This is a genomic window from Jilunia laotingensis, assembly GCF_014385165.1.
Classification (GTDB): domain Bacteria; phylum Bacteroidota; class Bacteroidia; order Bacteroidales; family Bacteroidaceae; genus Bacteroides; species Bacteroides laotingensis.
In genome coordinates this window covers 3,344,942-3,575,627 of sequence record NZ_JACRTF010000001.1, presented here as the reverse complement: position 1 = coordinate 3,575,627, position 230,686 = coordinate 3,344,942, and the positions used below count along the sequence as shown (strand labels likewise).

At 42.0% G+C, this 230,686-nt stretch carries 180 protein-coding genes, 2 tRNA genes, 3 rRNA genes, 1 other RNA gene, 8 pseudogenes and 1 CRISPR repeat array (2 of these 195 cut by a window edge); of the genes and pseudogenes, 83 read left to right on the top strand and 111 right to left on the bottom strand.

Annotation, left to right across the window (positions count from 1 at the left end; all coding sequences use genetic code 11):
- The 3 genes from thiH to H8744_RS13735 all read left to right on the top strand — a co-directional run.
- Nucleotides 1–537 carry the 3' portion of a 2-iminoacetate synthase ThiH gene (thiH, locus tag H8744_RS13745; protein ID WP_262435379.1) on the top strand. The gene continues 582 nt to the left of window position 1, outside the view, so the window shows 537 of its 1,119 coding nt (coding positions 583–1,119); its start codon lies beyond the left edge, outside the window; it ends in the stop codon at nucleotides 535–537.
- 19 nt (nucleotides 538–556) lie between these two features.
- The gene (locus tag H8744_RS13740) at nucleotides 557–1,249 is read left to right on the top strand and encodes a HesA/MoeB/ThiF family protein (RefSeq protein ID WP_262435378.1); all 693 of its coding nucleotides are present in this window, start codon (nucleotides 557–559) and stop codon (nucleotides 1,247–1,249) included.
- Between the two features lie 61 nt (nucleotides 1,250–1,310).
- Nucleotides 1,311–1,919: a thiamine phosphate synthase gene (locus H8744_RS13735; protein ID WP_262435377.1), complete on the top strand. Its 609-nt coding sequence runs from the start codon at nucleotides 1,311–1,313 to the stop codon at nucleotides 1,917–1,919.
- A gap of 164 nt (nucleotides 1,920–2,083) precedes the next feature.
- Here the strand turns inward: H8744_RS13735 and H8744_RS13730 are convergent, their stop codons facing one another.
- Entirely contained in the window at nucleotides 2,084–2,602 is a 519-nt protein-coding gene (locus H8744_RS13730) for an outer membrane beta-barrel protein (protein ID WP_262435376.1), read from the bottom strand.
- Between the two features lie 217 nt (nucleotides 2,603–2,819).
- Nucleotides 2,820–5,540, bottom strand: coding sequence for a pyruvate, phosphate dikinase (ppdK, locus tag H8744_RS13725; protein WP_262435375.1), 2,721 nt, complete (start codon nucleotides 5,538–5,540; stop codon nucleotides 2,820–2,822).
- Between the two features lie 200 nt (nucleotides 5,541–5,740).
- Here ppdK and rlmD point away from each other — a divergent pair, with 200 nt between their 5' ends.
- Both rlmD and H8744_RS13715 read left to right on the top strand, forming a co-directional pair.
- On the top strand, nucleotides 5,741–7,159 hold the full coding sequence (gene rlmD, locus H8744_RS13720; protein ID WP_262435374.1) for a 23S rRNA (uracil(1939)-C(5))-methyltransferase RlmD: 1,419 nt from the start codon (nucleotides 5,741–5,743) through the stop codon (nucleotides 7,157–7,159).
- Nucleotides 7,160–7,172: 13 nt separating this feature from the next.
- Entirely contained in the window at nucleotides 7,173–8,099 is a 927-nt protein-coding gene (locus H8744_RS13715) for an RluA family pseudouridine synthase (protein ID WP_262435373.1), read from the top strand.
- Between the two features lie 95 nt (nucleotides 8,100–8,194).
- On the opposite strand, the gene H8744_RS13710 is transcribed toward H8744_RS13715, so the two are convergent.
- Complete coding sequence (locus H8744_RS13710) at nucleotides 8,195–8,626, bottom strand: hypothetical protein (RefSeq protein ID WP_262435372.1); 432 nt, start codon at nucleotides 8,624–8,626, stop codon at nucleotides 8,195–8,197.
- 4 nt (nucleotides 8,627–8,630) lie between these two features.
- The gene (locus H8744_RS13705; protein WP_262435371.1) at nucleotides 8,631–9,056 is read right to left on the bottom strand and encodes a hypothetical protein; all 426 of its coding nucleotides are present in this window, start codon (nucleotides 9,054–9,056) and stop codon (nucleotides 8,631–8,633) included.
- A 265-nt stretch (nucleotides 9,057–9,321) separates the two neighbouring features.
- Here H8744_RS13705 and H8744_RS13700 point away from each other — a divergent pair, with 265 nt between their 5' ends.
- From H8744_RS13700 to H8744_RS13670, 7 genes are all read left to right on the top strand, one after another.
- Nucleotides 9,322–10,617 carry a TolC family protein gene (locus tag H8744_RS13700; RefSeq protein ID WP_262435370.1) on the top strand — a complete coding sequence of 432 codons (1,296 nt, stop codon included), beginning with the start codon at nucleotides 9,322–9,324 and terminating at the stop codon, nucleotides 10,615–10,617.
- Nucleotides 10,618–10,635: 18 nt separating this feature from the next.
- Complete coding sequence (locus H8744_RS13695; RefSeq protein WP_262435369.1) at nucleotides 10,636–11,541, top strand: efflux RND transporter periplasmic adaptor subunit; 906 nt, start codon at nucleotides 10,636–10,638, stop codon at nucleotides 11,539–11,541.
- Nucleotides 11,538–14,660, top strand: a complete 3,123-nt coding sequence (locus tag H8744_RS13690) for an efflux RND transporter permease subunit (protein ID WP_262435368.1) — start codon at nucleotides 11,538–11,540, stop codon at nucleotides 14,658–14,660. The genes H8744_RS13695 and H8744_RS13690 overlap by 4 nt, the downstream gene beginning before the upstream one ends.
- Before the next feature lie 40 nt (nucleotides 14,661–14,700).
- Nucleotides 14,701–14,991 (top strand): EamA family transporter, encoded by a 291-nt coding sequence (locus H8744_RS13685; protein WP_262435367.1) that lies wholly within the window; start codon nucleotides 14,701–14,703, stop codon nucleotides 14,989–14,991.
- 6 nt (nucleotides 14,992–14,997) lie between these two features.
- A complete protein-coding gene (locus H8744_RS13680; RefSeq protein ID WP_262435366.1) occupies nucleotides 14,998–15,675 on the top strand; it encodes a response regulator transcription factor in 678 nt (225 codons plus the stop codon).
- Nucleotides 15,672–16,733, top strand: a complete 1,062-nt coding sequence (locus tag H8744_RS13675) for a sensor histidine kinase (RefSeq protein ID WP_262435365.1) — start codon at nucleotides 15,672–15,674, stop codon at nucleotides 16,731–16,733. Before H8744_RS13680 ends, H8744_RS13675 begins: the two co-directional genes overlap by 4 nt.
- Before the next feature lie 65 nt (nucleotides 16,734–16,798).
- On the top strand, nucleotides 16,799–18,058 hold the full coding sequence (locus tag H8744_RS13670) for a phosphatase PAP2 family protein (RefSeq protein ID WP_262435364.1): 1,260 nt from the start codon (nucleotides 16,799–16,801) through the stop codon (nucleotides 18,056–18,058).
- A 29-nt stretch (nucleotides 18,059–18,087) separates the two neighbouring features.
- On the opposite strand, the gene H8744_RS13665 is transcribed toward H8744_RS13670, so the two are convergent.
- Both H8744_RS13665 and H8744_RS13660 read right to left on the bottom strand, forming a co-directional pair.
- Nucleotides 18,088–18,918 (bottom strand): helix-turn-helix domain-containing protein, encoded by an 831-nt coding sequence (locus tag H8744_RS13665; RefSeq protein ID WP_262435363.1) that lies wholly within the window; start codon nucleotides 18,916–18,918, stop codon nucleotides 18,088–18,090.
- A 17-nt stretch (nucleotides 18,919–18,935) separates the two neighbouring features.
- Entirely contained in the window at nucleotides 18,936–19,832 is an 897-nt protein-coding gene (locus H8744_RS13660) for a helix-turn-helix domain-containing protein (RefSeq protein WP_262435362.1), read from the bottom strand.
- A 174-nt stretch (nucleotides 19,833–20,006) separates the two neighbouring features.
- Here H8744_RS13660 and H8744_RS13655 point away from each other — a divergent pair, with 174 nt between their 5' ends.
- The 19 genes and pseudogenes from H8744_RS13655 to H8744_RS13570 all read left to right on the top strand — a co-directional run bounded on the left by H8744_RS13655 (nucleotide 20,007) and on the right by H8744_RS13570 (nucleotide 33,901).
- Entirely contained in the window at nucleotides 20,007–21,140 is a 1,134-nt protein-coding gene (locus H8744_RS13655) for an aldo/keto reductase (protein WP_262435361.1), read from the top strand.
- An 11-nt stretch (nucleotides 21,141–21,151) separates the two neighbouring features.
- On the top strand, nucleotides 21,152–22,147 hold the full coding sequence (locus H8744_RS18925; RefSeq protein WP_305067378.1) for a flavin reductase: 996 nt from the start codon (nucleotides 21,152–21,154) through the stop codon (nucleotides 22,145–22,147).
- A gap of 11 nt (nucleotides 22,148–22,158) precedes the next feature.
- The gene (locus H8744_RS13640; RefSeq protein WP_305067377.1) at nucleotides 22,159–22,983 is read left to right on the top strand and encodes a carboxymuconolactone decarboxylase family protein; all 825 of its coding nucleotides are present in this window, start codon (nucleotides 22,159–22,161) and stop codon (nucleotides 22,981–22,983) included.
- A 79-nt stretch (nucleotides 22,984–23,062) separates the two neighbouring features.
- Nucleotides 23,063–23,458 carry a hypothetical protein gene (locus H8744_RS13635; RefSeq protein WP_262435360.1) on the top strand — a complete coding sequence of 132 codons (396 nt, stop codon included), beginning with the start codon at nucleotides 23,063–23,065 and terminating at the stop codon, nucleotides 23,456–23,458.
- Nucleotides 23,448–24,299: an aldo/keto reductase gene (locus H8744_RS13630; RefSeq protein WP_262435359.1), complete on the top strand. Its 852-nt coding sequence runs from the start codon at nucleotides 23,448–23,450 to the stop codon at nucleotides 24,297–24,299. Before H8744_RS13635 ends, H8744_RS13630 begins: the two co-directional genes overlap by 11 nt.
- 198 nt (nucleotides 24,300–24,497) lie before the next feature.
- Nucleotides 24,498–24,710 carry a tautomerase family protein gene (locus tag H8744_RS13625; RefSeq protein ID WP_262435358.1) on the top strand — a complete coding sequence of 71 codons (213 nt, stop codon included), beginning with the start codon at nucleotides 24,498–24,500 and terminating at the stop codon, nucleotides 24,708–24,710.
- A pseudogene (locus tag H8744_RS19070) lies at nucleotides 24,707–25,336 on the top strand (flavodoxin); the annotation flags it as partial. The gene H8744_RS13625 and the pseudogene H8744_RS19070, both read left to right, overlap by 4 nt.
- 36 nt (nucleotides 25,337–25,372) lie before the next feature.
- Nucleotides 25,373–25,753 (top strand): annotated as a pseudogene (locus H8744_RS19065) (cyclophilin-like fold protein); the annotation flags it as partial.
- Between the two features lie 3 nt (nucleotides 25,754–25,756).
- Complete coding sequence (locus H8744_RS13615) at nucleotides 25,757–26,320, top strand: sugar O-acetyltransferase (protein ID WP_262435356.1); 564 nt, start codon at nucleotides 25,757–25,759, stop codon at nucleotides 26,318–26,320.
- Between the two features lie 218 nt (nucleotides 26,321–26,538).
- Nucleotides 26,539–27,351 carry a helix-turn-helix transcriptional regulator gene (locus H8744_RS13610; RefSeq protein WP_262435355.1) on the top strand — a complete coding sequence of 271 codons (813 nt, stop codon included), beginning with the start codon at nucleotides 26,539–26,541 and terminating at the stop codon, nucleotides 27,349–27,351.
- 130 nt (nucleotides 27,352–27,481) lie between these two features.
- Nucleotides 27,482–28,315, top strand: coding sequence for a carboxymuconolactone decarboxylase family protein (locus tag H8744_RS13605; RefSeq protein WP_305067376.1), 834 nt, complete (start codon nucleotides 27,482–27,484; stop codon nucleotides 28,313–28,315).
- Nucleotide 28,316: 1 nt separating this feature from the next.
- On the top strand, nucleotides 28,317–28,889 hold the full coding sequence (locus H8744_RS13600; protein WP_262435354.1) for a flavodoxin: 573 nt from the start codon (nucleotides 28,317–28,319) through the stop codon (nucleotides 28,887–28,889).
- A gap of 11 nt (nucleotides 28,890–28,900) precedes the next feature.
- A pseudogene (locus tag H8744_RS19060) lies at nucleotides 28,901–29,056 on the top strand (iron-containing alcohol dehydrogenase); the annotation flags it as partial.
- Between the two features lie 120 nt (nucleotides 29,057–29,176).
- Nucleotides 29,177–29,406, top strand: a pseudogene (locus H8744_RS19055) (LbetaH domain-containing protein); the annotation flags it as partial.
- Nucleotides 29,407–29,410: 4 nt separating this feature from the next.
- Nucleotides 29,411–30,475: an MBL fold metallo-hydrolase gene (locus tag H8744_RS13585; RefSeq protein WP_262435353.1), complete on the top strand. Its 1,065-nt coding sequence runs from the start codon at nucleotides 29,411–29,413 to the stop codon at nucleotides 30,473–30,475.
- Nucleotides 30,476–30,608: 133 nt separating this feature from the next.
- On the top strand, nucleotides 30,609–31,361 hold the full coding sequence (locus tag H8744_RS13580) for an SDR family NAD(P)-dependent oxidoreductase (RefSeq protein WP_262435352.1): 753 nt from the start codon (nucleotides 30,609–30,611) through the stop codon (nucleotides 31,359–31,361).
- 25 nt (nucleotides 31,362–31,386) lie between these two features.
- Nucleotides 31,387–32,547, top strand: coding sequence for an aldo/keto reductase (locus H8744_RS13575; RefSeq protein WP_262435351.1), 1,161 nt, complete (start codon nucleotides 31,387–31,389; stop codon nucleotides 32,545–32,547).
- A 183-nt stretch (nucleotides 32,548–32,730) separates the two neighbouring features.
- Nucleotides 32,731–32,847 (top strand): annotated as a pseudogene (locus H8744_RS18920) (DUF418 domain-containing protein); the annotation flags it as partial.
- 37 nt (nucleotides 32,848–32,884) lie between these two features.
- Nucleotides 32,885–33,901, top strand: coding sequence for an aldo/keto reductase (locus H8744_RS13570; protein ID WP_262435350.1), 1,017 nt, complete (start codon nucleotides 32,885–32,887; stop codon nucleotides 33,899–33,901).
- A gap of 175 nt (nucleotides 33,902–34,076) precedes the next feature.
- Here H8744_RS13570 and H8744_RS13565 read toward each other — a convergent pair whose 3' ends face one another.
- Nucleotides 34,077–34,349, bottom strand: a complete 273-nt coding sequence (locus tag H8744_RS13565; protein ID WP_262435349.1) for a hypothetical protein — start codon at nucleotides 34,347–34,349, stop codon at nucleotides 34,077–34,079.
- Between the two features lie 95 nt (nucleotides 34,350–34,444).
- On the opposite strand from H8744_RS13565, the gene H8744_RS13560 reads away from it, so the two are divergent.
- Nucleotides 34,445–36,082 carry a B12-binding domain-containing radical SAM protein gene (locus H8744_RS13560; RefSeq protein WP_262435348.1) on the top strand — a complete coding sequence of 546 codons (1,638 nt, stop codon included), beginning with the start codon at nucleotides 34,445–34,447 and terminating at the stop codon, nucleotides 36,080–36,082.
- 35 nt (nucleotides 36,083–36,117) lie between these two features.
- On the opposite strand, the gene H8744_RS13555 is transcribed toward H8744_RS13560, so the two are convergent.
- The 9 genes from H8744_RS13555 to cas6 form a co-directional block, all read right to left on the bottom strand.
- Nucleotides 36,118–37,476 (bottom strand): MATE family efflux transporter, encoded by a 1,359-nt coding sequence (locus H8744_RS13555; RefSeq protein ID WP_262435347.1) that lies wholly within the window; start codon nucleotides 37,474–37,476, stop codon nucleotides 36,118–36,120.
- A gap of 264 nt (nucleotides 37,477–37,740) precedes the next feature.
- A CRISPR array of direct repeats spans nucleotides 37,741–38,283; the repeat unit is 29 nt; unit sequence ATTTCAATTCCAAACGGTACAATTAACAC.
- Nucleotides 38,284–38,497: 214 nt separating this feature from the next.
- Nucleotides 38,498–38,761: a CRISPR-associated endonuclease Cas2 gene (gene cas2 / locus H8744_RS13550; RefSeq protein WP_262435346.1), complete on the bottom strand. Its 264-nt coding sequence runs from the start codon at nucleotides 38,759–38,761 to the stop codon at nucleotides 38,498–38,500.
- The gene (gene cas1b, locus H8744_RS13545; protein ID WP_262435345.1) at nucleotides 38,761–39,777 is read right to left on the bottom strand and encodes a type I-B CRISPR-associated endonuclease Cas1b; all 1,017 of its coding nucleotides are present in this window, start codon (nucleotides 39,775–39,777) and stop codon (nucleotides 38,761–38,763) included. The genes cas2 and cas1b overlap by 1 nt, the downstream gene beginning before the upstream one ends.
- Complete coding sequence (gene cas4, locus H8744_RS13540) at nucleotides 39,774–40,286, bottom strand: CRISPR-associated protein Cas4 (RefSeq protein WP_262435344.1); 513 nt, start codon at nucleotides 40,284–40,286, stop codon at nucleotides 39,774–39,776. The genes cas1b and cas4 overlap by 4 nt, the downstream gene beginning before the upstream one ends.
- A 59-nt stretch (nucleotides 40,287–40,345) precedes the next feature.
- Nucleotides 40,346–41,407 (bottom strand): hypothetical protein, encoded by a 1,062-nt coding sequence (locus H8744_RS13535; RefSeq protein ID WP_262435343.1) that lies wholly within the window; start codon nucleotides 41,405–41,407, stop codon nucleotides 40,346–40,348.
- Nucleotides 41,408–41,418: 11 nt separating this feature from the next.
- A complete protein-coding gene (locus tag H8744_RS13530) occupies nucleotides 41,419–42,744 on the bottom strand; it encodes a hypothetical protein (RefSeq protein WP_262435342.1) in 1,326 nt (441 codons plus the stop codon).
- Between the two features lie 3 nt (nucleotides 42,745–42,747).
- Nucleotides 42,748–44,895, bottom strand: a complete 2,148-nt coding sequence (gene cas3 / locus H8744_RS13525) for a CRISPR-associated helicase Cas3' (RefSeq protein ID WP_262435341.1) — start codon at nucleotides 44,893–44,895, stop codon at nucleotides 42,748–42,750.
- Nucleotides 44,888–45,448 (bottom strand): hypothetical protein, encoded by a 561-nt coding sequence (locus H8744_RS13520; RefSeq protein WP_262435340.1) that lies wholly within the window; start codon nucleotides 45,446–45,448, stop codon nucleotides 44,888–44,890. Before H8744_RS13520 ends, cas3 begins: the two co-directional genes overlap by 8 nt.
- Before the next feature lie 12 nt (nucleotides 45,449–45,460).
- On the bottom strand, nucleotides 45,461–46,063 hold the full coding sequence (cas6, locus tag H8744_RS13515) for a CRISPR-associated endoribonuclease Cas6 (RefSeq protein WP_262435339.1): 603 nt from the start codon (nucleotides 46,061–46,063) through the stop codon (nucleotides 45,461–45,463).
- A 947-nt stretch (nucleotides 46,064–47,010) separates the two neighbouring features.
- On the opposite strand from cas6, the gene map reads away from it, so the two are divergent.
- Nucleotides 47,011–47,865, top strand: a complete 855-nt coding sequence (gene map, locus H8744_RS13510) for a type I methionyl aminopeptidase (RefSeq protein ID WP_262435338.1) — start codon at nucleotides 47,011–47,013, stop codon at nucleotides 47,863–47,865.
- A gap of 78 nt (nucleotides 47,866–47,943) precedes the next feature.
- Entirely contained in the window at nucleotides 47,944–49,179 is a 1,236-nt protein-coding gene (locus H8744_RS13505; RefSeq protein ID WP_262435337.1) for a DNA recombination protein RmuC, read from the top strand.
- 95 nt (nucleotides 49,180–49,274) lie between these two features.
- Here the strand turns inward: H8744_RS13505 and nhaA are convergent, their stop codons facing one another.
- The 5 genes from nhaA to H8744_RS13480 form a co-directional block, all read right to left on the bottom strand.
- Nucleotides 49,275–50,588, bottom strand: a complete 1,314-nt coding sequence (nhaA, locus tag H8744_RS13500; RefSeq protein WP_262435336.1) for a Na+/H+ antiporter NhaA — start codon at nucleotides 50,586–50,588, stop codon at nucleotides 49,275–49,277.
- 41 nt (nucleotides 50,589–50,629) lie between these two features.
- Complete coding sequence (locus tag H8744_RS13495) at nucleotides 50,630–51,808, bottom strand: cation:proton antiporter (RefSeq protein WP_262435335.1); 1,179 nt, start codon at nucleotides 51,806–51,808, stop codon at nucleotides 50,630–50,632.
- Nucleotides 51,809–51,946: 138 nt separating this feature from the next.
- Nucleotides 51,947–53,728 (bottom strand): translation elongation factor 4, encoded by a 1,782-nt coding sequence (gene lepA, locus H8744_RS13490; protein WP_262435334.1) that lies wholly within the window; start codon nucleotides 53,726–53,728, stop codon nucleotides 51,947–51,949.
- A gap of 346 nt (nucleotides 53,729–54,074) precedes the next feature.
- Nucleotides 54,075–54,275 carry a winged helix-turn-helix domain-containing protein gene (locus H8744_RS13485; protein ID WP_262435333.1) on the bottom strand — a complete coding sequence of 67 codons (201 nt, stop codon included), beginning with the start codon at nucleotides 54,273–54,275 and terminating at the stop codon, nucleotides 54,075–54,077.
- Nucleotides 54,276–54,425: 150 nt separating this feature from the next.
- Nucleotides 54,426–54,890, bottom strand: a complete 465-nt coding sequence (locus tag H8744_RS13480) for a C-GCAxxG-C-C family protein (protein WP_262435332.1) — start codon at nucleotides 54,888–54,890, stop codon at nucleotides 54,426–54,428.
- Nucleotides 54,891–54,964: 74 nt separating this feature from the next.
- Here H8744_RS13480 and H8744_RS13475 point away from each other — a divergent pair, with 74 nt between their 5' ends.
- Nucleotides 54,965–55,372, top strand: coding sequence for a secondary thiamine-phosphate synthase enzyme YjbQ (locus H8744_RS13475; RefSeq protein ID WP_262435331.1), 408 nt, complete (start codon nucleotides 54,965–54,967; stop codon nucleotides 55,370–55,372).
- A gap of 4 nt (nucleotides 55,373–55,376) precedes the next feature.
- Here the strand turns inward: H8744_RS13475 and H8744_RS13470 are convergent, their stop codons facing one another.
- From H8744_RS13470 to H8744_RS13460, 3 genes are all read right to left on the bottom strand, one after another.
- Nucleotides 55,377–56,141, bottom strand: coding sequence for an exodeoxyribonuclease III (locus H8744_RS13470; protein WP_262435330.1), 765 nt, complete (start codon nucleotides 56,139–56,141; stop codon nucleotides 55,377–55,379).
- 88 nt (nucleotides 56,142–56,229) lie between these two features.
- On the bottom strand, nucleotides 56,230–56,835 hold the full coding sequence (locus H8744_RS13465) for a methylated-DNA--[protein]-cysteine S-methyltransferase (RefSeq protein WP_262435329.1): 606 nt from the start codon (nucleotides 56,833–56,835) through the stop codon (nucleotides 56,230–56,232).
- A gap of 10 nt (nucleotides 56,836–56,845) precedes the next feature.
- The gene (locus tag H8744_RS13460; protein ID WP_262435328.1) at nucleotides 56,846–58,099 is read right to left on the bottom strand and encodes an Nramp family divalent metal transporter; all 1,254 of its coding nucleotides are present in this window, start codon (nucleotides 58,097–58,099) and stop codon (nucleotides 56,846–56,848) included.
- A 185-nt stretch (nucleotides 58,100–58,284) separates the two neighbouring features.
- On the opposite strand from H8744_RS13460, the gene H8744_RS13455 reads away from it, so the two are divergent.
- On the top strand, nucleotides 58,285–58,677 hold the full coding sequence (locus tag H8744_RS13455; RefSeq protein ID WP_262435327.1) for a DUF8479 domain-containing protein: 393 nt from the start codon (nucleotides 58,285–58,287) through the stop codon (nucleotides 58,675–58,677).
- Between the two features lie 69 nt (nucleotides 58,678–58,746).
- Here H8744_RS13455 and H8744_RS13450 read toward each other — a convergent pair whose 3' ends face one another.
- From H8744_RS13450 to dnaB, 4 genes are all read right to left on the bottom strand, one after another.
- On the bottom strand, nucleotides 58,747–58,992 hold the full coding sequence (locus H8744_RS13450) for a TIGR03905 family TSCPD domain-containing protein (protein WP_262435326.1): 246 nt from the start codon (nucleotides 58,990–58,992) through the stop codon (nucleotides 58,747–58,749).
- A complete protein-coding gene (locus H8744_RS13445; protein ID WP_262435325.1) occupies nucleotides 58,992–59,723 on the bottom strand; it encodes a YebC/PmpR family DNA-binding transcriptional regulator in 732 nt (243 codons plus the stop codon). Before H8744_RS13445 ends, H8744_RS13450 begins: the two co-directional genes overlap by 1 nt.
- Before the next feature lie 51 nt (nucleotides 59,724–59,774).
- Nucleotides 59,775–62,237 (bottom strand): phenylalanine--tRNA ligase subunit beta, encoded by a 2,463-nt coding sequence (gene pheT / locus H8744_RS13440; protein ID WP_262435324.1) that lies wholly within the window; start codon nucleotides 62,235–62,237, stop codon nucleotides 59,775–59,777.
- A gap of 182 nt (nucleotides 62,238–62,419) precedes the next feature.
- Nucleotides 62,420–63,973: a replicative DNA helicase gene (gene dnaB / locus H8744_RS13435; RefSeq protein ID WP_262435323.1), complete on the bottom strand. Its 1,554-nt coding sequence runs from the start codon at nucleotides 63,971–63,973 to the stop codon at nucleotides 62,420–62,422.
- A gap of 212 nt (nucleotides 63,974–64,185) precedes the next feature.
- Between dnaB and ispE the strand changes: the two genes are divergently transcribed.
- Complete coding sequence (gene ispE / locus H8744_RS13430) at nucleotides 64,186–65,010, top strand: 4-(cytidine 5'-diphospho)-2-C-methyl-D-erythritol kinase (protein ID WP_262435322.1); 825 nt, start codon at nucleotides 64,186–64,188, stop codon at nucleotides 65,008–65,010.
- 225 nt (nucleotides 65,011–65,235) lie between these two features.
- Here the strand turns inward: ispE and galE are convergent, their stop codons facing one another.
- From galE to H8744_RS19050, 10 genes are all read right to left on the bottom strand, one after another.
- Nucleotides 65,236–66,270, bottom strand: a complete 1,035-nt coding sequence (gene galE, locus H8744_RS13425) for a UDP-glucose 4-epimerase GalE (RefSeq protein ID WP_262435321.1) — start codon at nucleotides 66,268–66,270, stop codon at nucleotides 65,236–65,238.
- 194 nt (nucleotides 66,271–66,464) lie between these two features.
- Nucleotides 66,465–67,037, bottom strand: coding sequence for an electron transport complex subunit RsxA (gene rsxA, locus H8744_RS13420; protein ID WP_262435320.1), 573 nt, complete (start codon nucleotides 67,035–67,037; stop codon nucleotides 66,465–66,467).
- A gap of 11 nt (nucleotides 67,038–67,048) precedes the next feature.
- Complete coding sequence (gene rsxE, locus H8744_RS13415; RefSeq protein WP_262435319.1) at nucleotides 67,049–67,633, bottom strand: electron transport complex subunit RsxE; 585 nt, start codon at nucleotides 67,631–67,633, stop codon at nucleotides 67,049–67,051.
- A 17-nt stretch (nucleotides 67,634–67,650) separates the two neighbouring features.
- Entirely contained in the window at nucleotides 67,651–68,301 is a 651-nt protein-coding gene (locus tag H8744_RS13410) for an RnfABCDGE type electron transport complex subunit G (protein ID WP_262435318.1), read from the bottom strand.
- Nucleotides 68,298–69,290 carry an RnfABCDGE type electron transport complex subunit D gene (locus tag H8744_RS13405; RefSeq protein WP_262435317.1) on the bottom strand — a complete coding sequence of 331 codons (993 nt, stop codon included), beginning with the start codon at nucleotides 69,288–69,290 and terminating at the stop codon, nucleotides 68,298–68,300. The genes H8744_RS13410 and H8744_RS13405 overlap by 4 nt, the downstream gene beginning before the upstream one ends.
- Nucleotides 69,291–69,296: 6 nt before the next feature.
- Nucleotides 69,297–70,634 (bottom strand): electron transport complex subunit RsxC, encoded by a 1,338-nt coding sequence (gene rsxC / locus H8744_RS13400; protein WP_262435316.1) that lies wholly within the window; start codon nucleotides 70,632–70,634, stop codon nucleotides 69,297–69,299.
- 35 nt (nucleotides 70,635–70,669) lie between these two features.
- Entirely contained in the window at nucleotides 70,670–71,584 is a 915-nt protein-coding gene (locus H8744_RS13395; RefSeq protein WP_262435315.1) for a Fe-S cluster domain-containing protein, read from the bottom strand.
- A 7-nt stretch (nucleotides 71,585–71,591) separates the two neighbouring features.
- Complete coding sequence (locus H8744_RS13390; RefSeq protein WP_305067375.1) at nucleotides 71,592–72,011, bottom strand: SoxR reducing system RseC family protein; 420 nt, start codon at nucleotides 72,009–72,011, stop codon at nucleotides 71,592–71,594.
- A 180-nt stretch (nucleotides 72,012–72,191) separates the two neighbouring features.
- Entirely contained in the window at nucleotides 72,192–73,637 is a 1,446-nt protein-coding gene (locus H8744_RS13385; protein WP_262435313.1) for a DUF3078 domain-containing protein, read from the bottom strand.
- Between the two features lie 195 nt (nucleotides 73,638–73,832).
- A complete protein-coding gene (locus tag H8744_RS19050) occupies nucleotides 73,833–73,931 on the bottom strand; it encodes a hypothetical protein (RefSeq protein ID WP_369411071.1) in 99 nt (32 codons plus the stop codon).
- A 477-nt stretch (nucleotides 73,932–74,408) separates the two neighbouring features.
- Here H8744_RS19050 and pyrG point away from each other — a divergent pair, with 477 nt between their 5' ends.
- The 4 genes from pyrG to dpp5 all read left to right on the top strand — a co-directional run bounded on the left by pyrG (nucleotide 74,409) and on the right by dpp5 (nucleotide 81,911).
- Nucleotides 74,409–76,013 (top strand): CTP synthase, encoded by a 1,605-nt coding sequence (pyrG, locus tag H8744_RS13375; protein ID WP_262435311.1) that lies wholly within the window; start codon nucleotides 74,409–74,411, stop codon nucleotides 76,011–76,013.
- A 24-nt stretch (nucleotides 76,014–76,037) separates the two neighbouring features.
- Nucleotides 76,038–77,894 (top strand): membrane protein insertase YidC, encoded by a 1,857-nt coding sequence (yidC, locus tag H8744_RS13370; protein WP_262435310.1) that lies wholly within the window; start codon nucleotides 76,038–76,040, stop codon nucleotides 77,892–77,894.
- Nucleotides 77,895–78,012: 118 nt separating this feature from the next.
- Complete coding sequence (locus tag H8744_RS13365) at nucleotides 78,013–79,344, top strand: MATE family efflux transporter (protein ID WP_262435309.1); 1,332 nt, start codon at nucleotides 78,013–78,015, stop codon at nucleotides 79,342–79,344.
- Between the two features lie 470 nt (nucleotides 79,345–79,814).
- Entirely contained in the window at nucleotides 79,815–81,911 is a 2,097-nt protein-coding gene (dpp5, locus tag H8744_RS13360) for a dipeptidyl-peptidase Dpp5 (RefSeq protein WP_262435308.1), read from the top strand.
- Between the two features lie 205 nt (nucleotides 81,912–82,116).
- Here dpp5 and H8744_RS13355 read toward each other — a convergent pair whose 3' ends face one another.
- Nucleotides 82,117–83,946 carry a tetratricopeptide repeat protein gene (locus tag H8744_RS13355; RefSeq protein WP_262435307.1) on the bottom strand — a complete coding sequence of 610 codons (1,830 nt, stop codon included), beginning with the start codon at nucleotides 83,944–83,946 and terminating at the stop codon, nucleotides 82,117–82,119.
- Nucleotides 83,947–84,243: 297 nt separating this feature from the next.
- Here H8744_RS13355 and H8744_RS13350 point away from each other — a divergent pair, with 297 nt between their 5' ends.
- Genes H8744_RS13350 through H8744_RS13340 form a run of 3 tightly spaced genes read left to right on the top strand, consistent with a single transcriptional unit; the run spans nucleotide 84,244 to nucleotide 91,824 of the window.
- On the top strand, nucleotides 84,244–85,932 hold the full coding sequence (locus H8744_RS13350; protein ID WP_262435306.1) for an Omp28-related outer membrane protein: 1,689 nt from the start codon (nucleotides 84,244–84,246) through the stop codon (nucleotides 85,930–85,932).
- Nucleotides 85,933–85,969: 37 nt separating this feature from the next.
- Complete coding sequence (locus H8744_RS13345; protein ID WP_262435305.1) at nucleotides 85,970–87,721, top strand: T9SS type A sorting domain-containing protein; 1,752 nt, start codon at nucleotides 85,970–85,972, stop codon at nucleotides 87,719–87,721.
- Nucleotides 87,722–87,732: 11 nt separating this feature from the next.
- Complete coding sequence (locus H8744_RS13340; protein WP_262435304.1) at nucleotides 87,733–91,824, top strand: fibronectin type III domain-containing protein; 4,092 nt, start codon at nucleotides 87,733–87,735, stop codon at nucleotides 91,822–91,824.
- Between the two features lie 107 nt (nucleotides 91,825–91,931).
- Here H8744_RS13340 and H8744_RS13335 read toward each other — a convergent pair whose 3' ends face one another.
- The 4 genes from H8744_RS13335 to H8744_RS13320 all read right to left on the bottom strand — a co-directional run bounded on the left by H8744_RS13335 (nucleotide 91,932) and on the right by H8744_RS13320 (nucleotide 95,057).
- A complete protein-coding gene (locus H8744_RS13335) occupies nucleotides 91,932–92,438 on the bottom strand; it encodes a flavin reductase family protein (protein ID WP_262435303.1) in 507 nt (168 codons plus the stop codon).
- Nucleotides 92,439–92,459: 21 nt separating this feature from the next.
- A complete protein-coding gene (locus H8744_RS13330; protein WP_262435302.1) occupies nucleotides 92,460–93,455 on the bottom strand; it encodes an MBL fold metallo-hydrolase in 996 nt (331 codons plus the stop codon).
- A 155-nt stretch (nucleotides 93,456–93,610) separates the two neighbouring features.
- Nucleotides 93,611–94,708, bottom strand: coding sequence for a PspC domain-containing protein (locus H8744_RS13325; RefSeq protein ID WP_262435301.1), 1,098 nt, complete (start codon nucleotides 94,706–94,708; stop codon nucleotides 93,611–93,613).
- Nucleotides 94,709–94,730: 22 nt separating this feature from the next.
- On the bottom strand, nucleotides 94,731–95,057 hold the full coding sequence (locus H8744_RS13320) for a PadR family transcriptional regulator (protein WP_262435300.1): 327 nt from the start codon (nucleotides 95,055–95,057) through the stop codon (nucleotides 94,731–94,733).
- A gap of 237 nt (nucleotides 95,058–95,294) precedes the next feature.
- On the opposite strand from H8744_RS13320, the gene H8744_RS13315 reads away from it, so the two are divergent.
- Nucleotides 95,295–95,792: a GNAT family N-acetyltransferase gene (locus tag H8744_RS13315; protein ID WP_262435299.1), complete on the top strand. Its 498-nt coding sequence runs from the start codon at nucleotides 95,295–95,297 to the stop codon at nucleotides 95,790–95,792.
- A gap of 97 nt (nucleotides 95,793–95,889) precedes the next feature.
- On the opposite strand, the gene H8744_RS13310 is transcribed toward H8744_RS13315, so the two are convergent.
- The 4 genes from H8744_RS13310 to H8744_RS13295 all read right to left on the bottom strand — a co-directional run bounded on the left by H8744_RS13310 (nucleotide 95,890) and on the right by H8744_RS13295 (nucleotide 101,506).
- Nucleotides 95,890–97,422, bottom strand: a complete 1,533-nt coding sequence (locus H8744_RS13310) for a peptide MFS transporter (protein ID WP_262435298.1) — start codon at nucleotides 97,420–97,422, stop codon at nucleotides 95,890–95,892.
- Between the two features lie 66 nt (nucleotides 97,423–97,488).
- Complete coding sequence (gene ybaK, locus H8744_RS13305; protein WP_305067374.1) at nucleotides 97,489–97,968, bottom strand: Cys-tRNA(Pro) deacylase; 480 nt, start codon at nucleotides 97,966–97,968, stop codon at nucleotides 97,489–97,491.
- A gap of 3 nt (nucleotides 97,969–97,971) precedes the next feature.
- Complete coding sequence (gene uvrA / locus H8744_RS13300; RefSeq protein ID WP_262435297.1) at nucleotides 97,972–100,809, bottom strand: excinuclease ABC subunit UvrA; 2,838 nt, start codon at nucleotides 100,807–100,809, stop codon at nucleotides 97,972–97,974.
- A 7-nt stretch (nucleotides 100,810–100,816) separates the two neighbouring features.
- Nucleotides 100,817–101,506 (bottom strand): T9SS type B sorting domain-containing protein, encoded by a 690-nt coding sequence (locus tag H8744_RS13295; protein ID WP_262435296.1) that lies wholly within the window; start codon nucleotides 101,504–101,506, stop codon nucleotides 100,817–100,819.
- A gap of 143 nt (nucleotides 101,507–101,649) precedes the next feature.
- Here H8744_RS13295 and H8744_RS13290 point away from each other — a divergent pair, with 143 nt between their 5' ends.
- Nucleotides 101,650–103,425, top strand: a complete 1,776-nt coding sequence (locus H8744_RS13290; RefSeq protein ID WP_262435295.1) for a PBP1 and LysM peptidoglycan-binding domain-containing protein — start codon at nucleotides 101,650–101,652, stop codon at nucleotides 103,423–103,425.
- Between the two features lies 1 nt (nucleotide 103,426).
- Nucleotides 103,427–104,155 (top strand): porin family protein, encoded by a 729-nt coding sequence (locus H8744_RS13285; protein WP_262435294.1) that lies wholly within the window; start codon nucleotides 103,427–103,429, stop codon nucleotides 104,153–104,155.
- Nucleotides 104,156–104,372: 217 nt separating this feature from the next.
- Here H8744_RS13285 and H8744_RS13280 read toward each other — a convergent pair.
- From H8744_RS13280 to H8744_RS13205, 16 genes and pseudogenes are all read right to left on the bottom strand, one after another.
- Nucleotides 104,373–105,726, bottom strand: a pseudogene (locus tag H8744_RS13280) (transposase).
- A gap of 230 nt (nucleotides 105,727–105,956) precedes the next feature.
- Nucleotides 105,957–106,403, bottom strand: a complete 447-nt coding sequence (locus tag H8744_RS13275) for a DUF4293 domain-containing protein (RefSeq protein ID WP_262435293.1) — start codon at nucleotides 106,401–106,403, stop codon at nucleotides 105,957–105,959.
- Between the two features lie 128 nt (nucleotides 106,404–106,531).
- On the bottom strand, nucleotides 106,532–106,867 hold the full coding sequence (locus tag H8744_RS13270) for a DNA-directed RNA polymerase subunit omega (RefSeq protein ID WP_262435292.1): 336 nt from the start codon (nucleotides 106,865–106,867) through the stop codon (nucleotides 106,532–106,534).
- Nucleotides 106,868–106,882: 15 nt separating this feature from the next.
- Nucleotides 106,883–107,686, bottom strand: a complete 804-nt coding sequence (locus H8744_RS13265; RefSeq protein ID WP_262435291.1) for an outer membrane protein assembly factor BamD — start codon at nucleotides 107,684–107,686, stop codon at nucleotides 106,883–106,885.
- 92 nt (nucleotides 107,687–107,778) lie between these two features.
- On the bottom strand, nucleotides 107,779–108,204 hold the full coding sequence (locus H8744_RS13260) for an ACT domain-containing protein (RefSeq protein WP_262435290.1): 426 nt from the start codon (nucleotides 108,202–108,204) through the stop codon (nucleotides 107,779–107,781).
- A gap of 15 nt (nucleotides 108,205–108,219) precedes the next feature.
- Nucleotides 108,220–109,518, bottom strand: coding sequence for a phenylacetate--CoA ligase family protein (locus tag H8744_RS13255; RefSeq protein WP_262435289.1), 1,299 nt, complete (start codon nucleotides 109,516–109,518; stop codon nucleotides 108,220–108,222).
- A 182-nt stretch (nucleotides 109,519–109,700) separates the two neighbouring features.
- On the bottom strand, nucleotides 109,701–111,599 hold the full coding sequence (locus tag H8744_RS13250) for a GxGYxYP domain-containing protein (RefSeq protein ID WP_262435288.1): 1,899 nt from the start codon (nucleotides 111,597–111,599) through the stop codon (nucleotides 109,701–109,703).
- Between the two features lie 373 nt (nucleotides 111,600–111,972).
- Nucleotides 111,973–112,845: a carbohydrate-binding protein gene (locus H8744_RS13245; RefSeq protein ID WP_262435287.1), complete on the bottom strand. Its 873-nt coding sequence runs from the start codon at nucleotides 112,843–112,845 to the stop codon at nucleotides 111,973–111,975.
- Nucleotides 112,838–114,814, bottom strand: coding sequence for a GxGYxYP domain-containing protein (locus H8744_RS13240; RefSeq protein WP_262435286.1), 1,977 nt, complete (start codon nucleotides 114,812–114,814; stop codon nucleotides 112,838–112,840). Before H8744_RS13240 ends, H8744_RS13245 begins: the two co-directional genes overlap by 8 nt.
- An 11-nt stretch (nucleotides 114,815–114,825) precedes the next feature.
- Nucleotides 114,826–115,608: a DUF3823 domain-containing protein gene (locus tag H8744_RS13235; protein WP_262435285.1), complete on the bottom strand. Its 783-nt coding sequence runs from the start codon at nucleotides 115,606–115,608 to the stop codon at nucleotides 114,826–114,828.
- Nucleotides 115,609–115,622: 14 nt separating this feature from the next.
- On the bottom strand, nucleotides 115,623–117,419 hold the full coding sequence (locus H8744_RS13230; RefSeq protein WP_262435284.1) for a RagB/SusD family nutrient uptake outer membrane protein: 1,797 nt from the start codon (nucleotides 117,417–117,419) through the stop codon (nucleotides 115,623–115,625).
- A gap of 11 nt (nucleotides 117,420–117,430) precedes the next feature.
- Entirely contained in the window at nucleotides 117,431–120,526 is a 3,096-nt protein-coding gene (locus tag H8744_RS13225; protein WP_262435283.1) for a SusC/RagA family TonB-linked outer membrane protein, read from the bottom strand.
- A gap of 135 nt (nucleotides 120,527–120,661) precedes the next feature.
- Nucleotides 120,662–121,966 carry a hypothetical protein gene (locus H8744_RS13220; protein WP_262435282.1) on the bottom strand — a complete coding sequence of 435 codons (1,305 nt, stop codon included), beginning with the start codon at nucleotides 121,964–121,966 and terminating at the stop codon, nucleotides 120,662–120,664.
- A gap of 31 nt (nucleotides 121,967–121,997) precedes the next feature.
- Nucleotides 121,998–124,256 (bottom strand): GH92 family glycosyl hydrolase, encoded by a 2,259-nt coding sequence (locus H8744_RS13215; protein WP_262435281.1) that lies wholly within the window; start codon nucleotides 124,254–124,256, stop codon nucleotides 121,998–122,000.
- Nucleotides 124,257–124,478: 222 nt separating this feature from the next.
- Entirely contained in the window at nucleotides 124,479–126,992 is a 2,514-nt protein-coding gene (locus H8744_RS13210; protein WP_262435280.1) for a GxGYxYP domain-containing protein, read from the bottom strand.
- 19 nt (nucleotides 126,993–127,011) lie between these two features.
- Nucleotides 127,012–128,046 carry a glycoside hydrolase family 43 protein gene (locus H8744_RS13205; protein WP_262435279.1) on the bottom strand — a complete coding sequence of 345 codons (1,035 nt, stop codon included), beginning with the start codon at nucleotides 128,044–128,046 and terminating at the stop codon, nucleotides 127,012–127,014.
- Nucleotides 128,047–128,349: 303 nt separating this feature from the next.
- On the opposite strand from H8744_RS13205, the gene H8744_RS13200 reads away from it, so the two are divergent.
- From H8744_RS13200 to H8744_RS13180, 5 genes and pseudogenes are all read left to right on the top strand, one after another.
- Nucleotides 128,350–130,812: a hypothetical protein gene (locus H8744_RS13200; protein WP_262435278.1), complete on the top strand. Its 2,463-nt coding sequence runs from the start codon at nucleotides 128,350–128,352 to the stop codon at nucleotides 130,810–130,812.
- Between the two features lie 93 nt (nucleotides 130,813–130,905).
- Nucleotides 130,906–132,942, top strand: coding sequence for an excinuclease ABC subunit UvrB (gene uvrB, locus H8744_RS13195; RefSeq protein ID WP_262435277.1), 2,037 nt, complete (start codon nucleotides 130,906–130,908; stop codon nucleotides 132,940–132,942).
- 406 nt (nucleotides 132,943–133,348) lie between these two features.
- Nucleotides 133,349–134,046 (top strand): annotated as a pseudogene (locus tag H8744_RS13190) (KilA-N domain-containing protein).
- 3 nt (nucleotides 134,047–134,049) lie between these two features.
- Entirely contained in the window at nucleotides 134,050–134,520 is a 471-nt protein-coding gene (locus H8744_RS13185) for an alanyl-tRNA editing protein (protein ID WP_262435276.1), read from the top strand.
- A gap of 227 nt (nucleotides 134,521–134,747) precedes the next feature.
- The gene (locus H8744_RS13180) at nucleotides 134,748–135,176 is read left to right on the top strand and encodes an Hsp20/alpha crystallin family protein (protein ID WP_262435275.1); all 429 of its coding nucleotides are present in this window, start codon (nucleotides 134,748–134,750) and stop codon (nucleotides 135,174–135,176) included.
- An 838-nt stretch (nucleotides 135,177–136,014) separates the two neighbouring features.
- On the opposite strand, the gene H8744_RS13175 is transcribed toward H8744_RS13180, so the two are convergent.
- Genes H8744_RS13175 through H8744_RS13155 form a run of 5 tightly spaced genes read right to left on the bottom strand, consistent with a single transcriptional unit; the run spans nucleotide 136,015 to nucleotide 141,944 of the window.
- Nucleotides 136,015–137,139 (bottom strand): ABC transporter permease, encoded by a 1,125-nt coding sequence (locus H8744_RS13175; protein WP_262435274.1) that lies wholly within the window; start codon nucleotides 137,137–137,139, stop codon nucleotides 136,015–136,017.
- Nucleotides 137,136–138,290 carry an ABC transporter permease gene (locus H8744_RS13170; RefSeq protein WP_262435273.1) on the bottom strand — a complete coding sequence of 385 codons (1,155 nt, stop codon included), beginning with the start codon at nucleotides 138,288–138,290 and terminating at the stop codon, nucleotides 137,136–137,138. The genes H8744_RS13175 and H8744_RS13170 overlap by 4 nt, the downstream gene beginning before the upstream one ends.
- A gap of 5 nt (nucleotides 138,291–138,295) precedes the next feature.
- Nucleotides 138,296–139,756 (bottom strand): ATP-binding cassette domain-containing protein, encoded by a 1,461-nt coding sequence (locus tag H8744_RS13165; protein ID WP_262435272.1) that lies wholly within the window; start codon nucleotides 139,754–139,756, stop codon nucleotides 138,296–138,298.
- 19 nt (nucleotides 139,757–139,775) lie between these two features.
- Complete coding sequence (locus tag H8744_RS13160; RefSeq protein ID WP_262435271.1) at nucleotides 139,776–140,675, bottom strand: HlyD family secretion protein; 900 nt, start codon at nucleotides 140,673–140,675, stop codon at nucleotides 139,776–139,778.
- Nucleotides 140,676–140,687: 12 nt separating this feature from the next.
- Nucleotides 140,688–141,944, bottom strand: a complete 1,257-nt coding sequence (locus H8744_RS13155) for a TolC family protein (RefSeq protein WP_262435270.1) — start codon at nucleotides 141,942–141,944, stop codon at nucleotides 140,688–140,690.
- 162 nt (nucleotides 141,945–142,106) lie between these two features.
- Between H8744_RS13155 and H8744_RS13150 the strand changes: the two genes are divergently transcribed.
- The 4 genes from H8744_RS13150 (at nucleotide 142,107) to H8744_RS13135 (ending at nucleotide 146,441) form a co-directional block, all read left to right on the top strand.
- The gene (locus H8744_RS13150; protein ID WP_262435269.1) at nucleotides 142,107–142,997 is read left to right on the top strand and encodes an AraC family transcriptional regulator; all 891 of its coding nucleotides are present in this window, start codon (nucleotides 142,107–142,109) and stop codon (nucleotides 142,995–142,997) included.
- 107 nt (nucleotides 142,998–143,104) lie between these two features.
- Complete coding sequence (locus H8744_RS13145) at nucleotides 143,105–143,647, top strand: 30S ribosomal protein S16 (protein WP_262435268.1); 543 nt, start codon at nucleotides 143,105–143,107, stop codon at nucleotides 143,645–143,647.
- 114 nt (nucleotides 143,648–143,761) lie between these two features.
- Nucleotides 143,762–145,429: a family 43 glycosylhydrolase gene (locus H8744_RS13140; protein WP_262435267.1), complete on the top strand. Its 1,668-nt coding sequence runs from the start codon at nucleotides 143,762–143,764 to the stop codon at nucleotides 145,427–145,429.
- Nucleotides 145,430–145,490: 61 nt separating this feature from the next.
- Entirely contained in the window at nucleotides 145,491–146,441 is a 951-nt protein-coding gene (locus H8744_RS13135) for a Dyp-type peroxidase (RefSeq protein ID WP_262435266.1), read from the top strand.
- A gap of 95 nt (nucleotides 146,442–146,536) precedes the next feature.
- On the opposite strand, the gene H8744_RS13130 is transcribed toward H8744_RS13135, so the two are convergent.
- The 5 genes from H8744_RS13130 to H8744_RS13110 form a co-directional block, all read right to left on the bottom strand.
- A complete protein-coding gene (locus H8744_RS13130; protein ID WP_262435265.1) occupies nucleotides 146,537–148,039 on the bottom strand; it encodes a putative Ig domain-containing protein in 1,503 nt (500 codons plus the stop codon).
- 26 nt (nucleotides 148,040–148,065) lie between these two features.
- Nucleotides 148,066–148,776, bottom strand: a complete 711-nt coding sequence (locus H8744_RS13125; protein ID WP_262435264.1) for a DUF3784 domain-containing protein — start codon at nucleotides 148,774–148,776, stop codon at nucleotides 148,066–148,068.
- 130 nt (nucleotides 148,777–148,906) lie between these two features.
- The gene (bla, locus tag H8744_RS13120; protein ID WP_262435263.1) at nucleotides 148,907–149,815 is read right to left on the bottom strand and encodes a class A beta-lactamase, subclass A2; all 909 of its coding nucleotides are present in this window, start codon (nucleotides 149,813–149,815) and stop codon (nucleotides 148,907–148,909) included.
- Nucleotides 149,816–149,882: 67 nt separating this feature from the next.
- Entirely contained in the window at nucleotides 149,883–150,575 is a 693-nt protein-coding gene (locus H8744_RS13115; protein WP_262435262.1) for an HAD family hydrolase, read from the bottom strand.
- An 83-nt stretch (nucleotides 150,576–150,658) separates the two neighbouring features.
- On the bottom strand, nucleotides 150,659–150,859 hold the full coding sequence (locus tag H8744_RS13110; RefSeq protein ID WP_262435261.1) for a hypothetical protein: 201 nt from the start codon (nucleotides 150,857–150,859) through the stop codon (nucleotides 150,659–150,661).
- Nucleotides 150,860–151,135: 276 nt separating this feature from the next.
- Between H8744_RS13110 and H8744_RS13105 the strand changes: the two genes are divergently transcribed.
- From H8744_RS13105 to H8744_RS13085, 5 genes are all read left to right on the top strand, one after another.
- Nucleotides 151,136–152,401, top strand: a complete 1,266-nt coding sequence (locus H8744_RS13105) for a TolC family protein (protein ID WP_262435260.1) — start codon at nucleotides 151,136–151,138, stop codon at nucleotides 152,399–152,401.
- A gap of 1 nt (nucleotide 152,402) precedes the next feature.
- Nucleotides 152,403–153,500: an efflux RND transporter periplasmic adaptor subunit gene (locus tag H8744_RS13100; protein WP_305067373.1), complete on the top strand. Its 1,098-nt coding sequence runs from the start codon at nucleotides 152,403–152,405 to the stop codon at nucleotides 153,498–153,500.
- 17 nt (nucleotides 153,501–153,517) lie between these two features.
- On the top strand, nucleotides 153,518–156,643 hold the full coding sequence (locus H8744_RS13095; protein ID WP_262435258.1) for an efflux RND transporter permease subunit: 3,126 nt from the start codon (nucleotides 153,518–153,520) through the stop codon (nucleotides 156,641–156,643).
- Nucleotides 156,644–156,766: 123 nt separating this feature from the next.
- Nucleotides 156,767–157,444, top strand: a complete 678-nt coding sequence (locus tag H8744_RS13090; RefSeq protein WP_262435257.1) for a response regulator transcription factor — start codon at nucleotides 156,767–156,769, stop codon at nucleotides 157,442–157,444.
- Between the two features lie 16 nt (nucleotides 157,445–157,460).
- Nucleotides 157,461–158,789 (top strand): sensor histidine kinase, encoded by a 1,329-nt coding sequence (locus H8744_RS13085; protein ID WP_262435256.1) that lies wholly within the window; start codon nucleotides 157,461–157,463, stop codon nucleotides 158,787–158,789.
- A 79-nt stretch (nucleotides 158,790–158,868) separates the two neighbouring features.
- On the opposite strand, the gene rbp is transcribed toward H8744_RS13085, so the two are convergent.
- From rbp to H8744_RS13055, 6 genes are all read right to left on the bottom strand, one after another.
- Nucleotides 158,869–159,219, bottom strand: a complete 351-nt coding sequence (gene rbp, locus H8744_RS13080) for an RNA-binding regulator (RefSeq protein ID WP_262435255.1) — start codon at nucleotides 159,217–159,219, stop codon at nucleotides 158,869–158,871.
- A 219-nt stretch (nucleotides 159,220–159,438) separates the two neighbouring features.
- Nucleotides 159,439–159,921 (bottom strand): OmpA family protein, encoded by a 483-nt coding sequence (locus H8744_RS13075; RefSeq protein ID WP_262435254.1) that lies wholly within the window; start codon nucleotides 159,919–159,921, stop codon nucleotides 159,439–159,441.
- 79 nt (nucleotides 159,922–160,000) lie between these two features.
- On the bottom strand, nucleotides 160,001–161,323 hold the full coding sequence (locus H8744_RS13070) for an ABC transporter substrate-binding protein (RefSeq protein ID WP_262435253.1): 1,323 nt from the start codon (nucleotides 161,321–161,323) through the stop codon (nucleotides 160,001–160,003).
- Between the two features lie 30 nt (nucleotides 161,324–161,353).
- A complete protein-coding gene (locus H8744_RS13065) occupies nucleotides 161,354–162,160 on the bottom strand; it encodes an ABC transporter permease (RefSeq protein ID WP_262435252.1) in 807 nt (268 codons plus the stop codon).
- Nucleotides 162,154–162,951 (bottom strand): ABC transporter permease, encoded by a 798-nt coding sequence (locus tag H8744_RS13060; RefSeq protein WP_262435251.1) that lies wholly within the window; start codon nucleotides 162,949–162,951, stop codon nucleotides 162,154–162,156. Before H8744_RS13060 ends, H8744_RS13065 begins: the two co-directional genes overlap by 7 nt.
- A 97-nt stretch (nucleotides 162,952–163,048) precedes the next feature.
- Nucleotides 163,049–164,437 (bottom strand): polyamine ABC transporter ATP-binding protein, encoded by a 1,389-nt coding sequence (locus H8744_RS13055; protein ID WP_305067372.1) that lies wholly within the window; start codon nucleotides 164,435–164,437, stop codon nucleotides 163,049–163,051.
- Nucleotides 164,438–164,573: 136 nt separating this feature from the next.
- Here H8744_RS13055 and H8744_RS13050 point away from each other — a divergent pair, with 136 nt between their 5' ends.
- From H8744_RS13050 to H8744_RS13040, 3 genes are all read left to right on the top strand, one after another.
- The gene (locus tag H8744_RS13050; protein ID WP_262435249.1) at nucleotides 164,574–165,674 is read left to right on the top strand and encodes a redoxin domain-containing protein; all 1,101 of its coding nucleotides are present in this window, start codon (nucleotides 164,574–164,576) and stop codon (nucleotides 165,672–165,674) included.
- 219 nt (nucleotides 165,675–165,893) lie between these two features.
- On the top strand, nucleotides 165,894–168,269 hold the full coding sequence (locus H8744_RS13045; protein WP_262435248.1) for a T9SS type A sorting domain-containing protein: 2,376 nt from the start codon (nucleotides 165,894–165,896) through the stop codon (nucleotides 168,267–168,269).
- Nucleotides 168,270–168,492: 223 nt separating this feature from the next.
- On the top strand, nucleotides 168,493–170,238 hold the full coding sequence (locus H8744_RS13040) for a helix-turn-helix domain-containing protein (RefSeq protein WP_262435247.1): 1,746 nt from the start codon (nucleotides 168,493–168,495) through the stop codon (nucleotides 170,236–170,238).
- A gap of 46 nt (nucleotides 170,239–170,284) precedes the next feature.
- On the opposite strand, the gene H8744_RS13035 is transcribed toward H8744_RS13040, so the two are convergent.
- The 14 genes from H8744_RS13035 to H8744_RS12970 all read right to left on the bottom strand — a co-directional run bounded on the left by H8744_RS13035 (nucleotide 170,285) and on the right by H8744_RS12970 (nucleotide 187,678).
- Nucleotides 170,285–172,849: a glycosyltransferase family 1 protein gene (locus tag H8744_RS13035; RefSeq protein WP_262435246.1), complete on the bottom strand. Its 2,565-nt coding sequence runs from the start codon at nucleotides 172,847–172,849 to the stop codon at nucleotides 170,285–170,287.
- A 34-nt stretch (nucleotides 172,850–172,883) separates the two neighbouring features.
- Nucleotides 172,884–174,545 carry a glycogen/starch synthase gene (locus tag H8744_RS13030; protein WP_262435245.1) on the bottom strand — a complete coding sequence of 554 codons (1,662 nt, stop codon included), beginning with the start codon at nucleotides 174,543–174,545 and terminating at the stop codon, nucleotides 172,884–172,886.
- 208 nt (nucleotides 174,546–174,753) lie between these two features.
- Nucleotides 174,754–175,215, bottom strand: a complete 462-nt coding sequence (locus H8744_RS13025) for an ATP synthase subunit C-like protein (RefSeq protein ID WP_262435244.1) — start codon at nucleotides 175,213–175,215, stop codon at nucleotides 174,754–174,756.
- Nucleotides 175,216–175,257: 42 nt separating this feature from the next.
- Nucleotides 175,258–177,075: a V-type ATP synthase subunit I gene (locus tag H8744_RS13020; protein WP_305067371.1), complete on the bottom strand. Its 1,818-nt coding sequence runs from the start codon at nucleotides 177,073–177,075 to the stop codon at nucleotides 175,258–175,260.
- Nucleotides 177,072–177,677, bottom strand: coding sequence for a V-type ATP synthase subunit D (locus H8744_RS13015; RefSeq protein ID WP_262435242.1), 606 nt, complete (start codon nucleotides 177,675–177,677; stop codon nucleotides 177,072–177,074). The genes H8744_RS13020 and H8744_RS13015 overlap by 4 nt, the downstream gene beginning before the upstream one ends.
- Before the next feature lie 32 nt (nucleotides 177,678–177,709).
- A complete protein-coding gene (locus H8744_RS13010; protein WP_262435241.1) occupies nucleotides 177,710–179,038 on the bottom strand; it encodes a V-type ATP synthase subunit B in 1,329 nt (442 codons plus the stop codon).
- Between the two features lie 34 nt (nucleotides 179,039–179,072).
- Nucleotides 179,073–180,830: a V-type ATP synthase subunit A gene (locus tag H8744_RS13005; protein ID WP_262435240.1), complete on the bottom strand. Its 1,758-nt coding sequence runs from the start codon at nucleotides 180,828–180,830 to the stop codon at nucleotides 179,073–179,075.
- 17 nt (nucleotides 180,831–180,847) lie between these two features.
- Complete coding sequence (locus H8744_RS13000) at nucleotides 180,848–181,687, bottom strand: DUF2764 domain-containing protein (RefSeq protein WP_262435239.1); 840 nt, start codon at nucleotides 181,685–181,687, stop codon at nucleotides 180,848–180,850.
- 11 nt (nucleotides 181,688–181,698) lie between these two features.
- Complete coding sequence (locus H8744_RS12995) at nucleotides 181,699–182,289, bottom strand: hypothetical protein (protein WP_262435238.1); 591 nt, start codon at nucleotides 182,287–182,289, stop codon at nucleotides 181,699–181,701.
- A gap of 299 nt (nucleotides 182,290–182,588) precedes the next feature.
- Nucleotides 182,589–182,699: ribosomal RNA gene (rrf, locus tag H8744_RS12990) — 5S ribosomal RNA — on the bottom strand.
- 67 nt (nucleotides 182,700–182,766) lie between these two features.
- Nucleotides 182,767–185,651: ribosomal RNA gene (locus tag H8744_RS12985) — 23S ribosomal RNA — on the bottom strand.
- A gap of 127 nt (nucleotides 185,652–185,778) precedes the next feature.
- A tRNA-Ala gene (locus H8744_RS12980) sits at nucleotides 185,779–185,852 on the bottom strand.
- A gap of 77 nt (nucleotides 185,853–185,929) precedes the next feature.
- Nucleotides 185,930–186,003, bottom strand: a tRNA-Ile gene (locus H8744_RS12975).
- A 152-nt stretch (nucleotides 186,004–186,155) separates the two neighbouring features.
- Nucleotides 186,156–187,678, bottom strand: a 16S ribosomal RNA gene (locus H8744_RS12970).
- The 16S, 23S and 5S rRNA genes sit together here with 2 tRNA genes alongside, the layout of an rRNA operon.
- Nucleotides 187,679–188,217: 539 nt before the next feature.
- Here H8744_RS12970 and H8744_RS12965 point away from each other — a divergent pair.
- Nucleotides 188,218–188,397 (top strand): hypothetical protein, encoded by a 180-nt coding sequence (locus H8744_RS12965; RefSeq protein ID WP_262435237.1) that lies wholly within the window; start codon nucleotides 188,218–188,220, stop codon nucleotides 188,395–188,397.
- A gap of 233 nt (nucleotides 188,398–188,630) precedes the next feature.
- Here the strand turns inward: H8744_RS12965 and H8744_RS12960 are convergent, their stop codons facing one another.
- The 8 genes from H8744_RS12960 to H8744_RS12925 all read right to left on the bottom strand — a co-directional run bounded on the left by H8744_RS12960 (nucleotide 188,631) and on the right by H8744_RS12925 (nucleotide 197,338).
- Nucleotides 188,631–189,152 carry a methylated-DNA--[protein]-cysteine S-methyltransferase gene (locus H8744_RS12960; RefSeq protein WP_262435236.1) on the bottom strand — a complete coding sequence of 174 codons (522 nt, stop codon included), beginning with the start codon at nucleotides 189,150–189,152 and terminating at the stop codon, nucleotides 188,631–188,633.
- Nucleotides 189,153–189,312: 160 nt separating this feature from the next.
- Entirely contained in the window at nucleotides 189,313–190,488 is a 1,176-nt protein-coding gene (locus tag H8744_RS12955) for a DUF418 domain-containing protein (RefSeq protein WP_262435235.1), read from the bottom strand.
- Between the two features lie 9 nt (nucleotides 190,489–190,497).
- A complete protein-coding gene (locus tag H8744_RS12950) occupies nucleotides 190,498–191,679 on the bottom strand; it encodes a clostripain-related cysteine peptidase (RefSeq protein WP_262435234.1) in 1,182 nt (393 codons plus the stop codon).
- A gap of 100 nt (nucleotides 191,680–191,779) precedes the next feature.
- Nucleotides 191,780–192,181, bottom strand: coding sequence for a hypothetical protein (locus tag H8744_RS12945; RefSeq protein WP_262435233.1), 402 nt, complete (start codon nucleotides 192,179–192,181; stop codon nucleotides 191,780–191,782).
- A 191-nt stretch (nucleotides 192,182–192,372) separates the two neighbouring features.
- Complete coding sequence (locus tag H8744_RS12940) at nucleotides 192,373–193,233, bottom strand: sigma-70 family RNA polymerase sigma factor (protein WP_002561589.1); 861 nt, start codon at nucleotides 193,231–193,233, stop codon at nucleotides 192,373–192,375.
- A gap of 187 nt (nucleotides 193,234–193,420) precedes the next feature.
- Nucleotides 193,421–194,959 carry a trypsin-like peptidase domain-containing protein gene (locus H8744_RS12935; RefSeq protein WP_262435232.1) on the bottom strand — a complete coding sequence of 513 codons (1,539 nt, stop codon included), beginning with the start codon at nucleotides 194,957–194,959 and terminating at the stop codon, nucleotides 193,421–193,423.
- 235 nt (nucleotides 194,960–195,194) lie between these two features.
- Nucleotides 195,195–196,352: a dipeptide epimerase gene (locus tag H8744_RS12930; protein ID WP_262435231.1), complete on the bottom strand. Its 1,158-nt coding sequence runs from the start codon at nucleotides 196,350–196,352 to the stop codon at nucleotides 195,195–195,197.
- Nucleotides 196,353–196,360: 8 nt separating this feature from the next.
- Nucleotides 196,361–197,338: a C40 family peptidase gene (locus tag H8744_RS12925; RefSeq protein WP_262435230.1), complete on the bottom strand. Its 978-nt coding sequence runs from the start codon at nucleotides 197,336–197,338 to the stop codon at nucleotides 196,361–196,363.
- A 112-nt stretch (nucleotides 197,339–197,450) separates the two neighbouring features.
- Here H8744_RS12925 and rnpB point away from each other — a divergent pair.
- Nucleotides 197,451–197,824: RNase P RNA component class A (gene rnpB / locus H8744_RS12920), an RNA gene on the top strand.
- 32 nt (nucleotides 197,825–197,856) lie between these two features.
- On the top strand, nucleotides 197,857–199,176 hold the full coding sequence (locus tag H8744_RS12915) for a YihY/virulence factor BrkB family protein (RefSeq protein ID WP_262435229.1): 1,320 nt from the start codon (nucleotides 197,857–197,859) through the stop codon (nucleotides 199,174–199,176).
- A gap of 81 nt (nucleotides 199,177–199,257) precedes the next feature.
- Here the strand turns inward: H8744_RS12915 and H8744_RS12910 are convergent, their stop codons facing one another.
- Nucleotides 199,258–199,794 carry a nitroreductase family protein gene (locus H8744_RS12910; protein ID WP_262435228.1) on the bottom strand — a complete coding sequence of 179 codons (537 nt, stop codon included), beginning with the start codon at nucleotides 199,792–199,794 and terminating at the stop codon, nucleotides 199,258–199,260.
- A gap of 5 nt (nucleotides 199,795–199,799) precedes the next feature.
- Nucleotides 199,800–200,405, bottom strand: coding sequence for a riboflavin synthase (locus H8744_RS12905; RefSeq protein WP_262435227.1), 606 nt, complete (start codon nucleotides 200,403–200,405; stop codon nucleotides 199,800–199,802).
- A 207-nt stretch (nucleotides 200,406–200,612) separates the two neighbouring features.
- Between H8744_RS12905 and H8744_RS12900 the strand changes: the two genes are divergently transcribed.
- The 11 genes and pseudogenes from H8744_RS12900 to H8744_RS12855 all read left to right on the top strand — a co-directional run bounded on the left by H8744_RS12900 (nucleotide 200,613) and on the right by H8744_RS12855 (nucleotide 216,746).
- Entirely contained in the window at nucleotides 200,613–200,930 is a 318-nt protein-coding gene (locus H8744_RS12900; protein WP_262435226.1) for a hypothetical protein, read from the top strand.
- A gap of 154 nt (nucleotides 200,931–201,084) precedes the next feature.
- Nucleotides 201,085–201,290 (top strand): annotated as a pseudogene (locus H8744_RS18915) (helix-turn-helix transcriptional regulator).
- 15 nt (nucleotides 201,291–201,305) lie between these two features.
- Nucleotides 201,306–201,467 (top strand): hypothetical protein, encoded by a 162-nt coding sequence (locus H8744_RS12895; protein ID WP_262435225.1) that lies wholly within the window; start codon nucleotides 201,306–201,308, stop codon nucleotides 201,465–201,467.
- Between the two features lie 74 nt (nucleotides 201,468–201,541).
- Nucleotides 201,542–202,525, top strand: coding sequence for a virulence RhuM family protein (locus H8744_RS12890; protein WP_262435224.1), 984 nt, complete (start codon nucleotides 201,542–201,544; stop codon nucleotides 202,523–202,525).
- An 854-nt stretch (nucleotides 202,526–203,379) separates the two neighbouring features.
- Entirely contained in the window at nucleotides 203,380–205,458 is a 2,079-nt protein-coding gene (locus tag H8744_RS12885; RefSeq protein WP_262435223.1) for a glycoside hydrolase family protein, read from the top strand.
- A gap of 505 nt (nucleotides 205,459–205,963) precedes the next feature.
- Nucleotides 205,964–209,143 (top strand): SusC/RagA family TonB-linked outer membrane protein, encoded by a 3,180-nt coding sequence (locus H8744_RS12880; protein WP_262435222.1) that lies wholly within the window; start codon nucleotides 205,964–205,966, stop codon nucleotides 209,141–209,143.
- 27 nt (nucleotides 209,144–209,170) lie between these two features.
- Complete coding sequence (locus H8744_RS12875) at nucleotides 209,171–210,904, top strand: RagB/SusD family nutrient uptake outer membrane protein (protein WP_262435221.1); 1,734 nt, start codon at nucleotides 209,171–209,173, stop codon at nucleotides 210,902–210,904.
- A 45-nt stretch (nucleotides 210,905–210,949) separates the two neighbouring features.
- A complete protein-coding gene (locus tag H8744_RS12870) occupies nucleotides 210,950–212,476 on the top strand; it encodes a glycoside hydrolase family 32 protein (protein ID WP_262435220.1) in 1,527 nt (508 codons plus the stop codon).
- Nucleotides 212,477–212,496: 20 nt separating this feature from the next.
- On the top strand, nucleotides 212,497–213,972 hold the full coding sequence (locus tag H8744_RS12865) for a glycoside hydrolase family 32 protein (protein ID WP_262435219.1): 1,476 nt from the start codon (nucleotides 212,497–212,499) through the stop codon (nucleotides 213,970–213,972).
- A 201-nt stretch (nucleotides 213,973–214,173) separates the two neighbouring features.
- Nucleotides 214,174–215,334 carry an MFS transporter gene (locus H8744_RS12860; RefSeq protein ID WP_262435218.1) on the top strand — a complete coding sequence of 387 codons (1,161 nt, stop codon included), beginning with the start codon at nucleotides 214,174–214,176 and terminating at the stop codon, nucleotides 215,332–215,334.
- A 35-nt stretch (nucleotides 215,335–215,369) separates the two neighbouring features.
- Nucleotides 215,370–216,746, top strand: coding sequence for a sedoheptulokinase (locus H8744_RS12855; RefSeq protein ID WP_262435217.1), 1,377 nt, complete (start codon nucleotides 215,370–215,372; stop codon nucleotides 216,744–216,746).
- Nucleotides 216,747–216,820: 74 nt separating this feature from the next.
- On the opposite strand, the gene H8744_RS12850 is transcribed toward H8744_RS12855, so the two are convergent.
- The 6 genes from H8744_RS12850 to pstC form a co-directional block, all read right to left on the bottom strand.
- Nucleotides 216,821–217,912 (bottom strand): GntR family transcriptional regulator, encoded by a 1,092-nt coding sequence (locus H8744_RS12850; RefSeq protein WP_262435216.1) that lies wholly within the window; start codon nucleotides 217,910–217,912, stop codon nucleotides 216,821–216,823.
- 221 nt (nucleotides 217,913–218,133) lie between these two features.
- A complete protein-coding gene (locus H8744_RS12845; protein ID WP_262435215.1) occupies nucleotides 218,134–219,042 on the bottom strand; it encodes a PD-(D/E)XK nuclease family transposase in 909 nt (302 codons plus the stop codon).
- A gap of 712 nt (nucleotides 219,043–219,754) precedes the next feature.
- Nucleotides 219,755–220,444: a phosphate signaling complex protein PhoU gene (gene phoU / locus H8744_RS12840; protein ID WP_262435214.1), complete on the bottom strand. Its 690-nt coding sequence runs from the start codon at nucleotides 220,442–220,444 to the stop codon at nucleotides 219,755–219,757.
- A gap of 66 nt (nucleotides 220,445–220,510) precedes the next feature.
- Nucleotides 220,511–221,263 (bottom strand): phosphate ABC transporter ATP-binding protein PstB, encoded by a 753-nt coding sequence (gene pstB / locus H8744_RS12835; RefSeq protein ID WP_262435213.1) that lies wholly within the window; start codon nucleotides 221,261–221,263, stop codon nucleotides 220,511–220,513.
- Between the two features lie 3 nt (nucleotides 221,264–221,266).
- Complete coding sequence (gene pstA / locus H8744_RS12830) at nucleotides 221,267–222,142, bottom strand: phosphate ABC transporter permease PstA (RefSeq protein ID WP_262435212.1); 876 nt, start codon at nucleotides 222,140–222,142, stop codon at nucleotides 221,267–221,269.
- A 2-nt stretch (nucleotides 222,143–222,144) separates the two neighbouring features.
- Complete coding sequence (gene pstC / locus H8744_RS12825; RefSeq protein WP_262435211.1) at nucleotides 222,145–223,341, bottom strand: phosphate ABC transporter permease subunit PstC; 1,197 nt, start codon at nucleotides 223,339–223,341, stop codon at nucleotides 222,145–222,147.
- Between the two features lie 179 nt (nucleotides 223,342–223,520).
- Here pstC and H8744_RS12820 point away from each other — a divergent pair, with 179 nt between their 5' ends.
- The 4 genes from H8744_RS12820 (at nucleotide 223,521) to H8744_RS12805 (ending at nucleotide 228,353) form a co-directional block, all read left to right on the top strand.
- Complete coding sequence (locus H8744_RS12820; protein ID WP_262435210.1) at nucleotides 223,521–224,330, top strand: phosphate ABC transporter substrate-binding protein; 810 nt, start codon at nucleotides 223,521–223,523, stop codon at nucleotides 224,328–224,330.
- A gap of 60 nt (nucleotides 224,331–224,390) precedes the next feature.
- On the top strand, nucleotides 224,391–226,130 hold the full coding sequence (locus H8744_RS12815) for a glutamine--tRNA ligase/YqeY domain fusion protein (protein WP_262435209.1): 1,740 nt from the start codon (nucleotides 224,391–224,393) through the stop codon (nucleotides 226,128–226,130).
- A gap of 68 nt (nucleotides 226,131–226,198) precedes the next feature.
- The gene (locus H8744_RS12810) at nucleotides 226,199–227,665 is read left to right on the top strand and encodes a tetratricopeptide repeat protein (RefSeq protein WP_262435208.1); all 1,467 of its coding nucleotides are present in this window, start codon (nucleotides 226,199–226,201) and stop codon (nucleotides 227,663–227,665) included.
- 49 nt (nucleotides 227,666–227,714) lie between these two features.
- Nucleotides 227,715–228,353 (top strand): DedA family protein, encoded by a 639-nt coding sequence (locus tag H8744_RS12805; RefSeq protein ID WP_262435207.1) that lies wholly within the window; start codon nucleotides 227,715–227,717, stop codon nucleotides 228,351–228,353.
- 93 nt (nucleotides 228,354–228,446) lie between these two features.
- On the opposite strand, the gene H8744_RS12800 is transcribed toward H8744_RS12805, so the two are convergent.
- Both H8744_RS12800 and tpx read right to left on the bottom strand, forming a co-directional pair.
- Nucleotides 228,447–229,331 (bottom strand): DUF3078 domain-containing protein, encoded by an 885-nt coding sequence (locus H8744_RS12800; RefSeq protein WP_262435206.1) that lies wholly within the window; start codon nucleotides 229,329–229,331, stop codon nucleotides 228,447–228,449.
- A gap of 161 nt (nucleotides 229,332–229,492) precedes the next feature.
- Nucleotides 229,493–229,996 (bottom strand): thiol peroxidase, encoded by a 504-nt coding sequence (gene tpx / locus H8744_RS12795; RefSeq protein ID WP_262435205.1) that lies wholly within the window; start codon nucleotides 229,994–229,996, stop codon nucleotides 229,493–229,495.
- Nucleotides 229,997–230,211: 215 nt separating this feature from the next.
- Between tpx and H8744_RS12790 the strand changes: the two genes are divergently transcribed.
- A protein-coding gene (locus H8744_RS12790; RefSeq protein ID WP_262435204.1) for an HdeD family acid-resistance protein crosses the window boundary here: on the top strand, nucleotides 230,212–230,686 show its 5' portion. The gene runs 98 nt beyond the window's last position; the window shows 475 of its 573 coding nt (coding positions 1–475); its start codon is at nucleotides 230,212–230,214; its stop codon lies beyond the right edge, outside the window.

Sequence of the window (230,686 nt, the reverse complement as noted above, 5' to 3'; positions counted from 1 at the left end):
CGGGGAATGAAATCGAAATTCGAGTGGCGTGTCAACGGATTCGACCGTATGGGACAGGCAGGCGTTCATAGAATAGGAATGGGTGTACTGATCGGCTTGGAGGAATGGCGAACGGATGTGACGATGATGGCTTATCACCTCCGCTATCTGCAAAAGCACTACTGGAAGACAAAATACAGCGTCAACTTCCCACGTATGCGGCCTTCGGAAAACGGTGGGTTCCAGCCCAACGTAGTGGTAAACGACCGGGAACTGGCTCAATTGACATTTGCCATGCGCATCTTCGACCATGATGTAGACATCTCCTATTCCACCCGTGAGAGTGCAGAATTCCGCAATCACATGGCAACCCTGGGTGTGACTACCATGAGCGCAGAAAGCAAAACCGAACCGGGAGGTTACTACAGTTATCCGCAAACACTGGAACAATTTCATGTCAGCGATGAGCGCAAAGCTGTGGAGGTAGAACATGATTTGAGAAGGTTGGGACGCGAACCGGTATGGAAAGACTGGGATCAGTCTTTCGATTTTAATTGACATATCAATAGCTGTTTTTATGAGATATGACAGACAAATCCTTCTTCCCGAAATAGGCGAAGAAGGACAGGAAAAGTTGAAAGCAGCGAAAGTGCTGATAGTGGGCGTGGGAGGATTAGGTTCTCCCATCGCCCTTTATCTGGCTGGTGCGGGGGTAGGAACAATCGGGCTGGTAGATGATGACGTGGTGAGCATCAGCAACCTTCAACGACAGGTACTCTACAGCGAGGAGGAGTTGGGAGACTTTAAAGCCGTGTGTGCAGCCATGCGTCTGACGGCACTCAATAGCGAAATAAAAATTAACTCTTGCCCGGGGAGACTAAGTAAAGAAAATGCACAGGAACTTATAAATGCCTACGACATAATCGTTGACGGTTGTGATAACTTTGTAACGCGATACCTCATCAATGATAGTTGCATGGCACTGGGAAAGCCGTATGTATACGGAGCTATCAGCGGGTTTGAAGGACAAGTTTCGGTATTCAACTATGGAGACAATCCTAAGAATTACCGTGACCTCTATCCGGACGAAGAGGAAATGTTGCGGTTGCCCCCTCCTTCAAAAGGGGTAATGGGAGTAACGCCTGCCATCACCGGAAGTGTTCAGGCAACGGAAGTTTTAAAAATTATTTGTGGTTTCGGAGAGGTTTTAGCAGGCAAACTATGGACAATTGACCTTCGAACCTGGCAATCTAACATATTTTCACTATAAAGGTTGGTTTCTGATATAGTTAATTACTAACTTTGCTAAACATAACTGTTTAACAAAAGAAATGAAACTTATTGTAGTTACTACCCCCACCTTCTTCGTTGAAGAAGACAAAATAATAACTGCTCTGTTCGAGGAGGGATTGGACATTCTACATCTTAGAAAGCCGGAAACACCGGCTATGTATTCCGAACGTCTCCTAACCTTAATACCGGAAAAATTTCACCGGCGCATCGTAACGCACGAACACTTCTACCTGAAAGAGGAATTCAACCTGATGGGGATTCACCTGAACAGCCGAAACCCTAAAGAGCCGCATGATTACGCTGGTCATGTCAGTTGTTCGTGCCATTCGGCAGAAGAGGTAAAGAATAAAAAACACTTCTATGATTATGTCTTTATGAGTCCCATCTATGACAGCATTTCGAAAGTAAACTATTATTCCACCTATACAGCCGAAGAACTTCGCCAAGCGCAGAAAGATAAGATTATCGACTGCAAAGTGATGGCACTCGGTGGTATAAACGAAGAGAACATCATAGAAATCAAAGATTTCGGTTTTGGCGGGGCGGTAGTCCTTGGAGATGTCTGGAATAAGTTCGATGCTTGTGCAGACCGGGATTATCTGGCGGTAATCGAGCATTTCAAGAAATTAAAGAAACTGGCAGACTGACAAGATTCAAACAATTTGCAAATAAAGGATAGAACGGATAACCGATAGAATGCAACAACGCCCTTGCTCCGATTACTGTGTAGCAAGGGCGTTGTTCGTTGAAAGGGGTTTATAATATCATAGCTTTATGGGAGCATACCCTCCAAAGTTCTCGGAAATTATAATCAAAATTCATAATGAAAGCCAAAACTCAGATCTTCACTACGTAAGTTGATACCGAGTCCGTCTCCGCCTACTACATAATCATCTCTGAAACCGATAAAGCCACATTTTGCAATAAGAGAAAAATGTGTGTTTAATTTCAAAGCAATACCCGGCTTGAACCCGATTTCATAACCATTCACCGAATCGTCTACTTCCTTGATGCGTGTGGTAGCAAAGCCCAAACCTCCGTCAATAAACAATCTGACAATTTTATTCTCATAAAATGAATAGCGAGCGTAAGGCGCAATAGCTACACTATTTGCTTTAAGTCCCTTATTGTACTCATGAGCATACGTAAAATTCAAACCCAAAGCCCACTGTTTATTCAAATTATATCCAATTTCAGGTTCTACTCTGAAACTTGTCCTATTGGCATCATAATCCCGCCACAAATTAAATGTACCGCCCATATAAAGGTCCTGTGCATTAACAGATAAAGATGCAAAAATAACAAATAAAGCTACTAAAATCTTCTTCATTTTTCTTTTGATTTTTAAGTTAAACAAAACTTAGGCTTACCTAATATTTTATCTTTTATTTCGGGGCGCAAAGGTAAAACAGAACTTTTAACTATACAATTTTTTAGTTAGTTTTTTATAAAACGAACCAGTCGCACACAAAAGAAAAAAAGTAGGCGACATTCCCTTAATAAAGGGTCCATCGCCTACATCTCTCACATTCAAAACTTAGCGTCTTTTATTCTTCTATCGCAGCTTGAGCGGCAGCCAAACGTGCAATGGGCACACGGAACGGAGAACAGCTCACATAATTCAAACCTACGCGGTGACAGAATTTCACTGAAGACGGTTCACCACCATGTTCACCACAGATACCGCATTTCAGGTCCGGACGAACTTTACGTCCTTTTTCCGTTGCCATACGAACCAACTGTCCTACACCATTCTGGTCGAGAACCTGGAACGGGTCTACTTTCAGAATCTTCTTTTCCAAGTATACAGGAAGGAAGGAAGCAATGTCATCACGAGAATAACCGAACGTCATCTGGGTCAAGTCATTGGTTCCGAATGAGAAGAACTCTGCAGAAGAAGCAATGCGGTCGGCTGTCAACGCAGCGCGAGGTATTTCAATCATTGTACCTACTTTGAAATCAATACGATCGCCTACCTCTTCAAACAATTTTTCTGCTTCGGCACGGATTACGTCTTCTTGCTGCTTGAACTCATAAAGAATACCTGTCAGTGGTACCATTATCTCCGGATGAGTTTCAATGCCCTCTTTCTTCAACTCAAGAGCTGCACCGAGGATGGCACGAGTCTGCATCTGTGTGATTTCGGGATAGGTATTTCCCAAACGGCAGCCACGATGGCCCAACATCGGATTATGTTCGCAAAGTGATTCTACACGTTGTTTGATGTATTGCAAGCTAACGCCCATGGCATCCGCCATTTCCTGCTGACCTTTCTGATCGTGAGGAACGAACTCATGCAAAGGAGGATCGAGCAGACGAACCGTCACGGGGCAGCCTTCCATAGCCTTGAATATACCTTTGAAGTCGGCTTGCTGATAAGGCAAGATCTTAGCCAAAGCTTTGCGACGGCCTTCGGCATCTTCTGCCAAGATCATTTCACGCATTGCCTTGATCTTTTCGCCTTCAAAGAACATATGTTCCGTACGGCAAAGACCGATCCCAACGGCTCCGAAATCACGGGCTACTTTAGCATCATGCGGGGTATCAGCATTGGTGCGCACCTGCAATCTTGTATATTTGTCGGCAATTTGCATCAGTTCGGCAAAGTCACCGGACAATTCGGCAGCTTTCGTCTCTACTTTTCCCTGATACACCACACCTGTACTACCATTCAATGAAATATAATCTCCTTCATGCAAAAGAACACCGTCCACTTCGACTGTACGAGCCTTATAATCGATATTCAACGCACCAGCACCGGACACACAGCACTTACCCATACCACGGGCAACAACGGCAGCGTGAGAGGTCATACCGCCACGAGCGGTAAGAATACCTTGTGCCACAGCCATACCTGCCAAGTCTTCCGGTGAAGTTTCAATACGTACCATTACTACTTTTTTACCGGCAGCTGCCCAAGTAGCGGCATCATCGGCAAAGAAAACGATCTGACCGGTAGCGGCACCCGGAGATGCAGGAAGACCACGTGTCAGAACTTTGGCTTGTGCCAAAGCGGTCTTATCAAATACAGGATGAAGAAGTTCGTCCAATTTATTAGGTTCAACACGTGAAAGAGCGGTCTTCTCATCGATCATTCCCTGATGAAGCAAGTCCATGGCGATCTTCACCATTGCTGCACCAGTACGTTTTCCGTTACGTGTCTGGAGGAACCAAAGCTTACCTTCCTGTACGGTGAATTCCATGTCCTGCATATCGCGGTAATGATCTTCCAGTTTTGTCTGGAGAGCATCCAATTGTTTGTAAATCTCAGGCATAGCCTCTTCCATGGAAGGATATTGAGATGCACGGACCTCTTCAGTGATATTTGCCAATTTAGCCCATCTCTGAGAACCGATTTTGGTAATCTGCTGCGGAGTACGGATACCTGCTACAACGTCTTCTCCTTGTGCATTGATCAGATATTCGCCATTGAAAAGGTCTTCACCGGTAGCTGCATCGCGAGAAAAGCAAACACCAGTTGCTGATGTCTCTCCCATATTACCGAACACCATCGCTTGTACGCTCACGGCCGTTCCCCATTCGTCGGGAATTCCTTCCATCTTACGATAAAGGATGGCACGTTCGTTCATCCATGAATTGAATACGGCACAGATGGCACCCCAAAGCTGTTCGTAAGCACAAGTCGGGAAATCTTTGCCTGTTTGTTCTTTAACGGCAGCTTTGAAACGTTTCACCAGTTCCTTGAGATCTTCTACTTCAAGTTCATTATCCAGCTTCACGCCTTTGGCATGTTTAACATCTTCGATGATAGCTTCAAACGGATCTACATCTTCTTTGTTGACCGGTTTCATGCCTAACACAACATCACCGTACATCTGTACAAAACGACGGTAGGAATCCCATGCAAAACGTGCATTTCCAGTCTTACGGGTCAAGCCTTCTACAACTTCGTCATTCAAGCCCAGATTGAGGATCGTATCCATCATACCAGGCATAGAAGCACGCGCACCTGAACGAACCGAAACAAGCAACGGATTTTCTACGTCGCCGAATTTCGATTTCATAAGCACTTCAATATTTGCAATGGCTTTTTCTACTTCATCTTTTAAGAGAGCAACTACTTTATCTTGTCCTAATTCGTAATATTCAGTACAAACTTCTGTTGTAATTGTAAATCCGGGAGGAACCGGAACCCCGATCAGGTTCATTTCGGCAAGGTTGGCACCTTTACCACCTAACAAGTTTCTCATATCGGCCTTGCCTTCTGCCTGGCCGTTACCAAAGGTATAAACTCTTTTTTTGTCCATAATATGAATTTAAAGTTGTCTATTGTGATTCTTTTCTGTGCGCAAATCTAAGTATATTTAGATAAACTGAAAACTTTTATTGAAAAAACTTTCTATTAAAATGCAATTTCGACATTGCAATCTTTATTATTTCACGGGATAGGGAGAATTTACGAAAAAATGCCTACTTTTGCAAAATAATTTATTAGACTGGTGTAAAAGTGGCAAGAAAGAGAAAAGAGCTTCCCCTACTGGAGAAGGTAACAATTACGGATGTGGCTGCCGAGGGAAAAGCCATCGCAAAAGTAAACGACCTGGTAGTTTTTGTTCCTTATGTTGTACCGGGGGATGTCGTAGACCTGCAAATCAAGCGTAAAAAAAACAAGTATGCCGAGGCTGAAGCGGTGAAGTTTCATGAACTATCTCCGCTGCGTGCCGTTCCTTTCTGCCAACATTACGGTGTATGCGGGGGATGCAAATGGCAGGTATTACCCTATGCCGAACAAATCAGGCATAAACAGAAACAAGTGGAAGACAATCTGAAACGTATCGGTAAAATAGAACTTCCTGAAACCTCCCCTATCCTGGGTTCGGCTAAAACAGAGTTCTACCGGAACAAACTTGAGTTTACTTTTTCCAATAAGCGTTGGCTGACAGCCGAAGAGGTGAAACAGGATGTGAAATACGACCAGATGAACGCAGTAGGGTTTCATATCCCCGGTGCTTTCGACAAAGTGCTGGCAATTGAGAAATGCTGGTTGCAGGATGACATATCCAACCGGATCAGGAATGCGATACGCGACTATGCTTACGAACATAATTATTCGTTCATCAACCTGCGCACACAGGAGGGAATGCTCCGTAACATGATTGTCCGCACGTCTTCTACGGGCGAATTGATGGTCATACTCATCTGCAAAATCGTAGAGGAACAAGAAATGGTTCTCTTTAAGCAATTACTGCAATATGTGGCGGACACTTTCCCGGAGATAACTTCTCTCTTATACATTATAAATAATAAGTGCAACGATACGATCAATGACCTGGACGTACAAGTGTTTAAAGGCACCGACCACATCTTCGAGAAGATGGAAGGACTGAAATTTAAGATAGGCCCTAAATCATTCTATCAGACAAACTCTGAGCAAGCATACAATCTATATAAAATTGCCCGACAATTTGCAGGACTGACGGGGAACGAACTCGTGTACGATCTTTATACCGGTACGGGAACCATCGCAAACTTCGTAGCCGCACAGGCACGTCAGGTCATAGGTATCGAATATGTACCGGAAGCCATTGAAGATGCCAAAGTAAACGCTGAGATCAATGGTATCGATAATACTTTGTTCTTTGCAGGAGACATGAAGGATATATTAACTCAGGATTTTATCAACCAATACGGTCGTCCGGATGTTATCATTACCGATCCACCACGCGCTGGGATGCATCAGGATGTAGTAGACGTAATCTTGTTTGCAGAACCGAAACGTATCGTTTATGTAAGTTGCAACCCCGCCACACAGGCACGCGACTTGCAGCTACTCGATACGAAATACAGGGTAAAAGCCGTACAACCGGTAGATATGTTTCCCCATACGCACCACGTGGAGAATGTAGTATTGCTTGAACTGAGATAAAAAGAATATAGATATGGCTAAAGAAAAGAAACCCAGGAGGACTGTGGCTGAGAAAGCCAAAGCGCAATATACAGGATATCAGGTAAAGGAACCGATGGAACTAATGGAGTTCCTTGCGGCCAAAATGCCTGATGCCAGCCGGACAAAGTTGAAATCATTGCTGAGTAAGCGGGTCGTTTACGTAGACAAGGTGATTACCACCCAATTCAATTTCCCTTTAAAACCGGGAATGAAGGTTGAAATCAGTAAGGACAAAGGACGGAAAGAGTTCAGCAACCGTTTACTGAAAATCGTTTATGAAGATCCCTATATCATTGTCGTAGAGAAAAAAGAAGGATTACTTTCCGTAAATACGGATCGGCAGAAGGAACGCACTGCCTATTCCATCCTGAATGAATATGTGCAACGCTCGGCAAAACAAAAACGGGTGCATATTGTACACCGCCTCGACAGAGATACTTCAGGCTTGATGATGTTTGCCAAGGACGAAAAGACGCAAAAAACACTGCGCGACAAATGGCATGACATCGTTACCGACCGGCGTTATGTGGCAGTGGTAACAGGGGAAATGGAAAAAGACAATGGCACGATGGTGTCATGGCTGACGGATCGTACACTCTATGTAAGTTCCAGTAAATTTGATGACGGCGGATCGAAATCCATCACCCACTACCATACGATCAAACGGGCTAACGGCTATTCATTGATGGAACTCGACCTGGAAACAGGACGTAAGAACCAGATTCGCGTACATATGCAGGACTTAGGTCATCCGATAATCGGTGACGGACGTTATGGCGGAGAGGATACGCCTAACCCTATCGGGCGTCTGGCTCTACACGCCTTCAAACTATGTTTCTATCATCCCATCACGAATGAATTGATGGAGTTTGAAACACCTTATCCAGCAAATTTCAAAAAGCTCTTTCTGAAGCAATAGATATATTTGTAAAAGAAATGCCAATATATGAAATGCCCCATGACAATATATGTCACGGGGCATTTCATATATCATAAAGTAGTATCCGGTATATCCTACTGCATTTCCAGACTAAACTCAAAACCTTCCGACTGACTATCAAAATAGAAAATTCCCGTCATATAAAAGCCGCTGATATATACGTTATCCATATACGAGATACCGAAATTTCCATAATCCAATACAAGATTACGATCATACCCACTCTCCCAATACCACTGAAAACGAAATTGTTTATAAGGGAAATCATTCGATTGATAATATTGTGATTCAGTCCCAAACCCATCAGCACCAAATTCAAACACACTATATAAAGGTGCCATATTGTCTGCATTCAGCCCCACATCTCCCGCCCATACACGGCCTATCATAGCATTTTCAACCGAGTCTTCATCCTCACACGATGAAAAAGCAAGAGCCGATACAACCAAAAGCAACAAAAGCTTTACGGGAGTCTTGACCATGAACTTTGGATCTAAAACTTTCATATCTTTATTTCTCTTTTACAAACGTTACCTGCACTCCGTCCAGACTACCCGAAAGATAATTCTCACGTACCCAAACGTTATCAAAATAAAGTATTTCACCTGCGCCACGGTCTAGTCTCAATCCTTCCATTGTTTGATCTATCCACTCCCAGCTGAAATTGAACGTTTCGACACGGGCTGGACGCGATTCACCGGTACGATAGTAATTAAACACCTCTTGTCCGCTCTTATCGATAGTAAATTTCAATTGATGGACACATTTCATATTTTCATCCGTAATATAACTTTCCGACCATGCTCTTGCGCTGCATAGCTTCTCATCGCTATTACGTAAAAAATCATCAGTATAGTATACATCGTCTCCACAAGCTCCCAAACCAAGCGTTAGCACCAATAACAATATAAAATTCACATGGTTTAATCTTCTCATATTTTCTAAGTGTTTAGTTAATACATGGTGGCAAATATAAGCTTTTTAATCTACTCTTTGTAAAAAGAGAGTACTTTTTTCTACCTTTGATGAGTATTCAAGATATTTGTTCGATTACAAAAAGATTCATATTACTTCATTATAAAGCATTGGTTATCGAACTATGAATCAATCCTTATTTGGCATATATTACTAATAGGATATTGATATCCCCAAAATTTCCCCAAAGTTGCCTTTTACTTTTGCCAGAAAAATGAGATTGGATATGAATAAGTTATTATTGTTACTTTCATTTGGCATTATCAACCTGCATTTGTATGGGCAGGAAGAAGAAAACAGGTCTTTACGCTATTATATAGAGACCGCTAAAAAAAATAGTCCGTTGATAAAGGATTACCGGAATCAGACGGAAATAGAGCGGGCAGAACTCGAACGGCTAAAAGCCATGTACACACACTCCCGGGTCGAACTGAACGGTGATTACCTATTTGTGCCGATTATCTCGAAAGACGGTGGTCGAACTACTTTCAAATGGAATGAACGGTCTGCCACGGATTACTATGGTTACGATCTGGGAGAAAGCAGCGGCTCGTTCCATGCCGGAGCGACTTGGACGCAACCCCTTTTAGGCGGAAGTTCATACAAGACAGCGCAAAAGCAGGCACAGATTAATGCGGACAGGACGAATAACCGTATCCGTATGGAAGAACACCAGCTAGAGCGTTCCGTCACAGAACAATATCTGCTCTGCCTGCTCGACAAGGCACAGATAGACTTTACGGATTCTATCGGAACGGTCATCGCCCACCGAATGGAGATCATTCAAAAGTTAGTCAAAAACGGCTTGTCCAAACAGTCGGATTTGAACTTGCTGATGATTGAAAGGGAGGCTAATGTCGAATTGCATGCCGCTGCCCGTCAGTCTTACCATACTCATCTGATGGATTTGAATCTGCTTTGTGGTATCGGTGATACAACCGATGTGACATTGTCGGATATAAACCTTCCCGTTCGGTTACGTAATGACGGGGAACCGAGCCTCTTCACCGAACAATACCGGCTGGACAGCCTGAATACGGCAGCCTCCCTGCGCTCCTTCAACCTTCAATACAAGCCCAAGCTCAACCTGTTCGTAAACGGTGGTCTTCAGGTCGGAGACTTCGCCGGATGGTATCGCCACTTCGGGTGGAGTGCAGGACTTACATTCTCGTGGACGATATTCGATGGCAGGCAGAAGCGTTGGAAAGAACATCAGGCCAGCTGGCAACAGAACACCATACGGACTTACAAAGAAAACTCCGAATATCAACGGAACATGAGAATCAAGCAATGTCTCTCCGAGTTGGGCAGATATAATGAGAGAGAGAGGGCTTTGGAAAATCAGCTTGCGGAATACGAATCCGTATTGTTCGATTATGGCAGGGAGATGGATGCCGGACAGGCATCCGTATTGGATTATATCACTGTATTACGCAACAAGATTCAGACGGAGAAAGACCGCTTGTTGCTACGGACGAACAAACAGCTGGTCATAGCCGCCTATAACTATTGGAATTGGTAATATCAAATCATCACAGTCATGAAATATCAGATAGTCTTATTGTCGCTTATAGTAAGCCTTAGCGGATGCGGACAAAGAAACGCATCGAACGGAAATATACAGGAAGAAAAGCCCGGAACAGCAGTCACACTGACTCATGTGGCTTTTGGCAAAATCGAGAAGGAAATCATATTGTCTGCCACTACGGTGTATCAGAATAAGTCAGTGGTCGGTTCACCGATTCCGGCATTCATCACGGAGGTTCTCATACAACCCGGTTCAAGGGTGAAAGCCGGAGATATACTTTACCGGATAGAGAGCAAAGAACAACACGCTTTGGGAAATGGCAACCATGCTGTCATTCCCATAAAGGCGGAACGTGACGGTATTGTCCTCGACGTGCAGCAGCAATCGGGAAGTTATGTAACCGAAGGCACCGTGCTTTGCTCCGTTGCCGAAGTCGAAAGCCTCGTGTTCGAGATTAATGTTCCTTATGAACAGCAACGGTATGCGTACAGCGGAAGCAAATGTATGCTGGAACTGCCCGACGGAACCCGGCTGGCGGCAACTGTCCATGCTCCGCTGGCAACAATGAATACGGTATCGCAATCGGAACGGGTAATTGCACGGGCAAAGGCGCCTTTCCTGCCAGAGGGTATGAATCTCAAGGCTATATTTGCAGAAAACAATGCATCGTCTAAAGGTATGATACTTTCTAAAAGTGCCGTACAAAGTGACGAAACGCTCACGGAACATTGGGTGATGAAACTTGCTGACGACAGTACAGCTGTCAGAGTACCTGTAGAGATTGGCAACAGCAACGTTTCGGAAATCGAGATTAAATCGACTACCTTGTCACCGCAGGACCTCATTATCCTTACAGGAGGGTACGGTTTGGAAGAGGGAGCAAAAGTTGTTGTTACACAAGAGAAGGCTGCCTTATGAACACGATACAGAAAAGAAGTCTCCATCAGCTATACAACCGCCCTATCCTGTTCGTAGGACTACTTTTGCTGCTTGCAGGAGCGTGGTGTTATACACAAATGCAGACCAACCTGTTTCCCGAAGTGTTGTTCCCCCGCATCACCGTGATAGCCGATGCCGGACAACAGCCCGTAGACCGCATGATGATTACCGTTACCAAGCCGTTGGAAAGCGCGGTGAAGAAAGTGCAGGGCACGACGGTTGTCAAGAGCAGTACCAGCCGGGGCAGTTGTGTGATAGATGTTTACTTCAAATGGGGACTGGATATCTATGCCTTGAAAACCCAGTTGGAGAGCCGTATCAATGAGATAAAAGGTTTTCTGCCTGACGGTACGGTCATCTCCACCGAGGCAATGAACCAGTCGTTGTTTCCGGTCTATGGATTCACGTTGGAGAGCAAGACGCACAGCCGCATTGCCTTGCGCGATGTAGGCAACCTTGTGGTACGCCCCATGTTCTCGCAAGTGGACGGTATCAGCAATGTAGTGGTACGCGGTGGCAAGGCGAAGGAGTTCGTCGTGAAGCCCGACGCTACAAAGATGACAGCGCTCGGTATTACTCCCGCACAGATAAAGACCGCTTTCGCACAGACGAATTATGTATTGGGAAACGGCAATGTGGCGGACTATAACCGCCTGTATCTGACGCTGACCGATACACGTATCAACGACATGGAAGAACTGCGGAATGTGATTATCCGCAACGACGGCAAGCGGATTGTCCGTCTGGACGATATAGCGGCAGTCGATATACAGGAACAGCAAGAGTTTCTGAAAATCAATGCCGACGGTAACGATGCCGTACTTGTTGACTTGGTGAAGCAGCCGGGAGTGAATCTGATTGATTTTGCGAAGCAGGTGGAAAACAAGGTGGACGAGATAAGGCAGCAGCTTCCGGCAGGCTATGAACTGAAACCTTATTACAATCAGAGTGCTTTCGTAGGCGAAAGCATCCACAGCGTACTGAAAACCATCTACGAAGGATTGTTTCTCGCCATCATCGTGATGGTGTTATTTCTCCGTTCTTGGCGGTCGAGTCTGGTGGTCATGCTGACCATTCCCGTTACGGTAGCTTTCAGTATCTTGCTCTGTTATCTGGCAGGAATTACCATCAATGTCATGTCGCTCGGTGCGATGGCGGCTTCAGTTGGATTGATTATCGACGATGCCATTGTCGTTATCGAACAGATTTATCGGGAACATGAAGAAAGCCCCGGTATGGATCGCTTCACTGTCGTGCGCCATGCCATCCGTAATCTTTTCCCCGCTATGGTGGCTTCCTCTCTTGCAACGATCGTCATCCATTTCCCGTTCCGACTGATGAGTGGACTGGCAGGAAGTTTTTTCAAAGAGTTGTCCGATACGATGCAACTTACGCTTGTCGCCTCGTTTCTCGTCACATGGCTGCTGCTTCCCGTGCTGCACCTCGTCATCGGCTATAAGAAACAACTGCGCCCGAAAGACTTGGATGTGAAAACGCTTGAAGAGAACTCCATCCGGAAGGTTCATTTCCTGACCGTCATCTATCGCAAGCCGTTGTTTGCCGCTGGGTTCGTCCTGCTCTTAGGGCTGGGCGGCTGGTATGCTTCTTCCCGTCTCTCCTCGGGTTTTCTTCCCGATTTGGATGAGGGAACCATTGTTCTTGACTATCATTCTCCCGCAGGAACGGACATCGAGGAGACCGACCGTCTCTGCCGGCAGATAGAACGTATTATCATGGCACATCCCGATGTAGAGACTTACTCGCGCCGTACAGCGCTCGGCATGTCCTTCAAGACACGACCGAGTAATTTTGGCGACTATCTGATTCAACTGAAAACGGACCGGAAAACGAGTACCCCTGAAGTCATCAGCGACCTACGCCAACAAATATCGCAAGCCGTTCCGTTAATGACTATCGGATTCGGACAACGGATTGCCGACCTTTTGGGAGATTTGATGAGTACCGCACAGCCTATCGAAGTGAAGATATTCGGAAACGATTATGAAACATTACAGAAGGTAGCGGCACAGGCAGAGAAAATCATGGAAGTCGTACCGGGCATCGTGGATATTGATAACGGATTGATACCCGCTGGAGCCTCGCTGGTCTTCACCCCAAATCAGGAACGTCTTTCGCAATTCGGCATTTCGTTGACTGATTTCCAAGAACAGCTTACGGCACATACGGGTGGCGTTCCCCTTTGCCAGCCTGCCAATATGATAGAGCCGAACCCTGCACAGGCAGCCATGACAGGCGGACTGCAAATAGGTTCCGTTCAGGACGGTGAGCAGATGCGTCGCATCCTGCTCCGTTTCACGGACTTCGAGGACAACTCTCCCGAATGGCTGGAACAGCAGCCCATATTCCTGCCTGACGGCAGCACCCGTCCACTCGGGTTCTTCTGCAACGTCCGTGTCATTCCGGGAGAGATAGAGCAGCGTCGTGAGGACTTGAAGAGCAATATCACCCTTACCGCCCGATTGGATAACCGGGATTTGGGCAGTACGATAGCAGACTTACAAGCGTCTCTTGATACACAACTTCACTTGCCGGCAGGCTACAGCATCTCCTACGGAGGAGCCTATTCCGAACAGCAACAGTCGTTTCGTGAACTAATGATGATTCTTTCGCTTGCCGTGTTGATGGTGTTCACCGTGTTGATGTTCCTTTTCCGTGAATGGTGTATATCGCTCACCGTGCTAGGCATCTCCGTATTGGGCATTTGTGGATGTCTTTTTGCTTTGTGGCTGACAAGCGTTCCGCTTAACGTAAGTAGCTATACGGGTATCATCATGGTGGTGGGCATCATTGCGGAGAATGCCATCTTCACCGTATGGCAGTACCGGATGAATCGCTGCACGGGCGGCAATGTATCCGAAGCTGTGGACTACGCCATCGCCCTGCGTATCCGCCCCAAACTGATGACGGCTATCGGTGCCGTACTCGCCCTGATGCCATTGGCTCTCGGTATCGGCCTCGGCGCACAGATGCAGCAACCGTTGGCGGTAGCCGTCATTGGCGGATTTATCGTAGGCTTGCCCTTGCTTCTGTTAGTATTGCCAAGCATCATGCTATTAATTTATAAAAAGAGCAAATAAAATGGCTGTAAATCACTAATTTTGCAATAAATAGAAATTTATGTGGAAATATTATGCTTTACTTTCTGCCCTCTTTGCCGTACTGACGGCTGTGTTCGCCAAAATCGGGGTAAAAGATATCAATTCGGATTTAGCTACAGCCATCCGGACATCAGTCATCTTGTTTATCACTTGGGGAATCGGCTTTGCCGGAAACTATACGGCCGAGGTGAAAGGTATCAGCGGACATACATGGATATTCCTTAATTCGGTTCGATACTGCCACAGTCTGCGGATTATTATCGGAGCATTGCTGATTACAGGCGGTAGTATTGTAATGTTAATAAAGTAAGAGAGTATGAAGATATTGATTATAGAAGATGAACGAAGTCTTTCGGATAGCATCGTTGCCTACCTCAGTAGTGAAAAATATCTGTGCGAGCAGGCTTTCACCTATGCTGATGCCAAAATGAAAGTAAATATGTATGAGTACGATTGCGTGCTGCTCGACCTGATGTTGCCCGGTGGTAACGGCCTCGACATCTTGCGTGACATCCGGAAGCAACGCAACCCAGTAGGCGTGATTATCGTATCGGCCAAAGATTCGCTGGGCGATAAAGTGAAAGGATTGGAAATAGGTGCAGACGACTACCTTGCTAAGCCTTTTCACCTGCCCGAACTTAGTATGCGCATCTATGCCATTATCCGTCGCAAGGAGTTTGCAGCAAACAATATACTGGAAAGCAATGGTATTCGAATCGACTTGCTGAACAAGTCGGCCGTGGTGAATGACACACCGATAGAATTTACCAAATCGGAATACGAGTTGTTGTTGTTTTTTATCGGCAATAAAGACCGTGTCATATCGAAGAGTGCCATGGCCGAACATCTCAGTGGAGAGATGGCAGACATGATGGACAATCACGATTTTGTCTATACCCACATCAAGAACCTAAAGGCGAAACTTGCCGCTGCGGGATGTAAGGATTGCATTAAGAATGTATATGGAACGGGCTATAAATGGACAGAATTATGAAAAAGAAGAGTCTGATGTACAAATCGCTCACGCAGTTCATTGTCTGCGTGGCAATACTCCTGTTGCTGGCAACCCCTCTGTTTTATTGGCTGACCAAGAGCTTCTATGCCGAGGACATGATAGATATTATCGAAGCCGTACAGCAAGGGAAGCCGGTTCCGGCCCTCGACCTCGAAGAGGACATCCTGCACGGTATCATGATACAGTTTGCACTTATCGTTACCGTATTGGGCGTGGCTATCGTACTGACGATGCGTTTTATCTCCGGCCGGCTATGGCAACCGTTCGACAAAACACTGGAAGCGATCGAGCGCTTTAAGCTGGAAAACGACGTATGCCCGCCATTGGCAGAGAGTGACACCAAAGAATTTACAAGACTGAATGTCGCCTTGCAAAGGCTGATGACGGACAGTCTTCACAGTTACCGGTTACAGAAAGAGTTCACAGAAAACGCCTCACATGAGCTACAAACGCCATTGGCAGTATTCCAAAGCAAACTCGACCTGTTGCTCCAACAGCCGGAGATAACCGAACGGCAAGCCGCCATTATACAGGATTTATACCAAATGAATAGCCGTTTATCGCATCTGAACCGTAATCTGCTCTTACTGGCCAAGATGGAGAATAACCAGTTCAGCCGTACGGAGTCCGTCGATGTCATAACGGTGATAAAAGACCTTCAGCCCTATCTCGAAAGCCTCTCCGGAGGATTGGTCTTGAAGCAAAATTTTTCAGTAGCCTCTTTGCCGATAAAGGCCAACCGTTCCCTCTTGGAAAGCATGGTGAACAACCTCGTCGTGAATGCTGTACGCCACAATAAGACCGGTGGGGAAATAACCGTATCCTTGTTGAACGACCGGCTGACGGTATCCAATACGTCCAACGACGCGGCACTGGATGAGAATCAGATATTCAACCGTTTCTATCGCCCGTCAGAAAAAACGACGGGTAACGGTCTCGGACTTTCCATCGTCAAGGCCGTATGCGATTATCACGGCTGGAAGATTTCATATGTCTATACTGATGGAAAACATCAGTTTATGGTAATATTCCAGTAAATCTTCAAACTTTCCCCAAAATCGCCTGATATCTTTACTGCCGTAATTCAAAAGATTATGGTTGCATGAAAAAGATAGTACTGTGTATCGTTAGTATTTACAGCTTTGCCCTCTTGTCGGCTCAAAATCCGGCAAATAACCTAATTGCTGAAAAGAAAGATAGTTTATGTATCTCTGTAACAAACAATTTCAGTAGAAGACTTGACAGGTTCTCATCGTCCCGTTTCTATCAGATGACATACATTGGCGTTCCGCTGGTTGTCGGAGGTCTGATTGTAAAAAGTGAGGACGACCATTTCCGGAGCCTGCGTAATGATTATCTGCCCCGGTTCAGCCGCCATGCGGACGATTATATGCAGTATGCCCCTGCCGCAATAATGCTCGGCATGAAGGCCGCCGGTGTGCAAAGCCGCAGCTCATGGGGCAGGATGCTTGTCTCCGATGCTTTTTCTGCTATTCTTATGGGAAGTACGGTGAACACTTTGAAACGTACAACCCATGTCGAGCGTCCGGACGGCTCAAACAAGCACTCCTTTCCTTCCGGACATACCGCCACGGCATTTATGACCGCCACCATGTTCAATAAGGAATATGGACATAAAAGTCCGTGGGTTGGTGTCGGGGCATATGGCATGGCTACCGCAACCGGCCTTATGCGAATGGCAAACAACAAGCATTGGCTGAGTGACGTACTGACCGGTGCAGGCATAGGCATACTTTCAACAGAGATTGGTTATTACCTTGCAGACCTGATATTCAAAGAAAAGGGAATGAACCGGTTTACAAATGAGGATATGTTTGAACGGCTGGATAAACCTTCCTTTGTGAGTCTGTATCTCGGTTTGAATATCCCGTTGAGCGGTTATGACATCGATGAACAAACAGAGTTCAGTACGTCATCAGGCAGTGCGGCCGGTATGGAGGGTGCATATTTTTTCAATCCGTATATCGGTGCCGGAGGACGGTTTACCGTTTCCAATACCTCGATAATAGTCAATAAAGACCAAGCAGAGAGTAATACTTTCGATGCGATTTCGGTTTGCGGAGGAAGCTATTTTTCCTATCCGTTGTCTTCACGCTGGTTGGTAGGCAGTAAACTTTTGGGCGGCTATGTGTATTATCCCCAACTGAAACTGACAGACCGGACAAATTCCGCAAGAGGCGGTTTCTCTCTGGGAAGCGGGGTTTCATTGACATTCAAGGCAAAAGAACATTACGGTATCCGTTTTTTCCTCGACTATAATTTGCTTCCGTCACACAGTAGGAATAGTATCGAATATATGAATATGCTTACATTGGGGTCATCGTTTATGATTACGTTATAAATGTATAGAGAGAAAATATGATACTTTGTTTAATTAAAGCATCTATAATCATTTGGGTTTACCCCCGTTATTTTCTTGAAAAGAAAACAGAAATATTGCACTGAAGGAAATCCGAGTTCATGCACTATTTGAGAAAGAGATTCGTCGGAAAAGTGTAGTCTCTCCTTTGCTATTTCAATACGTTGAAGTTGGATATGGCAGTTGTGCGTATGTCCGAGTTGCTGTTCAAGCAGGTCTTTGAAATAGGCTTCTGATAAATGAAGTTTTCCGGCACAATAGGCGGATGTAAGTGCCTCTTGTGCAAGTTTTCCATCTCCAATATACTGTTTGACAATTTTTTCGTATTGTCGTATCAGCAGTTCATTGTTCAATTCACGGACAATGAACTGCCGCTCATAAAAACGAGTAGTATAGTCTAACAAACGAGTGATATGCCGTATCAGAATAATCTGTGTGTAGGAATCTGCACCATGATGAAGCTCCCTGCGAATATCATCGATACACGAAGTGAGTATATGTTTCTCTTTCAGGGATATATGCAACGCTTCTTTGGGTGCATACGAAAAGAACGTGTATTCTTCAATCTTTTTTTCAAGTATTCTTCTCTTGAATAGATCGGGATGAAATGCAACCGTCCATAGGCAAGAGGCAGGAATTTCCGTGCAAACGGTATCCGGATGATAACCGATGAGCGTTCCATCACAGTAGTCGTAATGCAGTCGGCCATACTTTGTACAGACTTCAGCAAGTGAGTCCGTCAATATCAGACAATAGTATCCCGACCGACACAAGTACGGAAGAATCGCATGAGGGTCGACAGTGTCATCAATATAAAGTCCGGGAAATTGCAACTCGTTCATCGTTCTTTATATAAAGCCTAATTCTGAGCGCGAAATTCATTGGGCGTATAACCCGTTACCCGTTTGAACATCCGGCTTAGATGCTGCGGATATTGGAATCCCAGCCCGTATGCAATCTCACTCGTTGTCTTGTCCGTGCCAAGCAGGGCTTCTTTAACCCGCTCGATCAGTTTATTTGTGATATATTCGGAGGCGGTCTGCCCCGTCTGTTTCCTGATCATATCTCCAAAATAATTCGCAGACAGAAACACCTTATCGGCAAAATACTTGACGGTCGGTAATCCTTCACGTATCGGGGCTTCGCTATCGAAATATTCGTCCAACAGTCGCTCGAAACGAACGACAATGTCTTTGTTTACCTCTTCTCGTGTGGTGAACTGTCGCTCGTAGAAGCGCATACAGTAGTCAAGCAACAGTCCGATATTGGCGCAAATCAACCGACGGCTGTGTTTGTCGATACTATGCTTTAACTCCGCCTCTATTTTATGCAGACAGTCCATTACGGTTTCACGTTCTTCTTCCGAAAGATGCAACGCCTCCCGGGTTTCATAAGAGAAAAACGAGTAGTTCTTAATCTCTTGACCGAGTGCCGTACCCCGAATCAGATCGGGATGGAATAAAATGCCATGGGCATTTGGCTGGACATTTTTCAGCATCTCTGTCTCCGTAACCTGACCGGGGGCGAAACTGACTATCGTACCGTCCTGATAGTCGTAACTCTGACGCCCGTACATGATATTCCCGCAGTAGGTATCCTTTAGATAAAGGGCATATACACCGTAGTTAATTTTAAAGTGTTCCGGCCACTGCGTTGCCTTCGACAAATCGACTACACTCACTAACGGATGTCGTGTTTCGAGTCCGAACAGTTTGTTGTATTTATCTACCTCATCGAGTCTTATAACTTCTTCCATAAGCCTTTATTTAATTTCTTTCAAGCAAAAGTAATTCATTTGATTGGAATTACATACAGCTCTATTGCAGAATCGAGGATTCGGGTATAAATATCCGTAAATCGTATACAAGCCGGCTTATTCAATCGCGGTAAATTTGCAATCAGAAAATGAACAATGAAAAAACAGAAGAATATGGATCGCAGAAATTTCTTAAGGACGGCATCGAGTTTTGCATTGCTCGCAGCCGGAGCTACAACGGGTGTTTCCCGTGTACTTGCCGAAACCTCTTCATCCTCCTTAACGGGAAATCTATCAGATGAAAATACACCGAATGCAAACGACACGATGGAGTATCGTAAGCTCGGAGGATTGGATGTATCGGCTATCGGTCTGGGCTGCCTGCCGATGGTGGGTTATTACGGTGGGAAGTACGACAAACGGGATATGATCGCTCTGATTCACCAGGCATACGATAAAGGCGTCACTTTTTTCGATACAGCAGAAGTTTATGGCCCTTACACCAGCGAAGAGTGGGTCGGTGAAGCAATCGCCCCATTCCGCAATAAAGTGAAAATCGGAACGAAGTTCGGCTTCGGTGTCGAGGAGAAACAACCGACCGCTATCAACAGCCGCCCCGACCATATCCGTCGGGCGGTGGAAGGTTCCTTGAAACGCCTACGTACCGACCATATCGACCTCTTGTATCAGCACCGTGTCGATCCGAAAGTACCGATGGAAGAGGTGGCCGAGACTGTCAAGGATTTAATGCAAGAAGGAAAAGTGTTACATTGGGGGTTGTCGGAAGCGAGTGCCCGTTCCATCCGTCGGGCGCACGCTGTTTGTCCGCTTTCGGCCGTGCAGAGCGAATACGCCATTTGGTGGCGAGAGCCTGAAACCAAAATCTTCCCGACATTGGAAGAACTCGGTATCGGCTTCGTGCCTTATTGTCCGTTAGGGCGTGCATACCTCACCGGTGTAATCAACGAGAACAGCCGTTTCTACGAAGGCGACCGTCGTTGGAACTTGCCGCAGTTCACACCCGAAGCCTTGAAACACAATATGCCGCTAGTCGCCTTGGTTCGCGAATGGGCCGAGCGCAAAGGAGTGACACCCGCGCAATTCGCTTTGATATGGATGTTATCTCGCAAATCGTGGATCGCTCCGATACCCGGAACGACCAATCCGGTACACTTGAACGATTTGCTCGGTGCAGGAACGGTTCGTCTCTCTACTTGGGAAATGGAGGAGTTCGATAAGGAGTATGCTAAAATCAACCTGATGGGGCATCGGGCAGATCCGTTCACCGAAAGTCAAATAGATAAATAAAGAAATCAATCATGGTAAAAACTATTTTAGGTATTCTGTCACTGCTTGTCATGTTGTCGTGCAGCACTGCCGTGAAAGAAAACACTACAAAACCCGATATTATGGAAACGAACAAGAAAAATCTCGGAAATCTGTTGGCACTCTATCCCAAACCGATGACGGTTGTCGGGGCGGAGGTCGGAGGAAAAGTAAACTGGCTCGTCGTAGGACACACGGGAGTTATCGGCCATGACCGGATACTGGTCAGCATGAGTAAAAGTCATTATACCAATCAAGGTATTAAGAAATCAAAACGACTTTCCGTCAATCTCGTGAGCCGTGAGATGTTACCGAAAGCTGATTATGTAGGAAGTGTTAGCGGAGCAACGGTCGATAAGTCAGAGGTATTTGCCTACCATATCGGAGAGAACGGTACTCCCGTCATAGACGCATCACCGCTGACGATGGAGTGTGAAGTGGTGGAGATTTATGAAACCGACGGTTTCGACAATTTCATTTGCACGATAGTCAATACATACGCTGCTTCCAACGTACTCGACAGTGATGGGAAGCTCGACTATACGAAACTGAAACCTGTCTTGTTCGAATTCCCGACCTACTCTTACCTTGCTACGGGCGAGATCATCGGCAAATGTCTGAATCTGGATAAGCAGCCGGGTATGTGCGCCAAAAAGCCGATGACGGCTGACGGTATCGTGCGGTTATCGAAAATAGAGGTTTATCCGCAATATCTCGATGAGTATATAAAATATGCGACCGAGGTGGGCGAAATTTCCCTACGTATCGAACCGGGCGTGCTGACGATGTATGCGGTCAGCGAAAAGGAGAATCCCTGCAAGGTAACGATTCTCGAAACGTATGTAAGCCGTAAGGCATACGAGGAGCATATTGCTTCGGAACACTTTCAGAAGTACAAGCAGGGAACACTGCACATGGTCAAATCCTTAACATTGTCCGACCAGACACCGCTCAATCCAGCTAACAGACTCAATAACTTCATGCAATAAATAAAACAACTATGAACAAGATTCTTTTAATTTCAATATTCAGCATTTTAACACTCAATGTTATGGCACAAGAAAAGATAGTACAAACGGCAGGACGCACCCAACTCGGTGAGTTCGCACCCAAATTTGCGGAACTCAATGACGATGTTCTCTTCGGCGAAGTATGGAGCCGCACTGATAAACTCGGTCTGCGTGACCGTAGTTTAGTAACGATTACCTCCCTTATCAGTCAGGGTATCACGGATAATTCGCTCGTGTTCCACCTCCAGACAGCAAAGAAGAACGGTATTAGCCGTACCGAGATCGCTGAAATCATTACTCATATCGGATTCTACGCGGGTTGGCCGAAGGCTTGGGCGGCATTCAACCTCGCCAAAGGCGTATGGGCGGAAGATACTGCCAGTGAAGATGCCAAAGCTGCTTTCCAGCGTGAGATGATTTTCCCTATCGGCGAAGCGAATGCAGCATACGCCCAATACTTCATCGGCAACAGTTACCTCGCACCCGTTTCGGGCGATCAAGTGTCGATAGCAAACGTCACATTCGAGCCTCGCTGCCGTAATAACTGGCATATCCACAAAGCAACAAAAGGCGGTGGACAGATGCTTATCGGTATAGCCGGACGAGGTTGGTATCAGGAAGAAGGCAAGCCAGCAGTAGAGATTCTGCCCGGTACGGTCATCCATATTCCAGCTAACGTGAAACACTGGCACGGAGCGGCAGCCGACAGTTGGTTTGCGCATCTGGCTTTCGAGGTTCCGGGAGAAAAAACATCCAACGAATGGTTCGAACCGGTCACGGACGAGGAGTACGACAAGCTCGAACAGAATAAATAATGACTTCTGTCAATCCAAACGACTTTCGTGTTTTTTATCACCGGATGTTCGTGCTGCTCTGATCGGATTCTTACATCTGATGTTTATTTGGAGCGGTGACATCCTGCTTTTGTATGCTCTTTTGGGAATGTTGCTGCCCTTATTCCTGAAACTCTCCGACAAAAAACTATTGTGGCTTTCTGCCGTATTTATCGTTTTTCCCGTAGTCGTAGATGTCTTGACTGTAATAGGTGGCATCAACCTGTCGGAAGCGGTAGTTCGGTGGCAACAATATTACTGCGGACTTTATGGAATAACGGATGATAATTTCGGAATCTGGCTAAGGGACGCGGATAGTTACGATGATGTTTTCCGATTTCTGATACAAGGTGTTTTTGTACGGTCAGTTCGGGTTATTGGAATAGATCTGGCGTATGCTGGTTTACAACAAAAGATTGAATCTATTAAAAAAGAATTTATAAAGTATGAATTTTAAAGTATTAAATAATGGAATCAAGATGCCGGTACAGGGATTCGGTGTTTTTCAGATACCCAATGCTTCCGAATGTGAAAGCGTTGTTACTGATGCACTTGCCATCGGATACCGACTTATCGACACTGCTTCGGTCTATGGTAACGAACGAGCGGTCGGTGCGGCTATTCGGAAAAGTGGTATTCTACGTGAGGAGCTGTTCATCACGACCAAAGCATGGATTTCGGAAATGAGTTACGAACGGACATTGCGGGCATTCGATGCTTCGCTCGCCCGTTTAGAGTTGAATTACCTCGACCTATATTTGATCCATATGCCCTTCGGTGACTATTACGGAGCATGGCGGGCTCTGGAAGAACTCTATATACAAGGTCGTGTACGGGCTATCGGGGTATGCAATTTCGAGCCGGACAGACTGCTGGATTTATACTATAACACGAATGTTATTCCAGCGGTCAATCAGATAGAGGGGCATCCTTATACTCCGCAAACCGAAGCGATACGGATCATGCAGGAACTGGGCGTACAAGCAGAAGCATGGGGGCCTTTGGCCGAAGGACGGAACGGATTGTTCACGGACGACATTCTGACCGGCATCGGTCGCAAATACGATAAATCGGTGGCACAGGTCGTACTGCGCTGGCACTTACAGCGAGGAGTTATCGCCATTCCCAAATCAGTACATCGGCAGCGGATGGAAGAGAATTTCAACATCAAGGATTTCATACTGACGTCGGAGGATATGGCCGCAATCGCTTCCATGAATACGGGATGCAACACGATTCTCGACCTACACACTCCGGAAGAGGTGCAGCGGCTCTATAGTATCAAGTGCCCGACATGATAAATATACTTATAAATTACTTTTATACTCCCATAATTCAAACGATTACGGGAGTTTTCGTTTTTTCGGGGATGATTCTGCCTTTAAAAAAGCATAATCCGTAATTCGGGTATAAATACCGAGGAATTATCTACAAAGCGTGTGACGGAGACTGTCTATTTTTGCATCAAAGAGATAAACAAATAAAAACAAAAGATTATGCCACACATTGCAGTAACCATGTTACCCGGCAGAGACTGGGAAACAAAACAAAAATTAGCCGAGAATTTGTGCAACACATTGATTGAAACCCTCGGAATCGACGCCAAATTCGTATCCGTATCCGTCGAAGATGTGGAGATGAAAGACTGGGAAAATTCAATGCAGCGCATTCCGGCAGGAACAATCATTATAGATCCAAATAAGAAATGAATATGAAAAAGTTATTATTGATTCTCTTGTTACTGTTGACCGTCCTGTCGATGGTAACCTGCAGCGGTTCCGATGATGAGCCGTTCAGCCCCGAACAACCGGAAATTCCCGAACAGCCGGGAGGCGATAACAATGAACCCAATACACCGACACCCGGTGGTAACGGCTGCTATTTGGTACTGTATGCTTCGCGCACGAACAACACCGAACGGGTGGCACGGCAGATTCAGACAACACTCGACTGCGATATATTGGAAGTCGAGCCGCAAACGCCTTACGAAGATGACTACAATGCCATGTTGGAACGCTCGCAGGAAGAGTTGGCCGCTATCCAGCAAGGTAATTATCCGGCTATTAAAACAACGCTGGAAAACTTTGATAATTATGACATAGTCTTCGTCGGCTATCCTATTTGGTACGGCAGTATGGCGACACCAATGCAGACGTTTCTGCATGAACACGCCTCGAAACTCACCGGCAAACGAATCGCCTTGTTCGCCACGAGCGGCAGTAGCGGAATATCGACTTCGGCCAGCGAAGCCCGTAGCCTTTGTCCAGATGCAACCGTAATCAACCAGACTTTATTACTAACCTCTTCAACCCTCTCTCAAATGGAAAATCGTGTTACAGAATGGCTCGACGGGATTGGAGCCGGACGGGAAGAACCCGAAACTCCCGATGTATCTTCATTGAACGTAAACATTACAGTCGGTGACCGCACCATCACCGCTACGATGGAAGACAATGCCACCGCACGGGATTTTCTCTCGCGCCTGCCTCTTGAGATAACACTGAACGATTATAACAACACGACAGAGAAGATTTTCTATCCAGATCCGGCTCTAACGACCGAAGGCGTCACTCGGGGCTGTACTCCTACGCCCGGTGATATAGCTATCTATGCACCGTGGGGCAATGTAGCGATTTTCTGTAAGAGCTGGTCACATAGTCGCGACCTGATTAAAATCGGTCGTATTGACGGAAACGGTATCGAAGTGTTAAGTGTAACTGGGGATATACCCGTGAAAATAGAAAGGAGATAAGAGATGGAAACGGATAAATTCAAAGAATATGTAAAAACGCGTAAAGCACTCAATACGGAGGAGATACACCGTTTCATGGACGATATGAGTAATGAGGCCAGACGTATCACTTTCCGGTTGAATACAGCATACCACACACCCGACGAAGTACGCGGATTGCTCTCAGAACTGTTCGGTTACAAGGTGCCGGAATCAATTCGGGTATTTCCACCGTTCTATACCGATTTCGGCAAGAACATTACCGTCGGTGAGGGAGTCTTCATCAATGCCTGTTGCCATTTTCAGGACCATGGCGGAATGATAATCGGTGACGGATGCCAGATCGGGCATAATGTGGTTTTTGCCACACTTAATCATGGCTTGGTTCCGAAAGACCGCCAGACGACTTATCCCGCACCTATCGTTCTTGGCAGGAATGTATGGATAGGTTCCAATGCAACAATCTTGCAAGGTGTAACAATCGGTGACAATGCTGTTGTCGGAGCCGGAGCGGTTGTAACAAGAGATGTGGAAGCAAATACAGTCGTAGGCGGTGTCCCAGCTAAATTTATAAAAAGGTTACGCTGATGTATTATTTCGGATTTTCTGATCAATGGTGGTGCCACGGCATCTTACTATTATGGTCCGTTGAAACCGTAATGTGTTGTACTGTAAACAGTAAGGCAACTGCTTCCATACAAGATTAGGTGTACAAAAATATTTTATCCGTTTTCCAAATTTGAGCCTTACAACAAAGATTCTGTGGTTGGAATGCATTATATTTGCGAAAATTAAAGACTGACAATATGGAACGATTAGATGTATTCGATTGCTCGAACATGCTTATAGCAAGTTATTTCTCCGATGACAGGGAATGTGCCCACGAAAACAGGGAGCATACACTTATTTATTTATGCTCCGGCAAACTGGAAATAGAAGAACGTGGAAAGAAAACCGTGTTGCATCCGGGGGATTGTGCTTTCATGCGGCGCGATAACCGAATGTGGTTACAGAAAAAGGTTGAGAACGGAAAGCCTTACCGTTCTATCGTATTGAAGTTCTCAAGACCGTTTCTAAGAGAATTTTACCAGACACTTAACCGGCAACAAATTCCGACTGATTCCGAACGCGAGAAGGTAAGCCTGCGGGTACTGCCAAGTAACCGACCGGATATCCGTTCGCTGTTCGAATCCGTCATTCCCTATTTCGATGCAGGCGAAAAACCGTCCGAAGACGTACTGAAGTTGAAAATGGTAGAAGGGATATATGTATTGCTCAATACCGACCGGAATCTCTATGCCTCGTTGTTTGACTTCGTGGAGCCGTGGAAAATCGACATTCTCGACTATCTGAACGAGAACTACATGTGTGATCTTTCTCTGGAGGAGATTGCCAGTTACACGGGACGCAGCCTGGCTACCTTCAAGCGGGACTTTGCCAAAGTAAGCAACCTGACACCGCAAAAGTGGATTATCAAACGTCGTTTGGAGGCTGCACACGGTCTGATAAAATCAGGCAAAAAGAAAGTGACAGAAGCCTGTTTCGATGTGGGCTTCAAGAATCTGTCACATTTCTCCAAGATATACAAGGAGGCTTATGGTGTCGCTCCTTCATGGTAAGATGAACTTCAGGACAAAACAGTTTGAGCCTTGCAGCAAAGCTGTTGTGAAATAATGCCTGTACTTTTGTATCGGAAACAGGAAAAACCTGTTGATTGTCTTGGAAATGTCGAACTAAAAATCATATCGTATGAAAACAAAAGTAGCATCATTAGCTTTATTATTGATTTTAATTTTTCCGATCATGGCAAAATCACAAGTAAAAATCCAACAGACTGCCGGACGCGACGCGCTCGGAGAATTTGCCCCCGAATTTGCACGTTTGAATGATGATATTCTTTTCGGGGAAGTGTGGAGCCGGAACAATCTGCTTTCGCTCCGCGACCGCTCCATTGTAACCGTGGTGGCCCTGATGTCGCAGGGACTGACCGATTCCTCGTTCAAGTACCATCTCGAATCAGCGAAAAAGAACGGAGTGACTCAAACCGAGATAGCCGAAATACTCACCCATGCCGCATTCTACGCGGGCTGGCCGAAAGCGTGGGCAGCTTTCCGTATGGCAAAAGAGGTTTGGACCGACGGTAATGCAGACAGCGTAGCGGCAGGTTCGCTCGAAGCGTACGCGCAAACCATCATTTTCCCCGTGGGGAAACCCAACGATGCCTATGTCAAGTATTTCATCGGTCAAAGTTACACGGCTCCCGTGGTAACGAACGGAGTCCCCGTGGTAAATGTGACCTTCGAGCCGGGCTGCCGCAACAACTGGCACGTACACAAGGCTACAAAAGGCGGTGGTCAGACACTCGTATGCGTGGGCGGTCGCGGCTACTACCAGGAATGGGGCAAAGAGCCGGTGGAATTGCGTCCCGGAGATACTATCAATATTCCGGCAGGCGTGAAACATTGGCACGGGGCAGCTCCCAACAGCTGGTTCTCGCATCTGGCCATCGAAGTGCCCGGTGAGAATAACAGTACCGAGTGGCTGGAACCTGTCGGTGATGAAGAATATTCTAAATTAAAATGACATGAAACAGATAGTATTGATACTTATGAGCCTACTTACTTTCAGTTGCTCGTCGAAAGCACAAAAACAGACAGCGGATACCGACAGGCAATCCGACAAGAAAATCCTTGTAGCCTATTTCTCCTGCACGGGGACCACAGAGAAAGTGGCAACCGCTATTGCAAAAGAGACTGGCGGTAAACTTTACCGGATTACTCCGGCTACGGCCTACACTTCGGCAGATCTTGACTGGAACGACAAGGCGAGTCGCAGTTCGGTGGAGATGGCAGACGAAAAATCACGTCCTGCGTTAGGTGGAGAAACGATTGACCTGAAAGATTACGACGTGGTGTTCCTCGGTTATCCGATATGGTGGGACTTGTGTCCGCGTCCGGTCAATACGTTCCTTGAGAAATATGATTTCGCGGGTAAAACCGTTATTCCGTTTGCCACTTCAGGTGGCAGTTCAATCACGGGTAGCGTGAAACAACTCAAGAGGCTCTACCCCAAAATCGAATGGGAAGAAGGCCGACTGTTCAACGGTGGTACGGCAAACGTCACCGGATGGTCGAAGCAGATTATTGAAAAACTCTAAAAACGACAGATATGGAAAATTCCAAATATCATACCCCGACCCGTTTGATTTTCGGGAAAGGTATTATCAACAGACTACCCGAAGTAATGCGCCCCATCGGAAATAAAGTCCTTCTTGCCTACGGTGGGAGAAGCATCAAACGCCTCGGACTTTATGACAAGGTGAAGGAACTACTCAAGGATTTTGAAATCCACGAATTGGGGGGCATCGAACCCAACCCAAATACAATCCGAGCGTACTCGACGGACAGAGAATATGCAAGGAGAAACAGATTGATGTTATCTTACGTCCAGCTTATCTCAAATAACCACGATCCAGAGAATCGTCATGTGATTACCTGCAAGCCGGTACATATCTGCCGGAAGGTATGGATTGGAGCCGGGGCACCATCCTGCCCGGAGTTACCATCAGTGAGAATGCTGTGGTCGGAGCCGGCAGTGTTATCACGCACGATGTGGAGCCAAATACCCTTGTCGCGGGCAATCCCGCCAAATTTATTCGTAAGATAAAACCATGATTGGATGAAACAGAAAATGATTATATGTATATCCATTTTTGTAGTATTGGTTCTTACCGTCATTATCGCTCTGAACCATCCGGCTTTCGGCCGTACTCCTCGTGGAGAACGATTGGTACGGATCAAACGTTCTCCGAACTACAAGGAGGGGCAATTCGTAAACCAGGAACCGACTCCGTTTATGACCACCAATAAAAGTCGGTGGCGGATCATGTGGGACAACTTGACGGAAAAGAAACCGGACAATCTTGTTCCGTCCGAAAGCATCCGTACGGTTAAGACCGACCTGAGACAGTTGGACCTGTCGAAAAATGCCGTCGTATGGTTCGGCCACTCGTCTTACCTGCTGATTAACAGCGGTAAGAAAATATTGGTCGATCCGGTTTTGACGACGGGTTTCCCGGCCTCTCTTATGATGAAGCCTTTCAAGGGGACGGACATTTACTCACCGGAAGACATCCCAGAGGTGGATTACCTTATCATCACGCACGACCATTACGACCACCTCGATTACGGGACTGTAAAAGCGATACGCGACAAGGTGGATAAAGTCATCTGTCCGCTCGGTGTGGGAGAACATCTCGAATACTGGGGATATTCCGCAGAGAAGATTGTCGAAATGGACTGGAATGAAGTCTATACCTCCGAACCCGGCTTTCGGATCACGTGTTTGCCTGCCCGCCATTTTTCAGGCCGGTTCCTTCGGCAGAATCCCTCGCTGTGGGCTTCATTCATGCTCGAAGGGCATTCTATGGTCTATATCGGTGGTGACAGCGGCTACGGTGCCCATTTCTCGGAAATCGGCAAACGGTTTCCGCATATCGACCTTGCCATCCTCGAAAACGGGCAATACAACGAAGACTGGCGGTATATCCATACGATGCCCGAACAGCTTCCGGTTGAGATTCACGAACTGGATGCGGCTAAAGTCCTGCCGGTACACAACAGCAAATATTCACTCTCCCGTCACGCATGGGACGAACCAGTCCGCACAATCGAACAGGCAGCAACAAAGGACAGCAGCCTGCATGTAATCTATGGTATCATCGGTAGTCCCATAACCTATTGAAATAATCCATAAAATACATCCCGTTCCTTTTTTAACAAAATGAACTTCCTGACAAAGAACGTTGAGCCTCGCAGCAAAGTTGTTGCGGGACTCTCTTCGTAACTTTGCATCAGAACATTAAAACAAAAGAATCATGGAAACAATAAAAGGAAAAGTAGTAATGGTAACGGGGGCAGCGGCAGGTATCGGGCTGGCCTCGGCCGAAGCATTTGCAAAAGCGGGGGCAACCGTAGTATTGGTGGACATCAATGAGCCGAAAGAACAAGTCGAGAAGTTGGTTTCAGAAGGGTATAGAGCCGTGGCATATCGCTGCGACGTGTCCGACACGCAGGCTGTAAAGGAGATGATCGACTGGATCGTTGCAACTTACGGCAGGCTGGACGCTGCATTGAACAATGCCGGGATACAGACCCCGCAACGACCAATGACCGAGATTACCGACGAGGAATTCGATCGCACGGTAGCTGTCGATCTGAAAGGTGTATGGAACTGTATGCGTTACGAGATTATCCAGATGCTGAAACAAGGTAGTGGCGCTATTGTCAATACCTCGTCGCAAGGTGGTGTTACGGGGTTCCCCGGACAAGCGGCCTATATCGCCTGTAAACATGCGGTGATCGGTCTGACCCGCACGGCTGCCATCGACTACTCGGCAAAAGGAATCCGTATCAATGCCGTCTGTCCGGGTGTGATCCGAACACCTATGGCTGAAGAACTGATACGGCGTAATCCTGATCTGGAAAAGGAACTGGTCCGCGATATTCCTGCCGGAAGGCTCGGTAAACCGGAAGAGATAGCCAATGCCGTATTGTGGCTTTGCTCACCGCAGGCAAGTTTCGTAGACGGGCACGCCCTTTTAGTGGACGGGGCATTTTCCATTCATTAAGTTATAATTCATAAAACATAAAATCATGGAAGAAAACAATAAAATGGATATCAGCCGTCGTGGATTTCTCAAAACGGCTGCATTGGCAGGAGCCGCAATGGCCATGCCTTCGGGATTGAGCAAAGCATTCGCTTCGGAAACAGGGCAAGCAGAAATATCAGGTATCAATACCGATACCCGTATTAAGGGACATCGTGTATTGGGTACGGGTAAGGCGGCCTTTGAGGTGTCGGCTCTCGGTTTCGGTGTGATGGGCATGACTTACAACCGCAGTCAACATCCCGATAAAAAACAATGTATCCGCCTGTTGCATGAAGCGGTAGAGCGTGGAGTAACGCTCTTCGACACAGCTATCATTTATGGACCGTTGACCAATGAGAACCTGGCAGGAGAAGCGCTGTCCGAGTTCAAAGGTCGGATCAACGTGACTACCAAATTCGGGCATGAAGTGATCAACGGCAAAGGAACCGGTCGTCAGGACAGCCGTCCGGCAACTATCCGTCGCTACTGCGAGGAGTCGCTTCACCGATTAAGACTCGATTCACTGCCGATGTTCTACCAGCACCGTGCCGACCCGAATACTCCGGCCGAGGAGGTAGCGGCTACCATTGCCGACTTGATCAAGGAAGGTAAAGTGCAACGCTGGGGTATGTGCGAGGTCAGTGCCGAAACAATCCGTAAAGCCCACGCTGTTTGCCCGTTGACAGCTATCCAAAGCGAGTACCATCTGATGCACCGTCTGGTGGAAGAGAATGGTGTTCTTGATGTATGTCAAGAGTTGGGTATCGGCTTTGTACCGTACAGTCCGATCAACCGTGGCTTTTTGGGAGGTTGTATCAACGAATATACGGTTTTCGATGTGAACAACGACAACCGCCAGACCTTGCCGCGCTTCCAGCCGGAAGCGATGCGTGCGAATACCCGCATTGTAAATGCACTGCAAGCTTTCGGGCGTACACGAGGTATGACCTCGGCACAGGTGGCTCTTGGCTGGCTACTCCAAAAGGCACCGTGGATCGTACCGATTCCGGGAACGACAAAATTGTCACATCTGGAGGAGAACCTGCACACACTCGACTTCAACATCGGCTCCGGGGAGTGGAAAGAACTGGAGGACGCTGTGGCTGCCATTCCCGTTGTGGGAGACCGGTACAATGCCGAACAGCAACGTCAGGTAGGCCGATAAAGAATCAGTAAATAAGGTAGTATAATCCGTAATTTGTCTACCGGCAGAACGGAGAAGCTACCTTACTTTTGTATTATAAATAAAAACCAAGAATACGAGACCATATACAATCAGTCACATGATGACTTCGGTCGATGGCCGCATCGACTGCCCGATGGTCGAACAACTGAGTACGGATGAATGATCTTTCTTGTCCAGATGGTATTCAGTGCCCTATGGCTTTCCTGTTTCCGCCTCGGACTTCTGGAATGGAGCTGGCGGATGCTGACTTATAGGAAGTGGTTAAAAATAAGGAAATAAAGTAATTCAATAATAATCTTACTCTAAAAACAACAATATGGATAAAAGGAAATTAGGACAATTGGAAGTATCTCCGATAGGAATGGGATGTATGGGATTCAGCCACGGTTATGGACAAGTACCGCCCGAAACGTATGCCATAGAAGCCATCCGCAAGGCATACGACTACGGCTGCACGCATTTTGATACAGCGGAAGCCTATGGCAAAGAACAATTCTACGCTGGACATAACGAGGAGTTGGTGGGTAAGGCTGTGGAACCGTTCCGTAAGGAGGTGGTACTCGCCACCAAATTTCATATTGGTGAACTTTCGAAACCGGACGAGACGAATCTCTACCGGGAAGTACACCGGCATCTTGAAGATTCCATGAACAGACTTCGCACGGATTATATCGATCTGTATTACCTGCATCGCATCAATGAGACGGTCCGGCTTGAGGATGTGGCAACCGTCATGGGACGTCTTGTTAAGGAGGGACTGATACGTGGTTGGGGACTGTCGCAAGTATCGGCCGACCAGATACGAGCTGCGCATGAGATTACTCCTTTGTCTGCCGTCCAGAACATCTATTCGATGGTGGAACGCGATTGCGAAACGGAGATTTTTCCGGTATGTCTTGAAAAAGGAATTGGAGTCGTACCGTTCTCACCGATTGCAAGCGGATTCCTTTCAGGCAAGGTAACGTCACAGGAGTGGTTCGGCTTCGATGACGTGCGGAAATTCGTTCCCCAATTATCAAAAGAGAATATCGAGGGCAACCAGCCCATACTCGATTTGCTGCATCGGTTCACCGTGGAGAAAAATGCTACCAACGCCCAGATATCACTTGCGTGGATGCTCCATAAATATCCCAATGTCGTACCTATTCCCGGTTCCAAGAATCAGGAAAGAATTCTGGAGAATCTAGGGGCTTGGAATGTCACTCTTTCCGATGATGAATTTCGACAGTTACAATCAGCGTTGGATGAATGTAAGGTGTACGGACATCGCGGATGTGTGGAAACGGAACAGACGAGTTTCGGTAAACAATGGAGTGAAGGAACAGATAAGTGAAGCAAGTCACATTCAGTCCGGTACTGAATAATCAAAAAAGGGAGTGAACTTCCTGACAAAACAAATTGAGCCTCGCAACAAAGACGTTGCGGGGCTTTACTTTTGCCTTTGCAGCAAAGGAATAACTTAAAAATAACAGATACGAAAACAAAACTTTCATTTCTCTTTGCATGGCTTATGTTAGCCGTGACGGACGGTTTTGCAGGTAAACCTCAAACGGATTTGCCGAGTACACCTCCAGTTGAGATACTCCGTTAGCCAACGAGATCCGGGTATAGGACAACTGACCATGCGGATTATTCCGATAGGAAAAAATTACTTCGGATTTAACGGCTTTCAATGAGATGCCTGATAACAGGAAAATATGCGCATCTTTGTTGACACACACAGAGTTCTTTGCGGTGATGGTTACGGTTTGGAGTGAAAAAATTAAAGCTATATCTGACATTTATCTGCCTAAAAAGGCAACGGATAAGTAGTGATTCCTGCCAAAATCTCGCAAATTCTTCATACCTTTGCCCCATTAAATGCAGAACTTCTTTTATGAAAATTCTTTGGCTCGATTTAAATAGCTCTTATGCACATTCTTCACTGGCACTCCCGGCTTTACATGCCCAGACAGCAACAAACGAATCTATCGAATGGGAAATCGTATCGGCTACGATCAATGAAAACATCGGAATGGTGACGAACAGCATTTATCACCATCAACCGAATATTATCGCTGCTACAAACTGGCTTTTCAATCATGAACAGTTATTACATATTCTATCAAGAGCCAAAACATTGCTTCCAGATTGCTGCATTGCATTGGGCGGACCGGAATTTCTTGGTGATAACGAAGCCTTTCTACGGAAAAACAGCTTTGTTAACTGCGTCTTTCGCGGAGAAGGCGAAGAAGTTTTTCCTAAATGGATAGAAATTTGGGACGATTCAAGAAAATGGAATACCATCACCGGGCTTTGTTATCTAGATCAATCTCATAATTATCAAGACAATGGCATTGCACGTGTCATGGATTTTGCCCATCTCAAGGCTCCGGAAAAGAGCTGTTTCTTCAACTGGAGCAAACCATTCGTGCAACTGGAAACAACGCGAGGTTGTTTTAATACCTGTGCATTTTGCGTGAGTGGTGGTGAAAAGCCGGTACGAACTTTATCTATAGATACTATCCGTGAACGTTTGATCCTAATTCACCGGAAAGGTATCAAAAATGTCCGTGTACTCGACCGGACTTTCAACTATAATAATAAACGAGCCAAAGAGTTACTCAATCTTTTCCTTGAATTTTCTCCCGACATCTGTTTTCATCTGGAGATACATCCGGCACTGCTCTCCGATGAATTGAAACAGGAATTGGCACGCCTGCCCAAAGGACTACTTCATCTGGAAGCTGGCATTCAGAGCTTAAAAGAAGCGGTACTGGAAAAAAGCCGAAGAATAGGACGGTTGGCTGACGCATTGAATGGCCTGAAATACCTATGCTCGTTGAACAATACAGTGACACATGCCGATCTCATAGCGGGATTACCACTGTATCATCTGCCTGAAATATTTGATGACGTACATACATTAGCCGAATATGGAGCTGGTGAAATACAGTTGGAATCATTAAAATTACTCCCCGGTACAGAGATGCGGAGAAGAGCGGAAGAGCTTGGTATCCGGTATTCTCCCCTTCCGCCTTACGAAGTATTGCAAACCAGAGAAATCACAGTAGATGGATTGCAAACAGCACGCTTTCTTTCAAGATTATTGGATGGTTATTACAACACTCCGGCCTGGCAATCGATCACAAGAACACTAATGCTGGAAAACAAGCACTTCTTGTCTGACTTCCTGAATCATCTAATAAATATAGGATTGATAGACCAGCCTTTAAGTCTGGAAAGAAGAGGGATGATATTATATGATTTCTGTAAGAAAAATTATCCGGACTATCAAACAAAGGTAAGTATTGCATGGATAGAAGCCGGAATGTCTTTAAAAAAGATCCCAGCAGAAAAAGTAAAAACAAAAAGACAACTTCCTCCCAAAAATTGGACTATCATCTATGGAGAATATAAGGAATCTTTAAGGTTATGTTATTTACCGATGCATCAAGATGAAGAACAAGGATTCTGGTTCGGGTATGAATCAGAAATACAAAAAGCAGAACCTGTCTTTAAGGCAAAAAGCTAATGAGATAGTGAAATGGTTTCTCTTGGATTGAACATTTAAGACCGTTGCATCCTTCGCAGTATTTTAGGGAATTGCCATAGAAACAGCAATGTGCAACAAATGGCTGCAGCCGCATCGGAAATAGCTTCGGCTGCATACACCCCAGCTACTCCCATAAAATAGGGCAATATAAACGCTAACGGAATTAATAGTATTACTTTTCTCAATAATGCGATAAAAATGGAGATCTTAGCCTGTCCCAAAGCCACAAACATATTTTGACAGGCTCGCTGCAAACCAAAGATAGTCATTCCACCTAAGAATACAGGCATTGCCCATCTGACTGTATCAATCAGTTGGGTATCGCTGGTAAAAGCCGAAGCGACCGTAGATGGAAATAGAATCATAAACAACATCAGTAATAAATTGAATGAGAACATGACTGTCACCACGATACGGAAACAATCTTTCACACGCTGTTTATCACCCTGCCCATAATTATAGCTTACTATCGGAACGAATCCTTGTGCAAATCCGACTAATGGTACACTTCCAAATTGCATAGCACTTTGTAAAATGGTCAATGCACTGACATAGATATCTCCAAACATTTTCAAGTTGCCATTCAAAACAAAACCCACCAGACTTTCCGTACTGGACATAATAAAAGGAGAAGCACCTAAAGCGAACATTGAAATCACCACTCTCCTGTCTAATTTCATATACTTCCTCTCCAATGGTAAAGAGGCGCGCCGGGAGAAAAGGAATGCCAATACCCACAAAGCACTGCAAGCTTGAGAAAGTATGGTTGCTAATGCTGCTCCTTTTACTCCCATATTCAACCCAAAAATAAAAATAGGGTCAAGAGCAATGTTCAATACTGCACCAATCAGAACGGAACACATCGCAATCGCTGGACGCCCTTGAGAATTGATGAAAGTATTTAGTCCGGTGGTTATTTCTACAAAAATTGTGCCGATCAGATAAATGGAAAGATAATCGACTGCATAGATTAATGTACGTTCAGAGGCACCCGTAAAGATCAGGATAGGTTCCATAAAGAGATACACCGTAAGTGAAGTGAAAATGGTGAATAAAATTAGTAAAATGAAACCATTCCCTAATATTTTACCTGCCCGTACCCGATCTCCCTGTCCCAAAGCTATGGCAGCCAAAGGTGCGCCACCACCACCTACAATAGCAGAAAAAGAAGAAATCAGAATTATAATTGAAGTAGTCACACCAACCCCTGCCAAAGCCTCCGTTCCAATACCAGGTATATGCCCGATATAAATACGATCCACCATATTATAAAGCAAGTTTACAAACTGGGCCGCTACTGCCGGAAGCGCCATTTTGAAAACAAGCGGTAGCATACGTTCTGTACTCAACCGTGCTTCATATTTATTTACCATAATCAATCGTCAATTAAAAATGCTTGCAAAGGTACAATAAAAACTGGTTATAAAATAAGGCTATTTTATTTATGTATATTCCAAAAATATAATTAATACTGTGATATTACACTGCTTTTCTCCCGTCTTAGGAAGTTTCAACTCCACAAATGATACAATTAAGAGGCTTAGTAAAACCGATATCGGACTGATCCCTTCAATTTAAATTACACAAGCGGTACAATTAACACAAAAGGGGAAGGTAAAGAGGTTACATCGTCTCACATTTCAATTCCAAACGGTACAATTAACACTATGTATGAGCCATATATGGAGTAGACCCCACATAATTTCAATTCCAAACGGTACAATTAACACTGGAACAAGATAACCTCCGACAAGCCCACCACCTATTTCAATTCCAAACGGTACAATTAACACAAACTCACCGTCGACGCGTACGGAAGGGCTACCTCATTTCAATTCCAAACGGTACAATTAACACTATCCTTGTACACTCTTAAAGAGTTGCCATTCCAATTTCAATTCCAAACGGTACAATTAACACGCTTCGAACGATGAACAAAAGGAGAACGAGGAACAAATTTCAATTCCAAACGGTACAATTAACACAAACGATTATGAAGAAAGTAAGAGTATTTATAGAGATTTCAATTCCAAACGGTACAATTAACACTTTCGCCTTCCTATTGCTATTCGCTTACTTTGGTCAATTTCAATTCCAAACGGTACAATTAACACAGGGTGATAACGGATTACAACTACACCACCTACACGGATTTCAATTCCAAACGGTACAATTAACACTCTTCTCAAATAAAATCATAAATTTCTAATATCAAACACATTAGCAACTCCTCAAATTCCACTTTATAACATAAAAATATGTCGATGGTCAATTATATAAAAAGTATCGGGCATCGACACAATAGCTATTTTATTAAATATCAGGATTTCAAAGAACAAAGTGCAGTATATGAATATCAGTAAAGGATACCCTTTATACTCAACGACAACTAAATTACAAAAAATTATCTATACGGCATCGCTCTTTTCCAACAATTTCTTTTTCAAAAGAATATTGTTTGGAACCTTTAAAAATTATAATGCTATCTTCATCTTCTTTCATAAACCCTTTGGCAAGTATAAGTAACTCTTTTAAGCGGACTTCGGATATTTCTCCTTCCAAAACGGAATTTTGTATCCAATTCAAATACTTACGACAAAGCTTCAACATCTTAGCAACCCGTTTTTCTCCAAAATCATAGACTAAAATAACATACATCACCAATACATTTTAAAAGGTTTGTATTCTTCAATTTCCAATACATGTTTTGCCAATTTATAGCATTCAAGTTTTACCAAATGACGAAAACTCACATTACGGTTCAAAGTACGATGTTTGATAGTTTCAGTAAGTTTATCTTCAATGGCTTTTACAAATATCTTCTTCCCATTTTGATTGAGCAAACAACGATTCAATTTTGTATCAAAATGTTTTTCTTGGATCTCTTTTCTATTCAAAACTTTAAAAATCACCCGGTCAATGATAACAGGCTTAAAAACTTCTGCAATATCAAGTGCTAACGAATAACGTCTCTCTCCGGGTGTATGCAAAAAGCTAATTGTAGGATTTAATTGTGTCTGATGAATAGCCCGTAGACACAAGGTATAACACATCATATTTCCAAAAGAAATCAAAGCATTCACTTCATTCTGAGGTAGTTGTTTCGTACGATTCCCCATCTCATAATCATTCAGTATTAAATTAAATGCATCATAATAAGTTTGGCGGATCATGCCTTCTCTACCCATTAATTCTTGTACAGATGTTGTTTCAGAAAGTTTGGAAGCATAATTTTTTATTAATTCCATCATATCTTCCATATCTTTCCCCCTACGGTTATAATACTGAAGATTCTTTAACATATTATATGCCGCTGCTTCTATAAATTTCTGAGCTATAAACAGCCTTTTCTTTTTATTTTGATAAGCGGATGTTTGAGCAAGCAACATCCGTCCAGAAAGTAAAGAATCTTTAGGCATAAATGAACCTGTATAATTCTCATAATAGTCAAAAAAATGTACTGCAATATCTTTTTGTCCAAGGAAATTAAACAAAGAACTATTAGCACGTAATGAACCAAATACATAAAATTCATTTACGTCCTCAACTGGTAAATAACGAGATTGACCGGCACATTCCTCACCACTGCCATCCTCAGCAACTGGTGTGAATTTTAAAGTATTGTCTTTACGTTCAAGTTGTCCCGGATTGAATAAATAATAAGTTTTCTTCATATTTCTTCCTCCCCACTAAAACAAAAATCAAAATAACTACAATTCTTGCATATTCGTTTTTTCTCTATTGGCGGACAAGTCATGGATTCAACGACCCGTTGTATATCGAATTCTATTTCCCGAATCATTTCCCGATCTATATCACTTAAAATCACGCTATCTTTTTTTCTCAACACAGGATATTCTAACACTCCCGAAATTCCTTCAATGCCATTCTTTTCAAAAACATACATATAATATTTCAACTGTAATTCGTGAGCAGCCTCCACCTTATCCGATTTCTTTATCTCATGAATTATTTTATGTAAAGTATCATAATAATCGACTTTGACTCCATCCAATTCCACTTCTTCATATTTTGAAGAGCGTTGCGGATAAGATTCTTCGTGAATCAGTTTTCCTTCATATACAAGATCAGATGTATATTCCATATTGATACCGTTTGCAAAAAGCCATAACTTACGCTTGCAAACTTGATAATAATTAAAATGAGTACCTGTGAGATTCATAATATTAAATTTAAAAAGAATCAGGCAGAATATACATAACTTATTCTGCCTGAACTGTTTTATTTTTGATTTTCGTAATCAAATGATAGCATCAACTCAATAAGTCTGTCTTCCGCTTCATGTAATGCATCAGCCGATTCTGTTTCAGTAATCATGTAGCCTGAACAGGGCAATGCTATAAACAAATCTGCACCGGCAGTCTCGTCAACCAAGGGTTTTGCTATCTTCTTATCAGAATCGACAGCTATCAGCTTTGCCCGAATTGCACCCGCCAAAGTATTGGCATTATCACTTATGGCAACTGCTAATGTTTCCATCAAACTGAAGGTTCGTGCCTGATTACTGGAAATTTTCCAATTGATCAATGCTTTCGCAATAGCAGGAATAACTTTCTCTCTATCAGACTTTGGCATAATGAGACATTCTCCAAATGCATTTTGAGAAGATATCCAACCTTTTTCTTTGAGTTCTTCAATTTTTTCTTTTGACAACTCCGGTTCCATCTGATTTACTGAAACTGCAAAAAGTGTACGCAAATCAATTGCCACGTCATATATGAACAATCCGGTTGCTCTTCCGTTTTCAGGAATCCATTTACGGTACAAGCTTCGATCCGTCCCGGCTAATAAGGCTCCGATTTGCTCTTCCGACATAGGTTTACCAGATGCATCACGAACAATAACTTTATGAACTTCAGGTTTATCACTACGGTCAAAAGTTACATTTTCATTAAATCGTCCACCCAGCAATGGATGTAATGGACGCATAGCAGAAATGGAAAGTGGGCTTCTCCGTTTAAGCGTGCGTTCGCTACCACCTTTAGCAGCTCTCATCCAACCACCCAAAAGCTGATCGAAATATTGCGGATCGCAAAGCGATAGCACTTCTCCTTCTCCCAAAGCTCCTTTATTATTCACATCAAATACAAAAGTTACAGAAGATGGCTCCGACTGCAATTCGCAACTTATGGCATCCAGAATGCTTCTTTTCACTTGCTGTCCACTTGAATAAGGCACTCTTGTATTAAAAACAGGGTCCCAATACGACTTTTGTCCACCGTCTACACAAAATACGGATAAATCTACATGACGCAGTCCTCTTAAATAAATGTATGGTTTCATTGTTATAATATTTATTTGTTTAATAATGCATATTGAAATCTAATCAAAGTATTGAAATATGGATAATTGTCGTCAGGCATTATATTTACTACCTTTGCCATATTTCCAAATCCTTCGGTGTCTTCCTCTTCTTTTACAAGAGGTATCAATTTTTCTATAAAATCTTTTTTACGACTGGAGCGAAGTAATTGATTTACATTATTTGTTCGATCCCTTCTGCCTTTTTCAGCACCTGCTTCATATTTCAAAAGTAATTTCGCAAATTCCTGGGACATATCCCATAACTTTTCATTATTCAACATAGCCATTATCCAAATTAAGTAAGTATTAAATGTTATTTCCTGTTCTTCATCTTGTTTATAAATAATCTTTTTCCCCTCCCCTTTCTGGGTATTAAAAAAAGGTCGGAGTCCTTTTGGTTCCATAGCCGGAATACCAATCGATCCCAATTGGCAGGCAGCTTTCAACCCGATAGCGGTACCATAAAGCTGAGACAATTTTTTTGAATTTTTCTTCAATGCCGATTCTCCAAATATTTTTACATATAACTGATTGGGACGAAGGATGTCTTTTAGTCTAAATGGTATAAATCCTATTGTTGTATTCGTTTGTCCGATACTATATAGGTATCCTACCATATCATCCATATCTATTCTACGAGCAATATTCAACAAAACGTCTACCCATGCAATTGTTTGCAGATTAAATATCTCATTATCTGATGGATTCAAAGGATTAAATTCAGAAGTAGGATCATCTTCGTCAAAGTTACTGCTATATCGGTGAGTGATCCATCTGCCATTCCATGTATTTATCTGATTACCTTTCATCATTGGATACTGTTCCAAATATCTCCGATAATACTGCCAACCTTCGAATATATCCAAAAGTAACTGTTCATGGTCAAACAAAATGATTAAGCCACCAGTAACTCCAATTCCCAAAGCATCTCCAATCCAAGATAAGTATATATTCTCTTTGTTATCAGGTAAATCAATATTCGTAATTTGTCCTGAAGTTGCAGCAGTTAAATTGGTTACTCCATATCCTCTAGCAATGCTCGCATCTGCTTCCTCTGAATCAATTTTGTGAATCGTCTTGGAGATTCGCTCTTGTCTACGTTCATCCGTTTCAAAAGGCTTCTTACCTTTAATCATGTCATCCCAACTCAGTTTGGGATTTTCAAGAGGAGAATTCCCTGCCGTCATCATATATTTGGGATGCCCAAAAAACAACGGGATAAATATCTCTTCAAAAAAAGATTTTGCTGTATGTTCCGTATGAAACTTAGTATTATAAGCCTTAAGGAATGTACGTCCTATCGTTGATGTATACATAAGCTATAAAAATTGATAATTTGTATCATAATATTCTGCTCCTACTTTCGAGATATCAAGTCCTCTTTCGATTGAATAAGCTACATCCGGAATTATAAAAGGATCTGATCTGAAATTTCTTAACTGTTTCAATTTTTTCCATTTTAAGGAACTATATCTTACCGGAATCTCCATTAAAATCTGTTCTTCGGGAGTAGCTTCCCTATAACGTTCTTCATCTTCCTGAGTGATACATACCGCGGAATCAATATCAATACTATCTATTAAAGCCGATTTAGAAAGATGTCTTAATTCTCCCAATCTCCACTTACCATTTACCAAAATTGCATCAAGGCCAATATTTATCATTTCAATCTCACGGTAAACTTGATTTATCAGAGATTGCAATTCTGCTTCTCTCAGCAAAGCACCATCCGGCAGTACGTCATAACTTCGTAATAAAACTTCGTGAGAATATGGCAAACTATCCCTTTCATTATCTGAAGGGGCAATCACATAGATAGGTTTACTGGTTGGATTCTCCTTCCTTATCCGGTTGACCCGACCAAAACGTTGAATCAGGGCATCAATTGGAGCTGTTTCAGTAATCATCATGTCAAAACTAATATCCAGACTCACTTCCACGACTTGTGTGGAAACAACTATACAAGCATGAGAACTCTTATTATAAACTTCCATCAATTCTTTTTCAAGACGATTTCTATCTCCCCGTTTAAAACGGCTATGAATCAACATTTTGTCAATATCCGGATACAATTCCTCTATTCGTTCAAAGACATCTTGAGCATGAGCCACACGATTACATACAATAAGTATCTTTTGTTCTTCCGCAACCGCCTGCTGCAATACAGGAAGTAATGCTGTAAATGAGGGTGCTTTATGAATGATATGGCGATTGAATGATTCCAATACAGGTACTGGCAATTCAACGTATTGCACCTGTTCAATTCCTAAAATATCAAGAATAGCTTTCTCTAAATCAGATGGCATCGTTGCCGTACCAATATGAATCCTGCAACCGACATGGTTCAAAACTCTGACCATCTCCAATACAATAGACTGGATCATATCTGAGTACGTGTGTATCTCGTCCAAAATAATATCACATCCTTGCAAATCAAATAAAATTGACTCATACCCTTTTGTCCCCATTGAAATAGATGCCAACTGATGAGGAGTCAGTATTTTTATAGCAGCACCGAATTTATCTTGTATAGCTTTCTCTATTACATTTCCGTCTTCAATAGCTAAACGTGAAGTGGAATGTAATGGACGAATATCCTTCACACTATTGCCCAAATCTCTTTTAATACGTTCATACATCGCATTGATAGAGGCTTGAAAAGGTAATGTATAAAAGATGCGACCCTGACAACGCTTTAATAAGAAATCAGTTTTTCCGGAACCCGTAGGAGCTTTTACAAATGTATGCCTCTTTTTAAGATCGGACACTATCAAAGATAAAGGATATAGTTTATTTTGCCTGTCTTTATAATAAGTCACATCTGGAATAGTAAACAGATCCGGAAGTTCTCCTTTTTGACCTTCGGTAGCCGAAACAAAATGATCAGCTCCCATCAATAATCCTCTCCAAACAGACCAGCCTCTCGTCTTTTTCCTACAATGTTCCAGTACAAATTCATAAGCTGCACGTGCATCTGCTTCGCTTATATGTGTATCCGGTGAGATATTTGGAAAATCTAATTCATTTAGAATTCCCAATGCATCTATACTCCATAAAGAAAAATCTGTTAGATGATAATCTAAAATATCTTCACCATTACCCTCATCCATGTCCAGAATACCGTTTCGAGCAGAATCATTATAGATAGATTTATGATGAGCAACCACCATATCAATTATCATCGGCCATAACTCCCTATCTACCAAATTCAAAAAGAATAAGGATGCTACTTCATGTCTAAAACTAAACCCATCCGGAGCCTTCACCCCTTTTCCAAATCGTTTCTGAAATAATGGACTTGCCTTACCTATATCATGCAATAAGGCTCCCAATTTGGCAACTTCAGGGTCAACCCCTGCATATCGTGCAGCAATAACGGCAAAAAAGGCTACAGATTCAAGATGAACTTTCAAAGTGGTTCCTCCCTTTTCAGGACTCTTTGCCAGAATATGATCATATTTACTCATAAGATTCTTTTTGAATAGGATTACCGGTCATTACAATTTGTCCATACATTTCTTCATTGTTACAGAAGCGGTTATAACCTACAAGAAAAGAGCCATTGCCTGTTCCAAAACGTAGTTCATACCCGTCAATTTGATTAAACTCTTCTTCACTCAATTCCATTACAGCAACATCGGGTAAAAGTATGTCTTCATTCCGGCATAAGCAGATATGTTGCAATGAAGCGTTTTCAGCTTCTGCCTCATTTTCAAAAGCCAAAAATAAAGTAGGGCGAAGTAACACGCCACGTTTAAGGATAGATCGTTCTCTTATATATTGCTTTCCCTTCTTAGCCCAAGCTTTTGCCTGGACTACTTCTTGCTGAACATCAATTCCCATATAAGTGAGCTTATGACGTAGAATGGAAGAAACTTCCAATTTTTGTCTGATACCTTCTATAATTGATGGAGTTAAAAACTGTTGTGAGTATGTCTCACCACCACTCGCATCGCGGACTGCGGTCCAAGGTTTGATAAACCCGAAAGGCCCAGAATATTTAACAATAAAATATTTCATAGTCAACATAAATTATATCAACCCCCCGAACCCGGCGCCGCTATTGTTCCCAGCGCCGACTGTCCAAGCAAACAATTTACTTTCTGGAGTTCCATGAATAATTACAGGACACATGCTTGCCTTATTTTTAATACCATGAATTGTTACCATCTTGACTTGTTTAACCGGATAAGATAGATCAAATTCAACTTTTAAAGTCTCATCGTCAGGCAAACCAGCAATCTGCATCTTATGCCTTAAAGTCTCTGTCATCAAAACGCTACTTTCTTCATCGGTATAAAAGAAAAACTTATTATTACCGTCAATATTTCTTTTGATGAAAACCGGAGAGGCCAATCTAAAGACCAGTGGTTCCTTTCTGAAAACCGGTTGTTTTTCTATTGTGATATCTTTCACTTCCAGTCCACAAAACATTTCCGAATCGGACAGAATCGTATCTATCAATATTTTCAAATATTTATTCTCGTAAAAGCTAATAAAGAATATAGCTCCTTCAGGAAAATCAAATCCTTTATCTTTCACAAGTTTTCCACCATGTAGCCATGAAAAAGAATACAATGATATTTTATCATGTATTTCATTGTTTCCAATCCATTTATGAATTGTACCGATCATTTTTTGCTGATAGTTGAAAGGGATGATCGAAGTGTTTGAAGTAGTTTTTAAAGTTATTCGCATATGTTATCTTTGTATTTATTCATAAAGGAAAGAATATAATCTGTAAATTCAACATTTAAATGTGTATTATTTCTTTATAATGCCATTAAACACAAAATAAGGCAATTGAAATAGCTCCAAAACACTAATTATAATGACCTCAATACATATCACCATAAAAAATTGTAATAGTAATTGAATTATTTTCTCCCTTTAATAAAAACAATTTTCATAGTTAATTTCGCATTTCCCTGACAAAATGCTCTCATTTTATATATATTGCTAACTGCACACTTCTACTAAACTGCTGAAATAGGATAAAACAGGGTTGTTTTTAAAGTCGAAAGAGGGAAAATATAGCGTTTGAGTGGATGAAATAGCCATAATTATCGGATAGAATACCTATTATCATCAGATGAAACATCAATTATCAACGGATGAAACATTAATTATCATCGGACTAAGTAACTATTTCTAGCAAATGATATAACCTTTTCCAATATTTTAAAGCTCAATTCTTCGAAAAAGCATCTATTTTTTGACTTATTTTCTCTAGTTACTCCAATTCGATGTAGCTCTTATTCCTGACGAATTACAATGAAAATTTTACAATATTAATCATTCGGAAAGCGAGAAAAGGGCTAAGCATTGTATTATGTAGCTTATTTCCTCATTTTATAGACAAAGCAGAAAACACAGATTTCTCTATAATGCGTTTTTTTGATTATGCTTATCATCGGCCCGAAATAACGCTCCTTATGATACATAAGAAAAGCTTTTTGTCAAATTGAAACAGCAAATGATTCCAACTTTCAATCGTGTTTTTAATTTAGTAAGATGAAAGCAACCGAATACCGAAGTTTATTCCCTACATTTGTACGTTGATTCGATAAAAATTCAGAGAAATGAAAAAGTTCATCAAGGGACTCCGGTTCACCCCTGCCAACTATCCGGACGAAATAGAAGATAAAATTCAGAAATACAGAAAACAAGGATATAAACTCCCTTTCCGGAAAGCACTCCGCACTCCTGAACAACTGGAGGGAATCCGGGAGAGTGCCAAAATCAATACAGCCCTTTTGGATTATATTTCAGAAAACATACGCGAAGGCATTTCAACGGAAGAGATAGACCGTATGGTATATGAATTTACTACTAGCCATGGAGCGATCCCCGCTCCTCTCAATTATGAAGGTTTTCCAAAAAGTGTGTGTACGAGTATTAATGACGTTGTTTGCCACGGTATACCAAGCAAAAATGAAATTCTTCGCAGTGGAGATATTGTTAATGTGGATGTTTCGACCATCTACAAAGGCTATTTCTCGGATGCCTCGCGCATGTTCATGATCGGGGATGTAGCACCGGAAACACAACGCTTAGTAAAGGTTACAAAGGAATGTTTGGAAATTGGTATTGCCGCTGCACAACCTTGGGCACGGCTGGGAGATGTTGGAGCCGCCATACAGGAACATGCTGAAAAAAACGGATATAGCGTAGTACGCGATCTTTGCGGTCATGGTGTAGGCATGCAATTTCATGAAGAACCGGATGTAGAACACTTCGGACGAAGAGGTACAGGCATGTTGATAGTCCCCGGAATGACATTCACAATCGAACCGATGATTAATATGGGTACTTATGAGGTATTTGTGGACGAAGCTGATGGATGGACTATATTTACTGATGACGGACTACCTTCAGCACAATGGGAAAACATGATACTGATAACTGAAAGTGGCAACGAAATATTGACATATTAACAGACTGATAGGATGTTTTTTGGGTTTACCTCCTATTAAAAAATCTTTCACACTAAATATAATTTGATATATCTTTAAATGGAACTGGTTTTACTCATCTTAACTGTACTGCTTTTGATTGCATTATTCGTACTTGTTCTTTTACGGAATAACGGACAGGCACAAAATGATATTCTACAAACCGCCTTGCGCCAACAGATGCAGGAAAATCGGGAAGAGCTGAACCGCAGCATCCGAGAACTCCGCATGGAAATAACACAGACTTTAAATCAGAATCTGCAACAATTACAAGACGTCTTACATAAGAATATGATGACTACCGGAGAACTCCAACGGCAGAAATTCGATGCAATGGCACGCCAACAGGAGATGCTGTTACAATCTACTGAAAAACGATTGGATGACATGCGATTGATGGTAGAAGAAAAATTACAAAAGACCCTGAACGAACGTATCGGTCAATCTTTTGAGTTAGTCCGTTCGCAATTAGAGAATGTACAAAAAGGACTGGGAGAAATGAAATCTTTAGCACAAGACGTAGGTGGTCTGAAAAAAGTATTGAGCAATGTAAAAATGCGTGGTACATTTGGAGAAGTGCAATTAGGTGCATTACTGGAACAGATGATGAGTCCCGAGCAATACGATGCGAATGTAAAAACCAAAAAGAGCGGAACAGAATTTGTGGAGTTTGCCATCAAACTCCCAGGCAAAGAGGACGTGAACAGTACTGTATACCTTCCAATAGATGCCAAATTCCCCAAAGATGTTTACGAACAGTATTATGATGCATTCGAATCCGGTGATACTACGCGCATAGAGATTTGCGGAAAACAATTGGAAAATACAATCAAGAAAATGGCAAAGGACATTCATGATAAATATGTAGATCCGCCTTTTACAACGGATTTCGCTATTTTATTCTTACCCTTTGAAAGCATATATGCCGAAGTGATCAGGCGTACTTCCTTGGTGGAAGCATTACAGAAAGACTTTAAAATTGTCGTGACCGGACCTACTACATTGGGAGCGATATTAAACAGTCTACAAATGGGATTCCGAACCCTTGCCATACAAAAGCGAACAGGAGAAGTATGGACTGTACTTGGAGCCGTAAAGACTGAATTCAGCAAATTCGGTGGTCTGCTTGAGAAAGTCCAGAAAAATCTGCAAACTGCTGGTGACCAATTAGAAGAAGTGATGGGAAAACGTACCCGGGCTATCGAACGAAGACTTCGCCAAGTGGAAGAATTGCCACATGAAGAAAGCAGAAAAATCTTGCCTATCGATGATGGAGAAGATGACTTGATAGATTAACTACACATCTAATTTATAGCACAAAAAGGCTCTTATTCATATCCTGTATTTGAATAAGAGCCTTCTTCTATCCATGACTATTGTTTTCTCGATAACTATTTCTTTTTAGGCAGAACAAAATATAAAACTATATATCCCAAAATACCTGATAACACTGTGCCAGAAAGCACTCCAAACTTAGCCTGGTTCAATAACACAGGATGGCTGTCTCCAAATGAAAGATTAGCTATGAATAAGGATACCGTGAATCCTATACCACCCAACAAAGCCACTCCTGCTATGTTCTTCCAATTCATTCCATGCGGCATAGGAGTAAATCCGCTTCTAATGGCCAACCATGTAAAAGAAAAAATCCCCAAAAATTTACCCAAAAGTAATGCCAAAGCAACAGCTACACTAACTTCACCAACAACATTACCACTACCACTAAATACTACTCCGGCATTCACAAATGCAAATAATGGCAAAATAAGATAGTTGACCGCCCCATGTAAATTATCCTCTAAAGATTGCAACGGACTGATTACACGGTCGGAAGCAGATTCCACCTGTTTCAGCATAGCAATCTGCTCATTTGTCAATACAATACTATTATTTTTCATCTCCGGAAAAGTCTTGATAATCCGTCGTATACGTTCAATATATTTTCCAACATTCAATTGCGGCTTAGCAGGAATAACAAAAGCAAGTATTACTCCGGAAATCGTACTATGAATGCCCGATTGCAAAAACAAGTACCAGATAACTACTCCGATGACCAGAAAGAATATCTTATTGGTGGTTCCATGTTTTCCCAAAAAATAAAGAACTACGTAAAGCAATGCAGCAACAAGAAGATATTCATACGCCACATGGGAACTATAAAACAACGCTATCACCAATATCCCCCCAATGTCATCCACTACAGCAAAAGCTGTAAGGAATATCTTAAGGCTCAATGGTACACGGCTTCCAAGTAAACTGAGTACCCCCAATGAAAAAGCAATATCCGTGGCCATAGGAATAGCAAGTCCTTGTCCTCCCTCAGTACCCGGAGTACAAATCATTGAATAAATAATTACCGGAAATACCATACCTCCACATGCAACGATAAACGGCAATGCCGCTTTGCGGAATGAAGAAAGCTCGCCAACTAATATCTCCCGTTTTATCTCAAGCCCAACCAAGAGAAAGAAAACAGTCATCAGGCCATCATTGATAAACTCGATCATCTTCAGATTATGTCCCCCATGCGAAAGCAAATTAAAGCTCCCAATACGAAGATGCAATTCATGGGATAAGAATTCCTGATAAGCCGGTGCAACAGGAGAATTAGCAATAACGGCAGCCGCAATAGCTGTCACAAATAGCAGAATACTCGCTGCAATATTCATGGACGAGAAATTCTTCATAGTACGTAACACGGTCATAGTAGTGTGTTTTTATAATAAAAAATTTAAGTCTTCCCAATCTAACCGGAATAACTCCTCAAAGCCAGCTTTTTAACCCAAAGAACAAATATACCAGTCAAAATAAGATTCAGAACCAAAGTAAGTACGGAAATGACCAAAGCGGGACCACCCAGATTATAACCAAGTGCTATAAAAATGACACCGGCACCTACTTCACCACGAGTAAACATGCCTATTGACAAAGCCAAACGTTCACTAAACTTCCGATCACGATAAAAGAAGACAGGGAATAGTTTTCCTACATTTGACAATAAAGAGACAATTAACACATGAAGAGCGATCATGCCCCAAGACATCATCTCCTGTGAACCAGTTACCGAATAAGTACCTTCCTGTGTTCCTGCAAAATCAACCCCAAGGAAGTGAGGCATACTCATACCTACCAAAAACATAAACAGAAAAGATATTCCGGTAGACACTTTATGTTCAAGCGGAGTATCAATCTCTTTATGTTTCATAATCATACCCAACACGAATGCCGGAAGCAATACTTCAATATGGATGCTCCCCTCCTCTCCATACATGCTTTTACTAATCATATAAACTGATTGAGTAACTACAAAAACAATCACGGAATAAAAAAGGATTGCCTTCCAGTCTTGTCGCCAATTGTACTTACCCAACTGTTTCCAACCGAGAGCCAAAAGTAAGAATACAACTAAAACAACAATTATCAACTGCCAACGCAGCCCAATCATCATGATTTGAAGAGGAATCATTAACAGGATAGTATCCAAATCATCGAATATCGCCAACACTTGGATTTTCTTATAAATCCAACTGGTTTTCAATCCAATGACCGCCAGCATGGTAAACAAAATTCCTGCTGAAGTAGGTGCTGCGAACCGGCTAAGCAACAAGTTCTCTTTCCATGCTTCCCAACTGTTCCAAAACTCGGGGGGAAGTAATACAAATACATAATATAATGCAATCAGGAACCAAGGCATGGCAGCGGTTGCCATGGCAATAAAGTAATCTTCAGCATAACTTTTCCATCGAGATTTATCGATTTCAAACTCTCGACCTACATTAATCATGATAAAACTCAAACAGACATACAGCAAAATATTAGCAATAGTTTTGACTGTACCGTAATCCTCCCCTGCCATTGCAGGCAGGAATTGGGATAGTAAGAGGCCCATCATCAAGAAGACCGAAAAAGACAGAACTTTTCTCATTGTATATATTCAATTCATTTTATTTTGGTAATTGCCAGGAAAGCTCTGCAGACAGACGACAACTACCTGGTGTATTTTAAAAACCTATAATAAAGCTATTTGTTCAGAATACACCTGTTGTTTTTTATTGTAAAATTCCTAATCTAACTTCAGAACAGCAAGGAATGCTTTTTGCGGTACTTCTACATTGCCAATCTGTTTCATTCTTTTCTTTCCTTTCTTTTGCTTCTCCAACAATTTACGCTTACGGCTGATATCGCCACCATAACATTTTGCAGTCACGTCTTTACGAACAGCTTTTATAGTTTCACGTGCAATAATTTTGGCACCGATAGCTGCTTGTATAGCAATCTCGAATTGCTGGCGCGGAATCAGTTCCTTCAACTTCTCACACATACGACGTCCCATATCATAAGCATTATCAATGTGTGTCAGAGTAGAAAGTGCATCCACAGATTCACCATTCAAAAGAATATCAAGTTTCACCAGTTTAGAAGGTCTAAAACCATTAGGATGATAATCAAAAGAAGCATATCCTTTAGAAATACTTTTCAACTTATCATAAAAGTCAATTACTATTTCTCCCAAAGGCATATTATAATATAATTCCACCCGGTTGCCCGAAATATATTCCTGTTTGATCAATTCACCACGTTTACCCAAACACAAAGTCATAATAGGACCGATATAATCGGTAGTTGTGATTATGGAAGATTTTATATATGGCTCTTCAATATGATCAATCAATGTAGGATCGGGCATACCTCCAGGATTATGAACCTCTGTAACATGTCCCTGTTTATCATAAATATTATAAGAGACATTCGGAACGGTAGTGATTACATTCATATCAAACTCACGATCCAAACGTTCCTGAACGATCTCCATGTGTAACAACCCAAGGAATCCACAACGGAAACCAAATCCTAAAGCTAAAGAAGACTCCGGTTGGAATGTTAATGACGCATCATTCAACTGCAATTTTTCAAGAGATGCCCGCAAATCTTCAAATTCTTCAGCCTCAATGGGGTAAACACCGGCAAACACCATAGGTTTTACTTCTTCAAAACCAGCAATCGCTTTGTCACATGGACGAGCTATATGTGTAATGGTATCACCTACTTTCACCTCTTTAGAGGTTTTAATTCCGGAAATAATATATCCCACATCACCCGTACGAAGTTCTTTACGAGGTACCATATCCATTTTCAGCACACCGATTTCATCCGCGTCATATTCCTTTCCTGTATTGAAAAATTTGACTTTATCACCGGTACGAATCACTCCGTTCACTATCTTAAAATATGCGATAATGCCACGGAAAGAATTGAATACGGAGTCGAAAATTAAAGCCTGCAACGGTGCTTCCTCATCTCCTTTCGGATGAGGAATACGTTCGATAACCGCGGTCAGGATTTCTTCAACCCCCATACCAGTTTTGCCGGAAGCACGAATAATCTCCTCACGCTTGCAACCTAGAAGCTCAACGATTTCATCTTCCACCTCTTCGGGCATGGCACTTGCCATATCACATTTGTTGATCACCGGAATGATCTCCAAATCATGTTCAATAGCCATATAAAGATTGGAAATAGTTTGTGCTTGAACACCTTGTGAAGCATCTACAATGAGCAACGCGCCTTCACAGGCAGCTATTGACCGGGATACTTCATATGAAAAGTCCACATGTCCCGGAGTATCGATCAGATTCAGAATATACTTTTCACCTTTATGAGCAAATTCCATTTGTATAGCATGACTCTTAATGGTAATCCCCCTCTCCTTTTCCAAATCCATATTATCAAGCATTTGTCCTTCGGTAACTTGGATAGTATTGGTGAATTCCAGCAAACGGTCTGCTAATGTCGACTTACCATGATCAATATGGGCAATAATACAAAAATTACGTATATTCTTCATTTTCAACAGTTATCTATTTATAAACAAGATAATTACATAAGATAGCCATTATTCAGTAAAACTATAGCAAAACAAATAATAGTATACTAGTGAAATAAGACCTCTTTTTATGGCCGCAAAGATAATGAAAATAATCCAATACTTTCATGTTGTTTATGACTATAAGTTGCTGAAGGGGAACATCAGAAATTGATCAATTTCAGTTGAGTAATCAGATTATAAAACGAAGACTGATAAATATCCATCACATCATACATCCAATTTCCATAAGATATTATAAAAAAATGCGTTGATTACATTTTATAATGTATCAACGCATTTTTTTATTGGTAAGTGAACCGTACTGTTAGTTCAATTTAATGAAAAGCTCACCTTCAACTTCCTGAGTGGAGATCTTGTCTTCTCTCAATAACCAGCCAAGTCCCAAGAACAGGTCTTTATCAACCAGTTTAGTTGCTTTTTTAATTTGCTTAGCTGTCAGTCCTTCTGTTCCATTCAGTGCAACCCAGATTTTACCTGCAATTTCACCTGCTTTTTCTTTCAACATTACTTTTGAAAATTTAGTTAGACATGATATAAAATTCCGCAGTCAATAACAACTTTCAGATTTTATTTCAGCCGCAAAGATAGTTATATTTATGTTATATAACAGTTTATTAGTTCTTTTTTTACAGTAAATGTAAGAAAAACGGCTTTTTCATTCCTCTTTAGAGTGCTTTTCCAGGTACTCAGACCATATTCTGGCGGCTTCCTCTACCATCTTTGCACAGGGACGTTTAGCATAGTAATGTTTAGTTCTTTCTTCAGGAATAGACGAAAGCTGAGTCTTTTTGTTCAGCCCTAATAATTCACCACAATTTATAGAGCCGTTCCTTCTTTTGAACTCTTCTGCCAATTCTTGTACCAAAGCATAATTAGCAGCCTTGCCTACTTTATCAGCACCGTCTGTTGCTCCGGTTTCCAACCCTGCTAATAAAAACATGCCACAAGCAGCACCACAAGTTTCCCTCATACGTCCGATACCTCCTCCAAAAGAGGCCGCCATCCGCAATGCCTGTTCTTGTGTAAATCCATACATATCGGCAAAAGCAGCTACCACAGATTGCGAACAATTATACCCACTTTTAAAAAGCTCTATAGCACGTTGAATTCTATCTTCCATTTTTATTTCTATAATTGATTTATGCAAAATTAGAAAAAAGTATCTTTGCGGAAGAATTTTAAAAACAGAAAATTATGGCGATGACATTCGATATACAATTAGCACACTATCCACGTGGTTTCCACCTGATCACCGAAGATATCGTTTCACATTTATCAGAACTACCAGAAAGCGGCTTACTCGTAATTTTTATTAAACACACTTCAGCAGCTATCACAATAAATGAAAATGCCGATCCGGATGTCCGGCAAGATTTTCAGACTTACTTTAACAAGGTTGTTCCGGACGGAGCAAATTATTTCATCCATACTTTGGAAGGTCCCGATGATATGAGTGCCCACATCAAAGCATCACTTATAGGCAGTTCAATCACAATCCCCATCAAGAATCACAGACTTAACTTGGGGACTTGGCAAGGAATCTATTTATGTGAATTCCGAAATGGTGGGGATCACCGTAAATTAAGTATTACTATAATCTAAGTATTCAATCAGCCACTTCCAACATCATCGGACAATGATCGGAGTGTACTGCCTGATTCAAAATACAGGCATTTTTAAGCAACGGACGCATAGGTTCACTGACCATACAGTAGTCAATACGCCATCCTTTATTTTTTGCCCGCGAATTGAAACGATAACTCCACCAGGTGTATTCTTGCTTTTCAGGATATAATGCCCGAAAAGAATCAATAAATCCGGTAGATAGAAAACGAGTCATCCATTCCCGTTCTTCCGGCAAAAAACCACTATTTGTCGCATTTCGTATAGGATCGTGAATATCTATCGCTTCATGGCAAATGTTATAATCTCCGCAAAGTATGAGCTTTCTGCGTGATTTCTGCAATTCGGTAACATACTTCTGAAAAGCCTCCAACCAAACCATTTTAAAAGCCTGACGTTCGTCTCCGCTGGTTCCGGACGGATGATAGACGCTTACTATCGACAAATCACCATAATCGGCACGGATAAAACGCCCTTCATTGTCATATTCATCAATCCCCATACCATATTCCACATAGTCAGGTTCACACCGGGTCAGTATGGCTACTCCGCTATATCCCTTTTTCTGGGCTGAATATAAATAAGCCTTATATCCTAACGCTTCAAACGGTTCTGCCGGATACTGTTCCGGTTGCAACTTCGTTTCCTGCAAACATAAAACATCGGGTAACTCCTGCGACAGCCACTCGGGTAAGCCCTTAGCTACAGCTGCACGCAGACCATTTACGTTATAAGTTATTATCCTCATAAAATTCTTTTATATGTTTTCAAATCAATATCTTTAATACGGGCAATCTTCATAAACTCCATAGTAGTATATAAAAAGCAAATACTAATCATTTACATTTCTTCGCTTCCCAGTCTATTATTGCAGTTTTACGAGTCAGTCCCCAATGATAGCCACCCAAGGTACCATCGGAACGAACAACACGATGACAAGGAATCAGAAACGCCACCGGGTTGTCTCCAACAGCAGTACCTACGGCACGGGACGCTTTCGGACTATGAAGGTACCGAGCTATATCACCATAAGTCGTTAATGCTCCCAATGGTATTTTCAGAAGTGTATTCCATACCTTCAACTGGAAATCTGAAGCCTTAACATATAATTTCACATTCTTAATATCCTCACACCCCGTATTCAAAATAGCTACCGCATGCTCTTGCAACTTATCAGAACGGCGTTCAAAAGCTGCCATCGGGAAAAGACTTGCCAACTCTTCCAAAGCTTTCTCACGTTCGTCAGCGAAAGCCATATAACAAACACCCTTAGTAGTAGAAGCTACTAAAACGTCCATGAAAGATGTACTTTCAAAATTATAACTTATCGATAAATTACGTCCGCCAACACCGCACTCCTCATTTGACATTCTTTCAATACTTATGAAATGCTCGTGTGAAGTACCTTCTCCATAACGAACAAAATTCAAACTTTCCCCCATACCTGTTTATTTATGAAAACAATAACATTATATTCAGAGCAGAAACTACAATTGCAATTGTATAAAGCACGAACGTACTCCAGCGACTGTTCACGTAATTGCCCATCACTTTCTTTGATGAAGTTAACCCCACTTGCAGAAATACCGTAAATGGCAACTGAATGCTCAAAATCATTTGTGAGATCAATAGCCCCTTGAATGGATCACCAATAAAAAAAATTAATAACAACGCAATCCCCAATGAAAGAATGACTCCCATTTGAGAATGGCTATCTTTAATATGATAAGATTCTCCAAAAATCCCCGCGAAAATAGATCCTGCAGCCATGCCACTCGTTATGGTGGAAGAGATTCCTGCCATAAGCAACGCCAAGGCAAAAACAATGGCAGCATTATTTCCCAACAAAGGTTCCAATAGTGATTTTGCCTGTTGCAATTCTTCTACTTGTATACCACTCTTAAAAAAAGTAGCTGCTGCCAAAAGTATCATAGCACTGTTAATAGCCCAACCTATTATCATTGAAAAAAGAGTATCAAACAGCTCGTATTTCAATACTTTACGAATAGACGAGTCATCTTGTTTGTTATATTCATGACTCTGTATCACCTCCGAATGAAGAAACAGATTGTGAGGCATGACTACCGCACCGAGTACACTCATGATAATCAGCATGCTTCCTTTTGGAAAAGTCGGAGTCACCCACCCCTCAACCGCCATCGGCCAATCAATGTCAACCAAAAACAGTTCATATATAAATGACAACCCGATAACAGAAACAAAAGCAATGATCGAACGTTCTATTTTTTTATAAGAATTGGTAAACAGCATAATAGAAACAAAAACAGTAGTTAATACTGCTCCCCATATTATGGGTATATCGAACAACATTTCTAAAGCGATCGCACCACCCAGAATCTCCGCTAAAGAAGTGGATATAGAAGCTACGACTGCTGTTGCAAGAATAGGCCGTGATACCCATTTCGGAGTATACTGTGTAGCTGCCTCAGATAAACACAAACCGGTAACAATGCCCAAATGCGCCACATTATGTTGAAGTATTATCAACATGATAGTCGACAATGTTACCACCCATAATAATGAATAACCAAATTCAGAGCCTGCTGCAAAGTTCGATGCCCAATTGCCAGGATCGATAAATCCTACAGTGACAAGTAATCCCGGACCGATATATTTGAATACGTCCAATCCACCCAGATAGCGTTTATGATCTTTACGCTTCAAATCTTTAAAAATATTCCGCATAATAAAGTTTTGTTCTTCTATAATGTTTGTACAAAAATACGACTAAATGTCATATAAAAACAAGTTTATATACATTTCTTGGCATTGATAATTGATAATTGATCATTAAATAAAAACAATCATTTCACTTGTTAGGTTCACAGTTAACCATTATCTTTGTATATTATCACTAAATTAAAACAATTATGAAGAAAATCCTTTCTGCGATATGTCTGGCATTGATCATTCTTACCTCTTGCCAGCAAGCGAAACAAAAGGTATTTGAGATTGCTTCTCAAGAAGTCAACAAACAGTGTCCTATGAAGATAGATGATGTAACAAGAATGGACAGTACGACTTATACAAGCAAAGACAATACCTTTACTTATTATTATACACTTAGCGGTGCTGCGGATGATCCAAGTGCAGTAGAAGCTACTCAGAAGCAAATGGAAGAAAAACTTCCTGGTATTATTAAATCGACCAATGAATTAAAAATATATAGAGAAGCAAAAGTGACTATGCTTTACATTTATTTCTCAGAGAAAACTCAACAAAAGCTCTTTAGTGTAAAAGTAACTCCTGATATGTATCAATAATAAAATTCTTATAAACAATAACAGAGACACTTTTAAAAATGTCTCCGTTATTGTTTATAAGATCGAATCTTAATACCCCATGTCGTGTAATGCCCGGCAAAGCTGATCTGGACAAGAAGTCGAGCGAGTACCACACTGAATACCTTCCAGTTTTGCAATTACCTCTTCCACTTTCATCCCCGTTACCAACCGAGAAATTCCTTGCAAATTACCATTGCATCCACCCCAGTAAGCTACCTCTTTCAGAATACCATCCTCTACATCGATTTCGATACATGAGCTACACGTGCCATGAGTTTTATAGATATTTTTCATTATTCTTCGTCTTGGGCCGGCTTCATGTTTGTATAAACATTCTGAACATCCTCGTCCTCTTCCAAACGTTCCACCATTTTATCGATGGTAGTGCGTTGTTCTTCCGTCACATCTTTCTCGTCATTTGGAATACGAGTAAATTCGGCACCTTTCACTTCAAAGCCATTATCTTCCAGATATTTCTGAATTTGGGCGAATGATTTAGGATCACCATAGATCGTTACTTCATCTTCATCCTCATCATACTCATCCTCTACTCCATAATCTATTAATTCAAGAATCAGATCATCCATCTCCAACCCCTCTTTCTTGGTGATGGTAAACATTGACTTCCAAGAGAACATGAAATCAAGACTGCCGGATGTACCTAACGAGCCCCCGAATTTATTGAATATGCTACGTACATTAGCCACCGTACGGGTCGTGTTGTCCGTTGCGGTTTCTACGAATACAGCAATTCCAAAAGGTCCGTATCCTTCATAATTCATCTCTTTATAGTCTTTCTGGTCTTTGCCCATTGCATTCTTGATAGCGCGTTCTACGTTATCCTTGGGCATGTTCTCGCGTTTTGCAGTGGCAACCACAGCACGCAAGTGCGGATTATTCTCAGGGTCCGGTCCTCCTGCTTTCACAGCAATAGCAATTTGCTTACCTATTCTCGTAAATGTACGAGCCATGTTACCCCATCTTTTCAGCTTGGTAGCTTTTCTATATTCGAATGCTCTTCCCATTGGTTTATAGTTTTATTGTTAAATTTTAATTTTCAAGTATGTCTTAAGATGCTATCTCAGTTTTGCACCCAGCTTATCTTCCAGGTTCTTCACTAATTTCGACATGATCTTATCAATCATCTTATCATTCAATGTCTGCGTTTCATCTTGCAACAAAAAGCTGACTGCATAAGATTTCTTACCTGCTTCAAGGTTCTTGCCTTCGTACACATCGAAAAGCTCGACTTCTTTCAGCAGCTTTTTCTCTGTCTCATAAGCTATCTTTTCAATTTCGGCAAACTGGATATTCTTATCAAGCAGTAGAGCCAAGTCACGTTTTACGGCAGGGAATTTAGATATTTCCTTGTAGCTTATTTTCACCGAACGGATCGCTTTCATTAATTCTTTCCAGTTCAGATCGGCATAATACACTTCATTATCGATATCAAATGCCTTTAATAACTTCTTGGATACCACTCCAAATGTAGCCAGACGTTTTCCACCTTTCGTATTCATATAAAGTGCTGTTGCAAAAATATCATCAGAAAGATTGCCTGTTACCAGATTATGCAAATCCAGCCCAAGGCGTTTCATTATGTTTTCAACATACGCCTTCAATTCATACACTGAACTATTTTCATCAGGATGTGCCCATGAATTAGAAACTTTCTTGCCGGTAACCCATAATCCGAGATGATAATCTTCCGAATATGCGGCAAGTACCTTTTCCGGATTCTTCTTATCCGCATCGAAATAATAGCAATTACCGAATTCGAAGAATTTCAAATCGGCATTCTTCCGATTTGTGTTATGTGCAATACTTCCAAGACCGCCAAACAACAAGGTTTGGCGCATACAATTCAAATCTGCACTTAATGGATTCATCAGCATTACCAAATGATTGGAGGGATACGATTCCAATCCGTCATAATACGCCGCACGAGTCAATGAGTTGTTCAAAATTTCATTAAAACCACAGCCTACCAATTGTTCGGCAATCAAATTCTGCAATTTATTAGATTTATCAGACTCCCCTTTCGTTGTCAAGCTTGATTTCAAAGTAGTCGGAATTTCTACATTATTATATCCGTAAATACGTAAGATATCTTCAATCACATCACAATCGCGCTGTACATCTACACGGTACGGAGGGATCGCAAGAGTGAGTCCTTCGGTTGTTTCATTCAGAATTTTCATTTCCAGACTGGTTACGATGCTTTTAATCGTCTCGACCGGAATCACTTTTCCAACCAATGAATGCACCTTTTCATAAGACAGTTCAACAACAAAATCCTGAGCAGGTGCCACACAAATATCCTTTATTTCACTCGAAATGGTTCCGCCTGCCAATTCTTTAACCATCATGGCTGCCAATTTCAGACAATAGATGGTTGCATTAGGATCTATGCCTCTCTCGAAACGGAAAGAAGCATCTGTATTGAGGCCATGACGACGAGCTGTCTTACGTACCCATGTCGGATGGAAATAAGCACTTTCTATAAATACATTCGTAGTAGTTTCCGTAGAACCTGAATCTAATCCGCCAAATACACCTGCGATACACATCGCTTCTTCTTTGTTGCAAATCATTAAGTCACGTTCATTCAATTTGCGTTCTACACCGTCCAAAGTGACAAACGGGCTACCCTCCGACATCGTTTTCACAACAACCTCGCCTCCTTTGATTTTATCAGCATCAAAACAATGCAACGGTTGACCAAAAGCATGTACTATATAATTAGTGATATCTACCACATTATTAATAGGACGCAAACCAATAATACGAAGTTTATTCTGCAACCATTCGGGACTTTCCTTTACTGTAACCCCTTTTACCGTCACACCGGCATAACGCGGACATGCTTCACTATTTTCTACCGTTACACTGATGTCAAGATCATGGTTTTCTACCGTAAAACGATCTACTGACGGACGATTTAATGTTGCCTGGTAACCATTTTGGATAAGATATGCGTATAAATCACGAGCTACTCCGTAATGTGAGCATGCATCTGCACGGTTCGGAGTAATATCCACCTCAAGGACATAATCACTCTTTACGTTATAATAATCTTTGGCTAAAGTGCCCGGGATGGCATTTTCCGGCAATACGATGATTCCATCATGAGAAGTTCCGATACCGATTTCATCTTCCGCACAAATCATTCCTATAGATTCAACACCGCGAATCTTCGACTTTTTAATCGTAAAACATTCATCCCCATCGTAAAGTTTCGTGCCCAATGTGGCAACAACTACTTTTTGTCCGGCAGCAACATTCGGTGCGCCACAAACGATTTGAGTAGGTTCGCCATTTCCCAAATTTACAGTTGTGATGTGCAAATGGTCTGAATTAGGATGTTCCACACAAGTCAGAACTTCACCGATCACCAGACCTTCCAGACCACCTTTAATGGTTTGAACTTCTTCCACGCCTCCCGTTTCCAGTCCGATGGAAGTAAGCGCAGCAGCCACTTCATCAGGTGTCAGATCGAAGTTAACATACTCTTTCAGCCAATTATAAGAGATATTCATATCATTAAGTTTTTATTGTTTCTCAAAAAAGACTCGCAAAGTTAATAAGATTTTTTGGTTGGCGGGGAATTAATAGGTAGAAAATTAACCAAATAGAAAAAGCCGACACGAATCCGCATAGGAATTAGCACCGGTCATTTTCATCAATATCACTTGTTACGAATCGTATAATCTATTTTCTATTAAAAAGGCAACGGCCCTTCACTGCTTCCTCCAAAAGGATTCCCTCCCTGAGGAATAAAATCGGGAGCCGGTGGAGGCACACTTGCGGGTGAAGAATTCATTCGCGAACCAAGGATGGCTCCTTCATCGGGAGTAGGAATCACCATATCGTCTTCCGGATTCTGGAAACGGGTATATTCTCCTTTGAACCGGAGAAGCACGTCTCCCACCGCACCATTACGGTGTTTTGCAATAATGATCTCAGCCATGCCCCGCAAGTCATTCCCATGATCATCCTGATAGATCTTGTAGTATTCCGGTCGATGAATAAAACAGACCATATCGGCATCCTGTTCGATAGCACCGGATTCACGAAGATCACTCAATTGGGGACGTTTTCCTTCTATGCCTTCACGATTCTCGACACCACGATTCAACTGGGACAAGGCAATAATAGGAATATTCAATTCTTTGGCAAGCCCTTTCAACGAACGCGAGATGGTACTAACCTCTTCCTGACGACTGCCAAAAGCCATCCCACTGGCATTCATCAACTGGAGGTAGTCAATAATTATGATCTTCACATTGTGTTCGCGAACCAAACGGCGTGCCTTCGTACGAAGTTCGAATACAGACAGAGAGGGTGTATCGTCTACATAGAGCGGAGCATCTATCAAGTCTTTCAGCTTATAGTCGAGTTGCTGCCACTCGTATGCCGCAAGCTGTCCACTCTTTATTTTCTCACTTGGAATCTCGCATACATTTGAAATCAGACGATTGACCAACTGCACGTTACTCATTTCAAGAGAGAACAACGCAACCGGATTACGAAAGTTAACAGCAATGTTCCTTGCCATAGAAAGCACGAAGGCCGTTTTACCCATCGCAGGCCGGGCAGCAATAATAATGAGGTCGGAATTCTGCCAACCGGCAGTCATCTTATCCAATTTGGTATAACCACTCTCCAAACCACTCAAACCATCCGTCCGTGCAGCAGCTTTCTGAATCAATTGATACGCTTCGCTAATCACAGGGTTGATCTGCGTATAATCTTTCTTCAGATTCCGCTGGGATATTTCAAAAAGCTTACCTTCCGCCTCCTGCATCAGATCATCGACATCGAGTGTCTCGTCAAATGCTTTACTCTGGATTCCACTGGTAAAGGTGATGAGTTCGCGTGCCAAATATTTCTGCGCGATAATGCGGGCATGATATTCGATATGGGCGGAAGAAGCTACTTTACTACTCAACTGAGTAATATAAAAAGGTCCGCCTACCTCCTTCAACTCCCCTCTTTTAGCAAGTTGCTCCTTTACAGTCAGGATATCCACCGGCTTCTGGTTAACTGCAAGATCGGTGATTGCAGCATAAATCAACTGATGACGATGCTCATAAAAAGATTCCGGACGAAGGATCTCACTCACTAATGAATAAGCATCTTTCTCAATCATCAAAGCACCCAATACCGCTTCTTCCAATTCGGTTGCCTGTGGCTGTATTCGGCCATAATCAGTGACAGGTTGAGTCGCCTTAGGTTTGGTATTACGCGGGGTTCTTTTTTGTTGTTCAGCCATCTTTATACTTACAATTTAACTATTTACGAATGGAAAAATATATATCAAATCTTACTAAATGCATTCCAAACACGCTATTAACGTGAAAGGGACAACAAAGATAGAATATATTAATGAAGAATGAAGAATGAGCAATGAAGATTTTGCTAACTTTGCATAGTTTAAAAAAACGAGTAACTTCAATCGCCTATAATTAAATCGTAAATTAAGAGATGATCACATTTCCAAATGCTAAAATAAACCTCGGGCTGAATATTACCGAGAAGCGTCCGGATGGATACCACAATCTTGAAACCATTTTTTACCCTGTCCCTCTCGAAGACGCGCTGGAGATTCATGTTGCAAGTCATACCAAAGAAAAAATCACTCTGCAACAGAAAGGTATTGTCTTAGACGGGAATCCGTATGACAACCTGGTTGTAAAAGCCTACCGATTATTGGATAAAGAATTCGACTTACCACCTGTAGACATCCATTTATATAAGCGCATTCCTTGTGGCGCAGGATTGGGAGGAGGTTCGTCGGATGCAGCTTCCATGCTAAAGCTACTTAATAAAAAGTTCTCATTAGAGCTAACGGACATTGAACTGGAGAAGTATGCCGCCATGTTAGGAGCTGATTGCGCTTTCTTTATTAAAAACATCCCTACATATGCGGAAGGGATCGGGAATATTTTCTCCCCCGTTACCCTTTCATTAAAAGGTTATAAAATCATATTGGTCAAACCGGATATTTTTGTTTCAACGCGTGAAGCATTTTCCCTGATAAAGCCCCATAAGCCGGAATACTCCCTCAAAGAGCTGGCCGGTACCTCCGTACACGAATGGAAAAACAAAATGGTAAATGATTTCGAAGACAGTGTATTTCCTCAATTCCCCATTATTAAAGAGATTAAAGATGAGTTATACCGGAATGGAGCGATCTATGCTTCCATGAGCGGTTCCGGTTCCTCGGTTTTCGGACTATTCGCTCCTGAAGCTATTTTACCGGATATAAACTTCGGATCAGAAAGTTTTGTGTTTAGAGGCAGCCTATAACCAAAAACGGTACCACGACTCCCGTCGTAGTACCGTCACAACACAAACACAAAATAAAACACGACAAAACTACTATGCAATTAAACCTGTCTATACCGGGGAGGTATAAGTACCAAACCTATCTGTTCACACAGACACAAGAGGCGTCAGGCAGAATTGCTATGTATAAACAAATGGTTACACCATTTGTTTATTTCTTATATGCTAATATAAACATAATTCAAATTACTGAATCCCTCTCTCACGGAGTTTCAATTGCCAGTTCCATGCAGAACGTAAAGTATCTTCAATACTTTCAACGGCTTTCCATCCAAACTCTTTATTTGCATGTTCAGGATTCGCCCATACTTTCTCAATATCACCGGCACGACGTCCTACAATCTTATAGTTCAGCTTAACACCGGTTGCTTTTTCAAAGGCATTGATCAATTCCAATACGGATAAACCACGACCCGTACCGATATTGAACACCTCTACTTTTTCTTTTTGCTTCTGTTCAATGATCCGTTTAATAGCTATCACATGAGCTTTTGCAAGATCCACGACATTGATATAATCACGGATACAAGAACCGTCAGGAGTGTTATAATCATCACCGAACACACTCAGCTGCTCGCGAATTCCTATAGCGGTCTGAGTCAGGAAAGGAATCAGGTTCTGAGGAACGCCATTAGGCAATTCGCCCAACAATGCAGACGGATGCGCACCTATCGGATTAAAATAACGCAATAAAATTGCATTAATCGGGGCACCGGATGCTATAGTATCACGAATAATTTCTTCATTAATCTGTTTTGTATTTCCGTAAGGAGATTCGGCTTTCTTAATAGGAGCTTGTTCTGTTACAGGAAGCTCATCCGGCTGACCGTATACAGTACAAGAGGACGAGAATACAATACCGCCAACATTATGTTTAGGCATTAATTCCAATAAATTGATCAAAGAGACGAGATTGTTACGGTAATAGAGCAATGGTTTCTTAACAGACTCCCCTACTGCCTTACTTGCCGCAAAATGGATAATAGCCTTAATTCCGGGGTATTTATTAAAAACAGCGTCAAGACCTGCAAAATCCAAGCAGTCCACTTTTTCAAAAGCAGGACGTATGCCAGACACTTTTTCTATATTGTCAACAACATCAGCATTTGAATTGGAGAGATTATCGATAATAATAACTTCATATCCGCTATTTTGGAGTTCCACTACAGTGTGAGAACCAATGTATCCGGTACCACCGGTAACTAAAATTCTATCTTTCATAATTAACTAATAGTTATTTCTTATGTGTTTTGTCCTTTGTTTCACCCTGCAAATTTAATAAAATTAAATTAGAACCATACCATTCTGGAAAAAAAATCACCACAGATGACGCAGATTAACATGAAAACAGCTGAATTGCCCATGAAAACTGAGTCACCTGTGGTGATGAACCCTATTTTTAACAATGAAATCTTCTATACGACTCCGGAAAATCCCATAAACGCCATAGCCAGCAAACCGGCAGTAATCAAAGCAATCGGTGTACCTTTCATGCCTTCGGGAATCTTTACCAAGCTCATTTGCTCACGCAAACCGGCAAACAGGACAAGTGCCAATCCGAAGCCCAACGCAGTAGAAAAAGCATACACGACTCCGGTCAACAGATTATAATCTTTCTGAATAACCAGAATGGCAACTCCCAGAATGCAACAGTTGGTTGTAATCAACGGAAGAAAAACGCCCAATGCCTGATAAAGGGCCGGTGACACCTTCTTCAATATAATTTCCACCATCTGAACCAAAGCCGCAATGACAAGAATGAAAGTGATCGTTTGCAAATACGCCAAGCCAAACGCATCGAGTACGAACTTCTGGATCAGAAACGTGACTATGGTAGCTATAGTAAGCACAAATGCTACCGCAGCACTCATGCCCATTGCGGTTTCTATCTTCTTGGAAACTCCCAGAAAAGGGCAGATTCCAAGGAATTGTGACAATACGATGTTATTTACAAAGATTGCCGATATAAATATCAATATATATTCCATACTTCCTTAAATTAATTCTTCTTCAGACTATTAATCAATGCAATGAGATAACCCAACGCGATGAAAGCTCCGGGAGCCAGAACAAATACAAGCATGCCATACTCTTCCGGAAGAATCGTCAGATCGAAAACCTTCCCGGTTCCAAGAAATTCACGAACTGCTCCCAGCAAGGTCAAGGCGATTGTAAAGCCAAGTCCCATGCCCAATCCGTCGAAGAAAGAAGCTATAGGATTATTCTTTGCAGCAAAAGCTTCGGCACGTCCCAAGACGATACAGTTAACGACTATCAACGGAATGAAAAGTCCCAATGTAGCGTATAAACCGGGCACGTAAGCCTGCATCACCATTTGCAAAAGTGTCACAAATGAAGCTATCACAACAATAAACGAAGGTATACGTACCATATCCGGAATCAGATTTTTTATCAATGAGATTACAACATTGGAACAGATAAGCACGAACATCGTAGCCAGCCCCATACCCATACCGTTGATGGCAGAGGAAGTTGTTCCAAGTGTAGGGCACATACCCAACAGGAGTACAAACGTAGGATTCTCTTTAATAATCCCGTTCATCAATACTTTAAAATTATTCATATCTTAAAACTCCTTTCTTAATTAGCACTGATTGCATCAGCCGGTTCGACAACAGCTCTTTGTGAAGCTCCGGTAGTAGCATCGCCACTACCATTATATGCGGAATAAGCTGCATTCACCGCTTTCAGGAATGCACGTGAAGTAATGGTAGAAGCAGTGATGGCATCTATCTGTCCCCCGTCTTTACTTACAGTCAGCGGAGTCTCGCCCGGATTCATCCCTTTGATGCTACCTTTATTACCTTCCTTAAACCAATCCGCGGCTTTAGACCCCAATCCGGGTGTTTCGGCATGGGAAAGCAATGAGTAATTGTAAATCTTCCCTTCGGAATCAAAACCTACCAGCAGTTTGAGTTCACCGCCAAATCCCATAGAAGTGGCTTGCACGGCACTCCCGACCCATTTATCTCCCTCCTTGGCAGGATAGATGATAAAATCGACTGTTTTCTTTCCTCCTTTTTCCGAGAAAATAGTATCACTTTCTGCCACCGGATTATTATTGAACGCTGGGAGGACTTGCTTTAAGGCCTCATTAAGAGTCTTGACATTTGCCTCAGCGATCGGACCTTTTGTCAATTCGTTCACGAATGCCAGTAGAGCTACCGAAATAGCAGTTACTCCGGTCAACACCAGCAACATATTCTTTAATGATGATTCTAACTTTTTCATTTCTTCTTCGCTACCTCCCCAAAGCGTTTAGGTTTAAAATATGTATTTATTAGCGGAGTAAATGCATTCATAATCAAAATAGCAAATGACATACCTTCAGGGTAAGCACCGAACAGACGGATAATAACGGTCAACAGACCGATACAAACACCATATACCAACATTCCACTTTTGCTCATTGGGGATGTGACATAATCAGTCGCCATAAAGATGGCACCTAACATCAAACCACCGGAAAGCAGCTGAAGAACCGGAGATACATATATTTCAGGATTCACCAAATGCATAATGCCGGAAAACACAAATACAGTAACAAGAATGGATACCGGAATGTGCCAGGAAATAATCTTTTTCCATAGCATATAGATCAGTCCCAATAATAAAGCTGCTGCACTCACCTCTCCCAAACATCCTCCATTCTGACCGATAAACAAGCTTAACGTGTCGGGAAGCTGGTCGAATGCGGTCATATCTCCGTGAATTGCCTGCTTCATTAATGCAAGTGGAGTGGCAGCCGTAGTAGCATCTGTATAGGATGTAAGTTGCCCTACCACCGGCCAAGTCGTCATCTGCACAGGGAAAGAAAGTAAGAGGAACACACGTCCGGCCAATGCCGGATTGAACGGGTTGTTACCCAATCCACCGAATGACATCTTACCGACACCAATAGCAAACAAGGCTCCAAGGATAATGATCCATATAGGAAGATTGGACGGCAAATTGAATGCCAACAGCACTCCGGTGATAATAGCCGAGCCATCACAAATGGTAGTGGTTTGTCTTTTCAACAGATACTTGCCGATAGCCCACTCAAAAAAGACACATGCTGCCACAGAAGTAGCCGTAACGATGAGGGCACCCAATCCGAAAAAAGCAAGCGACACGACAAAAGCGGGAAATAGTGCAATAAGTACACCATACATATTTTTCTGAACACTGTCTCCGCTATGTACGTGAGGTGATAATGATACTATTAATTTATTTTCCATACTTTGTTATTTTTTAGCTTGACGTGCGCGAATCATGGCACCGACTTTCCCCTTGCCCAAACGGCAATAGTCAAGCAACGGGCGGTTTGCAGGACAAGTGAACTGGCAAGAGCCGCACTCAATGCAATCCATAATTCTTTCTGTTTCCATTCTTTCAAAATCTCCATTTTCCGATAATGCAGAAAGCAAATACGGTTCAAGCCCCATCGGACAAGCTCCTACGCACTTAGCACAACGGATGCAATTCTGAACATCCCCGCGCTTGGCATCTTTCTGATTCATGATGAGTATGCCGGAACTACCTTTTGCGGTCGGCACATCGGTATTCACCAACGCCTTTCCCATCATCGGGCCACCACCGATCACCTTACCGGTATCTTCGGGCAGTCCGCCACAAGCATCGATCAACTGACGCATCGGCGTCCCGATACGTGCAAGGAAATTGGACGGTTTAGCCAAAGATTTTCCAGTCACGGTGATCACACGTTCGAACAACGGTTTATTTTTCTGCACCGCCTGGTAAACGGCAAAGGCAGTACCCACATTCTGTACCACGGCACCTGTAGAGATAGGGAGTGCCCCACTAGCTACCTGACGCTTGGTTATCGCATCGATCAACTGTTTTTCACCTCCTTGAGGATATTTCACTTTCAAAGCAACCACCTCAATGCCTGCATACCGAGAAGCAACTTTTGCCATCAATTCTATTGCATCGGGCTTGTTGTTTTCAATGCCTATAAACGCTTTGTTCACTTTTACCGCCTTCATCAGGATAGAAACGCCTACCATAATCTCTTCGGCATGTTCTAGCATCAACTGATGATCTGCCGTCAAATAAGGTTCACACTCCACAGCATTGATAATAACACATTCAGCTTTGAAAGAAGGCGGAGGACACAGTTTCACCTGAGTAGGGAAACAAGCGCCACCCAGACCTACAATCCCCGCATTGGCTATTTTTTTCACAATTTCTTCAGCAGTCAGCTCACACTCCCTTACAAGAGTTTCGCTACGGTCAATGCTTTCCTCCCATTCATCTCCTTCCACATCAATAAAGATGGCAGGTTTCGCATAACCGCTCGCATCGATGACAGTATCTATTTTGGCTACTTTTCCGCTGACAGAAGAGTGAATAGCTGCCGAAACAAAACCAGCGGCTTCGGCAATCTTAGTGCCTACCTTCACAACATCACCTTTAGCCACCACCGGCTTTGCAGGGGCACCGATATGCTGCCCTAACAGAATCACCGCTTTTGCAGGAACTTCCGCTGTAATGATAGGTTGATGCGCTGAAAGTTTATTTTCGTGTGGATGAACACCACCTATTGAAAATGTCTTCAACATACAATTCTGTATTTTTATCTGTTTATATTCTGTTATTATGCCTCAGCTGCCGGAGTCGCTTTTGTTTCCGCCACTTTCGGAGCTGTCATTTTCGGAGCGTCGGTTGCAGATGCTTCATCGGCTTTTGGCTTACGGGGAGGGAAGTTCAACTCTATGATGGATCCTTGCGGACAAACTTCCACACATTTACGGCATGATTTACATTTGTTAGGATCGATATAAGCCAGATTATTTTCCAATGTAATGGCTTCGAACGGACAAGTCTTCACACACTTACCGCAACCGATACAACTTACAGTACATGCCTTACGCGCTACGGCTCCCTTGTCTTTATTAACACAGGACACATACACACGACGCGACTTTTTGCCTTTAGGACGAACCTCGATAATTGATTTCGGACAAGCTTTCACACATGCACCGCAAGCAGTACACTTGTCTTCATCCACTTCCGGCAACCCGGTTTCGGGATTCATGTGAATGGCATCGAACTGACAGGCGGACACACAGTCTCCACAGCCCAAGCAACCATAACTGCATCCAGTCTCGCCTCCATAAAGAGAAGCTACAATCGCACAACTCTTCGCACCATCATACATGTTGGTACGCGGACGGTTCGCACAAGATCCATTACATCTTACTACCGCAACCATAGGTTCGGCTTCTCCCGCATCCAATCCAAGAATCGAAGCAACTTCAGCCATTACAGGCTGGCCACCTACCGGACAAAATTTACCTTCCAGCGAACCTGCTTTCACACAAGCGTCAGCAAATCCACTACATCCCGGATAACCACATCCACCGCAATTGGCTTGTGGCAACACTTCTGAAACCTGAGCAATACGCGGGTCTTCATACACGGCAAATTTCCTGGAAGCCCCATACAAGATGGCTGCTGAAATCAGCGCAATAGCTCCCAATGAAATCACTGCAATCAGAATCAAAATCATAAATTAGTTATTTTATTGGTTTTATTTTAAATGAGAATTTCTGTTTTAATCGTGTTTTATTGAGCCATAATATATAATAATAAGGTATAAGAAGACCCAATGATATGATAGATGCATAAAGTTCATCGTCCAACACAGCCATAAATATAAAGAGGGAAAGTATAAGAATAATAAACGGAACCACAAAGGCTAGAAAGACTGCCATCACCCCCATAGAAGTCTCACCGACAACTATCACGGGCTCCCCAACCTGATAGGATGAAGCCAACGGATCAACGATATCGATTAGTTTCTCTTTACTATCTGCCGAGGAGCAATGCCCTTTGACACTGCATGACGAACAAGCCGATGTCTGGATGATTCTCACCGAAAGATGAGAGCCAGATATGTTTTCCACAATACCTCGATGCTTTATTGTATTAGCCATTTTGCAAACTGAACATTACAAATTGCGGCAAATTTAAGCATTATTTGTGAACTATGAAGCTTTCGACTGTTTTTTTCTGTTTATAAGCATATTATTTTCTAATCATCTGCAGCCATATATGGCTAAAAAAAAGGGTGTCCGCCATCGGTCACCCCTATCATTTTGCTCGTAAAAATCAAATTACCATTGATAATTAATACCAAAGCTAAGCAATTCCTTTACCTGAAAATAGCTATCGCCAGTAGTTGGTTTCGCACTGTCATCGTAACGGGCATGTACATAAAGTTTAGTAGACAGATAGCGGTTCAGGACAAAGTTTACTGTATTTTCCCATTCGACGCGCACCCATTTATAGCTGGTCAGATAATTGAGACGTGAATCCAACACAATGGAAGGAATGATGGTCCATACCAACGTTGGTTGTATTTGCGAACCGATATCATGCTTAGTAGACCTGCCCTCATCCAATCCAAATTTAGTTTCATCTACATCTTTGTTACCTACATAACGCAGATTGTAGGTCAATGGAGCCAAGAACAGAGAGAAATTAAATTTCTTCTTTTTTAGTTTATAGTCCATACCGATGCTGACAGCAAAATCGGCAGGGGCTAAAAATGCGGAAACCAATTCTTCGCTATTGGCTTTGTAACCTTTGCAAAACTGAGTTTTAAATTCAGCAGACATCGTATAATACCAGTTTTTGGCAGCCTGCAATCCCAGTTTACTATACAGTCGGAATTGATCGGTGTTTACCAAATATTTATGAAATTCATCGGACGGGGATGAGTTAAATCCAAGCTTGGCTTCCATCAGGTTTTCGAACTGCAGCTTTTCACGGTCATTATAATTAGCGAACAGTTGTAAATTGGCCAATACGGCATTGTTACTTTCGCCACCTTTATACCAGTTATCAGAGATATAGTTCTGTGTAATCTGCAACGAACCGTTACCGCCCGTTACCCACCAGTTCGGTTTGCTGATTTTCATATCGGCCTCTCCTACTTCTACATTCATCGGTTCGGTCTGGAATAAGTGCAGCACCTGAGCTTTCGGAGTAATTTTAGGTTTCACGTCTTCCCTGAAAACCTGACGGCTCATGATGCGGTCTTCTGTTGTTTTAACCAACTGGGGTGCTTTCAAATACAGATCCATCAAAGTTTCGTCCACCAACTTATTTGAGCGTTTCAGATCTGTAAAAGGGAGCGTATCGTCAGCCAATAGTTTTCCATAATCAACGGTAACTGAATCCGGCTTCTGCAACTTCCAATTTAGCGTTGAATAGTTTGCTATCGGAGAGTAATAATATGCCAGCGGTACAAACAACCGATAATATTGCGGATAATCAGGGATATAACGTTGGGGTGCAGCCGGATCATTCAAATAGTCCAACTGTCCGATGTATTTTTCGTATAAGATTGAAACCGTATCCAGTTTGTTTGTACTCGGATTCAATTTCAACAACAAATAAGGTTTCAGAGTAGCTGATAGAGTATCCGGCCTAGATATGAACACCGAATCTCTTGTATTATTCTGGCTTTTCCGCACAGGTTTTACTCCATTTTCCGCCATTACAGACGTAGAAAAAATAAGCGCTAATGCGAATGATGAAATATAAATCTTCCTCATAATTTATCCAATTTGCCGCAAAAGTACATCAAATTGTTTATATAACATAAAAAAAACGGCCTGTTTTAAATCAATAGTCCTTTAAAGGTTTCGTCACTTACACGGATACCGCAATTGCCGCAAACTTAATCCCCTGCTCCATTCCGATAACGGTGGCACTTCGTCCGGATGACGGTAGCATTGCCATAAATACCATCAGCGCGCCAGTGCAGTGATCGATTTCATCTGGCAGCGATAGTCATCTCGTAGACGTATTTCGCATACCAATGCGATGTAAATACCATAACCCTCCATGCCACATTCTTCAATAAGCTGGAGGATGTTATCGTTCGCCATGTGGCAGACAGGGAGCGGGGTAAATTGATCATTTTCATGATGAATGGGTGATTTATGGTGAAATGCTTCGTTGCATCGACCAACCGCAAAGCTATGGATTCATTACGGAAACAGGTCACTTTGGCTTTACCGATTCGTGACAATCGCGTTGATGTCACGTATTTGTAAAATTGACCGTGCGTATATCCTCCATCTTCGTAAATGGCAGCTTCCCAGTTATCTTTGATCAGAATGACGAATAAAAAGCAAGCAAAGATACAATCACCTATATCATTATATATAAGGAGGAAAAAACGGGGAAAAAGCATTTTTTAATAAATTTGTATCATGCAAACCTTAGTAGTTCTTCATTTTTTTGTAATTTTGCGCTTTTTAAAAGCGTTAGATTCTTTTAAAATACGACTTAGTAAACAAATTATTAAAACAGTTATAGCTGTGGGAGAAACAAAGTATATTTTTGTCACCGGTGGTGTAGCTTCTTCTTTAGGAAAAGGCATCATCTCGTCATCCATCGGTAAATTGCTGCAAGCAAGAGGTTATAAAGTTACAATCCAGAAGTTCGACCCGTATATTAACATCGACCCGGGAACACTGAATCCTTATGAACATGGAGAGTGTTACGTAACTGTGGATGGTCATGAAGCCGACCTTGACCTGGGACATTACGAACGTTTCCTAGGTATTCAGACTACGAAAGCAAATAACATCACGACCGGACGTATCTATAAAAGTGTGATCGATAAAGAACGCCGCGGTGACTATTTGGGACGCACCATCCAGGTCATTCCTCACATTACGGACGAAATCAAACGTAACGTAAAACTGCTGGGAAACAAATATAAATTCGATTTCGTTATCACTGAAATCGGTGGTACGGTAGGCGACATCGAATCGCTCCCATACGTGGAAAGCATCCGCCAGCTCAAATGGGAACTGGGAAAAGACGCACTTTGTGTACATCTTACTTATGTACCCTATCTGGCAGCAGCCGGAGAGCTGAAAACGAAGCCGACCCAGCACTCTGTAAAAGAATTGCAAAGCGCAGGCATTCAACCGGACATTCTCGTATTACGTACCGAACATGAATTAAGCGCAGGACTGCGCAAGAAAGTAGCCTTGTTCTGCAACGTAGATGAAAACGCAGTCGTGCAAAGCATCGATGCTCCTACCATCTACGAAGTACCTTTGCTGATGCAAGCTCAGGGGCTGGACGAAACCATCTTGAAGAAAATGGGACTGCCGATAGGAGAAACTCCGGGACTCGGCCCATGGCGTGCTTTCCTCGAGCGCCGTCACAAAGCGGAACAGACGGAACCGATACATATCGCTCTGGTTGGAAAATACGATTTGCAAGATGCCTACAAATCCATACGCGAGGCATTGTCACAAGCAGGAACGTATAACGACTGTAAAATAGAAGTCGACTTTGTAAACAGCGAAAAACTTACTGACGATAATGTAGGAGAAGCCTTAAAAGGAATGGCCGGTGTCATGATCGGGCCGGGCTTCGGGCAGAGAGGTATAGAAGGCAAGTTTGTCGCAATCAAATACACCCGTACCCATGACATCCCGACTTTCGGTATCTGCCTCGGCATGCAATGCATGGCAATAGAATTCGCCCGCAACGTTCTTGGCCATGCCGATGCAAACTCCCGTGAAATGGACGAAAAGACTCCGTACAATGTGATCGATATCATGGAAGAGCAGAAAGCCATTACCAACATGGGTGGCACCATGCGTCTGGGTGCATATGAATGCACATTGGAAAAAGGCAGCCTGGCATACGAGGCCTACAAGACCGAACACATACAGGAACGCCACCGCCACCGTTATGAGTTCAACAATGATTTTAAGAATGAATATGAAGCAGCCGGCATGAAATGCACGGGCATCAACCCGGAATCCGGTTTGGTCGAAATAGTCGAAATACCGGCATTGAAATGGTTCGTAGGTACGCAGTTCCATCCGGAATACAGCAGTACGGTACTCCATCCTCATCCGTTGTTCTTATCATTCATAAAAGCAGCGATAGGAAAATAACAATCATAAATATAGAAACAGAAAATGGATAAAAACACCATAACAGGTCTTGTTTTAATAGCTCTACTATTAGTGGGGTTCAGCTTTCTGAGCCGTCCAAGTGAGGAACAGCTTGCAGCGCAGAAGAGATACTACGACTCTATTGCAGTGGTGCAAAAGCAGGAAGCAGCCCTCAAAGCAAAAGCCGAAGCAGCTTTGGCGAACGAGAAAGAAGAGGTCAAGAAAGATTCCACCAGTCTTTTTTTCAATGGCATAGAGGGGAAAGAGACCTTTACCACCATCCAGAACAATCTGGTCGAAATCACACTCGACAATAAAGGAGGAAGGGTTTACTCTGCATTGCTGAAAGATTACAAAGCGCAGGATAAGACGAGCCCTGTCGTCCTTTTCAACGGGGATGATGCGGAGATGAGTTTCAACTTCTATAACAAGAAAGAAGGGGCCATCCAGACAAAAGATTATTACTTCGATGTTGTAAACAAGACGGACAGCAGCGTCACGATGCGACTGGCATCGAACAGCGAGAGCTATATCGATTTTATTTACAAGCTTAAACCGGACAGTTACCTGCTAAGCTTCACCATTCAGGCGAACGGCATGGCAGGCAAGCTGGCTTCAACGGATTATGTAGACATCTCATGGTCGCAGCGCGCCCGCCAGTTGGAAAAAGGATTCACCTACGAGAATCGTTTTGCCGAACTGATGTACAAAACGATCAATGACGGAACGGATAATCTTTCGGCCGCCAAAGATGATGAGAAACAGCTGGAAGGACGGATTGACTGGATTGCTTTCAAGAACCAGTTCTTCTCTTCCGTATTCATTGCCGACCAAGACTTCGACAAGGTGACTGTAAAATCGAGAATGGAAAAGGAAGGAAGCGGATACATCAAGGATTATTCCGCTGAAATGAATACTTTCTTCGATCCGACCGGCAAGCAGCCTACCGACATGTATTTCTACTTCGGGCCGAATCATTATAAGACGCTGAAAGCATTGGATAAGGGACGTGATGACAAGTGGGAACTGGACAACCTCGTTTATCTGGGATGGCCGCTGATCCGTTTGATCAATAAATACGTTACCATCAATATATTTGACTGGCTCACAGGTTGGGGACTCAGCATGGGAGTGGTATTGCTGATCCTTACCATTCTGGTTAAAATTGCTGTTTACCCGGCAACGTGGAAAACGTATATGTCATCAGCCAAAATGCGTGTGCTGAAACCGAAGATCGATGAAATCAACAAAAAATATCCGAAACAGGAAGATGCGATGAAGAAGCAACAGGAAGTAATGAGCCTGTATAGCCAGTATGGTGTCAGCCCTATGGGTGGCTGTCTGCCGATGCTGTTGCAATTCCCGATCATTGTGTCTCTGTTCATGTTCGTGCCGACCGCCATCGAACTGCGCCAACAGAGTTTCTTGTGGGCAGATGACCTTTCAACGTACGATGCCTTCATCACTTTCCCGTTCACTATTCCGTTCCTGGGTAATCACCTCAGCTTATTCTGCGTATTGATGACAATAACCAACATCCTGAACACCAAGTTTACGATGCAGCAACAAGACACCGGTGCGCAACCTCAAATGGCAGCAATGAAATGGATGATGTACCTGATGCCCGTAATGTTCCTTTTCGTATTGAACGATTATCCTTCGGGATTGAATTATTACTATTTCATTTCGACCCTGATCAGTGTAGCGACTATGATCGTTTTGCGCAGAACGACTGACGAGGACAAGCTGCTTGCCTCACTCGAAGCGAGAAAGAAAGACCCGAAACAAATGAAGAAGACCGGCTTTGCCGCACGTCTTGAAGCAATGCAAAAGCAACAAGAGCAAATGGCAAAAATGAAACAGCAACAAAATAAGAAGTAAAACAGCTTCTTACTGATATTTGCAGTAAAGCCGGGCACACACTCCTACGTTGTCCGGCTTTATTTTTTATAAATGAAGAAGTTACCCAAGCGATAAAACCAATTAAACAAACTAACGCATGAAAACAAAATATACGTATAAAGAGATCTGGCTCATCTCCTACCCCATCCTCATCAGCCTTATAATGGAACAGTTGATCGGGATGACAGACACAGCCTTCCTGGGGCGGGTGGGCGAAGTTGAATTAGGGGCATCGGCCATCGCCGGGGTTTATTACCTTGCCATATTCATGATGGCCTTCGGTTTCAGCATCGGGGCACAAATACTGATCGCGCGCCGCAACGGAGAGCAACGCTACGGTGAAATAGGTTCCGTCTTCTATCAAGGGATTTACTTTCTGCTGCTATTGGGGGCCGTGATGTTCTTCCTGTCAATGACATTCTCCCCGCATATCCTTCAAAAGATAATATCATCCCCGCACATTTATGAAGCGGCAATAAGCTACATCAACTGGCGCATCTTCGGATTCTTCTTTTCGTTCATCATGGTCATGTTCCGTGCCTTCTTTGTCGGTACCACCCAAACAAAGACATTGACCTTGAACTCCATCGTAATGGTATTGTCGAATGTGGTATTCAACTACATATTGATATTCGGCAAATTAGGTTTCCCACCGCTGGGCATCGCTGGAGCCGCCATCGGTTCATCACTGGCCGAACTGGTATCCGTCCTCTTCTTTATCATCTATACTTGGAAACGGATCGATTGCCGGAAGTACGGTTTGAACAAGCTGCCACGCTTCCAACCGGAAACATTGAAACGGATACTGGGAGTATCGTTCTGGACGATGATTCAGAACCTGTTTTCCATGTCTACCTGGTTCCTGTTCTTTCTCTTCGTCGAACATCTCGGAGAACGCGCGCTGGCAGTAACGAACATCATCCGTAACGTTTCCGGCATACCGTTTATGGTAGCCATGGCCTTCGCATCGACTTGCGGCTCTTTGGTCAGCAACTTGATAGGTGCCGGTGAAACCTCTTGCGTACAAGGCACAATCAGGCAACATATCCGGATAGCATATGCTTTCGTCCTACCGCTACTCCTATTCTTCGTATTGTTTCCCAAACTGATATTGAGCATTTATACGGACATACCTGCGCTACAGGAAGCTTCCATCCCAGCCTTATGGGTACTCTGTTCGGCTTATCTTATCATGGTACCGTCCAACGTTTATTTTCAATCTGTTTCCGGAACAGGAAATACACGTACCGCATTGGTAATGGAACTTTGTGTATTAGGGGTTTATGTCATATATATCAGTTACATCATCCTTTACTTGAGGGTCGATGTCGCTGTATGTTGGACAACGGAACACCTCTATGCCATCCTCACTTTGATCCTCTGCCACTGGTACATAAAGAAGGGCAACTGGCAGAAGAAAAAGATATAACATCACTTCCTCCATCCCGAAAAGAGCAGCCCTGCCTATCGTTCATAATAGACCGGACTGTCTTTGGTCAGGATGAAACCATGTTTTACATCCCCATGTTTCACTGCTTTACACCCCCATGTTTGACAGTGAGACATGGGGATGTTTGACTGTCAAACATGGGGGTGTAAAACATAGCATCCTTTAAAGACAGCATGCCTTCAAAGCAATCTTGCCAGCACAAAGGAATAGAGAAGGCAGCACTTCGGGTAGGAGCAGCATTGCAAACCAAGCACAAGATAGGATTGCTTATCTTCCATGCATCCCGGTCAAAACACTTCATACGCATATTAAGAAAGGTGGAAACTTGCCGATACGATACTATAAAAACATATATATTAACCCATTCCAAAAACAAGTCTCACAAGTAGAGCAGGTTTTAAGATTTAATCACTATCTTCGCAAATCTTAAATTTAATTGAAAGTTTTATATGAGACAAGCCAAACTGTTAGTTATGTCAACAGCAATGATGTTAGCAGCCTGCGGAGGAACCAAAGACGCAGGACAGAACCAAAGTACAGAGGCACTTATCGGTAAATCGGACATCAAGATCGAAGGTAAGCGTATGACACCCGAGGCACTATGGGCCATGGGACGTATCGGTGAACTATCCGTCTCGCCCGATAACAAGCAAATCGTGTACAGCGTAGCCTATTACAGCGTACCGGAAAACAAGAGTAACCGCGAACTCTTCGTGATGAATGCGGATGGAAGTGATAACCAGCAGATCACCCACACCCCCTATCAGGAGAACGGAGCAACCTGGATAAAGGGTGGAACCAAAATAGCCTTCCTGAGCAATGACAGCGGCAGTAGCCAACTTTATGAAATGAATCCTGACGGCAGCGGGCGGAAGCAGATCACCAATTACGACGGTGACATTGAAGGCTACTCATTCTCACCCGACGGAAAGAAGCTACTTTTCATTGCACAGGTCAAGACAGTCAAAAGTACGGCAGACAAATACCCCGACCTCGACAAAGCATCGGGCATCATCATTACCGACCTGATGTACAAACACTGGGATGAATGGGTGACAACAGCTCCGCATCCCTTCATTGCAGATTTTGACGGCAACGGCATTTCCAACATCGTGGATATCCTGGACGGTGAACCTTATGAAAGTCCAATGAAGCCATGGGGCGGCATCGAACAACTGGCATGGAACACCACCTCGGACAAAGTAGCCTATACCTGCCGTAAAAAGACGGGGCTGGCTTATGCCATCTCTACCAATTCGGATATTTATGTATACGACCTGAATACCAAACAGACGGAAAACATCACCGAAGAGAACAAGGGATATGACACAAATCCCCAATACTCTCCCGATGGCAAATACATTGCCTGGCAAAGCATGGAACGTGACGGATATGAGGCTGATCAAAACCGCCTTTTCATCATGAACCTTGAAACAGGAGAAAAACGCTTTGTCAGCAAAGGGCTGGAATCGAACGTGGATGCCTTTGTTTGGAGCGCAGATTCGAAAAGCATTTTCTTCAATGGAGTATGGCATGGCGAAATCCAAATTTACGCGATTGATCTGGCCAATGATTCCGTAAGGGCCATTACGCAGGGAATGTATGATTACGATGCTCCTGCCCTCTTCGGAGACAAACTGATTGCTAAACGCCACTCCATGAGTATGGGAGACGAAATATATGCAATCGCTTTGGACGGCACTACGACCCAATTGACACAGGAAAACAAACTGATCTACGATCAGCTGGAAATGGGTAAAGTCGAAGGACGTTGGATGAAAACCACGGATGGCAAGGAGATGCTGACTTGGGTAATTTATCCTCCTCAATTCGACCCGAACAAGAAATATCCCACACTACTCTTCTGTGAGGGCGGCCCGCAAAGCCCGGTCAGCCAATTCTGGAGCTACCGCTGGAACATGCAGATTATGGCAGCAAACGATTATATCATTGTAGCACCGAACCGTCGTGGGCTTCCAGGCTTCGGAAATGAATGGAACGAAGCTATCAGCGGTGATTATGGCGGCCAGTGCATGAAAGATTACTTTACTGCCATTGATGAAATGTCCAAAGAACCATTCGTAAATAAAGACCGTTTAGGTTGTGTCGGTGCCAGCTTCGGTGGCTTCTCCGTCTACTGGTTGGCAGGACACCATGATAAACGTTTCAAAGCATTCATTGCTCATGACGGCATTTTCAACATTGAAATGCAATATCTGGAAACCGAAGAGAAATGGTTTGCCAACTGGGATATGGGAGGTGCTTACTGGGAAAAGCAAAATCCGGTTGCCCAACGTACCTTTGCAAATTCCCCCCATCAGTTTGTCGACAGATGGGATACCCCCATTCTTTGCATACATGGCGAAAAGGACTATCGCATTTTGGCCAATCAGGCTATGGCCGCTTTCGATGCTGCCGTAATGCGTGGCGTACCTGCCGAACTTCTGATCTATCCGGATGAAAACCATTGGGTGTTGAAACCACAGAACGGCATCTTGTGGCAACGTACCTATTTCGAATGGTTGGACAAATGGTTAAAACAATAATGCCTTAACAAAAGAACACGGGTGTCGAAACACTCATAAACCCCAAATGACCCTCACCGCAGATAGTTGTGGCGAGGGTCATTGCAATAAAGGGGAGCTTTGACACATCTCCATTTGTCCTAATATGCATTACTTTTTATATATAAAGCCTTCTTTATAGATAAAACAATCCAATGATTTTCTCCTTAGAATACCTTCGTACTCGCTAGATTTGAGATAAAAACTCTATCAATTTCTCATCATTATCTATACCCAATTTCTTGCGTAAACGATTACGTACCGTTTCCACGCTTCTCACCTCTTTAAAGGTTATATTGGCAATGTCTTTTGGAGAAAGCCCCAATCGTAGAAATGCACAAAGCCGCTTTTCTTTTATTGTCAGATTGGGATAGTTCTGCTCTAACTTTTGATAAAAAGAAGGGTGGACTTGCTCAAAATAGCAGCGGAATTCATCCCAATCATTCGTTGAACTTTGCCGTTGCAGTTTAACTTGTATTTTTTGCATATGAGCTTTCTGTTCTTGATCTCTCGGATTTAATTCATGAAGAACTTGTTTGAACTCTTCATTCACATCGGAAATAAACTCATTTGTCTTCATCATGGACAAAGTGTAAGAAGTCAATTCTTTATTTCGTTGGTCAAGTATACATTTCAAATCCTCTTCTTTCTGAACTTGCATCTTTTTCTCTTTCTCAAAAAGTTGCTTTTGATGTTCAACTAATTCCGCCTCGATTTTTCGTTGCCTTTCTTTATTTTTAAAATGATAAATTAATAGTAGGGCCACTACGACAAGACACAGGATACAGGTCAACATTATGATCCATAAACGATTTGCCATGAGCTTTTGCAAAGAAACATCTTTCACCAATAATTCATTCTCCCGTATTTTGTTCTCAGCGAGGTATAATCGCTCTATATTATCAGCCTTTTGATCATTATCTTCTTTGAATATTGAATGCGCTTGAATAAGCGAAAGGTTCAATGCTTCATAGGCTTTTTTAAAATTATTGTTTTTGCGGTAAAAGTCAGCCAGATTACGCCGGATATCACTTTCCATTCGCTTATTTTCGAGTGCTTGAGATGCTTTAAGTGCTTTCTGCAAATAGATGAATGACGAGTCTTTTTGCCCTATTTTATCACATATATCAGAATAAAGTTTATAAGTTTGTATGAGATCGGAGCCAAAGCCAAATGCTTCCTGATAAAACATTGCGTTTTTTGAATAACTTATTGCCAAAGAATAATCTTTTTTTATGTAATATAAATTAGCTATATTGGTTTGCATACAATAATATAAATCCGCATCTTTCTGCTTATCTAATAATTGTAAGGCTTGCAAAGCATAATCCAAAGCTTTGTTTTCATCTTTAGTTTGTAAATAGATGCCTGCCAAATTATTATAGTTATTGAAAAGCTCCTTTCTATTATTATTCCGCATATTCATATCTATCGCTTTCAACATATAATCCTTGGACTTCTCTAATTTATTTTGATTATAATAAACCACACCGATATTATTGTATATCATAGCTTTATACTCATCTATACCATATTTCTCGGATAAAGAAAGCGCTTTCAGGTAGTAAGGCATGGCATCTTTCCATAGTCCGAGTTCTTCATGTGAAGCCCCTAAAGGTATATAAAAATGTATTAGGGAATGTATTTCTTCTTGTGTGGGATTATTCTTTTGTTCATAGTATACCACTACTTTTTGATACAATTCTATAGCTTTGGTCAATTTACCCTCCTTATGGTATAACTCTCCAACAGCACTGATCACCCTGACAAAACCATCTTCATCATAATGTCCAGCTTTGATAATCGAATCTAATTTTAAACGTATATTTTGTGCAAAGGGGATATTAGTATATTCCTTTATTGATGATGAAACTTCGCTTAAGATTGCCAAACGATTATCATTCTTTGATGCTGAACAAATCTGGGCTAAACTGAAAAATAAGACAATTAAGAAATATTTGACACCATACGACTTATTTACAAGATTACAAGGTTTAGTATTAATACATAAATTCATTTCTTCTACACTCTTTATATTAGGTATATAACAAAAATAATAAAAGATATTTCATTGTACAAATATTAATGATTTTTATTTAGAGGTTAGTTATTATCCAGTTTTCGTCCGCACACATACTTCATTAATAATTAATGATTTGCACATAAATGCCGTAGTAAAATATCAAGCTTTAAAATTTTAAAGTAGCTGAGTAATACCAATTCACGTAGCCATTCTAAACCAATTTCGTATGTTTGGAAAAAAGAAAATAAAGAAAAGACTATCAATATTTATAAAACCAAAAAACATCTTATTATGAAGTTACAATTACTCACAGGTTTTTTACTTTTATCAGTACCAGCTTGTTTTATGTACGGATATGAAGTTCCTACTACTTTACAAAAGAAAAATATTTTATTAGAAGAATTTACAGGCATTAGTTGTGGAAACTGTCCTCAAGGACACAAAGTGGCAAATGCTTTAAATATGGCTCAACCGGAAAGCACTTTTGTAATAGCTGTACATGCCGGATCATTTTCAAAGCCGGTAGGTGACTTTCCTGATTTTAGAACTGATGAAGGAGAACAGTTGGTGGAGGAATTCGGTGTCGAAATGTTGGGATATCCCAGTGGGACTGTCAATAGGCATGCTTTTGAAGGTACATCGGTTGTGGCTCCTAAAAGTAAATGGATCAAGTATGGTAAACAAATTAATAGTGAGGATGCTCCTGTAAACCTATGGATTAAAAGTGAATTCGATGGGAATACGAATCAACTTAAAGTAAGGGTGGAAGGATATTATACGACTGATGAGCAAACAGAAAAACAATACTTAAATGTTGTGTGGACACAGGACAATATCATGGGACCACAATCAGGTGGCGGGGTCGGTGAAGAATATATTCATCGCCATATGCTTCGAGGGTATCTGACTCCTGTATGGGGGGACCTATTGGCATCACCCAAGAAAGGAGACTATTTTGAAAAAGAATATGTATATCAGTTGCCTGAAACAGTTAAAAAGACCACAGTAAAACCGGAAGATATCGAAGTCATTGCATTTGTCACTCAAGAAAAAAAAGAAGTGCTGAATGTCACAGGCAGTAAACCTTCATATTCAAACTTTGAACATCCGCTGGCAGCTTCATTATCAACCCCGAAAATGGAAATTGGATCGCGTTATGGTTATAATTACTTTGAAGCTACATTAACCAACGAATCCGATAAGGTAATCACTACAGCAGAATTTGAGATAGACATAAATAACGAAGAGCCCCAACAGGTCACGTGGAATGGCAATATATCCTCATTTGCAAGTATGCCAATTGTTCTGAATGTTTCATCCTATGTTATGAATGACAAAAATGATTATAAAATAACTCTCACATTTCTAAACGGGAAAGAAATCAAAAATAGTTCAATACAAGGAACATTCGCTGCACCATTACAAGCCACACCGACTGTTAATATAACCATTCAAACAGATCTTTTTGCAGATGAAAATACATTTACGATTAAAAACAGTGATGGTGAAATCGTCAAAGAGTTCGGACCTTACGTAACAGATACCAAAGCTGTCTATCAAGAAACAGCGGAATTGGAAGCGAATAAAACATATTGTTTTGAGATTCTGGACAAGTGGGGAGATGGCATACAACAACCTAAAGGGTACGTAAAAATACATACAGACAACAACGCATTGATAGAACAGAATTATGATATTCAACTATTTGGAAGCAGGAGTTTCTTCCGTACTTCATTAGAACCGTCAGGCATTACAAAATCAGTGGCAGACAGATTATATAAATATGATCCTGAAACCAAAACAATCTATTTAGTCGATATGACAACGCCTTGTGTCTTATCACTTTATTCAATGGAAGGGAAGCGTATCATGCAGAAAGAAGACACTAAGATGACCTGTTCAACGATAACAAATGGCATTTATTTGCTACAAATCACCAAAAACGGAATGCAGCATATTTTTAAAATTGCCATTAATTAAACCATTAACATTAATCCTTTATTAAAAAATAATATTTATGAGAAAGATTTTACTTACATTAATCGTACTGTTCATATGTATAACAGTTTCTGCTCAATGGAGCGATGACCCTGCAGTAAACAACAGAGTTTCTCCAACAGATCGAAACGCCTATTCACCCCAATTCAAAGTAAATAAGGATGGGATTACTTATATTTTTTTCATAGGAAATGTAAGTGGAGATATAGACGGAGTTATAGAAAACTCATTACAGATATTAGATAAAAACGGCAAGAAATTATTCCCTGACGAAGGTAAGATCATTTCTGACAAAAGAAACATATCTTATTCAATGGTGAATCAAAGATTGATGGTTGATACTGACGGAAATGCTATAATAGCCATAACGGACTGCCGTAATTCTCCTTCAGATGAATATGATTTAAGTTATTCGATTTATAAAGTTTCTCCCACAGGTGAAATGTTATGGGGAGAGGAAGGAGTAGATCTCCTTAAAGGACACGCCTATTCTAAACTAGTTAGCATGAGCATGATCCAATTGGAAGACGGTAGTTATTTATTTGCATGGTTCAAACCTTCAGGCGTAGTCGAAAGTGGAGAAATTTATAGCATTGAAGTAGAACGTTTGTCCAAAGATGGCGATTTTTTGTGGGATGCACCTCTTGTATTAAAAGATGATGAAACGACTTATATGTATCCGTATTTAGTCAATGCAGGAAATAATCAGGCTATCATGGTCTACTCTAAAGGAACAAACCAAGATATCATGGCTAAAAAAATAGATTTCGACGGTTCGTCAGTATGGGCTACCGACACCCGTATTTACAGGGGAGGCTTCACTACAGTTCCTTTACATACCATTTTACAAGTTCTTCCGGACACAAAAGGGGGAGTATATGTGTCTTGGTTCGATGATCGTTTCTTTACCAACACTGAGTCTGTGTACATATCCAATGTTAAACCTGACGGCACATTGGCTTTTCCGGAAGGAATGGACGGCGTAAAAGTAGGAATTTCCGATAACTTCAGATCCATGAATCCCAAATTCGTTTATAACGAAAAAGAAGATTGTTTATATTTTATGTGGAGAGACGTCGCAGCAGGAACTTCTTCAACTCAACGATTAATGATACAAAAAGTTGCCGCAAGCAGTGAATTATTGTGGAATCCCGAGGGCATGGAAGTCATACCCGTACAAACAGACTTCTATATCGGAGATTATTCGATCCAAAATGCAGAAGACGGGAACTTTGTAATTTTCTATATAACAACCGACATCTATTCTAACCCTTCCTGCTACGTGGAGAAATTTAATTCGGACGGAGAATCGCTCTGGAATCCCCGTAAAGTGGCTTTTACTACAAACGAAGCTAAGAAGAATCATTTATGGGCATCCCCTTTGATCGATGGCGATCATTGGATAACGATGTGGGAAGACTTACGTGACGACAACGAAAAGGCAGTTTTATACATGCAATATATCAAGACCGATGCAACAATCGGCACTGGTATCGAGGCTATGACAAAAGCAGATAACAAATCGGAAATAACTTATTCAATAAATGGTGAAAAAGCTACTTTTAATATCAACTCATTTGAAGATAATTCTCTCAGCCTGAACATTTATTCACTGACAGGACAAAAGCTCCACACTGTTTACGATGGACAAATGTCAACCGGAAATCATCAATTGGATTGGAACTTGTCCGGCATCCCAACAGGAGTGTACTTGGCTACAATGACTACACATAAAGGCGTAAAAACCATTCGTATTTTAGTTAACAAATAAAGATAACAGTTATGAAAAGGTACATTTTTCTATTATCCAGCTTTTTGGTTTGGATAATATCTTATGCCCAACCCATAATGGGGTATGAGTTTGAAAGTAAAAATGGAGTTTACGAAGAAATCACAGAGGGAACTGTGGTTAATTCCAGTATCCATGGGATAGACTTGAATGGCAAAGCATATACCAGTATCGACAAGGCATCCGATGTAAAAGTTACGGATGACGGTTTTCCGATAGGCTTCAACTTTTTATTCAATAATCAGGAAATGAATCGTTTCGCAATCGGTACTAATGGGTATATTATCTTAGGAAAAGACCAAGTAACTGTGGAATCTCCTACAGATGGCTTTTTTTCAATAGGTCAATCACCTAATACGAATGTGATCAGTACGGCAACGAATGGTAAGATTTCAGGATTGGATAATACCGAATTAAGCTATAAAGTTTCAGGGGTAACTCCATCGAGAGTTTTAATTGTACAATATAAGAATTTAGGAATTACCGATACATGGGGAAGCAATCTTATCGCTACGGTTCAATTTCAAATTCGTCTATATGAAAATTCAAATAATATAGAGATTATATATAAAGATTGGAAAATGACCTCTTCATCTTTTTCATCGGCAAAAGTCGGTATCAAAGGAGATGTCGACGACCGTCTATTGATAGAAAGCACCGGAGGCTCCTGGACAGAAAAAATATCCACCACGATAAATGCTGCTGCCGCTCTTTCCTATACTCAGGACAATTATCCTGCGGATGGCTTGACTTATCAGTTTACTCCTCCCGTTAACTGCGAATCACCTACGGAACAGCCACAAGATCTGATTATAAACGGCACGAGCAATTCTGCGACCGGACACTTCAAAAAGACTGCCGGAGCCGATCTGTATTTAGTACTATTAAACGAATCTGAAACTTTAACGGAAAACCCGGTTGATGGAAATTATTACAAGTCCGGAGATAAATTAGGCAATGCCACTGTAATTTCTTTAGATTCCTTGGATACATTTACCGCTAAAGATCTAGAAGGAAACAAAAAGTATCATATTTCCGTCTTAGCTGTCAATTCTTTCTGCATGTATGGGCCAAAGTATAACGTGGAAGCACCTTTAACTGCCACTATTATCACCAACCCTTCACAACCTGAAGGGTTGACTGTCACGGAAACGGAACTGAATACCATGACACTAAGTATCAAAGCTAATTCTACTGGTGATCAGGTAATAATTGCAATGACCACTGAACCTTCAGTCAATAATGGCAGAATAGAAGAAGGCGGATTATTTGGCCAGCCATCTGGTATTTTAAACGTTGGTGACGAACTTGAAGGTGGAGGAACCGTTCTATATAAAGGTAACTCAACAGAAAAAGTAACGGTCAGTGACTTACAAGCCAATACAATATATCACTTCAAAGCTTGGAGTTTCAAAGATAATGATATATATTCTACAACAAGTGCAACTGCGGATGATGTGACAATGGGACAAGTTCCTTATAAATTAGATTTAAATATAATGCCTATTTATGTAGCACCTACCGGATGGACAGTAAATGAAGGCGGAACTTTTCGAGTTGTCATGAACGGTACAAACATGGACGTTCATTTACTGGAATGTAATATTTCAGCTGCCAATCCGACAAATGGTACAGAGAATCACCTGACTTCCCCTTGGATTTACCTAAGTGAAGGCACGAACAGAGTTGTTATGAATTACAACATGTCCGAATATTCTCGATTTGGCACAAGTGCTTATAATACTTGGGATGAAAGGGATTATTTCGAAATACAGGCAAGTGCCAATGGTACCGATTTTGAAACCATCTATAAAGTAACAGGAGAGACTGCACCCAAATTTGCCACAGCAACCAGTTATGTAGACTTGTATGCACCATTCGACAAATTCGCAGGTCAGAAAGTAAAAGTACGTTTACTTTGGAAGTGCTATAAAGGTATAAAACTACTCGTCAAGGATTTTAAAATCGAAGAAAAGAAAGCATGTGATTATCCTATTAATCTGTCCGCAGATGACGATTCTTTAATCGGTGACCAAGCAAAAATTAGTTGGAGTAGCCAAGGAGAAGAAGATGCTTGGGAAATTAGATACAGAAAATCCGGTTCCGAAGAATGGGTTAATCCGATAGAAGTCCATGAAAATCCATATCTGCTAACGAAACTACCCACGCAAACCGATATCGAACTTCAGATACGTGCTAAATGTTCTTTAACCAACCAAAGTGATTGGTCGGAATCATTGAATTTTAAAACCGGATATGGAGTTCCCTTCACCGAACCCTTTAACGGCACTTCATTACCACTAAGCTGGGAACTTAAAGTAGGAGAACTTGGAGATCCTACCGAGTTCTGCGATGGAACCAATTGCACACCTCAATGGGCATGGTCGTCTTTCATGACTGTGGGATTAATATTGTCTCCTAAAAAAACAATAGCAGACGATTGGATTGTATCACCATTAATTGATCTGGGTGATGGTTCCGTAAACTATATTTTTAATTTCAATTTATTGATGATGTCTCCTCAAGAAAACGATGAAACTTATTCTATCGTAATTTCAACAGATGACGGCAAGACATTCTCTAGCTCCAATGTATTGAGCAAAATTGAAAAAGCTGATTTACCCGAACGAGGACAGCAAAAAACATTCTCCGCTCCATTGAAAGGATATAAAGGTAAAGTTCGCATAGGTATCTATGTAAAATCAACTACCGGAAGAGTTTCGGGAGTACAAATGAAAAGTATCTCAATCACCGAATCATGCCCATCGGATATATTGGTAAACCCTGTCAGTGAACTAACTTCCGAAAGTGCAAAAATCACTTGGGAAAGCATGGCAGATTCTTGGTTGGTATTTTCAAGAATAGCCGGTAATAAAACCAGAGATTTCAAAGTGTTAAACGAGAAAGTGCTTTCGTTGAACGACCTACAACCCAGAACCACATACGAAGTAGGCATCACTAAAATGTGTGAAGTGGGTGACACTGCAAAAGTCGCTATAGTTTCATTTACCACTGAAGCAATTGCACAATGTCCACAAGTCGAAGAAGTGAATGTCACACCGAAGCAGTATGATGCATTCATTACTTGGTCAGGTGATGCTATGGCTTATAATATAAAGTACAGGTCTAAAGGATCAGATGAGTTTATCACCAAACAGATAACAGAGACTTCTTTGACCATCGAAGGATTAGAACCTGAAAAAGAGTATGGTTATGCCATTCAATCCATGTGTAGTACAAATGACGGTGATGTCAGTGAATGGACAGAAGAAGCCTTCTTTAAAACATTGGCTGTTACTTGCTTCCAACCCGAAAATATTTTGGCAGTACCGACTTATAAATCTGTAACCGTTACTTGGGAAGGCGAAGCTGATAAGTATGAAGTGGCTTACTGCAAGGGAGCAGAAGCATGGCAGTCATTAACTGTTACAGCTCATATGACAACCATAGAACAATTGGAACCCGAAACAGCTTATAAAGTCCGTGTACGCAGTATCTGTTCTGACACTGATATGAGTAAATGGTCAGCAACCGTCGATTTCACAACCGAATCTATTCCAGATTGTGTCGCTCCGACAAACTTACAAGCTTCAGGCATTAGTGAAACAACTGTAGACCTTACCTGGGATGCCGACGAGAACCATCTGACTTGGGATGTACATTATCGTGAAGGTAGTGTCACTTCCTGGACAACAATAAAAGAGCTGGCAGAAAAGAAATGCAGTTTGAAAGATCTGAAAGAAAATACAGTATATCTATGGAGCGTAAAAGCTACATGCGATGAAGAACGTACCAGCGTCTGGGCCGCACAAGATCAATTTACAACTTTGCTTTCAAGTATAGAAACGAGCAATTACAATAGTTTAAAAGTATTTACTTCTAACAAGATTTTGAATGTAATCAACCCAGAACATATACTGATTCAACGATTGCAAATATTCAGCATGGATGGACAGCTATTGAATACTTACAAAGTGAATACCGATGACAATATATTGTTGCCAATGGGACATAGTGAAAAGCAACTCATTGTTAAGATTGATGGTGAGAACCTAACCCACAGTTTTGTAGTTATTTTTAATTAAAGAGCTATTAACCGATTATAAAAGAGGCCGTTTCATATTCATGTGTGAAGTGAAACGGCCTCTTTATTTATACGATATTTAAAATTATACCATATGATAGAAGTTACTCAATTTGCCCATATATTGACGATCTCTGCCACATACATTTTATGAAACCCTCCATGCGCTCCTCCGTACCATTTTTCTATCAATTTTTTGTCCAGAAAACAACTTTCCTTAATCGTATTCGCATAAAGCTTCTTACACTCCAGACTCAATCTAGCCTGTTCGAAAAGAACATTTCCTTGATCTGTAAACAAAGGTTTCAACCCGGTTTCTTTCACTTTATCCACTTCCCTACCCGATTTTGATCCGCAAACGGCATGAATCTTTTTATTTTCCTCCCCCAAAAAGGATAGTGTCAAAAAGTCACTCTTTTCGACAAATTCATATGTAAAACGTTCAGGCCGGATAAATATGAAAGCAACAGGTTTGTTCCAAAGCCACCCGATGCCTCCCCAACTGGCTGTCATGGTATTGAAGCCATCTTTTGTACCCGCTGTTACCAACATCCACTCCTTTCCGATTGCTTCAAAAAAATTCTCAGAAAGCTCTTTTATTTCCAATCTCTTCATACTATCTCTATTTTTTATATCTTATTGCCTGTTCAATTTCACAATTTCTCCTAAAGCCGGAATAGCTATATTTATCTTACGTTTCTTTGCTTCGGATTCAAATACTTTTGGAGGATCATGAAGCGGTTCATCCGATAAATCAAAAGTACCATAATGCATAGGTATTGTCAGTTTAGCTTGCATTTCCTCTGAAGCGGTCAAAGCCTCATAAGGAGAAATATGATTAGGACGCATGAACCACCTAGGTTTATAAGCACCTATTCCTAACAAAGCATAATCGGGTGTGCCAAAATAATCTTTTATTTCAGAAAAATGTTTTGAATAACCGGTGTCTCCACTATAATACAAAGTTATTCCATCACCTTGTATCATAAAAGCACCCCACAAGCGTTGTCCACCATCATTCACCGAACGTTTGCTCCAATGTTGAGCCGGTAGGAAAGTTATTTTCAAACCTTCATCTTCTATCTGTTGATACCATGCAGCCTCTATAGCTTCAATTTTCGGAAACCAGCTTTTAATCAATTCTCCTGTACCAAGACCGCAAAATAATTTCATTTGAGGATTATTTTTCAATAAACGGGCAATGCTTTGCCGATTCAGATGGTCAAAATGGTCATGACTGATTAATAAATAATCAATTCCAGTGAAAATATCAGGATTAGCAGGAAAGTCGCTTTTCCGTTTAACAAAAGGAATGTTACCAAACACCGGATCGAACATAATCCGCTTGCCGGCTAATTGCAGAAAAAAAGTATTATGCCCGAGCCATATCAATGAATTCCCCACTACTCCTTCCAACGAACAGAGATAATTTACTTTCGGATTCCATTTTACAGTCCGCTTTTCCTTCCGTTGTGGATTTGGAGAAAAACGCCATTTCAGCACACTACCCATACCAGGGCGAAAACGGTGCTGTCTATTAAAAAAACGTCCTTTTACTGTCGGATTCCCCCTCCAATAAGGATTTATTGTAGCCAGACGCTCGTTTCTCCTGAAACATATATGTTCACCCATACTTTTCTCTTATACCTTAATAAATATATCACACACAAATATAGAACAAAAAATGTGCCCCGGACACACAAACCGGAACACATTTCGTGAAAACAACTAAAAATAATATTTATAAATAAATCTACTCCCCGTTATGGCAGATTCCGATATAGATCTCACACCATCGTATGAATGCCATACAATGGTAACTGCCAGCCTAAAGCGGAAAGATTAATAAGAAACAAAGCCACTCCTAACAACCAAAGAATAAACAATGACCACTTCAATCCCGTAGCCATCGGTGACCAATGGAATATCTGCCGAAGAATCGTGTATATAATGGCTGCCAAAGGAATTCCTACCATGACTACACCGCCCAGACTGCCTACCACAGTCATCAATGGTGACACGGAAGCTAATGGTGTCCAATCGACTAAAGGTAACATCTCATAAAGCAACGCTCCCCCACCTATGGCAATCGCTATGGTTGCAATCACCAATGCAATAAACAGAATGGCAAATACGAACAACACAGGACTAAAAATAATCGCAAGTACCACCAAACAGGCTTTCAAGAAAAATCCTATCACAGAAACAAATGCGTCTCCCAATTTTTGGATAAAAGTACGAGGTTTATCTGAATTCATATAATTGTTGACTCCATTTGCCACTTTCTCAAATCCATCCGTTACAGTCTTTCCAATGTTCTCAATCGTAATATCTTCACCCCGCATATTTAATTTCTCTGCGGCAGTCCGTGCTTCAGGAATCACAAGCCAACATATGATGTATATGGGGATCAATGTTCCATATCCAAAAACTAACAAAAACACTGCAATCAGACGTAATACAGTCGTATCCCACCCCCAATATACAGCTAAACCACTTAGTACACCACCCAATATTTTATCATCCGGATTACGATATAAACGTCGGTGACTAGTATATGTATAAGAAGTTTTAGCGTTTCCTGAATTAGTGGAATCTACTTTCTCCTCTTCATCTTCGGTTTCAGTACCAAAATCTTCAGGTTTTCCAACACGGGTAATTATTTCTTCCACATCCGTAAGTGTAATTACCTGCGATCCTGCATTTATTTTCTCTAGAAACAATTCGGATATCCGGTTTTCAATATCATCTACAATTTCTTCTGCTCCTTTCTGGCTACGGAAATGGAGTTTGAGATTACACAAATAATTATCAAGTAACCGGTAAGCATCCTCATCAATGTGAAACACGGTTCCACCTAAATTTACTGTCAATGTTTTTTTCATTGTTATATCTTTTTTAATAGGATTATCTGTTAGCAATATGATTTACTGTTTCATTCAGTTCCTTCCAAGAGGATTCTAACTCTCCAAGAAATATCTCCCCCTTTTCAGTAAGCTTATAATACTTACGTGGCGGTCCTTGAGTAGATTCTATCCACTCATAACTTAGAAGCTCGTCATTCTTTAATCGGGTAAGCAAAGGATATAAAGTTCCTTCCACTACGATCAGCTGTGCCTCCTTTAATTTTAAAATAATGTCTGAAGCATAAGCCGGCTCTTTATGTAGTAGCAACATGATGCAGTACTCCAACATCCCTTTCCGCATCTGTGATTTTACATTATCTACATTCATAGGCTCTTTTATTAGTTTGATGCAACAAATATATGTATTGCTTTAGTACTATGCAATACATAGTACTATAAATTAACTACAATTAAGGGATAAGGGGCTATAAACTTCAAAATGCAAAGAAAGGTATTTAACACAAGATTAAAATATTATTTAACTATCACTTAAATACGTTCTTTTACCACTCTAATAATAATTCTTATATATTTGCAGTCTATATAATCTCAAAAGCAATACATAATGTTTACCGTTCGAAAAGCAACAATTAAAGATCGTGAATTGATCCATAATATGGCCGAAGTAGTTTTTACCGACACTTACAAAAATATTCTTAGCCCGGATCAATTAAACTACATGATGGACTGGATGTATTCTCATGAAAATTTGCGTAAACAAATGGAAGAGGAAGGCCATGTATACCTAATTGCTTACAAGGAATGTGAAGCGGCAGGATATGTATCCGTACAGCAGCAAGGTGAAGACTTGTTCCATCTGCAGAAAATATACGTACTCCCTCACTTTCAAGGAGCGCATTGTGGTAGCCTCCTGTTAGACGAAGCCATTAAATATATAAAGGAAGTCCACCCCGGTCCATGCATGTTGGAACTGAACGTGAACCGTAATAACAAGGCACTGCATTTCTACAAACACATGGGAATGAAGATACTTAGAGAAGGAAATTTTTCGATAGGAAACGGGTATTATATGAATGATTATATAATGGGAAAACAGATTTAACGATCAAACAGTAGAAAATAAAAATTAAAAGCTGCACGAATTTCATATTTAGATAATTCGCGCAGCCTTTTTCTTTATATCATTCTCGACAAGGAGTCTATGCCACTTTTTCCAAACGTTTCATTACGGAGAAAATGAACAGAGCAGACAACAAACAGAGACCTACCAGCACTCCCCATACCACATAAAGCGGTAGATCACCCCACAGAGCGGAAGCCACAGATGTTAGATAATTACCGATGGCCGTTGCCACAAACCAACCGCCCATCATCATACCCTTGTACTTAGGAGGTGCCACTTTGGATACAAAAGAAATACCCATAGGTGACAGTAGAAGCTCACCGAAAGTAAGAACAAGATAAGTAGATACTAGCCAGTTCGGTGATACAAACGAAGCAGTACCGGCCTCCATAGCCACTTCTTGCTGATCGGGCGAAAGTAATCCTATAGAAGCAAAAATCATCAGAATATAACCACAAGCTGCCACCAGCATACCGAGACCAATCTTACGAGGCGCACTTGGCTCTTTACCTTTAGAAGCCAACCAGCCGAAAATACCCATAGAGACGGGCGTAAGAGCTACTACGTAAAATGGATTGAATTGCTGGAAGATAGGAGCGTCAACCACCGTAGACTCGGGAAGTATCGTATATCTATATATCAAGAATGCCACAGCAGCCAAAATAACCACACCCGAAATCAACTTTGCACGTCCGGTCTTACTTTGGAACAATGAAAACAGAGCATAAACGATAAAAATGATCGCCACCAAATTCCATACCGTGAACATCATGCTTTCCAGCCCCGTAGAACTCTTAGCCGTGAACTCGTCAGCAAAGAAAGTTAATGTCAATCCATTCTGATGGAAAGCCATCCAGAAGAAAATAACTACGGCAAATACCAGACAAAGAGCTACAATACGTTCCTTTGTCTCAGCCGGAGAAAGTTCATCGGCTGTTGTAGTTTTGCCTGCACCTGCACTAACCTGTTGTTTGGTGTTGCCTTCCACATGTTTGAATGTGCTACGGAAAGAATAATAGATAATCATAGAAACAACCAGTGAGATGCAAGCCACACCGAAAGCGAAATGATAAGAGTCGTTTACGCTTACTCCCAAACTCTTCTGTGCATAATCCATGATACCTACAGCACATGATGGTGCAAACAAAGCACCGATATTGATGGCCATATAAAAGATACTAAAAGCAGAATCACGCCTTGAAGCATATTCCGGTGAATCATAAAGATTACCAACCATCACCTGCAAATTTCCTTTGAAAAGTCCCGTACCGGTACTAATGATCAACAATGCACCTATCATACACACCATACCCATTGTATCCGTACCTGCCGGAATAGCAAGCAACACATACCCCATGAACATAGCAACGATGCCGATAGTAACCATCTTGCCATAACCGAATTTATCGGCAAGAATACCACCGATGAACGGTAAGAAATAGACCATAGCAAGAAAGCCACCATAAATATTTCCTGCTACAGTCGGTGACAAGCCGAAATTAGCTTTGAGAAACAGCACAAACACTGCCAACATTGTGTAATAACCGAAACGCTCACCTGTGTTGGCAAGTGCCAGGGCATACAAACCTTTAGGTTGTCCTTCAAACATAAACTTAGAATATTAGATTAATAAATGAGATATTATAATTTCCGCAAATATATACATTTTTTTGATTTATTCAACAAATAAGACGGAAACTTCAGCCCGTACTTCTTTAATTAAATCATTCGGGGCTATTTTTATCTGTAATCCGCGCTGTCCGGCACTTACATAAATCATTGGAAAGTCAAGACATGTCTTATGAATATATGTCGGGAATTGTTTTTTCATGCCTATTGGAGAGCAAGCTCCCCGGATATAACCTGTGGTCGGAAGAAGCTCTTTCATAGGAATCAAATCACATTTTTTATTACCGGAAACTTTTGCCGCAAGCTTTAGATCTACTTCATGTTCTCCTGGAATGACACAAACAAAATATCCTGTTTTGTCACCGTGTAAAACAAGTGTTTTAAATACCTGATCGATATTTTCACCCAAACTGTCTGCTACGTGTACAGCACTCAAATCGCTTTCATCAACCTCGTATGGTATAAGTTCATATTTTACTTTTGCCTTATCGAGCAGTCGTGCCGCATTCGTTTTATTTATTTTCATCACTTATCTCACTTTTTGGGGGACTAATTCTTCACGAAGGAATTTCGGTGTATATCCTTTATTACTCTTCGCAACTTCTTCAGGCGTACCGAAACTAAGGAGTTCTCCACCACCTTTACCTCCTTCAGGCCCCATATCAATAATATAATCGGCCATTTTAATAACATCCAGATTATGTTCTATCACTATCACCGTATTACCCTTGTCTACCAGTTTATTGAGAACATTCATCAAAACACGGATATCTTCAAAATGCAGACCGGTCGTAGGTTCATCCAAAATATACAAAGTCTTACCGGTATCCCGTTTTGATAATTCGGTAGCCAACTTTACCCGCTGGCTTTCTCCACCGGAAAGCGTCGTTGAAGATTGCCCCAGCTTGATATAACCTAATCCGACATCCTGAATAACTTTTATCTTATTCAAGATTTGAGGCACATTTTCAAAGAACTCCACAGCTCTGTTGATAGTCATATCCAACACATCAGCAATTGATTTCCCTTTAAAACGCACTTCAAGAGTTTCACGATTGTATCGTTTCCCATGACATACTTCACAGGGCACATAAACATCAGGCAGGAAGTTCATCTCAATCGTCTTATACCCATTTCCGGAACAAGCTTCACAGCGGCCTCCAGCAACATTGAAGGAAAAACGCCCCGGTTTATACCCCCGTATCTTTGCTTCAGGCAATCCGACAAACAAACTACGGATATCCGAGAAAACGCCCGTATACGTAGCCGGATTGGAACGAGGAGTACGCCCCAGAGGAGATTGGTCCACATTCACCACCTTATCAATGTTCTCTAATCCTTCAATGGAATCATATTCTAACGGGTCCTGAAGCGAGCGATAGAACTTCTGGGAAAGAATGGGTTGCAGAGTTTCGTTGATCAATGTAGATTTACCACTACCAGAAACTCCGGTCACGCAAATCAATTTTCCTAAAGGAAATTCCACATCTACATTTTTCAGGTTGTTCCCTTTCGCTCCGCGAAGCCACAGTGATTTTCCGTTCCCTTTACGACGTTTTGCAGGAACTTCTATTTTTTGTTGCCCGTTCAGGTATTGTGAGGTTAGTGTATTAGTTTGCAACATCTCTTGGGGAGTACCCGCAAATACAACTTCACCTCCCAAACGTCCGGCTTTAGGTCCCATATCGATCACATAATCCGCAGCCAACATCATATCTTTGTCATGCTCCACAACAATAACGGAGTTATCCATGTCGCGTAACTCTTTCAATGAACGGATCAAACGCAAATTATCACGCTGATGCAGACCTATACTCGGTTCATCCAAAATATAAAGCACATTCACCAACTGCGATCCGATCTGTGTAGCTAAACGAATACGTTGGCTTTCACCACCCGACAAACTTGCAGAACTGCGATTCAGGGAAAGATAGTCCAAACCTACATCCAGCAAGAATTTCAGCCGGGTACGAATCTCTTTCAGGATTTCTACGGCTATTTTCTTTTGCTTATCAGATAGAAACTCATCCACATTCATCAACCAATCGTAAAGCTCATTGATATCCATGCTAGAGAGTTCGTAGATATTCTTATCATGAATACGAAAATGAAGTGCTTCTTTATTCAATTTTGCACCCTTACATTCCGGGCAAACCGTAGTTCGGGCAAATTGCTCCGCCCACTTTTGAGCAGTAGCGGAAGCATCCTTCTCCTGAAGCATCTGAATATACTTCACTACTCCCTCATAAGTTACAAAGTAGTCGGAAGAAGTACCGATCAGCGAACTTTTTATCTTGATCCGGTCATCCGATCCATATAAAATCTCGTCAATAGCATCATCCGGTAAATCCTTCACCGGAGTTTTCAGGGTAGCTTCATATTTCTCAAGCAATGCCGCAATCTGCCAGAAAATCATTGCGTTCTTAAATTTACCCAATGGAGCAACAGCCCCCTCATGGATAGACAAGTTACGGTCTGGTATAACTTTATCAACGTCGATCTGACTTACCACACCTAATCCCTTACATTTGGGACACGCCCCTTGCGGAGAATTGAAAGAAAAATTATGGGGAGCCGGTTCCCGGTAAGATAATCCGGTAACCGGACACATCAACCGTTTGCTATAATGACGGATGCTTTCTGTGTTCGCATCCAATATCAATAATAATCCGTCACCTTGACGCATTGCCGTAGCCACACTCTGCTTCAGCCGCTTATCATCCTTATCGGACACAATCAATTTATCGATGACCACTTCAATATCATGGTTCTTATAACGATCCAGTTTCATGCCATGCGTTACTTCACGCACTTCACCGTCAACACGCACATAAAGATAGCCTTTTTTCCGTACTTGTTCGAACAGTTCTTTATAATGTCCTTTACGTGAACGAACCAAAGGTGCCAACATGTATATCTTTTTCCCTTTGTAATCTTTCAGAATCAAATCCAGTATTTGCTCTTCGGTATACTTCACCATCTTTTCTCCGGAAAGATAAGAATAGGCAATTCCCGCACGAGCATAAAGCAAACGAAGATAATCATATATCTCCGTTGTAGTACCCACGGTGGAACGTGGATTTTTGTTAGTCGTCTTTTGTTCAATCGAGATAACCGGGCTCAAGCCTGTGATTTTATCTACGTCCGGTCGTTCCAAGTTACCCAGAAAATTTCGGGCATAGGCTGAAAAAGTTTCTATATATCGCCTCTGTCCCTCCGCAAAAATCGTATCGAAAGCCAAAGAAGATTTCCCACTTCCGCTCAATCCGGTTATAACCGTGAGACTGTTACGGGGAATCTCTGCATCGATATCTTTCAAATTATGTACACGCGCACCGTATACATTTATATATTCTGTTTCCTTCATAATCTTTTTACCTCAGTATATTTATGTCTCCTTTATGTTTATACACAACTCCGTCTGCTCCACGCGCTTCTATCACAATGAAATACACTCCGTTGGGAACCTGATGTCCATGCGCAGTTCCATCCCATCCGTCATCTATTTGATCCATCCCCCATTCGTACATTTTCTGTCCCCAACGATTGAAAACTACCGCATTAAAACTAACCAAAGACTTGTATTTCACTTTGAAAACATCGTTAATGCCATCTCCATTGGGAGAAAAAGCATTCGGAATATCCAATTCCGACTCCGTGATTTGAATGACAATCGTACCCGACACCTCTTCATTTTCCTCATCACTTCCAGTATCCGTCACCAACAGACGGATATAAGTACGACCTGCCTCCTCGAATGTCATTACAGTCTCTTGGTCAAATCGAGGAGAATGATTCGGAATATTGAACCCTGCATCTTCTGCAAATTGCCACTCATAACGAAGAGTCGCGGGAGGTGACTCTATCCCGGGAAAAAATCGAAGTTCCAAAGGAGCCGAACGGGGGTTACTGTCACCAGGATGTATCGTATCCGGTTTTTCCGGTTCAACGCCATTCTCCCGAAGTACCACAGCGTAAGGATTCAAATCGATTTGTGCCCAAACTTCTGTGAGTGGCAGGGCAACGCATAACAATACTATATAGAATAATTTACGTGATAACATATTATCTGCAAAAATAATGTTTCCGCCTGAATTATGATATTAAAGAAACACAATATTATTTTCTTAACTCAATTATTAGGCAGATATAGGTCAGAATTCGTACCTTTGTTGCTTGATTTCAAGAACCATTAGATTAGAATTTGATGAGACCAATAATAAGCCGGATACTTTTTCTTCTGTTTTTCATAAGTATCTCTGTCATGAGCATCCACGCTCAGGAGAATCAATCTTATTTTCTCCACACCATTGAGAAAGGACAAAGTTTATATTCCATCTCTAGCATGTACGGAGTAAGCCAGTCTGATATCATCCAGCTAAACCCGGGATGCGAAGAAAAAATATATGCCGGACAGACTATTAAAATACCTCAGAAGAAAACCGCTCAGAAAGACGAAACATTTCACACCATACAAGCCGGAGAAACTTTGTATAAGTTGACAACGATGTATCACATATCCGCCAAGGCTATTTGCGAAGCAAACCCAGGCTTAAGTGCCGAAAACTTCCGCATCGGACAAGTAATACGAATCCCATCCGAAGACGAAGGGGAGCAAGAAGAAGGAAGAAAGGGAAAGGTAGAGGAGAATAAAGCAACTTCTGCCATTCAAGCTCCGGTGAAACCCAGATGTAAAGATATGCATAAGGTAAAACGACGTGAAACGATTTTCAGTGTCAGTCGTGAATACGGTATTACCGAACAAGAATTGATCGATGCAAATCCGGAATTAAAACAAGGTATGAAAAAAGGACAATTCCTTTGTATCCCCTACCCTGTTGCAAAAACCGTTGTACCGGAAGAAAATAAAAATATCATTCCTCCGACCGACAAAGAACTATTTCAGGCCAATAAAGAAAAACCGGAACGGATCAGTACAATCAAAGCTGCAATCTTGTTACCATTCATACAGGATAAGCGTATGGTGGAATATTACGAAGGCTTTTTAATGGCTGTAGACAGCCTAAAACGCACCGGCATCTCTATCGACCTTTATGCATACAACTGCGGAGAAGATAAGGCTTCCCTAAATAGCATACTGGCAAAAGACGAAATGAAAAAGATGAATATCATTTTCGGCCCGTCACAATCACAACATACCAAGACATTGGCGGAGTTTGCCAAGAAGCATGACATACGCATGATAATACCCTTCTCTTCAAAGGAAGACGAGGTGTTCAACAATCCTTTCATATACCAAATAAACACTCCACAATCTTATCTATACTCGGAAGTATACGAACATTTTACACGCCAATTTCCCGATGCCAATGTCATTATTCTGGAAGCGGCCAATACGGATAAAGACAAAATTGAATTTATCAAAGGCCTGAAACAAGAATTAAAAAACAAGGGAATCCCGGTAAAAACATTGCAGGAGACAGCAACTGCCGAGATGTTGAAAAATGCTCTTCGTAACGATAAGGAAAATATATTCATTCCCACATCCGACAGTGATGTCACACTCATCAAAATCATACCGCAGTTGACTTTAGTAAAAAGGGAAAATCCGGAAATCCCCTTCCACCTCTTCGGTTATCCGAAATGGCAAACTTATACAAAGAATCATTTGGATAGTTTCTTTGAACTGGACACCTACTTTTATTCCTCATTCTATACGAACAATCTGCTTCCGGCAGCTATCAACTTTATCAAAGCATACCATAAATGGTATAGCAAAGATATGGTAATCAACTATCCGCAATATGGTATGTTAGGATTTGATACCGGATTCTTCTTTTTAAAAGGTTTATCCAAATATGGCTCAGAACTGGAAAAGAATTTGTCCAATATGGATCTCACTCCTATTCAAACCGGATTTAAGTTTCAACGTGTAAACAATTGGGGAGGGTTCATTAACAAAAAGGTATTCTTCGTCCACTTCACCAAAGATTACGAATTAGTAAAACTTGATTTCGAATAAGATGATAAAGAAAAAGTCAATTATACTTGCCACATTATTATTAATGGGTATTTCACTTCCATCGATAGCGCAAATTGGCGAACAACGCAATAATTTCGCCATAGGTATCAATGGTGGAGTCAATCTCAATACCGTAAGCTTCGAAATCAATAATGCCGCCAGCAGCCAATCTAAAATAAAACAGAATATGCTGATGGGAATCACAGGTGGGCTAACCGCTCGTTACATCTCGGAGAAATATTTTGCAATGATATGCGGACTTCAGGTAGAGCTAAATATTGCACAAAAGGGTTGGGACGAATTATACGAAACTGCCGATGGACAAAAAGACTTATCGAGAAGCTATGTACGCAATATGACTTATCTCGAAATTCCTTTTCTGGCTCATCTCGCTTTTGGGAAAGACAGAGGAGCCCAGGTGTTTTTGAATTTAGGTCCCCAAATCGGCTTTTTATTAAGCGATTCGGAAGATGCTGAAGGATGGACAAACGAACAAATGAATATCCAGAAGGAATATGGAAAAAAGATAGAGAATAAATTTGATTATGGAATTGCCGGAGGGCTCGGTCTTGAGATAAGGACTAAAAAGGCCGGTAATTTTTTGTTGGAAGGAAGATATTACTTTGGCTTGGCAGACTTCTTCGGCAACACAAAGAAAGACCCTTTTGCCCGTTCAGCCAACAGAACAATAACAATAAAACTAAGTTACTTATTCGACCTTAAGAAATAAGTGATCAAACGACGAACCCAAGGAATGAAAAGACAAAAGTGGGACATTCAGTAAATGTCTTTAAAAGTAATATGGCATATGAAGATGACTTACTAATATCATCTCATATGCCATTTTTATTATCTATTTTTTCTCTCTGACCTAAAATCTTCTCCTTTTGGGCATGATGTTCCGGAAGAAGCCTGAGACTTCTTCTAACAGATTCTTTATACTTATGCTATGCAGCTTTCTTCTGTCTGTTTTTGATTTTATCAATCATCAATATTGCGTTTGCCGTATGTATCCCAAAGAAAATCCACAGGATTTCTGTTTTCCTGTTCCGTGCTTTGATTTTCGATAGCGAATAATGCTGTTTTTGCGTACCGAAACTGCCTTCAAGCCTGGTGGCTCTTTCCCTCGAGAGTTCACTCCTGAGAGCCTTCCTCACCGCCTCGTCCTTTGCAGCTCTTCCCTTGCGTACAAAGGAGGTTGATATCCCATATTTTGTACAGAACTTCCTGTTGGCATTATTGGCGTATATGGAATCGGCGGCCACACATCTGACCCTCACATTCATCAGTTTCTGATGCATATGGATACAATCCTTCAGACGTATGCCCTCATTGAATGCCTTGAAAGAGACGTGCTCGATGAATGAGATTCCATCTATCTGTATGTTATTAGCCTTTGCATCGAACTCGACAGATTTTGTCTCCTTGCCCCTTACTATAGGGTGTACATAATGACGGTCAATACTGACAATACGGTCACTGACCTTCCTGCCTTCAAAGAGTTCCTTTTCCTGTACAAGGACCTTGCTGATTATGGAAAGCCGTTTCTGATAATCCTGTGTATATTTGAGTAAAGAGCCGTGTTCTCTGTGAATGTCATCCCGTTGCATGATGAGTTTTTCCAGGAGTCTGATCATGCGACGCTTCAGCATTCTTGTCCTCGAAGCCTTCCTCTTTCTTTTCTTACAATAGGACAGATAGGATGCTGCAACATCTGTGTATTTGTTACGGGGACACCTTATGCCGAGTTTCCCACAATGCATGCAGACATGCCGGTAGAGCCATGCTTTCCCAAAGGAGCTTCATGTCCGTAGGGAAACGCATATGACTTTCATAGCATGTGGCATCGGCCATACACACGTGAAGGTTCTCAAGATAAGGCTTCCAGTGTGAGGCAAGAATCTTCTGAAGGGAGTCGATGTCAAGACGGGATGCAACCTCATTACGGATAGCGCTGATTATCTTGTAGTTGGTTATAGGGCAGGACGGGTCTATCATGATACCGCAAAACAGCTGATAATGTATGTTTCCGTTAAGATGTTCTACCAGCAGCCTGTCAGAGAATCCGGTATAAGCCTTCAGTACCATAAGGGCTATCTTCGCGGAAGGACTGAAACTGTTCCTGCGACCCAAGCGGGATTGTGAAAGGCCTGTCTCTTTGGCTATACTCTCGAACGGAAACACGGAATGAAGACTGCCAAGTTCACTCGCATGAAAACTCTTACGATATTTTTCCAGAATATCGAATTCTGGAAACCCTAAAGTAGGGTGAATTTCTGAAATATTTTGTATCTTCGCCATATCTTAGTGTGGATATTTCCCCCGTTTTGGCCGGCAAACCGTATTTTAGGGGGAATACCTAAAGATACAAAAAAGCCAACTAATTCACAATACTTTTAGTATGAATTAGTTGGCTAATTTTATAGGATTTACTGAATATCCCAAAAGTGAAGAGTGAAAAACGATGAGTGTTTTCCTATAGAAATTCATCGTTTTTCACTCTTCACTTTTGTCTTTTCACTTATCTGCTTTTATCTAAGCCTATCCGCAGCATGAACCATAGCCTCATCACGACCGATGGCACGTATTGAAAGATAATTAAGTATAATCGCTATTAACGGGAAGCAGAGCGCCCAATGAACCTGAAACGAATTCTCCTCATTCTTCAAAACAAAAAAGAAAGCAAGGAAAGCCAAGTAATAGCCTACCAACAGAACACTGTTAAAGATTGCCATACGAATCTGCAAAATGCGATTCCTGAATAGAAAGATAGTGGCAAGTGCTACAATTACAGCCAGCATCAGAATGCCGAAAAGCCCCCAGGTAGATTGTAATTCTCCACTCACCATCAATCCAAGCGGTTTAAAAACGTTTGCTACCCCATCGGCATTTACAAAAGTACCTATAGGCAAACACATGCTTGCTGTCAGAAGCCCTGTAACAAGCAACAAATAAATGGTTTGAATACGTTGAATCATATTGTTATAGTAGTTAATTAATTAGTAGATACTCTTTCAAATAGTATATAACAGAAAAAAAATAGCCAAGTAATAATAAGAAGATATTCCTACTTACTACTTGACTACTTTATTCTTATAAATTCTTCTTACTGCAATTTTTCTTTTTCCTTAGCAGGATTTCTAAAGTAAATCTTACCTTCAATATACTCTTGAGTGGCGATCAATGTTGGCTTTGGCAATTTCTCATAATAACGGGAAATTTCAATCTGCTCACGATTCTCAAAAACTTCTTCCAGATTATCATTATAAGAAGCGAACTCAGCAAGTTTCTTGGAAAGATCATTCTTGATTTCCACACTGATCTGATTAGCACGCTTACCAATGATAGCCACAGTTTCGTAAACATTACCCGTATCGTCACACAATTCCATCATGTCGCGCGTCACGGTATTGACAGGGGCATTTGTTTTTTTGTAATCCATAAATCTATTTATAATTTAGTCTTTAATTACTTTTGTTGATTCATTAAATATCCTTTCAGCTTCTTTCAGGTGTTTGCTTTCAGGAAATTCATTCTTAAAAGCATAATATTCGTCAATCGTTTCACGATAACGATCTACCTTTTTCTCCTCAATACTATTTATAGCCATTTCATACTTAGCGCGTAGAATCAGAATAGACAAGTCTTCACGATAATCCGTATAAGGATAATCCTTCAATGCATTCTGGGCTGTAATAACACAGGATTCGTAATTATTTCCCATGTAATTGCCCAAATTATAATATAAACGGGCAGAAAGTAATTCTTTCATTACAAGCTTATCCTGAAGAGCAAAAATCATAGTTTGAGCTTCTTGCTTTTTAGTGCTTGACGGATAGTATTCAAGGAAAGTCTGTAACTGCTGAATAGCCGTATATGTACCCGACTGATCCAGACGTGGCTCCGGAGTATCCAAATACAAGGCTTTACCTGCATGATAGCTTGCCAATTCTGCAAACATACCACGTGGATAAGTGTTAGCGTAAGTAATAAAAGTCTGGGCTGCCGTAGAATAATCCTTCTGATTATAATAACTCATACCGAGCATATAAAGGGATTCTTCAGCTTTATCGGTTCCTTTCAGAATGGTTATCAACTCATTCAGCAACGTAGCCGCACGTCCATACTTTCCTTTTGCAAAGTAGTTTTTAGCTGCCTCGTACTTGTATTCGTAATCGGTACTTTTCAGCAACTTATTATACTCTCCACACGAGGAAAGCGCAGCAGCTGCAAGTAGAGCTATAATGATTTTCTTTTTCATTCTTTTTCGAAATAATGCGCAAAGGTAAAGAATCACACCGAATAAACCAATTAATCAATGTTTTTTAATATAAAAAAGCGACAAGTTACAAGTCACAATTTGTATAATTCACTTGCTGCCAACAGATCAATCTTTTTATCAGTCAACACCCGGATACAGTTTGCCATGTCATTAGGACGGATTACCACATTGGCAATATGATTCTTGGCAAATGAGTACATATACTCAATGAAAACCCCTTCATCGGATAAATAACGTAACACTTTTGCCAATGCACCGGGCACATTCGGGCAACTGATCCCCACTACATCCGTCACATTCACTGCAAAGTGATGCTCTTTTAGAACCTTATAGGCCTTGTCCGGATCGGATACTATCCCGCGCAAAATTCCAAAATCGGCATTTTCCGCAATGCATAAAGCGGATAAATTGATATTTTCCTTAGCCAACACTTCGGTAACTTCCGTCAATCGCCCAGACTTATTTTCCAAAAAAATAGAAAGTTGTTTTGCTACCATAATTATATGAATTACTTATAATTTCCTGTTATCAATTACTCTTTTAGCCTTGCCCACACTACGTTCGATACTACGGGGTTCAACCAGCTTCACGTCGACTCCCAATCCAAGAACACTTTGCAAACGGCCGGTAAGTTTCTTTTTCAATGTCAACATCTTATTGATCTGGTCCGAATAACAGCCTTCCCTCACTTCCACTTTCAACTCCATGGTGTCCGTGTTGTTTTTTCGATCGACCGTTAAAAGGTAATGAGGTTCAAACTCCGGTAATTCGAGGATCACGGATTCGATTTGTGTCGGGAACACATTGACACCGCGAATAATCAACATATCATCGCTGCGTCCCAATATGCGATCCATTCGTACTAATGTACGTCCGCAATCACATCTATCATAATGCAAAGCTGTCAAATCTTTCGTACGATAACGTAATAATGGCATTCCTTCCTTAGTCAGGTGAGTAAAAACGAGTTCGCCTGTATGACCCGGCAATACAGGTTGCAAAGTTTGCGGATCAACAATTTCGGGGAAATAATGATCTTCATTCAAATGTGTCCCATGCTGGCATTCGCATTCATAACCCACGCCCGGCCCTGCAATCTCACTTAATCCATAAATATCAAAAGCTTTAATACCCAATTTTTCTTCTATCTCACGACGCATGTTCTCCGTCCAAGGCTCAGCACCAAATGCTCCGGCTTTCAGTTTAAACTCCTCCCGGGGAAAACCGGAGTCTCTAATCACATCGGCTAAATAAAGTGCATAAGAAGGGGTGCAGCACAACATAGTAGAACCAAAATCATGCATCAGGGTGATCTGCTTTTCCGTGTTGCCACTTGACATCGGAATCACTGACGCTCCGATATTTTCAGCACCGGCATGAGCCCCTAAGCCACCGGTAAACAATCCATACCCATATGATATCTGAAACACATCCTTGCTACCTGCTCCAAAAGCTGTAAAAGCACGCGAAAGACATTCTGTCCAGGAAGCTAAATCTTTGCGGGTATACCCTACCACCGTAGGCTTACCGGTAGTTCCGGAAGAAGCGTGAATACGGACAATCTGACTCATTGGTACGGCACACAATCCAAATGGATAATTATCCCGCAAATCATACTTTGTCGTAAATGGCAGTTTTACAATATCGTCAATGCTGTTAATATCGTCAGGAGTAATATCCATCTCCTGCATCTTCTTCCGATAAAAAGGGGTGTTGTGATATACGTGTTCTACTATCTTTTTGAGCCGTATACCCTGGATTTTGCGAAGGCTATCGCGATCCATGCATTCAATGCTTTCGTTCCAAATCATCTCTTTATGTTGTATTTCTATTTGTATTATAACCTTTACTCCGGTTTATTATAGTAACTGCAAAGTAAAGGAAATATTTTAGAAATGACATAGATACGGATACAAAAGATACAAATTGCAACCTTTATCACAATTATTACCCCATTATTGCTCCAATTATACATTGAATTTACAACTTACTGTCATTCTACATAGGAATCATGATCTTTCAGGTAAATACGTAGTAATTCAAAAAAGCTCGGCGCATCCAACAAAACGATGTTTTCATTCAAAGATTTCACTTCATCCATCACTTCACAATACCAGGTTGGCTTCTTTAAAATATTACGAAACCAATGAAACGGCATGGCTGAACGTTGCTTTACACGTTCAACGATCCTTTGGGCAGCAACCTTCGGGTCACCCTCATTGATATCCCAATCAGCACGAATCACAGGCATATTTTTATGCAGCAGAGCCATAGGAACTTTTTGAGGCACAATGCCATTCGGACTGAAAGAAGCGTAGCAATCCAGCCCCTCCTGATCCAATCCGGGAGCAAGCCCGTCAATCACAAAACCTGTAATGGACAATCCCCATTTGTCATAATATTTACGACAATGTTTTGCCCATACCGGCAGACCGGAAGGTAATCCGGACAATTCACGCGGTTCCTGCAACATTCCCGGCATTATATAGCCTGCTCCGTTATCTGCTGCGGCAAAATAATCATTCCCGGTTGCCGTCACACGGAAGTTGTGTATTACATGCGGTACCCGTTCCGCCAACACAGGGCTAATGCACCACATCATCGGCAATTTACCCCGATTGGGATCATCCCAGATGGAAGGTGTACGCTGAGACACCCATGATGAAGCATCGTAATCACCAACGTAGAAGATGATAAAGTTCTTACCGTCCACATTTACCTTGCCATCCGCAGTCAACAGCCCCCTCTTTTGCAACTCATCGTGTGTAACCCATGCCTGCTGATATTTCTTCTTCGTAGGAAAATGTTGCCAGAAGGACGAATTAGCCAACGCTCCATATCCTATAGCATCTGCATCTTTAAATGCATTATAGGCACTGATGACACGGCTGAACTCCCATTCGGTAGGCACGTCATCATGAATGCCGGACGCATGCATGGTATATTTATATGCCCAAGACGGAAAACCGCCTATATAACACATCTTCTTATTTTTATTCTGCTGGTAGGCCAGCAATAACATTTCTTTCAGCGTATTCAAATCAGTTCCTACCGGTTGACCGGGTTCGTCCGTAGCGGGTTCGTCTCCCCATGGTGACAAATCGAAGAAGAACGCTTTCTTACTAACGAAAAAATCGTGATTGGTCAATGTATGATGGTTCCTTACCGTAGCGAAAGGATTTTGCTTCCAGTACTGATCAATATAATACGCAGCAAATTCCGTGTTACATTTACCAGTCTTCATATATTTCTCTATAAACCACACATAAGGATCATTTTTCAACGAACCGGTCGACCAACGGTCTGTTCCAATAATTTTAGTGCCTTTTTTCCCCGTAAACATAGATGTCCCGTCAGAATTTAATAACCACCTCTTAACGGGTAATTTCGGACCGTTCAGTATTAAGCGATCGTATAAACTTCCGGGAGTCGTATCATAACGAATGGCAACCAGATTCTCAATGCCCGCTACCGAAGAGGCTACGTTACTTGTAGAAGGCACATTGCCATCATACACTACCGCTCCATTGATTAAGGGCGCATAAGCCGTAAACAACTCCTCCATAGTAGCGAATTTTTGTACCGTCCGACCGTACAACCACTCGTCTTTTTGAGAATATTTGTTCCACCAATAAGTGTCGATATCATTTTCACCTTCCATCACAAAGAACACGTATAAGCAGGGTTTGTCCCGGTTAACTATTCCTTGGAGAGTAGAGACTGCATGAACATCATCCCAGGCAGTATTAATCCCAGTGTTAGTTTTCAAATCCGTCAAGAGTGTATATCGCAAATCGTACATACCTATTCTCTCTCCGGCAAAAGTTTTTTCTCCGGCAAAAGCAGCATTTGTAATCAATAAAAATGCAATCAATAACTTTAAGTATTTCATCGTATAAAACTTATATCTATCGTAATCACTTTTTGTACATTTCCAATTAAAAAAAATCGCTCCACTCATCATGGAGTTAATCTCAAACGGCATAGCAATAGCTAACCTGAAATATGCCCCAATAAAGTGGCAAATATAACATTTTCCGTCCATCCATTTGAAATAGAATTAAAGAATAATATTTTACATAAACCAATGCCTGAAATTGTCCACATTTCCCGGCTCCGGGGAACATCCTTGAATATCACCGATCAAAGGGCGCTTGATCACCGATGAAGGAGGTCTTCCTCACCGATGAACAAACCTTTCATCACCGGGGTAAAAATACATTTTTATATTTGTTGATTATCAAGCATTTAAAAATTACTCTTTTTCAATCCCTGACAAGGACTTTGCAAACGATCGTTTTACCGTTATCAGGAATTATTCTTAACAGATAAAACCCGGAAGGTAGTGCGATATATTCGGACGTACCCAATGAGACGAACTCCTTCATTCTTAAGCCGGTTAAAGAGGAAACCCAAATTTCACCGATCGTATTAGAAGATTCAATCTTAATCCCGCCCTTGACCCCATAGGCATGAACATCTTCTTCATACACTTTTTCCACCGAAGCGGGATTATTACTATCCAGATAAACATTCGCTACTGTAGCATTATTTTTTCTCCATACCATCTTTAACCGATGCTTCCCGGTTAAAGACTCCAAATCGCCTACATTGAATTTATATTTTGTCAACGATCCGGTACGAACCAAAGACACACTTGCAAAAGGAACCAATGCATTGGCTCCGAATGTTTTCAGATTGGCAGAATGATTTCTCCAACGTATGTAAACAGCATGAGAACCAATGATATTCAACTTCAACGAAGCTAAAGTTTCCTTATATTCACCTTCCTCTGTTTGTTCAACAGGAATAGAAGCTACCGGAACCGTAGTATCCTCAATATAAATATCAAAATATGCATCCGTACAATTTGACGGATTGGTATATTCAATCATAAATTGATTATACCAACCGTATCTTTCATTACCAAAGTCAATATCTCTCACAGCTATTTTGGTTCCGTGACTCGTATTGACAATGGCTCCGGTAACTCCATCATATTTTGCCCCTTTCGAGCCTCTATCCACAATGACTACCTGATACAGTCCCCCACCTTTGGCGGGGATACGGATATCGCCTCCATAAACAGATACAATGGAGAATAAAGACAAAACAAATAATAAAATGGATTTACTCATGTCCACCTCCATTTTTCTCAAGATAGCATTTCAATGTGGCACAAAGATCCATGGGCAATAAGAATTCGTAAGTATTTGGGAGATAACTTTCAACACGTTGTAATTCACGGATCAGCCTTTCGTATCCTTCGGTTCCGCCATAATTGGCTGCAATCAGATAAACGTTCCTGAAAACCGGTTTCGAGCTATTCGGCTTCACACTTACCAAATCTTTATACACATCCCCTTCAGCCCAACAATGTGTCCCTTGCAGAATACATACCACTCCTTCACCGTCCTTTCCCGTCTCGTAGCGTTCTTTATTATTGCTAAAACCATCAAAGACACCCTGTAAACCACATGTTCGCATGTATTTTCCAAAACGTTCCTTATCGGTAGTATTCCAGAGGCATCCTGTATGAAAGCCTGCTGTCTCCATCCATTGCCGATTGATTTCAAGCCATTTCTCATAATTCACCTCATTATACTTGTCCCCATAAATAAATTGAAACCCGGAAGGCCCGGCAATCAACTCATCATTCGGAGTCAGGTTCTTATAAAAGAACTCCAATAATACCGGATTCAATTCTTGTAACGAGGCAGCCATTGTCATTCCCACAGGAACTTCACCACGCCCTTTCGCATTCTTGAACATATTATACATCTGATTAGAATCAAACTGCACATTGTCTCCATCACTCCAAACCAAGCTAACATAAATTTTTCCCGGCTGCGCTTCTATAGGTTGTCCTTTACGTTGCTGAAAAGATTTGCGGGGAAATGAACACCAAAAGCTGCCATTGGCATAATAATCGCTCACCATAAAACCGACGTTATACGGGTTTGTGGCATTATTCAATGCATCTCCGTCATTGTCAGCACCATATCCCATGGTAGAAGAACCCGGCTGATAATTCATTTTCCGGCAGATTTTCTGAATCATGTTAAATTCATCCGGATTGGAATTGCTCAGGAAGAAAACAAAACCTTTAGAAGCTGCCGCATAGTCATATATTTTCCAGGGATTAGTAAGATAATCACTACGGAGGCCGGCTGAAAAGCTTAGAGTTTTATGACAATTCTCCGTTAAATGATCGACTGCCCATTGATAGGCTTCCAGTTTTGTAGACCATTTATCTGTTATATCTTCACATTCTATATTCCATTTCAACTCTTCATTGAAAAATTCCTTTATTTCCGAAGTGACAGGTATCCCCTGTTGTTGGGCACAGATCATCTGCGCCATACACCATGTCCATTCTTTAGAAGGGTCCCACAATATCATCTTCCTGAAACGATCTTTATATTTTTCGATAATCGTAGCCAGTCCTGCATATTTTTCTTTTGAGTACTCCCCTTTTTGTAGCTTCCAGTTCACTCCCTGTTTCCCATATACATCTTCAAACTGAGTCAGATGATGGTCTTCATACACCAGATACACCTCTGCTTTCTGCTGATTCAGCACTCCCTGAGCCACTGCTGCTGTAATCTTACCATAACTGTCGTCCCGACGTACATCAAAAACAGAAATCATGTCGATGGGAACATTTTCATTCTTAAAATACAGTCCGGATTGCGGTTCTTTATCCGAAGCATAAGAATCCAGGTGAGGAATTTCCTGACTGATCTTAAAATCAGTTTTAGGTTCCAATAACATATCGTCCAAATAAAAATCAAATCCTGTCTCTTCAGTCGGCTTCATGACATTTGCCATTTCCACCCATATCGCATTATAACTATCAGAGTCAAAATCTATTTCACCTAAGTCCAATGTCAATCCGTCACTTGTTGCCTTTATTCCATCCTCCGTAAAGGTAGCAGAGTTATTGGGATCATATACCACGGACACAGCCGACTCATTCATCGGGATCACCAAGGCATCCTGTGAAGGAGCTTCCACTTGCTCACCGGCAACGGTAGCCGGCTGTGACATTACTGTCACAGCGCTACTCATTCCCAATAAGAGACATATAAAACATTTTATATTCATACGTTGTCTTTTTAATTTTCCGTATCTACTTCCGGAACCACGATCTCCTGTACAGGACTAAAATTATATCTCTTCTGAGGGTTGCCGGTACGGATTCCAATACGAACCCAATACTTTCCGGGAGACAGTTTCTTGACATTTTTTTCTACAACCTGGAACGGTACACCCGGCTCATAATCTCCACGGGAAAATTCCTTTTTAGCTTTGATGGTATATTTTGTCTCGGAATTATTTACCCCTACATTCGGTGATTTACTGGAAATGAATACTTGCGCCTCACTCAGCGTATATAAGTCCTCATCGATGCCTTCCGTATCAATCTCCTTCTCCGTATCCTCAATCGTATACTTTATCTCCAGATTATTCTGTTTACTACCAGCAAGCGCTATCTCATTAATATTCACACGAGCATAAGGCGTCACAGAATAATGGAGTTTAGTCAGTTTATCCTTTTCAAGATATACAACCTCCGGTTCGGGAGCATAAAAAGCCCCCTCTTTTAAAGTGATACGATATTTTCCTGAGAAAATCTTCGTATTCTGAAAGGTCCCGTCTGCCTTTCCCCAAAAGAACTGAGATTGAGTGTTAGCATGGCCGGCTTCCTCCCAACTCAATTCATAATATTCGATTTTATAACTATTGGCGGCTTCTCCCTGCAAAGGTTCGTTTGTCTTTTTATCGACTACAGTTCCTTCCAAACCGGAATTCGGAGCTTCATAATTATCATATTCAAAATATCCACAAGAAGAAAGGAGCAATGCAGATAGACTAAAAATATAATATAACTTTTTCATATTCACTTACCTTTTCAATTATAATATGGATTTTGTATTAACTTCCCGTTTTTAGCAATTTCACCATCAGGAATTCTTTCATAATACATCTTGGCTGAGAACGTATAATAGTACTTGTTTGCAGCAGACTCCTCAAAAACATATTTCTGTTTATTGATATCAAAATAAGGACACAATCCTGTATACTGTTTTGTTTCTATTACTTTATCGGCAATTCGCCAACGTCTCAGATCCCAATACGTTTGATTTTCAAAAGCCAGTTCTATTCTTCTTTCATGACGGACTCTGTCAACGGTCAGTTCCGATGAAGAAAGTTGTTTGATATCAGCCCGCTTACGAATATCATTGATCCATACCAAAGCATCATCCAAATGCTGTCCCATTTCTACGGCTGCCTCGATTCCATTCAAGAGAACTTCGGCATATCTGAAATCAATCCAGTGCTGTTCGGAATAGCTTTCAAGTATTTCGGCAGTCGGCAGGTTTTCATTCAAATATTTACGCATAAAGAAGCCTGTCATGTTCCCGGAATAGTTTCCACATCCACTCTTACCTACAATGTGATAAACCTTTCCGTCTTTAGCCGTGTAAACAGCTTTTTCATAATCAACCGCATCTTCCTTTTTAGAACCATCTTCCAAAATCAGTCCTTTTTGGATAGAGCAAGCTTCTCCTTTGAATTTTGCATTCGGATATATAATCGAACCTCCAAAGCGTGCATCCATGTTTTCAAACAATTCCGACGGATCATCAAAATAGGCACCTCTAGCTCTTTCAGCAAAGTTAGCTGGTGTACCATCCTTACGCTCAAACATTTCTACAAATTCTAAAGTAGGATTCATATTCGAAGAGAATCCACTTCCGCGATATTGATAAGGGACGAAATATACATCCCATCCATGCGCATTAATATTGCGTTGGAAATACTTCACGAAAATATTTTCCGGACTATCTTCCGCCAAGAAAAGTTCTGCAAAGTTCTTCTCTTTATCCGCATTCTTTTCATATAAAGAGAATTTCCGGGACTTTTCAATCTCTTTTACCGCATCATAAGCTTGTTTAAAATAGCCATCGGATAGTGATTCTTCTATCCCGACCAAACCATTCAAATCCATCTTGCCATAACGGGCGATACTCCCTGCATAAAGCATTGCACGGGATTTTAATGCCAAAGCAGCGTATTTAGTAGCACGCCCTTTACCCAACAATGATTCGTTATCCGGTAATAATCGTGCCGCTTCATCCAAATCTTCCGCAATAAAATCATAACATTCTTTTTCCGTATTTCTCGGGACCTTTAAGACCTCAATATCACCGGTATACTCCTGAGGCTCTTTTAAAATAGGTACACCGCCATACCGCTTAACCATTGCGAAATAGTAATAAGCCCTGATAAAGTATGCTTCACCCAGCCAGGCATTACCAAGAACTCCTGAAAAGTTCTTTTGATAAGCCGGAAAGTTCTGAAGGAAATAATTGACACGGCGCACTTTTCCATAATCCCAACATCCCCACCAAGTTCCGTCACCAATGGTAGAAATATCATCCGAAGAATGACACATCGCTTCACCGGAAACATTGGGCAAACGTCCCTGACCTTTACCGGATACATTGAACCCCTGTTGGGTAAAACGAAAATCTTCTATCGGCAAATCATAGTATAGAGTAGTCATATATGATTTTATTCCGGATTCCGACTTAAAGATGGCATCATCTTGCATAATATTAATGGGTGGCACATCTAAATAATCGCAAGAACTGAAGGACATCACCATCGTCAGAAATGACACTAATATTTTATTTATTTTCATAGTCTTTCAAATTAGAATGCTAAGTTCAATCCAAAATTAAAGTTTCTCATAATCGGATACAAATACCCGTAATTACCTTCCGGATGTTCTGGATCTACAAAGTCCAAATTGGATAATGTAAACAAGTTGTACCCACTTGCAAATATTCTCAAACGATCGACCTTGAACTTTCGGGTGAGATTTTTAGGAATAGTGTAGCCGATTTCCATACTTTTCAAGCGTAGATAAGATGCATCATAAGTGGTCTGTTTGCATCGGGCATAATTTACACTATACGATCCGGCATCCCGAGTGGTAGGCCATTTTCCGGGTATCCAGTTTCCGCTTTCATCCTGACGGTATCTGTCATAAAAATGTGCCAAACCATTACCTCCAAAGCATAAAGGATATTGCAATTGTTCAAAATAGATTACATTAAATCCGCCACCGCCCTGAAACAATAGACTCACATCAAACCCTTTCCATTCAGCCGAAATAGCCGCACCGAATGTCATCTTAGGATTTCCGTTATCACCCATATGTTCATATGCATTCGGATAAACGTCATTACTGTCTATGATACCATCTCCATTCCAGTCTTCATATTTCCAGTCACCCGGCAATTGCGTAGCTCCGCCCTGTCCGTCCTGTATCGGAGAATGCCAGATATCATTCATTGAAGTGAACTGACCGTTGGAACCATAAGTCCATCCCATATCCGTATAACGGTTTGAGTATTTATTTCTCCATCTGTCATAAGAGTTGACCGCATCGCTCTCCACTATAAACCGATTCAGATGCCGGGTCAAGGCAAAATTCAAATTCACCGAATAGTTGAAATCGTTGATCTTATTTCGGTGTCCTATAACTATTTCAAAACCTTTATATAAATCCTCATTAATGTTTTCGGATGAAAGCTGAGCGCCCAAAGTGCCCGGTATTTCGCCCAATCTCGAACCTAACAGTTCGCTTCCATATTTCCAGAAAAAGTCCACTTGCGCGGATAACAGCCCATTCCATAGCTCAATATCAGTGCCGACATTCAACGACTTAATCAGATACCAAGTGATGTTTTCATTGGGGATAGCTCTGAATCCTAGCCCTTTATAGACCTCATCGCCATACACATAGCTTGCTCCCGGATAATCGTAACCTGCCAGAAATTGATAGGCCGAAGTTATATCACTTCCCATTACACCATAGGACGCTCTTAGTTTCCAGTTTGAAATAAACGACAGTTGCTCTATATTCTTCATGAAATTCTCTTCCGTAACACGGTATCCGGCAGATACGGAAGGAAAAAATCCCCAACGATGTCCCTTCGCAAATTTAGAAGAGCCATCATAACGGAAACTGGTTTCCAATAGATACTTGGCTTTATAGTCATAGTTGATACGTCCGATTAATCCCATATTGGTGGTTCTATAAACCTGATTGGCGTCAGATGTACCTATTTGCTTCTCTTCAGAACCGGCAAAAAGTTCATCTACGGCATCCATTTCAAAGTTTCTTTTAGCCCAAAGGTTATCCTCTTCTTTTGCACTCTGCTCGTATAAAAACAAGACTTTCAGGTTATGCGTATCATTAAAATTACGTTCATAGTTTAATGATGCCTGCAACAGATTTTGCATACCTTCCCAGGATTTCCCTTTTATAGAAGATGGAGAATTATAGGATTGAGGATTATAAACCTCGCTTTCCTTATCGAATTTATAAAGCGTAAATTGTTTTTGGAACTCTTTCAACCGGGTATTTCTATAATCAAAGCCATAAACAAACTTGGCACTTAATCCTTTTAAGAAAGGAGCATTATAAGTGAGTGAAAAAGTAGTATTCAAAGTCCGGTTCACATTTCTTTTATAGCCCGATTTATCAGCATTTGTTATCATTAAAGGATTCAACCCATACATTACATCATTGGGATAATCTTCATTGTTGTTTGCATAAGGAGTTTCCGTCGGCTTCAACATCCAAATAGCTTTAAACTGTTCCCAGGTATCTTTATAGGGTTGATTTTTCTCGTCTGTCATAGCACTTATCAAAACTTCCGCTTTCAGATGATCTGTAACATCAAATCCCAGATTGGTACGGATATTATAACGATGATAGTTCAGATCACCCGTTTTCCATATACCATCCTCTCCCAGATAACCAAAAGACAGAAAATATTGCGCGCGCTCTCCGCTTCCACTGGCGGATATATTGTGATGTGTTTGTGGTACAAAATTTCTCATAGCCAGGCTATACCAATCCGTAGCCCCTTCTTGCCTATAACGTTCTACATCTTCCTCGGTAAAAGTAGAATTGATCCCTCTACCCATATTTTTATCAGCTTCACGGACCAACTCGGCATATTGATACGCATTCAATACGTCCGGCATACCCGTAGGGTTCTGGAAACCTACACTACCCGTATATTCGACTTTTGTTCTGCCTTTTTCTCCTTTACGAGTCGTGACTAACAGCACTCCATCGGCAGCACGCATACCATATACGGTAGCTGATGCATCTTTCAAAACACTAATGCTCTCTATATCATTAGCCTCCAATCTTTGAAAGTCTGATACTTCCCTTACAATACCATCAATAACTATAAGTGGAGTTTTCATACCACGAATATCCATTTTAGCATCATAACTACCCGGCTCACCCGTGCGTTGTTGAATGCGCACTCCGGGCAGCTTACCTGCAAGCATATTCTGTACGTTGGAGGTCGGAGTGGCTGTCAATTCTTTAGTACTTACGGTACTGACAGCACCTGTCAAAGTTGCTTTCTTCTGTGTACCATAGCCAACAACCACGACTTCGTCCAAAGTCTGTGTATCTTCACTCAGAGTTACTTCTATCGTTGTTTTTCCTTTTACAGATACATCCTTTGTCGTAAATCCTATCAATGAAAATTGAAGAACCGATTTATCGGAAGGAATATTTAAACTAAAAGCACCGTCTATATCAGTAATGGTACCAAGAGAAGTTCCTACTATTACAATATTCACACCCGGCAAAGGTTCACCGGTCTGATCTCTCACAACACCAGATAACTTCTGTTGTTGATTGATGGCTGCCAATGCCATAGTACTATTTACTACAATCAACAGCAACAATAAAAAGAATTGTTTTTTTTTCATACATCCTATTAGAACAAGGAGGACTGGCTAAAGAGGTTAAAAGTCCCTTTTCATCCCATTTACAGGCATCTGCAAAAAGGGATTAAACAGAGTCTTAATTTAGAAACCATATCTTAGCCAGCCCCTGCTGAATACTTATTTTACAACCTTAAAAGCTTGAGCTTTCTCAGATGAAAGAATATTTATAATATATACTCCTTTATCTCTTAAAGAAATCATTTCTGTTACGTTGCTTGCAACACGTTTAGAAACCAATGTTCCATTCGTAGCATAAACACAGATTGTTTCATTTCCGTTTAATCCCTCTATTTGCACGCCTTCAGTAGTGATCGTAACATTGTAAGTAGCATTTTGGGTATATTCAAGTCCACTTTCCCCACTTGTCTGCCATTTAAATACCGGATATGGAGAAATGGTAGGATCAAGTTTCCAAACTTCATCAAAATCCCAACCTAAATCATCTTCATAGAAAGCTTCGGTTAATTCGTCAACAGTTTCACCATTATCCGAATTGGCACCAACTCCTTCTGTTACAACCTGTCCATTCACTAATACGCTAGAAAGTGCATAATTATCGGATACATCTCCCCCATTCCTTTTACCTACGATACGATGAGTTACTTCAGCTTCACCGATGATATTCTTATTTAAAGACAAGCAAGAAGTCACCGTAGCTCCATCATTAGCACCTATAATCCCACCAATATTCGTTTTACCTTCAATTGTAGAAGTTGAATAGCAATACATAACGGTTGCATTTCCCGAACTTACCAATCCGCCCACTGCGTCACCCGTCCATTCTGCTCCTTCTTCGTGAGGAGATTCCGCTTTTATGTCACAATCGATAGTATAGCAGTTAGTAATTGCAGTAGTGCCGGCACACGGGCCTGCAATCCCTCCTGCATTAGAACCCGTACCGATGTTGGAACAAGAGCTATTGATTACTCCGATTTGCTCATACACGGCATTTCGTGTGAGACCGGATAAAATGCCCAAACGTCCGCCACCAACTACATTAACATTCTCAATCAACAAATTTTTAATAGTTCCTCCATCCACAACTCCAAAGATGCTCATATCATGCGCACCCGTATCATCGCCATGCTTAGCCAATAAATTGGATATTTTATGGCCATTACCATCAAACGTTCCGCTAAAACGCTGTTCAGCTCCGTCACCGCTTCCCCATTCAGCCAATGGCCACCAGCCTCCTTCTTTTTCATAAGAAGCAAAATCCAAATCAGCCATCAATTTAAAATAAGCATTCCTGTTCTCACGAACGGCATCAAACTGTGCCGGTGTCTCAATCAGATAAGGATCAGATTTTGATCCGCTACCACCAGCATACAAATTTTCAGCCTCCTGTGCCAACGCACTCGAAGCAAACATCATACTGCAAAAACAGAATGTCGCAATTGTCTTGTAACCATTCTTTCCCATAATACTAAAGTTTTAATAGTTAATAATATAATTAGTTTTTTATAGATTTCGGACGGCAACTCATATCCCATCCAAATTTTTTATTCGGTTTGTCTCCCATTATAAATACCAATGTACCACCATTCATTATATCAGCATGCGTAATATAAGATTTCAAATATTCCTGCCCGTTCAATTCGGCAGACTGGATATATTTATTCTCCTTTGAATTATTGACTGTACATATCTCAAACGCCTTACCATCGGGCAAATCTAAAACAACTTTATCAAAAATCGGCCTGCCAAATACATACACACCATTGGAAGGATTGACCGGATAAAAGCCCAATGAAGAAAATACATACCAAGAAGACATTTGACCACAATCTTCATTTCCCTGTAATCCATCCGGCAATGCACTGTACATGTTCGAAAGTATATAATCTACTTTTTCTGCTGTTTTCCATTGCTCACCCACATACGCATATAGATAGGCCGTATGATGTCCGGGTTCGTTCCCATGAGCATATTGCCCTATTAAACCGGAAATATCCGGTGAAGCATCATTACCCAAGTCCTCATTGACCAAGAATAAACTATCCAATTTCTCCACAAAAGCATTTTCACTACCAAATAATGAAATAAGCCCTTCCACATCATGAGGTACTAACCATGTATATTGCCAAGCGTTACCTTCACAATAAGCATCATTCCGATGAGTCGAACGAACCGGATCAAAGGGGGTCAACCACGAACCGTCTGAGTTTCTCCCTCTAAAGAAATGAGTATCTTTATCCCAATATTTATGGTAAGCTAAAGCTCTTTCCGAGAAGTACCGATAATCTTCCGATTTATCCAACTTTTTTGCAACCTGAGCAACTCCCCAGTCAGCAATAGCATATTCCAAACCTTTAGCAACTGATTCATTCTCTAAATCAGCCGGAATGTACTCCTTTCCGGTCACATATGAGAGACCTTTATAATCGGACATCATTGAATTTTTGATAGCCAGATAAGCACGTTCATAATTGAAGCCTTTGATATCTTTAAGAATCGCATCCGCAATTACTGGAACCGACTGGATACCAATCATTTCATTAGTATCCGAACCATACAAATGCCATACTGGCAAACGCCCTTGCTGTTCGTTAATAGCCAACATAGAATTGATAAAATCGGGAACACGCTCGGGTTGTACCAATGTATATAATGGATGTGCCGCACGGTATGTATCCCACAACGAAAACACAGTATAATTGACAAAACCCGGATCACCATACACATTCTTATCAGTTCCCCGATATTCACCATTATAATCATTAAAAGTGATCGGTTGCATAAAAGCATGATATAAAGCTGTATAAAAAATACGTTTTGCGACAGTATCGGAAGTTTCAACCAATAACTTTGACAATTCTGCATTCCATTTGGCGGTTGCTTCATCTACCACTCTCTCAAAATTCCAATCTTTAATCTCGTATTGGATGTTAGCTGCGGCATTTTCCATGCTTACAGGTGAAATACCTACTTTGACAGAAAGCTCTTTAACAGACTCGGCAACGTTTACATTACCTTTCACATCTACTCCCTGTAAGGCATGTCCCGGTACAGCTATCGAATCATGATATAACGTCAAATGCACTGGTTGTGAAAAAACAGCCGCAAAATAAATCTGCTGTTTCTTTGACCATCCGCTAGAATAACGATAGCCTCTGACAACACTGTCATTTACTTGTTCCAAATAGGTATCCGTCGGGCGATCATCCCCATTTGCATCTTTCAGATTTATCATTACATGCTTTTCAACATTTTCAGGAAAAGTATACCGATGAAACGCAACTCTGTCCGAAGCAGTTAATTCAACTTTCACTTGATGGGATTTCAATATAACTTCATAATAACCTGGCAATGCTTTTTCAAGATCCTTAGTATAACGGGAAGCATAGCCGGACAAAGGATTTTCCTGTGTCCCTGGCTGTGTTTCCTCTTTTCCGGTATAGGGCATAAATAACAAATCGCCTGTGTCACTGCAACCGGTGCCATTGAGATGTAAATGAGAAAAACCTATTAAAATCGAATCGGAATAATGATATCCTGAACACCAATCCCAACCTTTATTTATATTATTCGGTCCAATCTGAACTGCACCAAACGGAGTAGTCACTCCTAAAAAAGTATGACCATGCCCTCCGGTGCCGATAAAGGGATCGACATAAGACACCGGCTTTTCAGTCATGAACGACTCATTCATACTATTGCATCCGAAAATCAATACGGAAGAGCTTATTAATATTAACTTTTGTAATCTCATCAGTGTTTTTTATTATTCGTCATTATTTATTCTGTCTCTTTACAGGGTGCTACCAAACAGACCTAGCTATTATTATAAAATCATTTTTCATCACGACTATTTTATTTTTGTTTGAGGCAAAAGTACATTTCAATGGTTAACAAAAGCATTAATAAAACATTAATAAATGGCCAAACAAAGACTTTTAAAGCACATTTACCGACTAAACATATTAATATTGTATTAATTTACTTTTCCAACGATTCCACCGACATTGGATGTTCCTTCTATATCACAATCTGAATAACTATTTATAATCTGACTATCTGAACTCATTGAACTGGATATACCTCCTACGCAATCTTTCGCAAAAACATATCCCCCTTTTACAAGACAATTTTCTATCACTGATTGATAGAGGGGACCGGTCAATCCTCCGGCATTAGAGCCATGATCGGACAATCTATTCTCGCATCGACTATTAATGATAGAAACATTTTCTATTTTAGAAGAAAATGTGGCTCCGCTTAAAACTCCCAAACGCCCTTCACCAATGATGACACAATTTTCAACCTTCAAATTCTTAATTTCAGCATTTTCAACTACTCCGAATATGCTAAGATCATGCGCTTTCATCTCTATATGCAAATTCGTAACCGAGTAACCATTCCCATCAAAAATTCCATTAAAGCGCTCTATCGCACGTTCACCATTCCCCCACTCTCCCAACGGCCACCATCCGCTTCCATCTTCACGAACATATCCCGAAAAATCAATATCATTCATTAAACGGAAACATTGGTTCCTGTAATTTCGTATACAATCAAATTGTTGAGGGGTCGAAATCAAAAAAGGATCTTCCTCAGTTCCCGTTCCACCGGCAAAAGGAATATTATTATCCAAATAAATACGCAAAAGTTCAAAAAAAGACGGAGCATCCAATAAGCAGATCTTTTCATCTAACTTTTTCAACTCCTCCACTACCTGCAAATACCATGTCGGATCTTTCAAAATATTTCTAAACCAGTGGAATGGAATTCCTTTTCTTTCCTTTATCCGGTTCACTATCGTTTTTGCTGCATCTTCCGGATTTATATCATTCACATCATAATCGGCACGTAATAAGGGCATATCTGCAAATAAGGTTGCATCAGAAGGCAAATGCTGGGGTACAACTCCATTGGAACTAAACGAATAATAACATTCCATACCTTCCCGGTTCAATGCCGGAGCATACCCGTCAACAATAAATCCCGTAATACTTAATCCCCATCGTTTATAATATGGTTTACAATGGTTTGACCATGCCTGCAATCCAGAAGATAAACCGGAAATACCACGAGGCTCCTGAAGCATTCCAGGACTTAAATAACCTGCTCCATTGTCAGCACTTACAAAATAATCATTCTTAGTAGCAGTCTTTCTAAAGTTATGTAACACATGAGGTACCCGTTCTTGCAATACTGGACTTATAGCCCACATCATTGGCACTTTCCCTCTATTAGGATTATCCCAAATAAAAGGGGTACATTGGCTCACCCATGATGAAGCATCATAATCACCGACATAAAACACTAAAAAGTTTCTCCCTTTTATATCCACTGTCCCATCATTTTTCAATAATCCTTTTTCTTTTAACTCCTGATGAGTCACCCATTTTTGAGGATATTCCTTCTCTAAAGGAAAATGTTGCCAGAACGATGCATTAGCCAACGCTCCGATTGAGATTGCATCCGCATCTTTAAATGCATTATATGCACTAATCAGGCGTAAAAACTCCCATTCCGTCGGAACATCGTCATGAATACCTCCTGCATGTTTCGTATATTTAAAAGCCCATGAAGGGAAACCACCTATATAACAGAATTTATCACCTTTATTCTGCTGATATGCCAATAACAACATCTCCTTGAGAGTTGCCAAATCTGTTCCTACAGACTGCTCGGGATCATCTGTTGCCGGTTCATCTCCCCATGGAGACAAGTCAAAGAAAAAAGCACGTTTACTAATAAAGAAATCATGATTATACAAGGTATGATGGTTGCGAACTGCTGCAAACGGATTCTTTTTCCAATACTGATCCAAATAATAAGCAGCATATTCTGTATTACACTTGCCCTTTTTCATATAATTTTCGATATACCAGATATAGGGATCATTTTTGATAGACCCTGTACTTTTCCGCTGAGTCCCCGGAATTATACCTTCACCCGTGAACATAGAAGTACCGTCCTTATTTATAAGCCAGCACTTTACATCCAACTTAGGACCATTTAAGACTAAACGTGTGTATAAACTTTGCTTATCTGTATCGTATCTTATAGGTAAAAGATTTTCCGCTCCTGCTACAGCTGAAGCTACATTGCTTGTAGAAGCTACATTTTCATCATACACTACTATTCCCTCTATATAGTTTGCATAGGCATCCACCAATTCTTCAATCGAATCATAAGTTATCGTCTCTTTCCTGTAAAGCCATTCTCCCTTTTTACGATATTTATTCCACCAATACTTATCAATATCCATTTGATCACGATCTACTCCAAATATATATAATTGTGGATTGTCCCTGTTAACAATTCCTTGCAAAGCTGCAATCAAATGTACATCATCCCATGTCACATTACGTCCTCCGATATCTTCCAAATCCGTTTGTAAAGTATAATGCAGATCGTATAGTCCAATTTTATCCTGAGCAAAAGCTTTATTACAGCAAAAACATAATATGCAGATTCCGCAGATAATTGTATTTCTCATATTTATAATTATATCCGAATTAGTCAATTTCAATTGCTTTCACTCCCTCAAATGTCATTTTTACAGGTTTTATATACCCATTTTCGTCAAAGTACATCTTATCTATGCAAACCTGCCTATGATTTTGGTCTGTATCTCCCAACGGACGGCGGTGGTAGACAATATACCATTCATCTTTTCCCGGAATTTGTATGACGGAATGATGTCCTGCACCTGTAGCAATTTTATCATCTTGCTGAAGAATCTTCCCGACCCGATCAAATGGGCCATATGGAGAATCGGCAATAGCATATGCCACACTATAATCCGCACCTCCCCAACTACCTTCCGACCACATGAAATAATATTTTCCATTGCGTTTTAACATAAACGGTCCTTCAACATAATTTTCCGGGGTAACGGATTTATAGTATGTACCGTCTTCAAAAGGAACAATTCTCAATAAATCAGGACTTAATTTCACCATATTGCAATGATGCCATCCTCCATAATACATATAATAACTACCGTCATCATCCCGAAAAACAAACTGATCGATGGGTTGGGCACCATTTATAATTTTATCAATCAACGGTTTTCCTAAAGCATCTTTAAAAGGTCCGGCAGGATTATCAGCGATCGCCACACCAATTCCTCCACATTGATTATCATTCTGTATATCATTACCTCCGAAAAACAAATAATATTTTCCATTCGCTTTGATAATCGCAGGTGCCCACAAAGCAAATTCAAGCCATTTTATGTTTTCGATAGATAAAACTTTAGGATGTTTAGTCCAGTGTACCAAATCTTTGGAAGAAAAAGCATCCAAATAAGTCTGAACATTATAAATTTGATGCACCGCCCTTGTTTTTTTCTTCAATTCGGGAGCATTTTCTTTTACTTCCGGAGATAAATCAGACAAAGTCGTGTAAATCCAGAATTCATTGTTAAATACAACTCCTTCGGGATCTGCATACCATCCTTCAATGGCAGGATTTCCACTACTCTCCTCTTTTATGTGTTCACAAGCCGTTAAAAGCGTAAAACTTAATAAAGCAATCAATAATTTCATGTTCTTCTTATTTATATGATTAATTCATAACAAAAATAGACATGAGACGTAAACAAAAGCATTAATAAATCATTAACAAAAAGCAATAGGAAAACATATCAAAGCCTAAATCATTAATAAAATATTAATTTTCGACACCTAATCACCTGTCACTTAAATTTATATTTTTTTTCTTTGCATATTTCATAAACCATATTACCTTTGCATGAAATAACCACGCCCAATATTATGCGAAAAAACATTTTTTTCCTATTCTTAATCTTACAATCGTGTTTTATAGGATCACAAAATATTTCATCTGGTTTGTATTTTGCATCTCATACAGCCATCAAAGAAAAGAGAACATCTCTGGAAGCATCGCCTCAATTTGATGCAGGCAATGGTTTCATATTAGATTTTGATATCAAATTAAGACCGGAATTACATAATTACGGATATATCTTCCGTATTATCATCAATAAAGAAAGAAGTTTTGACCTGATTGCCAATTTCTCTCCAATGAAACGCTCATTAAACCTTATTGAAGGAAATAATATATATCTGACCTTTCAAAATGAACAGCTTGAAGATTATCTCCTGAATACATGGGCACATATTCAATGTCACATACAACCGAACTGCGTACAAATTTCTTTTAATGATCAATCGCTCAAAGAGAACTTCACCCCTATTACTCTTAAAAATGTGAAGTTCAATTTCGGTTATTCCGTACAACCCGGATTCCATGCTTCGGATGTTCCACCGATGAGTATCCGTAATATAAAAATCACTAATGAAGAAGGAAAGACCGTAGCGTACTGGCCACTAAGCAAACACTCGGAATTTGCCAGCTTGGACAGTTTGCATAGTATTCCAGCCACAGTAACTAATCCTACATGGGAAATAAATAAACATATTAAATGGAATAAAATAGAATCATTCAAATTACCTATTTATACACAAATTTGCCAAGTACTGACCTCAGATAATAAGATATTTTTCTCTAACAGTTCATTTATTCTTTGGTACTCCACTACGGAAAACAAAGCGGATACGATCTATCCGATACAGGGAGTACCTTATATAGAAAAAAATAATCAGACCATATACAATCCATATTATCATGAACTATGGTCGTATGATTTCGATAAACATAAGAACTTATCTCTTTTCAATTTTGCCAATCAATCCTGGTCGAATAATGATCCGGAAATTAAAAATCCGGATTATTCCCAACATAATGCATTTATTTCCTCTTTCGATTCATGCCTGTATATTTTCGGAGGCTATGGTAATTATCAGTATAAAAATAAAATACTTAAAAAACAACGGTTGGATGACAATTGGCAACCAGTTTCTTATGAAGGAGAAATTTTTCCCCGCTATCTCAGCGGTGCCGGATTCAAAAACAAAAATACGATACTCCTCTTTGGAGGATGCGGAAACCCGCAAGGTAAACAAGAGCTAGGTATCATCAACTATTATGACTTATATTCAATAGATACACAAAACTTTAAAACACAGAAGTTGTGGAGTATCGAGAATGAAAACAATGATAATTACGTAGTTGGAAATAACATCATTGTAGATGAAAAGAATAATAAATTCTATGCATTATGTTTTCCGAACGACTGTTCGAACAGTTACATTCTCTTAAAGTCATTCGATCTAGATAATGGAAACTCAACCAATTATGCAGATACAATTCCTTTCACTTTTAACGATGTGAACTCATTCTGCACGCTCTTCTATGATTCCATACAATCTCAACTATACGCTGTTACCAATTACAATCATGAAAATGAGTCTGATATAAATATATATTCATTAGCCTATCCACCTCTAGACATAAAAGACACCTTGCAGGAAGAGGCTGATTCTTCTTATTTATTCTATCTATTCCTCATACTGATGGGATGTGGGGTGCTTGGAGGATATTTTTATTTTAGAAAGAAAAAGCAACCTAATAAACACTTAACAAAAAACGTAGAGAAAATGACTAGTCCAGTACTCATTCCGGACGAAACAACCCCTCCGACTCCACGTAAGAAATCGTCCATTCTCTTTTTAGACGGATTTCAGGTGTGGGATCGTGATGGAAAGGATATAACCAAATCGTTTACTCCCATACTGAAACAGTTGATTATCCTAATAATTTTGTACAGTGAAAGTAATCACAAAGGAATATCCAATGTAACCTTAAGAGAGCTTTTATGGTTTGACAAGGAAGATGAAAGTGCCCAAAACAACAGACGGGTAAATATCAGAAAGTTAAAACTGCTACTGGAACAACTGGATGGAATCGAATTAGTGAAAGAAAGCACTTATTGGTCTATCAAATTTACTCAGACATATTGTGATTATGTGGAAGTATGCAAATTCATAAATCAGATAAAAAACGGTCATTCGATCACGGCACAGGAGATTCACAATTTCCCGCTAAATCTATTAGCCGGACAATTATTACCCTATGTACAAACCGATTGGCTGGACCGATTCAAATCCGATTATTCCAATTCCATATTAGACATCTCCATAAAATTATCTAATCAGGAATTCATAAGAAAGAACAACGAACTATTGATACAAATAGCAAACATCATGTTCGCTCATGATAAAACTGATGAATATGCATTAATACTAAAATGTCAGGCACTGTATAAGAATGGAAGAACCGGATTGGCTAAAGCTGCCTTTGACGCATTCTGTAACGAATACAAAACCATATTAAACACCGATTACACTAAAACATTCAATGAAGTAATCAGCGGACAACAAGAAAAATAACTTCTTCAATGTATTATAGCAATTATTTAGAAAAACTATTTGTTTATATCGACTATTTTCCCGAATATTGCTAACTTTTTTAGAGGTAAAAATATGAATTTTGAACTGACATCCGCATATAAACCTACTGGTGACCAACCGGAGGCGATTGCCCAACTGACCGAAGGTGTAAAAGAAGGGCTTCCCGCACAAACTTTATTAGGAGTAACCGGCTCGGGAAAAACATTCACGATAGCCAACGTTATTGCCAATATCAATAAACCTACACTGATTCTGAGCCATAACAAAACATTGGCTGCTCAGTTATATAGTGAATTCAAAGGGTTCTTTCCTAATAATGCGGTTGAATATTACGTATCCTATTACGATTATTACCAACCGGAAGCTTATCTGCCCAGTTCGGACACTTACATTGAAAAGGATCTTGCCATAAACGATGAAATCGACAAATTACGACTTGCTGCTACCTCCGCACTTCTTTCAGGACGAAAGGATGTCGTAGTCGTTTCATCCGTTTCATGCATATATGGTATGGGAAATCCTTCTGACTTTTATAATAATGTCATAGATATCCAACGCGGACGTATGATGGATCGCAATGTTTTTTTACGCCGATTGGTTGACAGCCTGTATGTACGTAACGACATTGATCTGAACCGTGGAAACTTCCGCGTCAAAGGTGATACGGTCGACATATATCTTGCATATTCCGACAAACTTCTCCGGGTCACTTTCTGGGGAGATGAAATTGACGGCATTGAAGAAGTAGATCCGATTTCGGGAGCAACGATTGCCACATTCGAATCGTATAAGATTTATCCCGCCAATCTTTTTATGACCACCAAAGAAGCCACTTTACGCGCTATTCATGAAATAGAAGACGACCTGACCAAACAAGTAGCTTATTTCGAATCTATCGGAAAAGAATATGAAGCAAAACGGCTCTATGAACGTGTGACATACGACATGGAAATGATTCGTGAACTCGGTCACTGCTCCGGCATAGAAAATTATTCCCGTTATTTCGATGGACGTGCAGCCGGTACCCGCCCCTATTGCCTGCTTGACTTCTTCCCTGATGATTTTTTGATTGTAATTGACGAAAGCCATGTAAGCGTGCCCCAGATACGTGCAATGTACGGAGGCGACCGAGCTCGTAAAATAAATCTTGTGGAATATGGTTTCCGTTTGCCTGCTGCCATGGACAACCGTCCTTTAAAATTCGAAGAATTTGAAGCCATGGCCAAACAGGTAATTTACGTCAGTGCCACACCTGCCGATTATGAACTGGTACAGTCCGAAGGTATTATCGTGGAACAGGTTATCAGACCTACCGGTTTGCTTGATCCGGTCATCGAAGTACGTCCCAGCCTCAATCAGATAGACGACTTAATGGAAGAAATCCAAATACGAATAGAAAAAGAGGAACGTACCTTGGTCACCACTCTGACCAAACGCATGGCGGAAGAACTGACCGAATACCTTCTCAACAATAATGTTCGTTGCAACTACATCCACAGCGATGTCGACACACTGGAACGTGTGAAGATCATGGATGATCTTCGTCAAGGTGTTTATGATGTATTAATCGGTGTGAACCTGCTGCGCGAAGGACTCGATTTACCGGAAGTATCGCTTGTCGCTATTCTTGATGCTGATAAAGAAGGTTTTCTTCGTTCTCACCGTTCATTGACTCAGACTGCGGGACGTGCTGCCCGAAACGTGAATGGAAAAGTAATCATGTATGCAGATAAAATAACAGACAGCATGAAACTTACCATCGATGAGACCAATCGGCGCCGTGAAAAACAGCTTGCCTATAACGAAGTCAATGGTATTACCCCACAACAGATTAAAAAAGCACGCAATCTCTCGGTATTCGGTGGAAGCAATGCCGAAGCTAATGAAGTTTTGAAAGAAAGACATGCCTATGTAGAGCCATCAAATCCCAATATAGCTGCCGATCCTGTGGTACAATATATGACTAAGGCTCAGATGCAGAAGAGTATCGAACGTACCCGTAAACTTATGCACGAAGCGGCTAAAAAGTTGGAGTTCATCGAAGCAGCACAATATAGAGATGAACTCTTGAAACTGGAAAACCTTATGAAAGAGAAATGGAGCGATTAGACCCTAATGAATATAAGCCCGAATTGCTTCGAAGTCATAAGTAAAACACTTAATAAAGCTTCAATATTCGTTTTATTTTTAAATAAAAGTTATAAGCCATCTCTTTTTTAAGATAAGATTTGCTATTTTCATAAGAATACGTACCTTTGCATTGTGTTTTTCATAGTATTAGATTTAAGGTTAACAAAGGTTGGAGTACAGCGGTACTCCTTTTTTTATACCTATATATTAGGTGTTTCTAAAATATTGTAAAACTCAATACAACCCTACCATTTTACGCATAAATAGTAATAGGAACATACACACATAAAGATATTCCTTTTGAATTTAGCACAGCCTGAATAAAAAGTTATACACCATTTCTTTATTTCAAAATATAACTTTACCTTTACTAAAAAATTAGAGTATGGCAAAGATAACAGTTCAGAAGACAGACGTTACTATTTTAAAAATCAACGATACAGATTACATTTCCCTAACCGATATAGCTAAATACAAGACAACAGATTCCAATGCCGTTATTGCCAATTGGCTACGTAATAGAATGACTATTGAATATTTAGGATTATGGGAAACATTGTATAATCCCAATTTTAACCCCCTCGAATTCGAGGGGGTTAGAAAAGCAGCAGGTTTAAATGCATTTACTCTGTCACCACAAAAATGGATAGAAACAACCAGTGCTATTGAATTCCAACGACTCAAAGAACAAGAACAAGTTCAGATTAAATGGTCTGCCAAACGAGAACTGTCTAAAATAAATTATCATATCCATACAGATGCTATAAAGCAAAATCTGATTCCCAAAGAAGTAACCCCTCAACAAGCATCTAAAATCTACGCCAGCGAAGCAGACATACTTAATGTAGCTATGTTTGGCATGACAGCAGTAGAGTGGCGGGAACTACATCCCGATTTGAAAGGAAATATTCGTGATTATGCTTCTATCAATGAGCTAATCTGTTTATCAAACATGGAAAACCTAAATGCAGTATTTATTAATGAAGGTCTACCCCCAAAGACAGACTTATTAAATTAAATCAGATTGCTATTCAACAAATGAGTATTCTTGAAGATATTAATAATAAAAAGTTATTGAAATAATTTATGGAACAACAACCACAACTCAACGACCACAACAAGCAGGAGTATCCTCCTATGCATACAACAGAACATTTACTTAATGCCACTATGGTAAAAACCTTCGGATGCCCTCGCTCGAGGAATGCTCATATTGAGAAGAAGAAGAGTAAATGTGATTACGAACTCTCAACGTGCCCGAGCGATGAACAGATACAGGCCATAGAAGATAAGGTAAATGAAGTCATAAGACAAAATCTTCCTGTTACCATCGAGTTTATGCCACAGGAAGATGCTAAGAAGATTGTCGATCTTAGCAAGTTACCTGAAGATGCCAGCGAAACATTACGAATCGTCCGGATCGGAGATTACGATGCCTGCGCATGTATCGGCCAACATGTCGAAAACACATCAGAGATCGGGACATTCAAAATCATTAGTTATGATTATGATGAAGAACGGAAAGTTCTACGAATGAGATTCAAGCTCATCAAGTGATAAATAGCATCAAAAATCCACCTACTTATATAAAATAAACAAATATCAGTTACATAATGGCATAAAAAGTGAAATATTGGCACCTGATTAATGACAAATAGTCAAATACAGGAACAAAAATGCACTGGCATATGTTTTGCACTTAAATTATCGAACAAAGCTCCTGAAAGGAAGCAAGAGTTCTATAATTAACTGATTGTTTAATTTAAAAATAGGAGATTAAAATTATGATGCCTGTTAGAAGAACTCAAAACTGGTTACCAAGTATTTTCAATGATTTCTTTGATAATGAATGGATGGCTAAAGCCAACGCAACCGCACCAGCTATCAATGTAATCGAAACAGAAAATGGATACAAAGTAGAAGTTGCTGCTCCGGGAATGACTAAGGGAGATTTCAACATCCGTATCGATGAGGATAACAATCTTGTTATTTCTATGGAGAAAAAGATAGAAGACAAAGAGGATAAGAAGGACGGTCGCTATCTTCGTCGCGAATTCTCATACTCCAAATTCCAGCAAACCATGATTCTTCCGGAGAATGTCGATAAAGAAAAGATATCCGCCCAAGTAGAAAATGGTGTGTTGACAATTGAATTACCTAAACTCAGCGAAGAAGAAGTCAAGAAAGCTGAAAGAACCATCGAGATAAAATAATTAAAAGACAGAATCTACGATAACGTCACTTAGGGATTGACTAAAAAAAGAACTCTGATAAAGATTCTTCTATAAATATCTGTAGAGGAATTAGTTTAGAAGAGCTGTTTTAGTCAGTCCCTTTTATTTGTACCAGAGTAAACTGTTCACTTATTAGTTGTTCACTTTTCAATGTGACGATATGCTTTTATTTATATTCAGCCTGTATATTTCCCTCCTACGCACTTTGAGTTCAACATCTGCCACATTCAAAAAGACACAGAAAGACACTACTTTACAACAATATAGTCTTTTTCCCTGTATTTTACTAACCACACTGTTTTCTAAAAGAGACGAAATAGCACCAAACAAGGAGCTTTCCCCTAATAAATCACATGAAAAAAGGGTAAAAACAGTCATTTTTATCAGACAAAATAGCTATTTCCGATAGATGAAACTACCATTTCCAACAAATAAAATATTAATTTTCATCAGATGGAACTACTATCTCCTTCAGACAAAGTATCCTTTTCCAATAAATGAGGGCTTGAAATGTATAAAAAAGAAAATTCGCTTGCTCGTTTTCTTCTAACTACTTCCACAAACTGGTACAATCAAATATAACAATAAGAAATAGAAATGGCGACATCATTTTACTTTTAGAACAAGATGACATGACAATTCGCAAAAAGGGAGCCTGTATATGTCATTTCAATGACACATGGGAAAATTCTAACTGTCCTACAATCCATTCTTCTACAACAAGCCTACACCAGAACGTAATTTTCGCACTGACAGCACTTCTAAAAAACAAAATGACAATTCGTCAATTCTATATTTCGAGTTATCCTGCATCAGGCTACATCCTTTTCTTATAACTCATCACCGCCCAAAAATTCAAAACTGTTGCAAAGAGCAGTAAAGCGAATAGTTGAGGCAACAAATCCATGAGGCTACTTCCCTTCAGAAATACCATGCGCATGACCTCCATCAGATATTTCAACGGGTTCAGAACTGTAATTGCCTGCGCCCATCCGGGCATACTGCTAATGGGAGTGAATAAACCACTCATCAGAATCAAGATCAGCATACAAAACCACATGACGAACATCGCCTGCTGCATCGTTGCCGAATGATTGGAAATAACCAGCCCAAGCCCGGACATCGCCAATACAAATAGCACGGAAAAAAAGTAAATTAGCCCCAAGTTACCAACGGGCACAATCCCATAAAGCAACCAGGCTAGAAGAAAACAGATGGTAAGTACAACAAAACCGATAATCCAGTACGGCAATAATTTGGCAATAATGAAAGTAAAACGGGAAACCGGTGTTACATTAATCTGCTCGATAGTACCTGCCTCCTTTTCCCCAACCACATTGAGGGCAGGAAGAAAACCGCAAATAAGGGTAAGGAGCATCACCATTAACGCGGGAATCATAAACAGTTTATAATTCAGGTTCGGATTAAAAAGATTCAGAGTGGACAACTCTATCGGCAGTTTCCCATTTGTAACGAAAGTAGTCTGGACATTTTGCGGCATTTCTTCTTGCAGTTGCAGGGCATATTCATTAACAATCGTTGAAAGATATGCACCTCCGAGTCCGCCTTTCGTACCGTTAACCGCATTTGCGGCAACCAGTACATGAGCTGAATTGCCATTCATAAATTCACGTTCCATATCCCGGGGAATCTCAAGGATAAGATCGGCATTCCCCGCTTCTACATTCCGGAGAGCTTCGGAATAAGAATCCGGAAGCCCCGTCAAGCGGAAATAGCTGGAGGCAGCTATCTTCTCAACCAGCCTGCGGGAAGTCGTGGTATGATCATTATCAACGATATTCAAGGCTACGTTACGGATTTCCAGATTCATAGCCCAAGGCATGAGAATCATTATCATACAGGGAAAGAGCAGGATGAGCCGCGGCAAGAAAGAGTTACGGAACAACTGCTTAAATTCTTTTTCAATGAGAAACTTTATCATTCCAATCTGTTTTTAAACTTCTTAAAACTAATAGTGATCAGTACCACCGCCATCAATGCCAGGATTCCGATCTCTTGCATCACCAAAGTAACATCAACTCCCTCGATCATCAGTTTGCGCACTGCCTGAATATACCAACGTGCCGGAAGGATGGCAGAAATCCCTTGTAGCACCAAAGGCATACTTTCTATCGGGAAAATCATTCCGGAAAGGATCATTGTCGGCATCATCAGTATCAGCCCCGAAGCCAGCATAGCCGCCACCTGTGTCCGGGTCACAGACGAGATAAGCAATCCCAATGCCAATGAAACAAATATAAAAAGCAGCGATACGGCTATCAACCAGAACAGACTGCCCGCCACCGGAACTTCCAACACGTAAACGGACAGTAAAAGTATCGTCACAAGATTGACAAAAGACAAGACAAAATAGGGCACCGCTTTGGAAAGTATCACAAACAAAGGGCGCACAGGTGACACAAGCAATATTTCCATAGTCCCCGTTTCTTTCTCACGGACAATGGAGATAGAGGTCATCATGGCACAGATCAACATCAGAATAAGCCCCATCACCCCGGGAACAAAGTTATATGTACTCTTCATCTGCGGATTATACAATAATTTCAAATCAGGCACTAATGTACCACCCGAAGAGGAGACGGCAGAAACTCCGGATGACATCGAAGCGGCTTGGGACTTTGAAAGTATCTCCCGTAGCATCTCCTGTTGTACGGAGGCTATGACACCCGAAGCATAATTTGTCCGCGTAGTAGCCATATTGGGATCGGTCGCATCCGCCACAAGCTGGACTTGAGCATCCCCGCTGTACATATCATCCATGAACTGCGGGCTGAATACCACAGCCATGTCCGCATCGCCCTCCCTGAAGACGGTCTCCAATTCTTCCGGGGAATGCACCAACCGTTCTATTTTGAAATATTCACTCGCTTCCAACTGATCGATGATCCGGCGAGTCATCACGTCATTCGACGGATCGAGTACAGCCACGCGGACATTCCTTACTTCCGTAGAAATAGCAAAACCAAAGAGTATGATTTGCACAACAGGCATCCCCAGCAAGATAAGCATGGTACGCCGGTCACGGAAGATATGATAAAATTCTTTTCTTACAAAAGCTATAAACTGTTTCATAAGCGTCAATCGGCTTTACGAACGGCCTTACGGGCCAGTTGTTGAAATACGTCATCCATTGTTGCAGCATGAAACTGCTCTCTCAGTTTATTCGGTGTATCGAGTGCCTCGATGCGGCCATCCACCATGATAGAAACCCGGTTGCAATACTCAGCCTCATCCATGTAATGAGTCGTCACAAAAACAGTAATTCCACGGTCTGCCGCCTGATAGATCAATTCCCAGAATTGTCGCCTCGTAGCCGGGTCCACCCCGCCCGTAGGTTCATCAAGAAACACAATCCGGGGTTCGTGAAATATAGAAACGGAGAACGCAAGTTTCTGCTTCCATCCCAAAGGGAGGCTTTTTACCAACGTATCCCGTTCCGAGGCAAATCCGAGGCGATCGAGCAACTCATCGGTTTTTATTTCAATCTCTTTCTCTTTCATACCGTAAATGCCGGCAAAAAGTCGGATGTTCTCCCAGACTTTCAAATCCTCATAAAGTGAAAATTTCTGGCTCATATAACCTATGTTCTTTTTCACCTCTTCCGATTGGGTAGAGAGGTCGAATCCCGCCACACGCCCCGTTCCGGAAGTAGGCTTGCTCAATCCGCAAAGCATACGCATGGCAGTGGTCTTACCAGCTCCGTTGGCTCCCAAAAAGCCGAAGATCTCGCCACGCTTTACCTTAAATGAAATATGATCTACGGCAGTAAAACTGCCAAAGCACTTGCATAAACCATCCACTTCAATCACGTATTCATTCTGGTATCCTGTTTCTCCCCGTTCCAATCCGGGCGGACAAAGTATGGAGGCAAATCGTTGCAGGATTCTTTCCGGTGTATCTATCCCGTGTATCTGCCCTTCATTGATAAAAGCGATACGGTCGCACTGCCGGGCCTCATCCATTATCGGAGTTGAAGCGATAATGGTTATCCCCTGTTCTTTCAGCCGATGCAACATTTCCCAGAACTCTTTCCTTGAAACCGGATCTACTCCTGTAGTCGGTTCATCGAGGAACAAGATATCCGGTTTATGAATAAGGGCGCAACTCAATGCCAGCTTTTGTTTCATTCCCCCGGACAAAGCTCCGGCACGGCGTTTGCGAAAAGGCTCGATCTGCTGATATATATCTTTCACCAGATCGTAATTCTCCTCAATGGTAGTATTAAAAACAGTTGCAAAAAAATTCAGATTCTCCTCCACTGTCAGATCTTGATAGAGAGAGAACCGGCCGGGCATATAACCTACCCGCTGACGGATTTCTTTATATTCTTTCACCACATCACATCCACCGACTACAGCCGTACCCCTATCGGGCAACAACAAAGTGGTGAGTATACGAAAGAGTGTACTCTTCCCCGCCCCGTCCGGCCCGATTAGCCCGAATATTTCTCCCGGTCTGACAGATAACGAGACCTCTTTCAATGCCTCCACTTTGCCATACCGCTTGCTGATGTGATCAACTGTTATTGCAGCTTCCATTCCTTCGATCCATTTATTCTCATTCAAACTTGACCCCTCCGTACATTCCGATTTTGAGGAAACCGTCATTCTTGACCGCAATCTTAACGGCATAAACCAGATTGGCACGTTCGTCCTTGGTCAATATCGTCTTGGGGGTAAACTCCGAGCGATCGGATATCCATGTCACCACGCCCGGATACTCTTTCCGTTCATCATTCCCATAATCTGAATAAACGGTCACATTCTGCCCCAATTTCACCTTTGCCAACTGCTCTGACGTTATATAGGCGCGTATATACATCTGATCCATGTCCGCCACTTTAAACAAAGGCTTCCCCATTGCAGCCAACTCCCCGGCTTCGGCATATTTCGCCAATACCGTCCCGTTGATGGGAGAAATGATATGGCATTTCATCAATTGGTCTTCTATCTGCGCCACCTGTATTCCGACAGAGGAACTTTGCCATGTCAGACTTTCCCGGCTATTCAATAACGTCGATCCCTGAGCAATCAATTGCTTTCTCAACACTTCCAATTGAGCATCTGCATCATCCAGTTGCTTCTGATTGGCAGCACCTGCCTTTAACAGATTCTCCACCCGGTGTTTCTCTCTTTCTGCCGTGGCAATTTGTTCCTTGATGGCGGCAACTTGTTTCAGGACATCCGGTCTTTGTCCCTCCACTGACTTCACACTTGCTTCCAGTTGCCTTTTTTTCAGAAACAGTTGCACCGTATCCACCAATCCTACCTGCTCACCGGCTTGCAACACACTGCCCTCCTCGATATCAAAACGGAGTAATCTGCCAGCCGCTTCGGAAGAGACCAGGACTTCAGTCGTTTCAAACGTACCCGTAGCATCATAGGCGGGCAATCCTCCTCCACAAGCTGTCAAAAGTGATACCCCCAAAACATATCCTATCAGTTTTATTGTTTTCATAACAAGTCTATTTTATTCGTTTATTGTATATTTGAGTTTCCATATATTCATCAACAGTTGTACCTCGTGCAAAGCTTTCGTCTGCTTTGCCATGCTCTCCGATGTGATTTCACGCAACAAATCCGTTACCGTAAGTGTACCGTTTGCCACCTTCGCTTCGGCAGCTTTCCGTATATTCGTTCGCAGTCTGATAATTTCATCATCATCCTGCATCTGCTTACGCATCGACAAAATCGCACTGTTCTGCTGCGTAGCCTGCAATTTCGTATTGAACAGAAACACATCCCGATTGCTCTGCAACTGCTTCCGGCTGTTGGCTATCAGTCTCCGATCGTTTTTCAATGTATACAAGCTTCCGAAATTCCAAGATAAACGTAGTCCCGCCACATAAAAAGGAGTGAATTCATCTTTGAGCATGTTCAATCCCGGATTGCCGTAAGCACCTTGAACGAATAATCCCAAACGAGGCAGATAGCCAGCCTTCAAGGCATCTTCCTGTACTTTGAGGCGATTACTTTGTGCGTCCAGCCAGATCAGCTCCGGACGACGGACTTCTGCCAAAGGAGATACTTCACTCGTCAACGGTTTGCTCAATTCCGTATCATCAGTCAATTCATCACCGGTCAACAAAGAAAGCATACGAATATACGCTTGTCTGGAAGCTGCCAGCTCCACCCTCTTCTGCCGGGTATTCAGTTGCTCCACCTTTACGGCATCCAGATCCGACTGACTCGCTATCCCATTATCCATATAGGCACTGATCTGCCGGTAACTTCTCTCCAGTTCTTCCTGCAACAACCGGTTCTGCACCAACTGTTCATCAAGAAGCAAAATACCGAAATAGACCTGATCCACCCGTTCATTCAAGGCATACATGTCCACATTGAGCTTTTCCCTCTCCACATCGGAAGCAGCAAGTGCCATCTCTTTCCGGGAATGAATCTCGCCTCCGTCCCAAATGTTCTGCTTCAGTTCGATCATCACCTGATACTGGTCTTTCGGCAATCCTTTGACATCTATTCCCGGAATTTTCACCGGAAGCTCCGTAACATCACTCTGGTAACTCGCTTTTGCCGAAAGCGCAAATTGTGGCAGATATCCTTTAGAAGCATTGTTCAGGTTGTACTCCTTCGCTTTTTCTATCAACCCGTATTGGCTTACCATCGGATAATTCTCCTGCGTCTTCAACCGGCATTCTTCGAGTGTGACCTGTCCGGACATCCAAGTTGCAAATCCTAAGAAAGCCAGTGAGAAAATGATTCTTTTCATACTCCTTGTTTCATTGATTTTATTTTCTGCAAATATAGGCAATTCGCCAATGCAACCCGGTTCCAATAGTTGGTAATAATGTTCCGATAGTTCGATTCTACAATGAAAAAGTAGAAAAAGGGACACATTTCATTATCTTTGCAGGAAAATCCAATAAACATCATGGAGAAGAACAAACCACTCGACTTAAACCTGGAACATCTGAGAGACAGCCGTATTGCCGAACATAACGAATACCGCTTCATCAATTCTGATTTCGGAATAGCCATCAGTTTTGCCGGACTGCGCAGTGAGCTGGTCAAAGCCGGCCAACCCTACCGTACCAAAGAGGGACGAATCATCCGTGCGCTGAAAGGGGAAGCCCGGCTTTCCATCAACCTGATCGACTATGACATATGCCCGGGAACCTTGGTAGTTACCCCTCCGAACTCTATCATCCAGATCGTTCAATTCACACCCGACTATGATTTTCAAGCCATCGTCCCGGGAGTAAACATACTTCAAGAAACCATAAGAGAAGATTTACCCGAGTACATTTACCTTAAACAAGGTATCGTACTCAACCTAACCGAGCAGGAATGGCACACTACCGACCTATATTTTTCCCTTCTTTGGCAGACAGTACAAGAATCCCCTTTCCGCAGAGACGTAATACGGCATTTGACAACCGCTTTAATGCATGAAATAAGACATATGCAGAAAAGATATCAAGTAGCAAGCCATTCGGAACCTACGCATCATGAAGAAATCTTCCGCCGCTTTATCAGCCTTGTCAACGAAAACAGCAAAACCGAACGAAATGTGAGTTTTTATGCCGGCAAACTTTTCCTGACTCCACGCTATCTGAACACCGTCATCCGTCAGACAAGCCGCCAGACAGTGATGGATTGGATCAACCAGTCTGTCACCCTCGAAGCAAAAGTATTGCTGAAACATACCGACTTAATGGTTTACCAAATAGCTGACGAACTGAACTTTCCAAACCCCTCTTTCTTCTGCAAATTTTTCAAAAGAATGACCGGAATGACACCGCAGGAGTACCAAAAGAAATAATAATCAGCAGGATACTTGTCAGTTCCAAACAAAAGAACTATCTTTGCGCCCGCTATTACGAGATAATAGCATTAATTCAAATCATTTATTAAAAACAATTATTAAAAATGGCAACTAGAATCAGATTGCAAAGACACGGACGTAAAAGTTACGCGTTTTATTCAATTGTAATTGCAGACAGCAGAGCACCACGTGATGGTAAATTTATTGAGAAGATTGGTACTTTCAACCCGAACACCAATCCTGCTACAGTAGATTTGAATTTCGATGCTGCATTAGCATGGGTACTGAAAGGTGCGCAACCTTCAGACACCGTACGCAACATCCTTTCACGCGAAGGTGTTTACATGAAGAAGCATCTCCTTGGTGGTGTGGCTAAAGGCGCATTCGGTGAAGCAGAAGCTGAAACTAAATTCCAGGCTTGGAAGAATAACAAGCAGTCAGGTTTGGCTACATTGAAAGCCAAAGAAGACGAAGCCAAGAAAGCAGAAGCTAAAGTACGTTTAGAAGCTGAAAAGAAAATAAACGAAGAAAAAGCTAAAGCATTGGCTGAAAAGAAAGCCGCAGAAGCTGCCGCTAAGGCTGCTGCTGAAGCACCAGCGGAAGAAGCTGCTCCGGCAGAGGCTCCTGCTACAGAAGCTGCTGAATAACAGTAGGCACGTTTCAACAAATGGGATTAAAACTATAAGGGTCCTCTTTGGCACTGCCGAAGAGGATTTTTTTATAGTTACCCTGAATATACACACTTAGTAATACACAACACGATGAGAAAAAACAAGATTATCCCTGTAGCCATCGCTACGGCAGTACTCGTCCTTGCCAACCTCCCGGTGAACGGACAGAATTCCCTCCAACACTCTAAAACCACCCGTTCCGAAGCGAACGGTGATATCACCGATCTGCATGTCTTTTCCATGCAAACAGGAAATCCCACGGTTCCGGCTTATCTCGCGGATGCCTCTTTTTATTATGATCCTAAAACCGACATGTTCTATGCATACGGTACGAATGACGGTGCCGGAGGCGGAAATGTATATCCGGCTCAAGTCTGGTACTCAACAGACTGCAAGACATGGAAAAACGAAATCGTCACCTTTCCGAAATCATGGACAGACCAGGCAGGAACGGTGGCCGTCTGGGCACCGAGCATCGAATACCATCCGGATACAAAGAAATATTATCTGATGTACAGCATCGATTCAAAAGTATTTGTAGCGATGTCCGACCACCCTCTAGGTCCCTGGGAAGATGCGAACGGAGCAGCACCGGGCAAAATGATGTTCCAAGGTTATGACGGGCAGTTCTTTATAGACAATGACCATACGATGTACATCAGCATCGATGCCTGGCATTTCAAGATCATGAAACTGAAATTCGATACGTCCGGCAGGATATTCATAGACAATAGTGATCCCCGGTTCAACCACAGCAATACCAATGAATTTATCGGTACTTATCATTATGCACAGATAGATGAAATAAATAATGCCTTCGAAGCATCTTACATATATAAAAGGAACAACCTGTATTATCTGATGTGGTCATTTAACGGAAGCGAAAACTACAATGTAAGGTACGCTGTATCCGAAAATATCACCGGCCCTTACCGGGAAATCCACCGGTCGATGGAGGAGCCTATCCTGCAACGTGACGACAAGAATCATATTCTGGGACCGGGGCACCACTCCATGTTCGATTATGAAGGCCGTACATTCATCGCTTACCACAGACAGCACTACCCGTTTGTTGACAGTAAACGGCAAACGTGCATAGATGAAGTGTTCTTTAATCCCGACGGAAGCATACAAAAAATACGGCCTACCCACAAAGGAGTAATGGTGACAACGAAAGTGCCTGCGGATAAACGGATAAACATCGCATTAGGCAAACAGACACTTGTTTCATCGGCAAGAGAATATGACAGTTCGGTTTTTGAACCAAGATACCGCACTCACGATATCTCCTTCCGTTACAACGGTAACTATGCGGTGGATGAAAACTACGGAACACGCTGGGATGCCGGTGTCGGTGCAACAAATCCTTGGCTGATCGTGGATTTAGGCAGCAACTGCCGGGTAGATGAGATAGAAACCATCTTCGAGTTCACCAGCAGAACCTACCTGTACAAACTCGAATATCTGAGCCAGAAAGAAGCCTCGTCGCTCTCCGAGGCATCTCAAAGCGATGCTTGGAAAATATTTGCAGACCGCAGTAAAAGCGGAGTTGAAAAGTCTCCTGTGACCGATACCCCTGCGAAGAAATCTCCGGTAAAAGCCAGATTTATACGTCTGACCATTGCAGGAGCCGTAAACTTACCTCCCACTGCCGACGGTTTGGACAAGGTAAATGCAGAAAACTCACTCAGCATTTTCGAACTGAAAGTCTTCGGAAAAGATAGAAAGTCAAAGGCTGGAATTCATCGCTCCAAGTGAACCAAAAGGGGCGTTATTTGGTTATAATGTAAAACTACATCATAACCAAATAACAAATGATATGAACTCAAACCAAAATCCATTCAACGGAAAGTTTCCCCAAGACGTAACCAAAAAGCCAGGTGAAAATGCCATATTTATAGTCTACGGCCTGAAAGAATCATCCGAGACTCTTGATAAGGTAAAAGATGTCTGTGCAAACTTTTCAGCACTGATACGTAGCATGCGCAACCGTTACCCGGATATGAAGTTCAGTTGCACGATGGGATTCGGTGCCGATGCCTGGAAACGTCTGTTCCCGGAGCAAGGAACACCCAAAGAACTGGAAACTTTCAAAGAGATCAAGGGAAGTAAGTTTATCGCTGTATCCACACCCGGTGATATCTTATTCCACATCCGTTGCACAAAGATGGGATTATGCCATGAGTTTGCTTCTATCATTGACGAGAAACTTCGAGGAGTCGTATACTCGATCGATGAGACACATGGTTTCAGGTACAGAGACGGTAGAGCCATTATAGGATTCGTGGACGGTACCGAAAACCCGGGAGTAGATGCCAATCCCTATCATTTCGGTGTGATCAGCGATGACGCGCCCGAGTTTGTCGGGGGAAGCTATGTCTTTGTGCAGAAATACATCCATGACATGGTTGCATGGAATGCACTTCCCGTAGAAGAACAGGAGAAGGTGATAGGCCGCCATAAATATGATGATGTCGAATTATCGGATGAAGAAAAGCCCAAGAATGCGCATAATGCCGTAACCAACATTGGTGACGATTTAAAAATCATACGCGACAATATGCCTTGGGCTAATACTTCGAAAGGAGAATACGGTACGTACTTCATAGCCTATGCAAGTACATTCACTACCACCCGGCAAATGCTTGAAAACATGTTCATCGGCAATCCGGTCGGCAATACCGACCATTTACTGGACTTCAGCACGCCACTGACGGGGACACTTTTCTTTGTTCCCTCCTACGACCTCCTGAATAAACTGGGAGATTGATGCCAGCTAACGATGCTGCCGCCCAAAGTCGGACTGACTTTGGGCGGCAGCGTCGTTATATACAGAATCAGTTGAGTTAATCTCCAAGCCATCTTTTACCGGCCAACTTTACCGCAAACAAACACCTTACATTGATAAGGTGCCAGCCTTACAAACATCTTTCCCTCCGGTTGCAGCACGTTTTTTGTTTCTATATCATAGACTTGTTCCAAAGATAAATCTTTTGCCGTCTTGTCATTCAGTTCGACATCGACCGGAGAAGTAGCACGGTTGAAGCATGCCACCGCCTTACGACCGTCCGCAAGAGGTTTCACCCAAATATCATAATAATCGGATCTTATCACCCTTTCCGCCTGTTTCCCGAGTATATCCTGATTGATGGCAATCAAATCCGGATTGAGGAGAATTCCCGATATGGAATCATTCATCTGCCTCACATCATTTCCGCATAGCAACGGTGAAGCCATCATGCACCATAGACTAAAATGTGATTTATACTGTTCCAATGTACAGCCTCCCGAAGCTCCATGCCCGTTCGTCATACTCTTACCCCCAATACCTACCACCAACATATCGGGATCATTCCATCCCGAAGGAGATGCATAATCACTCAACGGGGCATTGATCTCAAGGATATTCATAATTCCACGTAATCCCCCCATCTCCGTAGCCTCCTTATTCCACATATCACTGATATCACCGGATACCCTCCAATAATGTCCGCCCACCTGCTTAGCCCATTTCCAAGGTTCACGCTGTCCCCATTCGCAAATAGAAAAAACGATAGAACGCCCTGTAGCTTTCAATGCCCGCCCCATCTTGGCATATCTTTCCATAGCCTCTGCCTGTCCTGCCGGTGCATTGCAATAATCATATTTTAATAAATCGACTCCCCAATCGGCAAAGTCTTTCGCATCTGTCTCTTCAAATCCATAACTACCGCATACTCCTCCACAAGTCTTATCGGCAGCATCCGAATAAATGCCCAGCTTGAAACCACGTTCATGCAAATAATCGGCTACATACTTTATTCCGCGCGGAAACTTCGTTTTGTCAATCTGTATATGACCGTCGGCACCCCTATCGGGCAATTGCCAGTAATCATCGATATTGATATATGAATACCCCAAATCACGCATACCGTTCTCCACCATTGCATCGGCAGTTTGCAATACCAATTCTTCAGTCAGATGATGTCCGAAAGTATTCCAACTGTTCCATCCCATCGGAGGAGTCAGTAATAGGTCATCACCGATTCGTATCGCCAACTTTTGCGTGGTGGTGCCCAATTCGTTCCTTGCCGTTAATGTCACGGTATATTCTCCTTTCCGAAAGACCGTCCCCGAAATGATTCCGGTATTGGCATCCAATGTCAAGCCTTCGGGTAATCCGTGGGCTTCCCATCGAATCGGACGTTTTCCAGTCGTAGGAATATAAAACAGGAACGGTGATGCCGGATAATTCCCGACTGCACAGGGAGCATTGATAACCGGAGTTCCTTGAAATGGTGAACCCGATGCTCGGGTACTTGCCGCAACAGTTGCAGAACAAATGAATAACAGTCCGCAGAGGAACCAGAATGATCGTAGATTTTTCATATGAGTATAAGTATATAAAGCCAACCTTATTTTATCAAAGTTTTCAGCTCTTGATATAACGCCTCCGTAAGGATACTGCTCTTCGAGTTGAAAAAGATTTCTTTACCGGACTTCTCAGTGAAGACGATGTAGGGTTTAGTATGCGATGCAAGGAACATCAGGCACAATCCTCCTTCCCTGAGTTTGAACCATCCCTTATTCGTGCCTCCCATAGAAAACCCGTTCAAACGGAGCGTCACATCCGGCAAAGTATCCGATAAGCGAATCTCCGAAATCTCTCTCAATGCCCGGGAAGTCCCGTACATACCTGTGAAAACAAGTTTATTCCCCTTCACCTTTATGTCGGCGGGCGCACTGCCATACACCATAAAAGAGGCAATTACCGCAACAATGACCATACTGAAGGCAACCACATACTTCCGGCTTTTCTTCGGTGGATTATGGTCGAACTTATTCGCTTTGAGAATAAGATACGGAATGTAAAGCACAGGCAGAAAATAACAGTAACTTGCCCAATCGGCATGCCCTACCCCCAGACAAGCGTAATAAAACAGTAAAACCGCTGTTCCCAAACCTACAAGACTGTAACACATGAATGTGGACAAGCCCTTTACATCCACATTGCGCTTCTCTTCTTTAGACATCGTGTTATATCCTGCTATGAGTATCGGAAAACGCTTTACCAGCACCCCAAGACCGATGAGGATAAAAGCTGTTGTTAGAATTGTAGTTTCCATCTTTGCCTTTGAATAATAAATGACTCCGAAATATAAGAATTATTCTTCAAAAAACACTTGCCACCTTGTCATTCATTCTAATTTGTTAAAGATAAATATGAGTTTGAAAACATTAATGGCTGATCCGGCTTCACCGTCTGCCGTACTCATAAACTTTGCGGGAAATTCCGGCTATAATGGCAGCATTTGTTTTATCATCTTCTTTGGAATCACTCACAAAGACGGCAATCGAATATTGCCTGCCATCAGGTAAACGCACAAATCCCATATCGTTGTCGCCCGCTTTTATTCCCTCTTTGTTTCGTCCGGAAGAACCGGTCTTGTGACCCAAGACGGCATCTTCGGGCAATCCGGCTTTCAATTTGTCATTGCCCGTGGAAGTCTCTATCAACGTTTCCTGCAAAAACTCTTTATACACAGGATTCTCGAACATGGGTTCACGGTGAAACTTTTCCATCAACTGAATGACAGAAAGCGGTGTTGCCCAATTGAGGTACTGACAATCAAAAGCTTCATTCAACTGCTCTTCCGTCGCCTTGATTTCAAAGTTTTCTATTCCCAATCCCCGCACATAGCTGTCGACTGCTCTCGTACCACCGACAAAGCGAAGCAGAATGTCGCAAGCATTGTTATCACTCTGTGAGATGCTGTATCTTAATAAGTCGGCAACCGATATCTTAAAATTTCCTTCCGGACGCGCATCTCTGAGAGGACTCCACGTATCGGGAAGTAAATCAGCCTTGCCCACAAATACTTCCGTGTCGAGTGGCAGATCATCCTTATCCAAATGATCGAGTACGGTTAATGCCAGATGAAATTTAAAAACGCTCATCAGAGGATAACGGTGATCATTGTTATAAGTGAACGGTGCTTGTCCGTCATAAACGACAGCCACTCCTACCGTTGCCTTTTTCCCTTGCAGCAATGAATCTATATCGTCCTTCAACGAACGTTGCGCCTGTACATACGATACTACCGACAAAAGGCACACCAACAAAATATAACGAACCGATTTCAAGACTATCTTATCATTTACCATACCATTCTAATATTATAATGTCACAAAAATTGCAGAAGTCAGAAAAGCATCAGCGCTTTCTTAAGTTTTATCTGTCCAAACATTCGTCCTTCAACAGAAGTTTCGCCAACCCTTCTACGTCATCAACGATATAACCGGCTCCTGCTTCGCTCAATTCTTCACGATCACCGTATCCGTAAAGCACACCGATGGAGTCTATTCCCACTTTCCCGGCTCCTATCATGTCATGTTTACGATCACCGATCATGACGACTTTACTCAGATCCGTGACTCCGTTCTCATGCAAGACGTAATCTATGACATCGGCTTTAGTATAACGCGAACCGTCCATGCCGCTCCCACCGATGAAAGAAAAACAGCTATCGAGATGGAAATGTTTCAAAATACGTTTTGCCAACACTTCCGGTTTGGAGGTAGCTACCATTAACTGATAACCTTGTTTACGGGCTTTCTCCAGAAACTCAGGAATGCCCGCATAGACTTCATTCTCATAAAGTCCCTTGTCGGCATAGCGTTCGTGATACTTGTCTATGGCCTTTGCTATCTGTTCGTCCGTAAACTGATAATACTCTCCGAAAGACTCCCGCAAAGGCGGTCCGACAAAGGGACGTAACTTATTAAGGTCGTCCACATGGATATCGAAATAGGAAAGTGCATAAGCTACGGAACGGGTGATGCCCGGTATCGAATCTGTTAAAGTGCCGTCAAGATCAAAAAGAAGATATTGATATTTAGATGACAAATCTGAAGTTTGTTTCATACTCTATAGTTTTTTGTGCGGCAAAGTTAGTTGAATTTTCCTAATTTGACGCAAAAGGGGGCATCCATATGTGCAATAAAAGCTTATCTGTTCAGCCGAGTGACGTATCGGTATTCCCCGGCTTTTGACACCGATTGCTCTTCTATCGCCTGAAGATGAGCCGTAAAGCCTTTTATCGACATGTCGAGTGCCGTCCTGCCTACCGGACAGTCCGAACAAAACAAGTGAAGACAGTTAAGGTACGATGTTTTACACCCCCATGTTTCACTGTTAAACATGTACATGTCTGACAGTCAAACACCCCCATGTTTCACTGCGAAACATGGGGGTGTAAAACATCATACCTTCAGAAGATAATGACCGTACCTTATAAACAAAGGAAGGCAACCTCTGCTATAAACAACCTGCTACTTAAAATATAGCAGGTGCTTATCTTCCTAAACTCCTAAGAAAAAATGCACTTTTCTAATCACTTTCTAATTTCATCTTAGTTTATTATAATCGCCTACGGGCGGTCTTACGAAAGGAGAGCCTTACTTTTGCGCCAAATTATAGAAAAGATGAAAAGGCTGATTATTATTTTATTCATTATCTCACTCTGCGGACAGGGCTTATATGCACAAGGAAATTGTTTAGAACTCTCACTAAAAGAGGCGGAAAAAATATTCCTTGAACGAAACCTGGCTTTGATTGCCGAACGATATAACATCGATAAGACAGAAGCACAAGTAGCCCAGGCAAAACTGTTCGACAACCCAGTAATATCACTTGAACAAAATATATATAACCGTCTGAACGGCAAATATTTTGATGTGGGAAAAGAAGGAGAATCCGGTGTAGAGATAGAACAAGTTATCAATCTTGCCGGACAAAGGAACAAACGAGTTCGTCTGGAAAAAGTTAATAAAGAGATTGCCGGCTATCAGTTTGAAGAAGTGTTACGTACACTGCGCAGCGAGTTGAACACGACCTTCGTAGAAGTTTACTACCTCACTCGTTCGTTAGAAATATATGACAAAGAAATAGAATCCGTCAGCCAACTGCTGCAAGCCACTAAAATGCAACAGAGCAAAGGGAATGTCTCTCTCATGGAAAGTTCCCGGCTGGAAGCCCTATTATTGTCGCTAAGGAAAGAGAGAAACGAGCAGGAGAACGATCTTATCGAACGAAAAGGAGAATTGAACTTATTATTAAACCTTCCTGTAGGACAAGAAGTAAACTTATTGTTGGACGACACAATGCTGAGACAAGCAGACCCCGCTGCCGTCTCCTTCACCGATCTGAGCCATATGCTCGCCCTCCGTCCCGACCTGAAGATGGCACGAGCCAATGTAAACGCAGCCAAAGCCAACCTGAAACTTCAACGTTCACTCGCTGCGCCCGAATTCTCCGTAAAAGGGATATACGACAGGGCGGGCAACTTTATCAATAATTATTTCGCTTTAGGAATCAGCCTTTCCATTCCTATCTTCAATCGCAACCAGGGAAATATCAAGTCCGCAAAACTAGATATACAACAGAACGGTAAAGAAGAAGAATATGCCATCGAGAAGGCGCACAAAGAACTTTATTCTGCTTACAGCCAATTGCAGAAAGCTGTAGAACTATGCCGTTCGTCCAATGACGAATTGGAACAAAATTTCGGACACCTCATCGAAGGGGTAAACGAAAATTTCCAAAAGCGTAACATCAGCATGTTGGAATTCATCGATTACTACCAAAGCTATAAAGAGACCTGTCTACAACTATACGAGTTGAAAAAGAACATACTGCTCGCGATGGAAAATCTAAACACAATTGTCGGACAAACTGTATTTAACTACTAATATGAATATGAACCGGATTTTATTACCCGCCTGTCTTTGTGCCGCCTTATTGGGCGCTTGCACAGACTCCTCCGTTACACCACAGCCAACATCTCAGGAACTTTTCCTGACCGACAGCCTAAGAAGCATAGTATCGGTCGATACTGTCCGCATCGATGAAGTGACCGATGAATTAACGCTCAACGGCAGAGTCACTTTCAATCAGGAACAGGTAGCCCGTGTATTTCCTATCTTCGGAGGAACTGTTACCGAGGTACGTGCCGAAATTGGCGATCATGTCCGCAAAGGTGACATACTTGCCACCATTCGTAGCGGAGAAGTAGCAGACTACGAAAAACAAAAAAAAGAAGCTGCCCAACAACTCATCATAGCCCGCCGCAACCTGCAATCGACAGAAGATATGTATGCTTCCGGCATGGCTTCAGAGCGCGATGTACTGCAAAGCCGCCAGGAAGTGAGCAATGCCGAAGCTGAAGAGAAAAGAATAGAAGAGATCTTCTCCATCTACCATCTGGCAGGAAAATCGGTTTACCTAGTGAAAGCTCCCGTGTCGGGATTCATTGTCGAGAAGAATATCAACAAAGAGATGCAGTTGCGTTCCGACCAAAACGATGAAATGTTTACCATCTCCGGCCTGGAAAATGTCTGGGTCATGGCAGACGTCTACGAAAGCGATATCAGCAAAGTACATGAGGAAGCCCCTGTACGAATCACTACCCTCGCTTATCCCGGGAAAGAGTTTGCCGGACACATCGATAAGGTATATAACATGCTGGATAACGAGAGCAAAACCATGAACATCCGCATAAAGCTCACCAACGAAAATTATCTGTTGAAGCCCGGCATGTTCACCAACGTATTTGTGATAAGCAAGTCTTCCGACCGTAAGCTTCCACGCATTGACTCTCACGCCATCGTTTTCGAAGGGGGAAAAAATTATGTAGTAACCGTGGCTGATAATGGCAAACTGGAAATAAAGGAAGTGGAAATCTACAAGCAATTGAGTAAGGACTGCTACCTTTCTTCGGGTTTAACCGAAGGAGAGCGGATACTGAACAAAAATACATTGCTGGTTTATAATGCATTGAATGCAGAGTAACAACGGAGGGACAAACGATGCACAAATTCATAGACAACATTGTAGCTTTCTCGTTGAAGAATAAATTCTTCATATTCTTCTGTACCACGATAGCTATTATTGCAGGAGTAGTTTCGTTCAAGCATACTCCTATCGATGCCTTCCCCGATGTGACCAACACCAAAGTCACCATCATCACCCAATGGCCGGGAAGAAGTGCCGAGGAGGTGGAAAAGTTCATAACCATTCCCATTGAAATAGCCATGAACCCGGTACAGAAAAAGACTGATATCCGGTCAACCACCCTTTTCGGACTTTCCGTAATCAATGTCATGTTCGAAGACCAGGTGGAAGATTTCACGGCTCGCCAACAAGTCTACAACCTGCTGAACGATGCTGACCTGCCGGACGGAGTGACACCGGAAGTACAACCGCTTTACGGCCCTACGGGTGAAATTTTCCGCTATACGCTCCGCAGTGACAAACGCAGTGTACGCGAACTGAAGACGTTGCAGGACTGGGTGATCGAACGCAATCTACGTTCTGTGTCGGGTATAGCGGACATTGTTAGTTTCGGAGGTGAGGTAAAAACATTCGAAGTCAGTGTCAACCCACACCAACTGATCAATTACGACATCACGGCCTTGGAACTTTACAACGCCATTGCCAACAGTAACATCAACGTTGGCGGAGATGTCATTACCAAAAGCTCGCAAGCTTATGTGGTACGAGGTATCGGTTTGATAAACGACTTGGAAGAATTGAGAAATATCGTAGTGAAGAATATTAACGGGACACCGGTACTAGTCCGTCATTTGGCAGATGTACACGAATCCAGCCTGCCCCGGTTGGGACAAGTAGGAAGAATGGAAGAGGACGACGTGGTACAAGGCATCGTTGTGATGCGTAAAGGAGAAAATCCGGGTGAAGTGATTGCCGCGTTGAAAACAAAGATTGAAGATATCAACAAGAACATCCTTCCCGAAGACGTGCAGATTGTACCGTTCTACGACCGTGAAGATCTGGTAAACCTGGCGGTAAACACCGTAACCCATAACCTGGTCGAAGGGATATTACTGGTAACTTTCATCGTACTTATTTTCATGGCGGACTGGCGCACAACGGTGGTCGTCGCCATAGTTATCCCGTTGGCTTTACTGTTTGCCTTTATCTGCCTGCGCGCCATGGGCATGTCCGCCAACCTCCTCTCAATGGGAGCCATCGACTTTGGCATCATCATCGATGGGGCAGTAGTAATGGTAGAAGGGGTATTTGTCGCTCTTGACAAGAAAGCCAAAGAAGTAGGTATGCCAGCTTTCAACTTAATGTCGAAAATGGGACTTATCCGTCATACAGCGAAAGACAAGGCAAAGGCAGTATTCTTTTCAAAACTGATCATAATCACCGCATTGATCCCTATTTTTTCTTTTCAGAAAGTAGAAGGAAAAATGTTCTCACCTCTTGCTTATACACTGGGGTTTGCTTTGTTAGGGGCTTTGTTGTTTACGCTAACTTTGGTTCCGGTGATGTCATCCATGTTACTAAAAAAGAATGTACGCGAGAAAAACAACTTTTTCGTGCGCTTCGTCAATGAGAAAGCAACATCCTTTTTCAATAAATGCTATGACCATCGAAAGCTGACAATCGGACTGGCAAGTATCGTTGCCGTCATCGGTCTGTGGATGTTTACATGGCTGGGAACAGAGTTTTTACCACAGTTGAACGAAGGCTCCATCTATATTCGTGCCACGCTGCCACAAAGTATTTCACTGGACGAATCCGTCAAACTTGCCAACCAGATGAGACGTAAACTGGTTGCCTACCCCGAAGTACGGCAAGTACTCTCACAAACCGGAAGACCTAACGATGGAACGGATGCCACCGGATTCTATAATATCGAGTTTCATGTAGACATCTATCCCGAAAAAGAATGGAAAAGCAAGCTGAGCAAGTTGCAACTGATCGACAAGATGCAAGAAGATCTCTCACTCTATCCGGGTATCGATTTCAACTTCTCACAACCCATCACAGACAATGTGGAAGAGGCGGCTTCGGGAGTAAAAGGCTCCATCGCTGTAAAGGTGTTCGGTAAAGACCTCTACAAGTCCGAGAAGATAGCGATGGAAATAGACAAGATTCTGAATACGGTTCAGGGGATTGAAGACCTTGGCGTTATCCGGAATATCGGACAGCCGGAACTCCGCATCGAGCTAAACGAGCAAAGCCTGGCACGTTACGGTGTGGCAAAAGAAGACGTGCAATCGATTATCGAAATGGCCATCGGGGGAAAATCCGCCTCATTGCTATATGAAGACGAACGGAAGTTCAACATCATGGTACGCTACAAACCGGAATTCCGCCAGAACGAGGAAGAGATAGGAAAAATATTGGTACCGACCATGAACGGTACAATGATCCCTATCAAGGAATTGGCGGAGATTAAGACTATCACCGGGCCACTGCTGATATTCAGAGACAATCATACACGTTTCTGTGCCGTGAAGTTCTCTGTCCGCGGACGGGACATGGGCACAGCCGTAGCCGAAGCACAGAAGAAAGTGAATGCATCCGTCCATTTGCCCGAAGGATATACATTGAAATGGACGGGAGACTTCGAGAACCAACAACGGGCAACTAAAAGGCTTTCACAAGTGGTTCCCGTTAGTATTGCCATCATCTTCATCATCCTGTTCGTCTTGTTTTCAAATGCACGTGATGCCGGCCTAGTGCTGTTGAATGTCCCGTTTGCCGCTGTGGGTGGAATCATCGCACTTCTTATCACTCATTTCAACTTTTCCATATCGGCAGGAATCGGTTTTATAGCCTTGTTTGGCATTTGCATTCAAAACGGAGTTATCATGATCTCTGACATCAAGCACAATATTCAGTCGAAACTGCCTCTACCGGAAGCGATTAAGACCAGTATGCGTTCCCGTGTACGTCCCGTAGTGATGACTGCTGCCATGGCTGCCATCGGATTAATGCCTGCCGCCATGAGCCACGGCATTGGTTCCGAATCACAACGTCCGCTTGCCATTGTCATCATAGGGGGATTGATAGGTGCTACATTCTTTGCTCTATTCATCTTTCCATTGATTGTAGAGATGGTTTACGAGAAAATGTTGTATGACAAAGAAGGAAATCTGAAACAAAGAAAGTTGTAAAGAATAAAAGCACTATATTTGTGAAAAGTGAAGAGTGAAAAAGGAAAAGTGGCAAATAGCTGCATGACAGGACGAGGAACACTCTTCACTTTCATTTTTCACTATTAACTCTAAACTCATTTTATGGCAAAGATACTATTGGCTGAAGATGAAATAAATATTGCCTCGTTTATTGAACGAGGCCTACAGGAATTCGGACATACGGTCGCCATCGCTCATGACGGTGCATCCGGTTGGGAATTATTGCAAAACGAAGCATTCGATCTACTCGTTTTAGATGTCATCATGCCACGGATGAACGGCTTGGAGCTTTGCCGTCAATATCGCCAAAGAGAAGGGTATCAAACTCCGGTCATCATGCTTACCGCACTGGGTACGACGGAGGATATAGTGAAAGGGTTGGATGCCGGTGCAGATGATTATCTTGTAAAACCATTTAGCTTTCAGGAACTGGAAGCACGCATCAAGGCACTCCTCCGCCGGGGAAAAGAGACTGCCGCCCTGCAACTCACTTGTAACGATCTGGTGCTGGATTGCAATACCCGGCGCGCCCAGCGAGGCGATATTTCCATCGAACTTACCGTAAAAGAATACCGGCTTTTGGAATACTTCATGACACATCAAGGCACGGTACTCTCCCGTCTAACATTATTGAAAGATGTGTGGGACAAGAATTTCGATACTAACACCAATGTGGTAGACGTTTATGTAAAATACCTCCGCAACAAGATTGATAAAAATTTTGAAACTAAACTCATTCATACTGTCGTAGGAATGGGATATATAATGGGCGTACAATAATCCGGAAAGTAAGAGCATGAAAATCGGTTCGAAGATTGCACTGTTTTATACCATTATCACTGTTGGGGCAACGGCAGTGGTAGTTATGATATTCTATTTTTTCACATCCCGCTACATCAATAATTTATTCGATTCGTATCTTATAGAAAAAGCCTATCTCACAGCGCAGAAGCATTGGGAAAAAGATGAAGTGGATGAATCCAGCTATCGTGAAATCCAACAGAAGTACAATGAACTTTTGCCACAGGCACAGGAGATTTTGCTCAACATCGACAGTATCCCCATTGCAGTGAGTGATACGCTTGACAAATACCTCGATGTCGGCCAACAAACACGTCTGTTCAAGAACATGCCTGTCACCTTTATACACGGCAATCTGAGAGGAGCCGCCTTGCACTATCCGGACAATGAAGGAAACTTTATCGTTCTAGTAATGTCCGGCAATCATTACGGTCGCGACATTCAGAAACACATCCTCATACTTGCTGTTATCCTGCTTCTGATCAGTTGCGGTTTCATCTATCTTATCGGAACCATCTACGCCAACAGAATTCTCCTACCCCTGAAACACCTATTGAAAGAATTGAAACGCATTCAAGGCAACAATCTTAATATCCGGATGAAAACCGTCAACAATAAAGACGAACTCGACGAACTGATCCGGTCACTAAACGATATGCTGGATAGAATAGATACTGCTTTCCAAGCGGAAAAGTCATTTATCAGTAATGCATCCCACGAATTGAATAACCCGCTTACAGCGATTCAAGGCGAATGTGAAATAGCTCTTCTCAAAGAACGCTCACCAAAGGAATATATAGAATCACTGCAACGTATTTCAACAGAAAGCAAACGAATCACCTTGTTAATAAAGCATTTGTTGTTTCTTTCCCGTCAGGACAAAGAAATCCTGGAAAGTACTCGGGAACAGATTGACCTTGCCAATCTTATGGACGACTTAAGCATACAATATCCGCAAGTAATATTCAGTCCGGACAAAAATGCTGGAGGCATCTTTGTCTCCGCCAATTATCAACTACTGCGCATTGCCCTGCAAAATTTCGTGGATAATGCCCGGAAATATTCTAAAGAGGCAGTGGAAATAGGGTTGTTTGTAAATAATGGTGTTCCTACAATCGAGATAAAAGACTATGGCATTGGTATCCCGGAAGAGGAATTGAAACATATTTTTCACTCTTTCTACCGGGCAAGCAATACACGGGAATATAAGGGGCAAGGCATCGGATTGAGTTTATCCAAAAAGATCCTATCCGTTTACGGGGGGAAAATCACAATTGATTCTAAAGTTAACACCTATACAAAAGTAACGGTAGCGTTCATGTAAAACGTAAAAAAGGCATCCGGAGATTTACTCCGGATGCCTCAACATTATGCGGTTAGCGTTCCCGCTCTTTTGTTACAGATTAATATCTATCGCCTCTGTCGCCGCGACCACCACCGTAACCACCGCCACGATTATAGCCACCACCGCGGTTTCCACCACCGTTATAGCTGCGACGCGGAGCAGATTCTGTTCTTGGACGAGCTACAGATACAGCCAGCTTTCTACCGTCTACTTCTGCTTCGTTCAATGCAGCAATAGCCTTGTTACCAGCTTCCTCATCAGCCATTTCTACGAAGCCATAACCTTTAGAACGGCCAGTGTCTTTGTCTGAAATTACTCTTGCTGAGGCTACTTCTCCATACTCTGCAAACAACTCTGTTAAATCGGAATCGCTAATGTTATAGCTCAATCCTGCAATAAAAATGTTCATTGAAAAAATAATTAAAACTTAAAATAATAAAATGATTTTGTTAGAGAAGTCTTGTTAAGGAGATAAATAACACTACAATTACATTGAGAGGAAACATATCTTTCTTACAGAAATCTTTAAAACGTGGTAAATATAGGCATTAACCTTAAATTGTGAAAAGAAATCGGCAAATACTTTCAGAATTACCCCAAAAAAGATGATAAATGTGACAAAAGGAGGTCAAAAACTGAAGGTAATGCCTGTCATACATGCCCACTCCCATCGGTGAAGGGCTATGTTGTATTGATAATGGACCCCCGCCTTTAACTGGAAATTCTTCGTTAGTCCGTAAGTTAGTCCTCCATAGACTCCGACAGTGTACAAATTGCGAAGAGAGCGATGACGATCTGAAACCGAATTTGTAGAAAGAGACAAAGACCATTTATCTGTCAATTTGAATTTGGGAGTTGCATTGGGATAAATCGTATATGGCTTTGAAAGGACGGAACTCTTTTGATGGGGCAGAAGAGACTTGTCAGGACGACATGTTTTTATGTCAGACAAAGAAAACGGAGTCAGAGGAAATTTGAAAGTCCCCGGTCTTGCTTCACCGGGGACTGAAATCAAATCATCCAGATGAAGACCCTCGAAAGGAACTTCCTGCGCCGCAAGGGGAACGGAACAGAACAGAATAAGAATAGTATAGCAACAAATCTCCCTCATGCGAGCGTCTGTTTTTTATACATTAGACGCTGGCATGAGGGAAATGCTGCAAAGGGAAAATGAAAAATAAGTTAACCTGTCATTTGCGACAGCGACGGCTACGACGGCTTTGGATCTGCCTGCGTTTGTAACGTTGGATTCGTTTATAAATCATCCAAATGCTCATCGCACCTATTACTACAAAAATAAGGATAGTGATCCCTACACCGAGATTGTCTCCTTTGATACGTGACCATATCTCAAGAACATCTTTTGTTTTATCACCAAAATCACGGATCATGGCACAACGTTCCACTACTTGACGATCGGGATACTGGATACGGTTAATCTGAATGCTGTCTGCATCGGGGCCAAAGAAATAACTAAGATCGGAATAATAGGCAAGTGTCGTGTCTATCTTCTCTTCCAAAATTTCAGGAGAAGCAATCGAACTGACATATCCACAAGCATCCATGTTACGGATAGCAATGTCGGGACGACACATGAAATTAATAAAATAGCTGGCAGCTTCGGGATTACGGGCGTATTTAGGAATCACCCAACCGTCATACCAGATATTGCTCCCCTCTTTCGGCACTATATAGTCAAGATCAACTCCTACGGCCGAGGCTTCGTCAATGGCCCACATAGCATCACCGCTCCAAGTCATATTGATCCACGCTTTGTTTTTCGTCATCATCTCTTTACCGAAATCAGCTTCCCAGCCGGCAATGTTAGGCTTCATGGCCTTGAGATATTTCTCGGCAAGTGCCATCGCTTCGGGCGAATAGTCGTTCATCAATTCTTCAACGGTAACTTTCCCTTCCTCCAAATCTTTGGCATGGGCATAGATAATGGCAGTGCCATAGGCATCCCGATAGCTATCTTTCATCAAAATCTTGCCTGCGTATTTTTTATCCCAAAGACAGCTCCAACTATCTGCATCCTCTTCCGTTAAAAAAGCTTTGTTATAAAGGATGCCTGCCGTACCCCACATATAACAGACTGCATATCTGTTGGCGGGTCGTCCCGGTTGGCTGAGCTTTGCAATCTGTTCACGAATGTAAGGGGAAACATTATCCATATAATCGGGCGAATGGGCAAAACTCGTGTCAATGGGTAGCAACAAATCTTTCTTCAGCATACGCTCGATAATGTATTCCGAAGGGCAAACGACATCAAAATCTTCATGCCCTTTCTCTATTTTGGTAAGCATGATTTCGTTGATATCAAAAGTCTGGTAGACAATGCGTATGTCTTCACCGGTCTGCTCCTTATAATAGGCTTGAAAATCTTCTAATACACCATCCCCGATATAATCCGCCCAATTATAGATCTTCAAAACGTTCTGCCTCGGTTCACCGCTATTATAGCATCCTGCAAGCAGTAACCCCAATAATCCTATATATAAAAACTTCTTCATAAAACGATTTATATAAATGCCCGTTTACACCTAACGCTTACCATTATTCCGGTTGCGGGATACGCCCGCCCTGTAATTAATAACGATCAACAATGCCAATACCACGACGAATATGATCGTAGACAACGGCCTGAGTTCAGGAGTCAACCCTCCCTTACGGGCATCGGCATAAATATAGGTAGACAATGTTTCCAATCCTTCATTTCCTATAGTAAACACGGTTACAGCGAAATCATCAATCGACAATGTCAATGCCAACATAAACCCGCTGATCATTCCCGGACGTATCTCCGGAATAATCACTTTACGCAACGCCTGCATCGGAGTAGCACCCAAGTCGAGCGCTGCCTCGTAAATATTAGGGTTCATCTGCTTCAGACGCGGCAAAACACTCAGTACGACATAAGGCGTACAAAAAGTGATATGCGCCAGCACTACCGTGGTATACCCCTGTGAAATGCCTAAAGAGACAAAAAGCAGGAAAAGCGATATACCGGTAATGATGTCTCCATTCAAGATCGGAATACTGTTTACAAAACTGATTGTCTTCCGGGCTCGACTCTTCAGATTGAATATGCCGATAGCAGTGACACTCCCCAATATCGTAGAGGCAGTGGCGGCAATCAAAGCGATAGTAACGGTGTTCACCAGCGCATTCATCAATGAATGATGCGTTCCCGATGTAAACAGTGAAGAATACAATTTGGTTGAGAAGCCTGTCCAGTTTCCCAATACTTTAGCTTCAGTAAACGAATAAATCACAATAATCACGATCGGTGAATAAAGCAACAACAACAGAAGCCATAAATAAGATTGCGCAAGAATTTTCTTTACCATAACCCTCCTCCTTCATTGGTATTGTCTTTGTCGTCCGTACTGAAAAGTGAAGTGGCGGCAATGAGCAGTAACATGATAAGCGAAAGAGCCGCACCGTAGTTCCACATACTGTTATTGATATTTTCCTGAATGGTCGTACCGAAAAGTTTAATATTGTTCATGGTCAATAATTCGGCAATGGCAAAAGTGGAAATGGTCGGCATGAACACCATCATTATTCCGCTCATCACTCCGGGCATAGACAAGGGAAGAACAGCCTTGAAAAAGACTTGTATCGGATTAGCACCCAAGTCCTGAGCCGCCTCTATATAACTATGATCCATCTTCTGCAATGTGTTATAGATCGGATAAATCATGAAAGGGATGAAATTATATACCATACCGAATATCAACGCCCCTTCACCCAACGGCATACTGAAGAAATCGAACAAGGCGACAGTGGCAAGCGTGCGTACCAGAATGTTGATCCACATCGGAAGAATAAACAATACCACCAATGTTTTAGAACGGTTAAGTTTGCTATTGCTCAATATCCAAGCGGCTGGATACCCTAATAAGAGACAGACAAGTGTCGTGATAATAGCTATCCCGATGGAATAAACAAATGTATTGATCGCTTCATGATGAGTAAAGAACTTTTCAAAGTTTTCTAATGTCAGATGCCCGTTATCATCGGTAAATGCATAGACCACAATAAGAAGCAAAGGAATAACGACGAATATCGCCGAAAAAATAATATAAGGCAGAGTCCAACTCTTGCGTGATGAGAAAAAGACCGATAATTTATTCATCAATTACAAATTACTCTAATTATAATCAGGAACTATATGAAACCATTTTTTTAATTTTTAGAAGAGGCATGTTGACTATGTTTCAGGTAATTCGTTATCAGTGATTCGCAATTATCCTGATTCCGTCGGGAGGAATGGTAATTCCCACCCGATCGCCGTCATCCCATACGTCGTTTGTATCCACAAACACATTTTCATCCCAGTCAGACCATACGGTCAGGTGATAATGATCTCCTTTATAAAGAATAAACTTTATTTCACCCGTCAACGTACCGTCTTCTTCGTTATCCTGAAGGATGATCTTATCAAAACCCACTTCGACATGTACGCTACTTCCCGGTTCAATACCGACCACGGGAAGACACTCGAAATTACATCCTAAAAATTCCACATGTGTCTCATCTACTAGTTTTCCTTCGAATGTATTGCAAACGCGTTCCTTTTTCATGATATGAATATCGAACGGTTTAACGAGCAATCCCACTTCAGCGCCCACTTCAAAATGATGATAATCCTGCACTAAGAATTCATACCCGTTACAAAGCACTGTCATCTCGTAGTGTACACCTTTAAAGACGGATGACTGGACTACTCCCACCAATTGTGCCATGTCGGATACGGGAAAAATATATAGGTCTTCGGGACGAATCACGACATCAACGGGCATATGTTCTCCAAAACCTTCGTCCACACATTCGAACTCAGTACCGCAAAAACGAACAAGCTTATCTTTTATCATCGTACCGTTCAATATGTTACTTTCCCCGATGAAATCGGCCACGAAAGAGTTGATCGGCTCATTATAAATATCGATCGGTGTACCGATCTGCTGGATTTTTCCTTCGCTCATTACCACGATCGTATCGCTCAGGGTTAAAGCTTCTTCCTGATCATGGGTGACATAAACAAATGTGATGCCCAATGTCTTGTGCATCTCCTTCAACTCCATCTGCATATCTTTACGCATCTTCAGATCGAGGGCGGCCAAAGGTTCGTCAAGCAACAAAACTTCCGGCTCATTAACAATAGCACGTGCAATGGCAACACGTTGTTGCTGACCACCGGAAAGGGAATCGACATCCCTGTATTCATAATCGGTCATGCCTACCATCTTGAGAGCAGCTTTCACTTTCTTTTCAATAATCTGTTTCGGTGTTTTTTTCAACTTCAAGCCGAAAGCGATATTATCATATACATTCAGATGCGGGAAAAGAGCGTACTTCTGAAAAACGGTATTCACTGGGCGTTTATGAGGTGGAGTTTGCGTAATTTCTTTCCCGGATATTTTGATTTCACCTTCCGAGGCAGTTTGAAAACCAGCGATAAGGCGCAACAAAGTGGTCTTGCCACATCCCGAAGGTCCCAGGATTGTGACAAACTCCCCCTTTTTCACGTTTAAGGTCACATTATCAAGGGCAGTCTTCTCTCCGAAAAACTTAGATACGTTATTTACCTCGATAATGGATTTGTTTTCTTGCATATTCATACTAATTTGGGGTGCAAAGGTACAAATTTCTACGATTTCATCCTACCTGTTAATCTAATATAACAATGAATTCACCCGGCTGTAGGAAAAATAATCTATCTTTGCATAAATATTTATTCACTAATTTTACGAAAGTATGAAAAAGTTAACTTATTTGTTCGTTGCTGCAGCTGCCATTGGACTGGTAGCTTGTAACGGAAACAAACCAGGCTACGTTATTACCGGTACCGTTGAAGGTGGTGCTGATGGTGATACTGTATACTTACAGGAAGTGGTGGGCAGACAGCTTAATAATCTGGACACCGCCGTCATCGCCAATGGAACATTTACCTTTGATGGCGTACAGGATTCTACCGTAACCCGCTACATCTCTACAGGAAAAGGCAATGAGGTCTTACGCATCGATTTCTTCCTTGAAAATGGAAAAATCAATGTAGCCATGAAGAAAGATAATAATTCGGCTACCGGAACTCCCAACAATGACGCTTATCAGGAAATCCGCAATAAGGTGAATGCCCTCAGTGCAAAAGCCAATAAAATACAGGAAGCTATGGCTGATACGGCCTTGACGGACGAACTCAGAGTAGCTAACATGGAGCAAATGAATCAACTGGAAGAGGAATATGGCGAAATCCAGAAAGAAGGTATTAAGAAAAACATCAATAACCTTGTGGGAGTAAACTTATTTAAACAGAACTTCTACAACATGACTACGGAAGAAAATGATGCTTTATTGCAACAAATGCCGGCTCAGTTCCTAAATGACGAAGTGATTATGAAGATCAAGGAGATCACTGATAAACAGAAAGCGACATCCATCGGAAAGAAATTCCTCGATTTCGAAATGCAGACTCCTGACGGGAAGCCAGTTAAACTTTCCGATTATGTAGGTAAAGGCAAGGTTGTACTGATTGATTTCTGGGCAAGCTGGTGTGGTCCTTGTCGTCGTGAAATGCCTAATCTGGTGGAAGCATATGCTAAATATAAAGGCAAGAACTTCGAAATCGTAGGCGTATCTCTTGATGAGGACGGTGCCGCATGGAAAGACGCCATCAAGAAATTGAATATTACTTGGCCTCAGATGTCCGACTTAAAAGGTTGGAACAATGCCGGAGCGCAGTTATATGCTGTAAACAGCATACCTCAGACTATTCTGGTGGACGGAGAAGGTACGATTATTGCTCGCGGTCTCCACGGAGAAGAATTACAGACAAAACTGGCAGAAGTATTGAAATAAATCTTCTACAAGGAGGTTAGGCTCTGTAGCTTAATCCATCGTAAAGCGCATATTAATGTTGTATTGTAGCACATTAATATGCGCTTTTTGCATAAAATTCGGAATTTTGGTGAGCATTTCCATGAAAGCTGAACAAATTCGTGAATCTACCGAAACTCCATTTTTATTTCTTATCATTTACGCATACATTTGGAGCATCAAACTAAAAACTATATGCGTATGAAAAAATTTAATGTTACTTTAGCAGGACTTTTTGCAGTAAACTGTCTATTTGCACAGGTTACTATATTAGAAGAGAGCTTTACACCAACCGGGGTATCCAATGACGGACTCGTAGTTGGCTATTATGATCAATCATCTCCTTATTCATTATGGAATCCAGAATCTGGTGAGATGACCGAAATCGGAGGTGTTTCCGCAGGAAATGGAATCGGTGGAAAAGCCAAATTTTCGGTAGATGGAAAATATATATCAGGTACAATGTGGACGGAATGGGCTTATTCTAAAGAATGGGAAAAAAATACTCTTACAGACTATCCTTATACATTCGATCATATCTGTAATGTTCCAAGAATGACTGATATGATGTTTGCTGTCGGGTATGATGCAAATGATGACAAGGGAGTCGTGTTGACATCAATGGATGGAAAGTTTTGGTCTCGTTCCGTTGAATCTCAAAAAGGACTGGAAGCCATCTGTTTCTTAACCGATGCAGTAGGTATAGTGGGTGGCAAAGACGGTATGTTTGCATATACAACAAACAGAGGAAATAGTTGGCAAAGCATAGATCCCCGCCCGGAAGGTTGTAATGATGTCATTGCATCCTACAAGACTATTGATTTCATACAGGAAGAACCTTATTATGGAGTAGTAGGTGCCGAACTGGCAGATGGAAAATTTACTGCTTATCAATCATCTGATGGTGCGGAAACTTGGACTCAAACTACAGGAATCACAGGTGTTCCATTATGTATCACTCATGTCAATGACATCTTCTATATGGGTACAAAAGAAGGCCATATTCTGAAGTCAACAGATCACGGTATCACGTGGGAGAAAATATTCACTTCAGGAGGATTTCTTCAACCGATTATGCCAATTCATAAAATAAAATTTGCCAATGCAAACATAGGGATAGCTACCACCAATACATTTATTTACCGCACTACGGATGGAGGAGCCACTTGGAAAGTAAACGTAGTAGATGATAATATTTCTCAAAAGGCTAGTTTATATGATGCTGTTTGGATAGATGAGAACAATGTCATTATAGTAGGATCGGAAGGCTACGCTTATTCATCAGTCGATGCAGGAGCAACTTGGACTAGATTGAATATTGAGCCCGATGGAATATCAGATTTGAAATCAATTGTCATGACTGAAAACACGTTAGCTATCGGTGGAATCAACGGCAATCTATACCATCAAAAACTTACGGATAAAACAACTGTAGGTAGCATGGGAAAATATGATATCACAACGAACGAATGGACTCCGTTAGGCAATTTGGGATGTATCAGTGATGGTATTTCAATAAGTAGCGGATATGCCATATCCGGAGATGGAAAAACCGTTGTCGGATTGGCAAGTACAGGACAACCTAACCAAGCTTCCATCGGTAGATACTCACACGCCATAGCATGGAATGAGGAAAAAGGTACTATTGATTTAGGTAGCCTCTTCGATAATAAGGGCAGAAGTACACGAGCCAATGTCGTGAACTATGACGGTAGTGTCATTGCCGGTTGGCAAGATGAACGCGGTCCTTGGCATTCAGCCATTTGGCGTAAAAATACAGAGGGCGGGTATACTCCGAACGAATATATATTAATCGACCCGGAGGCAGATCCCAAAAGCGATGATAACCATGCAATGCAGGCGGAAGCCATTTCATTAGATGGAAAATGGATAGGTGGAAGCGGAAGATCTATTCAAAGCGGACCTCTCTCTATCCTTTCGGATGACCAGTTAATAGCCAACCAAGCTTGGATTTGGAGTGAGGAAACCGGCTTCAAACGATTGGGAATGATCAGTGAGTTAGAAAATAATGAAGCTGCCGTAGCACATGTTTCAGGAATTAATAATGACGGAACAACTGTCGTGGGATTTATTGAAGTCGGTAATTTCATGTATGGCTTTATCTGGACTAAGGACGGAGGCATTATGAGTATAAATACCTATTTGGCGGATATTATGAAGTACAATATCGGTGAATATCATTATGCATCGATTCTTGATATGTCTCCCAACGGTCGTTACATTACCGGATGGGGAATCAACAATAATACCAGTTCATTATTCACCTGTCAAATAGATCTTTTGTACAATCCTGCAAGTATCCAAACTCCCGGCAAAGCAGAGAGCATAGCCACAATTTATCCTAATCCCGTATCGGATGTACTTCATATTGATTTACCTTTCGAAGGAGAAGCACAAATCAGATTGGTCGATGTACAAGGACGAATTGTTATAAATGAGGAAACCTATACCTCTCAAAATAGTTATCCCGTAAATACTATTGAATCGGGTCTCTATATCCTCGAAGTAGTCACTGAAGGAATGCACAGGACCTATAAAATAAAAATCAATCATTAATGGAATAAGGATATCCGTAAGGACCCATTTCTAAGAAAGGGTTCTTGCGGATTCCTCTTTTTCACAGAAATAATGAATGAAATATACTTGATGTTAGTATTTCAATATTGCATGACTCGATGCAAAAAGTCATTATAACAAAATAAAAACTACATTTCTATAATATTTTCTTGGAATTCTTCATATATTTGGAAGTTAAACTACGAAAACGACATTCAAAGATATGAAGAAGCTATCTACTACTATACTATTATTACTCTTCATTCCACTGCTGTTTATTCGAAGTGAAGAGGTTAAAAAAGACACGTTCTTCGAACGAGTAAACACACTTTCTACACAAGAAATTATTCAGTTAGGTGACCATTATCAAAAGGAATCGGACACAGCCATCGCACTATATTCCATATCCAACAGACGATATAATGAGAATATGAACGAAGAAGAGAAACAACTCTGCGTAACCAGTTTTCTTAAGACAGGTGACATTTACTATAATCAAGGAAATTACACCAACGCTTTCGATCATTATATCCAAGGATTGAAGATCTGTGAATCATGTCTCAATAAAGAGCGTTTACCGGACATTTATTTGAAATTAGGAAGTGTATATTGCACTTTCCTCGATTACGAGATGGGAATCAGTTATTATGAACGTGCTTATGATCTTTCCAAAACCTATCCGAACCCCAAAAGGGAGTATAGTTTACTTACTAACTTAGCGGGAGCCTATAACTATTTGAATAATATCGAGGAAGCCAAGAAATATTATTATCTGTCAGTACAATTGACACATCCCAAGGATACTTTAAAAAACTATATGAATTTGCTGAACTGGGGGCTAATACTTGTAAACGAAAAAAAATATGCGAGTGCCATTAAAACGTTCCATCAGTCTGTACTATTCGCCAATAAATGCCAAATGGAACCAAGGTATGAATGTTCATCTTATGAGGAATTGTACAAGACTTATCAATTAATGGGTAATAATGATTCTACACTTTATTATTTAAAAAAATGTAGCAATATGGCACAAGAAAATGGATTAGCCAATATATTAATCCAAAGCATGAAGGCATATTCTGATCTTTACGAAAAGATGGGTAACCCTCAGAGTTCTCTACTCTATAAGGGGAAATACTTATCATTGGCAGACTCCATTTTCAATGTCCGTGAATTCAATAGAGTTAAACATACACAATCCATCTACGAGATGGAAAAAACAAACAAAGAGATATCCTTTCTCAATGCAGAAAAAGAGCAAAAAGAGGCCAAAATAAAAATACAACGTAAAGTATTATGGGGGATATTATCCGGTTTTCTGATCATAAGCGGATTTCTTTTGTTCGTCTATTACCAAAAGAAAAGGTTGTCACAGGCTTACAAAAATTTATTTAATGTCAACCTTGAAATAATAGCATCCGATCATTACAATAAAACACTTCGGTTACAATACGAAGAGAAGCTACAGACCGCTCATAAAGCTTTAGAAAAATACCAGAATACAGAACAAAAGTCAATGGGAAAAATTACGGATGCCGATCCATCCCCTGCTCTTGAAAATCTTGAAAAATATCAGAGCAGTAACCTTGCCGATGAGCAAAAACGAACGATATTGGACGCAATCAATCAGGTCATGGAATCTACAGACGTATATTGCAAAGAAGATTTTTCACTGGAAAAGTTGGCTGTCCTCGTCAATTCAAACAGCAAATATGTTTCACAAGTCATCAATGAGACTTATCATCGGAATTTCAATATCTATATCAATGAATACCGTATACAAGAAGCCCGTATACGATTGGCAGATGTAGAAAAATATGGCAATTATACCATCAAAGCCATCGCTGAAAGTGTAGGATATAAATCGACCACAACTTTTACTAATGCTTTCAAGAGCATAACAGGTATAACACCTTCTATTTTCCAAAAGATGGCTAAAGAAGATACGGAGAAAAAAAGAGAACAGTAACCATCGCTACTGTTCTCCTTCTAAATTCATATTTTATCCTTTCGTATTATACGAACCAACGTACATAACAGAAATCCTGACGATGTGGAAGATCCGGATTCTTCGGGAACATACGGTAGGATACTTTAAAGCTTCCTGCATTAGACAAGCTGTGCTTAGCCTGGAACGTATACAAGCTACCTTCTTTCTTAATCACACTGAACGGTTCAACCGAATAAATATGCTGTTTACCGTCACCAGCCGTGTAAGTAGTTACCAATTCAAGTCCGACCGCATCATTCAAGCCTTTTTCATCGATTACAAAAGTGATGGTATATTCTTTTCCACTTTCAATATCACCATTGGCAATTTCTTCCGAAACTTCTCTAGAAACCACTTCAATGGAATCCCATTTTTCAACAACTTCTTCTTTCCATGCAGCCAATTCTTTCGCCTTGGCATTGTCATTTGCCGATAACATCTGGAAACGTTTTGCTTCCTTAGTATAGAACTTGCTATAGTAATCGTCCAACTGACGTTTCATTGTATAATGCGGAGCTATTTGTGCCACAGAATTCTTTATGGTCTTCACCCAACCTTCGGAATATCCTTTCTTGTTACGTGCATAAAAGAGAGGAAGAATCTCCGTTTCCAAAATACTGTAAATGGTAGCAGCATCCAGCTGATCCTGATGTTCCTGATTTTGATAAGTACGTTTTTCGGTCAATGCCCAACCAGCACCTTCACGGTAACCTTCCAACCACCATCCGTCAAGTACGGAGAAGTTAATAACCCCGTTCATCAAAGCTTTTTCACCAGATGTACCGGATGCCTCCAAAGGACGAGTCGGAGTATTCAACCAGATATCTACACCTGAAACTAATCGACGGGCTAACTGCATATCATAATTCTCAAGGAAAATGATCTTACCTAAGAATTCCGGACGACGGGAAATCTCGATGATTCTCTTAATCAATCCCTGCCCTGCACCATCGTGTGGATGAGCTTTACCTGTAAAGAGGAATTGTACCGGATAATCAAGATTGTTCACGATCTTAGCCAAACGATCCAAGTCGGTAAACAACAGATGCGCACGCTTGTAAGTGGCAAAACGACGACCGAAACCGATCAGCAATGCATTCGGATTGATTTTGTCCATTAAAGAAACGATACGTGAAGGATCACCTTGGTTCTTCAACCATGTTTCGCGGAACTGCTTGCGGATATAATCCACCAACTTGTTCTTCATTATCATACGAGTCTTCCAGATTTCCTCGTCTGGCACATTGTAGATTGCTTCCCAAATTTTCGGATTAGACTGATCATACAAGAAGTTCTCATTAAAGTATTTCGCGTACAACTGCTTCCATTCCGTAGCACTCCATGTCGGGAAGTGAACACCATTCGTCACATATCCTACATGGCTTTCTTCAGGAAAATAACCTTTCCAAATGGATGAGAACATCTCCTGAGAAACTTTTCCATGCAACCAGCTTACACCGTTTACTTCCTGTGAAGTATTACAAGCAAATACCGACATACAGAAACGTTCACCCTTATCCCCCGGATTGTTACGTCCAAGATCCATCAGATCGTCCCAAGTAATACCCATCAAGGCAGGATATCCGCCCATATACTTACCGAAAAGACCTTCGTCAAAATAATCATGACCTGCCGGAACCGGAGTATGAACAGTATAAAGAGAAGAAGCACGTACTAACTCGATAGCTTGGTCAAAAGTCAGACCTGTAGCAACATAATCACAGATACGTTGTACATTAATCAAAGCCGCATGCCCTTCGTTACAATGATAGACATCTTTCTTGATACCTAATGCCTTCAAAGTCAAGATACCGCCAATTCCCAACAGGATTTCCTGTTTCAGACGATTTTCCCAATCACCGCCATACAACTGATAAGTAATGGAACGGTCGAACTCACTGTTCATTTCATTATCAGTATCCAGTAAGTAGAGAGAAATACGACCTATATTAACACGCCATACATTAGCATGTACGAAGTAATTCATATAAGGAACTTGCACTACCAATGGTTTACCTTCAGCATCCAATACACGGTCAATAGGCAACTGACCGAAATTTTGTGCCTCATAATTGGCAATCTGCTGACCATCCATTGATAATGTCTGCGTAAAGTAACCGTAACGATACAAGAAACCTACTGCACACATATCCACATTACTGTCAGAAGCCTCTTTCAGATAGTCACCAGCCAAAACACCAAGACCACCGGAATATATTTTCAGAACATGTGTCAAACCATATTCCATACTGAAATATGCCACTGAAGGACGGGTTGAGTCCGGTTTGACATCCATATAATCTCTGAACTTTGAATATACATCATTCATGCGTTTCAAGATTACTTTATCTTTCGATAGAGCTTCCAGTTTCTCGTAACTCATGCGTTCAAGAAGAAGTACGGGATTCTGGCCAACCTCTTTCCACAGAGTCGGATCCAAATCTCTGAACAATTCAGTTGCCTCGTAATTCCAAGCCCACCAAATATTGCGTGCTATCTCAGACAACTTTTCCAATTCTGCCGGAACACGAGATTTTACAGTAATCTCTTTCCAGTTCGGAGTGTTCACATTACTAACTCTTACTTTCATAATGTTATTATTTACTTGTTGATGAATAATTTTTTTAGTTAAGCTGACGCTTCACCGCATTACGCAAAGCGATGTCGTAAGCCTCATAATAGTATTTTATAAAGTGTTTCCATAAAGCCTTCTCAGCTATCTGAGCAGCACGTTTGCGAATATCTTTTATTTCTTTTTCTTCTTTGCCTGAAAAATAAGAGATGGTATCTTTTATACTATCAGCTACTTCCGAATAGTTATAATCGGAACGATGTACCACTTCTACTCCCTCCTCAATACTATTCTGACCTTCCAAACTCTTTACCCAAAGTCCAAAACCGGCAAGATCAGTTGTTATAGTAGGAACCTTAAATGCAATACTCTCCAATGGCGTATATCCCCAAGGTTCATAATAAGATGCATATACGCTCAAGTCTTCGCCTAACAAGAGATCATAATACTCTTTATTCAATATGCCATCTTTCCCGTTCAGATAACAAGGTACAAAAATCACCTTTACTTTATCTTCAGGATTATTATTCATGCCAAGATATTTCAACATGTCAAGTACCTGGTCATGTGTCATGTTATGCAACCAATGCGTGATAAACGGAACTTCAAGCGGAGTATCAAAAGTATCCTTACTTTTTAATCTTGCCTGTAAATCTTCACGCGGATCTCCTACCCAACCCGGGACATTAACAAAAGCCAACACCTCTTTTTTAAGGTTTTTATCACGATTCAACCGGTTCAGGGATTCCAAAAAGACATCGATTCCTTTATTTTTAAATTCATAACGACCACTAGTACCGATAATTAACGTATCATCGCCCAATTTGGTTCCCAATAGTTTATTGGCAACGTTCAACATGGTCGAACGTGCGCGTTTCCGTTTGCTTGTGAAAGTAGCTCCTGTAGGTACAAAGTCATCTTCAAATCCATTCATCAGCACCACGTCGGCAGCCTTATCAAGCAACTCTTTACATTCATTATTAGTAATTTCACTTACTGTCGTAAAACAATCCACATGATGTGCAGTTTGCTTTTCAATGGAATGTTTAGATTCCATATTCAATTCCCGTGCCATCTGATCGCCATTGTAAGCAAAAAGATAGTCATAAAGCGGCTTATTATTACCTGCAATCGAACGCCCTATAGAAGTGGCATGCGTTGTGAAAATAGTAGCAATTTCAGGAACCGCGAGTTGCAAATATAGCGCTCCCAGTCCAGTCATCCATTCGTGTGCCTGATAAACGACTTTGTCGTTTTTCGTCAGATTATAACGATAAAAGCTTTCAACTACTTTACCGGCAGCAAACGAAAACATAGATGCTTCATCATAATCTCCGTAAGCATGCAGTGAATCAACCTGAAAATGATTCCACATTTCAGTATATATTTCATTCTTGCTTTCAAAGAATGATTGAAAATCAACTAAAATGACGATAGGTGTCCCGGGAATATTCCAACGTCCGACACGGACGGAAAGATTATCTTTTTTAAGTGCATGTTCTTTCCATGCAGTACATAGATTATCGGATTCGATAAACAAAGGATTATCCTTACCTTGCCATACATCCGGACCAATAAAGAACAATTTATCACGAAAAGCGGTTTGCAATGTGTTTGCCCTAGTAGACAAAACGGTGTAGATTCCTCCTACTTTATTGCATACTTCCCAACTGGCTTCGAAGATATAATCGGGGGTTAATAAATCTTTTACCATATAATTGTTTAGACCTCTTTTTTATTAAGCAGGTGCAAAAGTACGCATTATTTATTGAAAAATAATGCTTTATACGGAAAATATGAGTTAATAGGAAACAACAAACGTTTGCAAAGCCCTTTATGAAGGGAGTTACAAATAAAAAAAGCTCAGACATCCTTATGATGCCCGAGCTTTTTTATAGAAAAATTTAAGTTATTTAAATCGCTTATACCAATGCACTACCAATCAAGAAAGTAGCAGCCAAAGCAACGATTGCATAAAGTTCCGGGAATACAGCAAGAATCAAAGTATTACTAAATACGTTGTGTCCCTGACCGATTGCAGCAATACCATTTGCACAAACCTGTCCTTGACGGATAGCAGAGAACAAAGCAACCAATCCCAAAGCAATACCTGCACCCAAAACTGCACACCCCTGAATAGCTGTGATGTTCGGAGTCAAAATACCAAAAATAGTCTGGAACATAAAATAACCAGCAAATCCGTAAAGTCCTTGTGTACCAGGAAGTGCAGTCAATACAAGGAAGTTACCAAATGCACTATCATTCTTTTTCAATGCACCGATAGCAGCGTTACCTGCAATAGTAACTCCATAAGCACTACCAATGCCTGACAAACCAACCATTACTGCGATGCCGATGTAGGCAATAAACAAATTCATTTCCATAATTTCAATTTTATTTTTTAGTTTATTATTCTATTTAATTATTTATTTTTTAAATGGTTTGTACTCTTTACCACCGCCTTCGTAACCGGAATTCTTAAAGAATTCGACAAATGTCAGACGCATAGGGTGAACCATTGCACCAAGTACATTCATAAAGATATTGATGGCATGTCCGATCAGGAAAATCAAAACCATCACGATAGGCCCTAATATTACATTATCGGGGCTCATACCTTTTGCAAGGCTATTGAACACTCCTGCCAGAATACCTCCGGAAAGCCCGAGAGCAAACAAACGGACATAGGAAAGAACATCGCCCAACAAACCTGTAACCATGTTATATGTATCCCACAAGCCAAGACCAATATTCAGGAATATATTCTTTCCCGGACTATTAAATAAGAAGATCATTACACCGGAAATAGCAAGTATCACCAGATGTACAGTACCTCCCATAGGCATTACTTTGGGTAACAATGCAGAAATAGCCATGGATAACAGTAAAATGATCCATCCAATAGTAGCTATCGCATATTTGAAGCCAAACTGTATCGTTTGGTTGACAGCTTTAAGTACCATACCGAAAATAATCTGTATCGCACCTAGTATCAACGATAACTGGAACATATCGTTATTGTCCAAAAGCACTGCATGCTTCAAACGTTGTACTATCGGCCAGTCAAGGTCATAGATATTTGCTCCGAAGAAAGTTCCCGTAAGCAACCCACAGAAGAAAGTGGATGTAGCCAACACTTGAATCAACGAAATAATTGATTTAGTCGAAGGAGTCAACTTCTTTGCCATAAGTCGATAAGCAGTAGCACCTACAAACAAGAGCAATCCATAACCGGAATCTCCCAAACAGAGTCCGAAAAAGATCATAAAGAACGGAGCAAAGAACGGTGTCAAGTCCAGTTCATTATATTTCGGCAACATATACAACTTACAGATCGGTTCAAACCAAGAGAAAAATCCCTTATTGTTCAGTTCAATCGGTACATTATCGTCTGGTGCAGGATCAGATATCTCATAATAGACATGAGATGAATCAAGAAATGCTTCTATTTCAAGTTTATTACGGGCAGGTGCCCAACCTTCCAAAAGCATCAGCTTCTCTCCGGCAGCTTGTTCCGTACTTAATACGACCTTGGAGAATTCAATGTTGTTCTGCAATTCTTTCAAGGCCTCTTTCAATGAAGGAATATCCTTTTCGGCAAGTGCGGCAAGCTTTTGTTCATTTTCTAAAATAGCCTGCTTAGTTTCCGAATGTAATTGCTCTACACGTGTAAGTGAATACACCGGAAGTTTAGCCTGTTCGACATCAAGATCAACTTCCACATCTGCTTTCGTTACGGTAATAAAATATATCTTAGATGAGATATGGCTTATAATCATTGCATTATATTCCGTTTCCCATTCTTCTTTATAATTACCTTCCGAGCAAGTGTAAAAACCAATCACATATCCGGCATCTTTTAGGCGTTGTAAGCTATCCGGGTCAAAATCACCCCATGCCTGCAACGCTTCCCGTTCCTTTGTATAGATCTGAAGCTGCTGTGTCAACCTGTTTTTCTCAGCCTGCAATGCATCAACTTCATCCAATACTTTCATACCCCGGTCTGGAGTTCCACCGTCTTTCAACGCAACAGTCCCTTTTTCCAGCTTTACATTTTGCAGCAACTTCAATGTAGCTGCCAAACGTGATGACAACCGGACATTTTCCTGTAATTCGGCATTTTCGGCTGCTCCCTGCTGTTTCTCTACGATGTGTACCACACCCAGTTCACGGAGACTGTTCAGAAAATTTTCATATTCCTTATGATAAACAAGGAATGTGAGTTTCTTCATTTTTGTAATCATGCCTCTACCTCCTTCCTTTGTTCCTGATGAGACTTCATGATCTTTTGCGAAGATTTGGACAAGTTTTCTTCGTCCTCCATAAAACGTTTAATCTTTCGCAATGCATCCTGATAGCCTGGTATCTGTACCTTCTCAAAAAGATTTACTTTTTGAGTGGTCTTTTTCCTTGCATGTTCCAATAAGTTCAACTTAGCCAATGTAAACTCTCTTTCAATAGCCGTATGTGCAAGCTCTTTAAGCAGATGCAAGCCGTCGGCATACCATTTGGGAGCATTAAACAAGCTATAAGGCCGTATCTCAAAATCTATATTTTCGAGTAACGGAACTCGTACACCTGCAATCTTTTTCACACCAAGATGAACATCATTTACTTTTATCAATGAGGAATCAAACTCATTCCAAAGTGCGAACATGGCTTCATAAGCCTGGATTTGCTTTTCCAGCCTTTCCTCTAAATCGACTGCTTCTATTTTGCAGCGCTTCACTTCCATACGCAACGCACTCTCCTTATTTTTAATGATAGGAAGTGTACGCACACGCACTTTCAACTGTTTTTCAAGTTGTTGAAGCGAAGTTTTATTATATTGAAATTTTATAGCCACGTTGTTTCAATTACTAATTTATAAATTACTAATTATTTGCCTTCCTCGGGCCAATACTGATCAACAAGTTCTTTCTTGATATTGACCTCTTCAGGACGGAAATACTTGCCGAACAATCCCCAAGCTACATCCAACATTTCAGTAGTGTCGAGGTTAACATCAATAGCAAGCAATTGATTAGAATAATCCTTGGCAAAAGCCAAAGTACGTTCATCATAATTGGTCAAATCAAAACCATTTTCCAACTTGGTTTTAGCATTAGCAGCATCAGCGTATAGACGTACGGCCGCATTCATTACCTGAGGATGGTCTTTACGTGTTTTCTTACCAGTTACCAACTGTTTCAAACGAGAAAGTGAACGGAACGGGTCAACAATAACCTTACCAATATCACTATCACGACGCAAGAACAACTGACCTTCCGTAATATAACCGGTATTATCCGGCACAGCATGTGTAATATCACCTCCTGATAAAGTTGTCACAGCGATAATTGTAATAGAACCACCTGACGGGAACTGTACAGCCTTCTCATATATCTTTGCCAAATCTGAGTAAATAGAACCTGGCATGGAATCCTTTGAAGGAATCTGATCCATACGGTTGGACACGATTGCCAAAGCATCGGCATAAGATGTCATATCAGTAAGCAACACCAATACTTTTTCATTATGCTCTACTGCAAAATATTCCGCAGCAGTCAAAGCCATATCGGGAATCAGCAAACGTTCTACCGGAGGATTTTCCGTTGTATTCATAAAGCTGACGATACGGTCGAGTGCGCCTGCATTCGAGAATACGTTTTTAAAATACAAATAGTCATCATTGGTCATACCCATACCACCCAAGATAATCTTATCTGTTTCAGCACGCAAAGCTACATTTGCCATCACCTGGTTAAACGGCTGATCCGGGTCTGCAAAGAATGGAATTTTCTGTCCTGATACCAATGTGTTATTCAAGTCAATACCTGCAATTCCGGTCGCAATCAACTCCGAAGGTTGTTTACGGCGAACCGGATTTACTGACGGACCACCAATGGGAACTTCCTGTCCTTCAATTTCCGGTCCCCCATCGATCGGATCTCCAAAGGCATTGAAGAAGCGACCTGCAAGTTGCTCGCTAACTTTCAGCGTAGGAGATTTACCTAAAAATACGACTTCGGCATTGGTAGGAATACCTTCCGTACCCTCAAATACCTGCAACGTCACATCGTCACCGGCAATTTTTACCACCTGAGCCAGTTTGCCATTTACAGTGGCCAACTCATCATAACCCACTCCTGTTGCTTTCAGCGAACAGGTAGCTTTAGTTATCTGAGTTATTTTGGTATATATTTTTTGAAATGCTTTTGTTGCCATCTCTATTTAATTACAAATTACTATTTACTAATCATTATTTGACACTTCTCTCGGCAATCAGCTCTTTCAACTGCTTCTGGAAACCTTCATACTGCTCTGATTTAAATTTCGAGTAGTTCATCTGTTTGCAGACATTGATCATCTTTTTAAAGTAATCCATTACTTCGTTGAAGTTATCAAATTCAAACTCTGTATGACAAATATCGATTACCATATTCAGAATGTCTTCTTGACGCTCCATTGGAGTCACAGCATCAATTTCATCAAATGCATCTTGTTGCAGGATAACAAAGTCGATCAATTCCGATTTCCAGAAAGTCACGTGATATTCCACTGGTACACCATCGTCACCTAGAATATTAATCTGCTCGGCAATTTCCTTACCACGCTGCAAACGCGTCTTTATTTCGTTTACTTTACCAATCCATTCATCATTGATATGCTCGGAAATATAAGCTTCAAACTCAGGATATTCAATATATTTGGAATAGGAGTCAATCGGATTCACTGCCGGATAACGTTTCTTATCAGCACGATCTTGTTCCAAAGCATAGAAGCAACGTGCCACCTTTTTCGTGTTTTCCGTCACAGGTTCCTTCAAATTACCACCTGCCGGTGATACCGTACCTATAAATGTGATAGACCCGGTTTCTCCGTTGTCCAGTTTTACATACCCTGCACGACCGTAAAAATTGGAGATGATAGATGACAAATCCATAGGGAATGCATCAGGTCCAGGCAACTCTTCCATACGATTGGACATCTCACGCAAAGCCTGTGCCCAGCGAGAAGTAGAGTCAGCCATCAACAAGACTTTCAATCCCATTGAACGATAATACTCAGCCAATGACATTGCAGTATATACAGATGCTTCACGGGCAGCTACAGGCATATTAGATGTATTTGCAATAATGATTGTACGTTCCATCAATTTACGCCCAGTATGTGGGTCTACCAACTCAGGGAATTCAGTAAAGATTTCCACAACCTCATTCGCACGTTCACCGCAAGCAGCGATAATTACAATGTCAGCTTCAGCCTGTTTAGAGATAGCATGCTGAAGTACGGTCTTACCCGTACCGAACGGTCCAGGGATAAAACCGGTTCCACCTTCAACAATAGGATTAACAGTATCAATTACCCGTACACCAGTTTCCAGTAATTTGAAAGGACGAGGTTTTTCTTTATAATTTGTCATAGCCCGTTTAACCGGCCACTTCTGAATCATGTTTACCAGTACATCATTACCCTCTTCATCCGTCAGAACAGCAATAACATCCTCAATCCGATAATCTCCTTCAGGCACTATAGACTTTACGGTACATGTTCCCTTTTGTGTAAAAGGAGCCATAATTTTCAAAGGCTGGAAATTTTCATCTACTTGACCCAGCCACGCAGAGGCTTGTACTTTATCACCTTCTTTTACCAAAGGTACAAAATGCCATACTTTTTCTTTATCCAATGGATATGTATATTGTCCTCTTTTCAAGAAAACGCCATCCATCTTATCGAGGTCATTCTGAAGACCATCATAATTCTTCGATAACATGCCCGGTCCTAATGTCACCTCAAGCATGTGTCCAGTAAATTCGGCTTCAGCTCCTACTTTCAGTCCACGGGTACTTTCAAACACCTGAACATACACATGCGAACCTACTACCTTAATAACCTCCGCCATCAATCGGTCACCACCTGTCGAGATATAGCATATCTCATTCTGAGCTACCGGTCCGTCAACGACGAGGGTCACCATGTTGGCAATAACGCCACTAACAGTTCCTTTTGTTGCCATATAATTTTTTAGTTTATTTACTTGAATTCTGCGGGAATCTGTACTTCATTCTTCAGCGATTCAATAATGCTTCGGAACAATTGATTTCCCTTTTCTTTATCCAATGATATCCACCGTTCAATCATTTCCAGTTGTAACAAGAAAGCGAAAATACGTTCAATCGTAAAATAATCGAAAAAAGTAGCTTCGTCTATCCAATCCCAACGCAGTGAATCCAGTTTCTTTTCACGTTCGATAAGCTCTGTGATCTCACTGATTTTAAGTAATTGTTCAAAACATTCCACCTCACCCGATAATCCGAAATCACGGGCTCCCGAAGTACGCAATGCCTCACATACCTCCGTATCACCCACAACATTCTGAGCGATATCCCATTTATACTTACGAGCTGTGAAAGCAACCAGGATATTATTGACTGTCTGATTAAATTCAAACCAAGATGCTACAAATTTATTTTCGCATTTCATAGCATATGCATAATACAGTGCTGCCAGATGATCTTCCAACAATACTGCACTTTCAGCAGGCATACTAAAATAATCGGAAATAAAAGTAGAAAGATAAGAAGGGAATTCTTTAGCACTTACCTCACCCCCTTCTTTGATGGTAGCGATGTATTCATTCAGTTCTTCAGCAGAGAAATTCCCCCGCATATCAATAATAACATCCTTATCTTTCAATAATTTAAGAACATTTGTATTATCGAATTTCAGATAGAACAAATCCATCAACTTCTGATCCGAAGTAGAAAGTCCGGGATAAATTTCCGTCTTAAAATCGGCTACTGTATAATTCAGTTTGCTATCTTCTAGTGTAAGTTCAGGCAAACCGGCTACCAAGTAATAATATTTATTCATAACAGTTCTCTTTAGAATAGCATTTCTACCAACTGAGGACGCAAGAACTCTTTAAAATAGTTCATAAATTCCTCTTCTCCGAAGTTCACCTTATAAGAACCATCCGCCGGAGAGACAGAGAACAGTGTTTTAATACCATTTACTTGTTCGATTTTCACACCTTTATCAAGAAGAGCTTTGGCATTTGCAGCGAAATATTTTTTCAACGATTCAGCATCGGCTGTAGAAATAATAATCGGCTCGTTTACACTCCATTTTGAAGCAAGTGCAACAATGAATGCATTTAGAAAATCTTTATTCTGCGCAAAATCTTTCACTTGGGCAGTCACAATCTTATCGGTAATGATTGTTGCAATCTCCGATTTTAATGCATTTACAGCTTGACCAGCAAACAACTTTAATTCTGATTTGGTATTTTCTGCCAGTTCGTCGGCAGATTTGTGAGAGGAGGCAATAATTGATTCCGCTTGTTTATGAGCTTCCTCAATAATCTTCTTCGCTTCTTCCTGAGCATTTACGATAAGACGCTTGGCTTCTTCATTACCTTTTTCCACGCCTTCACGATAAATCTTATCGGTCAACTCTTGAATTTTGTTTTCCATATTTACGGACTATTTAGAAATTTATATTATGTATCTAAGTGTGTTTATCAGATTTTCGCCCAAATGTACAAAAATACATTTGATAACGAAAAAAAGCGGAAAAGAAAAAGAAGAAGTTTTTTAAAAATCGTGTTTTAGCCCTATTTTCCTATCATTTTTCCGCAAATTCAAGGGATATTCAGGAATAATATAGAAAAACACACAGAAGCCCTTAGCTTTTTACGTTGATTGAAAGCCGGGCGGCCCGCGGCAAAAAGAAAAGCCCCCCCGCGTCCCTTCAGGGGCGCGGGGGGGCGGCAAGACGGCGGCTACCTACTCTCCCACTGTTACGCAGTACCATCGGCGTGGCCGGGCTTAACTTCTCTGTTCGGGATGGGAAGAGGTGGAACCCCGGCGCTGTAGCCACCTGAATGAGGCGGACATGACGGAAAAGCAAACGAAGGGCGAACCCGCAGGGCGGGGCGGAAAGCGCCGGGCGGACGGAAGTGGACGGGCAATTAGTAGGGCTCGGCTGTGGTATTGCTACCTGTACACCTGCCCCCTATCGACGTCATCGTCTATGACGACCCTAAGAAATCTAATCTTGTGGCTGGCTTCGTACTTAGATGCTTTCAGCACTTATCCAGTCCCGACTTAGATACCCAGCGATGCACCTGGCGGCACAACTGGCAGACCAGAGGTCGGTCCAACACGGTCCTCTCGTACTAGTGTCAGAGCCACGCAAATTTCATGCGCCCACGATAGATAGAGACCGAACTGTCTCACGACGTTCTGAACCCAGCTCGCGTGCCACTTTAATGGGCGAACAGCCCAACCCTTGGGACCTTCTCCAGCCCCAGGATGTGACGAGCCGACATCGAGGTGCCAAACCCCTCCGTCGATATGAGCTCTTGGGAGGGATCAGCCTGTTATCCCCGGAGTACCTTTTATCCTTTGAGCGATGTCCCTTCCATGCGGAAACACCGGATCACTATGCTCTAGTTTCCTACCTGATCGACTTGTGAGTCTCCCAGTCGAGCGCCCTTATGCCATTACACTCTGCGGACGGTTACCAATCGTCCTGAGGGCACCTTTAGAAGCCTCCGTTACACTTTTGGAGGCGACCACCCCAGTCAAACTACCCGCCAAACAGTGTCCTCGCAGCGCGAGTTAGAACTCAAATAACCGAAGGGCCGTATTTCAACAGCGACTCCGCGGATACTGGCGTACCCGCTTCAATGTCTCCGGCCTATCCTACACATCAATTACCCAAATTCAATGTTAAGCTATAGTAAAGGTTCACGGGGTCTTTTCGTCCCATCGCGGGTAATCGGCATCTTCACCGATACTACAATTTCACTGAGCTCACGGTTGAGACAGCGTCCAGATCATTACACCATTCGTGCAGGTCGGAACTTACCCGACAAGGAATTTCGCTACCTTAGGACCGTTATAGTTACGGCCGCCGTTTACTGGGGCTTCAATTCAATGCTTCCCTTGCGGTGACATCTCCTCTTAACCTTCCAGCACCGGGCAGGTGTCAGGCTGTATACGTGATCTTTCGATTTTGCACAGCCCTGTGTTTTTGTTAAACAGTTGCCTGGACCTATTCTCTGCGCCCCGCCTCGACGGCGGGGACCCTTTATCCCGAAGTTACAGGGTCAATTTGCCTAGTTCCTTAACCGTGATTCACTCAAGCGCCTCAGTATATTCAACCCGACTACGTGTGTCCGTTTGCGGTACGGGTACCTCGAAGATTAAGTTTAGCGGATTTTCTTGGGAGTATGCTTACGCGCACTATTGGATTGTCCGTAAGGACGCTCCATACTATCAGGTTCGACTCAGACCCCGGATTTGCCTGGGATCATCGGCATCTACACCCTTCAACCAGCTATTCCGTCAGCTGGCGGCGCTGTCACTCCTCCGTCTCCACGTCACTCTTCAAGGTAGTACAGGAATATTAACCTGTTCTGCCATCGGCCTCACCCTTCGGCTGAGCCTTAGGACCCGACTGACCCTGATCCGATTAGCGTTGATCAGGAAACCTTAGTCTTTCGGCGAGGGGGTTTCCCACCCCCTTTATCGTTACTTATACCTACATTTGCTTTTCCACACGCTCCAGCATGGCTCGCGCCAAGCCTTCGACGCCGAGTGGAATGCTCCCCTACCGATACTTGCGTATCCCACGGCTTCGGTAAAACGCTTGATGCCCGATTATTATCCACGCCAAACTCCTCGACTAGTGAGCTGTTACGCACTCTTTAAATGAATGGCTGCTTCCAAGCCAACATCCTAGCTGTCTTAGCAATCTGACTTCGTTAGTTCAACTTAGCGTTTATTTGGGGACCTTAGCCGGTGGTCTGGATTCTTCTCCTTTAGGACACGGACCTTAGCACCCATGCCCTCACTCCCGGGGTAAAACTAATGCGCATTCGGAGTTTATCAAGACTTGATAGGCGGTGAAGCCCTCGCATCTTATCAGTCGCTCTACCTCACATTAGTAACCCCCGAGGCTGCACCTAAATGCATTTCGGGGAGTACGAGCTATCTCCAAGTTTGATTAGCCTTTCACCCCCACCCTCAGCTCATCCGGAAGCTTTTCAACGCTTATCGGTTCGGTCCTCCAGTTAGTGTTACCTAACCTTCAACCTGGCCAAGGGTAGATCACTTGGTTTCGCGTCTACTCCTTCCGACTTGACGCCCTGTTCAGACTCGCTTTCGCTTCGGCTGCGCGTCTCGAGACGCTTAACCTTGCCGGAAAAAGTAACTCGTAGGTTCATTATGCAAAAGGCACGCCGTCACGGCCAAAGGCCGCTCCGACCGCTTGTAGGCGCATGGTTTCAGGGACTATTTCACTCTTCTGTTCGAAGTGCTTTTCACCTTTCCTTCACAGTACTGGTTCGCTATCGGTCTCTCGGGAGTATTTAGCCTTGCCGGATGGTCCCGGCAGATTCACGCAGGATTCCTCGTGTCCCGCGCTACTCAGGATGCCACTAGGGTTCAGTTGGGGTCGTGTACCGGATTATCACCGTCTATGATCTCACTTTCCAGAGAGTTCCACTCGCCAACTTTCGTCCCACAACGTGGTCCTACAACCCCATGCATGCCGTGACATGCATGGTTTGGGCTCTTCCCCGTTCGCTCGCCACTACTAGGGGAATCATTGTTTATTTTCTTTTCCTGCGGGTACTAAGATGTTTCAGTTCCCCGCGTTAGCCTCCATCGCAGGATGGATAGTATCCCTTCAGGATACTGGGTTGTCCCATTCGGAAATCCGCGGATCAGGGGTCATTTGCACCTACCCGCGGCTTATCGCAGCTTATCACGTCCTTCGTCGCCTCCGAGAGCCAAGGCATCCGCCATGCGCCCTTTATTACTTCTGTCCGCCGCCGCGGGAGCGAGGACGCGTTCGCACACGTCAGCGCCACCCCGGACGGCTAATACTTTCAGCTTTTCGCTTTTCGTTTACTTTTGTACATCATGTCAAAGATCGTGTCCCCTCAGGGAATGTGGAGAATAACGGATTCGAACCGTTGACCCTCTGCGTGCAAGGCAGATGCTCTAGCCAGCTGAGCTAATCCCCCTTCTCAGAAGACGGCCGGGCGGGGTTCCGGACGGGGCCGGAGAGGACCCGAGGGGAAGGGCGTCGGCCTTCTGGAAGTAGTCCCAGGCAGAGTTGAACTGCCGACCTCTACATTATCAGTGTAGCGCTCTAACCAACTGAGCTATAGGACTAGTTCAACCCGGTCTGCGTAGACCCGGCTTCTGTTTTCTCTTGTTCATCTATGCCCGCAAAGAACACGGGCGGTCGATCATATCTATAAATAAACAAGTACAAGCAGGACAGGTAAAGAACCGGAAAGAGATAAAACGCGGCACCGCTCCAGAAAGGAGGTGTTCCAGCCGCACCTTCCGGTACGGCTACCTTGTTACGACTTAGCCCCAGTCACCAGTTTTACCCTAGGGCGCTCCTCGCGGTTACGCACTTCAGGTACCCCCGGCTCCCATGGCTTGACGGGCGGTGTGTACAAGGCCCGGGAACGTATTCACCGCGCCGTGGCTGATGCGCGATTACTAGCGAATCCAGCTTCACGAAGTCGGGTTGCAGACTTCGATCCGAACTGAGAGGGGCTTTGGAGATTGGCATCCCGTCACCGGGTAGCGACCTGCTGTACCCCCCATTGTAACACGTGTGTGGCCCCGGACGTAAGGGCCGTGCTGATTTGACGTCATCCCCACCTTCCTCGCATCTTACGACGGCAGTCCCCCCAGAGTCCTCGGCGTGACCCGTTAGTAACTGGGGATGAGGGTTGCGCTCGTTATGGCACTTAAGCCGACACCTCACGGCACGAGCTGACGACAACCATGCAGCACCTTCGCAGACGCCTTGCGGCCGTCCCGTTTCCGGGACGCTCGTCTGCAATTCAAGCCCGGGTAAGGTTCCTCGCGTATCATCGAATTAAACCACATGTTCCTCCGCTTGTGCGGGCCCCCGTCAATTCCTTTGAGTTTCACCGTTGCCGGCGTACTCCCCAGGTGGAATACTTAACGCTTTCGCTTGGCCGCTTGCAGTGTATCGCAAACAGCGAGTATTCATCGTTTACTGTGTGGACTACCAGGGTATCTAATCCTGTTTGATACCCACACTTTCGAGCATCAGTGTCAGTAACAGTCCAGCGAGCTGCCTTCGCAATCGGAGTTCCTCGTGATATCTAAGCATTTCACCGCTACACCACGAATTCCGCCCACCTCTGCTGCACTCAAGGCCCGCAGTATCAACTGCAATTCCGCGGTTGAGCCGCGAACTTTCACAACTGACTTACGAGCCCACCTACGCTCCCTTTAAACCCAATAAATCCGGATAACGCTCGGATCCTCCGTATTACCGCGGCTGCTGGCACGGAGTTAGCCGATCCTTATTCGTGCGGTACATGCAAAACGCCACACGTGGCGAACTTTATTCCCGCAAAAAAGGAGTTTACGACCCATAGAGCCTTCGTCCTCCACGCTACTTGGCTGGTTCAGGCTCCCGCCCATTGACCAATATTCCTCACTGCTGCCTCCCGTAGGAGTTTGGACCGTGTCTCAGTTCCAATGTGGGGGACCTTCCTCTCAGAACCCCTATCCATCGAAGGCTTGGTGGGCCGTGACCCCGCCAACAACCTAATGGAACGCATCCCCATCGGCGGCCGAAATTCTTTAGCCCGGGGGCCATGCGGCCCCCGGGCGCCATCGGGTATTAATCTTTCTTTCGAAAGGCTATCCCCGGGCCGCCGGCAGGTTGGATACGTGTTACTCACCCGTGCGCCGGTCGCCATCTTCCCATTGCTGGGAAATGCTGCCCCTCGACTTGCATGTGTTAAGCCTGTAGCTAGCGTTCATCCTGAGCCAGGATCAAACTCTTCATTGTAAAAGTATTGTCGAGACCCGGGGCATAAGCCCCGGGCCGTTCTTGCTCTGTCATGGATGCCGCGATTTATCAAGAAAACCACCGGAACCGGGCCGAAAAAAAACGGCCCGGGCCGGAAATGACGGTTCTTTATCTTGGACCCGGCCCACCGCCCAAAAGGGCGGGGGCCGGGATGTACTACTTGTATTGTTTATCAATATTTCAAAGAACTATTCGTCGCTCGGAAAAGCCTTGCTTTCAAAAGCGGGTGCAAAGGTAAGGGATCCGTTTCAAACCGCCAAACGTTTCCGCGGTTTTTTTTCGTTTTTTTCTTCCCGGGAGGGAAGACCCAGACTTGCGGGCCGGACGGGAAGGAAAAAAGGACATCCACACGGGAGCCGAAAAAATTCGGGCCGCATGCCTCCTCCATCACCCTGACCGGTGGAACGCGCTTCTCAGAATGTCAATCTCTCAGGCTAGGCTTCTCTTGCTAAGCGGATGCAAAAGTAGCCCTTTTGGGGACACGAGCAAAACTTTCGGGCACTTTTTTTGAATCTTTTTTGAATAAATATCGTAAAGAGCTGAACATGAGGAACCTCGAAATGAAAATGCCCGGAAGAAAAAAAACGGGGGAAGATGAACAGTACATTATTATATATGAAGGCGGAAAAAGAAAAACGAAGAAAGGGGGGAAAATGAGGAAAAAACAAAAGAAAAAGAGCGAGGAAGGAAGAAAATGAAGTATCAAAAACGACAAGAGGAAGAAAAATAAATGCAGATAATACGGATTACTACTACTAAAAAGGGAATTCAAATAAACGTTCTTTTCTATTGCAAAACATGTATTTTAAGGCATTGTTAAAATGCATATTTTAAATGCAAGAAATACATAGTTTATACCACGTAATATATACGCCTGATATTTAACAATTTAAATAGATATAAAATCTGACATGAAGCTTTAAACAGAACATTAGCCTACTAAAAATTGAGACTCCGCTTCCAACGCCAACAACCCCTTTTTAACTTCCAAACCACCTCCATAGCCGATCAGTTTACGGTTACTACCAATAACACGATGACAAGGAACAAATATAGATATTGGATTTGCTCCGTTAGCAGCAGCTACTGCACGAACCGCATTCGGATTTCCCAATCTTTGCGATAATTTACCATAAGATAAAGTTGCACCATAAGGGATTCCCAACAATTCCTGCCATACTGATTTTTGAAAATCAGTTCCTACAAAAAGTAATGGTATGTCAAAAACCTTTCTTTTACGAGCAAAATACTCATCCAATTGACTAATTGCCATTGCAATGACCTCCGTACTACCTATCACATATTTAGCATGCAGCTCATTCTGCATTCTTTTATCAATCTTGTATCGGCGTTTTTCTTCGACCCAATCACACATGCAGAGCTTACCCTCAAATGAACCAAGTATCAACTCACCGAAAAGTGATTGATAAAATTGAATTTGAATCTCTTTCATATATTCAACTCCCCATATTATATTAGCCCCTGTTCAAATTCTCTTCAAAAAGAAATCTCTAAAAAAGGCTGAGCAAAATTCAAACAAGCTCTAAAAAACGGCAACTACTATTTACAATTCACAAGAATACATCGAATAATCAAATCTATCAAAAGAGTGTTTATTTATTCGTTCCCAACCAAGTCCATTTATGCCAAATGCCTTCCAATGGACCTTGTTTATGCCGTGACAACCACCATTTGCAGAACTTTACTTGTAATAAAAATATAAGAATACCAATTAATAAACTAATTGTATATCCGCAATAAGGAGCAAGGGATAAACCGAAAGGAAAATAAATGAAAGCCCCTATAATTGACTGAGAAACATAGTTGGTAAGACTCATTTTGCCATAAAAGCGCAAATCGCTGACAGACTTGCTAAACGCTTTACGTTGGTAAAGCAAGACAAACGAAGCAACCAGAACCAAAGTAAAAGCTAACTTCTGCCACATATCAAATGCTGTACCCACCGACTGTTGCACGATTGTGTCACCTTCCATAACCAATTCTTTCAAAGTATATAAAGGGGCAAAAGTCAATGCAGAAATTATCAGAATCTTTATCCATAAACAAAAGTTCTTTTCAGATGCAACAAAAAGCTGTTTTCTACCGATATAAAAACCTAGAAGAAATAATCCGGCTGTTTGAAAGAATCGTCCGGCATTCACCGCCCAAAGCAAACTGGCTTTTTGACCTAAAGTAATATTACCTACAATAAAATCCCAAAAATTTCCGGCTTTTGTATAATCCGCCACTTCCGCATACATCTCACCTACTTTAAGATCCGGAAGCTGATGCAACGGATTTATCAAATTCGCAATATAATGATACCACTCTACAGGCTGCAACAGAAAGATGGCAGCGGTTAAAAATATCGCCTTGTCACTCCAGTTCCGAGTGAAAAATAAAATAATCCCTACCACAACAAACAATAATAACACATCCCCGGCAGGGAAGAAAGCAGCATTCACTGTAGCAAACCCTGCCAACAAGACCAAACGCCATAAGAAACGATACCCAAAGTCTTTCCCTTGTCTTCTCTGATTATTGCTCTGAATATAAAATGTAAATCCGAAAAGGAGTGCAAAAATCGCATATGCCTTTCCTGCAAATAAGGCAAAAACGATGCTAAACACCCCTTGATCGAGTACATTTAACCAATTCGGAAGGCTTGTTGGGTAAACCGGAAATATAAAATGCTCTAAGTTATGCACCAACAAAATAGCCATTACGGCAAAGCCCCTCAAGGCATCCACCACCTCAATTCGAGGATTTTTATTTGAAGATTGTTCCATGAATTATTTCTAAAATTGTGTATTAGCCCAGCCTGAAGCAGAATACCACTGCAAAGTCTTAAAATAGGCATTCCATTTTGTAAATGAACTATAAGGAATGTAACATCCAATACCTGAATATATTTCTTCATCAATATTCACCAATGGATAACCATCTACATATCCTTTAAAAACTACTGTTTTTCCTAACTGCTCTTCAAAAGAAGCAGGAATATTATCATCCGTAAGTTCTCTTATAAAAGCCCGAAAATCATAAGATGAACGATCCAACCCAGACCTCCCGAATCCATACTCATATTGAAAGGAGGTTAGCATAAATGGAGTAAATTTCTTCAAATTTTCTTGGTACTCAACGATAATGGAATGTGTCAAAGCAGCCAAAGCAGCTAACTCATCGGTTTTGACAACGGCAATCGTAGCCCATGGATAAGTCTGTTTCCGGTAATAGTCAATGTAGCCCTGAGCCGCCCGAATCAGATTTTGTTCTTTATCAGTAGGATTCAGAAGATATTTCACGATATCTTTATAAGGAAAGCCCTGACTCATCACTTCGGCAGGGGAAAGAATCAGATAATCTGCCACATCCCTCAGTTCATAAGCGACTTCTACTTGAGACATCAGACAAGCATCCATCAATATAAAATCGAAATGAATAGAAGTTTCGGATAATACACTTGCCAAGTCAGGAATATCAATTTCGTTACCATCATCATCACCAAATGAACGGGTACGGCTACGGTCAACGGGCAGCCATCCTGAAGCGTGTGAACCAAAAATCAATCCATAAGTCTCTGCCGGACATAATGTTTTCATATCCTTGAAGACCTTAAGCATCACTTCCGGAGAAACGGAATTCTGTTCATCATAAATCTGAACGACTTCCCTTTTACCTACCTCACCATCACTACCCACTTCATATTTAAACAATGTAGGTTGCGGAAATTCATTTTTGTAATGATCCCCACCGTCCCAATAAATAACAAATGTACCCGGTGAACCGACTTGCTTCAGCCCTTCCTCAACTGCTGCAATATTAGGATATATATCCTTGCTAATGCTATTATCGGCAACAAGATACATAAACACAGCTCTCGTAGCCTCTACTTTCTGCTCTTCCTCATCATCATGACAAGCTGTCAGAGACATAACAATTACACATAAAAACAGTGAAAACGCAATCAAATTCTTCATTGTCGGTTCTTTAGTTTGAGAGTGGCAAAGATAAAAAAATAAGAGACACAAACGAATGTATCTCTTAATATATTAATATCCGATATATATTAATTCCGAATTATTCTTCCGGCTTCGTAAACCTGAATTTATCCGAATCGATTTTCTGTAATCGGATCGACTTATTCCTTTTATATTTATCCAAGGTCTTAAGCATCTCTTTATCAATCTTTTTCTTATTGTTAGAAAAATAGATCATGCAAGTCTTATTAGGTTGATTCATATCATATTCCAGGAAATTCTTCAACTGGCTACTATATAATTCGCGTTTAGGAAGAAACCCATTCTTATCGAGATGAACGCTGTCCAATAATTGGATATCAGTATAATAGACTATCGTGTCGGTAAATGACGCTGCAATGCCAAAAGCATATACCGGCTTGTGAGAATTCTTTTTAAACGAAAAAGCGGAACACATGGTAAATACCAGTGTAATTGCAAATAGTATCTTTACGTATTTCATATTCTGTAACTTTTATGAGGGCAAAGGTAAGAAAAAAGTGCAAACATCCTCTATTTATCTTCAATAAATAGCATTTTCACACATATTATCCATGAGAAAGGTTTTATAAAAAAGCCGCATAAGTACATCCTTCACAGGAACAATGTAGCTTATACGACTTTTATTCTTTTTCAGAAATTGATATTTCTTACTTATCCCAAGTATGATTTGAGCAATTTACTACGATTACTTTGTCTTAATCTTCTGATTGCTTTTTCCTTAATCTGACGAACGCGCTCACGTGTGAGGCCAAACTTATCGCCGATTTCTTCTAATGTCATTTCCTGTTGTCCGATACCGAAAAACATCTGTATGATTTCTTTTTCCCTATCGGTTAACGTAGAAAGAGCTCTATCAATTTCCCTAGCAAGAGACTCATTAACCAGAGAACGGTCCGCCATAGGCGAATCATCATTTACCAGCACATCCAGCAAGCTGTTGTCTTCTCCTTCAACGAAAGGTGCGTCTACCGATATATGACGGCCGGACACTTTCAACGTATCGGAGATTTTATCAACCGGAATTTCCAACTCGTCAGCCAACTCTTCCGGAGAAGGACGGCGTTCGTTTTCCTGTTCGAACTTGGAGAAAGCTTTACTGATCTTATTCAGCGAGCCGACCTGATTCAAAGGAAGGCGAACGATACGTGACTGCTCTGCCAAAGCTTGCAGAATAGACTGACGAATCCACCATACAGCGTAACTGATAAATTTGAATCCACGTGTCTCATCAAACTTTTCGGCAGCCTTGATCAGTCCTAAATTGCCTTCGTTTATTAAATCTGGCAAACTCAAACCTTGGTTCTGGTACTGCTTGGCCACAGATACGACGAAACGTAGATTGGCACGTGTCAATTTTTCCAACGCCACACGGTCACCCTTACGAATACGCTGAGCGAGTTCTACCTCTTCTTCTACAGTGATGAGGTCTTCACGACCGATTTCCTGCAAATATTTATCAAGAGAAGCGCTCTCTCTGTTAGTGATACTTTTGGTAATCTTTAGTTGTCTCATTCTTATAAAACAGATTTGGAGTGCAAAGTTACAACAAATAATTTGTTAACTTACTATTTTAACGTAACTTTTTCACCATTATTATTAGTATACAAACAAAAAAGAATGCCGACTAGTTTGTTTGTCGGCATCCTTTTTCTTGTTCGTTAGCTAATATTACAATCTTCTTACCTATCTCTATGATCTATCATTCCTGAGTCAAATCGACAGCATAGTTTGCACGTTTACCGGAAGGGAACATACCACTGAGGAACAGCACCTGATCGGGAGATTTGGTTGCAGCTTTGAATACTTCTTCCAAATCACTCACTTTTTGAACTTGTTTGCCATTTGCTTTGAGGATAATGAACCCCTTACGGATACCGGCATCTTTCATCTTGCCGCCCGTTACACCCGTTACCTCTATACCATATCCAAGATTCAACTGTTTCTTAACATCAGCAGGCACTTCTCTGAAAGCCGCACCTAAAATTTCCATTCCGGCATTCTTTACAACTTTAGTCGTACCTTGTTCATTCTTCAACGTCACCTCTACACTCTTTTCTTTCTTATCACGAATCAGTTTAACCGATACTTTATCACCTGGACGATGTTTAGCAAGCGCTTCCTGTAAGTCAGCAAAATTCTGCACCTTCTTACCATCGATACCTATAATCACGTCATCCACTTTGATGTCCGCAGCGGAAGCAGAACCACCGTCTACGATTTCACGTACCCACACTCCATCGACTACACCAAACTCTTTGGCTTTATCACGAAGAGTCGTACCTGATTTATCAATCGGCTGTTGATCTTCCATGATATTTGTTCCGAGAGACGCTCCTGCAATACCTAACAACGCACGCTGCACCGTACCGTATTCTTTCAAATCTGCAATTACCTTGGTCATGATCGTAGTCGGAATAGCAAAGCCATATCCGGCATATGCTCCTGTCGGAGAAGAAAGTACGGAATTAATTCCGACAAGTTCTCCCTTTGCATTCACCAAAGCACCTCCACTGTTACCTTGATTGATAGCTGCATCCGTCTGAATAAAAGATTCGATACCACCGTTGTAAACGCCTAATGTACGTGCCTTTGCACTTACAATGCCTGCTGTCACAGTAGAATTGAGATTAAAAGGATTACCTACTGCCAAAACCCACTCACCTACTTTCAACGCATCGGAGTTTCCTACCGGAATAGTCGGCAAATCATCATCAGATTCTATTTTGATCAAAGCCAAGTCCGTACTAGGATCCGTACCGATGACACGGCCTTTAAATTCACGGTTATCATTCAATTTGACGGCAATTTCATCCGCTCCGTCGATCACGTGATTGTTGGTAACAATATATCCATCTTTTGAAATGATCACTCCTGAACCGAATCCGACACGTTCGGGTGTCTGCACTCTACGCTGGCCACCGCGTCCATCACCAAAAAAGAAATCAAATATATCAGGAGGCGACTGCACAGTCTGCGTCTTCGATGTTTGAGTTGATTTTATATGGACTACAGCATGAAGCGAGTTTTCTGCTGCCTGAGTCAAATCCACCGGTTGCGCATTGATTGCATCAAAAGCAGCCAATTTTACATTGGGGTTTTGTTGGAACATCTCATTGAACGAGGTCTGCTTATTGTCATCCCCCGATTGCATCATTTTGTAGGTAGTCAAACCTGCAACACCTGAACTCAGCAAAACGATAGCTCCCACTCCAAGAATGTTTTTTGTTGTCTGTTTCATACTATTCTTTATTATTCATTAAATTGTTAATATTCCGTTTTGTTTTAACTTTATGACGTTAAAATAACGACAAAAATCATTCACTTATTCCACTTGTCACTCTTTTTTGTCCACTTTTAACAGAGAATATTCACTGATTAACAGGGGTTAACGGCAGAACATGACAAATTTACATTCATTGCATGACATGGATATTAACATGTCAGAATCATATGCAAAATATATAGGTCGAATCTCAAGGCAGCAAACTGACACCTATTCCCGGCAGATCATTCAAAGTAATCTTTCCGTTCACAACTTCCATACCTTTAAACCGGTCATTGGAAATGAGCAGATTACCGTCCAAGTCCGCAAAATCAACCGCGGGTGAAAATTGAGCCGCTGCCGACACAGCACAAGAAGTCTCCGTCATGCAACCCACCATTACTTTCATTCCCAAGGCACGAGCCAATGTCACCATCTTCCAGGCTTCACGCATACCTGTACACTTCATCAGTTTGATATTAATGCCCGTAAAAGCACCGTGCAGATCAGCTACATCCCCCAAACGCTGCAATGACTCATCTGCAAATACCGGCAAAGGACTCTGCTGTGTCACCCAGGCGATATCATCCAATTGTTCTTTAGGCATCGGTTGCTCAATCATCACGATGTCTTTTTCTTTCAACCAATGAATCATATCGAGCGCATAATATTTATCCTTCCAACCCTGATTTGCATCAATGGCTATGGGAAGACTACTGACAGACCGGATCGTTTCAATCATTTCTTTGTCATTATCACGCCCCAGCTTGACCTTTAGTATATTAAACATGCCAGCCACCTCTTTTGTTTTCTCGCGCAACTTATCAGGAGTGTCTATCCCGATCGTGAAAGTGGTAGAAGGAGCATTCTCTTTATTCAAACCCCATAATTTACACCAAGGCGCTCCTAAAAGTTTGCCGGTCAAATCATGCAACGCAATATCAATCGCAGCTTTTGCAGCCGTATCCCCCTTGCTCAGACCATCTATATAGGAAAGGATATCCTCCAACCGGAAAGGATCATCAAATTGTTCCAGATCCACCTTCCGGAGAAAACTCATCACGGATTCCACCGTCTGCCCCAAATAAGGAGGCATGGAGGCTTCTCCGTAACCCGTCACTCCATCATATTCTATTTCTAACTGGACATCAGGAGTAGTGGTACGCGAATAAGTGGCCACAGTGAAAACATGCTTCAACTTCAGTTCATAGGGGAAAAATTTCAGCTTCATCTTTGGACTTTTACCGAGGCGATTGATTGAAAAACCAGTCGGGGGCGTTTTCCTGTCAGCCCATACGTTTCCTACGGTCAGCCCCGATCCGATGGCAGCCAATGTGGCAGTTTTGAGAAATTCTCTCCTGTTTTGCATGATTCTGATTAATTATAATACGGATTCGTGAGTGTAGTATTTAAATCTTTCTCTTTATTTATATAGGGCAAAAACCTTACGGCAAAAAGCAACCGGCCTGTATTAAAAGCATCGTACTCTTTATCTTCCGGATAAAAGCTGCTTATATGCACGTCGCCCAATGCATGAATGAATTTCTTGTTTCCGATGTATATCCCGACATGGGAAATACCCTCTTTTTTTTCCGCAGTAGCTTTACGTCCAAAGAATACAAGATCTCCCGGCTCTATATTACTGAAATCGGGGGCAATCTCGATATGCTCACCTATATACGCCTGTTGTGAAGCATCCCGTGGAATAATGATATCGTGCATGAAAAGAACCGTCCGTACCAATCCGCTGCAATCCACTCCTTTGGACGAGGTTCCTGCCCATAAATATGGGATTCCCATCATTGTAAAAGCCGTATGCACGATGCTTTCCGCATCTTGCTTGTTTTTCTCCCGCCATGCTTTTTCCGGCTTGGAAATGGATTTGGGGATATAAGCCTCTCTCCCATCAGGATAAGAGACTTTATAAAAATGCCCCTTGGTTCCCTCCCACTTCAAACGGTTGCCCGCCACTACATCCGAGACAACCTGGGAAGCCTCATCCGGTTTTTCATAAGTGAAACCATAATGTGATGTCACCACAATCTTCTCCGTGCGGTTCCATTCGTCATACCGGGCTTTTAGCATAGGGGTAATCACCATCCGGTGTACCCACCCCGTGTAATTATCCGGGGTTTGTATTTCGTACCAATCAGTGAACCGAAGTACTTTAACGGGCATCCCCAACAAAGCCTGCGTACTCATGCCGGAAGTAAATTTTCCCTCTTCGCGCATGTTACATACGGAAACATTGATTACTGCATAAGCCGAATCAGCAGAAATCGGCAGAATCTCCTGGGCTTTTAGCCCATACACTCCCAACCAGAGTAAAAAGATAAAAAAGATATTTTTTCTCATTAAATCACGTCTTTAGGATAGCAAAGATAAAGATTGCGCAAACAAAAAAGAAGAAGTTTGTGTTTAATTTTTAGCTTAAAAGAAATAAAAGACGTACTTTTGCGCACCTAAAGCAGTTGGCCGGCCTGTCGCGTGCGCTTCGGGTGCAGGAGGAAAGTCCGGGCAACACAGAGCATCCTACTTCCTAACAGAAAGCTGTCCGTGAGGGTAGAGTAACGTAGAAGAGAATAACCGCCGTTTTTTTTATTTGAAAACCGGTAAGGGTGAGAAGGTAGGGTAAGAGCCTACCAGCCACATGGCAACATGTCGGGCTGTACGTCTTAGGAGTTGTAAGGTCATGTATACCGGCGTTATGAGAGTTGCTCGCTCCATGTCGGAGGGTAGACCGCTAAAGTGGCATGGTGACATGTCGCTCAGATAAATGACAGGCACTTTATAGATTTGTCTATGAAGTAACAGAACCCGGCTTACAGGCCGACTGCTTTTTTTATAATTCATAATTTGTAATCGACCCCTATATGAAGCAGAAAATAACAAATATATGGAAATTCGTTACATATGACATTTGGCGCATCACGGAAGATGAAGTGACCCGCACGAAATTTTCCCTATATACCATCATCAAGACCATTTATCTCTGCGTCAACCGTTTCACCAAAGACCGTATTGTCAACAAAGCTTCCGCACTGACTTACAGCACCCTGCTTGCCATCGTCCCTATACTTGCCATCGTATTTGCCATCGCGCGGGGATTCGGTTTTTCCACATTGATGGAGAACCAGTTCCGAAGCGGATTCGGTGGGAATACGGCAACATCCGAGACAATCCTCCAATTCATAGACTCTTACCTATCGCAGACGAAAGGTGGTATTTTTATCGGTGTCGGTCTGGTCATGCTACTATGGACCGTGATTAACCTGATCAACAATATAGAGATCACTTTCAACCGGATCTGGCAAGTAAAGAAAGCCCGGAGCATGTATCGCAAAGTAACCGATTATTTTTCCATGCTTTTATTAATGCCGATATTGATCGTCATTTCAAGCGGTGTCTCCATTTTCATCAGCACCATGCTGAAACAGATGGCGGATTTTGTGCTTTTGGCTCCTATCATGAAATTCTTAATACGGATGATCCCGTATGTGCTTACGTGGATCATGTTTACCGGGCTATATATCTTTATGCCCAATACGAATGTGAAATTCAAGCACGCCCTCATTTCGGGAATTCTGGCGGGAACGGCTTACCAGGCTTTCCAATTCCTCTACATCAGCAGCCAGATGTGGGTATCGCGTTATAATGCCATCTATGGTAGTTTTGCCGCTCTACCGATGTTTTTGCTATGGTTACAGATTTCATGGACGATTTGCCTCTTCGGAGCAGAACTGACTTATGCCGGACAGAACTTGAGGAATTTCAGCTTTGACAAAGACACGCAAAATATAAGCCGTCGTTACCGGGACTTCATATCCATCCTCATCATGTCTCTTATCGCCAAACGCTTCGAGCATAATGAAGCACCTTATACTGCCGAACAACTATCCACGGAAAATCAAATACCGATCCGCCTGACTAACCAGGTGCTATACCAGCTTCAGGAAATTCACCTCATCCATGAGGTGGTTACCGATCAGAAAAGTGAAGATATAGCTTATCAACCGTCTATCGACATCAACCAACTGAATGTAGCACTGTTGCTCGAACGATTGGATACGTACGGTTCGGAGAATTTCAAGATCGACAAAGAAGAAGAGTTCAATGATGAATGGAGGATTCTGGTCGAATCAAGGGAAGAATATTACAAAAAAGCAAGCAAGGTATTGCTAAAGGACTTATAACAGGAAGCATCCTGTAGCAACACCTGTGCTTTTATCGATTCTTTTTTATTGAAAATTCAAACATGCTTTTAGCGTAGAACATCAGTATTGATTGTAGGAAATCACTTTGTTCTTTTCCTTACGGATCTTTTTCCGTTTCTCCTTAGCAGGATATCCTATGATGATGTCCAACAACAGACGTTTAGAATCGGGGATGCCCGTCAATCTTTTTATCTCTTTCTCATCGAGCCAACCCAGAATGCACGATCCTAGTCCTTCGCTTTCGGCAGCAAGCACAATATGCGCAGCCAGGATACCAATGTCAATCAACGGGAAATGTTTATTCTTCAGTTTGCCTCCCAACAAGGAAGTTATATTCGCTGATTCTTCTACTACTAAAATATGTACCGGTGCATCTTTGGCAAATTTATTCATGCCTAAGCCGGCAGCCGCCTTTCCTACTTTCTGCGCCAATTCTTGATCGGTAATTACGACCATTTTCCACGGTTGCGCGTTGCAGGCAGAGGGAGCTAAACGTCCGGTTTCCAATATCCGTTCCAGTTTTTCCGGTTCGACAGGACGCTCTTTGTCGTAAGTGCGATCACTCTGCCGCGACATTGCCAATTGCAAAAAGTCCATGGAAATTATGAATTATACGGTATCATCCGGCTAATATATTTGCCGATAATATCGAATTCGATGTTAACTACACTTCCCAACGCAAAGGTATGAAAGTTGGTATGTTCGTATGTATACGGAATGATGGCTACCTGGAAGGTATCATCCGTTGGGTTACAGACGGTCAAGCTGACACCATTTACGGTAACTGACCCTTTATCCACCGTTATGTATCCACGTTTCGCCATCTCTTTATCAAAAGCATATTTAAAAGTAAAATACCAGCTGCCATCCGCATCTTTGATATCGACGCAAGTGGCGGTCTGATCCACATGCCCTTGCACGATATGTCCGTCCAGACGGCCGTTCATCATCATGCTGCGTTCCACATTTACTTTGTCGCCCACTTTCAGCAAACCTAAGTTAGAACGTTCCAACGTCTCTTTCATGGCGGTCACCGTGTAAGTGTCATCGGTCAGGCTGACCACTGTCAGACAAACCCCATTATGCGAAATGCTTTGATCTATTTTCAGTTCACTGACAAATGAACACTTGAAAGTGAAATGAATATTCTCCTGATCTTTCACAAGTGCCACAAGGGTGGCATATTCTTCTACTATTCCGGAAAACATAAGTTTTACAATTTAATTATTTGCAACTTTTTATCGGGAGACAAACTTACGTAAAATCTCTGGAATAACCTCGAAAAACGGGAGAAATGAAGATAAATAACTTAATATCAATATTGTTACGATGCCAAAGATGACAAGCCGAAAAATGCTGAAAAAGCAAAGAAAAGTAGAATATAGCAGGAGGACGGTTTGCAAATCATGATAGTTATGTTGGCTATTGCACTGTATTTTGCAAAATATCCCGATTACAACCGTATCAACAACGACTTGAAGTACCGCTACATTAAGATGAAAGGTGAAGCTTCATCTGAACAGATTGAAGAACTTGAAGACATCTTAGAATTGAATCGTTATAACACCAAGATTAAACAAATGCTTCAAGATGTGGAAACCTATGAGAATGTAATCAAAAAACAAGCAGCTCTTGCAGAACAAGCCCGATTGAAAGAACAAGCTGCTAAAGAGTTGGGCAGCAAGGCAAAGTCCATTAAAGACAAGGCTATTACGGACAAACTTGAAAAGTGAATCTGTAAGAGCCAAAATGAGTTCAAATCAGATACAGATACATAATAGCCAAACTATGTGTAGTATTTATCTTGAATCAATACCTATCTTTTAAGAATTATCACTACCTTTGCATATACCATCAATTTATTGCCATTCTTTGAATTGTACAGATATGGAGCCAGAAAGAATAAATAGAATAAAAGTAGTATTGGTTGAACAAAACAGAACCGGGAATGGTTGGCAGAACAACTTCACAAGAATGAAGCGACCATTTCCCGTTGGTGTTCTAATACTTCTCAACCATCATTAGAAATGCTTGTAGAGATTGCGAGAGTATTGGATGTAGATGCGAGGAATTTAATTGTTACAACAAAATAATCATCTGTTGGAAATATGAAAGACTATATAAAAATTGGAATAGAGCAAAATCTCATATCTTTCAGTGAGGATATGTCTCGGATTATTTATGTATTTCAAAAGAAAGAACGCAATTATAATAATCCTGAAGAAGAAAGTACAGGCAGAAACATTTCTTCGACTAATATTGGATTATAATTATCCAGTAAAACGAATAAGGCAATTTGTTCCAGTGACAATGGGGCGAGAAATAAAAGAAGAAATATAGACTTATGAACGTAGAAAACAAAATAATACTCTACCAAGACGATAACGAAATAACTCGCATATCGGTACGCTTTGCTGATGAAGATTTGTGGCTGACACAAAATCAGTTGGCGGATATATATTGTACAACCAAACAGAATATCAGTCAGCATATAGATAATATATTAAACGATGGTGAGTTAGACCAAAATCGAACCGTAAAGGAATTCTTGACAGTTCGGCAAGAAGGAACACGACAGGTACAACGAAGTGTTATGCACTATAATCTTGATATGATTATTGCCTTAGGCTATCGTGTCCAATCGCAGATAGCGACTCGTTTCCGTCGCTGGGCTACACAACGGCTTCACGAATATATTCAGAAAGGATTTGCAATGGATGATGAACGGCTGAAGCAAGGAGGAAATCGTTATTTCCGGGAGCTATTACAGCGTATTAGAGATATTCGTAGCAGTGAACGCAACTTTTATCAACAGGTGACGGATATATATGCAACAGCGACAGACTATGATCCACGAGACGGGATGACAAAAATGTTTTTTGCCACCGTACAAAACAAGTTGCATTATGCCGTTCACGAAAATACTGCTGCCGAAATCATATACAATCGTGTGGATAATGAAAAGCCATTTGTAGGCATGACAAATTTTAAAGGCAACTATGTTACTAAAGACGATGTGAAAATAGCTAAGAACTATTTGTCTGAGATTGAACTCCAACGTTTGAATCTGCTTGTTTCTGGTTTCTTGGATTTTGCAGAGTTTCAAGCATTGGAAATGAATCCTATGACGATGAAAGACTGGATAGAGGCTTTAGATAATCAAATTATTGCTCATAAACGGAAAGTTTTGATTGGCAAGGGAAACATTTCGCACAAACAAGCGATTGAAAAAGCTGAAAAAGAGTTCGCTATCTATCGCAAACGTGAAATGGATTTATTGGAAAGTGATTTTGATAAGGAAATCAAGAAGTTGAAAGATAATAAATAACGTGTGTCGTATGGGGATGGACATAATTGTTTCATCAAAGTAACATTGGACAATCAGAATTTTTACTTACTTTTGTCATCAACTAATCATTCCACTTCAAATTGAAGCAAGATGAAGAAGATAGCACGTTACAAATCCATTACCTATTACCATAAAATGGATTGATAAATCTTTGAAAGATAGCGATATACTATTAAACAAAAGCATTATTTCTCAAATCGTTACCTCAAAATTGAGTTGTCTTCCCAATGTCCTTATTTTAAAGGAATAAAGGGATCATTCCAAACTTACGGAAAAATCTTCTATTTAGACGCCACTCTTAAAGAAATTATTGTTTTTGAACACGGATTTGCGATAAGAAATACCGTAGTTCCCATCCATTTTCCAATTCACAGGATGGACGAGCTTTATAACCTGTACCAAAAGTAGTGTTATAAACCTACTATAGCAATATGTGTTTGTGTAGTAATAGGTGGTGGTACCCCCTCCTCCTACTACTACACAAACACAATCTATATAGTAAGTTTAAAACACCATCCCCCAAAAACGGCAAAAGGAAGTATCAGTAAAAATAGGCCCCTACTCCCTAAGAATATATGTTATGACGCATAAGGTATATTCATACAGGACATTACATATATTGGTATTTTGTTTACAAAGTATTTATTTTAACCCCATGTCCGACTCGTATTATCTACATGAATAATCCACAGTACTATATTACATAAATGAATATTATTTTTCATTTTATGTAATATATTTATTTGCATAAAAGAAAATTTAAGTATATTTGCGCACCTATTTAATTCAGTAAAACAAGCATCAAAGTATAGACACATTAAAATAATAGAACAATGAGAAAAATGCGATTATTACTATCCATGTTAGCCTTCACTCTAGTAAGTTTAACCTCTTGCCAGAAGGAAGACGCACAATCCAACCCTGTCAAGGTCGAATTACTAAGCCCTTTTTGGAGTTTTCCAACTTCAAATGTTCCGCTTGGCACCCTATCCCAATCGGCTACAACGGATGACTTATCATTACCGGACGATTTGACCAAAGGATTTACCATCCGTTTTACCGCCCATCTGAAGCCTGTCGATCAGGAACAATGCATACTTGAGATTCCCCAAGTATTAAGCGTGCGCCTGCGGCAACAAGATCCGGAAGACCGGAGCATTCAAAATTATCCGGCTTACCCCATGCCGGACGGTTCCGTACCGGTTTTAGAAGCCAGCCTATCCTTACAATCGCCTCTGAACGCGGACGAGTTTCAAGACATGACGGTCGGTGTTCCACTCGCCCTATTGGATAATCCCGAAGGGGAACATAATATTACGCTGCAATTTTCGGGCATTCAATGGACACTCTATGTGGACAACCAACTGTTCGACAACGATTTCGCATTAGGCTATCCATTAGCCAGCCGAATGAAATCATGGAATATGAACCCCGACTACTTAAGTAGCGCAACGCTCTATTCACCGGCCATCGAGCCCGTAAGAATAGAAGCCCCTACCCCACAAACTTCTTCCAACATTCAATACTGGACACCTCCTTACCACAATGCTTGGGTAGGTGATGTAGTCACTTTCTTCCATGAAGGACGTTATCACATATTCTACTTATTCGACCGCAGAGGACATGCCAGCAAGTTCGGAAGAGGCGGTCACTACTTTGAACATCTTTCAACGACCGACTTTAAGACATGGACCGAACACGAAGCGGCAACTCCTCTGGAACACCAGTGGGAAACATTCGGAACGGGCACTCCTTTCCTTTTCAACGGCAAATTATGCATCAGCTATGGACTGCACACCACCCGCATCTACCCGAAAGAAAAAACAACCCTACCCATGCAATGGGATTATCTGGAAAAGAGCGGGCATACCGGTTCATTCAATTATGACACCATTCACAACTCCATACCGGCCGGCTCCACCTATTCTATAAGCGAGGACGGAGTTACTAATTTCAAAAAAACACATTTACTCTATCATCCTTGCGAAAACCCTTCCATCTATACTGACCCGAAGGGACACCTGAAAATGCTCGCGAATTATGGCGCACAGGGAACTTGGGCTTCCGACTCCGTAAGCGGTGGCTGGAAATGCCTGAATGAGAAATTCCCGCTGGGTGGCGATTGTACTTTCTTTTTCCGTTGGGGAGATTATGATTATATCATCGGTGGATTCACACGACTTTGGTCGAAACCAGCCGCCAAGCCGGAGTCTGCCTACCGGGACATAGTAGCCGAAGGAACGGATTTCTATAACGGCCTTTCCGTCCCTGCAATCACAGAGATTCCGGGAAACCGTTATCTGATGGCAGGATGGGTAAAGATGCAGAACTGGGGTGGTCCGTTAGTCATCCACGAATTGATACAATATCCGGACGGACGTATCGGAACGAAATGGATGGAAGAAATCACTCCGGCAACAGAACCGGCCACACAGCTGACTGCCGAACTATCGCAGACCAACACATTTGAAACTCCCGGAAATTCCTTCCTGTTGACGTTTGAAGTGTATCCGGAACAAGCCGAACAAGGAAGACTGGCTGTTTCCTTCTTACCGGAAAAGGGTGATAAGGAAGCATGTGAATGGCAGCTGCAACTGAATAAGGCACGTTCACAATTCGGAAATGCCTCGACCGATGGATACGCTCTTGATGAAAAGACGTTGAAAGAGGGAGGCGCTCCCCAGGCGGCAGGCAACTATGCCATAGAAGGCGGAATAGACACTAGCAAACATTTCATTGTCCGCATGTTGGTCAACGGATGCAATAAATTCGGTGGTTCTCTGATCGATGCCGAAATAGGCGGACAACGCACCCTTATAACGTACCGTCCGAACCTCACGGTCGACAAGTTACAATTCCGGATGAATGGTGTCACCATTAAAAACATTCAAATAGCTCCATTACGTAATTAATTCAAGTTTCACAAATACTCAACTTAAATAATTAAGTTTCCCTCAATCGGAATATCCGAAATCCCCATACGGTTCCTTTTGCCAATACTAAATGAACCCTATGGGGATTTCTATATCCTGATGATAAATCGAGTTTTGTACCGGATCGAACTGTTAAATGGAAAAAACGGAATTATTATTATCATATATGTCACATTACCTTCATACATGTAAAATATTAGAAGAAATTCACCCTTCAATGCACCTTTTATAGACTTAAATAAAGCGGATAAGACATAACACTCCTATTCCTTTTTTTCCTATTGAGAATATAAATTGACATAAGGAGCTAACGAAAGCATTTAAATATCATATATGTAAAATTATTCTTTTACTTATATTACAAATTCCATAACTTATTTATATAATATTTGTAATATTCATAGTACCTTCGCAGGCATACAACCACAGAATAAAGTGAAAGCATATTTATGTTTAACTTAGGTCTAATTTAATATCAATTTACATGAAAACAAAAAGAAAATCACTGTACAAGTATGTACTTGTCGCCGGCCTATGCAGTATATGGGTACCGGATGCATTGGCAACAATCCCCTCTGCGGCATCGCAAACAGTGCAGCAACAGGAACAACTCGTCAAAGGACAAGTAGTAGACAAATCCGGAGAACCCATCGTAGGGGCTACCGTTGTCGAGAAGCGTAACACAAGCAATGGAACCATCACCGACATGGATGGACATTTCTCAATCAAAGTCCCCGCCAACACGACATTAGTTTTCAGCTACATCGGATTCAAAAGTGCAGAGTACCCAACGGATGGCCTCAACGGAAAGACAATCGTACTGGAAGAAGACGCACTGAATCTGGACGAAGTAGTAGTGACAGGTTATACCTCGCAAAAGAAGGCAGACCTGACCGGTTCGGTTTCCGTAATAAAAGTCGACCAGCTCAAATCAGGCTCTTATGGCAACGCCATGAAGGCGGCACAGGGTAAAGTAGCCGGTATGTCGATTTCGGCAAACGGTTCACCGAACCCTAACGCGACCATCAGAATTCGCGGTGAGGGAACCCTGAACGTCAACGACCCACTCTACATCATCGATGGAGTGCCGACCACCCGTTCCATGTCCGAACTCGCCACCATGGATATCGAGTCCATACAGGTGTTGAAGGATGCCTCCTCAGCCTCTATTTATGGTTCACGCGCAGCCAATGGAGTTATCATCATTACCACCCGTAAAGGAAAGAAAGGAACCACTGTTGATTTCAACGCATCCTATACCCTCGTCAGCAGCAAGAAGCCTTATGAGCTGATGAACACCGAACAACGAGGTATCGCACAGTACTGGGCCATTAAGAACGACAATCCGGATGCCGATCCAAACGTAGTAGGTATCGGTGGACTGTACCAATACCAAGACCATAAGGACTCAAACGGCAACTATGTTCTGGACAAAGTGACCTGGAAAGAGTTTCTGGATGATGCCCACACCATGAGATCGGCCGATACGGACTGGCAGAAAGAGATTCTGAGAACCGGGCAGATTCAGCAATACGGATTGACATTGTCAACCGGAACAGATGCCGGCCGTGCCATTTTTTCAGTAGACTATTACGATAACAAAGGAACGATTGACGGCAGCTTCTACCAGCGTTTCAACGGACGTGTGAACTCAGACTTCAGTCTTCTGAACGGACGCTTGAAAATAGGCGAGAACTTCACAATCTCCAAATGGAGAGAGAGTGACAACATCGGTGACGGCAATCTCGCAGGATGTAAATCACTGATGTCTATCGTCCCCGTACACACCGTGGATGGTGAAGGTTGGGGCGGTCCCATCGGCGGCATGAGCGACCGTCAGAATCCGGCACGCCTGATTGCGGATAACAAACAGAATCACCACGACAACCTCCGCCTGTTCGGTAACGTATATGCAAGCATCGAATTCATGAAAGGACTTACTTTCCGCAGTTCTTTCGGTGTGGACGGTGTAGGTTCCTGGAAACGGACGATGGATTACAAATACAAATCCGGCTTCCTGAGTGAAGATAAGAATAAGGTGTATCAGGAATCCTATTTTGATTTGAGTTGCACCAACAGTAACGTGTTGCAATATGTATTTGATGCAAACAAGAGCAATTTCGACATCATGCTCGGTCAGGAAACCATCACGCATACTTATCAGCAGCATTGGGGCAGTCGTAGAAACATTGCTCTGGAAAACGATGACTACATGTGGCTCAGTGCCGGCGAGTCGGAAAAGGACAATGGAAGCGGAGCCGTAAAGAACGCAATGATTTCATGGTTCGGAAAAATCAACTACAACTATGACAGCCGCTACCTTGCTTCCGTGACTTTAAGAAGGGACGCTTCGTCCGTATTCGGTTCAAACAACCGGTGGGCTACCTTCCCTGCATTCTCTTTAGGATGGGTCATCAGCAACGAAAGTTTCTTTGAAAACCTGACTTCGGTGATCCCCCAGTTGAAATTGCGTTATGGTTGGGGACAGAACGGTAATTCAAGTATCGATGCTTACTCCTCCTATCAATTTTACGAATCCTTGTATGACAAAGGCAGCATTGACGACTGGAACTGGGGTACTGCGTATGACTTTACGGGACAAGGCGGTGCTTTGCCCTCCGGCTTCCGCCGCACACAGACCGGCAATCCCGACTTAAAATGGGAAACGACCTCACAGCACAATTTCGGTTTGGACTTCGCGCTGTTTAACAATAAGTTGAGCGGTTCGTTCGATTACTACCTGAAGTATACACGCGACATCCTGATGAAACCCGGTACGGTAGCCACCGTAGGTGAAGGAGGACAAAGATGGCTGAACGGTGCGGACATCGACAATAAAGGTTTTGAAATAACCCTGAACTATAACGACCAATTCGGTGACTTGGGATTGAACATCAGCGGTGTGTTCTCTCACAATGAACAAACGATTGTGAAGGTGCCGGACGATGTCATCAACAACTTTGCCGGAAACGGGAAAGACCAGAATATCATGGGCCGTCCCAAAAATTCCATGTTCGGATATGTAGCAACAGGATTGTTCCAATCCCAGGAAGAGGTAGATGCAGCCCCGACACAGACAGGTGCCGCTCCGGGACGTATCCGTTACAAAGACATCAATAAGGATGGCAAAATCAACGATGAAGACCGCACCTGGATCGGAGTAGAGAATCCGGCACTGGAATACGGTGTTACAGTGGGATTAACTTATAAAAATTTCGACTTCAGCATCTTCTTCAACGGAGTTGTGGGCAAGGACTTGAACGTAAGCGGCTGGAAGAGCTGGACAGATATCTATGCCCTGAGTACGAGCGGTGAGAATTATGGTGTACGCATGTTGGATGCTTGGACTCCCAACAATACAAGTTCTACCATTCCGGCACTCTCCATCAACAATTACAATGACGAAGGCCGTATGTCCACTTATTATGTAGAGAGCGGATCGTATATGAAGATCCGGAACATTGAGTTAGGTTACTCCCTGCCGGCAGCTTTCGCTAAGTCTATCAAGCTCCAGAAAGCTAGAATCGCTTTGAGAGCCGACAATGTAGCAACCTTCAAGAAAACGTGGGGCGATAATGCCTATACCGGACTCGACCCGGAAACACCCGGCAGCAGTTATCCGCTCCCCTTCTCCATGACCATGTCTTTAAACGTAACTTTTTAAATGAATCAACTGAAAAACAAGAAGTTTATGAAAGCACTAAACATTATAGGATGTAGCCTCTTTATGCTGTTAAGCGGCACATCTTGCACCTCATTACTGGATCAGAACCCGCAGGGTATCATTTCATCCGGAGACTTAAACTCTCCGGAAAGAGCAGAACAAATGGTGAATGCCGCCTACTCCTTTTGCGGTCAAAACCATTTCAACAAACAGTTCGGAATGCCTTATGAAGAAGGCTCCGTACGCGGTGGAGAAGCCTACAAGGGAGGTTCGGGAACAAACGACAATAGCGAACGGAACCTCTGGGAAACATTTACCTACATGCAACCTACGACAACGGGCGACCTAGACAACCTGTGGTGGGTACATTACGTCGGAGTAGGCCGGGTACACGATGCCATGAGAAGAATACAGGCACTGACCACCGATGAATATCCGCTGCGCGACCAGCGCCTTGCCGAGCTGCGTTTCCTGCGCGGACACATCTACATGTACATGAAGCTCTGTTTCAAGTTCTTCCCGTGGATTGACGAAAACACACCGACCGACATGTACGATAAAGTGAGCAATGATGAACTGACCGACCAAGAACTTTGGAACAAGCTGATCGATGACTTCCGTTGCGGTGTCAGCGATCTGCCCGAAAAACAGGATGAAGTGGGTCGTCCCACAAGATTCGCAGCCAAAGCTTATCTGGCAAAAGCCCTTTTGTTTGCAGCCTACGAACAGGACGAGAAGAACAACGTTGTCAATATCAACAAGGATAAGCTGACAGAAGTAGCCAGCCTGTGCAAGGACATCATCGATCATTCCGGCAAGCAACTGGTAACGGATTTTGCCGACAACTTCCTTTGCGAAACAGAGAACAACTCAGAATCCATCTGGGCCATCCAATACTCCGCCAACAATGACGAATCGCCCATCGGACGTAACAATTCCTGGTTGGTCTATCCGATCAACAACGAATACGGATGCTGCGGTTTCCTGCAACCGTCCGTAAATATGATGAACAGCTACAAAACAGTAAACGGTGTTCCCGACTTCGAGAATTTCAACAAAGGAGAAACACTCGATAACAAGGAAGCGTTCAGCAAGCTCCCTATGGACCCGCGCCTGATGCACACAGCTTGTGTGCCGGACATGCCATGGAAATACAACCCCGAATACATTATGGAAAAGAGCTGGGCACGTACTCCGGAAGTCTATGGCTACTCCATGAGCCAAAAACTATTGGTTCTGCCTACTTGCGACTGTTTCAGAAAGACCAATCCGTTCATGGGTAGCGGTTTGAACTGGGATGTCCTCCGCCTGGACGAGATCATGCTATGGCGTGCGGAGGCTCTGATCCAACTAAACGAAAACCTGAGTGAAGCATTAAGCCTGATCAACCAGATTCGTAACAGGGCAGCCACAAGTACCGACCGTTTGAAATTTGCCGACGGAACTCCGACCGGAAATTTCGATGTGAAGCCTTACATCCCGGGAGAAAACTGTCCCGCTTTGAGCCAAGAGTTCGCCATGCAGGCATTGCAATGGGAACGTCATCTGGAGTTCGCCACCGAAGGTAAATGGTTCTTCGACCTTGTACGCTGGGGCATTGCGGACAAATATATGAACGATTATTTCGCAGTAGAGAAAACAAGACGTTCGTACATGAAGGATGCCAAATTCACCAAAAACAGAGACGAGTATTTCCCGATTCCCCAAACCCAGATCAATTATGTGAAAGGTTTGTATAAACAGAATTACGGTTGGGAATAAGATCATTTAGGGAAGTCAACTCTCAATCAGAAATAGGTTAAAACGATGAATAAAACAGTATTTTCCGGTATTGCGATCTTGATGATTGTCTTCCTTTCTGCCTGCCGGCAGAAAGGAAGCAACACCGAAACGCAACCTTTACCTTCCTATCATTTCACAGCGGGAACCGGTTGGACAGGTGAACCTGCGGGACTGGTATATGCCGATGGAGATTATCATCTTTTTTATCAGCACAATCCCACTGACGACAAATACGGTAATATCCACTGGGGACATGCGATTAGTCGGGATCTGTTGCATTGGCAAATAATGCCGGTTGCCCTGTCTCCGGACAGTTCGGGCTATCTCAGATCCGGAAGCGTAGTAGCCGACACCCAAAACACATCGGGGCTAAGTACCGGAAAATCTGTTCCGTTTATCGCCTTTTATACCTATAACGACCCGGCACAGGAACAGGAGATCGCCTGTGCATACAGCACGGATAAAGGTGCTACATGGACTAAACTCCCTTCTTTCACACTATCGGACTGTAATGGGTTCGCCTTACGCAATCCGCACGTATCCTGGAATAATGAATATCAGCAGTGGCTCATGACAGTTTCCGTAGGACCTGCTATCCGTTTTTACACTTCGCCCGATTGCAAACAATGGACTTATAGAAGCGAATTCAAAGACATGACGGCAAGCGGCAACTGGGAAGGTTCGGATTTCTTCCCACTGAAAATAGAAGGAGAAGATACGACCAAATGGGTCTTATTAATAAACATGGAGAATGGCCCCGCAGGAGGCGCACCAGCCACCCGCTATTTCATAGGAGATTTCGACGGTACTTCTTTCCGCATCAGCCAGACCAAAGAACTATGGTTGGACTACGGTAAAGACCATTATGCATTCTCTACTTTCAACGGTCTCCCGGACAACCAACGAATCGGAATGGGATGGATGAACGATTGGGAATATGCCAACCTGCTGCCTGCCTCCGGTTGGTGCGACAACATGACACTGCCCCGCCGGATGAAGCTGGTTCGCGAAGGCACTCACTGCGTATTGGCAAACGCACCGCTGGAAGAACTGGAGAAATACCGCAAAGACTCCTACCCGATCGAATCCGGCAAACTGTCGGATGAAAAACGGATAAAAGGAAATTATCCCTATCCGGGCAAACCTGTCCTCCTTGAATTGAAATTCGACAACACAGACCACCGGGCTATATGGAGAGCCCGCAATTACGGAATCCGTCTGAAGACGAAATCCGGCAGAGAGTTATCAATAGGTTATCAAAATGAACTTAGTTATTATTATATCGACCGGAGCAACTGGACAACACAACACCCCATATATGGCTTTCAACAGTTGATGGGAGCCACCTATTATTCGGAAGCCGACACATCGGACTGGTCTATCCTGTTCGACCGTAACTCGGTAGAGCTGTTTGCTTCCGGTGGGAAAATCGCCATGACGGCACTGTGTTATCCGATGGAAGAGTTCTGCTCCTACGAATTGTTTGCCGATTCCGGCAGCGTCACCTTGCTGGAAGGCTCCATCAACGAACTAAAGAATATCAACCCATAAAATAATACAAAACTTATCACATGAAAAAGAATTTTATTGCAATAGCATTGACAGCAATCGGTTTTACAACCGCACAAGCACAATTCTCGGTGAAATACGATCCGGAGATTCAGCCGACAGGCAATATACAATACTTCACACCGGCTGGCGGGAATCAGTTCGTAGGAGATTGTATCCCCTTTTACAAAGACGGCACTTACTATTTATACTGGCTGCTCGATGAAGGGCATCACTCTGCGTTGGACGGTCTGGGCGGACACCAGTGGTGTGTCAGTACAAGTACCGACCTAAAAAACTGGAAACATCATCCCATTGCAATCGGCATCGATGAAGAATGGGAAAAGTCCATCTGCACCGGCTCTGTCGCTTTTGACGGCAAGCTATTCTATGCATTCTACGCTACCCGATTGATCAACGAGGACAATCAGGTCAACGAACAATTGAGTTATGCCATCAGCAAGGACGGCTTCACCTTCGAGAAACAAAAGCCGAATCCTTTCTATACATTCGCACCGGGTTACAGCAAACGCCACTTCCGTGACCCGAAAGTCGTTATCGACAAAGACGGTACCTTCCATTTGTTCGTCTCAAGTGAAGCGGACGATTATGTCATCAGCGAAGGCCGTGGCAGCCTGGTACACCTCACCTCCAAAGATTTAAAGGAGTGGTCTGTACAAAAGCCCCTCCTTACGGGTCAGCGCGATGTCCCCGAATGTCCGGATTACTTTAAATGGAATGACTGGTATTACCTGGTGTACGGACAAGGTGGCGACACTTATTACGTAAAATCGAGAAAGCCCTACGGCCCGTGGGAATATCCGGAATCACAAGCTTTGCTGGAGCAATGGGTAAATGTGGCAAAGACAGCAGAATTTAAAGGAAACCGACGTATCGTAGGCGGGTGGATACCAAGCAAGAACGAAAACAAAGACTACGGATACGAACGTTTTGGCGGAAGCATCGTGCTACGCGAAGCCTATCAAATGCCGAACGGAGACTTAGCTACAAAATTCCCTGCGGAAGTGCTGCCCGATACGAAGAGCCCTTTAAATTTCTCCTTGACAGGTGCGGAAAATGCCAAAAAGGTTTCCGACAAGGAAGTGTGCCTCACGGCTCCCGGAGCCATTGGCGGAGCATATATCAAAGACCTGCCTTATAGTTGCCGTGTCACCTTGGACATAGAACCGGTGGGAAACAACCACGAATATGGATTCTTCCTCCGTGCCAAAGACAAAGCGAACGATGGCTATAAACTCAGTTTTGATCCGAACAAACGCACCATACGCCTCGGAGAAGATACCTGGATCGAAGCAGTCAAAGACCTGGACAAGCCCATTCACCTGGATATTATCATGAAAGGAGATATCATAGACGTATGTATCGACAACCGCCGTTGCATTGTCAACCGTCTGCCGGAAAGGAAAGGGAACTACCTGTGGCTATATGCCAAGCAGGGAACGGTTCGTTTCAAAAACATACAGGTATACCCTCTATAATAAGAGTTATTCCCATTGCAAAGACACTGCAATTCGTTTGCAGTAGTGCTGCAATGACTTTGCAGTAGTGCTGCATTCCGTTTGCAGCAACGCTGTAATGCCTTTGCAGCAACACTGTAATGCCTTTGCAGTGACGCTGCATTATCAATGTAGCAATTCAGCACTTATCCTCCTAATATCCATTTCTGAAATACAACGATTATGAATAACGAAAACAAAATAAGTAAAATCATCCCCGTCATGTTAGCTTTCTTCACCATGGGGTTTGTCGACCTGGTGGGGATTGCGACCAATTATGTAAAACAAGACTTCAATCTGTCCGACACGGCAGCCAATTCCTTTTCGGTCATGGTATTCCTTTGGTTCCTTATCTTCTCCGTACCCACAGGGATATTGATGAATAAAATCGGACGAAAGAAGACCGTACTGTTAAGCATGGTAGTCACTTTTGCCGGACTTGCCATCCCCCTTTTCATATACGATGAGATCGCCATGTTCATCGTCTTCGCCTTTCTGGGAATCGGCAATACGTTGATGCAGGTCTCTTTGAATCCGTTACTGGCAAACATGGTAAACAAGCGCCGTCTGCCCAGTTATCTCACGTTGGGACAATTCGTCAAAGCGATAGCCTCCTTCGTCGCTCCATTGATAGCGGCACAGGCCGCCATCTACTACGGGAACTGGAAGCTGCTGTTTACCATCTTCATGGTAATTGACATCGTTGCCGTCATTTATCTGTTTATGACGGATATCGTCGAACCGGAGGAGAAAAACGAGTCCTCCTCCTTTAAAGAATGCTTCAGCTTGCTGGGCAATAGCGTCATCATCCTATTCTTCATCGGCATATTGGTACATGTCGGCATCGATGTCGGCATCAACATTACCGCCCCCCGACTGCTACAGGAAAGAGTAGGCATACCACTGGTAGAAGCGGGATATGCAACAAGCCTTTATTTCTTATTCCGTACCTTCGGCTGCTTGTCGGGCACGTTCATCATGGCACGATTTTCACCCATCCGTTTTTTCATGGTGAGTGTATTGTTTATCCTTGCCGGAATGACGGGGCTTTACTTCTGCCGGGAGACAGTAACGATTTACATCTGTGTAGCTCTGATAGGATTGGGAAATTCCAACGTATTCTCGATCATCTTCTCCAACGCATTGCTCTACATGCCGACGCGCAACAACGAAATCTCCGGCTTGATGATAATGGGCATCACAGGCGGGGCTATATTCCCCGTTTTGATGGGGGCGGCCTCAGATGCCATGGGAGGACAGATCGGAGCCGTTATGGTTTTAACCATTTGCGTGGTTTATTTGTTATTCCTAATGATAAAGATGAAGAAAATGGCATTGGAATAATGCCACCGAGTATAATTATAGATGAAAAAAGAGCTATGAGTTTTTTGGGAATTGACATAGGAACAAGTTCAATATGCGGAGCTGTCTACAACACTTCGCATAGGAACATCACATCCGTGACAAAGGATAACAATACGAACATAAACTCTCCGAATATATGGGAAAAGACGCAGGATGCCACGGCCATAGTTAATATCGTATTGGAATTATTGCAAGAAATCCGGTCGCAATATCCGGATATCAAAGGAATCGGGCTATCCGGCCAGATGCATGGCATGTTGTACGTGGATGCCGAAGGCCGGGCGGTCAGCCCCCTATATACCTGGCAAGATGCCAGAGGAAGCCTGCCCTACAAAGAGGGATTGAGTTATGCCGCCTACCTGACCGAACGGACAGGGTTGCCTTTATCCACCGGGTTCGGCCTAGTGACTCACTTTTACAACCAAGAGAACGGTCTGGTACCACAGAGAGCCGCCAAATTATGTACCGTCATGGACTATGTAGCCATGACACTCACACAACGGAAGACACCCCTGATCGATTGCTCCAATGCAGCCAGTTTAGGTTTCTTCGACAAAGAACGATTACTTTTCGATGAACAAGCGTTGAACAGTGTAGGCATAGACACCTCCATTCTGCCGGAAGTCCGAAAGGATGTCGCCCTAGTAGGGTACTGCAAAAGTATCCCGGTCTACACCGCCATTGGTGACAATCAGGCGAGCTTTCTGGGTTCGGTACGTTCCATCGAACACTCCATTCACCTCACAGTAGGCACCAGTAGCCAGTTGTCCATCTATTCAGACACTTACGTGGACGTGCCGCCCTTGGACACGCGCCCTTTGCCGGGAGGCGGATACATACTGGTGGGTGCCGCTTTGTGCGGAGGATATTCTTTCAATCTTTTGAAAAACTTCTTTTCCGATACGGTGAAGTTTTTCACTAAACAGGTACTTGAAGATAAAGACCTATACAAAATGATGGTTTCCATCCCCTACAAAGAAGATTCATCCGAAGAACTTCGGGTAGAAACCCTGTTTGGCGGCACGCGGCAATATCCCGAAAAGCGAGGCAAGATAACCCATATATCCCTTTCCAATTATACGCCTGAAAATTTAATCCTGGCGTTCCTGAAAGGCATAAGCCAGGAGTTGTACGATTTTCATCATTTGCTGCCCCTTTCCGTACGGAAAGATAAAACCATTCTGGTCGGCTCAGGCAACGGCATCCGGAAGAATCCGTTGCTATGCAAGATACTGGAAGAACGTTTCAAACGTCCACTATATGTATCCGAATATCAGGAAGAGGCAGCTTTAGGAGCCTGCATATGCAGTATGGTAGGTGAGAAATACATCGACAGCTTTGCCGATTTTGAAAGCGAAAGGTGTGGGTTGGAGACAGAAAAAGTTAGTTGACACCGCCAGGGGAGTTATGAAGATTCTTGATAACTCCCCCGAAAGTCAAAGTTTGTTTTAGAGTCTGTTTGAATTTAAACAAACCGGGTCGACTCGCGTTCTATGATTTCTCCGTTCAGGTAAACACTCAGAGGAGGCCTGTCATTGCATTCCACTCTTCGCATCATCAAATCGATGCTGACATTGGCAATCTCTTTGCACGGCTGTATAAATGAGGTCAACGAATATTTCAGATGCTGGGAATACTTCATGTCATCGAACCCGCAAATCAACAAGTCCGAACCGATCTTATATCCCACGGCCTCCAAAGAAGACATTAAAACAGCGGCAGTAGAATCATTCGCACAGATAATGCCGGTTTCTCCTTTGAGGAGATGCATCGTCCTCACGAAACTAAGGTCTTCGGGATTCCCACAGAATTCGTTGAATTTATCGAATTTCAATCCATTCTCTTCGACCGTATCTTTGACTCCCAATAAACGAATACGGACGGAATAAGCCGAATCTGGACGGTAAAAGAAGCAAATGCGTTTGCAACCTGCTTTTATCAAATGCTGGGCCATCATGCATCCCGAACTGTAATTATCAAGGCATACTACATCGAACGGGCTTTTTTGAGGAATAGGCACGATATCCCGGTCAATCAACACCAAAGGTATTCCCGCCTGCCTGATTTTATCACAGATCGTCTGATTAATGTAATCCGCATCGGGCACTCTCTCCAAAGGCGAAAAGAAGATGCCGTCCACCTTTTTTTCGATATAATTATTGCAACAGGTTTCAATCAGGTTTCTCCTGATCTCGGCATTACTGGCAGTCGCTCCTTCCCAAAGGCTGTTAAGCTGCATCTTCTCAAATTGTTTCAGTATCTGATCGTTGATTATAGCAAATATCTCAGACTCTCCGGCTCCGGGAAGCAATAGGCCAAACGTACATTTCTTAATTCCTTCTTTAAAAAGAACAATGGTTCCCAAGCCCTTCTTCTTATTGACATAGCCTTCCTTTTGAAGCCTGTTGTAAACTTTAGATATGGTAGGTCTCGAAACTGAATATTTATCAGCCAAAGTAAGTTCTGTCGGAAGAAGAGTTCCAGTCGGATAGGCTCCTTTCAGAATATCCTCTTTTACCCTTAGATAAATCGTTTTATAATTATATTTGTCCTCCATGAGATTGTTTTTTTAGGAGACAAAGATAATCGTTTTACAGGATATTACACATAGGATACATAGAAATACAGAAACATTATACCTAAATAATAAGAAACCGTTTTGATTTTTACCTAAAAAGATATTTTGCTTTATTTCGGGCTTCTTCAATCTTCCCTTAATAAAAAGTCCGGCACATTTTTCTCTGTGACAGACTTTGAATATTATTGTTTTAAATGATTTTATAAGCTTTCTATTTCCTTGGTAGAGAGTCCGGTAGCTTGAATTATCATTTCGATAGATAATCCCATCTTTTTAAGGTTATGGGCAATGTCTATTTTCTCTTTTTTTACACCTTTTGCTTCGCCTTCTTTAATTCCTTCCAACCGTCCTTCCAGCTTTCCTTCCAATCTTCCTTCCAACTTAGCGGTATCCAGCACATCATTTTGTATCATGATCGCACTTAGATGTTCATCGTATGCATGCCTTTCTTCAGGTTTCATATTATAATAAATAAGTTTCTGGCGGGCTTCCGCAAGTCCGGGCGCTGTGGTATCAGGGCGTATACGTCCCGTTTTCAGATAGTCAATCCATTCTTCGAGTGGAGTAATGGCGGCTTTATTGAATTCATTCACCCGAATCAGGAAGTATTCGGGGAATATCTGAGAGGGAAGTTTGCTTACCAAAGCATCTTTTTCTTTGGTGCTGACTAATAACTGATCGCCCGTATGTACACCCAGAAATGTATTTTGCCCGTGGTACAGGTAGTCGTTCCCTTTACCAATATCAAAATAAAGAATGCTGACGGAGTATATTTTCTTCACTTCATAGTAGCGTTCACCCAACGAGATATGCTCGGTAATGGCTTTGGCTACCCCATAGAGAATACGCTCCAGATAATCCAACTCCCGCGTATTCTGAATTTCTACGATAATAATTTCTCCTTTGCTGTTCTTTGCTTTAATATCTACCCGATTGAATTTATCATTGGCAGTAAGTTGATTGCCTTCGCTTTCGAGTATTTCTACTATCTTGACTTGTTCGTTCAGCAATACGGTTAGCAGACCTTCGAGGACACCGAAATTGGCTTTCTGACGCAAAAGACGCTTTACAGCCCAATCAAATCTGATATAACGATCAACTGTTTCCATAAGCAATAATTTAAATCCTTTAATAACACAAAGATATGCATTATAAAATGAATAGAAACTATTTTTTCTATTTTTCCTCACTAAGACATTATTTCGCTTACTTCATTTCTGACTGTAAATGAATAGATTATTCTGGAGGCTATAATTTGCTTAAGATAGAAATTACTTTGGCCTTCTGATTCATTTCTGTACTTAAAAGCTCTAGCTAACAGAATGTCGAGAGAGAATTCCCCCACATAACCGTAGAATTTAAGTTTCACAAATACTCAGCTTCTTAGTTGACAAGAGAACAAGCTGGCAAGAGAAAGAGTCCTTAAATATATTGAAAAGTGTTCCGTTGACGCCACCGAACCGAACTTTATTCTTTGTCGTGTGTTATACTTGGATGCTATTGTGACATTGCAGTTATGGAAAGAGAGGATTGACATAGATATAAAAAAATGGGGCTTTTCACAAAGCTCCATTTTTCAGTTTTCAATAGGTATTAGTTTTTTTTTAAGGTAAAAAGATTGTTTTCAGGATAACGGTGCAAAGATAGGAGCTTTTCTTGTTATGAACCAAATAATAAAACATGTCTTATAACATCTTTTTGAAAATTCTTTGGATTTATTATCATTTCAAAAAACATCTCCTGTAACTCGCCCGTTACAGGAGACAAATATAGAACATTTTTTTAAGTACTACTAATTTCCGTCTAAAAACTTGCTAATTCTTACTTATCCGGGTAGCTCTCATCCTTTTTCCCACTATGTTTTAACACTTTTGCGTCAATGAAGAACACTATTTCTTCTGCAATATTGGTAATATGATCTCCGGAACGCTCCAACTTACGGAACACGCTGACCAAATTGAGGCATGAAAGGACACTGTCCGTATGTTCATTTATATAATCCGCCAATACAGCCGTTGCTTCCGCATTGATTTCATCCAACAGGTTATCTTTGGCAAATACGGAAGTTGCCAACTCAAGGCTTTCTTCATTCAAGGCACGTTTTGCCAACTCAAGCATTGACAACACTTCTCTCAGCATCTCTTCCAAACGCAACTTCCTAAGAAGTTCGGCATCCAATACCGGCTCATTGCATTTGAGGACAAAACGTGCGATGCCCTCCGCAAAATCACCCAGACGTTCCAGGTTCGTATTTATTTTAAGCATCGCAAGTACAAAACGCAAGTCGATCGCTACCGGGTTATACAGGGCTATCACATCCTCTACATCACTGTCGATCTTTAACTCAAAGGCATTTACCCTACGCTCGCGGACAATGACTTGCTGGGCGAGTTCCTTGTCTAAAGTAAGCACTGCCTCACCGGCTCTATCCAATTGGCTATAAACCAACGTCCACATTTCATCGATCTCTTTCTTAAGCAGTACGAGTTCCGATTCTATAAACTTTACCATAGCATATTTATTTATAATTGAAAATCAAACAAAGTTGAATCCTAAATCGCAAGTCAGCACAAACCACTATCCGAACCTTCCGGTAATGTAATTTTGTGTTGCTTCCTTTTCCGGATTCGTAAAGATCTTCTTCGTATCATCATATTCTATCATCTGCCCCAGATAGAAGAAGGCTGTTTTATCACTAACGCGGGCAGCTTGCTGCATATTGTGCGTGACGATCACAATGGTATATTGTCTCTTCAGTTCATGGATGAGTTCCTCCACTTTTGCCGTGGAAATAGGGTCTAACGCAGAGGCGGGTTCGTCCATTAACAATACGGAAGGAGAAACTGCCATGGCACGAGCTATACAAAGGCGTTGCTGTTGCCCTCCGGAAAGTGCAAAAGCCGATTCTTTCAGCTTATCTTTCACTTCATCCCAAAGGGCGGCACCGCGCAATGTCTCTTCCACACGCTGACGGATATATGCATTATCTTTGACTCCATTGACACGCAGCCCGTAGGCTACATTTTCAAAAATACTCTTGGGGAAAGGATTGGGACGTTGAAAAACCATTCCCACATTTTTCCGCAGCTCGTCCACCTGGACTCCTTTGTCGTAAATGTTTTCGCCATCGATGAGGATTTCACCGGTCATCCGGGTTCCGGGAATCAAATCGTTCATCCGGTTGAACAGCCGGAGAAAAGTAGATTTACCACAACCCGAAGGACCTATAAAAGCAACTACCGATTTTTCCTCGATCTTCATACTGATACCTTTCAAGGCATGAAAATCACCATACCAGAAATTCACATCGCGAGCATCTATCTTATCCATATTCTAATTTGTTTTCACTTTCTTCTCAAAATACTTTCTTAACAAATTCGCCAACAAATTTACCATCAAAATGATGACAATTAACACCAAGGCAGTACCGTAAGCCAAAGGTAATTGGGCTTCCATATCCGTACCGCTGGTAGAAATCACATAAAGATGATAGGGCAATGCCATGCATTGGTCGAATATGCTCGTAGGAAGCTGTGGTAAAAAGTAAGCCGCACAGGTAAACAGGATCGGGGCCGTCTCACCGGACACCCGCCCCAGGGCAAGAATCAGTCCTGTTATAATATTGGGCATCCCCATCGGGAGAATGACATGCCAGATGGTTTGCAATTTGGAAGCTCCCAATGCACGGCTACCTTCACGCATACTATCAGGGATCGCTTTCAGGGCCTCTTCCGTAGTGCGGATTACCAAAGGCACACATAGCAATCCCAAAGTTAACGATCCAGCCAAGATGCTATCGCCAAAATTCAAATAGTTCACGAACAATGCCATACCGAAAAGTCCGAAGACGATAGACGGAATGCCGCTCAGATTGTTCGTCATCATACGGATAAAACGTACCAGTTTGCCTTTCGGAGCATATTCGTTCATATAAATGCCACTCATGACTCCCACCGGGAATGCAAAAAGCGCGCTTCCGATCATCAGGTAGAACGTACCGACAATGGCAGGCCAGATACCTCCTCCGGTCATGCCGTCGGTAGGTGCCGATGTCAAAAAGTTCCAGTTAATGACCCCTATACCTTTATATATAATGAACCCCAGAATGGCAAACAGGATAAGTACGATGCACAGGCTTAGCAACCGGAATATGCCGAAAGCAATGGATTGAGAACGGCGTTTGGCCTTATTATTACTTGTTATTTCCATAATTATCTGTTACGTTTGACTCCTTTAGAGGAGATATACTCCACGCTAAAGTTTATAATTAATGTAATGAAAAACAGGACTACCCCCAAGAGGAACAAAGCTTGGTAATGAGGACCACCGGCAGGAGCTTCACCCAGTTCGGCAGCAATAGTGGCGGGAATAGTACGAAGCGGTTCGAGAATAGTAGTAGGTATGACGGCAGCATTTCCCGTCACCATCAATACCGCCATCGTTTCACCGATGGCGCGTCCAATTCCTAAGACAACTCCTGAGGTTATCCCGGAAATAGAAAACGGTATTACTACCTTATAGATCGTCTGCCATTGTGAAGCACCTAATGCGAGGCTGGCTTCGCGCATGGCGCGGGGACAGTTCCGCATGGCATCTTCCGTAACGGTAATGATAGTAGGAAGTGCCATTATTGCCAGAACAATACTTCCTGTAAGCCCACTCTCCCCTACCGGCAAATCAAAAACTTTCTGGATAAGCGGAACAATAACAATCAACCCGAAAAAGCCATAAACCACGGAGGGAATGCCACTCAGCAACTCTATAACGGGTTTGAGCCAGTTACGTATGCCCGGCTTAGCCACTTCCGACATGTATATGGCAACGGAAAGTCCGAAAGGAAGAGCTATCAGGATAGCGAAAAGACTGACCCACAGTGTACCGGTAATTAAAGGTAAAAAGCCGAATAAAGGAGCCGGGGTCGCTGTAGGAAACCACTCAGCCCCCGCAAATACATCTTTCAGGGAAATTGAATTATCCTTGATATAGTTCACACGCCCGGGATCGACAATAAATTGCCGGGGTACGAAAGCAACGATCCCCGATGTCTCTTCTACCAATTTCGTGATGAGTGCCCCGGCATGTTGATATGAATCTCCCAATTCTTCATCGGTAAAATACTTCGTGACATCTTCCAACCGAAAAACCCGGATAGGAAGATTTTCGCCTCCCAGCTCATCCCAATTCGTTATCTCTTCATCGAAGACCTCCTTTATCTGAACGGGACTCAACTGGCTCACTTTGTTGTCTTTATTCAACGCCAATACATATCCCTCTTCGATCACTTTACTGTGGAACAGGCCGAAAGCTTCCGTGAAAAGGAAAAGTATAATCAGCAAGATCGTGATGCTTGTGATAAATCCGCTGCAAGTAAGCAGTCCTTCTATGATCTTTTCAAAAATCTTCTTCATACCTATTGATTATATGTGCAAAGAAAAAGGTTTCATGTTAAGGGGGTGTGAACAATGTTTGAAGGAAATGTTTCAAAAGCATTACATTCATATTACAAACATTATAGGGATGAGATTTGTAATAGGAATGTAATACTTCTTTCCTTAATTTGCAGTACTAACAGTAAAAAAGTAAATAGATGAAAATAACAGCTCTCTTTCTCCTGTGTTGGATGCTATCCGGCACACTTTACGCCCAACGCATCAAGGGAAGCGACACGTTGCTTCCGATAGCCCAGCAAACCGCTGAACGGTTCATGAACAAGAATCCGGATGCACGTGTCACGGTGACAGGAGGTGGAACGGGGGTCGGCATTTCCGCCCTTCTGGATAACACGACTGACATCGCCATGGCATCACGCCCCATCAAGTTCAGTGAAAAGATGAAAGCGAAGGCAGCCAAACAAGATATAGAAGAAACCATTGTCGCTTACGATGCGCTTGCGGTGATCGTACATCCTTCAAATCCGGTCAAACAACTGACACGCAAGCAACTGGAAGATATCTTCCGCGGTAAAATCACCAATTGGAAACAAGTGGGCGGAGAAGATCGTAAAATAGTCGTTTATTCCCGCGAAACGTCCTCCGGAACCTACGAGTTTTTCAAAGAAAGCGTCCTTAAAAACAAAAATTACATGCCTGGTAGTTTATCCATGCCGGCTACGGGCGCAATCATACAATCAGTCAGCCAGACACAAGGCGCCATCGGTTATGTAGGACTTGCCTATGTATCACCTCGGATCAAAACCTTATCCGTATCTTATGACGGCAAGCCTTATGCCGAACCGAGTGTTGAGAATGCCACTAACAAAACATATCCCATCGTTCGTCCGCTCTACTATTACTACAATGCCCGTAATAAAGGGGACGTCGCTCCATTGATGGACTTTATCCTGTCCACCGAGGGACAGGATATAATTAAAAAGAGTGGATATATTCCGGTGAAATAAGGTTATACAAAAAAAATATCATACTTTTGTAGCCTTAAATACAGAGTAAATACTTAAGATATGACAGATATTAAAATCGAAGAAGTTGGCGGTGAAAAGAAAAGCCTCAACTTTATTGAGCAAATTGTTGAGAATGATTTGAAAGAAGGCAAAAACGGAGGAAGAGTACAAACTCGTTTCCCGCCCGAACCGAACGGCTACCTTCATATCGGACATGCCAAAGCGATTTGCCTTGATTTCGGTCTTGCCGCCCGTCATGGAGGCGTATGTAACCTCCGTTTCGATGATACAAATCCCACCAAAGAGGATATGGAGTATGTAGAAGCCATCGAAGAAGATATTAAATGGCTTGGATTTGAATGGGAAAACGTTTATTATGCTTCCGATTATTTCCAGCAACTCTGGGACTTTGCCGTGCAACTTATAAAGGAAGGCAAAGCCTATATTGACGAACAAACTTCCGAACAGATCGCAGCACAAAAAGGCACTCCGACTCAACCGGGTGTCGAAAGCCCTTACCGCAACCGCCCGATGGAAGAAAACCTCAGACTGTTTGAAAAAATGAACAGCGGTGAAATAGAAGAAGGGGCTATGGTGCTTCGTGCCAAAATAGATATGGCAAATCCGAACATGCACTTCCGCGATCCGATTATTTATCGTGTCGTAAAACATCCTCACCACCGTACAGGCACTACCTGGAAAGCATATCCGATGTATGACTTTGCACACGGTCAAAGTGACTTCTTCGAGGGTGTCACCCATTCGCTTTGTACGCTTGAGTTTGTGGTGCATCGTCCGCTATATGACCTTTTCATCGATTGGTTGAAAGAAGGTAAAGATCTTAAAGACAACCGTCCACGCCAATATGAGTTCAATAAACTCAACCTCAGTTACACCCTGATGAGCAAACGTAACTTGCTTACGCTTGTAAAAGAAGGGTTGGTAAACGGTTGGGACGATCCTCGTATGCCGACAATCTGCGGTTTCCGTCGTCGTGGTTATTCTCCGGAATCCATTCGCAAATTCGTGGATAAAATCGGATACACGACCTATGATGCGCTCAACGAGTTCGCATTGCTGGAAAGTGCTGTCCGCGAAGATCTCAACACCCGTGCCACCCGTGTTTCCGCAGTCCTGAATCCGGTAAAACTTATTATTACCAATTATCCGGAAGGACAGGTAGAAGAACTGGAAGCCATCAATAATCCGGAAGACCCTGAAGCGGGCAGTCATACGATTGAATTCAGCCGGGAGTTGTGGATGGAACGCGAAGACTTTATGGAAGACGCTCCGAAAAAATACTTCCGCATGACTCCGGGACAGGAGGTACGACTGAAGAATGCATACATTGTAAAATGCACAGGTTGTAAAAAAGATGAGAACGGAACAATCACCGAAGTATATTGCGAGTACGATCCGCACACAAAAAGCGGGATGCCCGATGCCAACCGCAAAGTAAAAGGAACGTTGCACTGGGTAAGTTGCGCCCACTGCCTGAAAGCTGAGGTACGGCTTTATGACCGGCTCTGGAAAGTAGAGAATCCACGAGATGAATTGGCTGCCATTCGTGAAGCTAAGAATTGTGACGCCTTGGAAGCAATGAAAGAGATGATCAATCCCGATTCATTGAATATCCTCACCAATTGTTATGTAGAAAAGTTCGTTGCTACCATGCCACCTCTCTCCTACTTGCAATTTCAACGTATCGGCTACTTCAATGTAGATAAAGATTCTACTTCCGATAAAATGATCTTCAATCGTACAGTAGGCTTGAAAGATACTTTTAAAATTAAGAATTGAAAGACAGGCTGCACAACGTTATCCGGAGTGCAGCCGGTTTTTCATATAAATACCCAATTTTTAAATAAATGATTAGAAAAAACTCGTCTTCGGACAAAGGACAAGAATTAAATGAACTTATTGCCAGTTATGAAACGGCAAAAGCTAACAATAGACAAGTCTACATGGACGGAGACCAACTGGCGGATATAGCTGATAAATATGCAACAGAACGCCGTTTCGAGGATGCCCAGGAAGTTATCACTTATGGCTTGGAATTGCATCCGGGACATACAGACCTTCTTGTAGAACAAGCTTATCTGTATCTGGACACAATGCAATTTGCCAAGGCTAAAAATGTAGCCGAATGTATCAATGAGACCTATGAATCGGAAGTAAAACTTCTAAAAGCAGAAATATTGCTTACCGAAGGTAAACTGGAGGATGCAGAAAAGGAATTGGAATCTATCGAAGAAAAAGACGATCTAAAAAACATCATTGATATAGCCTATCTTTATATTGATATGGATTATCCCGAAAAAGCCTTACCGTGGCTCACACGCGGATATGACAAATACAAAGAGGAAGAAGAATTTCTAGCGGTCATGGCAGATTGTTACCGCAGTGAAAATGAGTATGAACAAGCGATCGATTTTTATAATAGATTAATCGATAAAAATCCCTATAATCCTACCTATTGGACAGGTTTAGCTAAATGCCATTTCGACACGATGGACTTCGCTAAAGCGATTGAAGCATGTGATTTTGCATTGACAGCCGATGAAAATTTTGGAGAAGCCCATACGATAAAGGCTCATAGTCTGCTTCAAATAGAAAACAATGAGGATGCAATCGAAGAATACAGTAAAGCTCTTCAATGTAAAAGTCTCCCACCTGATCTGACCTATATGTTCATCGGACTGGCCTATACTAATATGGAAAAATGGGAACTTAGCTACGAAAATTATGGAAAAGCTTTGAAAAGTATTCCCAATGAGAACTCACCCATTCTTGTAGATTTATATTCAGGCCAAGCCAAATGCCTTTCAAAATTAGGAAAACTTGAAGAAGCCCATTTAATTTTCGAAAAAGCAAAAAAAATTATTCCCGATAGTGTAGATATCTATTTACAGGATAGTCAAATTTATCTGGAAGAAGATAAATTTGATGAAGCCAAAGAATGTTGGCGACACGCATTGAACCTTGCACCTGAACCGGAAACGTTGGTCCAGATCGGCAATTTCAGTCTTGATTACGGTATGGTGGAAAACGCCCGCCAATGCTTTGAACAGGCTCGCGAAGACGATCCTGATTATCCGGGAATCAATGGTCTTCTTGCCACAGTATGCATGATTCTCAGAGATCATAAAGCATTCTATAAATACAATCAGTTATCTGAAAGCCCTTTGAATCTGGATACTTTCCACGCGAGCCTCTTAAAAACCGGAGATCGTTATCTTTTAAAGGATCTTGAAAAATTCATAGATGAAGTAAAGGAGTGTTCGGAAGATGACAAAAAACCTGCAAAAAAAGAAAAGCATCAAAAGAAAAAATAAATTAATCAGAAATCATATATCATATAACTAGAATTCAGAATTAGAACAAATGGAATCTGTAGCATTTATACAATGGTGTCTCGACCACCTTAATTATTGGACTATAACTTTGTTGATGGCCATTGAAAGTTCCTTTATTCCCTTTCCGTCCGAGGTTGTTGTACCCCCTGCCGCGTACAAAGCTGCGGTGAATGATGAGATGAATGTATATTTGGTTGTATTGTTTTCTACGATCGGTGCCAATATCGGTGCGCTTATAAATTATTATCTGGCATACTGGCTGGGGCGTCCTCTTATATACAAGTTCGCCAACAGTCGTTTCGGGCATATGTGCCTGATCGATCAAGCAAAAGTAGAACATGCGGAAACTTATTTTGATAAGCATGGTGCCCTTTCAACTTTTATTGGCCGCTTAATCCCTGCTGTACGGCAACTTATTTCTATTCCCGCCGGATTAGCAAAAATGAAATTGTCTACATTTCTTCTGTATACTACGCTTGGAGCAGGCTTATGGAATTCCATTCTGGCAATTATAGGTTATAATCTGGCGTCTGTTCCCGGTATTGAAAGTGAAGAACAACTACTGGCTCGGGTTACGGAATACAGCCATGAATTAGGTTACTTCTTTATAGCAGTAGGTGTATTTATCGTAGGATTCCTCTTGTATAAAGGAATGAAGAAGAAATAAATATATTTTCATCAAATGTGCCAATTACCACATGGAATGTCCATGTAGTTAATTGGCACATTTTTAATACCTCGATAAAATTAAATATATCAATCAAAAATTAAACTGTAAGCCTACTCCTAAGATTTCTTTAAATTGCACTCGCGACCCTTTAGTACCGTCTTTTTGAGTAATTTTCACATCATCATCGTATACCAAATTGGTTGTCAAGGTCGTTGAGAACCATTTATTGATTGCCATATTCAGTTGTACTTCCCAATTCACATCAATATTCTGAGGTTTATGTAAATAGTCCGAATACAAGTCCAAACGGGAATAAACGGTCATATTCTGCATAAATTCATACCTTACCTCTCCCTTCAAGTTTGCCCCGAAACCGGATAGCAGATGTTTTCCTGGATCTACTCCATAAGCACCTTCATCTGACAAGCGGTCATTCAAGACAAATGTGCCACGCCAAGAAGCCGGTGATAGCATGACTGTAAAGATCTTATTCGGCTCATAAGTAAACCCCAAGCCAGTAGTTAAATAAGCCGGTGACATAAATTCGGAAACAGAAATGTCCTTACTCACTTTATAATCGTATCCCGGAGAAAACTGAGTTTGAAATGTAGCATACGCACTCGCATACCAATTCTTCGCAATTGAATACCCGTAATTGGTATTCATATATATTTTATCATTAGCCTTCCTGACACCATCTTCACCGGTTTTATTCAAACCGTAGGCCAATTCAAGACGATTGTTCCACAAATGTTTACCTTTTTTATAATTGGCTTGATACGTACCTTGTAAATCAAAAGCGACTGAGTTATCACCGCCAGCCGACCAGTTTGTCAAACTTACCTGAGTCAATTTTAGCCCGACATACCCTTCCCTTGTCCAGGGAGAAGTATTTTCTGCTTGCTCTGTTTGGGCCACCAAAGCTTCACTGCCCAAGAGTGCAAGGGCAACGAATAGGATTTGTTTTTTATTCATTTTCGTTTAGGTTAAATTGAGTCTAAAAAAACACAACCTAACAAGAACTGTAAGTATAGCAGATCGCTATACTTAATAACCAGTCCCTATTAGGTCCAAAATTTTATAACCCCGTAACTCACACTTTAGGCAAAAGATACGGATCTCTAACTCTGCAATAATTATTCTTTCACTGCAGCCAATGCCTTGTCATAATCGGGTTCTTGCGTAATCTCCGGAACAAGCTCAGTATAAGCCACCTTACCATCTTTTCCAACAACTACCACAGCACGCGCCAACAATCCGGCAAGCGGACCATCTGCCATCAGCACTCCGTAGCTCTCGTCAAAATCGGAAAAGCGGAAATCTGACAATGGTATCACATTTTCGATGCCTTCAGTAGTACAAAAACGGGCATGTGCAAAAGGTAAATCTTTTGATATAGCCAACACTACCGTATCCTTCATTCCTGCTGCCAATTTGTTGAATTTACGTACTGACGTTGCGCATACACTCGTGTCAAGACTCGGGAAAATATTTAGAATTACATTTTTACCTTTTAAATCTTTAAGAGAAAAAGAAGATAAATCAGTTTTTACCAGCTCGAAATCTGGAGCTACTTTGCCTACTTGAATGAATTCACCGATAATCTTCACCGGTTGTCCTTTGAAATTTGTTGTTGCCATAAGGAAATTTATTATTTAGTTATCTACTATTTATATTATAATAATGTGTATTTCTACACCATATATGTATAGAACAATGGAAGTACTTAATTAGTTCACTCGATCAGTGATTAAAGATAAATGATAAACGATCAATAAATAAATCAAACCTTTTTCTGTTAGGTTTGTTACTCCCCTAACAAATATATAGTATCAATTCAAAAAATTACAATCGTATGAAAACAGTATTTGACGGGCTTCAACAATCAGTGAAAAACTGGTGGGTATCCCTCCTTTTAGGTATTTTGTATATCGGTGTTGCCATTTGCCTTATGTTTGCTCCCCTGAGCAGCTATGTAGCGCTTAGTATTATATTCAGCATTTCTATGCTAATCAGTGGTATTCTCGAAATTCTGTTTGCAATAAGCAATAAACATGTATCCAGTTGGGGATGGTACCTGGCGGGAGGTATAATCGATCTTCTTATAGGTATATATCTGGTTGCGTACCCAATGGTCAGCATGGAAGTAATTCCATTCCTTATCGCATTCTGGTTGATGTTCCGCGGCTTCTCAGCCACAGGCTACTCAATGGACCTTAAACGCTATGGTACCCGTGATTGGGGCTGGTACATGGCTTTTGGCATACTTGCAATACTTTGCTCTTTAATCATTCTATGGCAACCTGCAGTCGGTGCTTTATACGCGATCT

What these genes read in the sequence shown, in the direction of transcription:
- H8744_RS13365 (WP_262435309.1), top strand. Translation starts at nt 78,013, where the DNA reads ATGAAAACAAAATATACGTATAAAGAGATCTGGCTCATCTCCTACCCC.
- H8744_RS13150 (WP_262435269.1), top strand. Translation starts at nt 142,107, where the DNA reads ATGGAGAAGAACAAACCACTCGACTTAAACCTGGAACATCTGAGAGAC.
- H8744_RS13020 (WP_305067371.1), bottom strand. Translation starts at nt 177,075, where the DNA reads ATGATTACAAAAATGAAGAAACTCACATTCCTTGTTTATCATAAGGAA.
- H8744_RS13260 (WP_262435290.1), bottom strand. Translation starts at nt 108,204, where the DNA reads ATGGTAGCAAAACAACTTTCTATTTTTTTGGAAAATAAGTCTGGGCGA.
- H8744_RS13330 (WP_262435302.1), bottom strand. Translation starts at nt 93,455, where the DNA reads ATGGGTGAACATATATGTTTCAGGAGAAACGAGCGTCTGGCTACAATA.
- H8744_RS13065 (WP_262435252.1), bottom strand. Translation starts at nt 162,160, where the DNA reads ATGGTAAAGAAAATTCTTGCGCAATCTTATTTATGGCTTCTGTTGTTG.
- H8744_RS12850 (WP_262435216.1), bottom strand. Translation starts at nt 217,912, where the DNA reads ATGGAGGACAAATATAATTATAAAACGATTTATCTAAGGGTAAAAGAG.
- H8744_RS13670 (WP_262435364.1), top strand. Translation starts at nt 16,799, where the DNA reads ATGAAAAAGATAGTACTGTGTATCGTTAGTATTTACAGCTTTGCCCTC.
- phoU (WP_262435214.1), bottom strand. Translation starts at nt 220,444, where the DNA reads ATGGTAAAGTTTATAGAATCGGAACTCGTACTGCTTAAGAAAGAGATC.
- yidC (WP_262435310.1), top strand. Translation starts at nt 76,038, where the DNA reads ATGGATAAAAACACCATAACAGGTCTTGTTTTAATAGCTCTACTATTA.
- pstA (WP_262435212.1), bottom strand. Translation starts at nt 222,142, where the DNA reads ATGGAAATAACAAGTAATAATAAGGCCAAACGCCGTTCTCAATCCATT.
- H8744_RS13560 (WP_262435348.1), top strand. Translation starts at nt 34,445, where the DNA reads ATGAAAATTCTTTGGCTCGATTTAAATAGCTCTTATGCACATTCTTCA.
- H8744_RS13235 (WP_262435285.1), bottom strand. Translation starts at nt 115,608, where the DNA reads ATGAAAAAGTTATATTATATTTTTAGTCTATCTGCATTGCTCCTTTCT.
- H8744_RS12800 (WP_262435206.1), bottom strand. Translation starts at nt 229,331, where the DNA reads ATGAATAAAAAACAAATCCTATTCGTTGCCCTTGCACTCTTGGGCAGT.
- H8744_RS13265 (WP_262435291.1), bottom strand. Translation starts at nt 107,686, where the DNA reads ATGAAAAAGAAAATCATTATAGCTCTACTTGCAGCTGCTGCGCTTTCC.
- H8744_RS13170 (WP_262435273.1), bottom strand. Translation starts at nt 138,290, where the DNA reads ATGAAACAGTTTATAGCTTTTGTAAGAAAAGAATTTTATCATATCTTC.
- H8744_RS13140 (WP_262435267.1), top strand. Translation starts at nt 143,762, where the DNA reads ATGAGAAAAAACAAGATTATCCCTGTAGCCATCGCTACGGCAGTACTC.
- H8744_RS13615 (WP_262435356.1), top strand. Translation starts at nt 25,757, where the DNA reads ATGGAAACGGATAAATTCAAAGAATATGTAAAAACGCGTAAAGCACTC.
- ppdK (WP_262435375.1), bottom strand. Translation starts at nt 5,540, where the DNA reads ATGGACAAAAAAAGAGTTTATACCTTTGGTAACGGCCAGGCAGAAGGC.
- H8744_RS13135 (WP_262435266.1), top strand. Translation starts at nt 145,491, where the DNA reads ATGAACTCAAACCAAAATCCATTCAACGGAAAGTTTCCCCAAGACGTA.
- H8744_RS13105 (WP_262435260.1), top strand. Translation starts at nt 151,136, where the DNA reads ATGAAAAGGCTGATTATTATTTTATTCATTATCTCACTCTGCGGACAG.
- H8744_RS19050 (WP_369411071.1), bottom strand. Translation starts at nt 73,931, where the DNA reads ATGGAGGGTTATGGTATTTACATCGCATTGGTATGCGAAATACGTCTA.
- map (WP_262435338.1), top strand. Translation starts at nt 47,011, where the DNA reads ATGAAAAAGTTCATCAAGGGACTCCGGTTCACCCCTGCCAACTATCCG.
- H8744_RS13040 (WP_262435247.1), top strand. Translation starts at nt 168,493, where the DNA reads ATGAAGAAGCTATCTACTACTATACTATTATTACTCTTCATTCCACTG.
- H8744_RS13480 (WP_262435332.1), bottom strand. Translation starts at nt 54,890, where the DNA reads ATGGAAGATAGAATTCAACGTGCTATAGAGCTTTTTAAAAGTGGGTAT.
- H8744_RS13505 (WP_262435337.1), top strand. Translation starts at nt 47,944, where the DNA reads ATGGAACTGGTTTTACTCATCTTAACTGTACTGCTTTTGATTGCATTA.
- H8744_RS13680 (WP_262435366.1), top strand. Translation starts at nt 14,998, where the DNA reads ATGAAGATATTGATTATAGAAGATGAACGAAGTCTTTCGGATAGCATC.
- H8744_RS13060 (WP_262435251.1), bottom strand. Translation starts at nt 162,951, where the DNA reads ATGAATAAATTATCGGTCTTTTTCTCATCACGCAAGAGTTGGACTCTG.
- cas1b (WP_262435345.1), bottom strand. Translation starts at nt 39,777, where the DNA reads ATGAAGAAAACTTATTATTTATTCAATCCGGGACAACTTGAACGTAAA.
- H8744_RS12860 (WP_262435218.1), top strand. Translation starts at nt 214,174, where the DNA reads ATGAATAACGAAAACAAAATAAGTAAAATCATCCCCGTCATGTTAGCT.
- H8744_RS12855 (WP_262435217.1), top strand. Translation starts at nt 215,370, where the DNA reads ATGAGTTTTTTGGGAATTGACATAGGAACAAGTTCAATATGCGGAGCT.
- H8744_RS13230 (WP_262435284.1), bottom strand. Translation starts at nt 117,419, where the DNA reads ATGAAAATAAATAAAATATTAGTGTCATTTCTGACGATGGTGATGTCC.
- H8744_RS13635 (WP_262435360.1), top strand. Translation starts at nt 23,063, where the DNA reads ATGTTTATTTGGAGCGGTGACATCCTGCTTTTGTATGCTCTTTTGGGA.
- H8744_RS13100 (WP_305067373.1), top strand. Translation starts at nt 152,403, where the DNA reads ATGAATATGAACCGGATTTTATTACCCGCCTGTCTTTGTGCCGCCTTA.
- H8744_RS13555 (WP_262435347.1), bottom strand. Translation starts at nt 37,476, where the DNA reads ATGGTAAATAAATATGAAGCACGGTTGAGTACAGAACGTATGCTACCG.
- H8744_RS13585 (WP_262435353.1), top strand. Translation starts at nt 29,411, where the DNA reads ATGAAACAGAAAATGATTATATGTATATCCATTTTTGTAGTATTGGTT.
- H8744_RS13085 (WP_262435256.1), top strand. Translation starts at nt 157,461, where the DNA reads ATGAAAATCGGTTCGAAGATTGCACTGTTTTATACCATTATCACTGTT.
- H8744_RS13675 (WP_262435365.1), top strand. Translation starts at nt 15,672, where the DNA reads ATGAAAAAGAAGAGTCTGATGTACAAATCGCTCACGCAGTTCATTGTC.
- H8744_RS13275 (WP_262435293.1), bottom strand. Translation starts at nt 106,403, where the DNA reads ATGATTCAACGTATTCAAACCATTTATTTGTTGCTTGTTACAGGGCTT.
- H8744_RS12865 (WP_262435219.1), top strand. Translation starts at nt 212,497, where the DNA reads ATGAAAAAGAATTTTATTGCAATAGCATTGACAGCAATCGGTTTTACA.
- ybaK (WP_305067374.1), bottom strand. Translation starts at nt 97,968, where the DNA reads ATGAAAATAAATAAAACGAATGCGGCACGACTGCTCGATAAGGCAAAA.
- H8744_RS12870 (WP_262435220.1), top strand. Translation starts at nt 210,950, where the DNA reads ATGAATAAAACAGTATTTTCCGGTATTGCGATCTTGATGATTGTCTTC.
- H8744_RS13250 (WP_262435288.1), bottom strand. Translation starts at nt 111,599, where the DNA reads ATGAAATACTTAAAGTTATTGATTGCATTTTTATTGATTACAAATGCT.
- H8744_RS13410 (WP_262435318.1), bottom strand. Translation starts at nt 68,301, where the DNA reads ATGAAAAAGTTAGAATCATCATTAAAGAATATGTTGCTGGTGTTGACC.
- H8744_RS13285 (WP_262435294.1), top strand. Translation starts at nt 103,427, where the DNA reads ATGATAAAGAAAAAGTCAATTATACTTGCCACATTATTATTAATGGGT.
- H8744_RS13730 (WP_262435376.1), bottom strand. Translation starts at nt 2,602, where the DNA reads ATGAAGAAGATTTTAGTAGCTTTATTTGTTATTTTTGCATCTTTATCT.
- H8744_RS12905 (WP_262435227.1), bottom strand. Translation starts at nt 200,405, where the DNA reads ATGTTTTCCGGAATAGTAGAAGAATATGCCACCCTTGTGGCACTTGTG.
- H8744_RS13685 (WP_262435367.1), top strand. Translation starts at nt 14,701, where the DNA reads ATGTGGAAATATTATGCTTTACTTTCTGCCCTCTTTGCCGTACTGACG.
- H8744_RS13115 (WP_262435262.1), bottom strand. Translation starts at nt 150,575, where the DNA reads ATGAAACAAACTTCAGATTTGTCATCTAAATATCAATATCTTCTTTTT.
- H8744_RS13665 (WP_262435363.1), bottom strand. Translation starts at nt 18,918, where the DNA reads ATGAACGAGTTGCAATTTCCCGGACTTTATATTGATGACACTGTCGAC.
- H8744_RS13290 (WP_262435295.1), top strand. Translation starts at nt 101,650, where the DNA reads ATGAGACCAATAATAAGCCGGATACTTTTTCTTCTGTTTTTCATAAGT.
- H8744_RS12910 (WP_262435228.1), bottom strand. Translation starts at nt 199,794, where the DNA reads ATGGACTTTTTGCAATTGGCAATGTCGCGGCAGAGTGATCGCACTTAC.
- H8744_RS13520 (WP_262435340.1), bottom strand. Translation starts at nt 45,448, where the DNA reads ATGAAATATTTTATTGTTAAATATTCTGGGCCTTTCGGGTTTATCAAA.
- ispE (WP_262435322.1), top strand. Translation starts at nt 64,186, where the DNA reads ATGATCACATTTCCAAATGCTAAAATAAACCTCGGGCTGAATATTACC.
- H8744_RS13575 (WP_262435351.1), top strand. Translation starts at nt 31,387, where the DNA reads ATGGAAGAAAACAATAAAATGGATATCAGCCGTCGTGGATTTCTCAAA.
- H8744_RS13715 (WP_262435373.1), top strand. Translation starts at nt 7,173, where the DNA reads ATGGCTAAAGAAAAGAAACCCAGGAGGACTGTGGCTGAGAAAGCCAAA.
- H8744_RS12875 (WP_262435221.1), top strand. Translation starts at nt 209,171, where the DNA reads ATGAAAGCACTAAACATTATAGGATGTAGCCTCTTTATGCTGTTAAGC.
- H8744_RS13450 (WP_262435326.1), bottom strand. Translation starts at nt 58,992, where the DNA reads ATGAAAAATATCTATAAAACTCATGGCACGTGTAGCTCATGTATCGAA.
- H8744_RS13485 (WP_262435333.1), bottom strand. Translation starts at nt 54,275, where the DNA reads ATGTTGAAAGAAAAAGCAGGTGAAATTGCAGGTAAAATCTGGGTTGCA.
- rsxA (WP_262435320.1), bottom strand. Translation starts at nt 67,037, where the DNA reads ATGGAATATATATTGATATTTATATCGGCAATCTTTGTAAATAACATC.
- lepA (WP_262435334.1), bottom strand. Translation starts at nt 53,728, where the DNA reads ATGAAGAATATACGTAATTTTTGTATTATTGCCCATATTGATCATGGT.
- H8744_RS13045 (WP_262435248.1), top strand. Translation starts at nt 165,894, where the DNA reads ATGAAAAAATTTAATGTTACTTTAGCAGGACTTTTTGCAGTAAACTGT.
- H8744_RS13075 (WP_262435254.1), bottom strand. Translation starts at nt 159,921, where the DNA reads ATGAGGGAGATTTGTTGCTATACTATTCTTATTCTGTTCTGTTCCGTT.
- H8744_RS12945 (WP_262435233.1), bottom strand. Translation starts at nt 192,181, where the DNA reads ATGAAATACGTAAAGATACTATTTGCAATTACACTGGTATTTACCATG.
- H8744_RS13495 (WP_262435335.1), bottom strand. Translation starts at nt 51,808, where the DNA reads ATGAGAAAAGTTCTGTCTTTTTCGGTCTTCTTGATGATGGGCCTCTTA.
- H8744_RS12900 (WP_262435226.1), top strand. Translation starts at nt 200,613, where the DNA reads ATGTTGGCTATTGCACTGTATTTTGCAAAATATCCCGATTACAACCGT.
- H8744_RS13315 (WP_262435299.1), top strand. Translation starts at nt 95,295, where the DNA reads ATGTTTACCGTTCGAAAAGCAACAATTAAAGATCGTGAATTGATCCAT.
- H8744_RS13605 (WP_305067376.1), top strand. Translation starts at nt 27,482, where the DNA reads ATGAAAACAAAAGTAGCATCATTAGCTTTATTATTGATTTTAATTTTT.
- H8744_RS13455 (WP_262435327.1), top strand. Translation starts at nt 58,285, where the DNA reads ATGAAGAAAATCCTTTCTGCGATATGTCTGGCATTGATCATTCTTACC.
- H8744_RS13005 (WP_262435240.1), bottom strand. Translation starts at nt 180,830, where the DNA reads ATGGCAACAAAAGGAACTGTTAGTGGCGTTATTGCCAACATGGTGACC.
- H8744_RS13470 (WP_262435330.1), bottom strand. Translation starts at nt 56,141, where the DNA reads ATGAGGATAATAACTTATAACGTAAATGGTCTGCGTGCAGCTGTAGCT.
- rbp (WP_262435255.1), bottom strand. Translation starts at nt 159,219, where the DNA reads ATGAACATTTTTATTGCAGGATTGAGCTATAACATTAGCGATTCCGAT.
- H8744_RS13165 (WP_262435272.1), bottom strand. Translation starts at nt 139,756, where the DNA reads ATGGAAGCTGCAATAACAGTTGATCACATCAGCAAGCGGTATGGCAAA.
- H8744_RS13385 (WP_262435313.1), bottom strand. Translation starts at nt 73,637, where the DNA reads ATGAGGAAGATTTATATTTCATCATTCGCATTAGCGCTTATTTTTTCT.
- H8744_RS12935 (WP_262435232.1), bottom strand. Translation starts at nt 194,959, where the DNA reads ATGAAACAGACAACAAAAAACATTCTTGGAGTGGGAGCTATCGTTTTG.
- H8744_RS13660 (WP_262435362.1), bottom strand. Translation starts at nt 19,832, where the DNA reads ATGGAAGAAGTTATAAGACTCGATGAGGTAGATAAATACAACAAACTG.
- H8744_RS12810 (WP_262435208.1), top strand. Translation starts at nt 226,199, where the DNA reads ATGATTAGAAAAAACTCGTCTTCGGACAAAGGACAAGAATTAAATGAA.
- H8744_RS12995 (WP_262435238.1), bottom strand. Translation starts at nt 182,289, where the DNA reads ATGGAAAACAAAATTCAAGAGTTGACCGATAAGATTTATCGTGAAGGC.
- H8744_RS13220 (WP_262435282.1), bottom strand. Translation starts at nt 121,966, where the DNA reads ATGGGAAAGAATGGTTACAAGACAATTGCGACATTCTGTTTTTGCAGT.
- cas6 (WP_262435339.1), bottom strand. Translation starts at nt 46,063, where the DNA reads ATGATCGGTACAATTCATAAATGGATTGGAAACAATGAAATACATGAT.
- H8744_RS13530 (WP_262435342.1), bottom strand. Translation starts at nt 42,744, where the DNA reads ATGTATACATCAACGATAGGACGTACATTCCTTAAGGCTTATAATACT.
- pstC (WP_262435211.1), bottom strand. Translation starts at nt 223,341, where the DNA reads ATGAAGAAGATTTTTGAAAAGATCATAGAAGGACTGCTTACTTGCAGC.
- H8744_RS13700 (WP_262435370.1), top strand. Translation starts at nt 9,322, where the DNA reads ATGAATAAGTTATTATTGTTACTTTCATTTGGCATTATCAACCTGCAT.
- H8744_RS13390 (WP_305067375.1), bottom strand. Translation starts at nt 72,011, where the DNA reads ATGGCTAATACAATAAAGCATCGAGGTATTGTGGAAAACATATCTGGC.
- H8744_RS13640 (WP_305067377.1), top strand. Translation starts at nt 22,159, where the DNA reads ATGAACAAGATTCTTTTAATTTCAATATTCAGCATTTTAACACTCAAT.
- H8744_RS13710 (WP_262435372.1), bottom strand. Translation starts at nt 8,626, where the DNA reads ATGAAAGTTTTAGATCCAAAGTTCATGGTCAAGACTCCCGTAAAGCTT.
- H8744_RS12960 (WP_262435236.1), bottom strand. Translation starts at nt 189,152, where the DNA reads ATGAAAGAGATTCAAATTCAATTTTATCAATCACTTTTCGGTGAGTTG.
- H8744_RS13000 (WP_262435239.1), bottom strand. Translation starts at nt 181,687, where the DNA reads ATGAATAAATATTATTACTTGGTAGCCGGTTTGCCTGAACTTACACTA.
- H8744_RS13355 (WP_262435307.1), bottom strand. Translation starts at nt 83,946, where the DNA reads ATGAATTTATGTATTAATACTAAACCTTGTAATCTTGTAAATAAGTCG.
- uvrA (WP_262435297.1), bottom strand. Translation starts at nt 100,809, where the DNA reads ATGAAGGAAACAGAATATATAAATGTATACGGTGCGCGTGTACATAAT.
- cas4 (WP_262435344.1), bottom strand. Translation starts at nt 40,286, where the DNA reads ATGAATCTCACAGGTACTCATTTTAATTATTATCAAGTTTGCAAGCGT.
- H8744_RS13445 (WP_262435325.1), bottom strand. Translation starts at nt 59,723, where the DNA reads ATGGGAAGAGCATTCGAATATAGAAAAGCTACCAAGCTGAAAAGATGG.
- H8744_RS13695 (WP_262435369.1), top strand. Translation starts at nt 10,636, where the DNA reads ATGAAATATCAGATAGTCTTATTGTCGCTTATAGTAAGCCTTAGCGGA.
- H8744_RS13335 (WP_262435303.1), bottom strand. Translation starts at nt 92,438, where the DNA reads ATGAAGAGATTGGAAATAAAAGAGCTTTCTGAGAATTTTTTTGAAGCA.
- H8744_RS13095 (WP_262435258.1), top strand. Translation starts at nt 153,518, where the DNA reads ATGCACAAATTCATAGACAACATTGTAGCTTTCTCGTTGAAGAATAAA.
- H8744_RS13055 (WP_305067372.1), bottom strand. Translation starts at nt 164,437, where the DNA reads ATGAATATGCAAGAAAACAAATCCATTATCGAGGTAAATAACGTATCT.
- H8744_RS13340 (WP_262435304.1), top strand. Translation starts at nt 87,733, where the DNA reads ATGAAAAGGTACATTTTTCTATTATCCAGCTTTTTGGTTTGGATAATA.
- H8744_RS13215 (WP_262435281.1), bottom strand. Translation starts at nt 124,256, where the DNA reads ATGAGATTACAAAAGTTAATATTAATAAGCTCTTCCGTATTGATTTTC.
- H8744_RS13070 (WP_262435253.1), bottom strand. Translation starts at nt 161,323, where the DNA reads ATGAAGAAGTTTTTATATATAGGATTATTGGGGTTACTGCTTGCAGGA.
- H8744_RS12805 (WP_262435207.1), top strand. Translation starts at nt 227,715, where the DNA reads ATGGAATCTGTAGCATTTATACAATGGTGTCTCGACCACCTTAATTAT.
- H8744_RS13655 (WP_262435361.1), top strand. Translation starts at nt 20,007, where the DNA reads ATGGATCGCAGAAATTTCTTAAGGACGGCATCGAGTTTTGCATTGCTC.
- H8744_RS13580 (WP_262435352.1), top strand. Translation starts at nt 30,609, where the DNA reads ATGGAAACAATAAAAGGAAAAGTAGTAATGGTAACGGGGGCAGCGGCA.
- H8744_RS12845 (WP_262435215.1), bottom strand. Translation starts at nt 219,042, where the DNA reads ATGGAAACAGTTGATCGTTATATCAGATTTGATTGGGCTGTAAAGCGT.
- H8744_RS13180 (WP_262435275.1), top strand. Translation starts at nt 134,748, where the DNA reads ATGATGCCTGTTAGAAGAACTCAAAACTGGTTACCAAGTATTTTCAAT.
- H8744_RS13325 (WP_262435301.1), bottom strand. Translation starts at nt 94,708, where the DNA reads ATGAAAAAAACATTGACAGTAAATTTAGGTGGAACCGTGTTTCACATT.
- H8744_RS13630 (WP_262435359.1), top strand. Translation starts at nt 23,448, where the DNA reads ATGAATTTTAAAGTATTAAATAATGGAATCAAGATGCCGGTACAGGGA.
- H8744_RS13600 (WP_262435354.1), top strand. Translation starts at nt 28,317, where the DNA reads ATGAAACAGATAGTATTGATACTTATGAGCCTACTTACTTTCAGTTGC.
- H8744_RS13270 (WP_262435292.1), bottom strand. Translation starts at nt 106,867, where the DNA reads ATGGATTACAAAAAAACAAATGCCCCTGTCAATACCGTGACGCGCGAC.
- H8744_RS13130 (WP_262435265.1), bottom strand. Translation starts at nt 148,039, where the DNA reads ATGAAAAATCTACGATCATTCTGGTTCCTCTGCGGACTGTTATTCATT.
- H8744_RS12940 (WP_002561589.1), bottom strand. Translation starts at nt 193,233, where the DNA reads ATGAGACAACTAAAGATTACCAAAAGTATCACTAACAGAGAGAGCGCT.
- H8744_RS13160 (WP_262435271.1), bottom strand. Translation starts at nt 140,675, where the DNA reads ATGAAAACAATAAAACTGATAGGATATGTTTTGGGGGTATCACTTTTG.
- H8744_RS13245 (WP_262435287.1), bottom strand. Translation starts at nt 112,845, where the DNA reads ATGAGTAAATCCATTTTATTATTTGTTTTGTCTTTATTCTCCATTGTA.
- pheT (WP_262435324.1), bottom strand. Translation starts at nt 62,237, where the DNA reads ATGAATATCTCTTATAATTGGCTGAAAGAGTATGTTAACTTCGATCTG.
- H8744_RS12895 (WP_262435225.1), top strand. Translation starts at nt 201,306, where the DNA reads ATGAAAGACTATATAAAAATTGGAATAGAGCAAAATCTCATATCTTTC.
- H8744_RS13110 (WP_262435261.1), bottom strand. Translation starts at nt 150,859, where the DNA reads ATGTACATGTTTAACAGTGAAACATGGGGGTGTAAAACATCGTACCTT.
- H8744_RS13565 (WP_262435349.1), bottom strand. Translation starts at nt 34,349, where the DNA reads ATGTCAGATATAGCTTTAATTTTTTCACTCCAAACCGTAACCATCACC.
- H8744_RS13125 (WP_262435264.1), bottom strand. Translation starts at nt 148,776, where the DNA reads ATGGAAACTACAATTCTAACAACAGCTTTTATCCTCATCGGTCTTGGG.
- H8744_RS12925 (WP_262435230.1), bottom strand. Translation starts at nt 197,338, where the DNA reads ATGAGAAAAAATATCTTTTTTATCTTTTTACTCTGGTTGGGAGTGTAT.
- H8744_RS13345 (WP_262435305.1), top strand. Translation starts at nt 85,970, where the DNA reads ATGAGAAAGATTTTACTTACATTAATCGTACTGTTCATATGTATAACA.
- H8744_RS13610 (WP_262435355.1), top strand. Translation starts at nt 26,539, where the DNA reads ATGGAACGATTAGATGTATTCGATTGCTCGAACATGCTTATAGCAAGT.
- H8744_RS13205 (WP_262435279.1), bottom strand. Translation starts at nt 128,046, where the DNA reads ATGAAATTATTGATTGCTTTATTAAGTTTTACGCTTTTAACGGCTTGT.
- tpx (WP_262435205.1), bottom strand. Translation starts at nt 229,996, where the DNA reads ATGGCAACAACAAATTTCAAAGGACAACCGGTGAAGATTATCGGTGAA.
- H8744_RS13225 (WP_262435283.1), bottom strand. Translation starts at nt 120,526, where the DNA reads ATGAAAAAAAAACAATTCTTTTTATTGTTGCTGTTGATTGTAGTAAAT.
- H8744_RS13240 (WP_262435286.1), bottom strand. Translation starts at nt 114,814, where the DNA reads ATGAATATAAAATGTTTTATATGTCTCTTATTGGGAATGAGTAGCGCT.
- H8744_RS12955 (WP_262435235.1), bottom strand. Translation starts at nt 190,488, where the DNA reads ATGGAACAATCTTCAAATAAAAATCCTCGAATTGAGGTGGTGGATGCC.
- H8744_RS13320 (WP_262435300.1), bottom strand. Translation starts at nt 95,057, where the DNA reads ATGAATGTAGATAATGTAAAATCACAGATGCGGAAAGGGATGTTGGAG.
- H8744_RS13740 (WP_262435378.1), top strand. Translation starts at nt 557, where the DNA reads ATGAGATATGACAGACAAATCCTTCTTCCCGAAATAGGCGAAGAAGGA.
- H8744_RS13350 (WP_262435306.1), top strand. Translation starts at nt 84,244, where the DNA reads ATGAAGTTACAATTACTCACAGGTTTTTTACTTTTATCAGTACCAGCT.
- H8744_RS13145 (WP_262435268.1), top strand. Translation starts at nt 143,105, where the DNA reads ATGGCAACTAGAATCAGATTGCAAAGACACGGACGTAAAAGTTACGCG.
- H8744_RS12915 (WP_262435229.1), top strand. Translation starts at nt 197,857, where the DNA reads ATGAAGCAGAAAATAACAAATATATGGAAATTCGTTACATATGACATT.
- H8744_RS12815 (WP_262435209.1), top strand. Translation starts at nt 224,391, where the DNA reads ATGACAGATATTAAAATCGAAGAAGTTGGCGGTGAAAAGAAAAGCCTC.
- H8744_RS12820 (WP_262435210.1), top strand. Translation starts at nt 223,521, where the DNA reads ATGAAAATAACAGCTCTCTTTCTCCTGTGTTGGATGCTATCCGGCACA.
- H8744_RS13185 (WP_262435276.1), top strand. Translation starts at nt 134,050, where the DNA reads ATGGAACAACAACCACAACTCAACGACCACAACAAGCAGGAGTATCCT.
- bla (WP_262435263.1), bottom strand. Translation starts at nt 149,815, where the DNA reads ATGGTAAATGATAAGATAGTCTTGAAATCGGTTCGTTATATTTTGTTG.
- H8744_RS13705 (WP_262435371.1), bottom strand. Translation starts at nt 9,056, where the DNA reads ATGAGAAGATTAAACCATGTGAATTTTATATTGTTATTGGTGCTAACG.
- dnaB (WP_262435323.1), bottom strand. Translation starts at nt 63,973, where the DNA reads ATGGCTGAACAACAAAAAAGAACCCCGCGTAATACCAAACCTAAGGCG.
- rsxC (WP_262435316.1), bottom strand. Translation starts at nt 70,634, where the DNA reads ATGTTGAAGACATTTTCAATAGGTGGTGTTCATCCACACGAAAATAAA.
- H8744_RS13090 (WP_262435257.1), top strand. Translation starts at nt 156,767, where the DNA reads ATGGCAAAGATACTATTGGCTGAAGATGAAATAAATATTGCCTCGTTT.
- H8744_RS13625 (WP_262435358.1), top strand. Translation starts at nt 24,498, where the DNA reads ATGCCACACATTGCAGTAACCATGTTACCCGGCAGAGACTGGGAAACA.
- H8744_RS12950 (WP_262435234.1), bottom strand. Translation starts at nt 191,679, where the DNA reads ATGAAGAATTTGATTGCGTTTTCACTGTTTTTATGTGTAATTGTTATG.
- H8744_RS13175 (WP_262435274.1), bottom strand. Translation starts at nt 137,139, where the DNA reads ATGATAAAGTTTCTCATTGAAAAAGAATTTAAGCAGTTGTTCCGTAAC.
- dpp5 (WP_262435308.1), top strand. Translation starts at nt 79,815, where the DNA reads ATGAGACAAGCCAAACTGTTAGTTATGTCAACAGCAATGATGTTAGCA.
- H8744_RS13035 (WP_262435246.1), bottom strand. Translation starts at nt 172,849, where the DNA reads ATGAAAGTAAGAGTTAGTAATGTGAACACTCCGAACTGGAAAGAGATT.
- H8744_RS13690 (WP_262435368.1), top strand. Translation starts at nt 11,538, where the DNA reads ATGAACACGATACAGAAAAGAAGTCTCCATCAGCTATACAACCGCCCT.
- H8744_RS18925 (WP_305067378.1), top strand. Translation starts at nt 21,152, where the DNA reads ATGGTAAAAACTATTTTAGGTATTCTGTCACTGCTTGTCATGTTGTCG.
- H8744_RS12930 (WP_262435231.1), bottom strand. Translation starts at nt 196,352, where the DNA reads ATGCAAAACAGGAGAGAATTTCTCAAAACTGCCACATTGGCTGCCATC.
- pstB (WP_262435213.1), bottom strand. Translation starts at nt 221,263, where the DNA reads ATGGATAAGATAGATGCTCGCGATGTGAATTTCTGGTATGGTGATTTT.
- H8744_RS13255 (WP_262435289.1), bottom strand. Translation starts at nt 109,518, where the DNA reads ATGATTTGGAACGAAAGCATTGAATGCATGGATCGCGATAGCCTTCGC.
- H8744_RS13030 (WP_262435245.1), bottom strand. Translation starts at nt 174,545, where the DNA reads ATGGTAAAAGATTTATTAACCCCCGATTATATCTTCGAAGCCAGTTGG.
- H8744_RS12890 (WP_262435224.1), top strand. Translation starts at nt 201,542, where the DNA reads ATGAACGTAGAAAACAAAATAATACTCTACCAAGACGATAACGAAATA.
- H8744_RS13050 (WP_262435249.1), top strand. Translation starts at nt 164,574, where the DNA reads ATGAAAAAGTTAACTTATTTGTTCGTTGCTGCAGCTGCCATTGGACTG.
- uvrB (WP_262435277.1), top strand. Translation starts at nt 130,906, where the DNA reads ATGAATTTTGAACTGACATCCGCATATAAACCTACTGGTGACCAACCG.
- H8744_RS13570 (WP_262435350.1), top strand. Translation starts at nt 32,885, where the DNA reads ATGGATAAAAGGAAATTAGGACAATTGGAAGTATCTCCGATAGGAATG.
- H8744_RS13025 (WP_262435244.1), bottom strand. Translation starts at nt 175,215, where the DNA reads ATGGAAATGAATTTGTTTATTGCCTACATCGGCATCGCAGTAATGGTT.
- H8744_RS13405 (WP_262435317.1), bottom strand. Translation starts at nt 69,290, where the DNA reads ATGGAAAATAAATTAATAGTATCATTATCACCTCACGTACATAGCGGA.
- H8744_RS13210 (WP_262435280.1), bottom strand. Translation starts at nt 126,992, where the DNA reads ATGAGAAATACAATTATCTGCGGAATCTGCATATTATGTTTTTGCTGT.
- nhaA (WP_262435336.1), bottom strand. Translation starts at nt 50,588, where the DNA reads ATGACCGTGTTACGTACTATGAAGAATTTCTCGTCCATGAATATTGCA.
- cas3 (WP_262435341.1), bottom strand. Translation starts at nt 44,895, where the DNA reads ATGAGTAAATATGATCATATTCTGGCAAAGAGTCCTGAAAAGGGAGGA.
- cas2 (WP_262435346.1), bottom strand. Translation starts at nt 38,761, where the DNA reads ATGTATGTTATTTTAGTCTATGATTTTGGAGAAAAACGGGTTGCTAAG.
- H8744_RS12885 (WP_262435223.1), top strand. Translation starts at nt 203,380, where the DNA reads ATGAGAAAAATGCGATTATTACTATCCATGTTAGCCTTCACTCTAGTA.
- H8744_RS13465 (WP_262435329.1), bottom strand. Translation starts at nt 56,835, where the DNA reads ATGGGGGAAAGTTTGAATTTTGTTCGTTATGGAGAAGGTACTTCACAC.
- H8744_RS13155 (WP_262435270.1), bottom strand. Translation starts at nt 141,944, where the DNA reads ATGAAAAGAATCATTTTCTCACTGGCTTTCTTAGGATTTGCAACTTGG.
- H8744_RS13010 (WP_262435241.1), bottom strand. Translation starts at nt 179,038, where the DNA reads ATGGCAACAAAAGCATTTCAAAAAATATATACCAAAATAACTCAGATA.
- H8744_RS12880 (WP_262435222.1), top strand. Translation starts at nt 205,964, where the DNA reads ATGAAAACAAAAAGAAAATCACTGTACAAGTATGTACTTGTCGCCGGC.
- H8744_RS13735 (WP_262435377.1), top strand. Translation starts at nt 1,311, where the DNA reads ATGAAACTTATTGTAGTTACTACCCCCACCTTCTTCGTTGAAGAAGAC.
- H8744_RS13535 (WP_262435343.1), bottom strand. Translation starts at nt 41,407, where the DNA reads ATGAAACCATACATTTATTTAAGAGGACTGCGTCATGTAGATTTATCC.
- H8744_RS13475 (WP_262435331.1), top strand. Translation starts at nt 54,965, where the DNA reads ATGGCGATGACATTCGATATACAATTAGCACACTATCCACGTGGTTTC.
- H8744_RS13395 (WP_262435315.1), bottom strand. Translation starts at nt 71,584, where the DNA reads ATGATTTTGATTCTGATTGCAGTGATTTCATTGGGAGCTATTGCGCTG.
- rsxE (WP_262435319.1), bottom strand. Translation starts at nt 67,633, where the DNA reads ATGAATAATTTTAAAGTATTGATGAACGGGATTATTAAAGAGAATCCT.
- H8744_RS13310 (WP_262435298.1), bottom strand. Translation starts at nt 97,422, where the DNA reads ATGTTTGAAGGACAACCTAAAGGTTTGTATGCCCTGGCACTTGCCAAC.
- H8744_RS13460 (WP_262435328.1), bottom strand. Translation starts at nt 58,099, where the DNA reads ATGCGGAATATTTTTAAAGATTTGAAGCGTAAAGATCATAAACGCTAT.
- galE (WP_262435321.1), bottom strand. Translation starts at nt 66,270, where the DNA reads ATGAAAGATAGAATTTTAGTTACCGGTGGTACCGGATACATTGGTTCT.
- H8744_RS13295 (WP_262435296.1), bottom strand. Translation starts at nt 101,506, where the DNA reads ATGTTATCACGTAAATTATTCTATATAGTATTGTTATGCGTTGCCCTG.